Source organism: Mucilaginibacter kameinonensis (assembly GCF_003675385.1).
GTDB classification, from domain to species: domain Bacteria; phylum Bacteroidota; class Bacteroidia; order Sphingobacteriales; family Sphingobacteriaceae; genus Mucilaginibacter; species Mucilaginibacter kameinonensis.
Genome location: NZ_RCWZ01000002.1, coordinates 230,687 through 461,372, shown reverse-complemented (window position 1 = coordinate 461,372; position 230,686 = coordinate 230,687). Strand labels below are relative to the sequence as shown.

The 230,686-nt window shown below is 42.7% G+C and carries 197 protein-coding genes and 1 tRNA gene (2 of these 198 cut by a window edge); 91 read left to right on the top strand and 107 right to left on the bottom strand.

Annotated features, from left to right (window positions below; translation table 11 throughout):
- Together EAH55_RS09015 and EAH55_RS09010 are read left to right on the top strand one after the other, a co-directional pair.
- Positions 1 to 735: the 3' portion of a helix-turn-helix domain-containing protein gene (locus EAH55_RS09015; protein WP_121809335.1), read on the top strand. The gene continues 93 nt to the left of window position 1, outside the view; only the last 735 of its 828 coding nucleotides appear in the window; its start codon lies off the left edge, out of view; its stop codon occupies positions 733 to 735.
- 145 nt (positions 736 to 880) lie between these two features.
- Positions 881 to 1,681 carry an SDR family NAD(P)-dependent oxidoreductase gene (locus EAH55_RS09010; RefSeq protein ID WP_121809334.1) on the top strand — a complete coding sequence of 267 codons (801 nt, stop codon included), beginning with the start codon at positions 881 to 883 and terminating at the stop codon, positions 1,679 to 1,681.
- Between the two features lie 24 nt (positions 1,682 to 1,705).
- On the opposite strand, the gene EAH55_RS09005 is transcribed toward EAH55_RS09010, so the two are convergent.
- Positions 1,706 to 2,287, bottom strand: a complete 582-nt coding sequence (locus tag EAH55_RS09005) for an RNA polymerase sigma factor (protein ID WP_112567766.1) — start codon at positions 2,285 to 2,287, stop codon at positions 1,706 to 1,708.
- Positions 2,288 to 2,571: 284 nt separating this feature from the next.
- A complete protein-coding gene (locus EAH55_RS09000; RefSeq protein ID WP_121809333.1) occupies positions 2,572 to 3,669 on the bottom strand; it encodes an acyltransferase family protein in 1,098 nt (365 codons plus the stop codon).
- A 187-nt stretch (positions 3,670 to 3,856) separates the two neighbouring features.
- Here EAH55_RS09000 and EAH55_RS08995 point away from each other — a divergent pair, with 187 nt between their 5' ends.
- The gene (locus EAH55_RS08995) at positions 3,857 to 4,243 is read left to right on the top strand and encodes a VOC family protein (protein ID WP_244228134.1); all 387 of its coding nucleotides are present in this window, start codon (positions 3,857 to 3,859) and stop codon (positions 4,241 to 4,243) included.
- Between the two features lie 260 nt (positions 4,244 to 4,503).
- Positions 4,504 to 4,893 (top strand): response regulator, encoded by a 390-nt coding sequence (locus tag EAH55_RS08990; protein WP_121809332.1) that lies wholly within the window; start codon positions 4,504 to 4,506, stop codon positions 4,891 to 4,893.
- 29 nt (positions 4,894 to 4,922) lie between these two features.
- Here EAH55_RS08990 and EAH55_RS08985 read toward each other — a convergent pair whose 3' ends face one another.
- The 3 genes from EAH55_RS08985 to EAH55_RS08970 all read right to left on the bottom strand — a co-directional run bounded on the left by EAH55_RS08985 (position 4,923) and on the right by EAH55_RS08970 (position 7,463).
- Entirely contained in the window at positions 4,923 to 5,174 is a 252-nt protein-coding gene (locus tag EAH55_RS08985; RefSeq protein ID WP_121809331.1) for a hypothetical protein, read from the bottom strand.
- A 47-nt stretch (positions 5,175 to 5,221) separates the two neighbouring features.
- Entirely contained in the window at positions 5,222 to 6,178 is a 957-nt protein-coding gene (locus tag EAH55_RS08980; RefSeq protein ID WP_121809330.1) for a TPM domain-containing protein, read from the bottom strand.
- 346 nt (positions 6,179 to 6,524) lie between these two features.
- On the bottom strand, positions 6,525 to 7,463 hold the full coding sequence (locus tag EAH55_RS08970; RefSeq protein WP_121809329.1) for a sugar phosphate isomerase/epimerase family protein: 939 nt from the start codon (positions 7,461 to 7,463) through the stop codon (positions 6,525 to 6,527).
- Between the two features lie 141 nt (positions 7,464 to 7,604).
- Here EAH55_RS08970 and EAH55_RS08965 point away from each other — a divergent pair, with 141 nt between their 5' ends.
- Complete coding sequence (locus EAH55_RS08965) at positions 7,605 to 8,000, top strand: hypothetical protein (protein ID WP_121809328.1); 396 nt, start codon at positions 7,605 to 7,607, stop codon at positions 7,998 to 8,000.
- A gap of 2 nt (positions 8,001 to 8,002) precedes the next feature.
- On the opposite strand, the gene EAH55_RS08960 is transcribed toward EAH55_RS08965, so the two are convergent.
- Both EAH55_RS08960 and EAH55_RS08955 read right to left on the bottom strand, forming a co-directional pair.
- On the bottom strand, positions 8,003 to 8,416 hold the full coding sequence (locus tag EAH55_RS08960; protein WP_208644819.1) for a VOC family protein: 414 nt from the start codon (positions 8,414 to 8,416) through the stop codon (positions 8,003 to 8,005).
- Positions 8,406 to 8,840 (bottom strand): hypothetical protein, encoded by a 435-nt coding sequence (locus EAH55_RS08955; protein WP_162996793.1) that lies wholly within the window; start codon positions 8,838 to 8,840, stop codon positions 8,406 to 8,408. Before EAH55_RS08955 ends, EAH55_RS08960 begins: the two co-directional genes overlap by 11 nt.
- Positions 8,841 to 9,096: 256 nt before the next feature.
- Between EAH55_RS08955 and EAH55_RS08950 the strand changes: the two genes are divergently transcribed.
- From EAH55_RS08950 to EAH55_RS08930, 5 genes are all read left to right on the top strand, one after another.
- Positions 9,097 to 9,432: a hypothetical protein gene (locus EAH55_RS08950; protein ID WP_162996792.1), complete on the top strand. Its 336-nt coding sequence runs from the start codon at positions 9,097 to 9,099 to the stop codon at positions 9,430 to 9,432.
- Between the two features lie 105 nt (positions 9,433 to 9,537).
- Positions 9,538 to 9,960: a secondary thiamine-phosphate synthase enzyme YjbQ gene (locus EAH55_RS08945; protein ID WP_121809325.1), complete on the top strand. Its 423-nt coding sequence runs from the start codon at positions 9,538 to 9,540 to the stop codon at positions 9,958 to 9,960.
- A 167-nt stretch (positions 9,961 to 10,127) separates the two neighbouring features.
- A complete protein-coding gene (locus tag EAH55_RS08940; protein ID WP_112567744.1) occupies positions 10,128 to 10,829 on the top strand; it encodes an NUDIX hydrolase in 702 nt (233 codons plus the stop codon).
- A gap of 213 nt (positions 10,830 to 11,042) precedes the next feature.
- The gene (locus EAH55_RS08935) at positions 11,043 to 12,908 is read left to right on the top strand and encodes a tetratricopeptide repeat-containing sensor histidine kinase (protein ID WP_121809324.1); all 1,866 of its coding nucleotides are present in this window, start codon (positions 11,043 to 11,045) and stop codon (positions 12,906 to 12,908) included.
- Positions 12,909 to 13,014: 106 nt separating this feature from the next.
- Entirely contained in the window at positions 13,015 to 13,887 is an 873-nt protein-coding gene (locus EAH55_RS08930; protein WP_121809323.1) for a creatininase family protein, read from the top strand.
- Between the two features lie 118 nt (positions 13,888 to 14,005).
- On the opposite strand, the gene EAH55_RS08925 is transcribed toward EAH55_RS08930, so the two are convergent.
- The 3 genes from EAH55_RS08925 to EAH55_RS08915 are packed head-to-tail and all read right to left on the bottom strand — an operon-like array spanning position 14,006 to position 15,512.
- Positions 14,006 to 14,701: an ATP-dependent Clp protease proteolytic subunit gene (locus tag EAH55_RS08925; RefSeq protein WP_121809322.1), complete on the bottom strand. Its 696-nt coding sequence runs from the start codon at positions 14,699 to 14,701 to the stop codon at positions 14,006 to 14,008.
- Between the two features lie 12 nt (positions 14,702 to 14,713).
- Complete coding sequence (locus EAH55_RS08920; protein WP_162996791.1) at positions 14,714 to 14,986, bottom strand: hypothetical protein; 273 nt, start codon at positions 14,984 to 14,986, stop codon at positions 14,714 to 14,716.
- The gene (locus tag EAH55_RS08915; RefSeq protein ID WP_121810022.1) at positions 14,967 to 15,512 is read right to left on the bottom strand and encodes an RNA polymerase sigma factor; all 546 of its coding nucleotides are present in this window, start codon (positions 15,510 to 15,512) and stop codon (positions 14,967 to 14,969) included. Before EAH55_RS08915 ends, EAH55_RS08920 begins: the two co-directional genes overlap by 20 nt.
- Before the next feature lie 343 nt (positions 15,513 to 15,855).
- Here EAH55_RS08915 and EAH55_RS08910 point away from each other — a divergent pair, with 343 nt between their 5' ends.
- Together EAH55_RS08910 and lysA are read left to right on the top strand one after the other, a co-directional pair.
- Complete coding sequence (locus EAH55_RS08910; protein WP_112568145.1) at positions 15,856 to 17,166, top strand: aspartate kinase; 1,311 nt, start codon at positions 15,856 to 15,858, stop codon at positions 17,164 to 17,166.
- 123 nt (positions 17,167 to 17,289) lie between these two features.
- Positions 17,290 to 18,459 (top strand): diaminopimelate decarboxylase, encoded by a 1,170-nt coding sequence (lysA, locus tag EAH55_RS08905; protein ID WP_112567734.1) that lies wholly within the window; start codon positions 17,290 to 17,292, stop codon positions 18,457 to 18,459.
- 67 nt (positions 18,460 to 18,526) lie between these two features.
- Here lysA and EAH55_RS08900 read toward each other — a convergent pair whose 3' ends face one another.
- Positions 18,527 to 19,291, bottom strand: coding sequence for a hypothetical protein (locus EAH55_RS08900; protein WP_121809320.1), 765 nt, complete (start codon positions 19,289 to 19,291; stop codon positions 18,527 to 18,529).
- A gap of 80 nt (positions 19,292 to 19,371) precedes the next feature.
- On the bottom strand, positions 19,372 to 20,022 hold the full coding sequence (locus tag EAH55_RS08895; protein ID WP_121809319.1) for an HAD family hydrolase: 651 nt from the start codon (positions 20,020 to 20,022) through the stop codon (positions 19,372 to 19,374).
- Positions 20,023 to 20,490: 468 nt separating this feature from the next.
- On the opposite strand from EAH55_RS08895, the gene EAH55_RS08890 reads away from it, so the two are divergent.
- The 3 genes from EAH55_RS08890 to EAH55_RS08880 all read left to right on the top strand — a co-directional run bounded on the left by EAH55_RS08890 (position 20,491) and on the right by EAH55_RS08880 (position 22,517).
- The gene (locus EAH55_RS08890) at positions 20,491 to 21,627 is read left to right on the top strand and encodes a GAF domain-containing protein (RefSeq protein ID WP_121809318.1); all 1,137 of its coding nucleotides are present in this window, start codon (positions 20,491 to 20,493) and stop codon (positions 21,625 to 21,627) included.
- Between the two features lie 121 nt (positions 21,628 to 21,748).
- Positions 21,749 to 21,943: a cold-shock protein gene (locus EAH55_RS08885; RefSeq protein ID WP_090533335.1), complete on the top strand. Its 195-nt coding sequence runs from the start codon at positions 21,749 to 21,751 to the stop codon at positions 21,941 to 21,943.
- 187 nt (positions 21,944 to 22,130) lie between these two features.
- Positions 22,131 to 22,517, top strand: coding sequence for a YtxH domain-containing protein (locus EAH55_RS08880; RefSeq protein ID WP_112567726.1), 387 nt, complete (start codon positions 22,131 to 22,133; stop codon positions 22,515 to 22,517).
- Between the two features lie 69 nt (positions 22,518 to 22,586).
- Here EAH55_RS08880 and EAH55_RS08875 read toward each other — a convergent pair whose 3' ends face one another.
- Together EAH55_RS08875 and EAH55_RS08870 are read right to left on the bottom strand one after the other, a co-directional pair.
- The gene (locus EAH55_RS08875; protein WP_121809317.1) at positions 22,587 to 24,452 is read right to left on the bottom strand and encodes a M1 family metallopeptidase; all 1,866 of its coding nucleotides are present in this window, start codon (positions 24,450 to 24,452) and stop codon (positions 22,587 to 22,589) included.
- A 277-nt stretch (positions 24,453 to 24,729) separates the two neighbouring features.
- Positions 24,730 to 25,236, bottom strand: coding sequence for a DUF892 family protein (locus EAH55_RS08870; protein ID WP_121809316.1), 507 nt, complete (start codon positions 25,234 to 25,236; stop codon positions 24,730 to 24,732).
- A gap of 151 nt (positions 25,237 to 25,387) precedes the next feature.
- Between EAH55_RS08870 and EAH55_RS08865 the strand changes: the two genes are divergently transcribed.
- Positions 25,388 to 26,338, top strand: a complete 951-nt coding sequence (locus EAH55_RS08865; RefSeq protein WP_121809315.1) for a Smr/MutS family protein — start codon at positions 25,388 to 25,390, stop codon at positions 26,336 to 26,338.
- Positions 26,339 to 26,415: 77 nt separating this feature from the next.
- Here the strand turns inward: EAH55_RS08865 and EAH55_RS08860 are convergent, their stop codons facing one another.
- Both EAH55_RS08860 and EAH55_RS08855 read right to left on the bottom strand, forming a co-directional pair.
- Positions 26,416 to 28,080: an alpha-L-fucosidase gene (locus tag EAH55_RS08860; protein ID WP_121809314.1), complete on the bottom strand. Its 1,665-nt coding sequence runs from the start codon at positions 28,078 to 28,080 to the stop codon at positions 26,416 to 26,418.
- 68 nt (positions 28,081 to 28,148) lie between these two features.
- Positions 28,149 to 30,296: an alpha-L-fucosidase gene (locus tag EAH55_RS08855; protein WP_121809313.1), complete on the bottom strand. Its 2,148-nt coding sequence runs from the start codon at positions 30,294 to 30,296 to the stop codon at positions 28,149 to 28,151.
- Between the two features lie 292 nt (positions 30,297 to 30,588).
- Here EAH55_RS08855 and EAH55_RS08845 point away from each other — a divergent pair, with 292 nt between their 5' ends.
- Positions 30,589 to 30,816, top strand: a complete 228-nt coding sequence (locus EAH55_RS08845; protein ID WP_121809311.1) for a hypothetical protein — start codon at positions 30,589 to 30,591, stop codon at positions 30,814 to 30,816.
- A 329-nt stretch (positions 30,817 to 31,145) separates the two neighbouring features.
- Here EAH55_RS08845 and EAH55_RS08840 read toward each other — a convergent pair whose 3' ends face one another.
- Complete coding sequence (locus EAH55_RS08840) at positions 31,146 to 31,943, bottom strand: carboxypeptidase-like regulatory domain-containing protein (protein ID WP_121809310.1); 798 nt, start codon at positions 31,941 to 31,943, stop codon at positions 31,146 to 31,148.
- Positions 31,944 to 32,106: 163 nt separating this feature from the next.
- Between EAH55_RS08840 and EAH55_RS08835 the strand changes: the two genes are divergently transcribed.
- Positions 32,107 to 32,682: a hypothetical protein gene (locus EAH55_RS08835; RefSeq protein ID WP_121809309.1), complete on the top strand. Its 576-nt coding sequence runs from the start codon at positions 32,107 to 32,109 to the stop codon at positions 32,680 to 32,682.
- 58 nt (positions 32,683 to 32,740) lie between these two features.
- On the opposite strand, the gene EAH55_RS08830 is transcribed toward EAH55_RS08835, so the two are convergent.
- The 13 genes from EAH55_RS08830 to EAH55_RS08770 all read right to left on the bottom strand — a co-directional run bounded on the left by EAH55_RS08830 (position 32,741) and on the right by EAH55_RS08770 (position 51,191).
- Positions 32,741 to 33,190, bottom strand: coding sequence for a hypothetical protein (locus EAH55_RS08830; protein ID WP_162996790.1), 450 nt, complete (start codon positions 33,188 to 33,190; stop codon positions 32,741 to 32,743).
- A gap of 227 nt (positions 33,191 to 33,417) precedes the next feature.
- Positions 33,418 to 34,875, bottom strand: a complete 1,458-nt coding sequence (locus EAH55_RS08825; protein ID WP_121809307.1) for a hybrid sensor histidine kinase/response regulator — start codon at positions 34,873 to 34,875, stop codon at positions 33,418 to 33,420.
- A gap of 57 nt (positions 34,876 to 34,932) precedes the next feature.
- Positions 34,933 to 35,379 carry a response regulator gene (locus EAH55_RS08820; protein ID WP_121809306.1) on the bottom strand — a complete coding sequence of 149 codons (447 nt, stop codon included), beginning with the start codon at positions 35,377 to 35,379 and terminating at the stop codon, positions 34,933 to 34,935.
- A 45-nt stretch (positions 35,380 to 35,424) separates the two neighbouring features.
- Positions 35,425 to 37,041 (bottom strand): ATP-binding protein, encoded by a 1,617-nt coding sequence (locus EAH55_RS08815; RefSeq protein ID WP_121809305.1) that lies wholly within the window; start codon positions 37,039 to 37,041, stop codon positions 35,425 to 35,427.
- A gap of 291 nt (positions 37,042 to 37,332) precedes the next feature.
- Complete coding sequence (locus EAH55_RS08810) at positions 37,333 to 38,130, bottom strand: SDR family NAD(P)-dependent oxidoreductase (RefSeq protein ID WP_121809304.1); 798 nt, start codon at positions 38,128 to 38,130, stop codon at positions 37,333 to 37,335.
- Between the two features lie 18 nt (positions 38,131 to 38,148).
- Entirely contained in the window at positions 38,149 to 38,979 is an 831-nt protein-coding gene (locus EAH55_RS08805) for an AraC family transcriptional regulator (protein ID WP_121810021.1), read from the bottom strand.
- A 164-nt stretch (positions 38,980 to 39,143) separates the two neighbouring features.
- Positions 39,144 to 40,331 carry a sensor histidine kinase gene (locus tag EAH55_RS08800; protein ID WP_121809303.1) on the bottom strand — a complete coding sequence of 396 codons (1,188 nt, stop codon included), beginning with the start codon at positions 40,329 to 40,331 and terminating at the stop codon, positions 39,144 to 39,146.
- Positions 40,332 to 40,443: 112 nt separating this feature from the next.
- Complete coding sequence (locus EAH55_RS08795) at positions 40,444 to 41,826, bottom strand: sigma-54-dependent transcriptional regulator (RefSeq protein WP_121809302.1); 1,383 nt, start codon at positions 41,824 to 41,826, stop codon at positions 40,444 to 40,446.
- A gap of 338 nt (positions 41,827 to 42,164) precedes the next feature.
- Complete coding sequence (locus EAH55_RS08790) at positions 42,165 to 44,384, bottom strand: tetratricopeptide repeat-containing sensor histidine kinase (protein ID WP_162996789.1); 2,220 nt, start codon at positions 44,382 to 44,384, stop codon at positions 42,165 to 42,167.
- Between the two features lie 93 nt (positions 44,385 to 44,477).
- Positions 44,478 to 45,908: a RagB/SusD family nutrient uptake outer membrane protein gene (locus EAH55_RS08785; protein ID WP_121809300.1), complete on the bottom strand. Its 1,431-nt coding sequence runs from the start codon at positions 45,906 to 45,908 to the stop codon at positions 44,478 to 44,480.
- 9 nt (positions 45,909 to 45,917) lie between these two features.
- Entirely contained in the window at positions 45,918 to 49,331 is a 3,414-nt protein-coding gene (locus EAH55_RS08780; protein ID WP_121809299.1) for a TonB-dependent receptor, read from the bottom strand.
- Between the two features lie 37 nt (positions 49,332 to 49,368).
- On the bottom strand, positions 49,369 to 50,511 hold the full coding sequence (locus tag EAH55_RS08775) for a FecR family protein (RefSeq protein ID WP_121809298.1): 1,143 nt from the start codon (positions 50,509 to 50,511) through the stop codon (positions 49,369 to 49,371).
- Positions 50,512 to 50,591: 80 nt separating this feature from the next.
- Entirely contained in the window at positions 50,592 to 51,191 is a 600-nt protein-coding gene (locus EAH55_RS08770) for an RNA polymerase sigma factor (protein ID WP_121809297.1), read from the bottom strand.
- A gap of 302 nt (positions 51,192 to 51,493) precedes the next feature.
- Between EAH55_RS08770 and EAH55_RS08765 the strand changes: the two genes are divergently transcribed.
- Positions 51,494 to 52,189 (top strand): response regulator transcription factor, encoded by a 696-nt coding sequence (locus EAH55_RS08765; RefSeq protein ID WP_244228132.1) that lies wholly within the window; start codon positions 51,494 to 51,496, stop codon positions 52,187 to 52,189.
- Positions 52,190 to 52,406: 217 nt separating this feature from the next.
- Here the strand turns inward: EAH55_RS08765 and EAH55_RS08760 are convergent, their stop codons facing one another.
- The 4 genes from EAH55_RS08760 to EAH55_RS08745 all read right to left on the bottom strand — a co-directional run bounded on the left by EAH55_RS08760 (position 52,407) and on the right by EAH55_RS08745 (position 58,643).
- On the bottom strand, positions 52,407 to 53,741 hold the full coding sequence (locus EAH55_RS08760) for a glycosyltransferase (RefSeq protein ID WP_121809296.1): 1,335 nt from the start codon (positions 53,739 to 53,741) through the stop codon (positions 52,407 to 52,409).
- A 121-nt stretch (positions 53,742 to 53,862) separates the two neighbouring features.
- Entirely contained in the window at positions 53,863 to 54,510 is a 648-nt protein-coding gene (locus EAH55_RS08755; RefSeq protein ID WP_121809295.1) for a response regulator, read from the bottom strand.
- A gap of 51 nt (positions 54,511 to 54,561) precedes the next feature.
- On the bottom strand, positions 54,562 to 57,645 hold the full coding sequence (locus EAH55_RS08750; RefSeq protein ID WP_121809294.1) for a sensor histidine kinase: 3,084 nt from the start codon (positions 57,643 to 57,645) through the stop codon (positions 54,562 to 54,564).
- A gap of 209 nt (positions 57,646 to 57,854) precedes the next feature.
- A complete protein-coding gene (locus EAH55_RS08745) occupies positions 57,855 to 58,643 on the bottom strand; it encodes an alpha/beta hydrolase (RefSeq protein WP_121809293.1) in 789 nt (262 codons plus the stop codon).
- A gap of 440 nt (positions 58,644 to 59,083) precedes the next feature.
- Between EAH55_RS08745 and EAH55_RS08740 the strand changes: the two genes are divergently transcribed.
- A complete protein-coding gene (locus EAH55_RS08740) occupies positions 59,084 to 59,542 on the top strand; it encodes a hypothetical protein (protein WP_121809292.1) in 459 nt (152 codons plus the stop codon).
- 23 nt (positions 59,543 to 59,565) lie between these two features.
- Here the strand turns inward: EAH55_RS08740 and EAH55_RS08735 are convergent, their stop codons facing one another.
- Positions 59,566 to 59,997: a Rid family detoxifying hydrolase gene (locus EAH55_RS08735; RefSeq protein WP_162996788.1), complete on the bottom strand. Its 432-nt coding sequence runs from the start codon at positions 59,995 to 59,997 to the stop codon at positions 59,566 to 59,568.
- A gap of 114 nt (positions 59,998 to 60,111) precedes the next feature.
- Positions 60,112 to 61,359: an MFS transporter gene (locus EAH55_RS08730; RefSeq protein WP_121809290.1), complete on the bottom strand. Its 1,248-nt coding sequence runs from the start codon at positions 61,357 to 61,359 to the stop codon at positions 60,112 to 60,114.
- Between the two features lie 241 nt (positions 61,360 to 61,600).
- Here EAH55_RS08730 and EAH55_RS08725 point away from each other — a divergent pair, with 241 nt between their 5' ends.
- The 5 genes from EAH55_RS08725 to EAH55_RS08700 all read left to right on the top strand — a co-directional run bounded on the left by EAH55_RS08725 (position 61,601) and on the right by EAH55_RS08700 (position 66,811).
- The gene (locus tag EAH55_RS08725; protein ID WP_121809289.1) at positions 61,601 to 61,900 is read left to right on the top strand and encodes a hypothetical protein; all 300 of its coding nucleotides are present in this window, start codon (positions 61,601 to 61,603) and stop codon (positions 61,898 to 61,900) included.
- Positions 61,901 to 61,906: 6 nt separating this feature from the next.
- Positions 61,907 to 62,320, top strand: a complete 414-nt coding sequence (locus EAH55_RS08720) for a hypothetical protein (protein ID WP_121809288.1) — start codon at positions 61,907 to 61,909, stop codon at positions 62,318 to 62,320.
- 201 nt (positions 62,321 to 62,521) lie between these two features.
- Positions 62,522 to 64,102 (top strand): DHA2 family efflux MFS transporter permease subunit, encoded by a 1,581-nt coding sequence (locus tag EAH55_RS08715; protein WP_121809287.1) that lies wholly within the window; start codon positions 62,522 to 62,524, stop codon positions 64,100 to 64,102.
- Positions 64,103 to 64,235: 133 nt separating this feature from the next.
- Positions 64,236 to 65,507: an epoxide hydrolase family protein gene (locus EAH55_RS08710; protein ID WP_121809286.1), complete on the top strand. Its 1,272-nt coding sequence runs from the start codon at positions 64,236 to 64,238 to the stop codon at positions 65,505 to 65,507.
- 695 nt (positions 65,508 to 66,202) lie between these two features.
- Positions 66,203 to 66,811, top strand: a complete 609-nt coding sequence (locus EAH55_RS08700; protein WP_121809284.1) for a LytR/AlgR family response regulator transcription factor — start codon at positions 66,203 to 66,205, stop codon at positions 66,809 to 66,811.
- 119 nt (positions 66,812 to 66,930) lie between these two features.
- Here EAH55_RS08700 and EAH55_RS08695 read toward each other — a convergent pair whose 3' ends face one another.
- The gene (locus tag EAH55_RS08695; RefSeq protein ID WP_121809283.1) at positions 66,931 to 68,346 is read right to left on the bottom strand and encodes an aldehyde dehydrogenase family protein; all 1,416 of its coding nucleotides are present in this window, start codon (positions 68,344 to 68,346) and stop codon (positions 66,931 to 66,933) included.
- Between the two features lie 153 nt (positions 68,347 to 68,499).
- Positions 68,500 to 69,414, bottom strand: a complete 915-nt coding sequence (locus EAH55_RS08690; protein WP_121809282.1) for an alpha/beta fold hydrolase — start codon at positions 69,412 to 69,414, stop codon at positions 68,500 to 68,502.
- Positions 69,415 to 69,636: 222 nt separating this feature from the next.
- On the opposite strand from EAH55_RS08690, the gene EAH55_RS08685 reads away from it, so the two are divergent.
- From EAH55_RS08685 to EAH55_RS08670, 4 genes are all read left to right on the top strand, one after another.
- Entirely contained in the window at positions 69,637 to 70,053 is a 417-nt protein-coding gene (locus EAH55_RS08685; RefSeq protein WP_112567673.1) for an acyl-CoA thioesterase, read from the top strand.
- A gap of 153 nt (positions 70,054 to 70,206) precedes the next feature.
- Positions 70,207 to 71,160 (top strand): alpha/beta fold hydrolase, encoded by a 954-nt coding sequence (locus tag EAH55_RS08680; RefSeq protein ID WP_121809281.1) that lies wholly within the window; start codon positions 70,207 to 70,209, stop codon positions 71,158 to 71,160.
- A 208-nt stretch (positions 71,161 to 71,368) separates the two neighbouring features.
- A complete protein-coding gene (locus tag EAH55_RS08675; protein ID WP_121809280.1) occupies positions 71,369 to 72,154 on the top strand; it encodes an alpha/beta fold hydrolase in 786 nt (261 codons plus the stop codon).
- Between the two features lie 143 nt (positions 72,155 to 72,297).
- Positions 72,298 to 73,881: a GMC family oxidoreductase gene (locus EAH55_RS08670; RefSeq protein WP_121809279.1), complete on the top strand. Its 1,584-nt coding sequence runs from the start codon at positions 72,298 to 72,300 to the stop codon at positions 73,879 to 73,881.
- A gap of 296 nt (positions 73,882 to 74,177) precedes the next feature.
- Here the strand turns inward: EAH55_RS08670 and yiaA are convergent, their stop codons facing one another.
- Positions 74,178 to 74,645, bottom strand: coding sequence for an inner membrane protein YiaA (gene yiaA / locus EAH55_RS08665; RefSeq protein WP_121809278.1), 468 nt, complete (start codon positions 74,643 to 74,645; stop codon positions 74,178 to 74,180).
- A gap of 133 nt (positions 74,646 to 74,778) precedes the next feature.
- Between yiaA and EAH55_RS08660 the strand changes: the two genes are divergently transcribed.
- Positions 74,779 to 76,281, top strand: a complete 1,503-nt coding sequence (locus EAH55_RS08660) for a hypothetical protein (RefSeq protein ID WP_121809277.1) — start codon at positions 74,779 to 74,781, stop codon at positions 76,279 to 76,281.
- A 37-nt stretch (positions 76,282 to 76,318) separates the two neighbouring features.
- Here the strand turns inward: EAH55_RS08660 and EAH55_RS08655 are convergent, their stop codons facing one another.
- The 9 genes from EAH55_RS08655 to EAH55_RS08615 all read right to left on the bottom strand — a co-directional run bounded on the left by EAH55_RS08655 (position 76,319) and on the right by EAH55_RS08615 (position 82,904).
- Entirely contained in the window at positions 76,319 to 76,714 is a 396-nt protein-coding gene (locus tag EAH55_RS08655; protein WP_121809276.1) for a VOC family protein, read from the bottom strand.
- Between the two features lie 14 nt (positions 76,715 to 76,728).
- Positions 76,729 to 77,631, bottom strand: coding sequence for a VOC family protein (locus tag EAH55_RS08650; RefSeq protein ID WP_121809275.1), 903 nt, complete (start codon positions 77,629 to 77,631; stop codon positions 76,729 to 76,731).
- Positions 77,632 to 77,865: 234 nt separating this feature from the next.
- Positions 77,866 to 78,333, bottom strand: a complete 468-nt coding sequence (locus EAH55_RS08645; RefSeq protein WP_121809274.1) for a DUF1772 domain-containing protein — start codon at positions 78,331 to 78,333, stop codon at positions 77,866 to 77,868.
- Between the two features lie 3 nt (positions 78,334 to 78,336).
- Entirely contained in the window at positions 78,337 to 78,750 is a 414-nt protein-coding gene (locus EAH55_RS08640; RefSeq protein ID WP_121809273.1) for a DUF4267 domain-containing protein, read from the bottom strand.
- 72 nt (positions 78,751 to 78,822) lie between these two features.
- On the bottom strand, positions 78,823 to 79,392 hold the full coding sequence (locus tag EAH55_RS08635) for a Crp/Fnr family transcriptional regulator (protein ID WP_121809272.1): 570 nt from the start codon (positions 79,390 to 79,392) through the stop codon (positions 78,823 to 78,825).
- Between the two features lie 88 nt (positions 79,393 to 79,480).
- A tRNA-Arg gene (locus EAH55_RS08630) sits at positions 79,481 to 79,554 on the bottom strand.
- A 141-nt stretch (positions 79,555 to 79,695) separates the two neighbouring features.
- Entirely contained in the window at positions 79,696 to 80,502 is an 807-nt protein-coding gene (locus tag EAH55_RS08625; RefSeq protein WP_121809271.1) for a polysaccharide deacetylase family protein, read from the bottom strand.
- Complete coding sequence (locus EAH55_RS08620; protein ID WP_114936589.1) at positions 80,483 to 81,448, bottom strand: glycosyltransferase family 2 protein; 966 nt, start codon at positions 81,446 to 81,448, stop codon at positions 80,483 to 80,485. The genes EAH55_RS08625 and EAH55_RS08620 overlap by 20 nt, the downstream gene beginning before the upstream one ends.
- A 283-nt stretch (positions 81,449 to 81,731) precedes the next feature.
- Positions 81,732 to 82,904 carry a glycosyltransferase family 87 protein gene (locus EAH55_RS08615; RefSeq protein WP_121809270.1) on the bottom strand — a complete coding sequence of 391 codons (1,173 nt, stop codon included), beginning with the start codon at positions 82,902 to 82,904 and terminating at the stop codon, positions 81,732 to 81,734.
- A gap of 110 nt (positions 82,905 to 83,014) precedes the next feature.
- On the opposite strand from EAH55_RS08615, the gene EAH55_RS08610 reads away from it, so the two are divergent.
- Together EAH55_RS08610 and EAH55_RS08605 are read left to right on the top strand one after the other, a co-directional pair.
- A complete protein-coding gene (locus EAH55_RS08610; protein WP_121809269.1) occupies positions 83,015 to 83,944 on the top strand; it encodes a Nif3-like dinuclear metal center hexameric protein in 930 nt (309 codons plus the stop codon).
- A gap of 329 nt (positions 83,945 to 84,273) precedes the next feature.
- Entirely contained in the window at positions 84,274 to 85,134 is an 861-nt protein-coding gene (locus EAH55_RS08605; RefSeq protein ID WP_112567531.1) for an N-acetylglucosamine kinase, read from the top strand.
- A 646-nt stretch (positions 85,135 to 85,780) separates the two neighbouring features.
- On the opposite strand, the gene EAH55_RS08600 is transcribed toward EAH55_RS08605, so the two are convergent.
- Positions 85,781 to 86,473, bottom strand: a complete 693-nt coding sequence (locus tag EAH55_RS08600; protein ID WP_371328320.1) for an NUDIX hydrolase — start codon at positions 86,471 to 86,473, stop codon at positions 85,781 to 85,783.
- A 129-nt stretch (positions 86,474 to 86,602) separates the two neighbouring features.
- Here EAH55_RS08600 and pfkA point away from each other — a divergent pair, with 129 nt between their 5' ends.
- From pfkA to EAH55_RS08580, 4 genes are all read left to right on the top strand, one after another.
- A complete protein-coding gene (gene pfkA / locus EAH55_RS08595; protein ID WP_091211996.1) occupies positions 86,603 to 87,589 on the top strand; it encodes a 6-phosphofructokinase in 987 nt (328 codons plus the stop codon).
- 7 nt (positions 87,590 to 87,596) lie between these two features.
- Positions 87,597 to 88,445, top strand: a complete 849-nt coding sequence (locus EAH55_RS08590; RefSeq protein WP_112567529.1) for a hypothetical protein — start codon at positions 87,597 to 87,599, stop codon at positions 88,443 to 88,445.
- Between the two features lie 6 nt (positions 88,446 to 88,451).
- Positions 88,452 to 89,447 (top strand): type I glyceraldehyde-3-phosphate dehydrogenase, encoded by a 996-nt coding sequence (gap, locus tag EAH55_RS08585; protein ID WP_112567527.1) that lies wholly within the window; start codon positions 88,452 to 88,454, stop codon positions 89,445 to 89,447.
- 428 nt (positions 89,448 to 89,875) lie between these two features.
- Positions 89,876 to 90,919 carry a hypothetical protein gene (locus tag EAH55_RS08580; RefSeq protein ID WP_121809268.1) on the top strand — a complete coding sequence of 348 codons (1,044 nt, stop codon included), beginning with the start codon at positions 89,876 to 89,878 and terminating at the stop codon, positions 90,917 to 90,919.
- Positions 90,920 to 91,127: 208 nt separating this feature from the next.
- Here the strand turns inward: EAH55_RS08580 and EAH55_RS08575 are convergent, their stop codons facing one another.
- The 6 genes from EAH55_RS08575 to EAH55_RS08550 form a co-directional block, all read right to left on the bottom strand.
- Positions 91,128 to 91,556 carry a MarR family winged helix-turn-helix transcriptional regulator gene (locus tag EAH55_RS08575; RefSeq protein ID WP_121809267.1) on the bottom strand — a complete coding sequence of 143 codons (429 nt, stop codon included), beginning with the start codon at positions 91,554 to 91,556 and terminating at the stop codon, positions 91,128 to 91,130.
- 6 nt (positions 91,557 to 91,562) lie between these two features.
- Positions 91,563 to 92,078, bottom strand: a complete 516-nt coding sequence (locus EAH55_RS08570; RefSeq protein WP_121809266.1) for a GNAT family N-acetyltransferase — start codon at positions 92,076 to 92,078, stop codon at positions 91,563 to 91,565.
- Positions 92,079 to 92,458: 380 nt separating this feature from the next.
- The gene (locus EAH55_RS08565; RefSeq protein WP_121809265.1) at positions 92,459 to 93,184 is read right to left on the bottom strand and encodes an SDR family oxidoreductase; all 726 of its coding nucleotides are present in this window, start codon (positions 93,182 to 93,184) and stop codon (positions 92,459 to 92,461) included.
- Between the two features lie 51 nt (positions 93,185 to 93,235).
- A complete protein-coding gene (locus EAH55_RS08560) occupies positions 93,236 to 94,141 on the bottom strand; it encodes a helix-turn-helix domain-containing protein (protein ID WP_121809264.1) in 906 nt (301 codons plus the stop codon).
- On the bottom strand, positions 94,129 to 94,458 hold the full coding sequence (locus EAH55_RS08555) for a hypothetical protein (RefSeq protein WP_121809263.1): 330 nt from the start codon (positions 94,456 to 94,458) through the stop codon (positions 94,129 to 94,131). Before EAH55_RS08555 ends, EAH55_RS08560 begins: the two co-directional genes overlap by 13 nt.
- Before the next feature lie 423 nt (positions 94,459 to 94,881).
- Positions 94,882 to 97,299 carry an ABC transporter permease gene (locus tag EAH55_RS08550; RefSeq protein WP_121809262.1) on the bottom strand — a complete coding sequence of 806 codons (2,418 nt, stop codon included), beginning with the start codon at positions 97,297 to 97,299 and terminating at the stop codon, positions 94,882 to 94,884.
- A 678-nt stretch (positions 97,300 to 97,977) separates the two neighbouring features.
- Between EAH55_RS08550 and EAH55_RS08545 the strand changes: the two genes are divergently transcribed.
- Both EAH55_RS08545 and EAH55_RS08535 read left to right on the top strand, forming a co-directional pair.
- Positions 97,978 to 98,754, top strand: coding sequence for a DUF6348 family protein (locus EAH55_RS08545; protein ID WP_121809261.1), 777 nt, complete (start codon positions 97,978 to 97,980; stop codon positions 98,752 to 98,754).
- Positions 98,755 to 99,312: 558 nt separating this feature from the next.
- Positions 99,313 to 99,870: an STM3941 family protein gene (locus EAH55_RS08535; protein ID WP_121809259.1), complete on the top strand. Its 558-nt coding sequence runs from the start codon at positions 99,313 to 99,315 to the stop codon at positions 99,868 to 99,870.
- 2 nt (positions 99,871 to 99,872) lie between these two features.
- Here EAH55_RS08535 and EAH55_RS08530 read toward each other — a convergent pair whose 3' ends face one another.
- The 8 genes from EAH55_RS08530 to EAH55_RS08495 form a co-directional block, all read right to left on the bottom strand.
- Positions 99,873 to 100,064 carry a hypothetical protein gene (locus EAH55_RS08530; RefSeq protein ID WP_112567510.1) on the bottom strand — a complete coding sequence of 64 codons (192 nt, stop codon included), beginning with the start codon at positions 100,062 to 100,064 and terminating at the stop codon, positions 99,873 to 99,875.
- A gap of 106 nt (positions 100,065 to 100,170) precedes the next feature.
- Positions 100,171 to 102,483, bottom strand: coding sequence for a 1,4-alpha-glucan branching protein GlgB (gene glgB / locus EAH55_RS08525; protein ID WP_121809258.1), 2,313 nt, complete (start codon positions 102,481 to 102,483; stop codon positions 100,171 to 100,173).
- Positions 102,484 to 103,129: 646 nt separating this feature from the next.
- Complete coding sequence (locus tag EAH55_RS08520; RefSeq protein ID WP_121809257.1) at positions 103,130 to 105,607, bottom strand: glycoside hydrolase family 31 protein; 2,478 nt, start codon at positions 105,605 to 105,607, stop codon at positions 103,130 to 103,132.
- 98 nt (positions 105,608 to 105,705) lie between these two features.
- Positions 105,706 to 107,091, bottom strand: coding sequence for an MFS transporter (locus tag EAH55_RS08515; RefSeq protein WP_121809256.1), 1,386 nt, complete (start codon positions 107,089 to 107,091; stop codon positions 105,706 to 105,708).
- Between the two features lie 224 nt (positions 107,092 to 107,315).
- A complete protein-coding gene (locus EAH55_RS08510; RefSeq protein ID WP_121810019.1) occupies positions 107,316 to 109,034 on the bottom strand; it encodes an alpha-amylase family glycosyl hydrolase in 1,719 nt (572 codons plus the stop codon).
- Between the two features lie 95 nt (positions 109,035 to 109,129).
- Positions 109,130 to 111,439: a glycoside hydrolase family 65 protein gene (locus EAH55_RS08505; RefSeq protein WP_121809255.1), complete on the bottom strand. Its 2,310-nt coding sequence runs from the start codon at positions 111,437 to 111,439 to the stop codon at positions 109,130 to 109,132.
- 129 nt (positions 111,440 to 111,568) lie between these two features.
- Positions 111,569 to 112,219: a beta-phosphoglucomutase gene (gene pgmB, locus EAH55_RS08500; RefSeq protein WP_121809254.1), complete on the bottom strand. Its 651-nt coding sequence runs from the start codon at positions 112,217 to 112,219 to the stop codon at positions 111,569 to 111,571.
- Between the two features lie 71 nt (positions 112,220 to 112,290).
- On the bottom strand, positions 112,291 to 114,153 hold the full coding sequence (locus EAH55_RS08495; protein ID WP_121809253.1) for a glycoside hydrolase family 13 protein: 1,863 nt from the start codon (positions 114,151 to 114,153) through the stop codon (positions 112,291 to 112,293).
- Positions 114,154 to 114,793: 640 nt separating this feature from the next.
- On the opposite strand from EAH55_RS08495, the gene EAH55_RS08490 reads away from it, so the two are divergent.
- On the top strand, positions 114,794 to 115,153 hold the full coding sequence (locus EAH55_RS08490; RefSeq protein ID WP_121809252.1) for a hypothetical protein: 360 nt from the start codon (positions 114,794 to 114,796) through the stop codon (positions 115,151 to 115,153).
- 133 nt (positions 115,154 to 115,286) lie between these two features.
- Complete coding sequence (locus EAH55_RS08485; RefSeq protein ID WP_121809251.1) at positions 115,287 to 115,817, top strand: ferritin; 531 nt, start codon at positions 115,287 to 115,289, stop codon at positions 115,815 to 115,817.
- Positions 115,818 to 116,055: 238 nt separating this feature from the next.
- Here the strand turns inward: EAH55_RS08485 and EAH55_RS08480 are convergent, their stop codons facing one another.
- Positions 116,056 to 116,316: a (2Fe-2S) ferredoxin domain-containing protein gene (locus EAH55_RS08480; protein WP_114936572.1), complete on the bottom strand. Its 261-nt coding sequence runs from the start codon at positions 116,314 to 116,316 to the stop codon at positions 116,056 to 116,058.
- Between the two features lie 77 nt (positions 116,317 to 116,393).
- Positions 116,394 to 117,545, bottom strand: a complete 1,152-nt coding sequence (locus tag EAH55_RS08475) for a DUF3095 domain-containing protein (protein ID WP_121809250.1) — start codon at positions 117,543 to 117,545, stop codon at positions 116,394 to 116,396.
- Between the two features lie 174 nt (positions 117,546 to 117,719).
- Between EAH55_RS08475 and EAH55_RS08470 the strand changes: the two genes are divergently transcribed.
- From EAH55_RS08470 to EAH55_RS08455, 4 genes are all read left to right on the top strand, one after another.
- Positions 117,720 to 118,070: a VOC family protein gene (locus EAH55_RS08470; RefSeq protein ID WP_121809249.1), complete on the top strand. Its 351-nt coding sequence runs from the start codon at positions 117,720 to 117,722 to the stop codon at positions 118,068 to 118,070.
- 225 nt (positions 118,071 to 118,295) lie between these two features.
- Positions 118,296 to 118,874, top strand: a complete 579-nt coding sequence (locus EAH55_RS08465) for a thermonuclease family protein (protein ID WP_121809248.1) — start codon at positions 118,296 to 118,298, stop codon at positions 118,872 to 118,874.
- A 30-nt stretch (positions 118,875 to 118,904) separates the two neighbouring features.
- The gene (locus EAH55_RS08460; RefSeq protein ID WP_121809247.1) at positions 118,905 to 121,340 is read left to right on the top strand and encodes a penicillin acylase family protein; all 2,436 of its coding nucleotides are present in this window, start codon (positions 118,905 to 118,907) and stop codon (positions 121,338 to 121,340) included.
- A gap of 7 nt (positions 121,341 to 121,347) precedes the next feature.
- On the top strand, positions 121,348 to 121,686 hold the full coding sequence (locus EAH55_RS08455) for a hypothetical protein (RefSeq protein ID WP_112567480.1): 339 nt from the start codon (positions 121,348 to 121,350) through the stop codon (positions 121,684 to 121,686).
- A 57-nt stretch (positions 121,687 to 121,743) separates the two neighbouring features.
- On the opposite strand, the gene EAH55_RS08450 is transcribed toward EAH55_RS08455, so the two are convergent.
- Together EAH55_RS08450 and EAH55_RS08445 are read right to left on the bottom strand one after the other, a co-directional pair.
- Positions 121,744 to 122,424 (bottom strand): lipid-binding SYLF domain-containing protein, encoded by a 681-nt coding sequence (locus EAH55_RS08450; RefSeq protein ID WP_190295119.1) that lies wholly within the window; start codon positions 122,422 to 122,424, stop codon positions 121,744 to 121,746.
- A 97-nt stretch (positions 122,425 to 122,521) separates the two neighbouring features.
- Positions 122,522 to 123,001, bottom strand: a complete 480-nt coding sequence (locus EAH55_RS08445) for a DUF1203 domain-containing protein (protein WP_121809246.1) — start codon at positions 122,999 to 123,001, stop codon at positions 122,522 to 122,524.
- A gap of 256 nt (positions 123,002 to 123,257) precedes the next feature.
- On the opposite strand from EAH55_RS08445, the gene EAH55_RS08440 reads away from it, so the two are divergent.
- The gene (locus EAH55_RS08440; protein WP_121809245.1) at positions 123,258 to 124,244 is read left to right on the top strand and encodes a LuxE/PaaK family acyltransferase; all 987 of its coding nucleotides are present in this window, start codon (positions 123,258 to 123,260) and stop codon (positions 124,242 to 124,244) included.
- Positions 124,245 to 124,391: 147 nt separating this feature from the next.
- Positions 124,392 to 125,108 carry a PH domain-containing protein gene (locus tag EAH55_RS08435; RefSeq protein WP_121809244.1) on the top strand — a complete coding sequence of 239 codons (717 nt, stop codon included), beginning with the start codon at positions 124,392 to 124,394 and terminating at the stop codon, positions 125,106 to 125,108.
- A gap of 132 nt (positions 125,109 to 125,240) precedes the next feature.
- On the opposite strand, the gene tyrS is transcribed toward EAH55_RS08435, so the two are convergent.
- Entirely contained in the window at positions 125,241 to 126,524 is a 1,284-nt protein-coding gene (gene tyrS / locus EAH55_RS08430; RefSeq protein ID WP_121809243.1) for a tyrosine--tRNA ligase, read from the bottom strand.
- A 161-nt stretch (positions 126,525 to 126,685) separates the two neighbouring features.
- Between tyrS and EAH55_RS08425 the strand changes: the two genes are divergently transcribed.
- The 7 genes from EAH55_RS08425 (at position 126,686) to EAH55_RS08395 (ending at position 134,079) form a co-directional block, all read left to right on the top strand.
- Positions 126,686 to 127,360, top strand: coding sequence for a hypothetical protein (locus tag EAH55_RS08425; protein ID WP_121809242.1), 675 nt, complete (start codon positions 126,686 to 126,688; stop codon positions 127,358 to 127,360).
- A gap of 242 nt (positions 127,361 to 127,602) precedes the next feature.
- A complete protein-coding gene (gene rpsA, locus EAH55_RS08420; RefSeq protein ID WP_121809241.1) occupies positions 127,603 to 129,567 on the top strand; it encodes a 30S ribosomal protein S1 in 1,965 nt (654 codons plus the stop codon).
- A gap of 253 nt (positions 129,568 to 129,820) precedes the next feature.
- Positions 129,821 to 130,216, top strand: coding sequence for an ACT domain-containing protein (locus EAH55_RS08415; RefSeq protein ID WP_121809240.1), 396 nt, complete (start codon positions 129,821 to 129,823; stop codon positions 130,214 to 130,216).
- A 209-nt stretch (positions 130,217 to 130,425) separates the two neighbouring features.
- Positions 130,426 to 130,974, top strand: a complete 549-nt coding sequence (pyrR, locus tag EAH55_RS08410; RefSeq protein ID WP_121809239.1) for a bifunctional pyr operon transcriptional regulator/uracil phosphoribosyltransferase PyrR — start codon at positions 130,426 to 130,428, stop codon at positions 130,972 to 130,974.
- A gap of 170 nt (positions 130,975 to 131,144) precedes the next feature.
- Positions 131,145 to 132,077, top strand: coding sequence for an aspartate carbamoyltransferase catalytic subunit (locus EAH55_RS08405; protein WP_091163068.1), 933 nt, complete (start codon positions 131,145 to 131,147; stop codon positions 132,075 to 132,077).
- Between the two features lie 16 nt (positions 132,078 to 132,093).
- Positions 132,094 to 132,636 carry a hypothetical protein gene (locus EAH55_RS08400; RefSeq protein ID WP_121809238.1) on the top strand — a complete coding sequence of 181 codons (543 nt, stop codon included), beginning with the start codon at positions 132,094 to 132,096 and terminating at the stop codon, positions 132,634 to 132,636.
- A 9-nt stretch (positions 132,637 to 132,645) separates the two neighbouring features.
- Complete coding sequence (locus EAH55_RS08395) at positions 132,646 to 134,079, top strand: serine hydrolase domain-containing protein (protein WP_121809237.1); 1,434 nt, start codon at positions 132,646 to 132,648, stop codon at positions 134,077 to 134,079.
- Between the two features lie 202 nt (positions 134,080 to 134,281).
- Here the strand turns inward: EAH55_RS08395 and EAH55_RS08390 are convergent, their stop codons facing one another.
- The 3 genes from EAH55_RS08390 to EAH55_RS08380 are packed head-to-tail and all read right to left on the bottom strand — an operon-like array spanning position 134,282 to position 140,084.
- Positions 134,282 to 135,409, bottom strand: coding sequence for an efflux RND transporter periplasmic adaptor subunit (locus EAH55_RS08390; RefSeq protein WP_208644818.1), 1,128 nt, complete (start codon positions 135,407 to 135,409; stop codon positions 134,282 to 134,284).
- Positions 135,402 to 138,662, bottom strand: coding sequence for an efflux RND transporter permease subunit (locus EAH55_RS08385; protein WP_121809235.1), 3,261 nt, complete (start codon positions 138,660 to 138,662; stop codon positions 135,402 to 135,404). Before EAH55_RS08385 ends, EAH55_RS08390 begins: the two co-directional genes overlap by 8 nt.
- Before the next feature lie 18 nt (positions 138,663 to 138,680).
- Positions 138,681 to 140,084 carry a TolC family protein gene (locus EAH55_RS08380; protein WP_121809234.1) on the bottom strand — a complete coding sequence of 468 codons (1,404 nt, stop codon included), beginning with the start codon at positions 140,082 to 140,084 and terminating at the stop codon, positions 138,681 to 138,683.
- A gap of 89 nt (positions 140,085 to 140,173) precedes the next feature.
- On the opposite strand from EAH55_RS08380, the gene EAH55_RS08375 reads away from it, so the two are divergent.
- Positions 140,174 to 141,127 carry a LysR family transcriptional regulator gene (locus EAH55_RS08375; RefSeq protein ID WP_162996787.1) on the top strand — a complete coding sequence of 318 codons (954 nt, stop codon included), beginning with the start codon at positions 140,174 to 140,176 and terminating at the stop codon, positions 141,125 to 141,127.
- A gap of 25 nt (positions 141,128 to 141,152) precedes the next feature.
- Positions 141,153 to 142,331: a glycosyl hydrolase family 8 gene (locus EAH55_RS08370; RefSeq protein ID WP_162996786.1), complete on the top strand. Its 1,179-nt coding sequence runs from the start codon at positions 141,153 to 141,155 to the stop codon at positions 142,329 to 142,331.
- 108 nt (positions 142,332 to 142,439) lie between these two features.
- On the opposite strand, the gene EAH55_RS08365 is transcribed toward EAH55_RS08370, so the two are convergent.
- The 9 genes from EAH55_RS08365 to bglX form a co-directional block, all read right to left on the bottom strand.
- On the bottom strand, positions 142,440 to 143,756 hold the full coding sequence (locus EAH55_RS08365) for a flavin monoamine oxidase family protein (RefSeq protein WP_262707298.1): 1,317 nt from the start codon (positions 143,754 to 143,756) through the stop codon (positions 142,440 to 142,442).
- Between the two features lie 205 nt (positions 143,757 to 143,961).
- Entirely contained in the window at positions 143,962 to 146,751 is a 2,790-nt protein-coding gene (locus tag EAH55_RS08360; RefSeq protein WP_121809230.1) for a glycoside hydrolase family 2 protein, read from the bottom strand.
- Positions 146,752 to 147,078: 327 nt separating this feature from the next.
- On the bottom strand, positions 147,079 to 148,632 hold the full coding sequence (locus EAH55_RS08355; RefSeq protein WP_121809229.1) for an FG-GAP repeat domain-containing protein: 1,554 nt from the start codon (positions 148,630 to 148,632) through the stop codon (positions 147,079 to 147,081).
- 19 nt (positions 148,633 to 148,651) lie between these two features.
- Entirely contained in the window at positions 148,652 to 150,217 is a 1,566-nt protein-coding gene (locus EAH55_RS08350; RefSeq protein WP_121809228.1) for an FG-GAP repeat domain-containing protein, read from the bottom strand.
- Between the two features lie 15 nt (positions 150,218 to 150,232).
- Entirely contained in the window at positions 150,233 to 151,555 is a 1,323-nt protein-coding gene (locus tag EAH55_RS08345) for a vanadium-dependent haloperoxidase (RefSeq protein ID WP_121809227.1), read from the bottom strand.
- Between the two features lie 10 nt (positions 151,556 to 151,565).
- A complete protein-coding gene (locus EAH55_RS08340; RefSeq protein ID WP_121809226.1) occupies positions 151,566 to 155,180 on the bottom strand; it encodes a VCBS repeat-containing protein in 3,615 nt (1,204 codons plus the stop codon).
- A 79-nt stretch (positions 155,181 to 155,259) separates the two neighbouring features.
- Complete coding sequence (locus EAH55_RS08335) at positions 155,260 to 157,029, bottom strand: RagB/SusD family nutrient uptake outer membrane protein (protein ID WP_121809225.1); 1,770 nt, start codon at positions 157,027 to 157,029, stop codon at positions 155,260 to 155,262.
- 28 nt (positions 157,030 to 157,057) lie between these two features.
- Positions 157,058 to 160,306 carry a SusC/RagA family TonB-linked outer membrane protein gene (locus tag EAH55_RS08330; protein WP_121809224.1) on the bottom strand — a complete coding sequence of 1,083 codons (3,249 nt, stop codon included), beginning with the start codon at positions 160,304 to 160,306 and terminating at the stop codon, positions 157,058 to 157,060.
- A 935-nt stretch (positions 160,307 to 161,241) separates the two neighbouring features.
- Entirely contained in the window at positions 161,242 to 163,548 is a 2,307-nt protein-coding gene (gene bglX / locus EAH55_RS08320) for a beta-glucosidase BglX (protein WP_121809222.1), read from the bottom strand.
- Positions 163,549 to 163,737: 189 nt separating this feature from the next.
- Here bglX and EAH55_RS08315 point away from each other — a divergent pair, with 189 nt between their 5' ends.
- Positions 163,738 to 164,499, top strand: coding sequence for an NUDIX hydrolase (locus tag EAH55_RS08315; RefSeq protein ID WP_112567405.1), 762 nt, complete (start codon positions 163,738 to 163,740; stop codon positions 164,497 to 164,499).
- Between the two features lie 219 nt (positions 164,500 to 164,718).
- On the opposite strand, the gene EAH55_RS08310 is transcribed toward EAH55_RS08315, so the two are convergent.
- The gene (locus EAH55_RS08310; protein ID WP_121809221.1) at positions 164,719 to 164,955 is read right to left on the bottom strand and encodes a hypothetical protein; all 237 of its coding nucleotides are present in this window, start codon (positions 164,953 to 164,955) and stop codon (positions 164,719 to 164,721) included.
- 142 nt (positions 164,956 to 165,097) lie between these two features.
- Between EAH55_RS08310 and EAH55_RS08305 the strand changes: the two genes are divergently transcribed.
- Positions 165,098 to 166,975, top strand: coding sequence for a M1 family metallopeptidase (locus EAH55_RS08305; protein WP_121809220.1), 1,878 nt, complete (start codon positions 165,098 to 165,100; stop codon positions 166,973 to 166,975).
- Between the two features lie 86 nt (positions 166,976 to 167,061).
- On the opposite strand, the gene EAH55_RS08300 is transcribed toward EAH55_RS08305, so the two are convergent.
- Complete coding sequence (locus EAH55_RS08300; protein ID WP_121809219.1) at positions 167,062 to 167,490, bottom strand: pentapeptide repeat-containing protein; 429 nt, start codon at positions 167,488 to 167,490, stop codon at positions 167,062 to 167,064.
- 191 nt (positions 167,491 to 167,681) lie between these two features.
- Here EAH55_RS08300 and EAH55_RS08295 point away from each other — a divergent pair, with 191 nt between their 5' ends.
- On the top strand, positions 167,682 to 168,173 hold the full coding sequence (locus EAH55_RS08295) for a DUF6265 family protein (protein WP_121809218.1): 492 nt from the start codon (positions 167,682 to 167,684) through the stop codon (positions 168,171 to 168,173).
- A 19-nt stretch (positions 168,174 to 168,192) separates the two neighbouring features.
- On the opposite strand, the gene EAH55_RS08290 is transcribed toward EAH55_RS08295, so the two are convergent.
- From EAH55_RS08290 to EAH55_RS08280, 3 genes are all read right to left on the bottom strand, one after another.
- Positions 168,193 to 169,014 (bottom strand): helix-turn-helix domain-containing protein, encoded by an 822-nt coding sequence (locus tag EAH55_RS08290; RefSeq protein WP_121809217.1) that lies wholly within the window; start codon positions 169,012 to 169,014, stop codon positions 168,193 to 168,195.
- Between the two features lie 416 nt (positions 169,015 to 169,430).
- Positions 169,431 to 170,819 carry a sulfatase-like hydrolase/transferase gene (locus EAH55_RS08285; RefSeq protein WP_121809216.1) on the bottom strand — a complete coding sequence of 463 codons (1,389 nt, stop codon included), beginning with the start codon at positions 170,817 to 170,819 and terminating at the stop codon, positions 169,431 to 169,433.
- Between the two features lie 79 nt (positions 170,820 to 170,898).
- Positions 170,899 to 171,261: a winged helix-turn-helix transcriptional regulator gene (locus EAH55_RS08280; protein WP_112567384.1), complete on the bottom strand. Its 363-nt coding sequence runs from the start codon at positions 171,259 to 171,261 to the stop codon at positions 170,899 to 170,901.
- Between the two features lie 75 nt (positions 171,262 to 171,336).
- Here EAH55_RS08280 and EAH55_RS08275 point away from each other — a divergent pair, with 75 nt between their 5' ends.
- The 3 genes from EAH55_RS08275 to EAH55_RS08265 all read left to right on the top strand — a co-directional run bounded on the left by EAH55_RS08275 (position 171,337) and on the right by EAH55_RS08265 (position 174,243).
- The gene (locus EAH55_RS08275; RefSeq protein WP_121809215.1) at positions 171,337 to 172,152 is read left to right on the top strand and encodes an SDR family oxidoreductase; all 816 of its coding nucleotides are present in this window, start codon (positions 171,337 to 171,339) and stop codon (positions 172,150 to 172,152) included.
- A 173-nt stretch (positions 172,153 to 172,325) separates the two neighbouring features.
- Positions 172,326 to 173,210 (top strand): oxidoreductase, encoded by an 885-nt coding sequence (locus EAH55_RS08270; RefSeq protein WP_121810018.1) that lies wholly within the window; start codon positions 172,326 to 172,328, stop codon positions 173,208 to 173,210.
- A 226-nt stretch (positions 173,211 to 173,436) separates the two neighbouring features.
- On the top strand, positions 173,437 to 174,243 hold the full coding sequence (locus EAH55_RS08265) for a helix-turn-helix domain-containing protein (protein ID WP_121809214.1): 807 nt from the start codon (positions 173,437 to 173,439) through the stop codon (positions 174,241 to 174,243).
- A 309-nt stretch (positions 174,244 to 174,552) separates the two neighbouring features.
- Here the strand turns inward: EAH55_RS08265 and ychF are convergent, their stop codons facing one another.
- On the bottom strand, positions 174,553 to 175,656 hold the full coding sequence (gene ychF, locus EAH55_RS08260; RefSeq protein WP_114938984.1) for a redox-regulated ATPase YchF: 1,104 nt from the start codon (positions 175,654 to 175,656) through the stop codon (positions 174,553 to 174,555).
- Positions 175,657 to 175,895: 239 nt separating this feature from the next.
- On the opposite strand from ychF, the gene mgtE reads away from it, so the two are divergent.
- Positions 175,896 to 177,266 carry a magnesium transporter gene (gene mgtE, locus EAH55_RS08255; RefSeq protein ID WP_114938985.1) on the top strand — a complete coding sequence of 457 codons (1,371 nt, stop codon included), beginning with the start codon at positions 175,896 to 175,898 and terminating at the stop codon, positions 177,264 to 177,266.
- Between the two features lie 92 nt (positions 177,267 to 177,358).
- Positions 177,359 to 177,856, top strand: coding sequence for a DUF5362 family protein (locus EAH55_RS08250; protein ID WP_121809213.1), 498 nt, complete (start codon positions 177,359 to 177,361; stop codon positions 177,854 to 177,856).
- Positions 177,857 to 177,945: 89 nt separating this feature from the next.
- Here EAH55_RS08250 and EAH55_RS08245 read toward each other — a convergent pair whose 3' ends face one another.
- Both EAH55_RS08245 and EAH55_RS08240 read right to left on the bottom strand, forming a co-directional pair.
- Positions 177,946 to 178,278 carry a DUF3276 family protein gene (locus tag EAH55_RS08245; protein ID WP_090528014.1) on the bottom strand — a complete coding sequence of 111 codons (333 nt, stop codon included), beginning with the start codon at positions 178,276 to 178,278 and terminating at the stop codon, positions 177,946 to 177,948.
- A 370-nt stretch (positions 178,279 to 178,648) separates the two neighbouring features.
- On the bottom strand, positions 178,649 to 180,436 hold the full coding sequence (locus EAH55_RS08240) for an ABC transporter ATP-binding protein (protein WP_121809212.1): 1,788 nt from the start codon (positions 180,434 to 180,436) through the stop codon (positions 178,649 to 178,651).
- Positions 180,437 to 180,863: 427 nt separating this feature from the next.
- On the opposite strand from EAH55_RS08240, the gene EAH55_RS08235 reads away from it, so the two are divergent.
- From EAH55_RS08235 to EAH55_RS08190, 11 genes are all read left to right on the top strand, one after another.
- The gene (locus EAH55_RS08235; RefSeq protein WP_162996785.1) at positions 180,864 to 181,199 is read left to right on the top strand and encodes an NTF2 fold immunity protein; all 336 of its coding nucleotides are present in this window, start codon (positions 180,864 to 180,866) and stop codon (positions 181,197 to 181,199) included.
- A gap of 167 nt (positions 181,200 to 181,366) precedes the next feature.
- Positions 181,367 to 181,918: a TlpA family protein disulfide reductase gene (locus EAH55_RS08230; protein WP_121809210.1), complete on the top strand. Its 552-nt coding sequence runs from the start codon at positions 181,367 to 181,369 to the stop codon at positions 181,916 to 181,918.
- Positions 181,919 to 182,057: 139 nt separating this feature from the next.
- On the top strand, positions 182,058 to 183,143 hold the full coding sequence (locus tag EAH55_RS08225; RefSeq protein WP_114938990.1) for a Glu/Leu/Phe/Val family dehydrogenase: 1,086 nt from the start codon (positions 182,058 to 182,060) through the stop codon (positions 183,141 to 183,143).
- 58 nt (positions 183,144 to 183,201) lie between these two features.
- Positions 183,202 to 184,149: a transcription antitermination factor NusB gene (gene nusB / locus EAH55_RS08220; protein WP_112567352.1), complete on the top strand. Its 948-nt coding sequence runs from the start codon at positions 183,202 to 183,204 to the stop codon at positions 184,147 to 184,149.
- A 9-nt stretch (positions 184,150 to 184,158) separates the two neighbouring features.
- Positions 184,159 to 184,599, top strand: coding sequence for a DUF1573 domain-containing protein (locus tag EAH55_RS08215; protein WP_114938991.1), 441 nt, complete (start codon positions 184,159 to 184,161; stop codon positions 184,597 to 184,599).
- A gap of 16 nt (positions 184,600 to 184,615) precedes the next feature.
- The gene (gene yajC / locus EAH55_RS08210; protein WP_114938992.1) at positions 184,616 to 184,942 is read left to right on the top strand and encodes a preprotein translocase subunit YajC; all 327 of its coding nucleotides are present in this window, start codon (positions 184,616 to 184,618) and stop codon (positions 184,940 to 184,942) included.
- 183 nt (positions 184,943 to 185,125) lie between these two features.
- The gene (locus tag EAH55_RS08205) at positions 185,126 to 186,076 is read left to right on the top strand and encodes a CdaR family protein (RefSeq protein WP_121809209.1); all 951 of its coding nucleotides are present in this window, start codon (positions 185,126 to 185,128) and stop codon (positions 186,074 to 186,076) included.
- Positions 186,076 to 186,672, top strand: coding sequence for a dephospho-CoA kinase (gene coaE / locus EAH55_RS08200; RefSeq protein ID WP_121809208.1), 597 nt, complete (start codon positions 186,076 to 186,078; stop codon positions 186,670 to 186,672). Before EAH55_RS08205 ends, coaE begins: the two co-directional genes overlap by 1 nt.
- Entirely contained in the window at positions 186,672 to 187,610 is a 939-nt protein-coding gene (locus tag EAH55_RS08195) for an MBL fold metallo-hydrolase (RefSeq protein ID WP_121809207.1), read from the top strand. The genes coaE and EAH55_RS08195 overlap by 1 nt, the downstream gene beginning before the upstream one ends.
- Entirely contained in the window at positions 187,610 to 187,786 is a 177-nt protein-coding gene (locus EAH55_RS30820; RefSeq protein ID WP_162996784.1) for a DUF5522 domain-containing protein, read from the top strand. The genes EAH55_RS08195 and EAH55_RS30820 overlap by 1 nt, the downstream gene beginning before the upstream one ends.
- A 57-nt stretch (positions 187,787 to 187,843) precedes the next feature.
- Complete coding sequence (locus tag EAH55_RS08190; protein WP_112567334.1) at positions 187,844 to 188,293, top strand: MarR family winged helix-turn-helix transcriptional regulator; 450 nt, start codon at positions 187,844 to 187,846, stop codon at positions 188,291 to 188,293.
- Positions 188,294 to 188,473: 180 nt separating this feature from the next.
- Here the strand turns inward: EAH55_RS08190 and EAH55_RS08185 are convergent, their stop codons facing one another.
- The 8 genes from EAH55_RS08185 to holA form a co-directional block, all read right to left on the bottom strand.
- Positions 188,474 to 189,562: a family 10 glycosylhydrolase gene (locus tag EAH55_RS08185; RefSeq protein ID WP_121809206.1), complete on the bottom strand. Its 1,089-nt coding sequence runs from the start codon at positions 189,560 to 189,562 to the stop codon at positions 188,474 to 188,476.
- Between the two features lie 5 nt (positions 189,563 to 189,567).
- A complete protein-coding gene (locus tag EAH55_RS08180) occupies positions 189,568 to 190,689 on the bottom strand; it encodes a carbohydrate-binding family 9-like protein (protein ID WP_121809205.1) in 1,122 nt (373 codons plus the stop codon).
- Positions 190,686 to 191,093, bottom strand: a complete 408-nt coding sequence (locus EAH55_RS08175) for an EVE domain-containing protein (protein WP_112567325.1) — start codon at positions 191,091 to 191,093, stop codon at positions 190,686 to 190,688. The genes EAH55_RS08180 and EAH55_RS08175 overlap by 4 nt, the downstream gene beginning before the upstream one ends.
- A gap of 128 nt (positions 191,094 to 191,221) precedes the next feature.
- Positions 191,222 to 191,809 (bottom strand): hypothetical protein, encoded by a 588-nt coding sequence (locus EAH55_RS08170; protein ID WP_146749959.1) that lies wholly within the window; start codon positions 191,807 to 191,809, stop codon positions 191,222 to 191,224.
- A gap of 210 nt (positions 191,810 to 192,019) precedes the next feature.
- Positions 192,020 to 192,850 (bottom strand): sulfotransferase, encoded by an 831-nt coding sequence (locus EAH55_RS08165; protein ID WP_121809204.1) that lies wholly within the window; start codon positions 192,848 to 192,850, stop codon positions 192,020 to 192,022.
- 23 nt (positions 192,851 to 192,873) lie between these two features.
- Positions 192,874 to 193,440: an adenylyl-sulfate kinase gene (cysC, locus tag EAH55_RS08160; RefSeq protein WP_121809203.1), complete on the bottom strand. Its 567-nt coding sequence runs from the start codon at positions 193,438 to 193,440 to the stop codon at positions 192,874 to 192,876.
- 280 nt (positions 193,441 to 193,720) lie between these two features.
- Positions 193,721 to 194,104 (bottom strand): hypothetical protein, encoded by a 384-nt coding sequence (locus EAH55_RS08155; protein ID WP_121809202.1) that lies wholly within the window; start codon positions 194,102 to 194,104, stop codon positions 193,721 to 193,723.
- Positions 194,105 to 194,124: 20 nt separating this feature from the next.
- Positions 194,125 to 195,147 (bottom strand): DNA polymerase III subunit delta, encoded by a 1,023-nt coding sequence (gene holA / locus EAH55_RS08150; protein WP_121809201.1) that lies wholly within the window; start codon positions 195,145 to 195,147, stop codon positions 194,125 to 194,127.
- Between the two features lie 135 nt (positions 195,148 to 195,282).
- On the opposite strand from holA, the gene EAH55_RS08145 reads away from it, so the two are divergent.
- Both EAH55_RS08145 and EAH55_RS08140 read left to right on the top strand, forming a co-directional pair.
- The gene (locus EAH55_RS08145; protein WP_121809200.1) at positions 195,283 to 195,735 is read left to right on the top strand and encodes a type I restriction enzyme HsdR N-terminal domain-containing protein; all 453 of its coding nucleotides are present in this window, start codon (positions 195,283 to 195,285) and stop codon (positions 195,733 to 195,735) included.
- 268 nt (positions 195,736 to 196,003) lie between these two features.
- A complete protein-coding gene (locus tag EAH55_RS08140; RefSeq protein ID WP_244228130.1) occupies positions 196,004 to 197,815 on the top strand; it encodes a glycoside hydrolase family 2 protein in 1,812 nt (603 codons plus the stop codon).
- 396 nt (positions 197,816 to 198,211) lie between these two features.
- Here EAH55_RS08140 and EAH55_RS08135 read toward each other — a convergent pair whose 3' ends face one another.
- Together EAH55_RS08135 and EAH55_RS08130 are read right to left on the bottom strand one after the other, a co-directional pair.
- A complete protein-coding gene (locus tag EAH55_RS08135; RefSeq protein ID WP_121809199.1) occupies positions 198,212 to 200,023 on the bottom strand; it encodes an ATP-binding protein in 1,812 nt (603 codons plus the stop codon).
- Between the two features lie 90 nt (positions 200,024 to 200,113).
- Entirely contained in the window at positions 200,114 to 202,762 is a 2,649-nt protein-coding gene (locus tag EAH55_RS08130; protein ID WP_121809198.1) for a valine--tRNA ligase, read from the bottom strand.
- Positions 202,763 to 203,548: 786 nt separating this feature from the next.
- On the opposite strand from EAH55_RS08130, the gene EAH55_RS08125 reads away from it, so the two are divergent.
- The 4 genes from EAH55_RS08125 to mnmD all read left to right on the top strand — a co-directional run bounded on the left by EAH55_RS08125 (position 203,549) and on the right by mnmD (position 208,475).
- Complete coding sequence (locus tag EAH55_RS08125) at positions 203,549 to 205,624, top strand: M13 family metallopeptidase (protein WP_208644817.1); 2,076 nt, start codon at positions 203,549 to 203,551, stop codon at positions 205,622 to 205,624.
- Between the two features lie 153 nt (positions 205,625 to 205,777).
- The gene (locus EAH55_RS08120) at positions 205,778 to 206,224 is read left to right on the top strand and encodes a DUF1569 domain-containing protein (protein WP_121809197.1); all 447 of its coding nucleotides are present in this window, start codon (positions 205,778 to 205,780) and stop codon (positions 206,222 to 206,224) included.
- A gap of 116 nt (positions 206,225 to 206,340) precedes the next feature.
- Complete coding sequence (locus EAH55_RS08115; RefSeq protein WP_121809196.1) at positions 206,341 to 207,687, top strand: MBL fold metallo-hydrolase; 1,347 nt, start codon at positions 206,341 to 206,343, stop codon at positions 207,685 to 207,687.
- A gap of 110 nt (positions 207,688 to 207,797) precedes the next feature.
- Entirely contained in the window at positions 207,798 to 208,475 is a 678-nt protein-coding gene (mnmD, locus tag EAH55_RS08110) for a tRNA (5-methylaminomethyl-2-thiouridine)(34)-methyltransferase MnmD (protein ID WP_121809195.1), read from the top strand.
- A 7-nt stretch (positions 208,476 to 208,482) separates the two neighbouring features.
- On the opposite strand, the gene EAH55_RS08105 is transcribed toward mnmD, so the two are convergent.
- Positions 208,483 to 209,313 (bottom strand): hypothetical protein, encoded by an 831-nt coding sequence (locus EAH55_RS08105; RefSeq protein WP_121809194.1) that lies wholly within the window; start codon positions 209,311 to 209,313, stop codon positions 208,483 to 208,485.
- 139 nt (positions 209,314 to 209,452) lie between these two features.
- Between EAH55_RS08105 and mazG the strand changes: the two genes are divergently transcribed.
- From mazG to EAH55_RS08080, 5 genes are all read left to right on the top strand, one after another.
- Positions 209,453 to 210,256, top strand: a complete 804-nt coding sequence (mazG, locus tag EAH55_RS08100; protein WP_112568113.1) for a nucleoside triphosphate pyrophosphohydrolase — start codon at positions 209,453 to 209,455, stop codon at positions 210,254 to 210,256.
- A gap of 77 nt (positions 210,257 to 210,333) precedes the next feature.
- Positions 210,334 to 210,762 carry a hypothetical protein gene (locus EAH55_RS08095; protein ID WP_112567280.1) on the top strand — a complete coding sequence of 143 codons (429 nt, stop codon included), beginning with the start codon at positions 210,334 to 210,336 and terminating at the stop codon, positions 210,760 to 210,762.
- A 174-nt stretch (positions 210,763 to 210,936) separates the two neighbouring features.
- Positions 210,937 to 211,491 carry an RNA polymerase sigma factor gene (locus EAH55_RS08090; protein WP_121809193.1) on the top strand — a complete coding sequence of 185 codons (555 nt, stop codon included), beginning with the start codon at positions 210,937 to 210,939 and terminating at the stop codon, positions 211,489 to 211,491.
- Positions 211,484 to 213,013 (top strand): outer membrane beta-barrel protein, encoded by a 1,530-nt coding sequence (locus tag EAH55_RS08085; protein WP_121809192.1) that lies wholly within the window; start codon positions 211,484 to 211,486, stop codon positions 213,011 to 213,013. Before EAH55_RS08090 ends, EAH55_RS08085 begins: the two co-directional genes overlap by 8 nt.
- A complete protein-coding gene (locus tag EAH55_RS08080; RefSeq protein ID WP_121809191.1) occupies positions 213,010 to 213,762 on the top strand; it encodes an outer membrane beta-barrel protein in 753 nt (250 codons plus the stop codon). Before EAH55_RS08085 ends, EAH55_RS08080 begins: the two co-directional genes overlap by 4 nt.
- Position 213,763: 1 nt before the next feature.
- On the opposite strand, the gene EAH55_RS08075 is transcribed toward EAH55_RS08080, so the two are convergent.
- A complete protein-coding gene (locus EAH55_RS08075; protein ID WP_121809190.1) occupies positions 213,764 to 214,984 on the bottom strand; it encodes an ABC transporter permease in 1,221 nt (406 codons plus the stop codon).
- 86 nt (positions 214,985 to 215,070) lie between these two features.
- On the opposite strand from EAH55_RS08075, the gene EAH55_RS08070 reads away from it, so the two are divergent.
- On the top strand, positions 215,071 to 216,312 hold the full coding sequence (locus tag EAH55_RS08070; protein ID WP_121810015.1) for an exo-beta-N-acetylmuramidase NamZ family protein: 1,242 nt from the start codon (positions 215,071 to 215,073) through the stop codon (positions 216,310 to 216,312).
- Between the two features lie 32 nt (positions 216,313 to 216,344).
- On the top strand, positions 216,345 to 217,262 hold the full coding sequence (gene fmt, locus EAH55_RS08065) for a methionyl-tRNA formyltransferase (protein WP_121809189.1): 918 nt from the start codon (positions 216,345 to 216,347) through the stop codon (positions 217,260 to 217,262).
- Positions 217,263 to 217,456: 194 nt separating this feature from the next.
- Here fmt and EAH55_RS08060 read toward each other — a convergent pair whose 3' ends face one another.
- The 5 genes from EAH55_RS08060 to EAH55_RS08040 form a co-directional block, all read right to left on the bottom strand.
- A complete protein-coding gene (locus tag EAH55_RS08060; RefSeq protein WP_121809188.1) occupies positions 217,457 to 219,415 on the bottom strand; it encodes a M1 family metallopeptidase in 1,959 nt (652 codons plus the stop codon).
- Positions 219,416 to 219,481: 66 nt separating this feature from the next.
- Positions 219,482 to 220,756, bottom strand: a complete 1,275-nt coding sequence (locus EAH55_RS08055) for an anthranilate synthase component I family protein (protein ID WP_317127563.1) — start codon at positions 220,754 to 220,756, stop codon at positions 219,482 to 219,484.
- Between the two features lie 90 nt (positions 220,757 to 220,846).
- The gene (locus tag EAH55_RS08050) at positions 220,847 to 222,124 is read right to left on the bottom strand and encodes an adenylosuccinate synthase (RefSeq protein ID WP_112567244.1); all 1,278 of its coding nucleotides are present in this window, start codon (positions 222,122 to 222,124) and stop codon (positions 220,847 to 220,849) included.
- Positions 222,125 to 222,170: 46 nt separating this feature from the next.
- Positions 222,171 to 222,638, bottom strand: a complete 468-nt coding sequence (locus EAH55_RS08045) for a Fur family transcriptional regulator (protein WP_091222155.1) — start codon at positions 222,636 to 222,638, stop codon at positions 222,171 to 222,173.
- A 134-nt stretch (positions 222,639 to 222,772) separates the two neighbouring features.
- On the bottom strand, positions 222,773 to 224,995 hold the full coding sequence (locus EAH55_RS08040; protein WP_112567231.1) for a RelA/SpoT family protein: 2,223 nt from the start codon (positions 224,993 to 224,995) through the stop codon (positions 222,773 to 222,775).
- 109 nt (positions 224,996 to 225,104) lie between these two features.
- Here EAH55_RS08040 and EAH55_RS08035 point away from each other — a divergent pair, with 109 nt between their 5' ends.
- Genes EAH55_RS08035 through bshB1 form a run of 3 tightly spaced genes read left to right on the top strand, consistent with a single transcriptional unit; the run spans position 225,105 to position 226,969 of the window.
- Positions 225,105 to 225,719, top strand: a complete 615-nt coding sequence (locus EAH55_RS08035) for a DUF4294 domain-containing protein (RefSeq protein WP_121809187.1) — start codon at positions 225,105 to 225,107, stop codon at positions 225,717 to 225,719.
- A 4-nt stretch (positions 225,720 to 225,723) separates the two neighbouring features.
- Positions 225,724 to 226,230, top strand: coding sequence for a glutathione peroxidase (locus tag EAH55_RS08030; RefSeq protein ID WP_121809186.1), 507 nt, complete (start codon positions 225,724 to 225,726; stop codon positions 226,228 to 226,230).
- Positions 226,231 to 226,243: 13 nt separating this feature from the next.
- A complete protein-coding gene (gene bshB1 / locus EAH55_RS08025) occupies positions 226,244 to 226,969 on the top strand; it encodes a bacillithiol biosynthesis deacetylase BshB1 (protein WP_121809185.1) in 726 nt (241 codons plus the stop codon).
- 101 nt (positions 226,970 to 227,070) lie between these two features.
- On the opposite strand, the gene EAH55_RS08020 is transcribed toward bshB1, so the two are convergent.
- Together EAH55_RS08020 and lat are read right to left on the bottom strand one after the other, a co-directional pair.
- On the bottom strand, positions 227,071 to 227,508 hold the full coding sequence (locus tag EAH55_RS08020) for a hypothetical protein (protein ID WP_112567219.1): 438 nt from the start codon (positions 227,506 to 227,508) through the stop codon (positions 227,071 to 227,073).
- Positions 227,509 to 227,731: 223 nt separating this feature from the next.
- Entirely contained in the window at positions 227,732 to 229,063 is a 1,332-nt protein-coding gene (gene lat, locus EAH55_RS08015; RefSeq protein WP_121809184.1) for an L-lysine 6-transaminase, read from the bottom strand.
- A gap of 350 nt (positions 229,064 to 229,413) precedes the next feature.
- On the opposite strand from lat, the gene EAH55_RS08010 reads away from it, so the two are divergent.
- Positions 229,414 to 230,686, top strand: partial view of a PAS domain S-box protein gene (locus tag EAH55_RS08010; protein ID WP_121809183.1) — the 5' portion only. The gene runs 740 nt beyond the window's last position; 1,273 of the gene's 2,013 nt are visible here — the first part of the coding sequence; it begins with the start codon at positions 229,414 to 229,416; the stop codon falls past the right edge of the window.

The window sequence follows — 230,686 nt, the reverse complement described above, 5'->3', positions numbered from 1 at the left end:
GCATTGGTGTGCGTACTATCGGGCGAAATGAGGATCGCTTCGGCCGACCGGCTATTTGTTTTTCATTCGGGAGATATCATCCTGTTGCCGCGTAACCAGTTGGGCAGGATGAGTAAAGTGCCCCTAAACGGAGAGCTTTTTAAATCGATATCTATCTGTTTCCCGCAGGAAGCATTACAGCGCTATTACGCCACGCTTACGCAGGTTCATGTTACCCCGGCAGAGCCCGAGGTTAAATATTTCGATCAACATCCGCTACTCGAAAGCCTGTTTGGGTCTTTACTCCCCTATTTTGAAGTGGCCGATGATTTGCCTGAAGAGATAGCGAACATCAAAATAACCGAAGCAATTGCGGTGCTTCGTTCCATTGATAAATCGGTTGATAACTTGCTGGGACATTTTGAAGAGCCCGGTAAAATTGACCTGACCGATTTTATGGAGAAAAATTACATGTTCAACCTCACCGCTGCAAGATTTGGGTACCTTACCGGCAGGAGCTTAACCACCTTTAAACGAGACTTCAAGAAAGCCTTCGGCAATACTCCTGAAAAATGGCTCACCAAAAAGCGGCTGGAAACCGCCCATTACCAAATAGTTGAACAAAACCGCAAACCATCCGAAGTGTACTTTGAATTAGGCTTTGAAAACCTCTCGCATTTTTCATACGCTTTTAAAAAGCAGTTTGGGTATAATCCAACGCTTTCAAAAAGTAAAAGGGAGATAAGTGAAAAGTAAGGTTAATGTATGCTGACACTCCGGTTGGTATTGTCCTAAACCCGCCCTGCATTTGTCATCTTAGCGCCCTCCGGAAAGCAATATTTTAAATTATGTTTGTTATGTAATCTGGCATTTCAGATACCATTTCTTATCAAAAAATATCATGATTCTGAAAAACAAAAACGCGGTGATATACGGGGCCGGTGGCTCGTTGGGTGGTGCAGTGGCAAAGGCACTTGCGGCTGGCGGTGCAAAGGTGTTTTTAACCGGCCTCAATCAGCAATCCATCCAAAAGGTAGCGGACGAAATTATTGCTTCCGACGGCTTAGCCGAAACAGCCATTGTGGACGCCTTTAACGAGGCTGCGATTGAACAGCATTTACAGCAAATGGTAAGTATAGCCGGTACAGTTGATATTTCTTTTAACGCGGTTGGTGTTGATGTAGTACAGAATATCCCCCTTACCGAAATATCTGCCGACGATTTTGTAAACCCCATTACCCTAACCATGCAAACCCGTTTCATGACCGCAATTGCAGTAGCCAGGGTGATGATGAAGCAAAAATCGGGAGTAATTTTATCACTTACTGCTACGCCGGCAGGTATCGGCTATCCGCTTACAGGCGGCTTTGGTCCGGCTTGCAGTGCTGTAGAAAGTTTTTCGCGTACACTTGCTTCCGAGCTGGGCGTTTACGGGATCCGAGTGGTTAATATCCGTTCAGGTGGTTCGCCGGATTCCAGGGTATTTAAAAGCGCTATTGATGCCATGCCGGATGTTATTGATCCCATCATCAAAAAAATGGAAGGCGATACCATGCTTAAAAAGTTACCATTAATGGCCGATATTGCCAATACAGCGGTTTTCCTGGCCTCTGACCTGGCAGGACAAATAACAGGCGTCACTATCGATGTAACCGGCGGTACAACGGCAGCATTAAATTACAGGGTAAACAGACTTGATTGAAAGGTTTAGGTGAAGGGTGTGCCTTTAATTGATCCAGAAGAACAAGGCAAGCATAAAAATAAGGTCGGAGTATTGCAGTTGCGATTTGAGGGTTTTCAATGCCTCAACCATGTGGTTTTTTACTGTGTTTGGCGAAATCTGCAACTGATCGGCTATTTCTTTGTGGGTGAGATGTTCTACCCTGCTTAAACGGAAAATAAGCTGTTGCTGACGTGGAAGCTTATTGATGATCCGCTCGGTAAACTGCTCCAGATCGCTTACCAGCAAATCTTCTTCCGTATCGTTATGAACAGTTGCTATGTGATTTACCAGCTTACCGGAAAGCTCCCGCGACTGGCACATTTGCCTTAGGGAGTTTAATGAGAGGCGCTTGGCAATAACATAAAGGTATAGCCAGATATCGCCCATGGCGTTAAGTTTTTCGCGACTGGTCCAAAGGTTAATAAAACACTCCTGCACTATTTCCTCGCTCTGCTGCGCATCCTTCAGAAAGCGAAAAGCCAGGCGGTAAACCTTACTGCTGTACGTTTCATAAATCAAATCGAAAGCAGCCTCATCACCTGCTATCAATTGTTGGATATGACTGTTGTTAATACTCTTACCCACTGTAGTTTAATATAATTGGTGAGATAAAAGTAAAAAGTAAATTTTAATTTAACATATCAAAAACATGATAATAAATTGAAGTAGTGCTGTTGTAGTGGTACTTTTTTAACAAAGCATTATGCTTTTACAACTGATAATCAGCACCTAATGTGTAAAAACTACACTATAAGACATGTAGAATCTTTTCACGAAAGCTATAATTTGTGGAAAAATAAAACGAAGCCGAATGCATTTTATTGCCCCGAAACTAAAAAATTCCAGTTTGTAAACAACATGTTACTATACTACTGCCCTTTCCGCAGCCCATTCTTCAGATGCTTACGGATAGGGATATCAAGGCAAATCATAATCACGTAAGCCAAACCGGTCAACAGTATCACCCCTACCGGAATCATGGTTATCATCTGCCCCATTGAAGGCTTCTTAGCTTCCAGATAGCTCAAAAACAGCCATAGAAACGGATAGTGGATCACATACAGCGGATAGGAGATATCGCCGGAAAATTTACAAATTTTAGCAAAGCGGGTATGCAGCCCAGCCCCTGCACCAAGCGCCACCAGGAACGGGAAATAAAAGATCACGATAAGCGGGTCGGTTATATGGTTTGTTTCATCTGAAAAAGGTACCAGGAAGACTATTAACAGCATTAACCCGATAACTAAAAAGCCTAAACGTGATTTAATGATAAAGTTTGAACGATACACTAGAATTCCCGCTAAAAAGGAATAGAAAACCCGGATTGCTCCGCCTCCAAAATTATCGCCACCATAACCTACCGCGAGGCATTTTGCCGTTGAGGCCTCATAGCACAGCAAAATAGCTGCAACTACTGTTAACAACCACAATCCTTTATTCCGGATTTTAACCAATACCAAAGCATAAACAATATTGGCAATGTACTCCCAAAATAACGACCATGTTGGCGGATTAAGATGGAATAGGTTAAAATACCGCTCGTGAATAAGCGGGTACGGAATGAGTAAAGAGGAACTCAAAAACATCAGCAAAGTTTGCCCAATACCATAAGTTGCATAAAGATTACTGAACGGATCAAAAACAAAAGCAAGTAACCCAATAACCGAACCAATAACCACCAGTGGGTGCAAACGAATAAGCCTGAGCTTAAAGAACAGCGGGAGGCCTAAACTTTTCAGTTTGCTATCATAGGCGTAAGCTATCACAAAACCAGACAAGCAGAAAAAGAAATCAACCGCGAGATAAGCATGCGCGATAAAGCTTTTATTATAATCAGGAACAACAAATTCCATAAAATGGAATATTACAACCGCGATGGCGGCGATACCGCGAAGGCCATCTAAAATTTCGAAATGCTGTTTGGTTTTTACTACTGGTGGCGCTGCTACAGGTTCTGCTATTTCCATTGGTTATTTAATTCAAACGCCCGTAATTGGCAGGCGTTGCAGGTTAAAACAGCGGCAAACATCAATAAAATAACCTTTCCACTTTTTATCCAAACACCACATTGAGATGAATTGAAGAAAAATTGATACGATTTAAGGCTTATAAGGCAGAAGCTTTTTACTCTGTTAATTCCGAATCGCATTTGCTATGTTTACATACATATACTATCCGCCAAACCATATGGAGTTTTTATCACTTGAGCCCTTCGTACCTTCAGGCAGCGATTTTGAAGGTTCAAAACAGCTTTTCCAGGAACTGGGATTTAAGATTAACTGGGATTCGGGCGACTATATCGGATTTCAAAAAGACAGCTGCCGCTTTATCCTGCAACGTTATGATCAGCCCGATTTTGCTCAAAACTTTATGCTCAGCGTCAAAATAACCGACGTATCGGCCTTCAGACAAATGGTTATAGACAAGCAACTGCCTCAACGCTTTAGTATCCGGATAGGCGAAATCAGTCAGGAAAGCTACGGCAAAGAGTTTAACATTATAGATATTGCCGGGGTTTGCTGGCATTTTGTAGAGCAATAACCTATCGCTATAACAGTTTACCTTTTATAACATATTTTCTCCCTGAACAATTTATAGGTTATAAGAGGTATTATTAACCTAAAATAAAATTGTACAATAATGGGAAAGTGCTTGAAAAAATAAAATCAAAAACCTAATAATCAACCAATTAAACAGCATCACATTTTTCACACTTTGGCTTAATCAGCTGCAGATATCTGCCACTTACAAAATACCATTATAGCTTTTAGCTATATTAGTGGTGATCTAAATCTGACCTAATGGCCAAAACGCTTTTATATATAGATGACAATCAAATAGATATTGCCATTATTAAGGGAATGCAGGAAAAATATCTTGCATTTGACGCTGTAACATACAGTACCAATGCCGAGCATTCTATCCGATATATCAGGGAGCATTTGCAAAATGCAGATGAGCTGCCCGATGTTATTTTTCTTGATCTTTATATGAGCCCGTTCAGCGGCTGGGAATTTCTGGATGAGTTTAAAAAAATACATTCCCTGATAGCTAAAACTATTGAAATTTACATCGTAACCTTCTCAATATTGCCAAAGGACCTGATACGCTCAAAACAGTATCAGCATGTAAAATCATACTATACCAAACCTGTCACCAGGGAAACATTTACAAGTTTCAGGATTAATTAATAACCAACCCTGAAACAAGTGATTTTCTTTTATTTTCCGCTCATAAACCCTATCGACTTAGCTTCCACATGTTTGGTTACTGCACCCTCTATGTAAAGCTGGCCATCTTTAATTTTATAATCGAAGCTACGTTCATCTAACTTATAATCGTCATCTTTAAAAAGATCTTTCAGTTTGGTAAGCAGCTCCTTACGGTCAAACACCGGGCTTATACTTAACTGATCATTAACCGGTTCAAGCGCCACGCCATCTACCTTATATGAAAATATTTTTGACTCCATTTGATAAAGATAGAATTTCTTTCACAAGTCCGCTATCCCGATACAGTTTACCAATCTGAGGTAGAGCCCCCACTACTTGAAAAGCTCCCCTCGGATGAGGATGACGAGCCTCCACTACGTTTATAGCTATCATCAGAATCGTTATTATCATCCGAAGATGAGTCGCCCCAATTTCCCCAGTTAGATGGTTTATTATCTTCTTCATCATCAACCTGTCGGGAACTGCCGGAACTGCTTATAAAAACCGAAGAACTTCTGTTGTTGTAATAATTACCGCCGTGATAATGACGATGCCGCCAGCGCCAAAACCATGAAGGGCGGGAATATGAATAATCATCCGATTCATATACAACCGTTCTATTTCCACGCCCGGTGGTTATTGACTTTATCCCTTTAATAATCAACCACACCAAACCCAAAAACGTGAGCATTGTGACGACACAAACTATCAAAACAATCAAAATAACAGTCCCGTCCGAAACCTTTGCGTTGTCAGGCTTTTCTACTGCTGCCGGTTTATCTGCCTTAACAGGTTCTGGAGGGGGAGGCACAAAGTATTGGCTGAGCCTGCCGACAAAATCATGCAGACCACCATTATAATCGCCTGTCTTGAAGTATGGCTTGATGGCACTGAGTAACCCCTCACGTTCGATTATAGTTAACCGGGCCAGTGCCATGCTATCCAATTCTATCCGTTGTTTGTGCTGATCAATAGCAGCAACATACACGATACCATTATGCGCTTTACCTACATGCCATTTTTTCCCTATAAGTTTTGTGTATTTCTCGATGGTATATTTAGCAGGCACAGTTTTTACCAATACTATAGCGATCTGTACGGTAGACGCTTTTTCGATGCGATAAATTTCTTTATTTAAGCCATAAACCTGATCGGCGGTTAATACATGCGCGAAATCGTTTACATAAGTATTTTTTTGTGGTTTAGGTATTTGCGCAAACACAGACTGAACTAACAGCAATGCGCAAAACAGTATTTTTTTCATGATGATAAGGCCGGTGTCAAATACAGCTCATCTAAGGTAAAATAATTTATTAGCTGTACATACAATCCTGTAAAAACGTATTCTATTTCTTTGGATAGAGCTGTTTGCCCAAATACTTTTTTACCGAATGACCGTATAACAAGCTTTTATCAGATAATGGCTGCCTTTCTGTAACGCTGTTCGATTGGCTGCCAATATCAACCCCAGCCTTATAAGCTTCAGGCACCCATTCTAATTTAAGTTTGCAACCCGCGTTCATACATCCGTTTATTAACAGTTTAAATTTAACAAACATAAATGTAAATACGGCGGGCTGCGCACATTCATCAATTACAAAATGTATTTACTATGCCAAAGCATCTGCTGCAAACTGTCTGCAAATTTTCACCTCTTTTACCGCGTCTGATCCTTCAGGGATCTTATATTCCAACTCAATTGTAGCCGGGAACTTATAGTGGTTATTTTTAAGCAAAGCTAATACCTCTTTTATAGGTGTATCACCTTGACCCCATGGCTGGTTAGGGCCGTCTTTAAACTTGCGGTCTTTAATATGCATGCTGGTTATCCGGTCGTGATATTTTTCGATGAACGGCACCGGGCTGCTGCTGGTACCAGCTACGTAGTGACCGATATCAAGATTAATACCATTATATTTTGACTGACTTAAAGCCGTATCCCAAAGCGTTGGTGTGGCCTGGGTATGGGCATGATAGCCAACCATCATTTTATGTTTTGCGGCTATGTCACCAAGTCGTTTAGTCTGGGCCTCATCAGGCAGTTCAACGGTTACGTGGTTTACTCCAAGGGCTTTTCCCGCGTTAAAGGCATAATCAATTTCAGCATCGGTGTTCTTAGTGCCGAGGGCGTTGGGTTTCCAGGCGTAAATGCTTACACCTGCATTATTGTACATTTTCTTGATCTCCTTAAACTTATCCATTGGGGCGGCGGCACGCCATTCAGCCATCTTCTTGCCAAAAGCAGTCCAATCCTCATTGGCCTCACGCTTGGGCGCTCCGGCGTAAGCTTCAGCAGCGTCACCCATCAATTCAATAGCGCTGATATTGCAGTCGATACAGTATTTCAGCAAATCATCGATAGCGCCCGGCATACTGCGGAATGAGTAGGTGATCACCCCTATCTGCACACCATTAATAAGCGAGTTAGGTTTATCGGCGCTGTTCAAAAAACTACCGGCAAATGATGATTTTGAAAATGCTAAAAATCCGGCTGCTGCAAGCGCGCTATTGCCAATAAACCTGCGCCTTGATAAGTTTTGTTGTTTCATGAGTTATAGGAGAATAGATTGGTTTACACCAAAATACTTAATTAAACCAACGCTGCAAATTATGTATTGAAACTGTTACTATCTAAGGTTACATGTAGCGTTTCTTACCAGCCTTTCGTAAAGCATTATAAACATTAGGATATGAAAAGGCTACTTTTATTTTGCGTGTTTGCCGCTTTACTAAGCTGTAAAAAAGATAAAACACCTAATAATGAACAGCTTATTGGCAAATGGGAGTATCGCGGTTCAAGCTGTTATTGCGCTACTCCTCAAAATTACAATGCTGTAAAACCAGGCAATGGTAACATTATTGTGTTTACGGCAACCACTTATCAGCGATTAAATAAAGATACGCTGAAAAAAAGCGGCACCTACCGCACCCGCAGGTATGATAATGCGCACGAACAGATCATGTTTGATAACGATACCGCGGCCAATAGCATCACATTTTTCAAAATAGATGGTAAGATATTAACATTTTACGGGACAGTCCCTCTGGCCGCCGACGGCCCGGAAGACCATTACGAAAAGCTGTAGGGCTAATTTACAGGCCAGTGAAAACACAGCAAATACCCATCGGGATCAAGCAGGTAAATAGCTTTCCAGCCATAACCTGTAATTTGAGGCTCTTTAAGATGCATGCCATTATCTAATAAATAACTATACAGTTTATCGATATCGGGGTGGCCGAAATACAACGACGTATCCGTATGAGCCGCTATGCGCCGCTCATCTGGTTCTGATGGCTGGTTTGGTTTTTCATACGCGGTGTTAAGCATAAGTTCTATGTTGTTGAGCTTCAGTAACACCCAATCCACATCATCTCTTTCACCCGAGGCTTGTACTACTTCAAAACCCAGCACATCCCGGTAAAAGCCTAAAGCAACAGGCATGTCAAATACCTGCAACAGTGGGGCTAAGCCTTGTATTTGTTTTGTGATGCTATCGTTCATATTCGCCCTCTAATAATTCAATCAAAAATGTCCTGCAACTATTACTCTCTGAATTAAAGCCATATATCACCATCAGGTAAATGAGTGCCAGTATCGCAAATGGCCCCAACGATGCAAAATCAAATTTACCCGATTGTAATGTACTCAAACAACTCATCAACCCTGCAAATACTAAAAACGTTGCCACACCTATTATAATATAAGATATCTCATTATGCATAGCCATAGTTATAGAAACTCTACTCCCTGATTCTGTTGCTTCAAATTTTCCCTTTATTAAAGGAATAAACGAATTGCGACCAACAATTACAGGCTCAATTTTAAACCCATCGGCATTTACATAACCCTTAAAAGTTGCAGGATATATATTCGTTAATTGTTCGAAGAAAGTTACTGAAGAAGCCGGGGTCACTTGTTCTATCATTCTTGATTTTACCTCGTCGAGGTTAAGCGTACTTATAACAAAGAATTTTTCATAGGGCCACCAATTCATGCGTAACGAGTGTGTTTTATTTAAAAATACTAATACAAGTTAGTAAAACCTATTTTATGAAACAGCCCCCCTGCACGAAAACGAACGACACCTGTCTCAGAATGATGCAAGTCTAAAACTCAACACAAAATCAAAATACTGATAATCAACAATATATATACATGGCACTTAATTTGAGTTTATAAAAATGATTACTATAAATGTCATGAAATACGGCAAGCAATTAGAAAGGCGTACGTTTAACCAGGACCGCTTTGAGATACTTATTAAGCGGCAAAAAAACGGTACAGCTACGTTTAACGAGCTTAGTGAACTGGATGAGATTGTAAACCGTGACCCCGAAATCCGCGAAATTGTTTTGGAAGAAATGCAGGACGCGGATAGCCCCAAGCCCCCGGATAATGATCAAATTCAAACTATTGAAAAACCAGTCAGGAAAAGTTTCATTGAAAAAATAAAGGCATTCATTAACCGGCTATTTACTGCCGAAACTGTAAGCATAAATCCCTCAATTGTTGCCTGATCGCCATAAAACAAACAAATAATTTTAATAACGCAAGCCACTCAAAACAAAAACGGAACAATCTTTATAGATATGTTTGCAGCATCGTTATAAAGCACACTGTTTATGAAAATTGTTCAGCAAATGCTTCAGCTCAGGGAACGCAGAAGGGGTTTTCACCTCATCACCTCCGAAGTGGCCAATGCACTACCCCAGCTACATGAGTTTAAAACCGGCATTTGCCAGGTATTTATACAGCATACTTCGGCCTCATTAACCATTAATGAAAATGCCGACCCAACCGTACGGCAGGACTTTGAAATGTACTTTAGCAAAGCTGTGCCAGAAAACGACCCAGACTATTTACATGATGACGAAGGGCCCGATGATATGCCCGCGCATTTGAAGGCGGCTATGTTGGGCAGTTCGGTAACTATCCCTATCCGCAACGGCAGGCTTGCCTTAGGTATGTGGCAGGGTATTTATCTGTGCGAACACCGTAACCATGGTGGCAACCGCATGCTGGTGATAACCGCCTGGGGAGAATAAAATAATTATAAATAGCATTTATGATTGTAAAAAGGACAATTAATTTACACATTTGACTAACTATTGTAAATTAATACTTTTTTAACCGGTATAACCCTGCAAATTTGTCGGCTTATATCAAATGTTATTTTATATTTGTTTTTACCATAAAATTATTACTGTTATAAATGCTCAAGTACTCCAAGCAAACAAGGTTATTATTAGCTGTTGATTGTATCATTTTTGGCTTTGATGGCGAAGTTTTAAAAATTTTACTGATAAAAAGAGGTTTTCAGCCTGAAAAGGGAAACTGGAGTTTAATGGGCGGCTTTGTTCAGCCAGATGAAAGCCTTGACCAAAGTGCCAATCGCATCCTTAAGCAGCTAACCGGCCTGGAGGGCGTGTATCTTGAACAGTTATATACTTTTGGGCAACCCCAGCGCGATCCTATTGAGCGCACAGTATCCGTAGCGTACTTTGCACTGGTTGATATCCATAAATACGAAGCCCAGATCAGCGACGATTACCAGGCCGAATGGTTTCAGCTTAAACGTGCCCCCAAGCTGATATTTGACCAGCAGGAAATGGTTGAGCAAGCCCGCAAACGCATTCGCTATAAGGCGGCTATGCACCCTATCCTGTTTGAGCTTTTGCCTACCAAATTTACCATTCCTCAATTACAAACCCTTTACGAGAGTGTGTTTAATACCACTATTGATAAACGTAACTTTAGCAAAAGGGTACTGGCCACCGGCTTGCTTATCAAACTGGCTGACAAAGACAAAGCAGGCTCAAAACGCGGTGCTTATTATTACCAGCTAAACATGCAAAACTACTATGCCAAGTTCCAGGCGTTTATGAACTTTATTCCTAATCCCGATTCTTTATAGCCTTTGCAGGTAAAACGTTCAACTTAAACTAAATAATATATCAACAATATCTGCAGTTTTATACCTGCCGATAATTGGATAATGCTGTGCAACAGTTTAATTAACCGTAGCCAATGCCTATTTTATTTAATATTTTCCAACCATACTGTTTTTTGATACGTATAACGGTTTAGGCTAAATTTAAACCCAAAGCCTGTTTGCTGATATCCGTTGATGAAAAAAACCGTAAGCTTCTTAGTATTGCTGCTTCTTGCTGTATCCGTGTGTTTCGGCCAGTCGAGGGAGGTTAATAAGCTAAAAAAAGATCTGCCTTTAATTCACGATAGTACTAAGTATGTAAACGCGCTTAACCGGCTGGGCATGCTGATGTACGAACAAAACATCGACAGCGCTTTTTACTATGCTAAAAAAGCCAGGAGCATAGCCGAGCGGCTTAACTACAAAGCAGGCAAAGCCGATGCCCTCAATGCTATAGGTATTGTTTACGATCTGAAGGGTAACCTACAGCTTTCACTGCGTTATTACAATGAAGCTTATAACCTGTATAAAGAGTTAAATGACACCTCAAACACGGTACAGGGACTAATGAACATTGGCCTGGTATTTAACGAAAACCGGGAGGATAAAAAAGCTATTAACTTTTTTAAGCGGGCGATAAACATAGGTAAAACCCTGCAACGCGATTCTATCATGTCGTTGGTATTATGCAACTACCTCCTCTTGTACCCGGAACAGATCCCTAAAGATTCGGTTGAAATTTATTTAGATAAAGCCCGCGAAATAGGCACCCGGTTTAAAGATAACCGGATGCTGGTGGAAGCCGACCAGGTGCAGGGTTTACTTTACCTGCAAAATAACGAGCGTGAAAAAGGTGCGGCTCTGCTACAAAAGGCTGTAAATAATGGCCTGGCTATGGAACTTTATTACCTGAGCCTTGACATAGTAATGAACCTTGGTGACCTGTACCTGGAACCTAATATCACCAAAGCCATCGAATACTATAAACAGGGGCTTTCTATTGCCGAAAAGAGCGGCTATCATTATTACGAAAAGATCTTCGGAAAAAAACTGTATGATATCTACATTGCTCAAAATAACCTGCCTGAAGTACAGCGTTATAGTTCAAAACTGTTGAAGTTATATGACGATGAAGAGAAATATACCAATACATCGGGCTTTGATTATATTGATTATGCCCTGAAAGACCAGCAACTGGAAGCCATCACCATCCGGAGCCAAAACAGACAGGTACTGGCTATAGTACTGGGAATTCTATTTGTAATTACCGCTATTACAGTAATTTTCACCTATCGCCTGTATCGCCTAAAGAAAAAGCACGGACAAACATTAGAAGAGCTTAACCGAACCGTTCAGCTCCGGAACGAGAAGCTGGAAATAGACCACGAATTTAACAACCGCCTGGTGTCTATTCTCGCTCATGATTTCAGGCAGCCTATAGGTGCGCTTAAAACATTGGCAACGGTATTAAAGGATGCTGATTCGTTTACACGAGATGAGTTAATGGAACTGGTGGATACCATGGAACATTCATCCAATATTTCGCTGGAAATTTTTGAGAACATTCTACAATGGATCAAGCAACAACTATCCGGCTTTGATTATAAAGCCGTTCCGCTACCATTAAAGGAACTTATTGATGAGGCCATTCAACCTTTTAACCTGATAAGCGAAGATCATAAGCTTAAGCTGATAAATGCAGTTGATCCCTCAATTATTATTCATGCCGATAAAGAACTGGTACAGTTTATACACCGCAACTTTATACATAACGCCATCAAGTTTTCGCCCGATAATTCAACCGTTACCATAAGCGCGTCGAGTGATAAGGATGTAACCGTTTGTGTACAGGATGAAGGCAAAGGTATCTCTCCCGATAAGCTTCAACTGCTGTTTAATTTTAAAGCCAATATGCAGTACAGCAACGAAAAAGAAAAAGGCGCCGGCGTAGCCCTTATGATCTGTAAGGATTTTACCGAAAAAATGAACGGCCGCATTTGGGTGGAGAACAACAGGATAAAGGGCGCGGCCTTCTGCTACTCCCTGCCTAACGTTCGCTGATATACTATTGTAATTTTTAAATTACCCACTGGTAAGCAGTAATTTAAGTTCGTAAATTTCAGGGGCAAATACTTTTGCTATAAACCTGTTATAAAACCTATAATTTATGAAAAAGCACTTATTACTGTTTGCAGCGTTGCTGCTTTCTGCTTATTCCTTTGCCCAGCAAATACCTGCCCGCTGGGACGAGCTTGTTGCTTCTGATTTTCCGGCAGCACTCGAAAAATCTTCAAAAACCTGTATCCTGCCTATCGGCATCCTGGAAAAACACGGTCCCCACTCCCCGCTCGGCACCGACCTGATCCACGTGCGCGAATGGGCGGCACACGCGGTTAAATCTGAATATGCTGTGGTATTCCCCGATTATTTTTACGGGCAGATCAATGAAGCCCGCCACCAGCCCGGAACATTCGCCCTGCCAAGCAAAGTGATTTGGGATTTGCTGGAAGCCACCTGCGACGAAATTGCCCGCAATGGCTTCGATAAAATAGTGATCCTGAACGGGCACGGTGGCAACCCGGAGTTTATCCAGTTTTTTATGCAGTCGTTACTCAACAAAAGGCATAATTACGCAGTATATTTTTATAACCCGCATGGTGCCGATAAAGAATACACAGATCAATACCGCAAAATGCATAAATCGGCAATTGAGGGCGATCAACATGCCGGTGAAAGTGAAACCGCATCAATGTTATACTATCGCCCTGATTTAATGAAGATGGACAGGGCAGCATCGCAATCTGGCGAAAACCAACACCGTTTAAACCTAACCAATGTTTATACGCCCATCTGGTGGTATGCTGCTTACCCTAACCACTACGCCGGCGAAGGCGCTAAAGCCACTCCCGAGTTTGGCAAATTTATAGCAGAACATGAAATAGCCAGTTTTATTCAGGCCCTTAAAGCAATCAAGGCGGATACCAACACCATTAAACTGCAAAACGAGTTTTTTGATAAGGTGGATGCGTTGAATAAGTAAAAGTTAGATAAAAAAAATGTCATTGCGAGCGATAGCGTGGCAATCGCACGGAAGCATATCCGCCCTGTATAGCATGCGATTGCTTCGTCGTTCCTCCTCGCAATGGCATTTTTTAATGTTACTCCTCCTTCCCTCCCAACACCTCATCTATCATTCCAAACGCCTTGGCTTCTTTGGCAATCATCCAGTAATCCCTGTCAGATACCTCGTGGATCCGTTCATAGCTTTGGCCGCTGTGTTTGGCTGCTATTTCATAAAGTTCCCTTTTCATTTTGGCTATCTGTATAGCAGCTATTTCAATATCCGACTCCTGCCCCTGAGCTCCGCCCGATGGTTGGTGAAGCATCACCCTTGAGTGTGGTAACGCTGCCCGCTTGCCGTGGGCACCGGCACAAAGTAACGTGGAAGCCATGGAGGCGGCCATGCCGGTGCAAATGGTAGCAACATCGGGCGAGATAAATTGCATGGTATCATAGATCCCCAGCCCGGCGTATACCGAACCACCCGGCGAATTGATATAGATCTGGATATCCTTTTTGGCATCGGCCGATTGCAGGAACAGTAATTGCGCCTGGATAATGTTGGCCACCTGTTCATCTATCGCAGTACCCAGGAAAATAATTCTGTCCATCATCAGCCTCGAAAAAACATCCATTTGCGAAATGTTCATCTGGCGCTCTTCCATAATATAGGGCGTCATACCCATGTTTATTTTGCTGTTATTTACCTGTCCGATAAACCTGTCGACATGCAAACTCTGGACACGGCGATGCCCTACCGCGTATTTGCGGAACTCATTTTGATTGATATTCATAAAATTTAGCTTTTAGCGTTTGCGAAATAAACGCATGATCTTTTGCCTGAAACCTTCGTGCTCGGGCTGACTGAATAGTTTTTGATGTACCGCTTCTATCTCCTCCCGGAGGCTATTTCGGCCATATTGCTGTACCAGGTTAAGGGTTTGCTTATGCCACATCACCTGCTGTTTAAGTTCGGGATTGATGATCAGTTTAGCCTCAAACAACAGCGTCTCATCGGGCGCTGCCTGCCCAAGCACATGATCATCAATTGCCTTTATCTCATTCAATGAAGTCCTCATAAGCCAGTGATTGTTCTTTTACCGTTTCCCTTACTTTTTCAATGCACTTGTACTTCTGCACAGTAGCTGAGCGCTCGCTTCCATAGCCAAATAAACCTGCGAGCTCATTCATAGATAACTTGTGGTAGTAGAAAGCACTTAGCAATTCCATGCACTTTTTACCGGCAGTTTCCAGGTAACGCATCAGTTTATTGGTCGATGGTTGTTCGTCGGTTTCATCGCGTATGTCAAACCCGTAACTATCAAGCGGCAGATTGTTACCATCATCCCTGAACTTTTTAAACCAAAGGTGTTTGGCTATACCCAACAGGTAAGCTGTTTCAGTGGTATTTAAGGAAAGTACGCCGGCAGTTGTTTTCTCATAATAGATAACAAGCGCATCCTGAAACACATCTTTTGCATCATCAAAAGAGCCGCCCATTTTACTTACATATTTTGCCACCGCCGGGAAAGCGCCTTTGTAAAGCGCCGTAATGAGCTTTTCCCTTTGCATTACCAGTTCGTCAAAAACTATCTCATTTGCCATGATCATTGCGTTTAATAGTAAGTGCGCAAAACAGATGATATATCACCGTGAATTTAGAAAAAATATTTCAGGAGTGTAAATCCCCTCTTGAGAGGGGGGTGCGAGGGAATGAGCGAGAGCGAGGGGGGGCTGCTACAAGCCTATCAAAGCATAAACACCCCCTCCGCCCCTCTCAAGAGGGGAATCGCACAATCCCGCGCTTTTTCTTGCGCGAGGCTCTTTAAATTAAATTACCGATAAGCGTTTTTAAATACTATTTTTAGCGCCTCAAATATTGGTGCTTGAAAATCAGCAAAATGGTATTATCAAACATCAATTCAAACAAGGTAACAGCAACATAAAAATGAAAGTTTTAAAATTTGGTGGGACATCAGTAGGTAGCCCCGCCCGGATGAAAGCGCTGCTTGACATCATTAACCCGGCCGAGCGCCAGGTAGTGGTACTATCGGCAGTGTCAGGCACAACAAACAGCCTCGTAGAAATTGGACAAGCATACATCGCCGGCGATAAGAAGAAGGCGGCACAGCTTATTACTATCCTGAAGGATAAGTACGAAATTTTTATTAAGGAGTTGTTTGTCAAGCCTGAATTTTTAGCCCAGGGCAAAGAGGTTATCGACTACCATTTTTCGTTGCTGAGCAACCTGGCTAATGATCTGTTTACCAATATCGAAGATAAGATCATTGTTGCGCAGGGCGAACTGCTGTCAACAACCCTTTATCATGTTTATCTGAAAGAGATTGGCGTACCGTCGGTACTGCTGCCTGCTTTGGATTTTATGAAAATAGATGAGGATAACGAGCCGATTGTTGACCACATTACCGAAAATCTGCTTCCGCTGCTTGATAAACACCCGGAAGTAAACCTGTTTATTACCCAGGGCTATATTTGCCGCAACGCTTACGGCGAAATTGATAACCTGCGTCGCGGTGGTAGCGACTATACCGCATCACTGATTGGTGCAGGTATCCGCAGCGAAGAGGTACAGATCTGGACGGATATTGACGGCATGCACAATAACGATCCGCGTATTGTTAAAGGAACTCAGCCCATAGCCCAGTTATCATTTGATGAAGCTGCCGAGTTAGCTTATTTTGGCGCGAAGATCCTGCACCCGCAAAGTGTATTCCCTGCCCAGAAATATAAAATCCCGGTTCGTTTATTGAACACGATGGACCCCAAAGCTCAGGGAACCCTGATCACCAATACCAGCGAAAAGGACAAGATCAAATCTATTGCTGCCAAAGATGCCATCACCGCCATCAAGATCCAATCGAGCAGGATGCTTTTGGCCCACGGCTTTTTACGCAAGGTATTTGAAGTGTTTGAGCGCTATAAAACATCAATAGATATGATCACCACATCAGAAGTAGGTGTATCTGTTACTATTGATGACACTACTTATCTCGGCGATATCACTAAAGAGTTAAACGCTTACGGCTCGGTAGAAATTGACGTAAACCAGACCATCATTTGCGTAGTAGGTGATTTTGGAGCCGAAAAGCATGGCTACGCGGCACGCGTGCTCGAAGCTGTTAAACATATCCCGTTGAGGATGATATCATACGGTGGCAGCGATCATAACCTATCGTTACTGGTAAAAACCGAGGATAAAATAGAAGCATTAAGGAGCTTACATAACAGGCTATTCTAATTTCGGATATCGGGTTTTTGATTTCGGAATTAGGGCATTTGAAATTTTTAATTTAAACGTCATTGCGACAGACCAGGCAATCCACGGGTTATCTGATTCAGCATGATTTGATGATATACTACAATGTTTACAAGTAAAACTATAGATAAATTTAACGGCTTAGATACTCCGTTTTATTATTACGATCTGGAAGTGCTTAAAAACACTCTGAGTGCCTGCCGTGACGCTTCTGCCAAGCATGGCTTCCATGTACATTACGCCATGAAGGCAAACTTTAATCCAAAGGTTATTGATACTATTCAAACCTATGGCTTCGGTGCCGATTGCGTGAGCGGTGGCGAGGTAAAAGCAGCCATTGAGCATGGCTTTGATAAAAGCAAAGTGGTATTTGCGGGCGTAGGTAAATCCGACCGTGAAATTAACCTGGCGCTTGATGCCGATATCTTCTGCTTCAATGTGGAATCTATCCAGGAGCTTTTTATTATTGATGGTCTTGCCAAAGCCAAAAACAAAAAGGCCGGTGTTGCTATCCGCATTAACCCAAACGTTGATGCCCATACGCACCATTTCATCACAACCGGCCTTGATGAAAACAAGTTTGGTATCAATACCTGGCAGTTGCCGGATGTGGCCGCCGCTTTGCGTAAATGCGATAACCTGCAATTTTTAGGCATTCACTTCCATATTGGTTCACAAATCACCGATCTGGAGGTTTACAAAAATCTTTGTACCCGCATCAACGAAATGCAGGACTGGTTTGAAGATCGTGGTTTCCCTATCAAAGTACTTAATACAGGTGGCGGTCTTGGGGTTGACTACTATAACCCGGATAACAACATAGCCGATTTTGAAGCCTACTTCCAGGTATTTAAAAGCTTCCTGAATGTTAAGCCAGGCCAGGAAGTACATTTTGAACTTGGTCGCGCTATGGTTGCACAAAGCGCATCTTTGATCTCACGTGTTTTATACGTTAAGAACGGTCAGAAAAAGAACTTCCTGATATTGGATGCCGGCATGACCGAACTGATTCGCCCGATGCTTTACCAGGCTTATCACCAGATAGAAAACCTGAGTCGGAAGTCGGAAAGTCCGGAAGTCGGAAAGTCGGAAAGTTTAAAATACGATGTAGTTGGACCGATTTGTGAAAGTACCGACTGCTTTCAGAAAGATGTAAGCTTACCCGAGTCATTCCGCGGCGACCTGATAGCTGTGCGTACCGCAGGCGCTTATGGCGAGGTAATGGCTTCAGGCTATAACCTTCGTGATAAGGTTGGTAGTGTTTACTCAGAATAAGCTATTTAAGTAGTTCAAACCACAAACAACGTCATTGCGAGACGAAGCAATGACGTTGTTTTTTCAACTAAAACTGGTATCCCAGCCTGAACTGAAAATAGTACCCACCCTCGGCTATCAGTACATATCTTTTGATCTGCATAAAATAAGCTACGGTAACTATTCCGTGGTTTAAGGATGAGTAGGTATAATTTGAGTTATTGTTCCTGTAAATATTATCGGGGCCAAAAGTACCTCCAGCAAAAACGCGGAAGCCGAACTTCTTCTCGGCATTATAGCCTGCATGGAAAATAACTTCTGTAGTACCACCCAGCGTAAACAAATCAGTACGGGTGTCAGTAAAAAAGTTCGGCTGGTTGGTTACTGTTTTTCTGAAACGGGCGTAGTCACCAAATTCATGACTATAAACGGCCTCAAAACCAATGATGCGGAAATCAACATTCCTCCCTTTTATAAAATAATCTCCCGATAAGCGTAACCCTCCCGCCCCGAAAAATTTATCCCGGAAATAATATGGGTCACTGGGCTGCAGTTCGCCGTTATGATAACTCCCTAAAACGCCGAAAGCACCATAGGCAAGGTTAACATGATCAAAGGTATTTGCATGGCTCAGGTTAAACTGCCCGCTTGTGAGATTGTCTGCCGGATTAATATTGGTATCATATGTAATACCTGCCGTAATATAAGTGGCAGATTTGCTGGTATCAGCAGATACCGGCTTAGGTAAATAAGCTATATCGCTGCGATGCAGGGCCGGCGCATATACATGATCGCTGCAGGAACTGGCCAGTGCGGCTATGCCCAATAGGCAAAAAACTAATTTAAGGTTCATCGTAACAGGTTCAGATCAAGATTTATAACTAAACAATGATACGATGAATCCTTTAATAAAATAACAGCCTGGCAGATTTATTATATCAGTTTGCTAAAAAAACCATCTGTAAAATCTTCGGCAAAGTGGATTACATTTTCTAAAGCCACAAACTCGTCCTGCTGATGTGTAGTGGTTAATACAACAGTTTTCATAGCCGCGTTGGCAGCAGCTTCCGCGCCTTTGGGCACATCTTCAAATACCAGGCAATCGGTTGGTACAGTATTTAATAGTTCTGCGGCTTTTAAAAATGTTTCGGGATGTGGTTTACTTAGTACCACATCATCGGCACTAACAATTGCCTTAAAGTAATGCCTGATGTTCAGGTTATCCAACACAAAATCAATATTAAAAGGAATAGCTGCCGAACCGATTGCCATGGGGATACCGGCTTGATAAGCTTTCTCTAAAAATTCATGCAAACCTGGTAACAGCGCAAGGTGCGGTAAAAACTCTTCCTGGTAGCGCTGCTCTTTCAGGATAGATAGGCGATCCATTTCTTCGGTAGTGAAGCGGTTGGGGCCAAACATACGCACCAGTACCTCCTGGTTTTTACCATACATCTGCGGCTTTACTTCATCCCAGGTAAAATTACCGCCCAGATCATTATTTAAAAGGTATTGCCAAGCTTTAGTGTGGAACGGCATATCATTGATCATGGTGCCGTTAAGGTCGAATATAAAGGCCTTCATTTGTATTGTTCAATTTTATAAGAAGATGCAAACCACAATCGCGATTGCCGGTGCAAACTTAGCTTTTTAAAAACTAAACTTCTAACTGCATCGTATATTCTTTAAAACACATGTGATGTAGGATACGCGATACAGGATGTGGCTAAAAAATAAGACGGATAATGTGGATGTTGCTTTGTTGTGATCTGTTTTTTAGCGAGCCCGTTGGCTTTAAAGCTAAAGGGCTTTTTATTTGCCATTCCCACACTTGCCATATGGTTAAAAAAGTGCCCTATCCGAAATATTTTAATCATAAAGAATGTTTACTTTAAACAATAATTAAATTCTCAATTTTTTTTCATTTTTTTTGTCATTTATACATCTATTGGCCAAATCATTGCGTATTTCATTACAAACAGGCCGATATTTTGTTAGCGCGTATACTTTCTGTTTTGAATTAGTTATTTAAAAATCTACTAATCTTATACAATGAATGACGAACCCCTGCGTCTGCATGCCGTTAAGAGATTTAAGGATCTGGATAACGATATTGTAGTCGATTTAAATGACATAGTAGGATTAGCAGCTCAGATCTGTGGCACCCCCGTTGCCCTGGTTACCTTGCTTGATTCGGATATGCAATGGTTTAAAGCCTCCACCGGTACCCATATTAGCTGTACCCCGCGCGAGGTTGCATTTTGCAACCACACCATAGCCCAAAACAAGGTGCTGGTAGTGCCAGATCTGCTTAACGACGAGCGTTTCAATACCAATCCACTTGTGGTTAACGAACCCCTTGCAAGGTTTTATGCCGGTGCTCCGCTGATCACCAAAGATGGCCACGCGATCGGCAGCTTATGCGTTATCGATTTTAAACCCAATGACCTCAATCATCAGCAGGCCAAGTCATTAAAAACGCTGGCAAAACAGGTGGTAAATCTTATGGAGCTTAATTCAAGCCTGCGTTCGCTTGAGCAACAACACCAGCATTCCCAATCGCAAAAGGCATCCATCAGCGAATCGGAGATGAAGCTGAAAGCGATTTTCGACAGTTCAAAAGATACTCATATCCTGGTTGGCCGTAACCTGGAGGTTATGGCATTCAACAAATCGGCTTCAGTATTCATCAAAAGTGTATACAATAAAAAACTGGCCAATGGCGATAACATCATTGCCTATACAGAACCGACGATGATCCATAGCTTTTCAAAGTATTTTGCTGTGGCATTAACCGGTCGTTCTATAAAACGCGAATGGGAATTGCAGAGCGGGACACCCAATGCATGTTGGAAAGAAACTTCGTTTATTCCTGTAAAAGACAATAACGGCGAAGTGATCGGCGTAGCCATCAACTCAACCGATATTACCACGCGTAAAAGGCACGAAGAACAGATCAGTATTCAAAACGAGGCGCTTAACCGGATAGCAATTATACAGTCGCATGAGTTGAGAAGGCCGGTGGCATCATTACTTGGCATTTTAGACCTGATGCGGATGGAAAACATTGATTTTGGCTATTTTAATATGATTGAGCACACGGTTAATGAGCTGGATGAAAAGATAAGAGGGATAGTAAAAGATTCGGAGGATACGATACAGGGACATCATTTAGCTATAGTAGCCTAAACTTCAACACCTTAACAATGCAACTACTGTCCAATTATTCAGTTTGTATCTAAATTGCATTCGGGGGTTTGCACGATTACGGTAAATTATATCTACCTTGGCGGCATTAATAAATAAAATAATGCAAAATCAAGGAACAGTAAAATTCTTCAACGAAACAAAAGGTTTCGGATTCATCGTGCCAAGCAATGGCGGTCCGGATATCTTTGTTCATTCAACAGGCCTTATCGACGAAGTTCGCGAAAACGACACCGTTGAGTACGAAGTTGAAAATGGCCGTAAAGGTCTTAACGCGGTAAATGTAAAAGTTATATAATTATAATATAATCATTAAGCCTACCAGGCACTCAATTTTTTGGGTGCCTTTTTTGTTGCCTTACTTTTTGTTAATGTGCTATGTGTATAAACTTAATATTTGGATACTATCTTCAAATAAAAACTGGCATTGTTGTTGTTTAACCAATAATATCATAAATCGATTACACATAAAACAAAGAAAGAACATGAAAGATCAAGCAAAAATTATAGCAGCATTATTAGTAGGTGCTGCAGCTGGTGCTGCTTTGGGTTTATTGTTAGCGCCTGAAAAAGGCACCGAGTTAAGGGGCGACATTGCAGACTATATAAATGACCTGGTTGATACAGCCAAGACCAAAGCTCAAAACACAGCCGGCGAAATCAAAGATTACAGCAGTAATGTAATTGATAAAGCTAAAACCAAGTTTAGCGGCACGGTAAGCGATCTTTGGGATGCAAAAGATAATGCCGTTGATGCTGCAAAATCAAAAGCTCATGATCTTGCAGACAAAGCCAGCGATGCTGCTGAAAACGCAAAAGATAAAGTTAAAGCAACTGCCAACGATTGGAACAATTCTGTACAAAACGCATAATATTTAGTACTATCATAAAATAATAAAACCCGGCCAATGACCGGGTTTTATTATTTATAAACATTTTTATTATTTATTCCAGGTATTGTTGCTTTCATCAGCGTCCATAAATATGCCGCCATCTAACGTAACCGATTTTATTGCTTTAGCAGTTTTGATATCTACCGAAATCTGTCTTTGGTTTTTTTCCCAAACAGCCGGTGTTTGATGAATGCTTTCAGTTGAACCATCTGCATAGGTAACCTTTACATCAAACGGAACGGCGAAGCCACCAATGTTTTTGATTGATGCGGTATAACCGCCTGATGATTTGCTTACGCCTTTCAATGAAAGATCAATGTAGTAGTTGGTGAAGAACCAGTTATTGAAAAACCAGTCGAGGTTTTTACCGGTGATATTGCTCATGGAGTTAAAGTAATCCCATGGAATAGGGTGTTTGCCATGCCAGCGATCCATATATCCATGTAAAGCTTTTTTGAACAGCTCGTCGCCCAGCATATCTTTCAGGGCAAAATAGCTTAGCGATGGCTTACCGTAAGAGTTATTACCATAACCTCCTCTTAGTTCGCTTGAAGGTGTAATAACCGGCTGATCTTCGGCAGTTGAGGCATCATGGATCCACCTGTCAACACGGAAATCTTTGTATAATGCTTCAGCTTTTTCCTTACCAACTTCTGAGGCCCCTATCAGCAATTCAAAGGTTGTAGCCCAGCCTTCGTCCATAAAAGCGTAGCGGCTTTCGTTGATACCCATGTAAAAAGGGAAATAGGTGTGTGCTATTTCATGATCCTGTACAAATTGCGAAAAACGGATGTCATTGGTATGGCTGTCATTTACCATCATTGGGTATTCCATATCCGCAAAGCCTTGAAATGAGGTCATTTTAGGGAATGGATAAGGTACACCCGGCCAGTTATGCGACAACCACCCTAACGAATGGCGGCCGGCCTGTACAGCGTGATGAAAATCTTCAGAACTATCTAAAAAGGCAGCCTGCATGCTTGCACGGCGTTTGGTGGCGTCATCCACCACAACACTGGCTGCATCCCATACATAATGATCGCTAATACCTACTGCCATGTCACTGATGTCATTAGCGGTCCATGTCCAGGTATTCATATCTTTTTGAGCAGTTACCTTATGCGCAGCCATTTCTGCCGCCGAAGCAACATGAATGGTTGAATCGCTGGTGAAGGAAGCCTGTAGGCGTTTTGCATACTCTGGTTGTAATACTTCATTAGGGTTTTGCAGCGTACCTGTAGCCCAAACCACATAGTTTTTAGGGGCGGTTACGTGCAGCGTATAATCATTAAAGTCGTTATAAAACTCCTGCGCATCAAGGAAAGGCAACCTGTCCCAGCCATTATAATCATCATACACCGATACGCGCGGATAAAAATAAGCGAGGTAGCAGGTGGTTGAATCAATCATACCCTCGCGGCCACTTTGCTTAGATAACTCAAAATGCCAGCCGATATCCAGCTTAACCGAATCATGCGGCATCAGCGGTTTGCTCAGGCTTACGTACTGATTTGTTGAGGCAGATGGAACTTTTTTTACCTCGCCATTAACTGAAAAATTATCAAACTGGATACCCGGTGTCAGATAATCAGCCCCGGCATCCCCAAAACGGGCCGAACCTGGTTTATGAATATTCAGGATCAGTTTCATGTTAAGCCTTTTTAAGGTATCAGAGCTGTTATTAACATAAGTAATCTGTTCCGTTCCTTTTACGGTTCGGTTTTGAGGTACGGCCGTAATACTGATGTTATAACGGCCATAATTTTGCCAGTAATTTTTGCCCGGACGACCATCGGCCGATCTGGTTTCGTTTTTAAATGCCTTCTGTATATCGCGTGGCATATACAGGGATTGTGCCTTAACCTGAACAAATACCATGCAGGATAAGGCAGATAAAATAATGGGTCTGATCATGAGTCTTAAATTTCAGTGGCCAATTTAAATCAATTGGACTAAATAACGATATGCGGGAAGCATTTATCAATACAATCAATGATAAAAAACTATTGATAAATCGTTATATCATACCACATTTGTAACAAAGCTGTCACAATGAATATTTATGAATAAATATTTTGCGGTATCGGATATATTTTTTTTTACTTTGTTATCAGTTATTTTAATAGGGGTATTAAATAACTAACATTTAAGCCATCTGCGCTATGCGGATGGCTTTCTTTTTTTCAAATCACTAATCGGCAACTATATATTCCTTGATAATGAGCGTAAAAAGCTCATCATTGTCAATTGATTCGTCTTTACATTCGGTAAGTAGCTGCTGAGCCTCAGTATAGTTAAGCTGCTTAGCTACCATAATAAGCATATGACATGAGGTTATATTAATATGCTCAAGCAGTTGCAGATACATCATAATATCCATATCCAGCAATACCGGAATTGATTGTGCCTCATCAAGACAAAACTCATCCTTAACAATGGACTTTATAGGGTTACAGTTCTTATCTGAAGGAATTTCGTCAATTAGTTTATAAACCTGCTTCATGCGATCGATCTGCTTTTTGATATCATCCCAAAACTCCTGTATTCCCTGCTGTAGCGCAGTAAATGAGGCAAGACCTTTCAGATGTTCAAGGTGCTTATCAAGGTAGCACTTACCAAAATAGATCCGGTTTAGATTGTGGACAAATACTTGTTTTAACAAATCATTATCCAGTGTTTTAGGGGTATTGTTGCTCATGGTATGAAAATAAATGTATATGGTTAAAATTGATATTTCTAAAAGCTGTTAATCATTCAATTACTGCTAAACCCAATTAAAAATAAGCAAGTTTTATTATCGGTGGGATGTGCCCGGATAAATTAACTTTGCACAGTAATAACATTAAGCTATGAAATATAAATTAGGCGATTTTGTTCGGTTTGTTGATGAAAAAATGGAAGGTTTTGTTACCCGCATCATCGATGAGCAGATGATAGGCGTTACCGGCGATGATGATTTTGAGATTCCGGTACTGGCCAGCAAGGTAACTTACGTACATGGTTACCAGCCTGCAGGAACAACAAAAAGCACCAATACAACCGATGAAAAGCCCGTAACCACAGGAGAATTTGTACAAAAAGGTGTTTATATAGGTGTAATTACCGATGCCCGGGCAAATTCGGTAGTTCATTTCCACCTCATCAATGAAACATCTTTTCAGCTACTGGTTACTTTAACAACAGATAAACAACAGGTATTTAAAGGCGAATTTGCGGGAATAGTAGCCCCTAAATCAACAGAGAACATGTATTCGGCGCAACTGGCAGATTTGCAGGTGTGGCCCAAATTTATCTTCAGCGTTTTATTCAGCACCAAACAAAACATTGAACCGCCGGCACCTTTGGCTGTTCATGAAAAATTTAAAGCCAAAGATTTTTCGACCACTAAAAAGAATATTCCGTTGCTTAACCAACCGGGATGGCTGATCAGGCTTGATGAACCCGAACTGGTTATTGATGCGCAAAAACTAAAGGAAAGCTTTTTTGAAACGCCTACCGAAAAAATAGTGATTGAAAAACCGGTTAGCGAGGTTGATCTGCACATAGAAAAACTGCGCGATGATTACCAGTTTTTAAGCAGTTCGGAGATCATGGAGATTCAGCTGGCCCATTTCCATAAGGCCCTGGACGCTGCTATTGTTCACCAGTTACCTGATATTACCTTCATACACGGCGCCGGTAATGGTACCTTACGCAATGAACTGCATAAACAACTGGGCCGGCATAAAAAAGTACAAACCTTTATGGATGCCCGTAAAGAGAAATTTGGTTACGGGGCCACTAAGGTGCTGCTGAAGTAGGCAATGATTATGCTTCAAAAGACTTACGAAGTTTTAAAAACTTCGTAAGTCTTTGTTACGACGAACTCTATAAGCCTCTATCCTATCGCTCCCTCAATTCTATAAACTACAGCAATATCATCTGGCTTTACAGCAGGAGTTTTAATTTTGAGGCCTTCACCCGTTTGTTCCCAACTTAATTTACCCGGATATCCTATCATACTTACATTGCTGATCTTTCTGCCGGATAATTGCGGTGATGCACTCGCCAGGCTCTTGATCAGGTTACCTTTTTCGCCCGGCCAGCCTAATGCAATAGCATAAAGCGTATTACCTTTTTTGGTGAACCTAATATCATCGGCAGTAAAAGGCTTGCCCTTACCCTCGTTAAAGCCCTGGGCATCTAAAGGAGCAGCTGATTCAATTGCCGGGCCTTCGCCGAAAATAGTCCACGGGCGGGTGGCGTAAATAGCTTCACTGTTAATGTGCATCCATGCTGCTATCCCTTCTACAATTTTACGTTCTTCGCTGTCAATGGTACCATCGCCTTTTACAGGGATATTCAACAACAGGTTGCCATTTTTACTCACTACATCAGCAAGCGTATGGATAACGGTTTTAGCGCTTTTATAGCCCTTATTTTCAAATATCCGGCGGTCATAATGCCAGCCACCAATGCAGGTATCTGTTTGCCATGGCTCGGGCTCAATCTGGTTGCTTTGCCCACGCTCAATATCCCATATCATACATTTACGTTGCTGCTCGTCTAAAATCTTGCCAAACAGGGCGGCTTTTAATTTCCCGTGCTTTTTAACGCTGGTATTGTACATGTGCGCGGCAATCTTTAAACCAGCATCATTCACCGGCCAAAGCGGAAGCGCGGTATCATCAAAATATATCAAATCGGGACCATACTTATCAATAAGCTCGATGGTGCGCTTCAGGAATTTATCGCAATAAGCTTTGCTCGGCATGCTGGCGCCATTTCCCCAGTTCCACTCCCGGTGTATTGCATGATCATCCAGGCTGTCCTTACTCAGCTCATGATTTTGAGCATACAATTCCTGTGGGTCATAGCCGTTCCACCATTTACCGGCACCATCAGCTTTAGTTAGCTTGCCATCATACGGAATACCTTTCATTGCCCCTGTTTTATCCGAGCGCTGCGCAACTTCCAGCCAGGTCCAGGTGTGGGCGGCATGTACTGTTACACCAAATGGTAAACCCCGTTCCTTTGCAGCTTTGGCCCATCCGCCTATTAAATCCTTTTTAGGCCCCATCTTGGTAGAGTTCCACGACTGATAGGTACTGTTATACAGATCAAACCCATCATGATGATTTGCTAAGGCCATAAAGTACTTAGCTCCGGCGCTCTTGTACAAATCAAGCAACTCACCCGGCTGCCAGTTTTCGGCCTTCCATTCGTTTATCACATCCTTAAAACCAAACTTTGAGGGATGTCCATATTTTTCAATGTGATATTTATACTGATCACTGCCTTCCTGGTACATACCACGGGCATACCAATCGCCACGTTCGGGCTGGCACTGTGGCCCCCAATGTGCCCATAAGCCAAACTTGGCATCCCTGAACCAATCGGGCACTTTATATTGCTTAAGTGATTCCCAATCGGGCTTAAACGGTCCATCGGCAATTCGCGGAACAGAATTAGCGGCCAACATCCCAACCGAACCAAAAGCTTTTGAAAGGTAAAAGGCAGGTACAGCGGCAGCCATACCTTTAATCAGATCTCTTCTCTTCATAGGTCTACAATTAATTGTTATTTAAACACTTAATTGCTTGCAATTTAAGATATAATCTTTTTAATTCCTTATTTTTTTGTAAACCAAATTTCGAGGTTTGGCAGCTTTAGTGTTTGATGCGGCGAAGCCGGATCATGCAGCTTTAAACTTACCGGGTAAAGCCTGTTTGCCTCTAAGGTTTGCGGATCAAGATCTTTTACATAGATATTTTGCGGAATACCGTGGCTGATGGCAAAAGGTACATTCTTCTTAAAGTTATTGAACACCTTTATCAATAACTGGTTATTGCCGGGCATCAAATCAAAGCCAATAATATGATCTACAGATCCGGCCTTGCCTGGGTTATTATTAATGAGCATTTGTTTGCCATTAAACATAACAACAATACCATCACCGCTGGTGATTTTAACCTGTGCATAAATCAAACCTTTCTCTACCGTAATATTCTGTAGTATATAATAGGCATTATCCATACCTGCCGGTAAATCAATAAGCTGTCCGTTTTTGTAGCTATCCATGCGTTGCCATGGTTTATCGGTATCATTAGTATAGGGTTTGCTAATATCAATTTTATCGGCACTGCCATTTAAACCACCTAAACCTGCCGAATATGGGCCGGTGATATACAAAGGCCCCCATTTAATTTTAGCAGTATCAGCCTTGTACTTCATCAACCTGTCATTATCAAGCTTGATTGTGGTAGTTACATTGTTAACGGCAAGATCAATCACATTACCCTTCTCCTCGTCGGTATATTTGATAGAGGGGCGATATTTACCTGTCGCGGTAGGTTTGATTGTCCACGCTTGCTTTACAGTGCTTTGGTAATTGCTGTTATAGTCGATACCCGATGAACTGTAGTAATTATAAGCATTATGCTCATCCAGTTCCATATGGCCGTAGCTGCTTTTGATAATATGAACAGGTTGTACCTTATAGCCCTCAGCAACGTCAACGGCTATTACTTTGATCTGTTTTTCGTTATCAAAATCAGCAGGCAAAGTTATTACAGCATCATTGGCAGTTTGCTTAAAGTTAAGCGATTGCTGTTCGCCTAAAACAGATACACCATTAATTTTACCTTCAAGGCCGGGCAAGGTGATCAAGCCATTAGTTGGCACTGAGCTTACAAAAAGATAAAGCTTATTAGGTTTGCTGGTTATGTTACCCCATTTAAAGGAGGTAAAAAAAGGATCGGCAGTGGTACCGTAAACAGCTTCGGCATTTTTATGAAGCCAGGTTCCTATCTTCAATAAAACATCTTTTTCAAAACCTACTACCGAGCCATCCCCTTTAGGGCCGATATTGAGCAGGTAGTTGCCCCCCCTGCTAATCACGCGGATCAGGCTTTCCAGTTTCTCTTTGTACTTTTCATCTTCGCTGCCGCGTTTTTGCCATGAACGGTAACTCCAGGTTTCATCAAAAAATGAGGCCGGCGATTGCCATGGCACGCCTATAGAATAATCTGGGTATTGGTTATCGCCCATAACAGCAAAATCGCCCTGATCGTTACCAAGGCGGCTACTTACCATACAATCGGGTTGCAGACGATGTACCAGCTGGTAAAGCTCTTTACTTTGCTCAGGGCTTTGAGAGCCCATATCAAACCAAAGCTCGGATATGGTACCATAGTTTGATAACAGCTCGGTTACCTGCTTTTTATTATACTCATGATGCTCCGGCGTTACATAATCTGAATTATGGCTGGATATAGGCGATGCCTGTGGGTAATGCCAATCGATCAATGAAAAATATAACCCAAACCGCAAACCATGTCTTTTGCAGGCTTCGGCCATTTCCTTTACCACATCGCGCTTAAAAGGGGTTGCATCAACTACGTTAAAATCGGTCGTAGCTGTTTTAAACATACAAAAACCGTCATGGTGTTTAGATGTGAGTACTATTGAGCGCATTCCAGCGGCCTTTGCTAACAGAACAATGCTATCTGCGTTCCAGTTTACAGGATTAAAGTTCTTAGCCAGATTAGCGTAAGTATCGCTGTAGATGCCCGCGTGCGCCTGTATCTGTTCGCTTAAACCACGGGTTACAGGTTTGCCATCCCACACACCTCCTAAAACCGAGTAAATGCCACCGAAATGGATAAACATCGAAAACTTTTGATCCTGCCATTGCTTTACCGACGATGAAGGGGGCTGTGCATATGCAAAATGGGCGCAAATTAATAGGGATAGCAAAAAGTATATAGTTTTTTTCATAGCGATTGATTGAATAACCCAAAGTGTAAAAAAGTTGTTAATAAACAAAAAAGGTTACAACTTAAAGTTGTTTACGAATTCACACAATTGCACACTTTTTTACACTAACTCGGTATATTTTACACTTTTGTCAACAAATACACAACCTAATTGTGAAATCACATTCCAAAATTGCTGTTTTTTTAATAAAATTTTATTTCGATCTTTGTAACAACACAACCAAAACCCTAATACATAATGAAAAATACGCTTGCCTTTTGGCAAGTATTTATATAACCTTTTAAAAAACAAAATGTCAGAACCTATACAAATTCAACCAAATATCCATTGTGAACCTTGCAAAGAGTGCGGTGCGCGCCCGGTAGTTGAACAAGGCCGCAAAGGCTTTTCAGTCGCTTGCCCTACAAGTAAAAAACACTATTCAACTACTCCAGGTATGGTAAATATTGATGAATGGAATAGGTTTAACAAAAAATCGCCTGTGCTTGCGAGCAATCCATATAATAGCAAAGCCTCATAAACAATTCCCAAAAAGGAATGCGCCTTTTAGTTTTGGGTATTAAGCAATAAAAAAACTGCTATTAGGATACAATGGACTTAATTGTATTCATGTTATGCATATTGTAGATACTGGAAATAAACCTTCAAAAGAAAGGCATCGACGCTCACTTTGCCCAAACTGTTTAACTAATACTGGTCAAAGAATAAAAAGACCACGGCTGTTAAAGCTATTGACATTTTGGCTACCGATTAAAAGGTATTTTTGCTACAACTGCAACAAAAAGTACCTTGTACTTGAGCGGTAAGGAAGTTAGCGGACAATACTCGTTTTAGCGTGAAAGCCCACCCCTATTTCCCAAAAAGCGGAACTGTTTGTTTACTTCCTGATTTAAGGTAATCGGCATAGCTTTTCCTGATATAGCTGATCATATCATAATCGCTCATCTTTTTCACTTTCTTAATATCAGGATGATACTGGTTCATGAAATTTTGAAGCGAATCGCCTTTGAGACTCGTGATGGAACTTACCTTTTCCGGCGAAAAAAACCGGTCGACATACTCATCTTGCTCGTCCTTGATCAGGATCTTTTGCAGCTTTGATTGAGGGGCTTTGTTTTTACTCAGCATGTCAATAACCGAAAGCAAATTGATACTTATAATGGTGGCAGTACTTTTATCTGCATTGATGTGATTACTGGGTTTTCCAAAATCAAGATCGGCCGGACGTGTTATAAACGCGTCTTTTATGATTGAGCCACGATAGGCAAAAACAGAGGCAAACTCCCTCCTGTTACGCAATGAGTCGGCTTTGGCGTTACGCCTGCCCCTAATTTTCACCTCACTCAAAACAGTTGCATCCGGTTCAATATAACACCTTAAAGTATCAAACTTTAAAAAACTGATAATGAGCCTGAATGGCTTGTATCCTATACTACTGATCCTCAAAGTATCGCCCGGCTTTACGCTGCCCAATACAAACTTCCCTTGCTGATTACTTATACTTTTTGATGCCGTTGAACTGATAAAAGCGTTTGCTACCGGCAAATAGGTAGCCTTGTCAATCACAATCCCCTTAATACGCTGGGCAAACAGGTTTACTGACAGGAGCATCAATATTACTGTTGAGGTAAGTTTCAATGTTTTCATGACGGGTTCAGTTAACAGGTAAAGTAGGTACCTAAATATAACACATAAATTACGAATACGTGTGGCTTTAACAAAAATTAACAGTAAACCGATTGGTTGTTACGCGAGGATGCTAATACGACTAATCATTTTTTAATTTAGAGGCAGAAATATATGATCACCAATGACAGGAATAAGTGAAAAGCTTGAGATTCTTTACGATTTATTAGTTGATAATTTTGAAGGATTTAGAGCAGAGCTGGAAGCACTTATCCTCAGCCCCGAAAAGATCAAGAACACAAACAAATTCGCTTCTTTATTAAGTGAATTAAATACTTCGTATTTGATTACTCCCCTCCTACTAAAAATCTCCATATCAAACACAGGGGACAAATGGCTGACGGATTTTATGTATGCGGCGATAAATCTGCTTGCAGAAGCCTCGGATGAGGATGAATTTGAAATTCCGGAAGGGCTTTTAGAAAAACTGCAAACATGGGTACTTGAATATCAAGGTGAAATTTCCTGGAAAGCAGCAAGCCTTTTAAAATTCAGTGATTCGGATTTGGCAGAGCAAATTCAACTCAAAAAATTAGAACAGCATGGAGATTTCTTTTTAACCTACACTGAATGTGTTTCGGGCCTTCTCTGGCACCACGGCAAAAAACATGCACAATTAATTCATGAGATAGCAAAAGATGAATCACGTGATGAAAAGCTACGGGAGTTCATCAACAAAGTGATCAAAAAATATATTTAACAAAAGAAATCCTCTGGGTTGGCGCTCAACAGTACTTTTATTAAAGGTAATCTTTTTCTTACTCTTCTCTTTTACTCCGTTCTTTAAGCCATTTTTTACCGTTATAGATTACCACATCTCCGCTAAACCGATAATCGTTTTCCTTAATTTCACCTTGTTCTTCAATTTTCCGGATCATGCTGTAAGGTGATTTTGTTCTGATCAAACGCGGTTGTTTAAGATTACTTGTTACAAAAGTTTCCTGTTCCTGCAATACCAGATAGTCATCCCCATTTCGATAGACATTCCTGTCGATCCATCTGAATGTAGGCAACAATAAACCTAATATCCAAACAGCAAGCAACAACACTGCAACACAACCCGATAACAGTTTTACAAACAGAGCAAATCGGTTAATGTCTTTAATATAAATCCATAAGGTAACCAGGAAACCTATTAAGCCCAATACTCCTGTTGAGAAACTTGTTAACCCGTAAGCTATACCGCCTGTAATCTGGATTGGAAACATGGCTTTCCACGGTGTTAAGCCAAGTATCATCGCAATCAAAAATATCACAATAAGAATCGTGGCCCATTTCCTATTTCTTCAAAACCTGGTCATATATGAGAAATGTGTCAGTTAAGTTACTTACTTAACACCCATCCTGCAACGTTAAAACAGTTATTAACAATACCCAGCAAAAAAGCCTTCAATCTTTTCGACTAAAGGCTTTGGCAACGTTCTTGAAACTATCCCTAAGCTGCCTTAAAGGCAAAGAAAAAAGTAGTTCCCATACCCAAATCAGACTCTACCCAGATCCTACCGTTATGACGTTCAATAATCCTTTTTACAATGGTAAGCCCCATTCCTACACCTTCGTATTGACTGGTGCTACTATGGAGCCGACTAAAAATATCAAAGATCTTCTTGTGATTTTCCTTTGCTATACCGATACCATTATCGCTTATGGCAAACACCTGTTCATCGGCCTGTTTAAAACTACGCACAGTAAGTTCCGGCGTTTTATCGCCGCGGTATTTAATGCCGTTGCCCATCAGGTTTTGGAAAAGCTGCACCATGGCCACATAGTTGGCGCTTATTTCGGGCATGGGTTCGATGTTTACAATCGCCCCGCATTCGGTTACCTTTACCTTCAGGTTTTGTAAAGCTTCTTCAGCAGCCTTTTTCATATCTACCTTTACAAAAGCATCTGCCTGCGAATCCAATACGGTGTACTGGTAGATCCCTTCAATAGTGTTTGTCATATTCTGGGATACTTCTGTAAGCATCTCCATGGTTTCCTGCACATCGGGCGATAAGTCTTCGCCAAGAATTTGCAGTGTATTGATCAATAGCAAGCAAGATGCAATAGGCGAGCGCAAGTCATGCGCTATAATGTGTGCAAAACGCTCCAGGTCCTGATTTTTTGTTTGCAACATCTCCAGCAACCCGCTGTTATAGTTTTCCAGTTTTTTGAAATTGAGTACCGACTTCACGATGCTGGGCAACAGCAGCATGTGCTCGCCCATGCTTTTATCTTTTATCAGATAATCGGCCGCGCCGGATTTCATCAATTCCACAGCCGTTTTTTCCGAGCCCTGACCCGTTACAATGACTATAGGAATGTCTGCTGCTTTTGCAGTGGCAATGGAGTCAAAGGCATTTCCGTCGGGCAGGTGAAAATCTGAAACTACCAGATCATATTCTTTCTCTCCAAGTTGTTTCCTTAAGTCGGCAATGCTGGATACGACATCGCATTCATACTGCGGGTTCAGTTTGATGAATTTCCGTTTGATGAACGTGATATCTATCTCCTCATCTTCGAGAAACAAGATCTTGTTTTGACCGGTTGCGGCAATTTGCTCATTGATCAACTGCGAAATAAGGCTCGGCAGCTGTTGTAAATAATCGGAGTCTTTAGTCAACTCTTTTACAACATGATTATTGAACGACTGCGATCCCGGATCCTTAAGAATCAAAAGCGGGATCTTTGTTAATTCAAGAAAAGGAGAAAGCTGGGTATAAAAGCCCCGGTTTACGAGGCTTTCCTCGGCAATTAAAAAATCGCAGTTATAGAGTTTTACAGATTTTTCAAAATCATGCTGGTTATCATAGCAGGTGATTTGAAGCTGCTGAAACGCGGCGTTGAGCGCCTCGCTAATTAATATTTTCTCTTGTTGATCGGCAATAATAATGATTCTCAGATTATTCATCGTGAGTAGTATTGGGGGATAATAAAGTATTCGGCAATATTTAATAGTTGAAAACTACTATTGTGTTGGCTTGGGAGGCTGGTTAAGCATAAGCCAGTACATACCCAACTGCTTTACGCAATCGGCAAAGCTCATAAAGTCGATAGGCTTTACTATATAGCTGTTTACACCCAGTTGATATGCTTTTTGAATATCAACATCCTCTTTTGAGGAGGTCATCATGATAACAGGTATCGACCTCAGGGCTTCCGAAGCTTTAATTTGTTCTAATACTTCCAAACCATTAACACGTGGCAGTTTAAGATCAAGCAGGATCAGTTTAGGAATGGCTTGCAAAACTTTCTCGGGCCCGGTACCAAAAAGGTAATCCAGAGCATATTGTCCGTCCTCCAGCCATTTAATGTCATTTATCAGGTTGTATTTTTTTAATGCGCGTATGGTAAGTGTTGCATCTTCTTCGCGATCTTCTACTAATAAAACCTCAGGATATTCTTTGATAGTCATAATGTTGAAAATTATAATTAGATGATTTTGTATAAAATTGACTGACTAAACAATAGGCAGACTGAAACTAAAAGTGGCCCCTTCTCCTAATACCCCTTCGGCAGTTACCGCCCCACCATGGCGCTCGATCACTTTCTTTACGATACTTAAGCCTATGCCCGTGCCTTCAAACTCTTTATCATTGTGCAGACGCGAGAATATTTTGAACAGCTTGTTCCTGTATTTTTCATCAAAGCCGGCGCCATTATCTTTTACAGCATAAATGGTACTACCGTTGGCTATTGTTGAGGTTACAATGATTTTGGTTTCGGCTGTATTGCGCGAGTATTTCAATGCATTGGAGATAAAGTTGGTCACCACCTGGGTAATCATGGCCTGATCACCTATCGACGGCGTAAGCTCGCCAAGTTCAAAAACTACTTTGTGGCCTGCAGGCTCCTGCCTTATCAATTCATCAAACACATTTCTGAAAATGGACTTCATGTCCAGTGATGTATTTATTTTTTCGGCACGGCTAAGTTTAGAGAAAGAAAGAATATCATCAATCAGCATCCCCATGCGCAGGGCATTGTGAACAATGGTATTTAATGTTTTTTGGCCATCTGCATCCAACTTATCCGAATAATCTTCGAGCATGATGTTGCTGAAACCAGCAATGGCACGCAACGGCGCCCTTAAGTCATGACTTACCGAATAAGAAAATGCTTCCAGTTCTTCATTGGCGTGAATAAGCGCTTCTGTCCGTTCGGCTACTAATTGTTCCAGGTGATTTTTATGCTCCAATATCTCGGCCCTGATGCGCCTGTTCTCGATTGCCAGGTTGGCAAAACGCGCGCCATAGGCTATCCTTGCAAGATCAGTTTCATTAGGCGTTCTTGGTTCGCGGTGGTAAATGGCAAACGTACCCACCATTTCATTTGTACTGGATAATATAGGCTGCGACCAGCAGGATTGCACGCCCGCTTTAAAAGCCAGTTCTTTAAAATCGACCCAGTATGGATGCGTGCCGATATTGTCAACACATATTAGCTTCTTAAAGAAAGCGGCACTACCGCAAGAACCTATCCCATCCCCTACCGATATGCCATCAATGGCCTCATTGTAAAAGTCGGGCATGTTTGGTGCCGCTCCGGTACCTAATGTGTTTGTAGCTTTATCGTACAACAAAATGGTACAGATGGATGTGGCATCCTCTTCTTCAATAGACTGCACAATCGACCGCATGATGGTGAAGATATCTATATCGCCGGCCAGTTGCTCCAGGATATGAGCCCTGTTACGTTCCCTGATGCGTAAAAGATTACGTTCGGTTACGTCTTTTATGGTGCATTCATAAAGAGCGCTCCCATCTTTATCAAAGCTGCGGTAATGGATCTCGACAGGAAATGTTGCACCATCTTTTTTTCGGAAGTCGCGTTGAAGGATAAGCGAGTTTTCCTTCAGAAAACCTGCCCAATCGGTTTGTGTGGTTATGATCTCCAGGCCTACTTCAAGTTCTGCGATGTTCATACGCAGCAACTCTTCTTTTGTATAGCCCAAAACCCTGCAGGCTTCTATGTTTGCATCCGTTAAATTTCCCTGGTCATCGTGGACCAGGATACCATCTGAATTATCTTCAAAATAAGCAATATATTGCTCCTGCCCCCTTCGGCAATTTCTCATTAGCAGAGCGGGGGAATTGGCTCTCACTTGTAATCATAGACTAAAAAGGTGTTGGGTACTAAGATAAGAACACCTTCAAAATGAAGCTAAATTTAAGTTACAACCTATAGTTGTTTAATAAGATAGCTAAATCAATTTTAACCCCGTTAAAAGTGCTTTTACCGGGGTTAAAATTATAAAGTTAGCCGTTTCCCCTTTTGTGAGATTTTTATGTGATAGCGGTTGGATTTATTGCTAACAAGGAGTCATGACGTTAACAGGTAAATAATTATCAGGAATCAAAACATTCCCTTAAAGGCAGCGAATCGTTCCGCCATCTACACGAAGTACCGAACCGCTGATATAGTCGGCAAAAGAGCTGCACAGATAGGCTACGGCACCGGCAACTTCCTGAGGTTCACCAAACCTGCCGGTATCGTTAGGGATCAGTTCCTGCACGGCTTTATATTTTATTTCTTCCGGATCGGTTCCCCAGCCAAATTTTGGCGCCGCGTTTTGTAACCACTCCTCAACCATCGGGTTTATGATTGCACCCGGCGAAACAACATTGGATGTAATACCAGAATCTTTGAGGCTCCTGGCCAGTGAAACCGACATGTTGTGGCGGGCAGCCAGTGTAGCGTTATAATGAGGCTGTTCCTTGATCGGTTGTATGGCAAGTCCCCCGCCGATATGGATCACCCTTCCCCACCCAAGATGTTTCATTTGCGGAACTATCCGTTGTACCATCCGCACGTAAGAAACTACGTTGTTATTGTATATCGATAACCAGTCTTCAGTAGTGGCTTCGCCCCATGATTTGTGGGAAGTTTCACCTGCATTATTAACCAGGATATCTATTTGCCCTGATTTAAGCGCGGCTGTTGCCACCGCGTCGGCACCCTCATCTGTCGAAAGATCACCTATTGCCAATTCAGCCGATCCGCCCGCATTCAATATCGCGGTTACAACTTCATTTGCCCTTCCGCTGTTTCGGCCATGAATAATAACCGTGGCGCCTTCACTTGCAAGAAGTTTTGCAATAGCCTCACCTAATCCGGAACTTGAACCGGTTACCAGGGCACGTTTGCCCTTTAATTTTAAATCCATTTTATTATTTTTATTAGTTTATAGATATTTCTTGTTTGGCGCATAACCAAACGACTTTTTATAAGCAAATGAGAAGTGTGACAGATCCTCAAATCCTAAATCGAGGTAGATATCTGAGGGTTTTTCCTGTTTTTCTTCAATCAGGAACCGGGCTTCCTGCAATCGTTTTTGGACAAGCCATCGACTCGGGCTGGTTTGATATAGCTTCTCGAAATCACGCTTAAATCCGGAAAGGCTCCGCCCTGTCAAAAACGCGAACCGATCAATGCTCACATTGTACCGGTAATGGCTGTTCATAAATGCCTGCAGATCTATTTTGCCGGGCTCACTGAAATCAAACAGGATATTTTTGAATGCAGAATCATTTTGAATAAGCAATAAGATCAGCTCCCGCGTTTTAAGCGCGACGATCCGCTCGTCTGGTTGCCCATATTGCAGATATGGTATAAGGGAATCGGCAAAGCCCTTAAGCAGGCTACCTGGCCTGATCAGCATAGCCCCGCCAGATTGATGACTTTCATCGGTAATTAGACCATATAGACCACTCATTTCGCGTAATGTGGCCTGGTCAATATGCACCGCGACGGATTTGAAACTACCGCCAACGGGGCTTTTTACATACCTGGACAACTGGTTTCTTTTGAAAAACCGGAAGTCGCCGGCACTAAAAATGTATTTCTTATCCCCCAACCATACCTCGTTAGTCCCGCTAATGATGTAACTGAAAATATGATCGGTGACAAAAGCCTCACCCTCTATTTTATTCCCCGAATAAGAATTTAATAGCAATCTGGGGCCGGAGCCACTTTGCTTTTCATGGCCTTCCGGGTTTTTATTCTGACATTCCATGATTTTCATTTAATTTCGGGAACAAAGTTCGGCAATAGCGTGCCACGGCGTTTTGTTAGAAAGCCCAGATTGCTTTGTTGAAAAGTCCAACAGTAGATTTACAGGCGTAATTCGATGGCTATCCTGAAGATTTCAGAAAGGGCTGTAAGTTGTTAAAGGGCAATTTAAACCGGCAAAGCCGGGATAAATGTAATGGAGATTCGGGTGCCGCCTAAATTCTCAAATTTGATAGCCGCATTGATCTCGGCGCTCAGCCCCTTCATTAACTCCATCCCAAGTGAGTTATAATTTTTGCTGAAAGGATCATCTGCGAGGCCGATACCATTATCCCAAATTTGAAGTTTTAGCTGACCGTTGTTATTAACCAATATAACCTGAACTTCACCTGATTTGTAGCCCGGAAACGCATATTTAATGGCATTGGTAACTGCCTCGTTGATGATCAGGGCCAGAGGGATAGCATAGGAAATATCAAGCGCCACCGGGTCGATGTTAAACTTAAAATTAACAAAACCCTCAACGCCAAAACTTTCTTCCAGGTTATTGATAAGCTCGGGTATGTACTCCGCCATATCAATTGTTTTGACATGATCTGTTTTATATAACTTTTGATGGATCAGAGACATCGCGAAGATCCGGTGCTGACAGCTTTCAACAGCTTGTAAGGCATCATTTTCGAGATATTTTGCCTGTGATTCCAGCAAACAAACAACCGTATGCAAATTGTTTTTTACGCGGTCATGCACTTCTTTTAACAACCATTCCTTCTCGCGGATCAAATACTGAAGCATTTCATTTTTACGGTCAATCAGTCTGTTATTTCTTTTTGCGGCCACCAACTGCCGGTAAATAAGTATCACAATAACTATCAACAACACTGAACCGATGGCAGTCCGGATCCGGACAGAACTGGCATGTGCCAGGTTCAATTGCCTAACCCGGGCCGAGTTTTTCAGCTCTTTGATATACTTATTCTTTTGTTCTGTAGCATATGCGATCTGCAACGCATTAATTTGCCTGTTCTTGACCGAATTGAACATCGAGTCTTTTATTGCATCACTCCGCCGTAAATAGGAAATAGCACTTTGGTAATTCCCTGTGGCAGAATCTACCCTGAAAAGCAAGAGGGTAACATCCCGAATATTCTTTGCATTACCACCCGTTTCATATTGCTTCAGCGCCTTCAGCAGGTAGGATTTTGCTGTGCCATATTGTTTTTTCAGGAGATAGAAGTTCCCGGCAGATTGATTTTTCTCCGCTTCACTATCTGCCAGCAGGCAGGAATGGCATTTTTGTGCCATCCCGGTTATGCCGAATAACAGTAAGAAAATAGTTGTAATAAATGTTCTCATGGTGGTTTTCGGAATGCTGACCTGTTTCTGCCTGCGAGCTTTATAGGTTTAGGTATAAATTTCTTTTCGATCAGAAAATTTGCTTTTAATACAATCAGCGTTCTTTTAAGCATTAACCAAACTGTTTGGAAATACCCAGTTTAATCATTCTTGATTTAAGCGTTGAGGAATTGATGTTAAGTAGCTCTGCAGCCCCTCCCGTACCGTATACTTTCCAGTTGCACCTTGCCAGTGTATCCAGGATATGGTCACGTTCATTATCGGCAAAGGTTTTGATGCCTCGTTCTTTAGTATTCCCGGCTACGGGCGACGGCTTCAATACGGGCAGGTTCACCTGGTTTATGAGGTGCCCGTCACAAAGTAGCACAGAACGTTCAATAAGATTAATGAGCTGCCGTACATTGCCTGGCCATGGGTAACCGAGCAGCACCTTCTTAACCGGATCAGAAAATCCAGTGATGCTTTTTTTATTGGCAGTTGCGAACACACTAAGATAATGCTCCGCAATTGGCATAATATCTGCCTTTCGTTCTCGCAATGGCGATAATTCTATCGGGAATACGTACAAACGGTAATAAAGATCAAGTCTGAACCTCCCCGCGGCAATCTCTTCTTCCAGGTTCCTGTTGGTTGCCGCGATTATCCGGACGTTAACATTCTTCCGTTTCCCGCCAACCGGACAGATCTCTTTTTCCTGCAAAACCCGGAGTAGTTTAGATTGGATCTCCAGCGGCATCTCACCTATTTCATCCAAAAAAATGGTACCGTTTTCTGCCTGTTCAAACTTACCTATCCGTTTATCTACCGCCCCGGTAAAGCTTCCCCTTTCATGCCCAAAAAGCTCAGATTCGATAAGCGTAGGTGACACGGCGGCACAATCAACAATAATGACCGGTTTTTTACTGCGAGCCGAATGGTTATGAATAGCCCTTGCTACTAACTCTTTGCCTGTTCCGCTCTCGCCCAGTATCAGCACCGGGCTTTCGGCTGCAGCTGCTATCTGTATCAGCCTTGTAATATCTTTCAAGCCTGAGCTTTTTCCCGCCATTCCGAAATTACCCGTGCCGGCGCCTTTTAAATCAGTAGGGCTTTTATATACCTTAGAAACTTTGGCGAGCGAAAGATGCTCGGCGTGCAGGTTGGTAGCGATATCAAGCATAGCCAGCACATCTTTTTCACGGAATGGTTTAACCAGGAATCCGTATGGCGAGGTTTGCTTGGCAAGCCTAAAAGTCCGTTCGTCCGAATTGGCCGAAAGATAAATGAAAGGTATATTGCGTTCCTTAATTATCGGGGCCAGATCAATGCCTGTCTTTTCACCTTTTAAAAAGATATCCAACAGCACAAGGTCCGGCAAATCGGAATTAAGGGTATTAAGCGCTTCGCCAAAAGAGCGGGCAACAGGGCAAACAGCATAGCCCGCTCCCTCTAATACTTTACGTAAATTATTTGCCTCTATAAACTGGTCTTCTACTATTAATATTTTACTTTTCATGTCGATGTTTTCTGAATTCCGACCCTGTGTGTATTCCCTCTTTTATGGGTATGGCCGGACTGCTTTAAAAAATATAATATCACCTGCAGCTCGCTAATTATTTAGTGCACTGCCTAAAACCGACTCGCGGTAAATACAAATGCTATGCCGGATGGTATCTGCCTAATAGTCAAAAAAGTGCGTCAATACCAAAATCATAAAATCACGAAGTATCATGATTTCAACATGAGATTTAATGATAAGAACACTTATAAGCCCCCTATTTCAGTTCTTTCTCACAGATGTCCATCTGTTATCTGTTTTAACCTCGCCTTATGATACCCTGCCCCTCCGCTTCTTCAGTGTTCGATCAATGTTGCGAACGCTCCGTTACCGGTTACCACGAATGCTTCCTTATCAAAATTATTCCGGGGAAGACAGGCCACTATGATCCGGGTTCCGTCATGCGTTTCAAAACTTATCTCGGCATCTATATCCTGCGACAAGCCTCTCATCAGTTCGATGCCCAATGATTGATTAGTATGCTCATTGAAATTGCGGGGCATTCCTATCCCGTTATCAGCTATTGTCAAAACCACCTCATTGTTATATTGATATAATATAACCGAGATAGTGCCACCTCCCGCTGGAAAAGCATATTTGATGGCATTGGTTACCGCCTCGTTAATGATCAGCCCAAAGGGTATAGCATAGGCCACATTAAGAAACACAGGAGCTATATCGATATTAAAGGAAACCCGGTCTGCAAGATCAAAACTCCGCTCCAGGTTAAAAATGAGTTCGGGAATGTACTCGGCCATATTGATGGTTTTTACATCATCCGACCGGTAAAGCTTTTGGTGGATCAACGACATCGCGAAAATCCGGTTTTGGCTGGTTTCGATAGCCTTCAGTGCATCATCTTTCAGGTTTTTAGCTTGTGACTCCAATAAACAGATAAGCGTGTGAAGGTTATTTTTAACACGATGGTGTACCTCTTTGATCAGCCATTCCTTTTCCTGGAGAAACCGCTGCAAGGATTGATTTTTCTTTTGGATAAGCTGGTTATTTCTTTTTGCTACTAACGAGTTTCTATAAAGTAACACCGCTACAACCACGAGCAGGCAGGAACCTAAAACAACCCAATTTCTTGATGCCTCAACATTCCTTAAACTTAACTTTTGGAGTCTTGCAGCGGCCTGTAACTCGCTGATGTCCCTGTTTTTTTGTTCGGTATCAAAGGATACTTGCAATTCCTGTATTTGCTTGTTCTTTTCGGTATTGAAGATGGAGTCTTTTAATTGGTTGCTTAATTGCAGATAAGACACGGCACTTTGGTAATTACCGGCAGCAGAATCAGCTTGAAAAAGCATCAGATAGTTACGTTTTAAATCGTTCTTTTTTCCGGAGACCTTAAGGTACTTTAAAGCTTCAAGGAGATAAGGCTTTGCGATGTTTTGCTGATGTATGTTCAGATAAAAAGATCCGATATCCTGAAATCCTGAAGCTATTTCCCGGGCAGAAAAATCATCTTTTTGCCTGTGTACCAAAGCAATCATATCCAGATAATTCTTTTCGGCAAGCGGATACTTTTTGAGTTGCTGGTAACAATCGCCAACTAACGAAAGGTACAGTAGCCGTGAAGAGGGATCAAGTGTTTTGTATTCATCAGGCGCTATCAAAACAAATTTCAAAGCATCATCCGGTTTTCCCAAATCTAAAAGCCGCTCTGCTACCTCACTTTTGGCCTTGATAATAATGTCCGGGTTTTCATGACCATTTACAACAAAAACGTAAGCCTTTTTTGCCCATTTCAAGCTTTCGGACAAGTTGCCCAAATCCTTCTGGATCTCAGCAATCCGGATATAAAAGTCATAGGCATAAGACGAGTCGGCCGCAAGCCGCATGGTTTGCTCTGTTTTCAGCGCGAAGTCAAGGGCATGGGGATAATTACCTTTTTTTACATAAACCAGCGACAGGCGGTAATAAGCAAACAACAGGCTCATGTATGAGGCTTTCTGATCCGGATTGATTATTTGCAACAGTTCCTTTTCGGCCAAACTAAAGTTACCCTGCCAGATATGGATATCCGCAATGTTAGTAGCTATGTCAAATACCCTTTCCCGGTCGTTTAGCTTTTTAGCCAATTGTAACGCCTGTTCAAAGCAATACAATTTAAACTGTATTTCTTCCTTTCCGCGAACGATATTCACCGCCAGCTGCGACCATGCGAGACACTCTCCCAAGGTATCTCCTGATTTCCTGCACCTATCAACGATGGGAAGAAAAAGCCGTTTCAGGTCAAGGGCTTGATTTCGGTCATACGCGGTTTGCGCGGCTAAAATGTCAATTCTATCCCGGAACTTATTCACCCTGAATTTTGCATTCAGCATTTGGGCCTCTTTTAAAAACATATCGATAGTATCTGTCCGGCTCTTTTGGTAGGGCATATATTCGTAAGCCTCGGCCAGATCTATCAGTGTAGCTACCCGCGCGGTATCAGCAGGCATCGTTTTAAGTCTAACCAATTCATGTTCGGGCCTCTCCTCTGCTTTCTGGGCATGAACGGTACTTGCCATAAACATGAATAATAAAAAAACAAGAGCCCTAACTTTCATATTGCTTTATGTTTAGATCCGTGTGACTGAACTTTCATCTTTAATCTGGTAATATTAATAGCCTGGATTCTGCGCCCCTATGCCTGGATTAGCCTTAAACTCAGTTAAAGGAATTGGTAGAATATATTGCTGGCTTGACGTAATAGTTGGCCTCAGTTGCGTTACAGTTGCCAAAGGGAACCGAAGCAGGGCCATCCAGTCTGCGCCATCCTCGCCTACAAGATTCCTTACAACTTCATAGTAGTTTTGGAGCAACATGCTTTCGGTAGTGGTTGCATTGTCAACCGCCGAAAAATCTGTCACACCAGCCCTGCTCATTACTGTTTTGAGTAAAGTTCTGGCTTGATCAAGGCTTCCACCCGACCTGATTATCGCTTCCGATTCCAGCAGGTAAACCTCGCTTAAACGGAAAGCATAAGCGGTTTCGGATAATTGAGTTGGCATAGCGCCATAAGCGATGTATTTCTGAAAATGATAGGTATTGGGGATTATTACAGTATAGATAGTTTCTTTATTAACCATCCATTGGCCTCTCGGATCGTTAGCCAGCAGATCTTTCAGTGCTTTTTTTGCAACCCACAGATCGGTTGTGCCCGGATAATACGCCCGGCTAAGGCTCGCAATATACTTCTCCTGTCCGGCAAAGGACTGAATACCTAAAATCACCTCTGAGCTGGCAAGACCTTTAACATAAAAAATATCCTTCAGGCTATTTTCCAGCGAGTAAAAGCCCGATTGCTGGATGGCCTGAGCTAACGCAATAACCTGGGCATAGTCCGCCGAAGTTCCGCGACTCATTAGTACGCGCATTTTTAAAGCCATGGCGGCCCATCTGGTTGCATAATAACGCGGATTCGTTGCCGGCGCGTTGGCAATAGCAAAGTCCAAGTCGGCCAGGATAAAATCGTAGCTTGTACCCACATCGCTCCTTGCCTTAGCAATATTACTTACGGCAGAAGGCTGATCACGTATAATGATGCCAAACTTGCTGGAAACATCCCACCATTGTGCAAAATAGCCCATCACCCGAAAAGCGCCGTATGCTCGTAAAAAACGGGCTTCGCCAAGTATTTCATTTTTTCTGTTCCCGGTAAATGCGCCGGCATTGAGATTGGTTGCCCCACTGATAACTTCATTCGAAGCTTCAATCAGCTTATAGGAAGTGTCCCAGATGGCCTGGCTAAAAGTGTTATTGTAATTATTAGATTCATTGGGATCAACCGTGGTATAGCCGTCACCTATAAAACCGGCAAATACGCTTCCGGGAATTTCATTATACGTCCAGTTTGTAAAATTATTGACATTCCCGTTTGCAAAACGAAAATATGCGCCGTTCAGAACGGCCTGTGCCGAGGCTTGATCGGTAATCGCGTTCACGTTAACCACCTGGTTTGCCGGTACTGGGTTCAATGCCTTTGAGCATGCACCAAGTGTAATTGCCGCGGCGAGCGCCAAGATTGTTATATTGATTCTTCCTTTGATCATGCTTATTATTTATAACTTCAACCTTAAACCAAAACTATATTGACGCGATGTGGGATAGGATGCGTCATCGGTATACCCGCCAATCAAACTGTAGGGATCATTACTAACCTCCGGATCGGGCCCGGGATACTTTGAAACAATGAATAAATTATTCCCCGACAGAAAAAGAGTAGCATCATGTATATGGAATTTGCCGGTGATTTTTTTAGGCAATTGATAATTGACCGTTAGCGACTTAAGCTTGAGATAAGAAGCGCTGAATACCGCGAAATTTGAAATACCCGGCAAATTCGCATTTCCTTTAAGGGTTAGTCCCGGGTTATTTGAGGTGGTGTTCGAAGCGCTGTAATGATCTAAAATAGCTGTGATATGATTTGATTGATCAAGCAGGGTTATATCGTTCAGCCGGGGAAGATAAATGAGGTCACCTCCGTATGAGAAGCTGAACAAGGTTGTTAACGTAAGATTTTTATAGGTAAACGAATGGTTGAGCCCGCCAAAAAATTTAGGTTCGGCATGCCCTATAACCATACGTTCGGCCTGTCCCGCATAAGGGCCGGTTTCAATTTGTTGGTAAATTGGTGTTCCTAATGGCGGATAAGAACTGTTTTTATCTTGCTTTTTCAGGACACCTAAATATTTATATCCATAAATTAACCCTACCGGCTGTCCTACATTTAAAATTGTGTTACCAAGATAAAGGGAATTGAGTTGCGCGTCAGAAGTCAGCGGTCCTGCAAAGGGATCAGATAGCGCCTCTTTCAACTTGAGTACTTTAGACCGGTTACCTGATATGTTCAGGGCGGTGCTCCAAACAAAATTCTTGTTTTTTATAATGTCGCCACGCAGTTCAATTTCCAGCCCCCGGTTATCAATAGTGGCATAGTTTTGCAACGCCGATGAAAACCCCGTACTGGTAGGAACAGGTAATGCTACCAGCAAGTCTGCCGATCTTTTATCATAATAGCCGATACTGCCCCGAACCCTGGAATTGAAGAGCGCGAAATCAATCCCCGCGTCTTTCTGAAATGTAGTTTCCCATTTTGTAAGATCGCTGCCCAGTTTTGAGGCAATCAACGCATTGCTACCCGCATAAGTAGCCGATGAATAAAAGGTATAAAAAAGATTATCGCGAATGTTTTGAGTACCTGTCAATCCACTGCTTATGCGAAGCTTTAACTCATTAAGCCAGGAGACATTTTTCAGGAAACCCTCCTGGTTTAACCGCCAGGCCAAACCGGCTGAAGGAAAATAACCCACTCGGTTATTTGCCGGGAATTTGGATGATGCATCAGCCCTGCCTGTAATTGTTATCAAATATTTATTCTTAAAAGCGTAGTTGGCGCGGAGATAAAAACTTAATAAAGCACTGCGATCATTGAGCTTAACAGGCAAAGAAGATATTGTTGCAGGAGTTCCGTCAGGAAGTGTTCCGCTATTTGGGCGATCCATACCCGACACAGAAAAGGTATTTGTTTTTGATTGCTGCCAGGACGTACCGCCTAATAGAGTGAAACGGTTATCATCGTCAAACTGCTTATTCCAGGTCAGTGTGTTCTCATAAAAAAAAGTAGTTTCCTGGGTTTGCCCTGTCGTGGAGATCCCACCTTTTGAACGAGGATCAATTGTAGCGATATAGAGCGCATCCGGCACGTAATTTTCCTGACGGTAAGTAGTATGATTAACTGAAAAAGTACTCCTAAACCTTAAAGATTTTAAAATGACATATTCTAAGGAAGCAGAACCTAAAAGCAGGGCGGTGATGGCATGGTTCCTGCCCTGCAACAAGCTAAACGGATTTTGAACTCCCTGGGCTACGGTACCGGCCAAAATTCCGGGAATAAATTGTGTAGGCGAGCCGTCCGCGGTAAAAGGCGCTAAGTTAGGAGGAGCAAGCGATGCTGAGGTGTACACCCCGTTACTGATGTTGTTTTTGATAAAACCATAATTGAGGCTGCCGCTCAAACGTATCCGGTTAGTAAGGTCGTTGTCAATGTTTATTTTTCCCGTAATACGGCTAAAATCTGTCCCCAGCACCGTGCCTGTTTGGTCATCGTATGATAATGAAGTATAATACCTGGTATCCCGTCCACCTCCCCGAACACTCGCATTTGCGTTCCTGCTGACACCGGTACGGGTAACCAAATCGATCCAGTTGGTACTGTTACGAAAATAAGAGGGGACGTTCAGGATCGAATCGGCATATATATCCGAATAAGGCGCCAGCTGCTTATTTAAATTAGCTGCCCCTTCTTTAAGTATCGATTCATATTGACTTCCGTTAAGCACCTTTATAGTCCTGGGCGTACTATAGGTTTGAAAATAACTTGCATCTACAGATGGCTGCTGGTTGTTTATGCCTTTTTTTGTAGTGATAATAACCACACCGTTAGCCGCCTTCGAACCATAAATGGCGGTTGCCGATGCATCTTTAAGAATATCAATAGATTCGATATCGTTTATATTTAAACCGGCAAGCGTATTCAGCCCGCGGGAAAATGAAGATCCGACGGTGGTTAACGTCGAAGGATCAGAAGTTAAACTTTCAACTGGGTTAATCAAATCAGCCGCTGCCTGGATATACCTGTTCTCTATATTAAGCTGAACCCCGTCGATGACATAAAGCGGATCGTTACCTCCAATAATTGATGCCCCTCCCCTTATCCTGATTTTAGCCAGACCTCCCGGTGAGCCATCGCCTTGTACAACCTGAACACCGGCGGCTTGTCCGGAAAGCGCCTGATCTATAGTAGTAAAGGTGGTGTTTTTGATATTGTCCATATTCACCGAGGATATGGCACCGGTAAGATCTTTCCTTTTTGATGTGCCATAACCAACCATCACAACCTCTTCAAGCTCGTTTATACTTGGGTCCAGCTGAATGGCAATGTCATTACCTTCTAAATTCCTGGCCTGAACACGCTGGCTTTTATAACCGATATAATCAAACGAAATAACAGCATCCTTATCCACATCCTTCAAAAAAAACCGGCCATTTTCATCTGTCATGGTCCGGTTCGCGGAGCCCTCAACAGAAACCGTAACTCCGGGCAGGGGCTTTCCTCTTTCATCTTTTACTACCCCGGTAAGCGATCTGAAAAAGGATTTGACCTTTTCCATAAATTCGGCAGGCTTTGCTTTAACAATAACTGTTTTGCTCCTGATGGTATAAGTAAGTGGTTGCCCGGCGAAAACCTGAACCAGTACTTCTTCAAACTTCCCTGAAGTCACTTTTAAGGTGACTAACTTTGCTTGTTTTAAGTCGCTTTCGGCATAAACAAAATTATAACCGCTTTGGGCCTTAAGCTCCTTAAAAACCTCTTTAAGCGGTGCTTTGTTAACCGCGAGATTTATTTGCTGAGCATCAGCATAAGCGCTAAACATGATCAATATATTTAAGATTAGGAAGATGCGTATTTTCATTGTTGAGAAAACCTTTGTCCGGCTCAAGTGCTAAGGGTTATTTAGATACAACTATTTGTCTTCCTTCGATATGAAAGCGGACTTTCCCGGTAAGCTCCAGGATATTTAAACTCTCTGTCACATCCGAATTCCGGTTAATTGTCCCTCCAAACTTATCATCGGGGATTGGCCCCTCATATGTTACCTTCATATCATACCATCTGGCAATTACCCGCATAATATGCTGGATATTGTCATCCTGAAATTCAAACTGATCGTTTTTCCAGGCTATGGCCTCAGCGGTTTCAACTTTACTTACAGTGAAGGTATTTTTACCCAGCACAGCCTGTTGCCCCGGCGACAGGAAACGAGTGGCATGATTTGCCGTACCGGTTACTTTTACCTTGCCCTCAAGCAGCGTTGTTTTAACGGCAGGATCATCATCATAAGCGCTTATATTAAAATGGGTTCCTAAAACCTCTACCGTTTGGTTGTTGCTGGCTACCCTAAATGGCTTTGCGGCATTATGTGCCACCTCAAAATAAGCTTCCCCTTTTAACTCCACCCGACGTTCATCGCCATTGAATGCCGTAGGATACTGCAGCGTTGAAGCAGCGTTGATCCAAACTTTGGTTCCGTCGGGTAGTACTACAACTTGAAAATGAGCGCCGCTTGGCACCAGTAGGGAGTTATAACCTATGAGCTTGTTGTCAATCTGATTCTCCGCGCCTTGTTGATAATTCAATACACCGTTGACCAACCGGGTAACTAAGCTGGAGTTTTGACTAATCAGCTGTTCGTTTTTAGATTTATGCAGAGTTACTTCCTTACCGTCTGTAAGGATCAATGTAGGGAACCTCTCAGTTATCGCACCAATACGATTTTGGTCATTATCACCCGGCTGTCCAGTTCCGTTATGTTTCAGTAAAACGACGAGACCAACCGATAAGATAAATACAATTGAAGCCGCGACTGCAATCCTTGGCCATAAGCTCCTGACCTTAGGTTGAGTTTGCAATCCTGCACGCTGCCGCGTTCCGGCCCAAAGCTCGGCCGCCAAATGATCAAACTTATCATCATCAGAAAGCTTTCTTTTATCCGACTCAAAGATGTACCAGTTTTCAACTAACGCGCGTTCTTCGGGAGTAGCTGTATTATCCAGATACTTTGCTATTAATTGATCAGCGTCTTGGTGATTCATCGTTTTTAATACTTTAAAAAATGATATTTAAAGCAAAAACACATGAAAATGCCCTGGGGGGTATCGTAGCTGAAAAAAAATTACACTTTTTTAAAAAATGAAAGAAGCATCAGGAGACTGACCGCCGTATCCGGGTCTTTGAGGTTAGCCCGGAGCCTTTTAAGCGATTTATGAATTTGCTTTTTTACCGTTTCTTCGGATGTGCCTAAACTTTCGGCAATTTCCTTATGTGTTAAATTCTGCTTGCGGCTCATCTCAAATACCTGGCGCATTTTTGGTGGCAGTGCCTCAATTTCACGGTCAATGGCCGCCAAAAGATCACGCTCTTCCAGGTAATGAAGCGTGTCTTTATTTGCTTCGTTCGCAAATTGCGCTAATGAGCTCAGGTAATCGTTCCGGAATTTACGCTGACGAATATGGTTTAACACCATATTACGTGCCGACACATATAAATAACCTGCTAAATTGCCTTGTGCAGGAATTTTATCCGCTTTTGTCCATAACGTGCCGAAAAGTTCCTGTAAGATATCTTTGGAATCCTCTTCGTCCCGAAGCATCTTATAAATATGAGCATACATCAAGCGCCAGTAACGCCGGTAAATTTCGGTATAAGCCAGCTCATCACCCGATCTGAGCAAATCGGTAAGTTCGGCATCGTTATATACGGTGTAAGCTAACATTCTGATCGCCAAATATAAAAATTATCCTGTTGGCCATTGGTTTCACGCATTACATCATGAGATTTCCATGATCTTAGATGATAAAACTTACAACTGGGATAGTCAGCATACCGCGAACTACATTGTCCTGTTCAAAGGCTAATTTGCCAAATTCAACAACCTTTCCATTTCAACAGCGCCTTTAATGGGCTTAATTTGAACATGCAAACAAAATTAACCCGGAGAACAGATTAAGAAGACAGCGATTAATTTCCCGTTGTTACGCATTTTGTTTGAAAGAAAAAACTTAACAAGTATTTACTATGATGAATAATGTTAATGAACGGATGAGCTTTGTAAACAATGATCATTCGTTAAGGATAGCCATTTTTGACGATAACAAAAATATAAGGAACACCATGGTAATGATCCTCAATTCGGAGATCATGTTTAACGTTGTGGGTGTGTATGACAGTTCTAAAAACAGTATCAAAAATCTGATGAGCACCAAAACAGACCTGGTGATCATAGATATCGCCGCGTCTGGCTTTAGCGGAATTGAAACTATAGAGCGGCTAAAACGAGAGCTCCCCTACATCCAAATTCTCGTACAAACAAACTTTGAAGATGATGCGCTGATATATCAATCCATCCTGGCCGGTGCTTCCGGGTATATTTTAAAGAACGGACTGAAGCTAACTTTAGTTAAGGCTGTTAAAGAATTAAGAAACGGAGGTTCGCCCATGAGCCCTTCCGTCGCCCGCAAGGTAATCAATATGGTCAAGCATAATATATGTCATTTCAGTCCTGTTGAACAAGCGGCAAACTATAAGCTAACCGGAAGAGAAAAGGAAGTTTTGGCTTGCATTGTTAAAGGCAAAAACTATAAAATGATCGGCTATGAGTTGAATATCTCTTATGAAACGGTTCGCAGCCATATGAAACATATCTATGAAAAGCTAAAGGTTGCATCGCTTACAGAATTGGTTGCCAAATCTATCAACTTTAATATTGTATAAATAACCAGGCGAAATCCTTTGGCCATCGCCCATAAGGTAATAACTCACAAATGGCATTATTTACGCCACGTAAGCCGCTGTTAAAGAAAAATCTTTTTTGTTGAGTTTTGTTTGTTTGGTTTAGAGTGCGGTGTCAAAGCCGCATTCTTTTTTTAAAACAAAAAGGGCGCACAAATTTGCTTATTTGTGCCGCCCTTAGCATTCATCACATTTTAGGTTATGCTACATTGATGGTATTATACTGGTTCAACAACTCAACCAGGTATTTTGCGCAAAGTTCTCTGGCGTCGTATTGCTCCATCTCATCTGCCAAAGCAGTAATGTTATTCTTGTAAACAGGATCGGCCAGTACATTTACAACGGCGTTCCTGATCTCATCCGGGGTTGGCCTCTCTGTTTTCAGGTCGATACCGTATTTAAAGTGCCCCACCCGTGCGCAAATTTCGGCTTTGCCCTCAAATAGACCCGCCGCAACCATAGGCAACCTGTTTTTAATGCCTAAAAGTGTTCCGCCGTAGCCTCCGTTAGTGATGTAAACATGTGCAAAGGGCATCACCTCGTCAAAAGGAATATAATCTTCAATGATCAGGTTATTATAGTGGTATTTAGTTCTTAACTCCTGTGTCTGGTTTCCGCCTGTTGTTGCTATCACAAGGGTATCAGTCCCTTTAAAAGCTTCTAAGGTAGGCTCGAGCAGTTTCGTGATATCATTTTCGATAGTCCCCTGTGTAACAAGTACTACTTTTTGATATTCATCAAGCCTTTGGTCATCCCAGCGGTTTTCGCTCGTCCGTGCCGAATAAGGAAGTAAGGAGCCTATGAAACGGACGTTTTGCCCCATGTTGCTGCGGGTATATTCAAAAGACGGAGAACCGATCTGAAGATATAGATCAGATGTTTTTATCAGCATATCAAATACATTTGTCCTTTGATGCTGGATATCATAGCGACTTAAAAGCAAAGAAAGACAATCAATATGTTCTTTGTAAACTTCCTCATTAAACGCCTTATTCAGGCGGGCTATGTTCTCCTGTTCGTCGGCGTTTGAAGGTGGATAGAAACCGGGGCCGTAAGGCCCTAAATCGTCCGAGCTTTCGGCCAATGGAATGATACCGATTGAAATCACCGGAACATCCAGCATGGCAGAAAGGTATGGAATGGCCGGGAACATACTTTCGGTTACGATGGCATCAAACGGAAACTCCTGCTGAAGATCCCTGATGTCCTCAAAATGATCGGGCCCTGGCTTAATAAAGATATTGATCATATCAAAGTTTGCCTTCTGCCCTGCATCGGTTAAAAATTTTCTCTGCGGAAACAAATTGTGGATGTTGTTGGCATTAATGTCAATGGCCTTCAAAAAAGGGAAATGTGGAATCCCAAGTTGCTTTAATTTGGCTTCATGCACTACCGAGGTATACCAACGCACATCGGCGCCGCTATCTGCTAAAAATTTCGCCAGGCCGGTGAGCGGGTTGAAATGTCCATCTGCCGCTACCGTCGCTATCAGGATCTTCTTTCCTGTCAATCCATTTAATGTTGTCTGATTCATATAAAGCTTTGTATTTGTCAACACCTTTTACTTGCAGCAAATATGGCCCGACGCGTGCAAAACAGCTATCCCCTAATGTGGTGAGTATAATAACCCAAAGTATCAACGGGCAGGTATCAGTTTATACAATATTTTGATTGATGGCTTTTGCAACCACCTCTGTCAACGAGGCTACGTGCAATTTTTCATAGATTTTTTTGATGTGGCTGCGAACCGTTTCGTAAGATATATTCAGCTCGTAAGCGATCATCTTATAGCTAAGGCCGTTTACAATGGCGCTTAGCACCTCTTTTTCCCGCGGGGTAAGATTATACTCTTCGCTGGGCCTGCGGCGACTCCTTTCGCCGCTGCTCTGAAGTAGTTGAAGTACTTTCCTGGCGATGGACGGGCTCATGGGGGAGCCACCGGTTTTCAGTTCCTTAATAGCTTCTGTAAGGGAGCTATTGAGCTGATTTTTCAGGAGATAACCCGCAGCTCCAGCGCAAATGGAGTCAAAAACACGTTCGTCATCTTCAAAAACGGTTTGAATAAGAATTGGAACATGCGGAAACTCCCGGGTTAAGACCCTCACGGCTTCGATGCCATTAATGCCGGGCATTTCTATATCCATCAAAACAACATCCGGTCTTGAGGTAAGTACATTATCCACACAATGTTTTGCATCGCTAAATGTACCTACCACTTCAAAATCCGGGTCGGTGTTTAATAACATGATCACACTGCTCCGAATATTCTTATTATCATCAAATATGGCTACCCTGATACTCATCGTCTTATATATTTATTATTTAATCGGTTCAAAATTTGCAGCATGCTGTAGTCACAAGTTACCGAAGGTGAAATTGATGGTTGTACCCCGCCCGGGCGAGCTTTTCACAACCAGTGCTCCATTAAGTTCAGTGACACGGCATTTTATATTGCGTAATCCATTCCCTCCTTCAGCAGCAGAAGCTGCTTGTGCCAGTTTATCTTCGTAATTAAAACCTACGCCATCATCACATATCTTTAAATTAATTTTACTCCCCTTTAGCTGGATATCCACTACTATTTTTTTGCAATGTGAGTGCTTGATGGCATTATTTAAAGTTTCTTTGAGGATCAGGAAAAAGTTCTTTCGTGTTTCCATTTCCAGCGTCAGTTTTAGCAACCGTTGATCGCAGGCCAGGGAGAATGCGATATTTTTGGCTACACATAATGGTTGCGCATAAGACCGGATCTTTTGTATCATATTGCTCATATGATCATTTTTGGGGTTGATTGACCAAACGATATCTGACATCTCCGAAATGGTATCATCGGCGGTTTCTCCTATTGTTTGCAGAACCTCGCTAAGCTTTTCTTTCTTTTGTTGCTGCTGATAGATGCGCGCGACTTTACTATAAATGGAAATGCTGCTTAAGGTTGAACCGATCTGGTCGTGCAGGTCCTGCGCTATCCCATTCCGGATGGATTGACGCTTCAAGAACTCATTAATACGATAACGATAAAATAAATAGCAAAGCGGCCCGATAATTAAAACGATCAATGAATAAAACCACCAGGTACGCCAAAACGGAGGGTTTATAACAATAACTATTGATGCAAATTTATTAACAACGCTCCCTTTCCAGTTAGAGGCCCTTACTTTGAAAAGGTAACGCCCGCCGGCCAGGTTTGAATAACTGGCGTAATTTCGCTTATCAGCATCTACCCAATCTTTATCCACACCTTCGAGTATATAATCGTAATGCATGTGATTGCTGCTGTATTCCGGGGCCGAAAACTCAAGAGAAAAATAGTTTTGGTTATGATTTAACCTGATGGTTTTGTTTTCAAGCAAATGGCTGTATGAGGTATTGAATATCTTAAAGTCGGTAAAATATACGTCCGGTTCATTTTCAATCTTCCCTATACCTGCGGGGTTAAATTCTATATAAAAGTTTCTGCCGGCTGCATAAAGGTTTCCTCGGCAGTCACGGTACATATACCCTTTAACACCTCCGTTCGATTTTAAATCCGGCAGATCATAGCAACTGTACACACGGGTTTCCGGATTATACTCATGCATATGGCCGTTACAGATCATCCATAAATTCCCGCGGGCATCTGAGCATATACCTTCCGTCAGGTTGCTTGATCCGGGAATATGAGAAAAACGCAGCTCATTTTTATCAAAATAGTTAAGCCCGCCGCCATAGGTGCTTATCCACAGGTTTCCTTTTCTATCCCCCTCAATGTCATAAACATCATTACTGCTTATGGATTCATGATCGTATATATCGTTCGTAAAATAGCTGAAGATAGTAGCCCCCTGCTGCAAAGCGCCCAAACCATATTTATCGGTAGCCAGCCACAGGGTACCGTTTTTATCCTTGTAAAATTTCTTTACTACGTTGTCCTTAACATTTAATCTTTTTATTCCCTCCTGCGCTATCCCCGAAATCCATTTCTTGTCCACGAAATCATAATATGTCAGATAATGGCCATAGGGCGATACAACCAATGCCGGATGATTGCCGATGGTATCGCGTACAATAGATACTATCCTCGATCCCATCAGCCTTTTCATCAGCGTGTCATCATTGGTATTTGGCAATAGCGTCGCCCGGTTCAAAAGAGGGTCATACCTGAATAAGGAATAATCAGTACCTAAATAGAAAGTACCATCATTATCTACATAAAATTTGGTTACCGACAAGGCATTTCCCTTGTAAGCTATATTTCGATGCTCATAATTCGCGCTTTTATTGCGCTTAATATAAATGCCTTCACTTGTTGCTATCCAAAGCGCATCATCTTTAGGGTTACGGTAAAAATCGAAGATGGTGATATCTTTCTTTGCTGGTTTTGGCAGATTATACTGGTTGAAAGGTGAATAAACCGGATCGTAAATACTGATCCCGTTATCTGTACCTATCCATATAATACCATTGCTGTCGGTAAACACCACGTTGATATGGTCATCAACAAGCGAACCCTCCTGATCGCTGTGCCGGTAGGTGATAAATTGCATTTCGGCAGGGTCAAATGTGGTTATGCCGCTACCTTGGGTGCCCATCCAGATCTTCCCCTGTTTGTCTATGGCGAAGGAGGCGATGACATCGCGGGGGATTTTCTTTTCGGCCCCACCCAGAAGAAATACCTGCTCAACTCCAGTGTGCAACTGGTAAGTATATAGTTTTTTATCCCGGTCGCCGTACCACATCCTGTTGCTGCGGTCTTTAAAGATCGATGCTATTGAACTGCGGGGCAATTTACCATCAGTACCATTGTAGTGCTTATCAATACGGAAACCCAGGGTATGCGTATTGATTTTCAGCAAACCGCTATCTTCCCGGCCCGCCCACAAAGTATCTGCGCCGGCCATAGCCAATGAGAGGATATTTCTGCCGCCTGATTTAACGGGTACATCAAACCTGTCGCTTTTTTTGTTCAGTCGAACCAGAAAGCTGTTACTTGTGGCCAGCCATAAATTACCGTCATTATCCTCCGCAATTTTATTGATGTGATTTTCGGGGATTCCGCCAGGCCTGTGCGCGTTAAACTTGTATTGCTTAAATTGTTTTGATGCCTCCAAATGGTAATCATACCGTGTTATTCCTCCATCAGCAGTAGCAATCCACAGATTGCCTGCTTTGTCTTCAAGAAGATCGGTAATGATGTTGCCTGACACGCAAGTAGTATCATTGGGCTGGTTTTTATATATGGTAAAAAAGTGGCCGTCGTAACGGTTCAACCCGTCTTCCGTTCCGAACCACAAAAAGCCGCGTTTGTCCTGCAAAATGCAATTAACCTTAGGGTGTGACAAACCGTACTCTGTTCCGATATTCCTGAAAAAGGGAGTTGAAGCCGGGCATGAGATAGAAAAGCCGGTCAGTAACAACCAGATAAAAATCTCAGCGATAAAAAGAACAAACGGCTTCACGGCGAATATGATTTGTTAGTGGGTTCTACAGGAATTGAAAAAGCAAAATTGCACTTGATGTAAATAAAGTTTCATAACCAATAGTGGGGACTTTACAGCCGGTAAAATGATAAAGCCTATCAAAGGACTGTCGGGAAGTAATTATTAAAAACACCGGGACGGCCTGAAAAACAGCCGCCCCGGTTTTCTATTACAAAGCAAAAATGAGATTATTTTTTACCCTGATCTTTGGCGGCTGCCTCAATTACACGTGCTACAGCTGCTGGCTGCGACATAAATATAACGTGACTTCCCTTAACTTCGGTTACTACGGCACCAGCACGTTTGTACATAGCACGCTCCAATTCAGGATTAATGGCTTTATCTTCAGTAGCTACAACTGCATAAGTTGGTTTACTCTTCCAGGCGGCCTGTGTTAAAGGCGCGACAAAGCTTGAACCCACAATTGGCTGCTGAGAATCAAACATAAATGCTGCTTTTGCCTCGCTTAGATCGGCAGAAAAACACTCATGAAAAAGCGCCTTGTCAAAATAGGCATAACCATTTTTATCGGCAGGCAGGATACCATTTTTAGGAAGCGCCGGGCCAGATTGGTAAGCATCTAAAGTTGATTGACCAACCTCAGGAGCAAAAGCCGCAACATATACCAAGCTTGCCACTTTTGCAGATACACCGGCTTCAGTAATTACCGCCCCCCCCCATGAATGGCCTACTAATACAGCCGGGCCATCTTGTTTTTCCAGGGCGCGGTTAGTAGCAGCAACATCATCATTTAAGGAGGTAAGCGGATTTTGAACAAGTGTTACGTTATAACCATCTTTTTTCAGGATCTTGTAAACACCTTCCCAGCCAGATGCATCTGCAAAGGCTCCGTGTACTATAACAATATTTTTTACAGGGGCTGTGGTTTGTGCTACACTGTTTTTAGGGCTAAATGCAAATAAAAGCGCTGCCGCAGCGGCTAAAGTTAATTTGGCGAAATTAGTTTGAGTCTTCATTTTGTTGTGTTTTTGTTAATTTTTACTCAAAAGTATGATCCGCCATAGCCTATAAACACCCTATCTCCGTCAACCCGACAAACTCGTCATTGAATTAGACATTTTAAATATTGGATGATTCCGGAGGCTGGTCTTATCACGGAAGCGCCTACTCGTTTATTCTATATAAGCGTACGCACTCATTTCGGCCTACCACTATTGCCTGGAGTAACAGGTCAAATCCGATGCATATATTCAACCTACAACACTCCATTTTCTCTTATTGCAATACCAATCATATTCCCTGTCTGTTCGGCGCCCGCATTGGCCATTCCAAGGTTTGGTTTGTCTGTTTAACCATGTTAAGGATTGAGTATAACAAGCCACAACGATACTTTTGACTCAGTTATTTAAACAAAACGGGCGTTAAACGCCAGAATATACCTTAAACAAAAACAGTCATGAAAAAATTAATCTTAGCCGCAGTAGTTTCATTATTTGCAATAAATACAAATGCTCAAATGGCCCAGCCCCAAACATTAAACACCACAGAACAGGCGGTTACATTTAGTGTCAACGTAACTTCAATGCTGAAGATTACCATGCCACGTGTTGGGCAGGCCGAAACCGCGAAATTGGCAACAGCCTATACTACACTTCCGTATTATAAATTCACTAATCAGCAACAATCTTCGTCGTTTAGTAACCCTTATAGCAATGAAGATATCCGTATCAGCCTTCATGCTATGCCAAATCACACATTCATTAAAACCCAGGATGATATTGAACTAAGCGAAAGGCTCAAAGTTATTTTCCCTTTAAATAGCCTTGCCGGTCAGTCAGCTAAAGTGAGTTTTGCCAGCAATCACTTCCCCGAAAACCACAACTATCGTTTAGAGAATATGGTGGCCGGCATTTAATTTCAAATACCAGCGGTCGACGCTCAATTACTATGCTTTTTTTGCTCTGCGGTTACTGCAATTTCAACGCTTGCACCCAATGGCAGATCAGCCACGGCAATGCAGGTTCGGGCCGGGTACGGGGCGTTGAAATATTTGGTGTAAACCTTATTAAATTCGGCATAGCGGTTAATATCTTTTAGATAGACAACCACATTAATTACCGAAGAAAAATCAGATCCAGACTCTTTCAATAGCCTTGAGATGTTTTGCATAACCTCATTTACCTCGGCTTCAAAGCTTGTGGTAACCAGCTTACCGGTTGTTGCGGATATCCCAACCTGACCGGATGCATAGACTACCCCGTTGCTTACCTTGTAAGTGCTGTAAGGCCTAACTGTGTTAACAGATTGAGCACTCGCGTTGACGGAAAAAGTCGCCAAAAAGAATAATAGTATTAAACCTGGTCGCATCATGTTATCGTAATTTAAATTCCAACTGAATTGTAACCGGCAAAATTCATTTTTCAAACAAAAAGAAAACATCCCCACTTTTAGGGATGCTTGCCTTATCAAATCATTGAAAACAGGTTATATATCTTCGGTGTAATCCAGGTTGGTTCCGAAGCTTTCTTTTATCCCGAACAGGGCCCAAAAGGCAAGGATCAGTGTAAGCGCGCCTATAACTATTCCGGCAGATACCAGTGAGCCATTAAAAAGCCCCCTGCAATATTGAAAGAAAAGTAGTAGCGGAACAACCGCTCCCCTCACAAAATTAGGCACGGTTGTAGCTACTGTCGCCCGGATATTGGTACCAAATTGCTCCGCGGCGATGGTTAAAAAAAGTACCCAATAACCGGCAGCGAATCCAAAGAACGCGCACACAACATAAAATTGAAACAAACTGAGATTCTGGAGAAACAAGTAAACCGAAATGGCAGCCATTGTAAGTGTTAAAAATATAGCAACTACTTTTACACGACTTTTCAGGTACTGACTGAGCAAACCACTGCAGATATCGCCAATTACGGTACCACCATAGGTTACTGCTACGGCTGTTCCGGCGCTTACTACGCCTTTTACGTTTAGTTCTTTACCAAACTCGGGCGATAAGGTAATCAGGATCCCTACACCAAACCACAGTGGCAAGCCAATCAAAATACATTTAAGATATTTTACAAACCGCTCACGACTGGTAAACAAAGCAAAAAAATCGCCGCGCCTGATGCCCGGCTTTTTCGACTCGCTGAACATACCGGATTCCGACACACCTATCCTAAGCAGCAAAAGCAATATGCCCAGCACACCGCCTATGATAAACGCGGTACGCCAATCAAAATAAACCGCAACAAAATGGGCCGCAATAGCACCGCTGATCCCTACCCCGGCAATAATGGTGGTGGCATAACCACGTTTTTGTGCCGGCATCAGTTCAACAACAAGCGTAATACCTGCGCCAAGCTCGCCAGCAAGCCCGAATCCGGCAATGAAACGGAATACAGCGTATAAATTAACTGTATCCACAAATGCATTGGCGATGTTGGCAAGTGAATATATCAGGATCGATCCGAAGAGTACGGTTAACCGCCCGCGCTTATCTCCCAATATCCCCCAGCATATCCCCCCTATCATTAAACCTGCCATTTGTACGTTTAGTAAGAAAATGCCCGGTGCAACCGCCCCGGCGCCGGTAAAACCTAATGATTTTAAACTTGGTATCCTTACAATGCTGAACAACAGCAGGTCATAAATATCTACAAAGTAACCTAATGATGCCACTATAATAGCGGCAAGTGGAAGCGCACTCTTTAAGGAGATGTTCCCTTGACTATTTTTCATATATCTGTATTAATTTTTTAAGCGTAAATCCAGCCGTTTTAAAAACGTCCAAAATTTTCAGCGGCACAAAAGTCGCGGAATAACATGCTGACGGGTATTACCAAAAATGGGGAGATAAGACGCTTAACCACCTGTCGCAAGCACATAGGCAATCTGACCGCTTTTAGGCTCCCCTACCCGGATTAGGGGATGTACGGGCTTTTTGTTGACTAATACTTTTGCATTCTAAAATTAAGATGACATGCAAATCAACCAAAGCGATGGCAATGGTTTCAATATCAGCATAAGGACCATACCCGCTGATAATAACGATACTGAAACCATTAAACTCTTTTCGGCCGAAGATCTCGGCGAACAGGTAAAGGCATTTATCACTTCCGCATTGCTTCCGGGTCGGGACATCCATATTGCCGTAAGCTTTGAGAAGTGGGATAACACCTGTGTGCTGGAGGAAACTGTTTACCGGATTACGCCCAAAAAGGAAACAGAACAAAATGCAGACTACAACAGAAACTATTGGATAGAAACTAAGATCAAATAAATAACAATGTACCGGATACTATTTTCCACTTTAATACTGATTAGTATTTTCAAATCAGTAAATGCCCAAAGCAATAATGCTCTTAACAATTCAGGTGCTTCATCACCATTAAAAAACGCGTCGGCTATTATCGGTAAGCTAAATCCGCTGTTCATTGAAACAACTTTTCAGGGATCGGCCCCATATTATAAGTTTGGCCTTGATTTATCCAGCACAAAGTCTTTGATGCCGGATGTTATACGCACCGGAAGCAACTGGTATGCACAAGGCAAAAGCACACAAAAAGCACTCAATTTTGAAACGATAGACTATGCGCAACTTGTGCCGGTATTGATTGCGGCCATGCAGGAACAGCAAGCCCAAATTGCCGAGCTAAAGCAACAAGTTGCTGATTTGAAAAAAGAAACAGCAAGTCGGTAGTACCACGGCAACAAGCCTTAAATGCAGGACAATTTATCCTGCCCTGCTATTTCTGATAGTAACAGAAATAGCGGGCCAATCTGCCCATGTTCAAACCCGCTATAGCCAAATTGTTGTAATAATTGTGTGAAGCCAGGCCTGCGCTACCCCAACAATTTAATTATCAACATTTGAATTGCATTCAAATTTAATCTCTTAAAAATGCAACAAGAAGAATCATTAATTGAGCGTGGACCACGCCTGGTTATCATTACCATAACAGCAGTTTTTTGCGCTTTACTTGAAATAATAGATACCACCATAGTAAATGTGGCATTAAACAATATGCGCGGAAGTTTGGGTGCCACACTAAATGAAATCAGCTGGGTTATCACTGCATATTCGCTGGCCAACGTTATTGTTATCCCTTTAACCAACTGGCTATCGCAGCAATTCGGGCGCCGAAACTATTTTGCCGCTTCCATTATTATTTTCACTGTATGTTCTTTTTTATGCGGTAATGCCCATTCGGTTACCGAAATCATTATTTTCAGGTTTATACAGGGTATGGGTGGCGGCGCGCTGCTGGTAACATCTCAAACTATTATTACCGAAAGCTGGCCACCGGAAAAACGCGCCATGGCACAGGCCATATATGTGTTAGGTATCATAGTGGGCCCTACACTTGGCCCACCATTAGGGGGATATATTGTAGATAATTTTTCGTGGCCCTTAATATTTTATATCAATATCCCGGTTGGAATAGTGGCTACTTTGCTAACGCTGATCTATGTAAAAAGCCCGCGTTACGAGCAGAAAAGATTAGCCAGCGAAATAGATTGGCTTGGTATAGCCTTACTTACCGTTGGGATATCTTCATTACAATATATTTTAGAAAAAGGCCAGGAAGATGATTGGTTTAACAGCTCGTTAATTATCACCTTGTCAATTACCGCTTTCTTAGGTCTGTACCTGTTTATCTGGCGGCAACTGGAAACAAGGTTTCCGGTTGTTAACCTCAGGGTGTTTAAGAACGGAAATCTGAGTATAGGCGTAGCATTATCATTTGTATTGGGCTTCGGAGCCTATGGCTCTACATTTGTTATCCCTTTATTCACACAATCGGTATTAGGCTGGACTGCTCAAAAAGCCGGTTTACTTCAGCTGCCGAGCACGCTGTTTACCGCATTGATGATGCCAGTTATCGCTACATTGATCCAAAAGGGTATACAGCAAAAATTCCTGATTGCTATCGGCATGTTCCTTTTTTACATCTTCTGCATGTTATGCTATCAGATAATTACGCCAACAACCGGTGGTGGCGATTTTTTCTGGCCCCTTATCATACGGGGTATCGGGTTGGGCTTTTTGTCGGTTCCTATCAGTACCATGGCTCTGTCGACATTAAAAGGTCAGGAAATTGGTCAGGGGGCGGCATTTACCGGGATGATGCGCCAGTTGGGCGGTTCATTTGGGATCTCTCTAATTTCAACTTTTCTGTCCAGGCAGAGCAGCAAACACAGAGTGGGCTTGATCGGCAAGCTGGACGCAAATGATATAAAGGTACAAAATCGCATAAAGCAGCTTTCAGCAGGTTTTCACGGACACGGGCTGGATAGTTTGGCATCGCATAAAGCCGCCGTTCAAATAATAGATAATGGAGTTAATACACAAGCCACCCTGCTCTCCTATATGGATATTTTTATTATGGTTGGAATCGTGTTTGTCGTTTTTGTACCACTCGTTCTCATCCTTGTAAAAAAATCGAGGTCGAAGGTAAGCATGGCTGATGCAGCACATTGATTTTTCTGCAGATCTAATCAGCATTAAAACTGAGATGTCTAAGTCAGCATTCAATTTGTCTGGTTAAGCTATGTATCAATGGTGGCCGGTATCCCTAAGGGATACTTTCGCATAGTTAATTAAATAAATTACTATGAGAAACCTAAAAACCACCTTGCTGTCCGCGTTTTTTTGCGCTGCTATGGGGCTGTTTACTTTGCAAAGTAAAGCCCAAACCCAATCTGCCGTAAATAAGAATGATAAAAGCATTCGCCCTTTTCATGTTCATGTTACTGATGAACAACTCGCCGACCTTAAAAAAAGATTGCTTGCCACGCGCTGGCCTGGTCGCGAAACTGTAAATAACGAATCGCAAGGCCTGCGTAAACAACAACTTCAAAACCTGGTGAACTACTGGGTATCTGACTATGACTGGCGCAAAGGCGAAGCCAAATTAAATGCGCTGCCTATGTTTGTGACCAATATCGACGGTCTTGACATCCAGTTCATTCACGTGCGTTCCAAACACTCTAAAGCCCTGCCGCTGATCATGACGCATGGCTGGCCTGGTTCGATATTTGAACTACTGAAAGTGATTGATCCGCTTACTAATCCAACAGCACACGGAGGTAAAGCCGAAGATGCTTTTGACGTTGTGATCCCTTCTTTACCAGGCTTTGGCTTTTCGGGGCAACCTGCCAATACCGGCTGGGATTCTGATCATATTGCCAGGGCATGGGGCGAATTGATGAACCGTTTGGGTTATAAACAATTTGTATCACAAGGAGGTGATTGCGGTTCCGTGATCTCCCAACGCATGGCTTTACAACATGTACCGGGCCTTTTAGCCATTCACATCAATATGCCTGCTACGGTACCTCCAGATATCGCTGCGCACCTGACTAATGGAGACGCAACCCCTGCCGGGCTATCTGACAAAGAAAAAGCTGCTTATGAATCGTTGAACAACTTCTATAAAAATAATTGCGGCTACTCTGCCATGATGGTAACCCGCCCGCAAACTGTGGGATATGCGCTTGCAGATTCGCCGGTTGGCCAGGCTGCCTGGATGTATGACAAAATAGTTCAGTGGACATACAGCGGAGGCGAACCTGAAAAAGTACTTACCCGCGACGAGATACTTGACGATATATCACTATACTGGCTAACCAACAGCGCTACTTCCGCTGCTCAGATCTATTGGGAAGATCACTCCAATAATTTCAACGCACGTGAAATTTCAACGCCGGTAGCTATTACCGTTTTCCCTGGCGAAATATATCAGGCACCTAAAACCTGGGCTGAACGCTGCTACCACAACCTGATCTACTTTAATGAAGTGAACAATGGCGGCCATTTTGCAGCCTGGGAGCAACCACAAATATTAGCAGAAGAGATCAGAGCGGCATTTAAATCAGTACGCTAACAGGTTATAAATCCATTAGTGAAACCATACAGTTAAAAAGCTATGGAATAGCTAATACAATGCTTTCAAAGCACACCTAAGATCTGATACTTCATAAAAAGGCAATCCTGCTACCCGGGATTGCCTTTTTCCATCATACCCTACATCATGAAATGCCATGATTTCATGAAATAGCCTCAATTCTCCGCCAAGATAAAAACAACACAAATAACTAATAACCAATAACTTAATACTATTGGTATATCATTTGTATTTATGAGTTATCGTTTACACCACGAAACCCATATCTGCAATGAAAACAAAACAATGGAATATTACCCCAGGTATCGCTACACAAAAGCCCGATACAATGCCTTGTTGCGAAATACCAATTATCCGATCCGGAAAAACCAACCGCTTTAATAGTGCCTTTTATGGTTTTATCCGGCTTTACCTTGACTCGATAAAACTTTGTATCAGAATTTTAAAATCTAAAATAAATGGAAGCAATCTTTATTTCCACCCATTTGATCACAGGCTGCTGTTCAATTATCGTTATACACTCACTGCTCGATCAAAATAAAGATTACAAACAAACAGGAATTAAATCGGCTGATAAGTGGTCCCTGTTATCTATTAAAATGTTTATGGCGAAGTACCTGATGAGGGCTCGCCGGGAAAGCTATCGGTTTAATAAACTAAAATGAATTTGTGCAATGGAAAACTACAACGCTAAAACAAACACGGTTACCGACTTCCAGAAAAAAGGATTTGATTCGGACTTTATTTTAATTAAAGACTGTCTCCTTTACATTGGAGGCAATGACACAATTTATCATAATGAATTAAATCATAACAAGGTTCTGCTCAAACAAAACAACAATCTGCACGAAAACCATATCGTGTACGCTATAAAACCTCATGAACATCATTCAGATCGGGTGGACCTGGATGATGTTGTTTATCAACAGAAAACAAAGCGTTGGAAACAAAGTTTTTTAGTATTCAAAAACCCCAAATACACCACTGTTGCAACAGATAATATCGCTTTCTTTTACATCAGGAATAACGCTGTATCGATGGTGTGTTTTGATAAGCAGGAATATGTGCTCAGCCAGTCACTGGATCAGATCACTGGTTCGGTTTCCCCCGATCAGTTTTTCCGCGTCAACCGTCAATATCTTATTAATTTCAAGGCAATCAAAGAAGCCGAACTTTATTTCATGCGTAAACTGCATATCAGGTTGGTTATTGAAACACCTGAAAAACTACTTATTAACAAAGAAAAATCGCCGTTCTTTCTGTCCTGGATGGAAAACCGTTAACCCCCTGCATCTACTTACCTAAAAGGTCATTCCTCTGTATTGAAGAATGACCTTTCATTTATTCCAGCTGTTTACTTTAGCCTCGGGTGCTCCTTAAATATCTAATACTTGCCAGAAATTTATCTGATCAGTGTTTTAGCCTCCAGAAATTCCTCCAAACCGATAACACCATTTTCCCGGCCAATTCCTGAGTTTTTATAACCGCCGAATGGAGCCATAGGATCATGTTTTAATGTATTGATAAGTACCCTGCCTGCCTTAAGCTGAGAAGCAACATTTGCCGCCCGGTTTTCATCGGCAGAACTAACATAGGCCATCAAACCATATTCAGAATTATTGGCAATTTCTATCGCTTCTTCTTCATTACTATAAGTAATTACAGACAATACAGGGCCAAAGATTTCTTCCCCGGCGATAGTCATCTCATTATTGACATTGATGAAGATTGTTGGCTTTACGTAATAGCCTTTATCTAAACCTTCCGGATGACCTAAGCCACCTGTAAGAAGCTCTGCTCCTTCACTTATTCCGGTTTGAATATATTGCTGAATACGATCATATTGTTTTTGACTTGCAAGCGGTCCTATTTTGACATCTGCCGAAGAAGGATCACCAACAATAAATTTCGCCGATTCACGGATTAGCAAGTCCTTAACTTCATTAAGTTTTGATTCCGGCACCAATAATCTTGTTCCGGCAATGCAGGCCTGACCATTATTCATAAATCCGGCTTGTAGTGCCATAGGAATAGCTTTGCTAAAATCCGCATCTTCCAATAAAATATTGGCCGATTTTCCACCAAGCTCCAATGTTACCCTTTTCATGGTATCTACCGCCTGCTTTGCCAGGATTTTGCCAACTAAAGTAGAACCGGTAAATGAAATTTTAGTAACCTCACTGCTTTCCATTATTGGCTTGGTAATAACTGCACCGTTCCCGTTAACCATATTAACAACACCATTCGGCAAACCTGCAGCAGCAATACATTCCATAATAATCTCGGCCTGCCATGATCCAAATTCACTCGGTTTAAGGATTATGGTACAACCGGCCGCCAACGCCGCCGCAACTTTAATAGCAATTGAACCGGCTACAGCATTCCAGGGGGTAAACAATGCTGCCACCCCAACCGGTTCCATGATAACTATTGATTCATTCACCTGCTTTGAAAATGAATACTGCTGAAGCATTGCAGCCTGGTTTGAAAAAGTTGTAGCAGCAATCAGATTAGCCCACTTTGCTCTTTCACCGGGAGCTCCATATTCCAAAGTTGTCGCATTGATAAGATCATCTATCCGCTTTTCAATTTCGGCGCTGATCTTTGTCAGATATTCAACGCGCTCATTTATTGTGCTTTTACTATATGCTGGCAACGCGGCCTTTGCCGCCTCAATTGCAGCAATAGTATCCTGTTCATCAGCATAAACAATTTGGGCTATTTCTTTTTTGTTAAGCGGAGAAATGACACTTACAATTTCGGTACCGTGGGGTTCAATGAACGCTCCGTTCACATAAACACTTTTTATCGTTTTCATAATTAAATATTTAAGATAGAATTATGAAACGAAGGTGGTATCTCTGCGCCGGAAAGTATAATACTTTTACTTCAAAACAGGCAAAATACCTGCTGAACCAGACATTAAGCATTATGGCCTGACCCTGGATGCCGCTGATTTGCAAATGCTATTTCATGATTTCTTCAATTGCTGTTCGCTAAACCAGGTTTCGCACTGTTCATAAAATTCAGCAGGCTGTTCAATCCATGGCATGTGGCCGCAATTGCTGATAACAGCCAGCTTTGAATTGGCAATATTTGCACGGATCCTGGCGGCCTGCGATACAGGATCGCAAATGAAATCATCATCGCCAACAATTATCAATACAGGCACAGTGATGCGGTGCAAATCACCAAGCAAATTCTTTCCCTGGAAGCCGTTTGAATTAGTGTATGCGAAAACAGTATCATTCAGGTCAAGGTTTTGAAAGGTCTTCGCGGCGAGGCTGGGGTCATGAAAATAAAATCCGCCCATGGTGCCGATGATCTCTTCCAATGTACGCGGCGTTTTATCTGTTCCCATTCCCATCATAAACGCGGTAGCCTTTTCATAATACTCCGGGTTTTCAAGGTAAAAGGGCTCGGTCTTTTTCTTCATGATCCGTTTCATCATTTCTTCGGCGCGCAATTCATCTGTAGCTGCAATCGCGTCGATGGCAATAATCCCTGACAGATTTTCGTTGTGCTGAATCCCATACTCAAGTACCTGGTGGCCGCCCCCCGAATGGCCTGCGATATAAACCTTGGATTGCCCGAGATAAATTCTGAGCGCGTCTATATCGGCTATAAAATTATCGAGTGCATATTGTGTACTGTCTTCCGGCCCGGTCGATTTTCCGCTGTGCCTCGTATCGAAATACACCATGGTAAAATATTGCTCAAAAAGCGGTAAAGGCATAATATAATTTACCGATGGCCCCCAACCTGGCGATGGAAGCAGTAATACGGGGCCACTACCGGCCACATAATAATGTATGATAATGTTGTTTACTTCCGCAAAGTGTTCGCCCTCTGCAAGGCGGTTTGGAATGGTGATTTTAGTTGTCATATTATTTTCAAGGTATCTGAAAAGTTCTGTTTGTCCGTCAAATCCAGACTATTCCAGAACTTTAGTTATGGTGAACGCAAAATTCAGCGCTTCAGAACAAATCGGCTATCACCTAATTCGGGGACGTTGTCGGAATTGGCGGTGAGTTGATATCCCTCATTTTGGTGATTTCCCCAAACAGGAGCGACGGATACTTTTGCTCCCGTCAGAAATTAAAAAATCATGGAATATTCAAAAACTTACGTTGCCAAAGACGAACATATAGATGTTCAGGAAATCATGGATGGCCTTTACTATCCCTTTTACATGGAATACTGCAGGCATGATTATATCAGGGAAATACTGGGTTTCGATTTTGAAACGGAGGCTAAAAACGGCATCTATATGGTACTTTCAGGTTATACCATCAGTTTTATCAGGTCCCTGAAGCGGGGCGACGAGTTCAAGGTTACCTGTACCCTATATAAAGATAAAGAGGGCTTGCCAAAGCTACATTTTAAACAAACTATCGTTTGCAATAACAAATTAATGACGCAGGCCGTTTTCACGGGCACCTGCGTCCCGGCAACCGGCGGAAGGCCTTATCTGCCCGCATCGGTGCTTGAAAAAATAACGGATGCCCCGGTACTTGAGCAGTAAATTTTTATGATCCCGCCCCTGTCACGGTCGCATTCGGCTGCCAAAGTTGGCTGTTTCAGCATCCAATTTGTATAGTTCGGCAAGTCGTGATTAGGCAAGGCTGCCTCAAAAAATACTTTTGCAGCGTCAATTAAGGCATAAAATCCTCTATCTATGAAAAACAGAACGCTATTCAGGTCCACAAAACAATTGATCATTTTATCCATCCTGGCTCTCGGCCTTGCATCCTGCAAGAAAGACAACGGACCGGGTAAAGGAACATCAACCGCGATTGTTGATTATCATCAAACCGCTCCTACTAAATTTATTGATGTAGCCGGCAACAGCTATGCTTACCGGATTTTGGGAGATAAGGACGGCATCCCCCTGGTTATGTTATCGGCATTGGGTGGTTCAATGGATGACTGGGACCCTGCAATCACAAACGGTTTGGCTCAAAAGTACAAAGTAATCATATTTGACAATCAAGGCGTTGGCTCATCCAAAGGAACTACACCGGATAATATTACGGCAATGGCAAGCGATGCCGCCAATTTCATTAAGGCGTTGGGCTATACCAAGGTTAATATTATGGGCTTCTCGATGGGAAGTTTTATCAGCCAGCAATTGGTGCTTACGCATCCCGAACTTGTCAATAAGATTATCCTTACCGGAACAGGTCCTAAAGGAAGTGAAGGCCTTTCAAACCTGCCTAATTTGTTAGCTGCCGCTGCAGGGTTAACTCCGGAAGAAAGTCTTTTACGTTTTGCTTTCACAAGCTCGGAAAAAAGCATAGCCGCAGGAAAAGAATCCTATGCCAGAACACAAAAACGTACTACCGACCGGGACCTGCCTGTAAACGAACAAAGTGGCGGGACCCAGCTAACAGCCGTGTTGGGATGGGCGCAACCTTATCCAAACGCGTTTAACGAACTAAAAACAATAAAGCAACCGGTATTAATAGCCCAGGGGCAGCAAGATATTCCTGTTCCGGTAATTAATGCGGTAAACCTCTACAAAAACATCCCAAACGCCGACTTAATTACTTATCCTGATGCCGGACACGCGGCAGTATTTCAGTATCATGATGAGTTTGTGCAGGAAGCTATAAACTTCCTCGCCAAATAAGTTGAATTGAATTAAAATACCGGTATAGCGGTACCTGTGGTTCCTGTCAAAAAGGTCATGTTCAAGAAAGGTTCACAAACCGCGGCCAGGTTACAAAAAGATAAATCTTATTGTGCCTGGCGCCGGTATTTATATCCCAAATTGGGCCCCTCTCTAAAAAAGCTGTTACAACCACAATTTATTTGGCAATAGCAAACACAATTACCATATGCTTAATTACAGAAAAACCGGCCATAGCCAAAGTGCTATCATTTTCGTCCATGGCAATTCACAATCATTACATACCTGGGACAGCGTAGTTATCCAAAATGCACTTCAAAAGTATATGCTCATCGCTGTCGATCTGCCCGGGCATGGTTTATCATTCAGAAGTAATAACCCGGATGCAGATTATACAACAAAAGGGCTCGCGGCGCACCTTAATGCATTTTTAGCCCAGATACATGAAAAAGAATTTATCCTGGTAGGAACGTCACTTGGCACAAGCATTATCGGTGAGATGAAAGCATTTCCGCCTAACTGTAAGGGAATCTTTTTATGCGGAGCGATGCTTACATCCGGGAGCATAACAGTGAAAGATATGATCCAGCCCGGCGTTTCGGTTGCCGCTGCCTTCAAAGCAACTCCTGCTGATGATGAAATAGACTTTTTGATTGGCCACTTTATTTTCAAAGACAATCAGCCTATAAAGGATCATTACAAAATGGTATTCAAAAAAACAGATCCCCAGTTTAGAGCAGCGCTCGGCAACTCGCTTAGAATGCCCAATACAACAGATAAAATAGCCAATCTTATTGCAGCCAATCTACCAATCACTGTCGCGTATGGCTCTGAGGAGCGGCTTATTCAAACTGATTATCTTGAACAATCAGGTCTCCCAAAATGGAGGAATAAGATTTTTAAGATTCCGGAAGCCGGTCATTGCATCGAACTGGACCAACCTGCCGCACTTGCTATGCTTATCGGGGCTTTCGCTTCGGATTGTTTTCGATAAGAAACCAATGGTTTACGCTGGTTAATTACAACCGAGTTACACGTTGATAACCTCCCCAAAACAGAGGATACATTCCCCCGCTTTGCGGTATAGATAGAGCTACCTGCCAGATCTAATTTTGAGCATTATTAAAATTCATTCCTATGACAAACGAAAAATCAAGTTACAGTGAGGGCAACAAAGGGGCTTTGCCCCCAATAAAAAACAAATACGATTTCATTATTGTGGGTGCCGGCTCTGCAGGCTGCGTTATCGCTCGCCGTTTAGCGGGTACCGCAGGCGTTTCTGTACTATTACTGGAAGCAGGAGGCTCAGATGCCGGAATTGAAAGCATTGCCGAGCCAATGCAATGGGTGCACAATATTGGCGCCCCGCATGATTATTTTTATGCTTATGAGCCAACAACGTTTATCAATAACAGGATTATACCTGTTCCGCGAGGCAAGGTGCTTGGTGGATCCGGAAGTATTAATGCCATTACCTGGACGCGGGGAAACCAAGCCGATTATGATGGATGGGCAGCAGCAGGAAATACCGGTTGGGATTACAATTCGGTGTTACCTTTCTTCAAAAAAATTGAAGACTGGGAAGGCGGAGCAACCGACTTCCACGGAGCAAACGGCCCAATTGCTATTGAAAATGCGAAAAACCTTCATTTTGTGCCAGCTGCTTTAATTGAGGCCGGCCGAACTTATGGCATGCGGGTACTTGAGGATACCAACGGACCAGCCCCCGAAGGTGTAGGAAAAATGGTTCTAAATGTTCGCGATGGCAAGCGGTCGAGCCCAACCGAATACCTTAAACCGGTGATGGATCATAATAACCTCACTATCCTGACGCACGCCAAAGTTTTAAAGCTTAATTTTCATGATACCCATTGCCAGGGCCTCGACTTTGAGTTAAATGGCGAGATGTATACTGTATTGGCTGATAAGGAAGTTATACTATCTGCAGGTGCTATAGACACGCCCAGGATCCTGATGCTTTCGGGGATAGGTGATAGCGAAGAACTTAAAAAGCTTGGTATAAAAAGTATAATTAATTTGGAGGGAGTAGGTAAAAACCTGCAGGATCATCCCCTGGTTGCAGGTTTGTGTTTTGAAACAAATATTCCGCTCGGTATCCGTAATAATAACCTGGCGGGAAGTACCGCGCTATGGAAAAGCAAACCGGCATTACAAGTACCTGATTTAATGTATTTACCATTACAGGTGCCTTACTTAACTCACGAGATTGCACAACAGTACGATGTGCCTGAAAATGTTTTTTGCCTGGTGCCAGGCTTGGTACAACCGAAAAGTAAAGGGTATCTTAAAATGAAAACAGCCCGTCATGATGGCCCTCTTGAAATTCAGCCGAACTTTATTTCCGAGCCTGAAGATTTGCAGGCCCTTGTTGCAGGCGTAGAAATTGGCATGGATCTTATTTCGCAGCCAGCTTTCAAAAACATCACCAAAAGATGGATCGCGCCTAAAAACATTATCGGTAAAAAAGCCATCGAAGATTTTATCCGGGATGCTCTTACCTCCTATTTCCACCCGGTAGGCACTTGTAAAATGGGCGTAGGATCAGATGCAGTTGTTGACAGCCAGCTAAAAGTACATGGTATTACCGGGCTGAGAATTGCTGATGCTTCGGTTATGCCGACTATAACATCCGCTAATACCAATGCGGCTACCATGATGATTGGAGAAGTTGTATCGGAAGCTATTATTAACGGGTTATAAGCTTGAATTATTTAAAGGCCCGCTAAAATAAATCGTGGCGGGCCTTAGCTCTTATCATAAAAGACTGTCAAAAACATACGCATGAGTCTTTATATATTGAATAAAAAGTACTTTTAGGCAGCTCATCATATATTCCCATTTGGATTCGAACCAATATTATAGCACCTTAAAAAACATGTACCATTTAAAATGCCAATAAAGAATCCTGATTGGGTTCACGATATTGGGGCGGGGCGGTAAATTAAAAGCCCCGCAGGCTTGCCAGGCAAGACGCTGCGGGGCGGGCGACCGCTACGTTACAACTCTTTATCCTCAAACATCTTTGCGTCGCGGGTATTTTTTTGTACGGCAATCGCCGAAAACAAGCTTAAACAGAATGCCATAGCATAAAAGCCTTTCTCACTCCGGGCCAGATCTGCATTCCATAGGCCAATCGTCAACAGGATTATTGCAGCGATAGTAGCAAACCAACTCAGTCCGTAGTAAAGATCCGTTACGGCAAGCCCTTCAGACCTGTCCCTAACGCTTTTTTGTACCGAGATTACTGCAAATAGGCCAAACAACAAAATGGTGAAGTAGTAACCTTTTTCGTTCAATGCCATAGTTGCATTCCAAAGGCCTATGCAATAACCCACCATTCCAGCCAATAAGGCAAACCAGGAGGCACCAATAAACGCGGCAGTTGGCTTAAATGGATTTCTAACCTTATCGCCATATTTTACATTGGTTGAAGTTTCTTCAGTTTTGTTTTGTAGCGGTTCCATGTTTGTTTTGTTTTATTGATTAATATGGAACCAAATGTCGGGCGGAAAGCGGGTCTTAAAAAATCAGAATATCTAATTTACTGACGATATAATTTAGCATTATTGCATCTTTAATTAGACCAAAATTATTAATATGGACTCGCTTTCGGAGCTAACAAGGCTGCTCAATAACAATGATAAAAAGCTATTCAAGCAGTTTTTGCAGCGAAAAAACAAACGATTAGATGTAAAAAACTTGCAGCTACTTGATTTAATAGAAACTGACGATATAGATGGTTTAAATAGTCTCTACGAATCGGAGAAAAATAACGACGCGTATTATGCTTTACGTAAAAGGCTGCAGGATAATTTACTGCTATTCTTGTCACAAAAAACCTTTGAAAGCAGTCATTCCGACACCTACGACGCGTTACGCCTGGTGGTAGTGGGACGTTTTTTATTAGAAAATGATGTGATCAAAATAGCGTTCAAATGTTTGGATAAGGCCGAACGACTGGCTGAACATTTGGAGCAATTTAACTTATTGAATGAGCTTTTGCTGTTAAAGCTGCAATATGCCCATCTGCCGGGAGCAGAAAACCTTGAAGCGTTGACCGCACGCCTTTTACGAAACCAGTCGAATATGCAACGCGAGGCTAAGCTCAATATGGCTTATGCCTTTTTGAGGCAGGAATTACAGGAGATACACCTGAAAGGGAAAATCGTTAATTTGACGGCCCTGATGATAACCACCATCCGGAAATACAAAATTTCTGCTCAGGACCTGATGACCTATAAGTCCATTTACCAGATTCTTTTCATAGCCAATGAATATGCCGCGATACAGCAGAATTATGGATTGATAGAGCGCTACGTAAACCGGACGAATCAATTTATACAGAGCCATGTGTATAAACAATCTTATCTTTTTTACCATATATCCATCTTATATTTTTTGGCCAACTTTCATTTAAGGCGCAAGGATTTTGTAAGGAGTGCATCCTATCTTAAAGAAATGATGGATCTCATGTTGACGGATAGCCGGTACTACACCTTGTTTTATTTACGCCATCAGCTACTCTCTGCACTTAACCTGTTCTTTACAGATTTTGCCGACGAGGCGATTGAGTTATTGAAGAAATCGATATCCAATACCAAACATACATCTAAACCCGAAGACATAGAGGATTTACGAGTATGCCTGACCATGTTTTTAGCCCTCTGTAATAATAACCGTGAAAGCTTAAAACATTTGACTTTACTGACACGTACCGATGCCTGGTATGAAAAAAAGATGGGGATGCTATGGACCATTCGAAAAAACCTGATGGAAATTTTGATACAGGCACAGTTCTCCAACATCGAGCTGGCCATGTCCCGGATAGGCAGCTTCCGGCGACGATATAAGAAGTATCTGCTGAAAACTTCAGAAGAACGTGTGTTATTATTTCTGAGCCTGGTAGAGAAATGCCTATTAAAACCCGACGCAGCTTTTGATCCTGCATATCAAAAAACTGTTTTAAACATGCTAAACAAGGCCGAAAATAACGACATCTTCACTTTAAGTTTTATAGCCTGGCTGATAGCGCGCTGGGAGAAAAAAACAGCTTATAAAGTGGTAATTCCCCTCATGCAAAATAGCAACCATACGCAATAATGGATGCGGACATGCCTTCATTTCGAATAAATGCACCTCACATATTATCCATTAATAATACATTAAATTTATGGCCATCGGGATCGGCAAAGGCAAATCCATAATAGTTGGCTTCATCCCGTTCAACATCCTTTAACATAGTGCCGCCGGCATTTTTTACCCGATCTGCACATTCATTTACTTCAGCCTCAGTATCGGCAGCGAGGGTGAAAATAATTTCGCTGCCTGTTGTTGAGGCGGGCGCCAAATATTCATCTATTTGTGAACCCTGTTCAAAAAAATGGATCACGAAATTATCATCACCAAAAAGGAAACTGGCTAACTTCGGATATTTATTGGTTCCGTTAGGGGTAAAACCCAGTTGTGTATAAAATTGAGTAGTGCGCTCCGCGTCTTTTACGCTGAAATTAGCCCAGATTTTTTTTGTTTTCATATTGTTGATGTTTATTAGCCCTGATAAGCTTTTTGCAAAGCAGCCATGTCAAATTTCTTCATAGGGAGAAATGCCTGTGTTACCCGGTCAATTTGCTGAGGCGTACCGCTTTTAAGCACTTCAGACATAAAGGTTGATGATATTTGCCAGGATACGCCATATTTATCCTTCAGCCAGCCACACTGCCCGGCTTTAGGATCGGCCGAGAGTGCCGACCAGTAGTAGTCTATCTCTTCCTGGGTTTCGCATTCTATCAGCAGCGAAACAGCTTCATTAAATCCGAAACCATGATTATGAGCGCTATCCATAGCAGCCAGCCAGGTTTGGTTTATATAAAAATCGGCAAAGAGCAATGTACCTGCTTTATCCGGTCCCATATCTTCGGGTCGTGAGGCGGTAGTGCCTCTTTTACTGTCCTTAAATACCGAACAATAAAAATCGATAGCCTCTTCGGCTTTGCCCGCTACCGCGCCGGTGAACATCATGGATGGTATAATAACCGGCCTTGGTTCCCCTGCAGGGTTTGTCAGGATCAGTTGCCATGACACACCGTATTTATCGGCCACCCAGCCATAGCGCTCGCTGAATGGGTAACGGTCAAGTGGCATCATTACGGTTCCGCCATCAGCCAGTTTGCTCCACACCTCGTCGATAAGCCGGGCCGCATCCGGGTTGTGCGAAGGATCAAAATTGATCATAAACGAAATTGAAGGGTTAAACTTAAAGAGCGACCCGGCACTAATAGCCATAAAAGGTTGCCCCGCTATGGTAAATTCTGCAATATCGCAATCGCCGGATGGCGTGTTATGCAGCTGGTTAACAAAACTGATAGCCGAATCCGGCATTAAGGTAGTGTAAAATTCCGCGGCTTCTTTGGCCTGTTTGTCAAACCAAAGGTGAGGTTTAATGGATAACATAGGTGATTGTTTTTGATGATAAACAAAGTTAAGCACGGTAGGTTTCAGGCTTCGGGGGCATTAACGCCAAATTTGAGGGTGATTTGCGACTCTTTTCCTAAAAACACGCCCCTTAGAAAATCTAAGAGGCGTTTGTGCAACTAACAGCGCAAATTGTCAATAGAACTTTAATAAAAAGAAATGTTTAACCACTCCATGAAGTATAGTTCCGAAGTTAAAGTTATAAAACATGCTTCAGTAATAATTGACCACAACAAGACTGACGATGGCTATAAAGAGTAATGCTGCCCGCAAGGCTATCACCCTGTCCCAGCGTTGCTGTAATTCTCTGATATTATCCACTATCCGGCCGAATTTTATAGCATCAACCATAATATTATTAACCGGCCTGGCAATGGTAAAGTATATAGCAAGATGCGTTAGCAGGGCAGCTAAGGATACCGCGGCCAATTGCCCCTGGAAAGTATGTAAACCGGCAATTATTACCTGCAATAAGGTGCTCAGAATTGCTGCAACGCCAACTAAGGGCATCCTGGCATCTGCCACTTCATGAAAATGGCCCATTACATCGGCTACGGATGCATCTTCACTTTTAGCAGTGGCCTTTTTGCCAACCAGGGCAAAAAATGCATCGGTTCCGAAGACTACAGCGGTAGTGACTATCGCTAAACCGTTTAAAATATGTAATACGGAAGTGTTCATGGCTTAGTTAGATTTTGCTTTGAATAAAAAGAGGGGTGTAACCGCCATATACATTGCAGTAATACCGTGGATCAGTAAATGAGTTAGGTCTTTGGAGCCATTTACTGCCAGAACAGTGAGACAATCGGATACGGGGATAATGATCGCCGCGCAGAATGCAAAAGCAGTAGCTCTGGGGTTACGTGTAAGAAGAAAAATGAGCACCACGATTCCAGAAAAGACGTCCCTGATGCCCTTGATCCATCCATAAGCCAAAGCTTCCTTGGTATGTACTAATGGGATGCCAAATCCTTCGGCACCCACTTCAGGCGCAAGTATAAACCGCAAGCCGAGGAAAATAATAGCTGCAACTACTGCAGCAGTAAACCAGTAAGAGGCCACACGCGGGCCCCATGAGTTGATAGTTTGAGTTTTCATTTGCTTTATTGATTCGTTTAAGCAAATTTCGCCCCATCCAATTTTTTATGCATTCACCCAGGTTAATAAATGCTATAGGGCCGCTCTTTTCCGTACCCGGGATAAAGATTGGGGTTTGATGCCCACGTAAGAGGCGATGTAATACTGTGGTACACGCTGGTTAATGTCGGCAAATGTTTTGAGGAAACGCTGATAACGTATTTCAGGTGAGTCTTTATAAAAAGATGATAGCTGCTGCAGTACGCTAACGAAAACCTGTTCGATACCGAGCCTGCCCAGGCGCTCGCCTTCCCCCACTTCACGATAAATTTGCTGCAGGCCGTCATAACTAACAACGTAAAATAAAGTATCCTCCAATGCCTGGATATTCTTATTAGATGGAACCTGCGGAAGAAAGCTCTCGTAATCGCAAACAAAATCTCCCTCCCTGCCAAAATAGTAAGTGCCCTCGTTGCCGTCCTCGTTCATATAATATCTGACCAGGCCTTTCTCCATAAGGGCTACCGAACGGCATACGTGTCCCTCCCGTAAAAAAAAATCCCCCTTTTTGATGCTCCTTTCACTGAAGATCTGTTTGATCAGATACGCCTCATCATCCGAAAGGTGAATGATCTGCCTGAGCCTATCGATGAGCTTTTCCATAAGAAGATTGTTAGAAATAACTATTTGCCTATGAGGTTTTTACGAGCATAAAAAAAAGGAAATTTGCCATTATACAAATTTCCTTAGGTGATCCCATTTGGATTCGAACCAAAGACCTACAGATTAGAAATCTGTTGCTCTATCCAGCTGAGCTATAGGACCATCGCAATTTAATTACAAATATACACATGGTTTCGAACCCATGATATACTATATATTTTTTTGCGGTGCAAATATGCAAATTTATGCTGAAAATAACAATCAATTTGCTAATTGATTTGCTACAAGCTGTTTAACAGCCTATTAACGCAAAACAGGCTCCGGTTTGTTTTTGTTTTTGATCTTGCTGCAAAAGCTGTCCGTCCGTCTAAAGGTGTAACCCTTGTCCGTTGCCCAATCAATAAAATCAGCTATTCGCCGGGCAAAGGCTTCGCCTGAGTTTTTTGAAACATAGCCGGGGAAACCAAACTTTTCTTTATCGTGCAGATCGGTAAATTCCCATGGGTGAAAATACAGGTTCAAATAACCATCCTTTTTATGCGCTGCCGAAGCCATCCTCTTTAATAAAGATAGCGGCAAATTATGAAAGCTTAGCCAAAACAGTGGGAAACGTACCACAGGCGATACCGAAGCCGGGATCTGTAGTACATCATGATCATAAAACCAGCTACGTGGTTTATCAAAATTATTATACCGCCCCGGTAGCCAGGTTGGGTTTATTGACGAATTGTATTCATAACCGGCCTTGGCAATCTCGGCTTCGTCAACAGGCATCATCCGGGCCATCCGGAAGCCGGTTACTTCCGTTCCTGAAATGTCCTCTAATGTCAGTTTCGACTGCCTTAAATGTTCGGCCTTAAAATCTGAATGATAATACCCATGCGATGCTATCTCATGCCCTTCGGCTACCATTCTTTTGATAACTTCGGGTTTGTTGATGGCATAGTTAGCTGTGCAAAAAAAGGTAACTTTAATACCTCTTTCTTTCAATAAGTTGAGGATGATATTGGTGCCCCTTGTAGAAATCTCAAGCTGTTCATCAAATGATATTGATTTACCGTACTCAAACGGCATATCAAACTCCTCAACATCAAAGCCTAATAAGATCATTATTTACAATAACAACGTTTGACGAACGGATAATATAATGAGGCCTGTGTTTAGACTGCATAAATATCTTACCTACATACACACCAATAACACTCATTACAAGCAACTGAAGCCCGCCAAAAAAGGCAATGGTGGCAATAATGGATGCCCAGCCCGAAACCGCGTAGCCTAAAAAGTAACTCACCAATACATATGGTATATACAAAATAGCCAGCGACGAAAAGAACAACCCAATTAACGATACAATATAAAGCGGCCTTGCGCTAAACGCTACAATGCTGCCAACTGCAAGCTTAACCAGTTTTGGGAATGAATAACTTGCCTCGCCGGTATGGCGTTTTGATGGTACATAAGGGATGCCTATTTGTTTATAACCCGCCCATTTGATGATACCACGGAAAAAGATCTCGTATTCATCAATCAGTTTAAGCTGCTTTACTACCTTCTCATCAATCAACCTGAAATCGGCAGTGCCGTTTTCCATTTTGATATCCGAGAGCATGTTAAGGCCTTTGTAAAACAATTTTGAAGTAACCTTCTGATAACCCTTACCATGCGGATTTTCGCCTTCACGATAGGTATAAACAATGTCATAACCATTTTCCCAAAGCTTTAACATCTTCAGGATCAGTTGCGGCGGATGCTGCAGATCGGCATCCATAGTTATCACGGCATCGCCCTGGGCCATGGCTATACCTGCTTTAAGGGCATAATCTTTCCCAAAGTTGCGCGAAAGCTCTACATAAAAAACATTGGAATGCAATTCGGCATTTATCTTTAACTCGTTTAGCGTATTGTCCCGGCTTCCGTCATCAACAAATATCAGCTCGTAGGCATATCCCGTAGGCGACAGTGTTTCACGAATTTGCTCAATCAAATAACTAATGTTTTTTTCCTCATTATGCGAAGGAATAACAATAGATATTTTCTTATCAAGGTATGTCATAGTTATACTATGGATTTTTTAAATTGTAACAGGAGGTATTTTGTAATTAAAGTTTATATTTGATCGTTATTTCAATACACTTTATTATATAAAATAGCTTTACGATAGATTATTACAAAACGTAACTATAGTAACCAGTTTTAATAAAAAGCACACAATCTCTCAAATGTAACTTTTCTGTTACGAAAATAATTAATAATTATTTATTAACACACAAATCACCATCATTTTATATCGAAAAATGACAATATGAAGATTTTTGTACCTTTTAGCCCTTAAGCAGTCACCGGATTAGGACGCTTTCCTCTTCCCTGGCAAAATTACGGGTGAGTGTTTCGTAAACTATTTTAAGCCAGATCAAAAAGCAGGGTATCGATTTTAGCTTATAAGGCACTATATACTGCTTCCGGATAAAGGACGGGAACAGATCAGATGGTGAAAGGCTTGTTACCAACAGCGCCAACACCAACAGAAAAATCTCGAAGCCGGTAACCGGGCGGTTCAGGTTCATAAACCAAACAGCTACACCAACAAAAGCGATGATATAAGTTGATGACTCGGCCGAGCTGCTGAATATCACGGCGAAGATCAATACCGACGAGAGGATCAGGCGCTGGTATTGTACAAACTTATATGCCCCTATGCGCAGGTACGATAAGCCAAACAGCACCAATGCCGGCCCTATTACGTACATGTTTTTAAGATCCTGGTAATTGAAGGTTTTACGAATAAAGCCGGTAACACAAATTTCCTGCATAGATGAATGCTGATTATCCGAGTTTTTAATCACCAGGTCGGTATACCAATCGCGGTAAGTTTGTACTATAAACGAGGGCGACGAAATAGCCATCGGCAAAACAAACAACACTGCCGACCAGAATATGAAGCTCAACACAAATTTGGGTTTGTTAGCCGAAAAGAAAAAGAAGGCCAGCCCTACTATGCCATAAAGCTTAATGAAAGCGCCAAGGGCTATCATAAGCGCTGCCCAAAAATCCTGCTCCCGCTTTATAAAGTTAAAACCTAATATAATGAGCGCCGCTATCATGGGGTTGCTTTGCACATTGGCCGATGCCGTCATTAACTCATGAGCACACAGCAAAAGAACAATCACGTACTGATCTTTTTTTAAAGGCAATAACTCAATAGCCTTAAACAGGACAAACGCGTTAAACAACACCCATAAAATAACACCAATACCATCGGGTAGTATGGCAAACGGGGCCATGATTATTGAAAACACCGGCCCGTAGTGGTTAAGGTCGTAATAATGCTCGGGCTGATAAGCGTACAGGTTGTGCTGATGAATGGTGTTTAAAAAGTTATATTTAAAGATGGTGTAATTGTTGAACCCCTGATGGGTTAAAACGCCTTTGATAACTAAAAACAGACTGAGGCCAAACCATAAAGAATAAACAAAAGGTTTGTTGCTGATAAGTTTAGCAAGTTTTTGCACGGATTTAGGGGTCTTTAAAATTTATGCGAAGATATAAATATGTCACACAATTATTACAAAACCAGAAATTAACTTACCTGCACTATATTTGACCAAACCCAATCATTACCATGAATTCAAACCTCTCTCCTTTTAACCATAATCCCAATCGCCGTAAATTTATCGGTCAGTTAGGTGCCATAGCAGGTGCTGCCGCCTTATTGTCGGCGCCATTTGCTGCCGATGCCCTTACCCTTACCAAACCCGATGCAAATATGACCGTAGGGCAAATCATCGATCTGTTTATGAAGCAGGTGCCCGGCGCTCCGTTCCCGAACACGGTTGATACCTTAAAATCGGGCAATCGCGATATTGTAGTTACCGGTATAGTTACCACTATGTTTGCCACCATTGGCGTTATTGAAAAAGCGATAAGCCTGGGCGCTAATTTCATCATAGCGCATGAGCCCACTTTTTATAACCATGCCGACGAAACCACCTGGCTGGCCAATGACGATGTATATCAGTATAAAAAACAACTGCTTGATAAGCACAACATAGCCGTATGGCGCAACCACGATACCATCCACAGCCTTAAGCCTGATGGTGTTGGCCTGGGCTTGTTAAAACAGTTGGATTGGGTAAACTATTACAAACCCGAAACCGGCAACCTACTCAGCATCCCTGCTACATCGTTAAGCTCCCTTATTGATACACTTAAAAAGAAACTGAAGATTGAGAAGGTGCGCTACATAGGCAATCCAACACAAAGCTGCCAGAAGGTATTGCTGCTTCCCGGAGCGGCGGGTGGTAAAAGGCAGATCACCGAGATGAGCACCAAGAAACCCGACGTGATGATATGCGGTGAAATATCTGAATGGGAAACTGCCGAATACGTACGGGATGCCCAGGCCAAAGGCGATAAACTTTCGCTCATTGTATTGGGCCACATCGCCAGCGAAGAACCAGGCTCCGAGTTTATGATAGGCTGGCTTCAGCAAAATGTACCCGGTATTAAAGCTACACACATTCATCCCGGCAATTCACTATCATTTATGTAACACATTTGTAATACTAAATACACGTTTTAGCATTAATTAAAGCCAATATTTTGCTAAATATGGTAACATTACGTACAATTGTAAATTACTCTGTTTTTAAGTTGTGGGGCGCAGCGCTTATCTGTAAACTTTACATTTAAAAAAAGGTATAGTTGACCTGATTAATTATTGATAACATTGGCACGAAAGCGCCATTTAAAGTTTAAATTATATAAAAAAGTAGCTTTAAATTGAATAAAAATCGCAATTTTTATTTTTTGAATTACTAAGTGTTTTTTTTACAATAAGTAAATCCTACTTTTAACCGATTTTTAAAAAAACAAAAATTTATGATCATAATTGCTGACGGTGGCTCAACCAAAACAAATTGGTGCCTGGTTACCGAAGAGGGAAAAAAAGTTTACTTTAATACCGAGGGTTACAACCCATACTTTTCAAGTACAGAGTATATTATACAGTCACTGAACGAGAGTCTGCCAACCGATCTTGAAAAAAACCAGATCACAGAGGTAAATTATTACGGTGCAGGTTGTTCAACCCCCGAAATGCGCAAAATTGTTGAAGAAGCTATGAAAGTAGTTTTCGTTGGCGCTAAAGTTAATATTGGCCATGACCTGCTTGCTGCTGCCCGTGCCCTGCTTGGCAACACCGAAGGTTTTGCTGCTATATTAGGTACCGGAACCAATACGTGCATTTATGATGGTAAAGAAGTAGTTCACAATATTGATTCGGGCGCATATATCCTTGGCGACGAAGGCAGCGGTTGCTACATCGGCAAAAAACTGTTAACAGATTACCTGCGTGGTTATATGCCAGAGCCTGTACGTGCCCTTTTCTGGGAAACTTACAAACTTACTCCCGATGATATCAACGAGCAGGTTTATACCCAGCCACGTGCAAACCGTTTTTGCGCAAGCTTCAGCAAATTTGTTTACGACAACAACGTACACATCGAATATTCACGCAACCTGGTACGTACCTCATTTGAGGATTTCTTCCGTAACCTGGTAACCCACTACCCTGATTATCAAAAATATACTTTCAACTGCATTGGCTCGGTAGGTTATAACTTCCGCAACGTATTGGAAGAAGTAGTTACAGAAAACGGTATGGTTGTTGGTAACATCATCCGCTCGCCTATAGATAACCTGGTGAAATACCATTTGGAATTAGCACCTTCTTCTTTATAATTAGAAGTTTGCAGTTGCCATTGGGCAGTTTGCAGTTTACATACAAACAAAAAGGACTGGAAGATTTTTCCGGTCCTTTTTTGTTTATATGTATTCCCCAATCGCCTCATCATTGCAGGACAAATGATGGTACTGTCGTCCGTCCGTATACCTGTGTCACTACATCTTTGGACATATGGTGGACAGCGCACTTCTTTTTGTCTGAACCGGGATTTAGGTGGATTTTTTGGATGAACAGGATTTTTGTCTGAACTCGAATTAAACGAATTATTGGAATTTATTGAATTTGCTAAGCATTCTGTTAATTCATTAATTCCATAAATTCGAGTTCAGACAATTTTGCGTTAGGGATAGTAGCGGATACCGGCCTGTGGATAAGGCCTGTGCAGTATGAGCGAATAGCCCGCCCGTCTGCTGACGGGAACGCCCATATTCTCACCACGTCATTGCGAGGCACGAAGCAATCCCCTACTTACAGAGCGGCTAAGCAAATCCCCTTGTACAGTTCGCGATTGCTTCGTACCTCGCAATGACGCGCGGGGAGGCCACCAAATAAAAAAGGGCTGGAAAATCTTCCAACCCTTCTCTTTTATAATTCTATTTCTTTCCTGACTCTTGATTCTTGACTTCTTGCTTCTCTCCAAAGCTAAACCAAATTCATCTCTCCCTGAAAAATCTTGCCGTACTTGCGTTTATCAAATTTATAAAGCTTGGCAGCACGATATGATACGCCTTTCTGTTTTTCGTCAAGCTCTTTCAAAAAGCCGTAGCTCAGCATTTTTTTGCGGAAGTTACGCTTATCCAACTTCTTATCTAATACAGCCTCGTAAAGCGACTGTAGTTGTGTTAAAGTAAATTTTTCGGGCAGTAATTCAAACGCTATCGGCTGATAGTGCAGGCGGCGTTTTATTTTATTAAACCCTGTTTTAAAGATCTCGCTGTGGTCAAACGCCAGTTTGGGCAGCTCGCTTACCGGGTGCCAGAACGCTTTTTTGGCGTACTGCGTTACCGGGCGTAACTCTTTCTGACCGTTAATGCGGATCAAGGCGTAGTAAGCAACCGTAATTACACGGCCCTGCGGGTGACGGTTTACCTCGCCAAAGGTGTGGAACTGTTGCATGTGCAAATCGCGCAAGCCCGTAAGCTCGTATAATATACGCTCGGCGGCATCATCAATGCTTTCGTCCTGCTCTACAATATAGCCGGGCAACGCCAGCCAATCCTTGTACGGCTCCTCATTCCTCTCAATAAGCAAAATTTTAAGCTCGCCGGCTTCAAAGCCGAATATCACGCAGTCAATAGAGAATACGGAATCAAACTTGGGTAACATTAGTTCCAAACTATTAGTGAGATTTAGTTAATAAGTTTAAATATATAGCCTTAATCTCTAATCCAAAAAAAAATAAATAAAATTTAATGGTGTAATTTACACACAGTATCTTCGTACCGTAAACTTAAGGAGTGAAAGATGCGTAAAATATCAAAAATAGGGGTTTTAACTTCAGGTGGTGATGCCCCCGGAATGAACCCTTGTATACGTGCCGTGGTTAGGACTGCACTATACAACGGACTGGAAGTTGTAGGTATAAGGCAAGGTTATAAAGGCCTTATTGACAACGATATGTACGAAATGGATAGACGCTCGGTAAGTAACATCCTTAACCTGGGCGGTACCATTTTAAAAACCGCGCGCTGCCTGCCTTTTAAAACCGACGAGGGTATGGAGCAGGCTTACCAACACGCCAAAGCCCGTGGCATTGATGCCCTTGTAGTTATTGGCGGCGACGGTACTTTTACCGGCGCGTTGCGCTTCTCACGCAAATATCCCGACATTGCCGTAATGGGCGTTCCGGGTACAATTGACAACGACCTTTGCGGTTCAACCTATACCCTGGGCTTTGATACCGCTACCAATACCGTTATTCAGGCTATTGATAAAATTCGTGATACTGCCGATGCGCACGACCGCCTTTTCTTTATTGAGGTAATGGGTCGCGATTCGGGCGCTATCGCCCTGCGTGCCGGTATATCATGCGGTGCCGAGGCTATTTTACTGCCAGAACGTGCTACCGCCATTGATGACCTTATTGCCAATCTTAAAGAAGGGCACATGAACAAGAAATCGTCGAGCATTGTAATTGTAGCCGAAGGCGATAAAAATGGTGGTGTTTATGGCGTGGCAAAAGCTGTACAAGAGGAAGTTAAGAATTACGACATAAAAGTTACTATCTTAGGCCACTTGCAACGGGGCGGTGCACCATCAAGCTTTGACCGCATTTTGGGCAGCAGGCTTGGTTTTGCAGCAGTTAACGCTTTGATAGCCGGCGAATCACAAAAAATGGTAGGTTTGCAGGCAAATCATATCCTGATGACAGACCTTGAAGCAGCACTTAACCACCATGAGTTTAAGCTTGAAGAAGATCTTTTACAAATGATGGATATATTATCGATATAGATTATTAATGATTGCAGTTGTTTATAGCGGATCGTACTTTGCACATTGGAGGCTCACTGATAAGGGAAGAACTGTGGCTTCCTTTAAAACCAATGGCATAAACCCCTATTTTAACGACGAGAAGCATATCCTCCAGCTCCTCAATAAAAACATTAACCTCATACACCACGCCGAAGAAATAAAACGCATTTACTTCTTCGGCGCCGGTGCATCATCCGATGAACGGAAGAAGATAGTACAAAACGCTTTTGAGGCATTCTTCAAATTCGGTAAAATATCTGTTGAGCATGATATTGCCGGGGCTGCCATTGCCTGTTGTAAAAACGAACCGGGCATTATCAGCATTTGTGGTAGCGGCACTAACGCCGCCTGGTATGATGGTAAACGTGTTTGGCCCAACAACTACGGTTTGGGTTATATCCTGGCCGATGAAGGATCGGGCAACTGGCTGGGGCGGCAACTCATCAAGGAGTTCATGAACGATACCCTGCCCCCATCGCTTCGTAAAAAGTTTATCCACAAGTATGATGCCGACCGTAAAAACCTGCTCGAAAAGGTTTATCGCCAAAAACAGCCCGCTTTATTTTTAAGCTCTTTTACCGATTTTTACCTCGATAACAAGAACGATCATCATCTGCAAAACGTCATAAAAAAAGGATTTAGCAAGCTAATTTCGACATATTTGTTACCTTTATATCAGCAACACCAGGGTACGTCTGTTCACTTTGCAGGCTCTGTTGCTTTTAATTTCCAGGAACACTTGTATGAAGCTGCCGCCGAAGCTGATCTGCAAATCACTAACATAATTAAAGAACCCATAAATAATTTATTAACCTACTATTCAAGTAAAAATTAAAAAATCATGAAAATAGGAATTAACGGTTTCGGCCGTATTGGCCGCCTGGCATTCAGGGCTGCAATTGAAAGACCAGACATTGAAGTTGTTGGTATTAATGACCTTGTTGAGCCAGATTACATGGCTTACATGTTAAAATACGATTCAACCCACGGTCAGTTCAAAGGTACTATTGCTGTTGAAGGCGGTCATTTGGTTGTTAACGGTAAAACCATCCGCGTTACTGCCGAAAAAGATCCTGCTAACCTTAAATGGAATGAAGTAGGTGCTGAGGTAGTAATCGAATCAACCGGTTTGTTCTTAACTCAGGAAACTGCTCAAAAACACATCGACGCCGGTGCTAAAAAAGTAGTAATGAGCGCGCCAGCAAAAGATGATACCCCTACATTTGTAATGGGTGTTAACCACAAAGCGTTAAAAGCCGATCAAAACATCGTTTCAAACGCTTCATGTACTACCAACTGTTTAGCTCCTATCGCTAAAGTATTGGACGATAAATTTGGTATCGAAGAAGGTTTGATGACTACTGTACACGCTGTTACTGCAACCCAAAAAACAGTTGACGGCCCATCTGCAAAAGATTGGAGAGGCGGTCGTGGTGCTTACCAAAACATCATCCCTTCATCAACAGGTGCAGCTAAAGCAGTAGGTTTAGTTTTACCTCAGTTAAAAGGTAAATTAACAGGTATGTCATTCCGTGTTCCGGTTGCCGACGTTTCTGTAGTTGACTTAACTGTACGCCTGAAAAACGGTGCTTCATACGAAACCATCAAAGCTGCAATGAAAGAAGCTTCTGAAGGCGAATTAAAAGGCATCCTTGGTTACACTGAAGACGAAGTTGTATCTGAAGACTTTAAAGGTGATGTACGCACTTCAATTTTCGACGCTAAAGCCGGTATCGGTTTAAACGATAACTTTGTTAAAGTTGTATCATGGTACGATAACGAGTGGGGTTACTCAAACAAACTGATTGACCTTGTTCAGGAAATTGGCAAATTATAATTGCTGATTTTATAAGCTATAAAAACGCCCTTCGGATAACCGGAGGGCGTTTTTTTGTTTGTTCTCCCTCACGTCATTGCGAGATTGCCCCACGTCATTGCGAGGTACGAAGCAATCGCGAACTGTACAGGGCGGATGTGCATAGCCGCTCGGCTTCCGTGCGATTGCTTCGTGCCTCGCAATGACGGGGTGATGGATGGATTGCTTGATCCGGGTGTGTTGTCCTGACAGTTTAGAAAGACTTGGGCACAGGGAGACAGACGGGCACAGGCTGGATTTGCCTTGTTTCTGATACTCATGCCGGTAATCAACCCATGAGAGTTAAACCCCACCGTGATAAAAAGCGTTGATATGCGATTTTTATTGATATGAAATATGTATTTTAAGCCGGTACTGTACAAATAATACCTGCAAATTAATTTCATCAAATGAAACCTAACACCTTATTTCTTTTCATGCTTCTTTTTATTGTAGCCTCCTGCAAAAAAGAAGATGATAAACCCAGCAAACCTAAGGTAACGGATATTTACTTAGCCGGATCTTTCAATAGTGAAGCCGCATATTGGAAAAACGGCGAAATGGTAAAGATCAGCTCGGCGGGGCAATACTCTGCGTTGGTATCTATAATTGTGCAGGGTAATGATGTTTATACCTTAGGCCGGATATCCCACCCCAAAGGCCCCGCTTTTATGTGCTGGAAAAACGGCGTAACCATATATGAAGAAGACGCAAGTGAAATATCCTACCCAAAGGATTTGGTTGTTAGTGGTAATGACATATACATACTTGCCGACGTTGCCTTTTTCAATGGCACTTATGGTGTATACAAGCCAACTGTCTGGAAAAATGGGCTAAAAAAAGAATTGACCGACGGCAGTCAAAATGCCGGCTCGGGTAGCATGGCCTTACACGGTAATGACCTGTATGTAGCGGGTTATATACAACGCAGCAATGTAATTCGTGATGCCATTTTATGGAAAAACGGCAATCCAATTCAGCTGTCAAATGGCAAGCGTGCCGAAGCAGATGTTATTGCTATTCAGGGCAATGATGTTTATGTGGCTGGCTCTGGCCTGGGTTCTAAATATAATACGGCCCTTGTGTGGAAAAACCAGGGTGTTGCCGATTCACTGATTAATCCTAATGCTCCGTATTTTAATACCGCGTACGTTACGGGTATAGCTGTTAATGGTAAAGATGTGTATGTAGGGGCTACTGATGTAAATACCGATTCATATTTTAATGTTAATATGTTTCACTATTTATACTGGAAAAATGGTGTTACTCTGGCATCAAATTCGGTACACGCCGATACTTATACCGGTTCGGGCACAGCATGTTACTATAATAACAGCCTATATGTAGCGGGGTCCCTTGGCGGAACCGCCGGCTATTGGAAAGATCAGGAAGCGGTATATATAGCAGGGCAAGGCACATCCGGAGCATCAGATATACTCATTGTAGAGCATTAACATCCAACCGGTATCCGCTCCTATCCCTAACGAAAAATTGTCTGAATCAGAATTTTCAGAATTTAAGAATTTACGGAATGCTTATCAACTTCAATAAATTCCAATAATCCGTTTAATTCGAGTTCAGACAACCTGCATGTCCTTACTCTGTCTGCAAGTACAGTGATTTACTGTTACGGACGGACGACAGCGCCCTCTCCCATCCGCCTTATTTCCCCAGCAAACCGGTTATGGCTTTCATGTGCCCAATCAGCGCATCCAGTTGTTTAACCGACATGGTGGAGATCAATGCCATGATTTGTTTTTCAGAAGCCTCGTTTAGCCCGTTAAAAACTTCCAAACCGGCATCGGTAAGCGAAAGCAGCGATACACGGGCGTCATCTGCCGAGGGTTTGCGGGCTATTAGGGCTTCCTTCTCAAACTTTTTTAATATACGGCTCAGGTAGCCTTTATCAATACTTAAACGGTAAATGATGTCTGACGCGCTTAGCTCTTTTGCCGTAAATATTTCATAAAGTATGCGGGCTTCGGCAAGGGAGTAATCGCTATTGAGCAAATGTTTATCAAGCAAACCAATCAAATCGGTATAGAAACGGTTAAACGTTCGTATCTCCTGAATATGTTTTTGAGTGCTCATATCTGCTTACCTATCTAACACTAAATCGTACCGTTGCTCCACCAGTTCTTTTCCAAAAGCGTTTGATGGCTTTTCGTCGCTAAGCTTAAAGCCGTACCTGGTGTACAAAGCAATTGCCGAATGTTGTTCTTCGGTTGTCCAGAGATAGGCGCTGGTGTAGCCTCCCTGCTTCATGAAATCCAGAAATTCCTGCATCAGCTTTTTTCCCAAACCTATGCCGCGGTATTGGGGCAAAAAAATGAAATACCTAAACTGCAAAACATCACCTCCGCGGTGTTGCGCAACCAGGAAACCGATGATCCTGTTTTCATGCTCACAGATCCAAACTTTGTCTTTAGCAGTATCGTACTCAAGGGCAAAATCTTTTAAACCCTGAAGTACGTAAGCTTCAAAGTCGAGCCCGTAGCCGCATTCTTTGGCGTACAGATCGCCATGAACGTGTGCAATGTAGCCCAGATCGCCGGGGAGCAGTTTGTTTCTGATTTTTATAGAAGCCAGATCTGGTTTTAATATCGTATCCATAATGTGTGTACTTATGAAAAAATGTTTCTGATAACAAAGTTGAATAATTTGGTTGACTTTGTCAACTAATATTAAACAGAAAAGTTTACCTGCACGTCGTTGTGGTCTTTGCAATAATGTCTGAACCGGAATTTATTGAATTAGGAGAATTTATCGAATTCGATAAGCAAATTCAATAAATTCCAATAATTCGTTTAATTCGAGTTCAGACAAAAAAACGTGCATGTCTGCCTCTGTTTAAAAGCACAGTGACACCCTGCTACGGACGGACGCCCCAATAAAACCCGTGCGATTGCTTCGTGCCTCGCAATGACGGCGGGGTGAAGCTTCTTACTTCCTGACTCTTAAATCTTGATTCCTGACTTCTTGACTCTCAAATCTTACCAGGGGCTTTCGCCATAATCACTGAAGAATTTGCCTGTAGGGCCATCGGTGCCTATCATGGCGTATTTAACTATTGGTGCAGCGCCGTCTTCTACCGATTTGGGGCCACGGTTGCCGTTAAATTCGGTGTTGGTGTAGCCGGGGTTTACCATGTTTACCTTAACCTGGTCTTTTAGGTCATAGGCCAGGGCAACGGTATAAGCGTTAAGCGCTGTTTTTGACGGACCGTAAGCTGCCGATTTAATTTCGTAGTGCTCCCATTCAGGATCGTTATGGTAGGTTAACGAACCCAGATCAGATGTTACATTAACAATACGGGGGTTTGGCGATTTTTTAACCAGATCGATAAAGATGCGCACCGTGCGGATAACGCCGAAAAAGTTTACTTCAAAAACCTCTTTCATGGTATCATCGCTTACGGTATCTGCCTTTTGCGGGAATGAACCGGGGATACCGGCGTTATTGATCAGCACATCCAGATGATTGATCTTAGCTGCCAGCTCATCATGAGCTTTTTGTACCGATGCCTCGCTGGTAACATCTATCAGCAATAGTTCAACATCGTTTATCCCTTCGGCTTTAAGCTGCTCAACAGCCTTTTGCCCCCTATCCTGATCACGACTGCCCAGGTAAATGTAGTAACCGGCCTTAGCCAGCTGACGGGCACTTTCCAAACCGATACCCTTGTTAGCACCGGTTATTAATACTGTTTGTTTTTCCATAACACAAAGCTATGGAGGGCAGCTATTTATACCGCTGCACATAGCAGGGCATTAACTGTACATTTCCCGGATTTGCATTCTGTAAGCTATGGGTGTGGTACTGGTAAGGCGTTTAAAAAAGCGGTTAAAGTACGCCGAATCCTCAAAGCCAAGCTCATCGGCAATTTGTTTTACCGATAACCCGGTATGCAGCAGGCGGCGTTTGGCCTCAACAATAAGCCTGTCGTGAATGTGGGTGATGGCCGTTTTGCCGCTTTGCTGTTTAATAACATCGGTTAGGTGACCGGGTGTAAGGTTCAGCTGTTCTGCATAGCCGGCAACATCGTGCTGGGTGGCATAATGCTCGCCAATAAGCGCCTGAAAGCTTTTAAGCAGGCAATAGTTTAAAGTAACACAGGTTTCGTTATACTGCTCGCTATACAGCCTGCTCAGGTATATCACCAGCACCCGCAACCACGAGGTAAGCATCTGGTTGCGCCAGGTACCATCGGCATTAAACTCAACCAGCATTTTGCGCATGGTATCTTCAATAAAAACCAGGTCGGCAGGATTAAGCCGTATTTCGTGGGCTGCAGCTGGGTTTTGAATAATGGGAAGTTGCTTGAGTATGCGGTTATCTTCCAACTGCAAAAATTCGTCGGTAAAGCTCATCATCAGGCCCTCGGTAGGGCCCGCGTGCTCTTTAAGGTGCACCTGCTGCGGTACGGTAAAATAAAAGGTATCGGGCTTTACAGTATAGGGTACAAAATCTATCCAGTGGCGGTTAGCTCCGCTTTTAATCAGTACAAACAGGTAATAATCCTTACGGTGAGGTTGCAGAAAGGCAGGGTCGAGCTTAAACTCGCCACATTGCCCGCCGGCCTCGCGCACATCAATCATGGTGCTGCCCTGCCCATCTTTTTGTTGCAGGGCAAAGGTTGGAATTACAGTTTTTTCGGGTGCAGTTAAAACAGGCATAAAGCAAATAACGCAATTAGTTGATACTGTGTAAACAGCCAACCAACAGCCAATTGTAAATGTTTGGTTTTAATATCAACCAACCGCCACCACGTCATTGCGAGGCACGAAGCAATCGCGAACTGTACAGGGAGATGGTGCATAACCGCTCTGCCTCCGTGCGATTGCTTCGTACCTCGCAATGACGGCGTGGTGAAGGGAATATGGGCGTTCCCGTCAGCTGACGGCCGGGCTATCCGCTCATACTGCACAGGCCTTAACCACAGGCCGGTATCCGCTCCTATCCCTAACGCAAAATTGTCTGAACCGGAATTCATGGAATTAATGAATTTACAGAATGCTTAGCAAATTCAATAAATTCCAATAATTCGTTTAATTCGAGTTCAGACAAAAAGACGTGCATGTCCTTAGGTTCTTTTTGGGTATTGGACACCAGGGAACGGACGGACAGGAATACATGATGCCTTTAACACTTGCCTACCCATATACGGCGGCCAGAGGCCGTGAAATAGTTGCCACTCGGCCGGAGCCGAGCGGCGGCGTGTAGGTAATCGCATGCTGTATCCTCTAAAAACGTCATTGCGAGGCACGAAGCAATCGCGAACTGTACAGGGCGGATTTGCTTAACCGCTCTGCCTCCGTGCGATTGCTTCGTACCTCGCAATGACGTGGTGGTGAAGAGATTGCTTCTTGTCTCTTGATTCCTGCCTCTTAAATCCTGACCTCTTGACTTCCCTCCCCTATTCCGTTTTCAAACTCTTTACCGGGTTCATTAAGGCTGCTTTTACGCTCAGGAATGATACCGTTGCAAAGGCTACCAGCAATACCAGGAAAAATGGAATAACAAACAGGAAAGGGTTAATATCCATCCTGAAGGCATAGGTTTGCAACCATTGGTGAATGGCGTACCAGCCAATAGGTGCCGATATCACGAAGGAAACTACCACCAGTAGGGCAAAATCTTTATACAGCAAGCCCAAGATACTATTTACCGATGCGCCCAACACCTTGCGGATACCTATCTCTTTGGTGCGCTGCACAATGGTGTATGATACCAGGCCGAACAAGCCTAAACAGGCCACAAAAATGGCTATGCCGGTAAATACGCCAAACACCTGCCCAAAGCGCTGGTCGGTTTGGTATTGTTTATTGAAAAACTGATCTAAAAAGAAATAATCAAACTGATCGCCGGGGAAAAAGGCAGCCCAGGTTTTCTTTAAGTCGGCAATGGTTTGTGGCATATTGGTGGTGCTCACCTTTACCGACACCGGGCCCCGCACATCCGGGATACAACGGAAAATCATGGCATCGTAAGCATCATGTAACGATTGCTGGTGAAAGTTATCGGCTACGCCTATTATCTCATAAACCTGTCCCCAAAAGTCAATGCGTTTGCCCAGGGCGTCGGCAGGCCTGCTAAAGCCTAATTGCTCCACCCCTTTTTTGGTAAATACCACCTTGTGCGGCTCATCGCCAAACGCTTTTGAAAACTTACGACCGGCTATCAACTTAATATTGTAAGCGTTGAGGTAATCATAATCGGCACCAATAATGCGGTATTGCTTACTGGTACTTTGATCAGAACCTACAAGTTTGATCCCGCCGGCATTCCAGCCAACCGGCTGACCGGGGATTGAGGTTGATACCGTTACGCTTTTAACGGCACTTTGCGCCAGGCATTCGTGCTTGAACGAACTCATGCTGCGGTAAAACGAATCTACCTTAGTCAGCGGCGCTTTGATAACAATAGTCTGATCTATCCTTACCCCTAACTTTTGGCTCTGCATATATTTAAGCTGCTTGAATACGGTAAGTGAGCCTATCAGCAAAAATATAGATGCCGCAAACTGGAATACCACCATACCCTTACGCAACACCACTCCGCCCGGAGATGCCAGGATTTTGCCCTTCATTATTTCAACCGGTCTGAAGGCCGATAGCACCAGTGCCGGATAAAACCCGCTGAAGAATGAGCCCAACACAAATATGCCCAATACCGCCAGCCAGAAAGCCGGTTTGGCAAACAGCGTAAAGCCCATCTGCATACCCGAAATACTGGCAAATGCCGGCAGGCAGGCCATAATGATGAGCAAAGCAAGCCCAATGGCCATGGCATTAAGCATCATGGCTTCCAACATAAACTGGGCAATGAGCTGCGCTTTTGCCGAGCCCAGGGTTTTGCGTACACCAACCTCTTTAGCCCTGCCAATACCACGGGCAGTAGCCAGGTTAATATAATTGATCCAGGCTATGACGATCACGAAAATGGCGATACCCAACAGCAGGTACACCGATTTGCCATCGCCATTGGGCTGAAACTCCAGCATGCGGTTAGAGTACAGGTGGATATCCTTAACCGGCTGCAGGGTATAAATGCCACCCTCGCCCGAACCGGGATACTTATCATAAGCCTTTTTTACAATCGGGATAAACTTAGCTTCCAGCTTACGCGGATCAACACCAGGCTTTAGCAGCAGGTACGTTGTACAGCCGTCGTTTAGCCAGGCATTATCAATGTTATAATCTTTATTAGGCGGATTTTCTTTCAGCAGCGTAGCATATGATTGCATGATATCAAAATTCATGTGCGTATTGGCAGGCATGTTATTCATCACGCCCGTAATTTTAAGCGGCTTATCTGTATTGATGTACAGGGTTTGGCCAACCGGGTTTACGCCATGAAAAAGCTTATCGGCAATTTGTTGGGTAATTACCGCTGTGTTTGGCTCTTTTAGTGCTGTGTTTGGGTCGCCGTTTAATAGCGGGAAGCTGAACGTTTTGAAAAAGGCATCGCTTACGTAGTACACATTCTGGATCACCATTTTCTGCTCCTTGTGGGTAGCAATGGTTTGGCCTGCTCCCACAATTTTTACGTACTCCTCAATTTCGGGAAGTTCGGTTTTAAAGGCGTTGCCCGGGGCAAAAGCACCACCTGCCCATTGGGTACTTAACTTACCGTTGTTGTACCTATCCTGGTTAATGCGGAATACACGATCTTTTTTAACATGGAAATTGTCATAGCTCAGCTCAAAGCTAACGTATTGCAATATGAGCAGGCATGCAGCCATACCAATGGCCAATCCTACTATATTGATAGCCGAGAAGGCTTTATTTTTGGATAGGTTTCTGAAAGCAACCAGCAGGTAATTTTTAAGCATAATTGTAACGGTTTATACCTGAAAGTCAGCCAATTGCATGCCTTAGTTTTAATTCACTGACTATCAATTATTTACATCAAAATACAATCTACGAAACTGTTCGTTTTCGAACAGTGATTGTGCGGTATTGGGGTAGTGATCAGAGGTTGGAGATCAAAGCGTCATTGCGAGGCACGAAGCAATCGCGAACCGTACAGGGGGATTTGCTCGGCGACTCTGCTTCACCACCACGTCATTGCGAGGCACGAAGCAATCGCGAACTGTACAGGGGGATTTGCTCGGCGACTCTGTAAGTCGGGGATCGCTTCGTTCCTCGCAATGACGGCGTGGCGAGGAATATGGGCGTTCCCGTCAGCTGACGGCCGGGCTATCCGCTCATACTGCACAGGCCTTAATCACAAGGCCGGTATCCGCTCCTATCCCTAACGCAAAATTGTCTGAACCGGAATTCATGGAATTAATGAATTTACAGAATGCTTAGCAAATTCAATAAATTCCAATAATTCGTTTAATTCGGGTTCAGACAAAAAGATAGGTATGGCCGCCATGGTCTAAAAGTACAGTGACACAGTGTTACGGACGGACGGGCATCATCACTTCATAGGTTGTATCAATTATATTATCTTTATGAAACTTTTTCACAGCTTATAACTAAACCGGAAATTACAAAAAGCTACCATGGGGCTATTCGACCTTTTTAAGAAAAAACCGACAGAACCAATCCAACTAACTGCGCAAACCCAGCAAGAAAAGCCTGCTATGCAGCAAAGTGAATACAATGGTTATCTTACAGAAGCACTTGAAAGCCGGTTACTCAATATGGGTTATCAGATCGAGCGGCACCCGCAATATCTTGCATTAATAGTTGATTCGGAAATAGAAATTGCCGCTGCGATTGTTGATATTCCCGGTGCTCACCCCTTTATTATGCAGGTTAACGTCTTAAAAATACATCCTGTATACTTTCCAAAAGGGATATATGAATGCCTTGTTGGTTTTGGCGAAACGATTGATAAAAGGATAAATTCGGCGTTAGATAACTATCTTGATAGTACATTTTCGCCAATAATGGCAGGCTTTTCAGATACACATGATCCGGATGTTGATTTGCTAATAACAACAAACAACCGGGAGGTACTTTGGCATCCTAAATTAGGCGACTTAATGGTACAGGGACAATGGGAAGAAATGCCGGATGGAAAATGTCTTTTTGAAATTTTAAGGGAGAAAATTAAACCTCTTTTAACCAATAATAAATTCAACTGGCTAAAAATTTATATCTCCAAAAACGCCGATGGCGCTATAATTGGCGAGTGCGTTTTTAACAACCAGCTATGGAATGATGCGCTTGATGACATTACCCAACTTGCCGAAGCCTGGATAATGAAGGGCGAGTTTAAGGCTTTAAAGCAGTTTATAATGTTTAGGAGATGCGATGCTTATGATAACATCTAAAGACGACTTGGACACAGGTAGACGGACGGACAGGGAAAAGAATAAAAAAATCGTCATTGCGAGGAACGAAGCAATCGCGAACTGTACAGGGAGATTTGCCTGGCCGCTCTGCTTCACCACCACGTCATTGCGAGGCACGAAGCAATCGCGAACTGTACAGGGGGAATTGCATAACCGCTCGGCTTCCGTGCGATTGCTTCGTGCCTCGCAATGACGCGATGGAGAAGGATTTCCTCTACAATCGTCATTGCGAGGAACGAAGCAATCGCGAACTGTACAGGGAGATCTGCCTGGCCGCTCTGCTTATAGGGGATTGCTTCGTACCTCGCAATGACGTGATGGAGAATATTTATGGTGAGGATATGCACTTTCTGGCGCAGGTCTTGAGCGATTGCCTGTGGATGGATAACTTGTGACTATGGAGGATTTGCTATCCCATTAAGCCAAAACCGCAATAAAAGAGCTAATGTAATTGTTTATAAACCATTGATAATAAACTGCAACTGTATTATCTTGGTCTCAATTAGCCAATCTCAACACAAACAACCTAACTCAATCATGACAACAAACGCCCCTATCGAAATTCCCTTAAGTAAAAGCAAAATAATAAAAGGCCTTTTGGGGTCGACGGCTTTTGTTGCCATTGGGCTTTGGTTATTGATTCGTCAGCCGCATATTGGCAATCCTGTTTTTGACAACGCTTTGGTTAAATATGGCGCCTCTATCGCTTCTATTATCTTTTTTGGGTTTGCTGCCTTTTTCTTCCTGAAAAAACTGGGCGATAAAAAACCGGGGATGATTATTAATAACGATGGCCTATATGATAACTCAAGTGCTGCGACAATTGGTTTAATTCCATGGGACGATATTATCGGCGTCAGTGTTTCCAGCGTAATGAACCAGCAATTTTTGATTATCTGCCTAAAAAATCCCGAGCAATATATAGCGGCGCAAACAAACCTAATTAAGAAGAAAAGCTTTGGCTTTAACTATAAAAACTACGGATCGCCTATCGCAATTTCGGCCAATACCCTTCAATGCAACCTGTATGAGCTAAAAGCCCAGATCGAAAATAAAATAGCAAAGCAAAAATCGGGGGAAGTTTCAGCGGAGTAAAATCACATCAACTCATTATCCTTTTTAACATGATATGCCTTGTACGACAGGTAAAACAAGGCCAAAGCGGGCAATGCGCCAAGGATTATCCCTACCGTGTTGGGCGTAGGATACGTAGTAACAATTTGAACAATAAGCAGTATGGTAGCTACTATGCCGCCTATCAGATAAAGATATTTGAATTTGGGGTTCATTATTATTTATACACTTAACAACATCGCGCTAAACTTGTTCACCTGAAAATAACAGACTTACGAAGTTTTAGAAACTTCGTAAGTCTTGTGAATAGCAATGATATCGCTATTTCTTCAATTCATATTTGGCAGGTACATCTGGCGCCAGTTTAAATATGGCTGCTGCCAATGGTGGTATCGTGATCTTAATTGACTGTGCCTTGCCATGCCATTTAACAGGTTCGGTACTTACCGGATCATAGTTAATGATGCCGCTGCCCCAGTATTTTTCCTGGTCGGAGTTAAATATTTCCTTCCATTTACCTGCCGCAGGTACACCTATGCGGTAATCCCTGCGGATAACCGGCGTCATGTTCAGCACAATCATCAGGTCGTTTTTACTGTCATGCCCCTTACGGCGGTATACCAGTATCGAGTCGTTGGCATTGCCGCCGTCAACCCATTCAAAACCATCAAAAGCAAATGCCTTTTCGTACAATGCAGGTTCATCGCGGTACAGGTGGTTAAGCGCCTTAACCGTTTCGCTAATACCCCGGTGGTTTGGATACTGCAGTACATGCCATTGTAACGAGCGGCTGAAATCCCATTCATCTCCCTGACCAAACTCGGCCCCCATAAACAACAGCTTGGTACCCGGATGGGTAAACATGTAACTATACATTAAACGCAGGTTGGCAAACTGCCTCCACTCATCGCCCGGCATTTTGCGCAGCATACTGCCCTTGCCATACACCACCTCATCGTGCGAGAATGGCAGCATAAAGTTTTCGGTAAAGGCGTATATCGTGCTAAAAGTAATTTCGTTATGGTGATACTTGCGGTGTATCGGATCCTCTTTAAAGTAGCCAATGGTATCATGCATCCAGCCCATCATCCACTTCATACCAAAGCCCAAGCCACCCAAATAAACCGGGCGACTAACACCTGTAAACGAAGTTGATTCTTCGGCAATGGTTTGTGCCGATGGGAAATGGCTGTACACCGCCTCATTAAATTCCTTCAGGAATGATATGGCTTCAAGGTTTTCGTTACCGCCGTACATGTTGGCTTCCCACTCGCCATGCTTGCGGGAGTAGTCGAGGTACAGCATTGAAGCTACCGCATCTACACGCAAGCCATCGGCGTGGTACCTATCGAGCCAAAACAGGGCGTTACTGATCAGGAATGCCTTAACCTCGTTACGACCGTAGTTAAATATGTATGATTTCCAATCGGGGTGGAAACCTTTTCTTGAATCAGCATGCTCATAAAGGTGCGTACCGTCAAACCTGTATAACGCGTGAATATCTCCCGGAAAATGCGACGGCACCCAATCCAGTATCACGCCAATACCAGCTTTGTGAAACTCTTCAATCAGGTACATCAATTCCTGTGGCGTACCATAGCGCGATGCTGCCGCAAAGTAACCACTCACCTGGTAACCCCAGCTTGGGTAGTATGGGTGCTCCATTATCGGCATAAACTCCACATGTGTAAAGCCCATTTCCTTAACGTAAGGCACCATTTTTTTGGCAAGCTGTGTATAGGTCAAAAACTCATCGGGGCTTTCCCAGTTGCGTGCCCATGAGCCTAAATGCACCTCATAAACCGAATAAGGTTTATCCAGCCCGTTATGCTCCTGGCGGTTTTTCATCCAGTCCTGGTCTTTCCACTCGTAATAGGTATCAGCAACTATTGATGCTGTACGCGGCGGCAGTTCCCAGCGCAAAGCAAAGGGATCGCTTTTTTCCAGGTCTTCGCCGCTTGATGAATTAATAAAATATTTATAGGTTTCGCCCACACCAATATTAGGTATAAAACCTTCCCAAATCCCCGACGAATCCCAACGGGCATTCAAACTGTGCGAACCTCGGTTCCAGCCGTTGAAATTACCTATTACCGATACATATTGCGCGTTTGGAGCCCAAACGGCAAAATAAGTACCAACAACACCTTGGTATTCTACCACATGCGAACCCAGTTTTTCGTACAGCTTATAATGCCTTCCCGACTTAAATAAACTGATGTCAAAATCGGTAAAACGACTATATGGTTCAACAGCTTTAAGCTTCACAGGCTGCTGTACGGGAGTGGTTTCTGCAGGTTTCTCAGCTTTAACTGCTTTGGCTTTTGCCGGTGCAGGAGCTTTTTTGACAGCAGCAGGCTTTTCGGCAGCTGTTGCTTCAGTTTTGGCCGGCGCAGCTTTTTTAACAGCAGCCGGCTTTTCGGCAGCAACGGTTTTTGCTTTAGCTGTTGCAGCTTTCTTTTCAGCAGCTGGCTTTCCGGCGGCTACGGCTTTAGTTTTAGCTGCTTTTTTAGGCTCCGGACTTCCTGTTTCAGGCGTTACTTTATCGGCTTTGACCTTAGTGACGGCTTTTGTCTCCTTTACGGGTTTTGCTTCCGGTAAGGGATTTTCGGTTTGAGTTGTTTTTTTGGCCATGATATAGATAACCTGTTAGGGTGTTAATAGATAACCCAAATCACAGGAATGAGTTTGGTTTATATGCAATCAAATATAACAGGATTAATATATTATGCAGGGTTTTGGAGATTTATTTTAATTGTCTGAATATTTTGTCTGAACCGGAATTTATGGGATTAAGAGAATTTATTGAATTTGCAAAGCGTTCTGCCTATTCCTATAATTCAAAAAATTCGAGTTCAGACAAAAAGAAAAGAACTGCAAACCGATATGGGCGTTCCCGTCAGCTGACGGGCGGGCTATCCGCTCATACTGCACAGGCATTAGCCACAGGCCGGTATCCGCTCCTATCCCTAACGCAAAATTGTCTGAACTCGAATTCATCGAATTAAGAGAATTTACTGAATTTACTAAGCATTCTGATCATTCCTATAATTCAAAAAATTCGAGTTCAGACAAAAAGACGTTACCTGTCCATCTCCGTCCCAAAAGCATAGTGACACAGGGTTACGGACGGACGACACCACCGCATAGCAAATAAAAAACGCCATTGCTTCGTACTGCTACGGGCAATGGCGTTATCAAATGAATGCTTTTACTTATCGATTTGCAAGGCTGCAGCTACCTTTAGCCTTTCGCCTTTCAGCTTTAACCTCAATTAAGGTTACTTGCTTATTTCAATATGTTTAAAGTTTTTAGTGTATTTAAACTCAACAGTTTTATCCTCATTTACCTGAAACTCTTTTACATCCTTGCCATCAACAGTTATCTTAGTTGGCGCGAATGGTAAGCCTATCAGGTTAAAATGATAACCATCGTAACGTGGAGTGTATAAACCTTCCATACTTTGATCGATAGTTACGGCTCTTGAACTTCCATTTACCACAAATTTCTTTTCGAGGTAAATGTCCTGCTCGTAGGCAAAAGTTTCGCCGTAATCTTCAAACAGGAATGAATTTACTTCATAATCTGTGTAGTAGATATTCAGCTTCACTTCTTCAATTTCCTTCTGACCAACGTATTGCATTACCGGGTATTCGGGAATTACTGAGCCTGCTTTTACAAACAAAGGCATGGTTTCAAGCGGGGTATCAACCGATACTTCCTTACCGCCGTCAACAACCTCGTAAGTCCAGAAATTGTACCATTTTCCTTTTGGCAGGTAAACATTACGCTTGAGCTGACCAGGTTCCATTACCGGGCAAACCAAAATCTTATCGCCATAAGTAAACTCATCCTGGCGGAAGTGGTTCAATTGCGTATCCTGCTCATGCATTACTATCGGCCTCAAAATAGGGAAACCGTAACGGTGATGCTCCCAGAATATAGAGTACAGGTAAGGGATCAGGCGGTAACGTAACTCAATAAATTTACGGTTGATAGCGGTAAACGGTTCGCCAAAGCTCCATGGCTCACGCTCTTTGGTATCACCTGCCGAGTGCGCACGCATAAACGGCGAGAAGGTACCCATCTGGATCCAGCGGGTAAACAGTTCGCCATCAGGCTCGCCGCTAAAGCCGCCAATATCGGTACCACAAAACGGTATACCTGAAATTGATAAACGCTGGCACTGGATATTACCCAGTTTCAGGTGTTCCCATGAGGCTACGTTATCGCCGGTCCACACCGATGAAAAGCGCTGTACGCCAGAATAGCCTGCCCTTGTAATAGTGAAAGGGCGTTTATTTTTCATGATTTTGCGTAAACCTTCATAGGTTGAACGCACCATCTGCATGCCGTAAATATTATGTGCCTTACGGTGCGATCCGCGGTAACCATCATACTGGTGGCGCACATCATCGGGGAAGGTTCCTGCACCAAATACGGCAGGCTCGTTCATATCGTTCCAAACACCGGCAACGCCCATCTGCACCAGTTCGTCAAACAAACCGCCCCACCATTCACGAACTTCGGGGTTGGTAAAATCGGGGAACTGGCAACGGCCCGGCCATACGTGGCCTTCCATAAAGTAATCATCGCTACGGCGGCAGAAATATTTCTTTTCCTTACCTTCTTTAAACACCGAATAGTTATCATCTACACGGATACCCGGATCAATAATTACCACGGTTTTAAAGCCATCGGCAGCAAGCTCGCTGATCATTTTTTTAGGATCGGGGAAGTACTTGCGGTTCCAGGTAAAGCAGCGGTAACCATCCATATAATCGATATCAAGGTAGATACCATCGCAAGGAATCTGGTTTTCGCGGAAACCTCTGGCTATCTTCCTCACCTTAGCCTCCGGATAATAGCTCCAGCGGCATTGGTGGTAACCCAGGGCCCAAAGCGGTGGCATAGGGTGCGTACCGGTTAAGGTATGGTAGCTTTTTACCACGTCCATCATGTGAGGGCCGTGGATATAGTAGTATTGCAGTTCGCCGCCATCTGCCCAGAAACTTGTTTTAGTCCTGTCTTCGGCTCCAAAGTCAAACTGCGCTTTAAATGTATTATCAAAGAAGATACCGTGTGCTATGCCCTCGTTTACGCTGATGTAAAAAGGGATACTACGGTAAAGGGGATCCTGGTTCCACTGGAACGAGTAAGCATCGGTATTCCAGTTTTTAAGCCTTTTGCCACGCAGGTTAAACTCGGTAGGTTTATCACCCAAACCAAAAAAGCTTTCGTCGGTTGCACAGGTTTTGGTGCAAAACACATAGTAGCCACCATCCTGTACGTTCTCTTCCCAGTGCATAGGCACAGCATCCATGCTGGTAACATGGTTGCTGCTATCCGAAAAAGAAATAAAGAAGTCTTTTTTACGGATATGGCAATTTACTTTATAGGTTGATACCCTGAACTCGTTGTCGTCTTCATGCAAATTATAATCAACATGCTTTGTAGGCAACTTAGGTACACCGTACGAAAAATCATCAAGAAACACGCCATGAGGTGCTAACCGTACCCGGATAATTTCATCGGCTACAACTATTACCTCAACTTTGGCGTCGCCATCAGTAAAGTAGAATTTATTCCCCGATTGTGAAGCCCGGGTAGGTATACCGAGATATTTTTTAACTACTGGCTTAATACCATCGGCAGGGTTGTTAAGATGGTGAAACTCCTCTTCTTCCTCTATCAGGTTCTCAACTTCAACCAACTTACTGGTTATCAGTTCCGGATTTGGTGGGGTATTACTTTCCATTTAAATGTATTAGTGGTTCCGCAAATATGTATATAGTGTACTTAGTACGCAAGATACAAACAATTGGTTAACCAAAAATCATTAACCGTGCCAATTACTTAACTTTTATTCACAGCAGGTTCAATAATCTGAATTTTACGGCCATCCTTAACAAACAGCACAGCTATAGCCGCCAAAAACATAAATACCCCCGCCATTACCAAGGCGTAAACAGCATGCCCGCTATAAGCATATTTCACTATCGGCCCGCCGATAATACCGTTCACAATTTGTGGAAAAGTGATGAAGAAGTTAAATATCCCCATATACACACCTATTTTGGAAGCCGGTATCGAGCTTGATAAAATGGCATAAGGCATAGCCAAAATACTTCCCCAGGCCAGGCCTATCCCCACCATTGAAAGCACAAGCAGTTTAGGATCGGTTATAAAAAATACAGAGATAAGCCCTACCCCTCCCATAACTAAAGAAAAAGCATGCGCACGCTTGCGGCTTAGTTTTTTTACGATACGGGGCAACAGCAGCGCGTAAACTGCCGATACCGCGTTATACACACCAAATAGTACGTTTACCCAGTTGGCAGCATCATTATAGGCTACCGATGTGGTATCGCCCGCCGGAATATGGTATACATGATCGGCAACGGCAGGGGTGGTAAATACCCACATAGAGAAAAGCGCGAACCAGGAGAAAAACTGCACCAGTCCTAATTGTTTCATGGTTTTAGGCATATTGGCCAGATCGCTGAAAATTTCGGATAAACCACCTTTATGTCCCGAATCGGATTCGTCCTTTTCATGAAAGGTTGCATAAACCTCGGGCGGGTATTCTTTAGTGCGAATGACCGTCCATAAAATAGCGCCTATCAGCACCGCTGCACCTATATAAAAAGAATACAACACGTTATTGGGTACGATGCCCTGTTCGGCAGTTTTCCCGATGCCAAACCATTCGGCAAAAACGTAAGGCAACCATGAACCAATGACCGCGCCCACACCTATCAAACAGGTTTGCATGGAGAAACCTGTGGTATGCTGACTATCGGGCAGGTTATCGGCCACCAAAGCCCTGAAGGGTTCCATAGCTACGTTGAACGATGCATCCATGATCATGAGCATGCCCGCCCCTACCACTATAGGTGGAATGAGCGCAGCCAGCATAGATGAGTTTGGCATAAAGAACAAAGCTAAACCCGATAAAATAGCCCCGGTTAAAAAGTAAGGCCTGCGCCTGCCAAGGCGGTTCCAGGTCCTGTCGCTGTAATGACCAATAATGGGCTGCACTATCATACCTGTTATAGGAGCAGCCAACCAAAACCACGACAGATGCTCAACATCGGCCCCGAAAGTTTGCAGGATCCTGCTGGCATTACCTGTTTGCAGGGCAAAGCCAAACTGGATGCCCAAAAAGCCGAAGCTCATGTTAAAGATCTGCCAAAAGCTTAATCGTGGCTTTTGAGCAATGGTTGGTTTGTTTTGGTTCATTGGTTCAATAGTTCACTGGTTCATTGGTTTACTGGTATGTCCACACTTGTCTAAAAGTACAGTAACACAGTGTTACGGACGGACGACAACCCTTAACGCCCTCTTTTCCCGCGTCATTGCGAGGAACGAAGCAATCCCAAACTGTACAGGGCGGCTATGCAAGCTCCTCTGTACAGTTCGCGATTGCTTCGTCGTTCCTCCTCGCAATGACGTAAAGGGAGTGGCTAAAACTCCAGCAATAATCCGCTCATGGCAGGCAGGCTTACTTCAACACCGTTGCGTATATCATCGGTATTGAATTTAGCACCACTTAGCAAGTCGGTGAATTGTTTATGGCCGCTTTGGTTTAATTTTGTTAACAGGTCATCCGGAAGCTTTACGGTTAGTTTACGATCGCTCCGGTTAAAATTGGTTATCACTAATATACGCTGGTTATTGGTATAACGCGCGTAGATATACAAACGGGTATCAAACCCCGGCTGCCGCTCATTAGCCATCATCAGCTCATAAAACGCTCCTGATTTAATAGCCTCGCTGTTATGCACTGCCGTAAGCAGGTTATGATAAAAGCCACGAAGCTTTTGCTGATCGGCAGATAACTGCGCGCCATCATACTCATGGTTATTTACCCATTTTTGATGCTGAGGCACACCCCAGTAATCAAATATTGACGTACGACCGTCATTACCGCTAAAACCCTCATTACCGACGGCAGGCTCCCCTACTTCCTGACCAAAATACACCATTACCGGGCCGGTGTTCAGCGTGGCGGTAACAATCATACCAGGAATAGCCAACCATGGGTTACCTGCAAAATCATTACAGGCAATGCGCTGCTCATCGTGGTTTTCCATAAAGCGGAGCATATGCTCGTCAATACCTTTGCTATCGTGGTTCCAAACCGCGTTAATTTCCCAGGTTGATGAGTTGTGCTCATCGCGGGTAAGGCGTTTAATGGCATCGTACAGGCCTACTTTATCGTACAGGTAATCAAATTTGCCTTTAAAAATATAATCGTTGTATTTGCCTTTGTCGTAAGCTTCGCCGATAAATACTAAACCGGGATGCTCTGCCTTAAGCTTAGGGATCACCCATCCCCAAAATTCAATGGGCACCATCTCCACCATATCGCAACGGAAACCATCAACACCCTTTTCGCTCCAGTAATGCAGGATGTCATAAACCTTGTTCCAAAGCGGTGGAATGGGATCGAAATGACCACGACGGTGATCCATATAATCAACCCCGTAGTTTAGCTTCATGGTCTCGAACCAATCATTAATTGACGGCGCCGCGCTGAAAACATCGTTACCGGTTGCCTTAGCAGGGTTCTCGTCAAACTTTCCATCCTTCAATGGGCTTTTGAATTCATCCCCTCCGGGATTATAGCCCGATGGTACTACAAAGGGCTGACCGGGCATATAATAAAAGTCGTTCTTGGGGCTAAAACCCTTGCCTTTATCATCATCCTCACCAAAATCACGTACACCGGCAGGTTTAACATCCGAAGCATAGGTACGGGCCACATGGTTGGGCACCAAATCCATCAGTACTTTTAAACCATTGTTGTGGGTACGTTTAATGAGCGCTTCATACTCACCTATCCTGTTATGTACATCTACCGCCAAATCGGGGTCGATATCATAATAATCCTTAATAGCATACGGTGAACCTGCCCTACCCTTCACAATATCCGGATCGTCGGCTTTAATGCCAAACTGCGAATAATCGGTCATGGTAGCATGCTCAATAACACCGGTATACCAAACGTAGGTAAAGCCCATCTTTTTAATTTCCTGCAGGGCTTTATCGTTGATGTCGTTCAGTTTACCAACGCCATTTTCTTCAACCGAGCCATTGGTTTTATTAAGCGTTTTGGTATTGCCGAATAACCGTGGTAGTAACTGGTATATAATGAGCTTGTGATTGGTAGTTTGTTCCATGTGTTTTTTAGTATGATGTGTTTTTACCTGTGCCAACGTAATAACGGGCAACATTGTTGCAGCAATAAAACAAGTAAATAGTTTATTGCTTTTCATTACGCCTCAACCAGTAATTCATCATTGGCTTTCACCAACTGTTCTTTACCATAAACTAACACGGTGATTTCTACGTCGGATGCATTTTTAATCTGCACACCGTCCTTGCTCACCTTAATGTTAAGCAACGCGCCACGGAAACCGATATGGAACGAGAATGACGACCATTTTTCTGGTATGAACGGCTGGAACGAAAGTTTGCCATCACTAACACGCATACCGCCAAAGCCTTCAACAACAGCCATCCAGGTACCTGCCATTGAAGTGATGTGACAACCATCCTCAGTATCGTTGTTATAATCGTCAAGGTCTAAGCGGGCTGTACGCAGATAAAACTCGTAAGCACGTGCTTCGTCGCCAAGCTTGGCAGCCAAAATAGCGTGCACACATGGCGATAATGATGACTCATGCACGGTACGGGGTTCGTAGAAATCAAAATTACGGCGAATAGTATCTATATCATACTGATCTTCAAAAAAGTAGATCCCCTGCAATACATCAGCCTGTTTAATATAGCATGAACGCAGAATCCTGTCCCAGCTCCATTTTTGGTTGATAGGGCGCTCTGATGCAGGCAGGTCTTTTACCAGGATCTGCTCTTTATCAAGGTAGCCATCCTGCTGTAAAAACACCTGGCGTTTCTCGTCGTACGGGTAATACATCTTTTTAACGATATCGCTGAAACGACCAAACTCTGTTGCTTCATTCAGGTTCAGCTTGTTCACCAGGGCGGCATATTTCTCCGGCTCAGTAGCTTTTATCTTATCAGCAACATCAATGGTATATTGCATACACCAGGTAGCTATGGTGCTGGTATACCAGTTATTGTTTACGTTGTTTTCATACTCGTTTGGCCCGGTCACGCCCAGCATTACATACTGCTGCTTATCATCCGACCAGGTAACCCTTTGTGACCAAAACCTGGCTATGCCCAGCAATACATCAAAACCGTAATCGCCCAGGTAAGCTTCATCGCCGGTATAACGTACGTAGTTATAAATGGCAAAAGCGATAGCCCCATTACGGTGAATTTCCTCAAAGGTGATCTCCCACTCGTTATGGCATTCAGTACCATCCATGGTAACCATTGGATATAAAGCCGCTCCATCTTTAAAGCCCAGCAATTGAGCGTTTTCAATAGCCTTACCCAATTGTTTATAGCGATAAAGCAACAAATTACGGGTAACCTTTTGTGGTGCTGTTGAAAGATAGAAAGGAACGCAATAAGCCTCGGTATCCCAATAGGTAGAGCCTCCGTATTTTTCGCCTGTAAAACCTTTAGGGCCTATGTTCAAGCGATCATCCTCGCCGGTATAGGTTTGGTTAAGCTGATAGATATTGAAACGAATAGCCTGCTGAGCCGAGGTATCACCTTCGATAATGATATCATTATGTTTCCACTTTTCGGCCCAGGCAGCGGCTTGCTCGGCCAGCATGGTATCAAAACCTTTAGCGCTGATACGGGTTAAGGTAGCGTTTAACTCGCCTACCAGTTCTTCGGGTTTATAGTTTTGTGATGATAGGTTAGCGGCATATTTAATTACCGTAATGCTTTCGTCTTGTTTTGCCTCTAAGTTAAGCTTAACAGCTACATATTTTTCCTTTTCGATAGCCTCGGCAGCAGGTTCAATAGCGGCACCATTTTGGAGGATGCTAAACTTCATGCCTGTAGCCACCTCAAAACCTGTTTTTTTGGTGCGCATTACAATGTAACCGCCATCAGCTTGTGTGGCTTTGCTTACCTCATCCCAAAATTTTTCATCGTAGTTAGAGTCTTTGTTCACTACATCGCCATCAATTGATGGGGTTAGGGTGATAGCGCCGCTGAAGTTTAAAGGGGTAAGGGTGTATTTGATGGCACCCGTTTCATCATCGGCCATGCTGCAAAAGCGGATGGCTTCTACCTTAACTTCTTTACCCGAAGCTGTTTTAGCACGAAAGTCACGTTTAAGGTACCCCTCTTTCATGTTCAGCTCCCTGCGAAAACTGAACACTTCACATTTGGCAAGGTCAAGTTGCTCGCCATCAATCACAACATCAATACCTATCCAGTTGGCGGCATTCAATACTTTGGCAAAATATTCGGGATAGCCATTCTTCCACCAGCCTACACGGGTTTTATCCGGGTAATAAACCCCGGCCACATAGTTACCCTGCAGGGTATCGCCGCTGTAAGCTTCTTCAAAATTGGCACGCTGCCCCATACGGCCATTACCCAAACTGAATATGCTTTCAGAAATTTTATTGTAATGAGCATCGAAGCCTTCTTCAATTATCTTCCACTCATCAGCTTTTATGTAGTTTTTCATTTAGTCACTTTATTTATAATGCCCAACATGTCATTGCGAGCGAAGCGTGGCAATCGCATACTATACAGAGCGGCCCTGTATAGCATGCGATTGCTTCGTCGTTCCTCCTCGCAATGACATTCCTTTTTATTACAGTTTATACAATTTATCAAGCGTCATTTCATCCAAACCTTTAATAACCAGGTTTGCGCCTTTAAGCACATCCGGTGAGCCGATGCCTACTACTTTCATATCACCGGCAATGGCGGCTTCAACACCTGCTATGGCATCTTCAAAAACAACACACTCTTCGGGTAATACGCCCAGGGCTTGCGCGCCGGCTAAAAATACTTCCGGGTCGGGCTTGGCTTTACTTACCTTGTTACCATCAATTACAGCGTCAAACATATCGGTGATGCCAATTTTTTCCAATATGGTCATGGAATTTTTACTGGCAGAACCAAGTGCTGTTTTAAGCCCTACCGCACGGCAGCTTTTCAAAAACTCTTTAGCACCAGGCAAAATCTCCTCAGGTTTCATCTGGTTTACCATTTCCATGTACCAGGTGTTTTTTTGAGTAGCCAGTTGCTCCTGCTCGGCTTCGGTTTTGGTAACGCCACCCCAACCTAATATCAGTTGCAGCGAACGTACACGGCTTACGCCTTTCAGCTGCTCGTTCTGATGTTCGGTAAAATCAAAACCAAGCGAGTTAGCCAATCTTTTCCAGGCTTTATAGTGGTAAACGGCAGTATCAACAATTACACCGTCAAGGTCGAAAATACAGGCTTTTATAGTATTCATTTTTTTGGGTAAAACACAGGGAATTAGTCCCCTAAAGATATTATTTTAATGAGTAACGCCGGGTATTAATTTTAATGAGTAACGCCGGGTATTAATTCTAATACTAAAGTTGTCTTGGCCGGTATTGTTACCTTATCCAGACCAACCATCTCATCCGTTAGCACATTTTTTGCTTTTTTGGCATCGCCAATACGCTCAAAATATCTTGAGGTAGTGGTTTCTTGATCCTTTTCGCTGCTGTTGAAAATAACCATCACGGTTTTTTGAGCATCGTACCTGAAATAAACATAAATGCCGTTTTCGGGGACAAACTGCATCATTTTACCGGTTTGCAGGGCTGTAGTAACCTTACGGTAATTGGCAAGCTTGCTCACATAGTTAAAAGCATCATTTTCCTTTTTGTCGCGACCTTCCGCAGTAAACTTATTCTGCTTATCGCCGGCCCAACCGCCTGGAAAGTCCTCACGCACCAAACCATCGGGGTTGGAATAGTTTTTCATCAGGATCTCATCGCCATAATACATTTGCGGTACGCCACGCATAGTAAGCAGCATAGCCATAGCCGATTTGTATTTAGGAATATCTTCGCCTACCATAGATAGTAAACGGCTCATATCATGGTTATCCATAAATATGGTGTTTCGGGTAGCATCCTGGTATAAAAAATCCTGCGCTACAACCGAATACAGGCGACCAACACCATCAGTCCAACCATCTTTACCGTTGATGGCTTCATAAATAGCATCTTTTAAAACTCCGTCGGTAACGCCTGGAAGTTGGGTATCAAACCCGCGGTTAACGGTATTACCTTGAGTAAAAAATGCCTGGTTAGCAGCCGACCATACCAACGTTTCGCCAAATATGGAAAGTTTAGGAAATTCGGCCTTTACATCTTTAGCCCATTTTGCCATATAAACAGGTTCATTATATGGATAGGTATCCAGCCTGAAGCCATCGATACCGGCATACTCAACCCACCAGATGTGGTTTTGGGTGAGATAGTTTTGTACGTAAACATTGTTCTGGTTCATATCGGCCATGCGGTGATCAAACCAGCCATCCTGCATCAGCCTGCGGTCCATAGGCGAAGCATGCGGATCCATCACCGCAGCGTCGCGGAAGTTTGATTTGGTGTATTGTGGCCATTGATGTACCCAGCTTTTCATTGGCATATCCTGTATCAGGTAACCTTCGGTACCGGCATGGTTGTGCACCAGGTCCTTAATAACCTTTAAACCCATGCTATGGCATTTTTCAACAAACTTTTTATAAAGATCATTGGTGCCGTAACGGGGGTCTATCTTATAATAATCGGTAACGGCGTAGCCATGATATGAGGCGTGGGGTTCATCATTTTCAATTTCGGGAGTAAGCCAGATAGCGGTAACACCTAAATTTTTTAAATAATCAAGGTGGTTCATGATGCCCTGTAAGTCGCCACCATGACGGCTGAACATAGAATCGCGGTGGATGCCTTGCTCACGAAGGTTATTGAAGGAGTCGTTAGCGGCATCGCCATTGCTAAACCTGTCAGGCATAATCAGATAGATCAGATCTTTATTAGTAACACCCTGTGCCCTACCCGCCGACTTGTCGCGTTTATTAAGCGTATAACTGTATGTAAGATCTTTTTCGCCTGCTTTTTTAAATTTTATCGGGAACGTTCCCGGAATAGCCGATGAAAAAATTTGCAGATCGACAAATAAATAATTTGAATTTTCGACTTTATGCACTGCTTTAAGCTTAACACCAGGGTAGCTTAAAGATACGCTGCGCTGCGCGATGTTGCTGCCATGAACCACCAATTGCAGGTTTGGATTGCTCATGCCAACCCACCATGACATAGGCTCAATGCGCTCAAGTGCAGGCGTTTGTGCCTTTACACCCAAAGCAGCCAGCAAGCAGCATAAGGTGGATAGTAAGGTTTTTCTCATATAAAAAAATGATAAAAGGATAATTGGTTGGGTTGCGAAAAAGTCCGTAACCGCGTTTCAAATTTATAATAAAATTAATTGCTTGTATGAAAAATTTACAGATAAGTTAATTGGGTAATGATGGGCGGATTTAAAACACTCGAAAGACGCTGTTAACAAACTTTGTGCTTTTATAACTTACATCGACGCCCTCTTGGCCGGGCAGGGCCAGTTACTTTACCTTAGATGTAAAGTAACCAAACATCAAGACAAAAAAATGCTTCCCCTCACAGGCCATACTCCCTGGCCCGCTTTTTTGTCGGGCCCGCGCGCTTTTGTTTTTACTAAAAATATGTCATTGCGAGGAGCATGCAATGGAAATGAGTTCGGCGCGACGTGGCAATCGCATGCACTACAAGGCAGGCATGCTTCCGTGCGGTTGCTTCGTTCCTCGCAATGACGTGATTTGTATGCCGACTGTCTTGCTTCCTGAATCTAACGGTCTTGTTTCTTTCCCGCGCTCCCGCGGCAATTGAGCGGGCCAATGACAATTAACTACAGCTAAAGTTCTTACAACCCCAAGCTCCCTAAATCTGTTAATAATTTTTTTCTATCTTTATTTGGATTGATTACAAATAATACCAATATTTGTATCCGTTATATGATTGCGACCACCGAACTAACTTTATGGACCGACGTTTTCAGCACCAAAGCAGGTGCAGTTTACCAGTGCGATGCGGAGCGTTGCTGGTATGTTGATTTCGCCGGTAAAGTTGCAAGGTTTGATCATCGTAATTTCCTGAAATTGCGCAAAGCAGTTTACGCCATCGACATTGAGGAAAAACTGCTTAACACTACTACCGATCCTGATGTGGAGATCATTTTTATCTGCGCCTGCGATCATTGTTATGTGCTTTCACTCGCTCAGATCATCAACCTGAAAGAGCTTTTAGAAGGTACTTTTGTGATGCTGGAACTCAACCATATTATTCACGACCGTCTTTTCAGTAACTCACTGTAATTTAGACTAATTATCGCTGATAATTTAGATCAATTTCATATTATCTTTTTATTAAACTATTATGCATTAACTGCATTATTATTGCATTATAATTTCACGCAATAGTTATATAACGTTTAAATTCAGATAGCCCATGAAAGACCTACTCCGCATAAAAAGCCTGATATCATCAGATATCGAAGCGCTTTTAAACCAGCAAGTTAAGAAAGAAGCATTTTCTTCATCAGTATATTTAGCCATGGCTTCATGGTGCAACCGTAATGGTTATGATTTTTCGTCTGAATATTTTTTTAAACAAGCAGAAGAAGAGCGCCATCACCAGTTAAAGTTTTACAAATATATCCTTGATATGGGTGGCAACGCCGTATCTCCTGAAGTAACCGGCATCAAACAGGAATACAACTCGTTCCGCGAAGTGTTTGAAGAAGCTCTTGACCAGGAGATCAGCGTAACCAACTCCATCAAAAATATCTATGCCCGTTGTATGAAAGAGCAGGACTTTGTTACTATGGAGTTCCTGAACTGGTTCCTGAAAGAACAACGCGAAGAAGAATACAAAGCCCGTCGCGCCCTCGAACTATTCGAAGTTATTGGCGAAGAAGGTACCGGTAGGTGGCAGATCGACAAACATGTTGGTCAGATAAAATATGACAGCGAGGCGTAAGCTTCACCCTGCCCTCTCTAAAGAAGAGAGTTCAATAAAAAAGGTCCTTTTGCAAATGCAAAATGACCTTTTTTATTATCAGCTATTGTCATTTCGATACGAGGAACGAGTGAGAAATCTTATACGTCCTGCATATTGATTTGCAGGGCGTATAAGATTTCTCCTCATCCTGCGCTCACGCCTCCTCGCTGTTCGTCGAGATGACAATGGTTTTAAATGGGAATTAACTAAGTTTCCATTAATCTATCAGATCCATCAGTTTCAGAACCTCTTTGGGATGATATTCCTTTAACCAGGTATTGCCGGGCTGAATACTGCATATCGGAGCGTACTTGCATCTGTCGGTACATTCGGTTTCAATAACCTCCAATTCTTCGCGACCGTGATGGTGCTTGATATACGATTTGGCCAGTTTATACATATCCTTGCCGCCGCGTTTTCCGCATTTACTGCCTACACATACGTACAGCACTTTATCAGGTATGGTAAATTTGCTCATGGGATTAAATTTTACTTACCACAAAGTTAAGGATATGTTATGTGATTTTTAAGCAATTACAAACCACATTAGTTTAATTATCCTGCCAGCTTGCTTTTAATAAAGCCGGCAGCCTTGGTATATCCACCTTCGGCTCCATCAACAAAATGGATATGCCCATCTTCCAGATCGCGCACGTAGCATGACATTACTGATTCACGGCTTACATGGAAACCAAAATACAGCTCACCTTCATTTTCAAGTTGTACTAAAATATCCTGTAATTTTTTTCTTTGGGCTGATGTTCCGGATATTACGGTATTGATCTTTCCGTCGATAACCAGCGTGTCCGACATCTCAACCAGGCGGTTTAAATAGTGCTTCCCTTTTTTGGTATTGAACCAAATATAACCGTAAAGCATTATAACCCAATCTTTGAGTAACTCCATTACTTTTATGTTGCCCAGCTTCACCTTCATTTCTCGTCCCAACCAGTCAAAAGTCGACTTAAGTTTCAGCTTGGGAATCGATATAGGCTGTCGCATTTCCGGATCGCCATAAATTTCATCGATATAGCCAATCACTTTTTTGAAAACTGCTGCCTGCTTGCTTTCATCCCGGGCAACTACCAACAAAGACACAACCTCATCCGTATTTTCGGGCGGCGGGATCTTGTCCCACCTGCATTGCATACCAGTAAGGTCAAGTTCTCCCTCCTGTGCCATATAATCAAATGATTCGCCTTCTTTTCCTTTAATTATTTTTTCGGCAAAACTTAAACCATTGCCGAGGATAATTGGGATTGTAAAATTGCCGGAAGTGCAGTATTTACTGATACATAATTTGTATCCCTCATCATAAACCCTTTTAACGGACACAATCCCAGTCCGCAGTTCAAAATCAAAATTTTTCCGGGCATTATCCTTATACAAAGCAAGAGCCTTCATTACATTATTAACTATAGGCCCCGGAACAATAAAAGTAGCCCCATCACCACCAAAAAAGAACGGCACAGTGATATTATGCTTAAAAGCGATATTAAGCACGGATACGATACTGCCTGTGGCCACAAAGTTCACGTTTTCGTGCTGCCCGTTGCTTACTGCGAGTGTACTCCCTTTAATATCGGTGATGATGATATGCCAGTCGTCAGGCACGTTATAAAATAACTCGTCTTTAATAAAAAGCTCACTAAGTGGTATAGTGTTCACTTTCAAATCGGAATAAAAGCTTTGATTGGCAACTGACATTTCTCCTGAAATAAAAAACCGGCGAATTATGTTTTAAAGATCGTGTTCAATTACGAAAAACAGTTCCATTTTGATAGAAAAAATATTTCAATTGACATAATATTTCAAAGATAAATTCGACATTCAACAAAGGTTAATCCTACTTCTTATAACCATCAAACAACAGCTAAACAAATGAAAGCTATCGAAATTATTTCTATCCCTGTAACCAACCAGCAGGCAGCAAAAGACTTTTATCTTAAATTGGGTTTTGAAACTATAGTGGAAGCCAACTTTGATAAACAAACCTGGATCCAGATGTCATTCCCGGGTTCGCCGGTTTCCATTACACTTGTTAACTGGTTTCCTGAAATGCCCGCAGGGAGCGTACGTGGCTTTGTAATTAAAACTGATGAGCTGGATAAAGAAATTGAAGAGCTTCGTGCAAAAGGCCTCGAGGTGGCCGATGCCGAGAAAACACCCTGGGGCAGGTTTGCCACTGTTAAAGATCCGGATGGTAACGCGTTAAGCTTGCATGGGAAGTAGAACCGGGATTTAGGGGATTTTTCGGATTCATTGGATTCATTGGATTTTTTTCATCTAATCTGATAAATCCGTTCATTCGGTTTATCTACTTCTTTGTCCCATCAGATCGCTTAATTCATCAGTCCTAAAAACCTCTTCATTCCAGTTCGCTTTTTTCAGGTAAATCCAATAAATCACTTAATCCGTCTAATCCTGGTTCAGAAAAAAAATCCGCACTTTTACCTCATGCTAAAAAAATACTCCTTCTTACTATTCGCTCTTTTAATCATCGTTATTGCCGGCTGTAACCCAAACAACACCAAACAAAGCGATGCAGATGTTTATAAAGTTGTGAAGATAAAGGATGGGGATACATTGGGCTTGCTCAGCAGCGACAACCAGCAGGTTACCGTAAGGCTTGCCGAGATTGACTGCCCCGAAAAATCGCAGGCGTTTGGGCAGGCAGCTAAAAAATTCACTTCTGATCTGTGCTTTGGTAAAGATGTAAAGCTTATCGGCAATGAGCATGACCGCTATGGCCGTACCGTTGCCCAGGTGGTACTTACAGACGGGACGAACGTAAATTACGCATTGGTAAAAAACGGTTACGCCTGGCATTATAAAGCCTATTCCAAAAGCACAGAACTTGCTGCTTTAGAACAGCAGGCCCGCGAAAACAAACTGGGCCTATGGCAGGATGCCAGCCCTACCCCACCCTGGGATTTCCGCCGGGAAAAGAGACAACCCAAAGCAGATTCGCTTCAAACTCCCAAGCCTAAAAAACATTACCACAAGCGTAAGCCAAAGCTTGAATATGCAGCCTAAATAGTTAACTTTAGGGGCATATCAACAACAATGAAATTCACTAAGGCATTCATATCCATTTTCATAACGCTCGCCCTGATCTGGGCATTGCAATCAAAAACTGGCACTGTTCCTCCTTTGGGTAAATTCCTGAGCCCGGCAGATGGCTTTTGGCAAAATGCCGAAAGCAAACACATTTTGCCTAAGCTCGATTTAAAACTTAAAGGCTTGCAAGGCAAGGTTACCATCAAGTTTGATGAAAACCATATCCCACACATTTTTGCCGAAAACGAACACGATCTGTACTTTGCCCAAGGCTACATGACCGCTACCGATCGCCTTTGGCAAATGGACATTCAAACCCGGCAGGCAGCCGGCAGGCTGGCCGAAGTTATTGGCCCCAAAGTACTGGATATTGACCGGTACCACCGCCGCATGGGCATGGTTTACGGTGCCGAAAAAACCATAAAAGCCATGATGGCCGATCCTACAGTCCGGAATATGATCCTGGCTTATACCGATGGTATCAACAGTTATATCCACCAGTTAAGCCCACGTGATTATCCAATAGAGTTTAAGTTACTCAACTATGCCCCTGAAGAATGGAAACCCATAAATTGTGCTTTTTTACTAAAGCTAATGTCTGAAACATTAGCCGGAGGTTCAAACGAATTTGCCATGACCAATATCCTGCGCAAATTTGGCCCAACCACTACCAATGATCTCTTCCCAGACTATCCAATGCACGAAGATCCCATCATCCCGGTAGGCACAAAATGGGATTATTTTAAACCGCTCACCATCCCTAAGCCATCGGCCAATTTCCTGGCCAACATGACGGATAGCAGCAATACCAAACCCCGAGTTGAAGGCATAGGCAGTAATAACTGGGCCGTTGCCGGCAGTAAAACCGCAAGCGGCTATCCTATCCTGGCTAATGATCCGCATCTTAACCTCACGCTTCCTTCTATCTGGTACCAAATCCAGCTTTCGGCGCCGGGCATGAATGTTTATGGCGTATCGCTACCGGGAGCACCTTGTGTTATCCTGGGTTTTAATAATAATATCAGCTGGGGCATTACCAACGTTGACGCCGATGTACTGGACTGGTACCAGGAAAAATTCAGGGATACCAAAATGGATGAGTACTGGTATAACAACAAATGGAATAAAACCACCCGTCGTATCGAAAAAATTGAGGTATTAGGTAAAAAGCCGATTTATGATACCGTGGTTTATACCCACCATGGCCCCGTAGTGTATCAAAACGATGCTCAAAAAGCAGATGGCCCTGATTTTGTTCCGACAGGGCATTCACTGCGATGGATAGCTCACGAACCATCAAACGAATTGATGGCCATGTACCTGCTTAATACGGGTAAAAACTATGATGATTATCGTAAAGCGCTCACCTTTTTCAGCGCCCCGGCATCAAATTTTGTTTTTGCCAGTAAAGATGATATAGCCATTACGCCTAACGGTAAGTACCCGCTTAAATATAAAGACCAGGGCAAATTTATTTTAGATGGAACCGACCCTGCCGACGATTGGCATGGCTGGATCCCATTTGAGCAGGACCCAACTGTTAAAAACCCGCCGAGAGGATTTGTGAGCTCGGCCAATCAGTCATCAACAGACCCAAGCTACCCTTATTACATCGATTGGTCGTTTGCCTCGTATGAACGCGGTAAACGTATTAACGACAGGCTTACCGCTATGACTAAAGCCACTGTTGATAGCATGCGGATCCTGCAAACTGATGTATACAGCATCCGCGCTCAGGACATTTTACCAACGCTGTTGAAATATATCAACCCTAAAACACTTGATGCCACTCAAATTATTGCTTATCATGAGATTACCAAATGGGACAAAAATGTTTCGGCCAATTCAATCGGGGCTACCGTATTTGGCAATTGGTGGTCACAATTATATACAGCCATCTGGGCCGATGATTTTGCCGATAAAAACATGCAAAATAACTTCCCGTCGATGGACCGTACCGAACGCTTATTGTTAAAAGAGCCCGATTCCAAATGGTTTGACGATATCCGCACACCGGCAAAGGAAAATGCGGCAGACATAGTTAATAAAGCGTTTGCAGCAGCTGTAAAAGAAATTGTGGACAAATGTGGTAAACCAGGGCCAGACTGGCAATGGGGGAAATTTAAAAAAATGGAAGTAGCCAGTCTGCTACGTCAGCCTGCTTTTGGTTCGGGTAATTTTGAATCTGGCGGCACGGGCACAACAGTCAATGCTCTAAATGATGGCCACGGCCCGTCATGGCGCATGGTGGTACAAATGGGGCCAAAAGTAAAAGGCTACGGCATTTTCCCGGGCGGAGAATCGGGCAATCCGGGTAGTTTCTTTTATAACGATATGTTTAAAACCTGGAATGAAGGACAGTTAAAAGAACTTCTTTTCATGCAATCGGCCAGTGAACAATCGCCCCGTATTAAATCAATATATACATTAACCGGTAAATAATAGCAACATGTTATTCCTCATTATACTTATACTTTCGTTTGCCAGCGGATATTTTTTACCCTGGTGGATAATTGCCATCATATCATTTTTAACAGCCCTTTTTATTGGCACTACCGCAAAAAGCTCCTTTTGGCAGGCATTTGTAGCGGTTTTAATTGTATGGATAGTACTGGCACTGTTTAAAAGCATTCCTAATGATCATATCATGGCTACAAGGATAGCTCATTTGTTTCACTTGCCGGGTTGGGGCTTTATACTTGCAATAACCGGAATTTTAGGCGGATTGGTCGGCGGAATGTCTGCATTATCAGGACTGCTGCTCAAACGAGCCTTTCAAAAGCATTGAATAAAAAATGCCCGGCGGAAAACGCCGGGCATTTTTTATTCAATATTATTTTATTTATTAAAATGAAGCTAAAGTTTCCTTTAAGGTTTTAACTGCTTCGGTAGTGCTGGTTGCCTGGGCAAAAATATCCTGCGATGTTGCTTTTGCTCCATAGTATGCTGCGTTCGAATCCTTATCGATACCAAGGTTTGAACCATTGATGCTTATACCTGCAAATAAGCCTTTGCTGCGCGAATAAGAATATACCTCAGCCTGTAGTTTATAATCGGTACTTGCGGTTGAACTGCGACCAACCGGACCAGCAGCTGCCGAAATATCACCACCGATGGTGAAATCGCCGTTTTTAACCTTAGTTAACACGCCCTTATCACGGAACACCAATACCAGGTCTACCGATTGTACACCGATCTGCAAACCAAAGCTACCGCCTGTAAGGGTGATAAACACTGGATCGCTCCATTTACCGTTGCCCAGTTTCACCATAGCTACACCTTTTCCGCGTTTGCCGCCTATACCAAAACCTGCGTTAATCATCTTTGGAATGATCACAATACCTTCGTATTGTTCCAGCAACTGGTGCGGAATACTTTCTTTCATTTTGGCAAACTCTTTAAGCACATTTGATGCGTTATGAATACGCTCCGTTTGCTTGCTGTCGTCATCGGCCGGCTTTGCCGATATCATTACAAAAAAGAGGCCTAACAAAACCGGGAGCCTCAAAAATTTTAATGTTTTCATGGGGATGGATGATTAATATAATTAATTGTTGTCTGCTTCTATACTTAACTAACCCCCAAAACACGTACTTGTTTTTTAATTTTATGTAATCTCAAAGTCAAACACGCTCAATTTTGCATATAAAACAGCATGCCTGGGCATTTCTGGCATGCAAATATTCCACATTATCATTTTCGGCAAATATTTCGGAAATCAATTCATCTACATCGGCATCGCCAACAAGTCGGCTTAAAACCATTTGCTGCGCCTTGCTGTAACCAATAAGTGATAGCGGAAAACTCTTTTTATTAGCTTTGATCTCGGGCGGAAAGCGATAAATATCACTGTATTCTTCAACATCACCGGCATTGATAAAAACCGGCCCCGGTTGGTTATAAGCGTTTTCTATTTCAAACGGCGAATGTTTTAGTAATAGCCGTTTATCAACATTGCGTTCAAAAGGCTTAAGCGAAACCCGGCAAGGCCCAAGCCCGGTGGCCAATTGCTCAATTACTTCGCCTCCGAAATCGTCGGTCATGGTGGTTCTTATTCTTTGGGCGAATGATTTGGATAGTGGTACAATTTTAAATGTGTTCATGATTATTGTTTTTGAAAATCAAATGTCGGGCGGCAAACGAGGCCATTCAACCCGAAACTTGCGGTGTTTTGAACCATGATTTATAGGATTGGAGGATTACCCTGATATCTTGTAATTTCTGTATCAAATAAATTATAGTCCATCCAACATCGTGTAAATCCCACAATCAAGCGATTCACAGCACCCTGCTATCATGTAAATCCTATAATCAAGCGAATCATGGTTCAACTCTCGGTTTTCCTTATCTTTGCCCCCAATGAACAAACCCGGTAAACAGCAGGTATTTTCTATCAGTACCGAAGAGCAATTTAACGATACAGCGTTGCAGGTTTTCAATTACCAGGCAAGGCATAATCCGGTTTACAGGCAGTTTATTGAAGGGCTAAAAATTGATCCGGCATCCATTACCTCATACGGGCAAATCCCTTTTTTACCTATCGAGTTTTTTAAATCGCATACCATATTAAGTACCGATGCCCCTATTGAGGTTACTTTTACCAGTTCGGGTACTACCGGCATGATTACGAGTAGCCACAGGGTAACAGATACATCCTGGTACGAGGATAGTTTCCGTAAGGCATTTGCCATTTTTTATGGCGATATCAAGGATTACACTGTTTTAGCCCTGCTCCCATCTTACCTGGAACGCGAAGGTTCATCGCTCATTTACATGGTCGACGATCTGATTAAACAATCAAACAATCCCGATAGCGGCTTCTTTCTATACAATCACGATGAACTGTTTCATCAGCTTAAAAAACAACAAGCGGCCGGGAAACCTACGCTTTTAATAGGCGTAACTTTCGGTCTGCTCGACTTTATTGAAAACTACCGGGTGAACTTTCCCGAATTGGTAGTGATGGAAACAGGAGGAATGAAAGGCAGGCGCAAAGAAATGATCCGCGAGGAGTTGCATGATATTTTAGGTAAAGGATTTGGCGTAAAACAGATTCATTCCGAATACGGGATGACCGAACTATTGTCGCAAGCCTACTCAAAAGGCGATGGCATTTTCAATTGCCCACCCTGGATGAAGATCATCATTCGGGATACTAACGATCCACTCAGTACGTTACAAACAGGTAAAACAGGCGGTATCAGCGTTATAGATCTGGCCAATATCAATTCCTGCGCATTTATTGCCACGCAGGATTTAGGGAGGATTTATGCTGATGGCTCTTTTGAGGTATTAGGCAGGTTTGATCAGTCGGATATTCGTGGCTGCAATTTGCTGATCGCTTAGTATTATTTGAGAATCAGGAAGTCATGAATCAAGAGGCAAGAAGCCATTAGATAGGACTTCATCTTTTTTCTTGATTCTTAACACTTGATTCTTGACTCTTTCACAGGTATAATTGTTATTTTTGCGCGCATCATAATTGCTAAAAACATGATTGAGAAATTTTTAACAGAGGAACAGGATCCTAAAGCAGTTGAAAAGGTTTATTCACGTCTTGTTGATCTGCTGTCAACAGGCGAGGAAATTATTTACATAGCCGTTCAGAAAAAGCCGCTGGTTAACCTTTTTCCCGATTGTATAGCTATAACCAACAAACGTGTATTGTTTTTCACCCCGGCAAACCTGGGTTTATCCATCAAGTTTGTTGATTTTGTTTGGAAAGATATTGTTGACGTACACACCAAAGAGGAGATCATTGGTGCGGTATTCAGCGTAAAGACCACCGGTGGTGGCGAAATGGCGGTTGATTACCTTCCTAAAATTCAGGGACGTAAACTTTATCAATATGCCCAGGAACGTAAAGAGATTGAACGCGAAGCCCGCCGTCAGCGAGAGCTCGAACAAAAGCGTGCCGAATCAGGCGCTGTACAGTTTGAAAACTCACCAGCGCGTGCCTTTGTCCCGCCGGCTTCACCACAGCCGTTTTCTCAAAACAATGGCTACACAGCACCTGCAGCTCCTGCTCCTGTTGCTCCACCGGTATCAACACCAGCGCCGATTGTACAGGAAACACCAGCGCCAGCGCCGGCAGCAAAACCAGATGAGCTTACCGAAAAGTTAAAAAAGCTAAAAACATTGTTCGATAACGGCCTTATCTCTCAAGAAGAATATAACGCCAAGAAACTGGACTTGCTTAGCGACTTGTAACTGTTCATTTAGTCATTAAAAAGGGGCGCAGGATTAACATCCATCGCCCCTTTTGTCATTGGGTCATCTTTATATCTCGAAACAAATCAAAAACTTACAAAGGTTCAAAAACTTCGTAAGTTCAATCAAGTATTACTCTGCAACTATCAAGAAATAATTCTTCTTACCTTTTTGAGCTACGATGAATTTTCCACCAATCAAAACTTCGGTATTATAAACATCATCAGCAGTACCTATCTTCACTTTGTTGATAGCAACGCCGCCTCCCTGTATCATCTTTTTAGCCTCGCCTTTTGAAGGGAATACTGCTGTTTTAGCAGCTAACAGATCAGATGCGTTAATGCCCTGTTCCAGTTCGCTTAATGCTATGGTATAATTAGGTACACCTGCAAACAAACCTAACACTTCAGTTTCTTTCAGTTCATTCAAAAACTCAATACCAACATTACCAAATAAAAATTCAGATGATTTAATGGCTTTTTCATATTCAGCTTCGCCATGCACCCGTATGGTGATATCTTTCGCCAATGCTTTTTGCAGTATACGGGTATGCGGCGCGGCATCGTGCTCAACTTCCATCGCTTCAATAACCTCACGATCAAGCAGGGTAAAAATTCGGATGTATGACTTAGCGTCAACGTCGGTAGTATTTAGCCAAAATTGGTAAAACTGGTAAGGCGAAGTACGATCAGCATCAAGCCAAACAGCACCGCTTTCGGTTTTGCCAAACTTGGTACCATCCGCTTTTTTGATCAGGTTGGTAGTTAAGGCAAAAGCCTCACCGCTATCCTTACGGCGGATAAGCTCAGTACCTGTAACGATGTTACCCCACTGGTCGCTGCCACCCATTTGCAACGAACAATTATGATGCCTCCACAAGTAGTAAAAATCGTAACCCTGAACCAGCTGGTAAGTAAACTCGGTGAATGACATACCGGTGTCGCCCTCCAAACGTTTTTTTACCGAATCTTTGGCCATCATATAGTTAACGGTAATATGTTTGCCTACATCGCGGATAAAATCGAGAAAAGTAAAGTTTTTGAACCAATCGTAATTATTAACCATTTCGGCACTATTGGCGCCGGTGTTAAAATCAAGAAAACGGGTAAGCTGTTTTTTTACCGCCTCCAGGTTATGCTGAAGCACATCCTCTGATAATAAATTACGCTCGGCTGATTTACCTGACGGATCTCCCACCATACCGGTAGCACCGCCAACCAGGGCATAGGGTTTATGGCCCGCACGCTGAAAATGGATCAGGGTCATGATCTGGGTAAGGTGACCAACATGCAGCGAATCGGCAGTTGGATCAAACCCGATATATCCCGAAGCCATACCTTTATTTAACATATCTTCGGTTCCGGGCATTTCGGTATGCAGCATGCCGCGCCAGCGTAATTCTTCAACAAAGTTCATATCAAGTTCTGTTTCAAAAAGGTGCAAATATAAAAGAATAATTGGGTGGATAGCCAGTGTTTATTAACTAACCAAAGGTTAACTACAGGTAAAATCTGTTTCAAATAATTACTTATATTTTGTATCTTGAGCAAAACCGGGTATTTTGCAAGGCAAGGCTTATGAATTTTTTATCGCATTTTTATTTCGACAGGGATACTACCAACTGTTACCACGTGCTGGGAACAGTACTGCCCGACCTGTTAAAAAACGCCGATAAAAACATCATCCTTCATCCCGAAAAGTTACACCATACTGATAACGAGGTTAATTCGATCATAGCAGGATGGAACAAACATCTTGATGTAGACCGGTATTTTCACTCATCCGACTTTTTTACAACGCGCTCACACGAACTTAAAAAACTGCTGGCTCCGGCCTTAATTGGATCGCCGGTTAAACCTTTCTTTTTAGGACACATTGCCCTGGAGTTAATTATCGATAACTTATTGCTAACAACAGGTAAAATAAGCGTCGCACAGTTTTACGATCATTTAGCTGGTTGTAAGGATGATAAAATAAGAAGCTTTTTAACCTTTGCCGGGCTCGAGGACACTGCCGTTTTCTTCAAGTTTTACGAAGGCTTTAAAAAAAGCCAGTATCTGCATACATACGCCGAAACCCACCAAATAGCTTATGCGCTTAAAAGGATCTGCATGCGCGTATGGAAAAATCCCTTCACACCTGAGCAAGAAGTGATCATGGATGAGATATTAAGCAACTACCGGGAGGAAATGCTGAATGATTTTATGCAGATTTTTGAGGAGATAGATGCAAAATTAACTGCCGGGAATTAAACTTTCATCTACCATAACTCACTAATTGATAGGGTATATAGCGATACAAACACGTTATCAAATGGTTTACTAAACGTAAAATCTCCTCCTATTTTCGCCCCTACCTGCTTAATCCAGCAAAAAACTTATAAAAGCACCTAAAATATAAGCAATTAACATTAAAAAATTTCTTTTTTCAATAAAATATATCCGTACCTTTGCAGTCCCAATTAACAAATTGGGAAAAGGAGAAAAATTATTTAATGGCAAAAAAACAAGAAGCAGAAAAAGAATTAAAAGCGAAAGAAGCTGAACTGGGTACAGTTAAAGCGGCTGGCGAAAAAGAAACAATTGAATCAGAAGCTGATTCAATATCTATCGAAGAGATCAAATCAAAAATTGCAGCTACACCAAGCGAAGATTTCGACTGGGATGCTGACGACAAAAAATTTGGTAACTACAGCGATGACGACCGTGAGAAATTTGAAAAATTGTATGATGGAACTTTCAGCTCTATCACCAAAGGCGAAATCATCACCGGTACTGTTGTTAACGTTAACAACAAAGATGTTGTACTTAACGTAGGTTTCAAATCAGACGGTTTAGTATCAGTATCAGAATTCCGTGACACACCTGATCTGAAGATCGGTGACAAAGTTGACGTTTTTGTTGAGTCGCAGGAAGATGCTAATGGTCAGTTAGTACTTTCACGCAAACGTGCAAAAACTCAAAAATCATGGGAGCGCATTAATTCAGCCCTTGATAATGATGAAATCATCACCGGTTTTGTTAAGAGCCGTACTAAAGGTGGTTTGATTGTTGACATTATGGGCGTTGAAGCCTTCTTACCTGGCTCACAGATCGATATCAAACCTATCAGGGATTACGATGTGTATGTAGGTAAAACTATGGAATTCAAAGTTGTTAAAATCAACCACGAATTCAAGAACGTTGTGGTATCGCACAAAGTGCTTATCGAAGACGATCTGGAAAATCAAAAAACTGAAATTGTTGCCCGCCTTGAAAAAGGTCAGGTATTGGAAGGTACCGTTAAAAACATTACCGACTTTGGTGTATTCATTGACCTTGGTGGTGTTGACGGCTTACTGCACATTACAGATATTTCATGGGGCCGTATTGAGCACCCACGCGAAATTTTATCATTGGATCAAAAAATCAACGTTGTTGTGCTTGACTTTGATGATGAGAAAAAACGTATCGCTCTTGGCTTGAAACAATTAACCCCTCACCCTTGGCAAAGCCTTTCTGAAGAAATTCAGGTTGGTTCAAAAGTTAAAGGTAAAATCGTTACCGTTGCTGATTACGGCGCATTCCTTGAAATCATCCCTGGTGTTGAAGGTTTGATCCACGTATCAGAAATGTCATGGTCACAAAACCTGCGTAACCCTCAGGAATTCCTGAAAGTTGGTGACGAGATCGAAGCTCAAGTATTGACTTTAGACCGCGAAGAGCGTAAAATGTCATTAGGTGTTAAACAATTAACTCCTGATCCATGGCAAAACGCTGCTGAAAGGTACGCAGTTGGTACTCAGCACGTAGCTACAGTTAAAAACATGACCAATTTTGGTGTGTTTGTTGAACTGGAAGACGGCATCGATGGCTTGATCCACATCTCTGACCTTTCTTGGTCTAAAAAAGTTAACCACCCTAACGAATTCACTAAAGTTGGTGAAAAATTAAACGTGGTTGTACTTGAACTTGATGTTGAAAACCGCAAACTGAGCTTAGGCCACAAACAGCTTGAAGAAAACCCTTGGGATACTTTTGAAACTATCTTCACTATCGACTCGATCCATGAAGGTACCGTTATCAAAGTAACCGACAAAGGTGCTATCGTAGCTTTACCTTACGGTGTTGAAGGCTTTGCGCCAACCAAACACCTGGTTAAAGAAGACGGTAAGAGCTTAAAAGCTGAAGAAGCTGCTGAATTCAAAATCATCGAATTTAACAAAGAAAACAAACGTATCGTTATTTCACACTCACGTATCTGGGAAGAAGCTCGCGCTGATGCTCGTGTACAAGAATTTGAAGCCCGTAAAAAAGAAGCAAAAGCTGCTACTAACGCGGTGAAAAAAGTGAAAGATTCGGTTGAAAAATCAACTTTAGGTGATCTTAGCGTATTAGCTCAATTAAAAGAGCAAATGGAAGGTGCTGAAAACAAAGCACGCAAAGCTCCAGCCGCTAATAGCTCTGAAGAAGAAGCATAATTTTAGCTTAACCGCTTTATATAAGCCCCTCTGGTTATCCAGAGGGGCTTTTTTATTGGGTTTTAGGTTATAGTTTTAACGCTTGCGCCCGTCTGCAACGAGCGCTTAATACAGTATCGCGATTGTATCGCCCTTTGCGTTATAAACGCAAACCCAATTACACACTCGTTATAAACGAGCGCGAGTTGACACGCTTCGCTCAATGACATCCTTTTAAAAATATTCAAGTCGCCTTTTCATTTATCTTTGCCCAATGACCACCGGAGAAACCAACCTAAACACCCTGCTCAAAAACATGACGCCTGTACTTCATGAGGGTGATTATGTTTATTGCACAACGCCCTCACTAAGCAACATTAACGCCGATGATATTATAGCCTTTTTTAAAGAAGAGGAAGAAACAACCCTCATCCTTAAGAAAGAAACCGCCGATAAGTTAAACTTGGCCTATACATATGTTGCCGCCTGGATCACCTTAACCATCCATTCATCGTTGGAGGCAACCGGACTTACAGCGGCATTTGCAACCGCACTGGCCCAGGAAAATATAAGCTGCAACGTGGTAGCAGCTTATTATCATGATCATATTTTTGTAGCGAAAAAGGATGCTGAAAAAGTGATGGTAGCGTTGAAGAAGTTATCGGAATAGGAACACTCAATCATTCTCATCATTGCGAGGTACGAAGCAATCCCAAACTGTACAGAGGGACTTGTAAGGGTTCCCTGCAAATCGGGGATTGCTTCGTACCTCAATGACGGTTTGAGCTAACAACAAAAAGGTAAACTCAGTCCCCTATTCAAAACTCATCCTCCAAAACTCAAAACAAATTATTACTTTTGCCCAAATCCACCCATACGATGCAAAATCTAACACTGCTCGACGGACAAAAGTTTCAAATCACCATACAACGTTTATGTCGCCAGTTAATTGAAAATCATAACGACTTTTCAAATACTGTATTAATTGGCATTCAGCCACGTGGCATTTATCTGGCTAAACGCGTTGCTGAAGAACTAAGAAAAATACTTCCGGATAAAACTATACTGCAAGGCGATCTTGATATTACCTTTTATCGTGACGATTTCCGCCGCCGCGAATCACAATTGGTGCCTAATCAAACCAAAATAGATTTTATTATTGAAGGTAAAAAAGTGATCATGATGGATGATGTACTATGGACAGGCCGTACCATCCGTGCTGCTATGGACGCCATGCAGGCATTCGGTCGCCCGGAGAAAATAGAGCTTTTGGCTTTGGTTGATCGCCGCTATTCACGTCACATCCCGGTATCTGCCGATTATGTAGGTATCGAGGTTGATTCTATCGCGTCGCAAAAAGTGGTGGTAAGCTGGAAAGATACTGATGGTGAGGACAAGATAGTTCTTGTTTCAGAAGTACAGGAATAAATAATATAGCATAAACAATACGTCATTGCGAGATACAAAGCAATCCCAAACCATCCAGGGAGGCTTTGTATAGCATCTCGGCAAGTCGGGGATTGCTTCGTACCTCGCAATGACGGACTTAAAAATAAATATTCAGAAATCGAACATCCGAAATCCGAAATCAAAATAACATGGCAGGACTGAGCACACGACACTTATTGGGTATAAAAGATTTGAACCGGGCAGATATTGAGCTGATATTTGAAACTGCCGATACTTTTAAATCTGTTTTAAACCGACCGATTAAGAAAGTGCCGTCGTTACGGGATGTTACCATTGCCAATATCTTCTTTGAAAACTCTACCCGTACCCGTTTATCATTTGAGCTGGCCGAAAAAAGACTTTCGGCAGATGTAATCAACTTCGCTGCCTCATCATCATCTGTAAGCAAAGGCGAAACACTGATTGATACGGTGAACAACATTCTGGCCATGAAAGTTGATATGGTAGTGATGCGCCACCCTTATGCCGGTGCGGGGATCTTCCTTTCTAAACACGTAAAAGCACAGATTGTAAACGCCGGTGATGGTGCACACGAGCATCCTACCCAGGCCCTGCTTGACGCCTTTTCTATCCGTGAGAAATACGGCGATGTGGCTGGCAAAAAAGTGGTGATAGTGGGTGATATCCTGCACTCTCGCGTGGCGCTTTCAAACATTTTGTGCCTTAAACAACTTGGCGCGGAGGTAATGGTTTGCGGTCCTACTACCTTGATCCCTAAATATATCGGCTCATTAGGTGTAAAAGTTGAGCACAACCTCATTAAAGCCCTTAACTGGTGTGATGTTGCCAATATGCTCCGCATTCAGCTGGAACGTCAAGACATTAAATATTTCCCTTCACTAAGGGAATACACCATGCTTTTCGGCCTCAATAAAACCATACTCGATTCTTTAGATAAAGAGATCACGGTAATGCACCCCGGCCCTATCAACCGTGGCGTGGAGATTACCAGCGATGTAGCCGACAGCAAACAATCCATTATTCTGGACCAGGTAGAAAACGGTGTTGCCGTACGTATGGCAGTGCTTTACCTGCTGGCCGGTCAAACACCAACTATATAAGCAGCATGTTTCAGGTATGAAATTCAATTTTAAAACATATCTGAAACATACTTATAAAACCGAACTGGTTTATCTTGCCGTTATTGCGGCGTTGTATTTTTACGACAATAACAATCTTATTTTCCTTTTATTTTTCCCGTTTTCGTTTGTACAGGGTTATTACCGATGTCAATACAAACTAACCCAGGCAGAAAAACTCAAAGCCCGCGGACTTACCGAAGAAGATATCGAAAACATCAGCTTTGTAAAAAAGTGGGAACATTCACGCAAACGTGGCATGTGGAATTACTGCGTTATCGATGGTGGCTTTATCTTCGGTTTGGCTTTATCATTAATCACAAGTATCATCTGGTTTAAATTAAGTGGCAAAACGGATCTTCATACGCTGCTGTCCGAACCCGGCGATATGTTTGCTTTTATTGGTTATAATTATATAATTGGCGCCAGTATTGCCGTTATCATATTCCGCATGAAATGGAAATACAATGAAAAACGTTTCGTGCGTTTAACCGATCCTTTGGCCGATAATTACTTCGCCAAAGATTATCAGGATATTTAATCACACTTCATGAAACTTCTCAGGTTCTGTTTTATCTTACTTTTATTTATCCCGGGCATAATCTTCGCCCAAAGCCATCAGCAGTTTAAAACCGATTCGGTGTTTGTACTGGTGAAAAAGTTTTTCAATGCCAAGCAGGCCGATTCCATTTATACTTTAACCGGGGCAAATTTCAGGCATGCAGTAAGCGCGGGCCAGTTCCGCAGCCTTAGTGAACAGCAATTGTTTCCTTTGAATGCAATCAAGGGTTCAAGCGTGATCAGCTTTGTTAATAACAAAGTAAGCACGTACAAACTGGTATTTCAATCGGTGACGCTACAGCTGCTCATGAGCCTCGATGCAAGTAATAAGATAGAGCTTTTCCTCTTCCAACCCTACAAAGACATCACTGCCGATAAGACCGTACAAATGCCAACATCAAATAAATTGCTTACCGCTACAGATAAACAGGTTGATGAAATTGCGCGCCCTTACATTCAAAAAGCTAATACGGTTGGCCTAAGTATAGGTATATTTAAAGATGGCCAGATCAGCGTTTACAATTATGGCGAAACGGCACGCGGCAACAACCAGCTCCCAACTGCTAATACGCTCTTTGAGATCGGCTCCATCACCAAAACATTTACAGCCACTCTCCTGGCATACTATGTTAACGAAGGTAAAGTGAAACTGACCGACCCTATTACCAAATATTTGCCCGATTCGGTAAAAACCAATACCGCGTTAAATGCCGTAACACTGCAAACTTTAAGTAACCATACATCCGGTTTGGCCCGCATCCCTGAAAACCTTCAGTTTGACTCGACTAGTGCGGCAAATCCTTATAAAAGTTATAATAAGCGACTATTATACAGCTATCTGAAATCCTGTAAACTCAACAGCAAACCGGGAGATCAATACGCATATTCCAACTTAGGCGTAGGTTTATTAGGAACGATATTATCTCAGGTGAGTGGCAAAACCTTTGATCAGATGGTTCAGGAAGTAATTTGCGCGCCTTTAGGTATGAAAAATACCGTACAGCATCTAAATGCTTTACAACTCTCCCACTTTACCAAAGTGTACAGCCAATACGGCGATGCTACAGTTGCCTGGGATTTTGACGCTCTTGCCGCCTGCGGTGCTCTCCATTCAACAATAAACGATTTGCTGATATACGCAAAAGCTAACATGGCAAATGGCACAGATAAGCCATCAAAGGCTTTTGAGCTTACACATCAACTCACCTACAGCAAGGACGCGAAAATAGCCCTCGGCTGGCATATAATTTTGGTTGATGGCGTAGATTACATTTTTCACAATGGCGGCACTTATGGCAGCAGCAGTTTCCTGGCTTTTAATGCTGATAAGAAACTGGCGGTAATTGTACTATCCAATGCCGCTGAAAGTACGGATGCTGTGGGCACCGGGATCATTAAGAAGTTGCAGGCGGAAAGTAAATAGTATAAAACCATGTCATTGCGAGCGAAGCGTGGCAACCGCACGGAAGCAGGGCCGCTCTGTATAGCATGCGATTGCTTCGTCGTTCCTCCTCGCAATGACATAGTTTTTATAAAAACAGAAGCCCGAAAGCTTTTCAGCTTTCGGGCTTCTGTTTATCCCTTCGCACTATCCATGTGGTCGAATCTAATCGACTTTCAAATTATTAATATTTCAGGGTCGATCCATTTCTGATCTCGTCTGATGCTGATTTTACCAGTTTATCATCAGCTTTCAGGTCGCCACCGAAGATCTCGACGCTATCGCCGTTGGTGAGGCCTTTTTTAACATCAACCCAAACAGCTTTGTGGTCAACAACCTTAATAACAAAAACCTTTTCGGTTGAAGTTGCTACTGCTGATTTAGGCACAACATAAGTACTGTCGCCAGCAGGCAGAGGTACACTCACTTCGGCAAACATATGCGGAATCAGTTTTTTATTTTTGTTGTAAACGTCCATCTCCAGGCGTTCTGCGCGTAACTTTTCATCAAGCGCGCCTGCTATACGTTTTACCTGGGCGGTAAACTTTTCGCTTGGTAATGCCCTTACGGTAAAATTAACTTCACTTTTGTTGCTTAGCGCGCCGGTGTAAATTTCCGGTACTGAAACCACTAAACGCATCCTGTTTTGATCCTGTACGGTAAACAACGGATCTGTTGTTTTACCACCTGGACCAACATAGGCACCCAGATTAACGTTACGGCTGGTGATAACGCCATCAAATGGTGCGCGGATCTCCAGGTAAGCCAGATTAGCCGATACCTCTTTCAAGCCAGATTTAGCGGCATCAACGTTAGCCTGATCGGCATTCTTTTTAGCTTCGGCCTGCTCCAGATCGTTTTGAGAAACCGTACCTGGAGTTTTGCTGGTGCTTACCAACCTGTCATAAGTAGCTTTACTGGCAAAGTAAACAGCCTCATATTGCTTAATACGTGATTGGGCCGATGCCAATTGCGAGTTAATTTCAGGCGCTTCAAGCACAGCCAATAGCTGGCCTTGTTTAACTTCCGAACCGATATCAACCAAAAGCTTTTTAACGTAGCTATTGGTTTTGGCATACAGGTCAACCTGTTGGTAAGGGATCAGCTCACCCGGAATAGTGATCACGCTGCTTAACCTGCCTTTAGTTACCGGTACTAATTGTACGGTTGGGGTTTCAACAGCAGCCTGCTGTTGTTCCTCTTCCTGCTGCTCCTTTTTTTCGTTATCATCTGAGTGGCAGGCGCTCAGGGAGCTTACTGCCATAGCTAAAACAGCAAGCAGTAATATTGATTTATTTTTTAGCTTATTCATGATGGTGCAAAGGGACATAAAATTTACTTTCTTTATCTTCTGGGTCTAATGAAACAGATTGGGTGCTGGCATTACCTTGTACCCAGGCAAAAACCAATGGCAATATCAACAGCGCTGCAAAGGTTGAAGCGATAAGGCCGCCAATAACGGCGCGGCCTAATGGCGATGTTTGATCACCACCTTCACCTAAGCCCGATGCCATAGGGATCATACCTACAACCATTGCCAAACTGGTCATCAAAATTGGGCGTAAACGTAACGCTACTGCTTCACGTGCTGCTTTCAGAGCGTCGCCATTGTGTTTGCGAAGCTCCTCGGCGTTGGTGATCAATAATACCGCGTTTGATATAGATACACCCACCGACATGATCATACCCATGTATGATTGCAGGTTGAGCGTAGCACCTGTTATTTTAACCAGCAACAATGAACCAAACAATACCGCAGGTACAGTTGAGAGTACCACAAATGATATTTTGAACGACTGGAAGTTGGCTGCCAGCATGAGGAATATCACCAATACAGCCACAACTAAACCGCCCTGTAAGCTATCAAGCGTAGCTATTAAGGTTTGGCTCAAACCGTGCAATTCAACTGTCAGACCACGTGGCGGGGCACCCAATTCATCAAGGGCTTTCTGTACATCGCGGGTGGCGGTACCAAGGTCCTTTTTGTTGATGTTGGCAGTTACCGAAAGCGTTGGTACAGCACCTACGTTATCATCTTCACCAAAGGTTGTACCTGTTTTAACATCAGCAACGTCGCCAAGTACCGGGCGTGCCTGGTTGGCCAGTACCGGGATCTCTTTCACATCGTTCAGGCTGGCCATCTGATATTCCGGAACCTGTACCTGTACAAGGTAGCTTAGGTTCGATTTCTCATCTATCCAGTTGTTTTTTTCGGTAAACCTTGATGATGATGTTGACGCGATCAATGAACGTGATATGTCATTCAAGCCTACGCCCAATTGTGCGGCACGCTGTCTGTCGATATTGATATCGATAGTAGGATAGTTAAACGACTGTCCTATCTGCACATCGCGCAGGTATTTGATGCTTTTTAACTTTTCAATGATCTTAAAAGCGTACTCAACGTTTTGCTTTTTGTTTTTACCGGTAAGCGCAACCTCAATAGGCGTTGGCGAACCCTGGCTCAGGATCTTATCGGTCAGCTCAATAGGCTCAAACGATAATTTAATATCCGGTAATTGTTTAGCCATCTGATACCTGAATTTTTCTTTCAGATCATCAAGATTGACCTTATAATCTTCTTTCAAACTTACCTGCATAACCGACTCTTGCGGACCGGCCATAAACAGATATATCGGGTTGGTTGAGAATGATGACGGGTGCGAACCAACAAAAGTCGATGTAATCTCTATATTATTCTTGCCTACAATATCACCTAAAATACGCTGTGCTTTAACTGCTACAAGCTCGGTACGCTCTAAACGGGTACCGTCTGGTGCACGTAACCTCACCTGGAAAGTGCCGGAGTTTACTTTTGGTAATACGTCGCGGCCAATCGTATTAAGCAGTAATACTGCCAGCGCTATTGCAGCTACAGCATATACCGATACAATCAAAGCGCGTTTAGGCAACATGCGGTCCATCAGGCGCATAAAGCTATCCCTGAATTTATCAAACTTGGTTGCTTTATGACCTTTGTGCTCAAGCACAGCCTTCATGGCTTTTTCTTTCTGCTCCCATGGCTCACCTTCATCTTCTAAAGCGAAACCATCTTTGTGGCTATGATCTTCGTGTTTGTTAACCATAATCCAGTTGGCCATGATAGGTACAAAGGTTTGTGCCAGGAAGTAAGAAACAATCATGGAGAAACCGATAGCAAGCGCCAGCGGCAGGAACAACGCTCCCGGGATACCGTTCATGGTAAAGGCTGGTGCAAACACCGCCAGGATACAGAACAGGATAAGCAATTTAGGGAAAGCGATCTCCTTACAGGCATCCCATATAGCTAATGCTTTAGGTTTACCCATATCAAAGTGCTGGTGAATATTCTCGATGGTTACCGTCGATTCATCCACCAAAATACCGATAGCCAGCGACAGACCGCTCAGCGTCATGATATTAATGGTTTGATGCGCCAGCGACAGGAAGAATATTGCCGAGATAACGCAGGTAGGGATGGTGAGGATCACGATAAGCGCGCCGCGTTTATCACCCAAAAACAACAATACCATCAAACCTGTAAGTACAGCACCAATGGCACCTTCTTCGGCCAAACTTTTTACCGCGTTGATTACGTAAACCGACTGGTCAAACACAAACGATAGTTTCACATCCTCGGGTAACAAAGCCTGGAAGCGGGGAAGCGCTTTTTTAAGATTTTGTACCACTTCCCATGTTGAGGCGGTAGCCGATTTGGTGATTGGCAGATAAACTGACCTTTTGCCGTTAATAAGCGCGTAACCGTTGGTGATATCGGCACCATCTTCAATAGTGGCCACATCTTTCATAAACACGGTTTGAATGCCGTTTTTATAAAGCGGGATATCGCCAAAATCCTGAACTTTTTTTATCGTAGTATTAGCTGGCGACAGGTAGTTATAATCGCCTATACGCACGTTACCGGCCGGTGTGTTCTGGTTATTCTCGCGCAGCGCAGCCACGATCTGATCGGGTGTTAAATTGTGCGAACGTAGCAGGTTAGGGTCTGCTTTGATCAGGATAGTACGTTGGTTACCACCAAAAGGCGCCGGAGCAACAAGGCCCGGAATTGACGTAAATGACGAACGTACATAAACCAAAGCATAATCGAGCAACTCGTTATTGCTTCGGGTGGCGCTGCTCAACACCAGCTGACCAACCGGCAGCGTTGAAGCATCAAAGCGCAAAATAAAGGGTGGCTGCGACCCCTGCGGGAAGCTGGCCTGGGCCCTGTTGGTGTACGCCGTGACCTCCGCCGCGGCTTGGGCCATATTAGTGCCCTCGTAAAAAGTAACTTTAATTAACGTTAAACCAATTAACGTTAAACCCTGAATATTTTTCGTTTCGATACTTTTTACGCCCGATACGAAAAGCAACAGGTTAACATATTGCTTACCAAAGTAAGCCTCCATTTGGTTTGGGGTAAAACCGCCGTATGGGTGCGATACATATATAACCGGCAGGTTAAGATCGGGAAATATATCGATCTTGATAGTCCGCACCGCATTTATACCGAAGAAGAACAGCCCGGCTACTAAAACCAATATGGTAATTGGTTTCTGCAGCGCCCCTTTTATCATTCCCATTGTATATGTGTGTAACTGTTAAAAATTATTGATGAATAACCCAAAATCGCCGGTGGCTGCCGATTTGAACAGCAACGCCTGCCATACATTGTTAAGGGCTATGTATTTGTCAACCTCGGCCCGGTTAAGGGTATAAAGCGCCTGCGTAAAATCAACTATGTTTGAAAGTCCATTTTTATACAGGGTATATTTCTGAATGTAAGCGTTGTTGGCGGCCGAAACTTCAACCGGTACTTCGTTTACATTTTTAAGGGCGTTGCCTATGCGTGTTTCGGCCAGGGAGCGTTGCGCTTCCAGTTGTTTATCAACCAGCTCGTAATCGTTTTTCAATTGCTCTGATGTAAACTTTTGCGATTGTACCTGGTAATGGGTCCTGAACACACTGGTAAAGTTCCAAACCATGCCTATACCAAACAGGTAGTTGTAACGGGTTGGATCAACACCTGCGCCATAGCTGCTGGTGTAACTATCCTGGTTGGTTCCATAATCAGATTTAAAGCCCGATCCCCTACCCTGGTAAACACCAAACAAACTAAAAGTTGGCAAGGCGAAAGTGCGAAGGTATTTAGCCTGCTGATCACTTACGTTTACCCTGTTTTGATAAAATTTCAAGGTTGGGTGATCTGTAGTGGCAACAGCACTTACAGCCTCAAGATTATTTGGCTGCTTGGTAATGAAAGCGCTATCTAACTGAAACTCCTGTGCAGTGATTCCGAGGTAAACAGAAAGTTGGTTACTTTGATCCTGTACCGTTTGCTGCGCGTTGGTTAAAGCAATTTTAGCGTTAGACACTTCGGCATTGGCTAATGACGAATCTACGCCTGGGTTTAAGCCGTTCTTTACGCGAGCAACCACTACTTTTTGTAAGTCCATGGCGCGGTTAAGGTTATCCTGCTGCGCCTTGGCAAGCTGCTGTGCCGCCAGTAAGTTTAAATACGTGGCTGCAACGCGTACCTGGTGCTGAAATTGCTCCTGTGCAAGATCTGTTTCATCACGGGATACGATGGTTTTTTGTACGCCAATCCTTTGCTTTGATCTGCCAAAGGCGAAAAAGTCCCAGCTAACGTTGGTTAAATACAGAGCGCCAAATGCAGCGTTCCAGTTCTGTTTGGCCAAAGCTGGCCCCGATGAGGATACCGACAGGCCACGATAACCATAAGATGGTCCGTTTTGGCCGTTCACTGTGCCGTAGTCCTGCTGCGCGGAGAAATTAACATCCGGCAGGTACTCCGTTTTTGTTTCTTTGAGGTATGCCTTAGAGGCGTTAAGCTGGTTTGCCTTCGACTTGATGGAAGCATAGTTAGCAAGGGCCATTTGTTCAGCATCCTTAATGGAAAGGACTTTTTGCTGCGCTTGTACGTGTAAGACATATAAAACACTCAAAAAAAACAGGAGTAATTTTTTTGAATTTGTGTTTAACATGAGGTGTATTTTATACACGGCAAATGTATGCCTATATGATTCATGAAAAAAATGAATTAATTTTGTGCAAATCATTAGCAAAACTAATAATGAATATCGCATTACATCATTTCAGGTTAGTTGACACCATTTCAAAAGAGGGTTCGCTGACTAAAGCAGCGAGTGCTTTACACCTAACTCAATCGGCCCTGAGCCACCAGTTAAAAGAGCTGGAGAGGGAACTGGATATAGAGGTGTTCCATCGCCAGGGAAAGAGGCTTCAATTAACCGAAGTAGGCTACCGTTTTTTACGAAGTTCGGAAAAAATTTTGGCTGAAATACGTACTCTTGAAGAAGATATTAATAACTATAAAAATGGTAAAACCGGCAAGCTAAATATCAGCATGCAATGCTATACCGCATACCACTGGCTACCCGGTGTAATCAAGGATTTTAAGAGCCAATGGCCTGATATTAAAATAAATATAGTTTCGGACGCAAGCCGCAGACCGCTTGAATATCTGATGCGCGGCGACCTCGATCTGGGCATTGTGCGCACCCAAATGGTGAACACACAAATTGTGTACGAACCCATTTTTGAAGACCGCCTGATAGCCATCTTACCGGCCGATCATCCACTGGCAAAAAAGGCCGTTATTGACATCTGCGACTTCCAGGATCAGGAGCTGATACTGGCCCTTTATGACCCCTCTTACCAGGAGACTCCAATCATCGAAACACTCATCCAGGAGCAGCATGTAAAGCCCAAAACATTGAGCCGGATCCACTATACTGATGCTACCATTGAGATGGTAAATGCAGGCCTCGGAATTAGCGTTATGGCCGACTGGATTGTGAAGCCATACCTACCCGGTAAACACATTGTTACAAAGCCGCTGCACCATAGCATTGCAAAACGCACCTGGTACGCCGCCACCTGTAAGGATACACCGGCAATTCAGAACTTTTTGAGTTGCCTCAAAAACCATTTCTGCAAAACCGAAATGCTGTGTAATGAATTTGACGACGTTGCCGACTCTTATCCCGAACTACGTGCGATATAGTCTGATGCTATTCATAATATTTATCATGAACGGCCTTAATGCACAGGTTGCACTAAGGCCGTTTCCGCAACATAGCAGGTATACTGCCGGTACTATTAAACCTAATCACGTCAGCCAACAACAACTGGATAAACAAGTAACCGTCTTCTACGATCAGTGGAAACGCCGTTACATAAAACCCGGCTGCGACAAGAATCAATTTTACGTTTGGTTTGAAAAACCCGGTAAGGAATGCGTATCCGAAGGGCAAGGCTATGGCATGATCATCACCGCTCTGATGGCCGGGTATGATAAGCAGGCAAAAACCGTTTATGACGGCTTGTATAATTATTACAAAGCCCATCCGGCCAAAGCATCCCCTTATTTGATGGCCTGGGCCCAGCTAAAAAACTGCAAAAACCACGATAGAGATGCTGCCACGGATGGCGATATGGATATAGCATACTCTCTTTTGTTAGCGGATAAGCAATGGGGAAGCAAAGGCAGTATCAATTACCTGCAGGAAGCTAAAAATGCGATGGCGGCAATTATGCGCTATGAAATCAACTCTAAAACATATTCTGTTTTACTGAGCGATGGCAGCGATGGAGATAGCGACGATTATTATGACATGCGCGCGTCCGATTTTATGCCTGCCAATTTCAAAGCATTTGAAAGCGCGTCAAAAACCGGCAAATGGCAAAAAGCCATTGATAACAACTACCGGTTATTTAGTTATATGCAGAAAACTTACAGTCCGGATGCGGGTTTGGTGCCCGACTTTATAAGAGGCATAAACTCAAAAGCCCGCCCTGCCCAGGCTAACTATATGGAGTCAAAATATGACAGCTATTATAACTACAATGCGTGCCGTGTTCCGTGGCGGATAGCTACTGATTATCTATTATATGGCGATAAACGCGCAAAAGCTTTTGTAACCCCCATAAACCGTTGGATCAGGCAGACTACCAATGGTAATCCTGATAATATTTCGGCCGGGTACACGCTTGAAGGTAATGATATCAAAGGCCGGTACTTTGAAGCGCTAAGCTTTATTGCGCCCTTCGCCGTATCAGCAACGATTGATCAAAGCAATCAGCAATGGCTTAACAAAGTTTGGGATTACCTGGTAGCTTTTAAGCTGAAGGACTATGATTATTACGATAATACTATCAAGATGCTGAATATGATCATCGTGAGCGGGAATTACTGGCGGGTGGAATAAGCGAGCTATCTTCTTCATGTCATTGCGAGGCACGAAGCAATCGCACGGAAGCATATCCGCCCTGTACAGCATGCGATTGCTTCGTTCCTCGCAATGACATATTTTTAATTATTCATAATCCAACAACATCTCAGCCGCCCTTAAGCCACTGGTAAGCGCAGCTTCAACCGTACCCATGGCGGTACCTTCATATAGGTATTCGCCTGCAAAAAATAGGGTATCACCTATCGGGTGACTTATGATCTTCCTTGCTTCGGCAGTTTCCGTGGTGTCGTAGCTGTATGATCCGCGGCAGAAAGGATCAACTGTCCAGTTTATTACATTCCAGGTGAGGAGTTTCTCTTTTAGCTTAGCGATATCTATCTTAAAAATATTGGAGATGGAACCCAGTGCCTCTATCAGCATATCTTCGTCGCTGGTATTCAAACGGGCAGCTGCTGGAGGTCCGCCGAGCCAACCGGTCAGTAACGGACGATGTACTGGCATTTGTGTCCACCAAACGGGGATAGTTTCTTTCGAGAACAGGAAACCCATGTCCTCGAGGTTGACTCCGGCCATTTGTCGCGTTTCATCACTACACCAAAAGGCATCGTCAAACTCCAGTAATACTTTGATTACAGCACCAAAACCAAGCGATTTAAGGGCATTCACATAATAATCAACCGGAGGATCAAAACTCAGGGTGCCTTTCAACCCCGCTTCGGCCTGCAAAATCCCAAGCGGCACTGCAACCAGCAATTGCCTGGCCTGGTAGATTATGCCGATATCTGTACTTACCGTAACATGATGCTGCCCCCAATCAATATCTTTTGCTACGGCATTAAGGTAGATATGCCCGCCTGCCTGTTTAAATTCATTTGCCAGATAGCTGATCAACTCACAATAACCGCCTTCTACACGGTATTGCGCGTCCTCATGTTCATTTTGCCACTCTTTACGGATAGAAAAAGCGCTTGCCTTTTTAGGATCTGCATTGTCATAGCCCGAAACATATGCCCTTACCGATTCCCGAAGACCTTCATACCGCTCTTCCGAAAACTCCTGCTGCATGAACGCCTCCATACTCATATCATTTTCGAGTTGCATAATACGCTCCAGAAACTCATCCCAATGCTCAATAACGTGCCCCTCTGCTATAAACTTTCCATCGTCATACCTCCACATTGAAGCAGAAGCCGGAATGTATTTAATGCCTGCCTCGTTAAGCAAACTTTGGGTCACGGGCAAATCACCGTGAATAAACTCGGCACCCAATTCTGCGGGTTGCGACGATGTGCCATGCTCCAATGTATGAATGCGACCGCCGAGCCTGTTACGTCCTTCGAGCAACACAACATTCTTCCCCGCTTTGGCAAGCGTACGGGCCGCCATCAAACCTGCTGCTCCCCCTCCTATGATAATTACATCTGTATTTTCCATGTGCAAAATGTGTTGAGCAAGATAAGCAGATTTTTAAAGTCGTGCCTGTATGGCAAGTCATTCTTAAACAAAATTTAACTTTAAAAACAACCTGGCATAAGTTATCCTACCCACAATTCCACAGGCCATACTTACACCTAAAAAATCGATATTTAACAAAACGACAAAGCCGGATGGGGTATCCGGCTTTGTCGTTTTTAAACCAATAAATTTACTGCAGTATTATCACCTGCTTATCCAAATTCCAGCCTTCAAGCAATACGGTTGGCTTTGCAGCGCCCAGTTTGGCTACCGGGGCACTTACAGCTACGGTAGTACTTTCATGCGGTGCAAGAGTAAAATAATTACCTGTCCAATAGCTCGGCATCACCTCCTCGCCGTTTTTCATTAATTGCGGGCGAACGAAGAATGCCAATTGGTTGGAGCTATTGGTAAACTGGATAGTCCATTTGTTTTCACTCGCACTTTTTTCGGCCTTTAGCACCTTGGCCTGAACCTGTGCATGCTTCATATCATTCAATGATGTAAAATCATCGGTAGTCGATAGCCAGTACGCATTGTGCGATATCGTTTTGCCAGTTGCATCGGTCAGGTTAAGCACCACAAAACTCACACCTTTGGCAGCGTCAAGCGCATCTTTAAGTTGAATCACTTCTTTAACACCGGTTTGCGCCAACCCAACATTGCCAATTTTTGCTGATTTAATGAGCTTGCTGGTAACATCATAAATCTCGGCAGTGGCGGTTAAACTACCGGTTGCATGATGTGTGCGGTTTATGATAGCTATTGATGAGTTATCATAATTATATTGAATATGGATAGGTTCGCAGGCATTTTGCATGGCATAATAGCCGGCATTGGGTTCCAGGTACCAGTCATAAATTTGCCAGATAACACTTGGCAGGGCGGCATTCAGCTTCCAGAGCATAACGCCTCCCGTTTCGTTAAGCTTATGGCCATCGGCTTCAAAAATGCCCCGGTAGCCCGTAGCATTCATCAGCTGCATTTTGTCGGAGAAATTGACGATGCTATTCGGCTTGCCATACCTTTTGGCCATCTCTTCATAGTATTTATCATACTTACCCGCGCCGGTAGCGGCATCATGGTACCCCCACGAATTGTTTAACGGAAAAGGCAAATTAGTGTCCCAAACCAAATTAGGGATAATTTTAGGCAAGGTGGTATACGGCGGTTGCGATGGCAAGCCTGTTTCGTCTTTAAACACCCAGTCTTTGGCATCATTAGCCAGTTTGTAATAATCTTTAGGATCTTTCCATTCATACGGGCCACCGCTGTAAACGCCGGATGGCATATCATCTGGCCATGAGCCTTTCCAACCGGCAGGCAGCTTGGCAAAGCCCGACGAGCTTGGGATAAATGGCCGTGTACCATCTAAAGTGATGATATCATTGCGCATCACGTCATATAATTCCTTACGGGCATGCCCTTCGTTACCACCGGTCCACACCAGTAAACTTGGATGATTACGGATGCGATAAATGGTACTTTCTACGTTTTTAATAAATACATTACCTTCCAGCGGCCAATCCGGCGAACCTTTAAACTCGCCCTGGGTATCACCTGTGATCCAAAAATCCGACCATACCATCTGGCCATATTTATCCGCAGCGTTCCAGAAGGCATCGGGTTCTGTAACGCCACCGCCCCAAATGCGCACCAGATTTACGTTGGCATTGCGGCACAGGTGCATTTCATAGTCATAACGGGCCGAATCGCGGTTTACCATCATATCCGGCACCCAGGCACCACCCACCAGATGGACTTCTTTGCCGTTTACGTAAAACTTACGGCGTACAAAGCCATTGGCTGTAGTTTCGGCTTTTGACGCAACCTTGCGGATGCCAAATACAAAAGTAGTATCGTCGCTTGCCGTAGTACCTTCGGCATATTGCAGGCGAATGCGGTACAGGTTTGCTTTTCCATAACCATTAGGCCACCATAATTTGGGCTGACGAATGATCAGTTGGCTGATCTTATCGGCGTTTAACTCAACACCCTTCTCTGAACCACCAGGCACAACCACAGGCTGACTAAACTGAACCCCGGCGCCAACAAAGTTTTCGGGCTTTATGCTGATGGTTAACTTACCACCATGAGTAGCAGCAGTATTGTTGGTTAAAGTTAAATTCAGCGAAAGCCTGGCAAGGCCTGTATCGGGAAGATTTGGCAAATCGGTAACCAGTTTTGGCCTGCCGATACTTACCGCGCCGCTGGTACGCAGAAAAACCGGTTGCCAGATCCCCATATTACGGTCGCGCACCGGTGGGATCCAATCCCAGCCAGAAGAGCATAGCATGGTTACGTTTTTACCTATATCGCCTGTTGGGCCACCATTTTCATAAAACGGACCGAGCGCTTTTAGTTGTTCCTTCGCGGGGTAGCCTGGATAATCGAGGGGGTAGATTTTTACTGCAAGTGCATTTTCTGTGCCGGCTTTAACCGCATTGCTTACATCAAGATTATGTTCGGCAAACATTCCGGCCATTTGGGTGCTGTCGGCAATTTGTTTACCGTTAAGCCATACAGCTGCCCTATAGTTGATACCCTTAAATATCAACTGGAAACGGCGCCCTTTATCTGCAGCCGGAACTTTAAAGGTAGTGCGGTACCAGTAAGGCTTTTTCCATGGATTGGGATCGTTTGGTAAATGACTGTATTGCTCCAGGTTATATTCTTTATTGAACTGATCGGAAGCGTCCGGAATCAGCATGTTATTCAGTCCCTGGTATGGATCGGGATAAATATGATTAGCCACCAGCCCGGTTAATACGGTTGAAGGTACTTTTACCGGGAACCAGTATACCGGCGAATGGTATTGCGTACTGGAAAGTTCGGTGCCCGGCGCACTTACCAATGCCGAGGATTGCAGATCAAAATTGCTTAATTTAACTTGTTTTACAACCCCTGATTGTGCCGAAACAATGGCGGGCAAAAGGCAGACAGCCATAAAACTTAAAGCAGAGCGGATACTTTTGTTCATGTAGAATATCGATAAATAGGTATCGTAAAACTACTTAACATACAACCAGATACAGATGTACTTATTTATCAATTTGTGGTACAAATGATACGGTTTCAGGTTTTAGTAAAACATTTTACTGGTTTCTTGTCTCATACCTCGCATGCCTATAAGAAAACCAATGTTATTAAATAAAGTTTATGTCATTGCGTGCGCAGCGCGGCAATCGCACGGAAGCATAGCCGCTCTGTATAGCATGCGATTGCCACGTCGCACCCAGGCTCACTCCCGTTTTGCTCCTCGCAATGACATGTTTTATTAAACTTTCAGGCTCATAATAATGAAACACTACTTCCGAACGGTTTTATTCTGTAGCACAATAATGGGCTCAAACATATCCCAATTGGGCTTATAATCCTTTTGGTTCATGAGTCCTTGCGCGCCTACCGAAAAATTGCCCAGCACAAGATCGGTATCACCATCGCCATCGATATCACCCGCCTCCATGGAGATCCAGCGGCCCAATAAATTTACGGGTACTTCATGAACTTTAAATTTACCAGGACTAAGCTGTTCATGATAAGTAAAACCTTCGGTAGGATGATATTTATAATCGGGAAAGAATGCGATTACAGCCAGGTCAAGATCGCCATCATGATCAAAATCAGCGGCTATGGCTTTTGAACAGCCGTTGATATGGTAAAAATAGGTTTGTTTAAATTTCCAGTCGCCCTGGTTGATAAAAATATAAACCCCATGATAGGGTTTAAATACAGGCGAGTAATCATTATTATCACCACAGGTATATACAATATCTAATTTACCATCGTGGTTAAAATCAACCAACTGAAAACTGCTTGAGCCATATACCGGAGGGAAACGCATGATATTGCGGGTAATGAAACCACCTTTTTTATCATTTAAAAACAGCCAGATACCTTCATCGGCCTGGGCGAATAAACAGGCTATATCCGGCCAGCCGTCACCGTTAAAATCGCCCGTATAAACTATTTCAGCGCCAGGAATTGCTCGAATGATCTTCCTTTTAAAAGAATGGTTGGTCTGTTGCTGCAACAGGAACAAGCCCCCTCTGTCACGACCAAAACCGCAACTCACGTAATCCATCAGACCATCTTTATTAAAATCAGCTGCTGCACTTTTAACGGGACGAGGCAGACTATCTTCCATTAAGGTGGTATCTTTTGATTTCCTGCTGAGATCAATGTGTGTTAACGTCCCCTTAAGCTGATCGTTTGGCGGAAGTATGCCTATGCAGGTAATTACAGCGCTATTTGGCTCTGTTGCCGATTGATAAAAAACAGCATCGGTAACGGGCGAATGGAACTTTTTAACAAGCGTAGCCGTGAGATCAGTATTCCAGCGGTAAAGTTTATTACCGGCATCACCTGTATAAAAATGTTTATCAACCGGATTAAATTTAACCATGGTGGTCATGGCCTCTCCCGATGTCGTATCAATCAACGCAGGTCGTTTCACCGAAAATATAGCCGAATCGATTACAGCATCAGGCTTTGGAATTTTCAGCTTTTTAGGAGAAGCATAACGGTAGTAAACAGCAATCTTTGTCCAGTCGGCAAGGGAAAGCACCGCATTTGGCCCGGCTATGTATTGATCCATAAAGGGGCGCATTCCAAGTTTTGTGCCCATAGCGGGCAAAATATATTTATCCCAGGTTGCACTATCCAATAATGAGGCATCAGGAGCTTCATGACAACTGCCACAGTATTTAACAGCCGTTTTTCTGGCATCAGCCAAAAGTTCCTCGTCGGTCTTTTCATGATCACCGCAGCTGTTCAAGGCAGCTATCACAGCTGCAAACATTACAGTTATGAGCAATAATAAACTTAGTCTCTTTACTTTCCCACCTCCGGCTTCCCTCATTTTCAATTTGGATATAGCGTTACTTTTTGGTGTGATTTTCAAGTACTACCAGCGGCAGGTGCTTGTCCCAATTAGGCTTAAAGCCATCTTGAAACATAAAGCCATCAGCATAGTTACCTAAAAGAAGGTCGGGTTGGCCATCATTATTCAGATCTGTCATTTCCATGCACATCCAGTGGCCGTATTGACTAATTGGCAGGGCGTGCGGTTTAAAATCAAACGGCTTGCTTTGTTCAAAATAAATAAATTCCTCGGCAGGTGTGTTCTTCATGTCTGCAAAGAAGGCTATAGTAGCAATATCGATATCACCATCGCCATCAAAATCGGCAGCTATTGCTTTGGTACAACCGTTTATCGGGTAAAACCAGCGCTGTTTAAAATTCCAATTGCCGGTATTGGTGAAAATATATAAGCCATGGTAAGGTTTCAAAATCCGCGAATCGCGATAATTATAGCCACATGTTAATACCAGGTCGAGTTTACCGTCATGATCCATATCAACCAGCTGAAAACTGCTTGAACCGTATACAGGTGGAAAATGCAGCAGGTTGCGGGTAGTAAAACCTCCGTTTTTGTCATTTAATAAAAGCCAAAGGCCTTCATCGCCACTCCCTGTCAGGAGCATAACATCCGTCCAGCCATCATTATTAAAATCGCCGGCTAAAGCCTGTGCGGCACCCGGCTTGTCATAAATGGTCTGCTGATCATAAGTATGATCCTTATTTTGCTTAAGCAGGTAAACCCCGCCTTTAAACTTACCCTGACCGCAAACTACAATATCCTGCAATCCATCCTTATTAAAATCGCCAACTGCAGTGCCAACCGGACGTGGCAGATCTGACGCGATATAAGTTTGATCGTTATTAACCACTTTGGCATCCAGATTAACCTTCACTACCTTGCCATTTGGAAAATCAATTGGCGCCATGCGGCCTATGCATGAGAAAAAGCCCACATTATGTCCCAAACTATCCTTGCCAAAAGTTACATCAACGGCTGCCGATGGAAGTTTGGCGATAGAATCCATTTTCAAATTGCTATCCCAGATATTCAGTTTTTCATCAACCGCATCGGCACTGTACAATTTATGCGTAGCCGGATTGGTAGCTACCATGGTGGTGAAGCTTGTATAACTTACCGGTGCAGGCTTTTTAAGTGTGAAACCCGCCCAATCATTCATTAGGGGAATAGGCTTTCTAGCAGGAAGCACTGTGTTAGGAGCTGCTTTTTTATAATAATCTAAAATAGCAGTCCACTCGGCAATGGTTGCACCTGCAGTATCAAGCGGGTCATTTTTAAAATAAGACGAGCCACCATAAGTTGAAATATGCAACGACGGCGCCATGTTAACCAGCGTATGATTAAGCCAAACATCTTTTGGCAATGCATCAACAGGTACCAACGAATGACAACGGGTGCATTTTAACTGTACCAGGTTTTTACCATCAACTATAACATCGCCGGTAAGTTTATATGGTTGGTAAGCCGGCTTATGCTTACAGCTATTAAAAAGCGCCAAACCGGCAATTATTGCAGAAAATGATAACAGAGATGATATGGTTAACGTGCTTTTTTTAATAGTCATAAGATGGTTAAGCCGTTATTTTTTTAGTTTCAGTTTTTTCCAGATGTACTCTCCTACCTGACGGCCTTGCACAGCGCCCTGGTCAACACTGTTGCGGAAGTGGATACCGCCATAAAACCTGCTAACAGAAGTTTCATCGGCAGCTTTCAAAAAGGAATCAAAGTGGCGCTGCATCCCAATATAGCGCAGATCGCTGGTATCCTGGTAGGCAAAGTTATCGCCAAATAAATGCGTAAGCACTACCGCCGAAGCGCCGCTAATGTCACTATGCCCGCTTGGATATTCAGGGAACGGAGGGGTTTGCAACATAGGCAGCCAATCGTGATCAATTTTATCGTTGATGATGGTTACCGGCCTTATGTAGTTAGTTTCGTATTTAACCTGCCAGCCGCAAATAAAAGCATCATACAAGGCTATTGATGTAAGCGCGTAAGCCTGCGCGGTCTTTACCACATCGGCATGGGTTTGCTTGCAGGCAATGGCGGTTATACCAATCCAGTGACCGCCTGGGGTGATCTTTTTATTAGCGAACATCATGTGCCCATTGTGCTCAATAACAAAAGGGTTATCGTCCCAAAACTTAGCAATCGTTTTTTGCTCCGGGGTGATGTTTTTGCTTTGGTTATACACTTCCATGGTTTGTTTGAAATACTGACTGTCCTTGCTTTCACTAAAAGCAGGCGGCGGCGGCAATGGAAACATAGTTGAAGTATCAACCGCGAAGGTGTGCATAGTACCCCAGCAAAACTCAACTCCGTCCAGGTAATCGGGTGGTGTTGGGTGCCAGTTACCGGGATTATCGTTACCTAAAAACCTGGGTTTGCCACGGGTTTGAGGATAATTATCAACCGATGCCCTTTTTAATATGTACTTACCAATCTTTTCGCCAAACGCCATGGAACGGGCATAGGTTGAATCATCAAGGTTATCTTTATACATAGCGTAAACCTTGGCCTCATATTTTTTCAACGAATCTATCGAAAAGGTAACCTTATGCGCCACCGTGAAAAAGGCATTTGTAGCGGCAAGTGTATAATTATACTTTACTCCTTGCTGAGGCTGTGGCGGCTGGCCAAAAGCCTTAAGCTGTGCAGTGATAGAATTATATTCAGGCTTTTCGTAACGAAGCGCCTCATAAGCAGCCAGTGTCGCATATCCATAAATACGACTGGCTACCGGAGGGGTAAAAACATCATATATAATAACCTGCGTAAGCTGATCAACGTTGTTATGAATAACGTCTTCATCCTTAATCAGTGGTATCTTTTTAGCCTTACCTCCGCAACCTAATATAAGGGCACAACTTGCAGCGGCTATGAATATCCTCAAGAATCTCATTTATAATAGTTTAATTAATTGGCACGTTACGTTGATGGCCATAGCTGTCGGTTATTGTTACTGAAGCCATGTTATCATCAATATTAATAAATCTGCCCGATTGCGACAAGAAAGAATTGCCATTATAAAACTCCTGTCTGGCGGTTTTACCATTCTTGTATTTTACGGTTGCAAATGCATCAAGTGGCTGCAGGTTGTATGTTTTAACCGGCCTTTTCAGCTCAAATAGTTTCATGGCGTCACGATTTTGGGTGGCGGCCAGCAGGTAGTTGCCCCTGGCCCCCTTAAGCTTAACCAATGCCTTGCCATTGCCCGGAATATAAATACCGCTTTGCATAATGCTGAGTGGTTTAAAGCCTCCTTTGCCATCGCCTTTAAGTAGTAACCCATTAAATGCATCGTAACGGCCGGTTGCCACTTCTGTACCATAGTCATTACCATTTAGTGCAACGTCCAGATTACCGTCCCCGTCAAAATCATCAACAGTAATTCCGCATAGTTCAGACATCTGTGCTTCAACAGGTAGCGGAATAGCGGTAAATTTTCCGCCTCCATCATTGCGTAAATAAACCGACTGCAAATAATTCACTTTTAAACGAATTGCTCCTTCGCGCATTTTGGGTGTTATTACCGAATCCATTGTAGCGGTTGCAAATGAGCGATAGTTTTGGAACTTAATACGCATGCTGATCATCTGCTTAACAATATCATCACGACCAAAAGCGGGGAATTCCTGCAGCTTACCTTCCTGATCTTTCAGAAAAACGGATGGGAAAGCATCGTAGCTGCCGTTATTATCAAAATCTTTGGCTGTAATATAAATCGGGTACTGATCGCTTGCTTTGTAAAAAGTATTCAAACCGGTGTTACCTACAATATAATCGGTATCACCATCATGATCAAAATCGCCGGCAGCAATGGTATTCCACCAGCCAAGCTTATTTTCAACACCAGTACTTTGCGTTACATTTTTGTAAACACCATGATCATTTTTAAGGAAAGTGATCGGCATCCACTCGCCTGTAAGGATCAGATCGGGCCAGCCGTCGTTATTAAAATCGGTAAAGGTGGCGTCACAAACCAGGCCTATATTATTTAATTCTTTAGCTACCGACGCAGATACGTCCGTGAATTTAACAACACCGTTTTTGCTATCGTTACGCAAAATAAAGCTTGATACCGGCTTAGGATAATTCCATGGATTAACACGGCCGGATACAAACAAGTCCATTTTACCGTCGCGGTTTATATCAGCGGCTTTTACACACAACTTACTGGTCAGGTTTTTAGGTAATGCATCCGGCTGTAGTTTAAAATTACCTTTTCCATCGTTAACATAAAGCCTGTCCTGGTAGTTTGATGAGCCCGGTTCGCTTTCATAACCGCCGCTGGCTACATACAAATCAAGGTCGCCATCACCATCGGCATCAAAAAGCAACATGCCTTCGTCTTTAACACGCACCGGCGATATCATATGCGCCATATCATTAGGATTACCAACGGGTGCAATAATTTTAGTCTGAGGTACCAGATCGCGCTGAATAAACTTACCGCTGGCTTGCTGCAACAATAACTGAGCAGGATATTTGGTTGTACCTCCTACAACCATATCATCAAAACCATTGCCATCCACATCGCCAACCGCTACGGCCGGCGTATATTCCGATAGTTTATGCGGAAGCAGCTTCTGAACGTTAAAGTCGATATAGTCCTGATCGTTATGTTTATAAGTTATCCCTGCCGATTTGGTGACGTCTTTAAATAACGCAACATTATCTATAGCCAGTTGCTTGTTACTATAATCAAGCTTTGCATCGGCAATTTTAACCTGGATTGTTTGATTGGTTTTAACATTGGTAAGCACCTGCTTTTTACCGTTATCCCAGCGAATCACCACCGAATCGAGCTTAGAAACGTTACCTAAGCCAAAATGGGCAATATTCTGGATGGTTGATAAATAGCCGCGATATGGTGTATTTTCATAATACTGATGTTTGCCATGATTATAATAGATATCGGCAAAGGCACCAAGCCCGTTCAGGTTTTTAGGACCGCCATGAAATTGTATATGTAAGTAATTACTATTGTTTAGCGCGCTTTTACGGGATGTATTTTTGTAGATGAATGCCTCGTCGTTAATATTATTAATCACCATATCCATGGTGCCATCATTATCCAGATCGGCATAAGCACAACCGTTTGAAAACGACGGAACGCTCAGCCCCCAACTTTTGGTTACATCCTCAAATTGTACACCATTGGTATTGCGGAACGCGTAATTAGGTATTTTCACAACCGGAATCTGGTCAAGCACTTGCTGGGTTGACGCTACAGAATAGGCCATCTGCCTAAAGGTTATAAAATCATGATCGGTTACATCGCGCGGGTAACCATTGGTTATCACAATATCGCGATAGCCGTCATTATCAAAATCAGTTATCATAGGGCCCCAGCTCCAGTCTGTCTGGCCTACACCACTTAAAAAAGCTACATCACTAAATGAGGGATCGCCAATGGAATCATTGCCTCCAATTCGCGGACCATTATTTAATTGCAGCGTATTACGGGTATATTGATACTGGTATTTATACCTATCAAAATTTTGAAATATCTGGTAGTTATTTGGCGGCATGAACATCTTTTTCCGGTAGTTATCCTCGGGGTTCATGTCAACCTCAAAAACATCGGCAAGGCCATCATTATTCACATCCTCAATATCCTGCCCCATCGAGCTGAATGCGGTGTGCTTAAAATACTCCTGTACCTTATCGGTAAAGGTACCGTTACCGTTATTGATGTATAAAATGTTATCTGTTAAAAAATCGTTGGTTACGTAAATATCTTTCCATCCATCTCGGTTAATATCAACAATAGTAGCTGCATGGCCGTATCCTTCGGTGCCTATACCCGCCTGTTTTGATACATTGGTATAAACAGGGTGCTTCAGTACTGGATCCCAGTCGCAACGGAAAAGTTGCCCCGTACTGCGGTGGGTTCCATTAGTAATTATTGGCCTGAATGTGCTTTGATTATCACCGGCTACGGCCTCATTAACGGTAAGGTACATATCAAGGTCGCCATCGTTATCATAATCAAAAAACGATGCCATAGTGGAGTGTAGCTTTACATTAAGCCCGTATTCCTTAGCCATTTCTTTAAAATGCGGTACACCATCCTTACCTATACCCTGGTTTACATAAAGCAGGTTAGTGCGCTTAACCGAATCATCAAGCAAGGTATAACACACATAAATATCCATAAGCCCGTCGTTGTTAATATCAACAACGGCTACTCCTCTGCCCCATCCGCCGCTGCCGCCAACACCTGCCGCCGTTGTTACGTCATCAAATTTCATATCCCCTTTATTAAGATATAGCTTATTTGATGTTGTATTGGCCACAAAGTAAATATCCTGCAAGCCATCATTATTAAAATCACCTATCCCTACTCCGCCCCCATTGTATAAATTAAGTTTGGTTAAGGGGTTTATTGCATCGTTTTCAACAATTTTATTATTGAAGGTAATACCAGAGTGCGAGGAAGGGATCTGTTCAAAAAGTGTAGCTTTTTTACATGCACTAAATAAAACGGCAACCAGGCAAACAAGGGGAAAGGTGTACTTCATTATTTGGTTAGTAAACTATAAAAAAAGGTGGAGATAAATATCTCCACCTAAAGTTAAATATTTTAAAATCAATGGTTAATTAATAACCAGGATTTTGTTTCAGTTTTGATGCACCAGTTGAACCAGAAAGGTCAATTTCACTTTGAGGTATTGCGTAATATTCGTTTTTACCTTTAGTAAAGTGAGCACCGTTAAGCTGCGAGTTAGTGTTAATATCATATGCAAAGAAAGCATTGATCTCATCAGCCATGCTGCCTGTACCCTGATCCCAACGTTGTAAGTCGAAGAAACGCTGTCCTTCCATGGCCAATTCAAGTTTACGCTCAAAATGGATAGCTGTACGGGCATAGGTTTTATCAGCAAACGCGCCTGCAGGGTATGGTTTAACCAAATAATTGTCGGCAGGATCTGTTTTTACAGTATACTCAGATTTTGACGGATCATAAGGAGAGTTTTTGTAAACCCACCAAACCGGATTTGCAGCACGGGCACGTACCATGTTAACATATTGCAGTGCTTTATCGGTACTTCCAACTTCAACCTCAGCTTCAGCAGCCATCAAAAGTACATCGCTCCAACGCATTAAGTTTACGTTGTTTGAGGTGACTTCGTTAGCAGCCCAATAGTTTTCAGTACTTGAGTTAGTGCCTTTTTCTGCAGATGAGTAAACATTTTTACGTGGATTGAAAACACCATCCGTAGGGTCACGGATCCAGCTTGCCGGAGGATTGCCCCAGTCAAGGTATGGTATATTAGGACGGCCCATAGTAACATCGATACGTGGATCTACTGTACCTGTATACGGATCAGTTTTACCACTTACTTTTTTACCACTATTATATGTAGTAAACAATGGTAAACCATTAGCGTCGGTTTTAAAAGAGTTACCTAAAGACTGTGAAGGGTTAAACCAACCGCAGCATGCACCAGGACCGCTGTTATAAGGGAAGTTCAACTCATCACCGGTATTACCATTATTACCGCCTGAGTTATCATTAACAGAAGCCTGAGCAGCAAAAACAGATTCAACACTGTTTTTCTGACCTGCCTGAGGGCTAAAGTTTTTCTGCATGTTATCGTTCAATGCAAAATGATCGCCGCTTGGTTTTGTACCGTTAGGAATCAGGTTGTCATATAACGCTTTGGCATCCGCAAATTTGTGCTGGAACATTTTGGCTTTTGCCATGTAAGCTATAGCAATCCATTTATTAGCACGGCCTTTTTGTGATTGAGTAGCAGGGATATTATCAATACCTGCCTGTAAATCAGCTTCGATATTAGGCCAGATGTCCTTATCGTTAGGCTGGTTGGCATCGGCTTGTGTTTCATCGATATAAGGAATCATGTTGTACATTTTCTTAAGCTCCATGTAGTAATAGCCTCTTAAGAAACGAGCCTCGCCTGTAATCCTTTTAACGTCATCAGCACCGATATCTTTTGCTAAAGGAAGTGTACGTAAAACGTCATTAGCACGGCTTACACCGTTAAAGCAAAGCTGATATTTTGATTTGATGTAAACGTTAGAAGTAGAATAGGTAAAGTTACCAACAGGTAAAGCGTCGTTACCACCGTCTGATGGTTCTGAACCTTTGTAAGCATCGCCTGCGGCAACGCTACCAAACAGCCAGTTTGAACCGGCGGCATCAATACCGCCACCGTTACCACCCACACCGTCAAGCAAAGAATATGTACCAATCAATAAACTTTCAACACCTGTTTTATTGGCCACAATATTCGGGCTTAAACTCTGAAGTATCGGCCTGTTAAGCATATCCTTGCGGCACGCATACACCAGGCACACCAACAGTAACACTATTGGTATGATCAGTTTCATTTGAATTTTTTTCATAACTTTTATATTAAAAATTTGTCACACATTAAAAAGAGGCGTTAACACCAATGTTGTATATCTTCTGACCGGCAGGATAGTTACCAAAGTCGATACCGAAGCTGGTATTATCTGTCAAGGTTGAAGGCTGAAGCTCAGGATCTAAACCGCTGTATTTAGTAATGGTGAATAAGTTGTTAGCTAACAAATAAAATCTTAGTCTCTTAATACCCAAAGCTTTGATTTGTGAATTAGGTACAGTATAACCCAATGTTAATGATTTTAACCTAACATAGGTACCGCTTTCAACATACCATGAGTTTGGATCACCGGTGTTATCTGCGTTAGCAGTACGGGTTAATACCGGGATAGTTGCCTGGCTGTTATCAGCACCTGGTTTCCAAACTTTAGGACCTAATATATCGGCACTTACGTTACCGGTAAATACTTGTGGGAAGTAAGTCCAGTATTTAATGTAATTGAAAATCTTGCCACCGAATGAACCGTAAACAAACGCATTCAGATCAAAGTTTTTGTAGCTAAGGTTAAATGTAAAACCACCTGTAAATTTAGGGTTAGGGTTACCGATGAATGTTTTGTCATCAGAAGTGATCTTTCCATCGCCATTTACGTCGGCATATTTAAACAAACCTGGTCTTGCGTTAACATCGGTTGGTGAAGCAGCGATGTCTGAAGCATCACGGTACAAACCGATAACTTTATATCCATAAAACTCACCTACTGGCTGGCCTGGCTGTAACCTTACAAAGTTTTGTAAACGGGTTGAACCACCGCTATTACGATCCTGGTATTTAAGGCCATTCAAATTAGTAACCATGTTTGAGTAGTGGCTCACGTTTAAGCTTAGATCATATTTCCAATCGCTGCCCACATTGCCGTGATAGCTGGTAACAATCTCAAAACCTTTATTTTTAATATTACCACCGTTAACATATGGTAAGTTTGAAACAGCAGCCGGAGCAAGTGCAATTGCAGGGTCGCCTGATTGGAATAATAAACCGGTAACTGATTTTTGGAAATACTCGAAAGTGAAATCCAACTTATTGTTAAGCAAAGTTGCATCAAAACCGATGTTCTTGATTTTATCAGTTTCCCATGTAGTAGCTAAGTTACCTTGTTGTATACGATATAAACCAGTAACGGTTGAGTTACCTGTACCGGTAATATCATAGTTGGCATTGCCGTTTGATTGAGCGTATAAGCTATAAGCGTTGCTTAAGCGGGTTTCAACACCTGCAAGTGAACCTAAGCTACCATAACTTGCACGAATCTTCATGTCATTAAGCCAGCTTACATCTTTCAGGAACGCTTCTTTCGAGATCCTCCAACCAGCGGTTACCGCAGGGAAGGTACCCCATTGGTGACCAGGAGAGAAGTATGATGAACCATCACGACGTACTGTTGCACCTATGATGTATTTTTCGTCAAACTGGTAATCCAATTTTGCGAAATATGAAAGCAAACCTGAATCAAAAAGCTGATCAACACCGTTACTTGGTGGGTTAGCACCGTTAGCTACGGTTACATAGTTAGGGTCAAACGAGATATTATAATTACCACCACCTGCGCGGATACCACGTCTGTAAGTAGTTATAGCCTCAGAACCAGCTAATAAGCTAATATTGTGTTTACCAAACTGTTGTTTGTAGTTTAAAGTGTTAGTCCAGGTATATTGGCTATTGTAGCCTGCAACCTCGGTAAAACCATTGGTTGAAGTGTTACCTTCAGAGTTTTCGTATGCAGGTACGGTAAAGTAATAGTAATAATAGTTATCAACTGCACCACCAAACTGGGTACGGATGGTAAAGTGTTTCAGGAAATCAGCTTCAGCATAAACGTTACCGGTTATATCCCAGTTATTGTTCCTGTTGTTTTTTGTACGTTCCTGAACGGCAACCGGGTTGCTTGAGTTACCTAAGCTACCTGAACGGGTACCGGCAAAGTTGCCCATGATATCATAAACCGGGATAATAGGCGGTTCACGATAAATGTATGATATAGCGTTACCTTCGTTTTGGTTATTGCTAAGGTTAGGGCTTCTTTTGTAGAAGATATAAGCATTTTCACCTACGCGAATGTGCGGGCCAACAGCAAAATTGGTGTTTATCCTGGCTGCATACCTTTTAAAGTAAGTGTCAATTAAAGTACCTTGTTGATTAAGGTAGCTAATAGACATCAAGTAAGTAGACTTATCGCTACCACCGCTTGCAGTAATGTTATGGCTTTGTATTGGAGCTGGTTTAAACACTTCATGAAACCAGTCGGTACCTTGTTTATTGGCACGTGTGATCTGATTGTCAGTAGTGAATGGATTCAACAAATAAGTTGATGGGTTGGTTTTTGGATCACCTTCTTTACCACCAGCTGGCGTAATATAATCTGGAATTGTCCAGGTACCGGTTTTTCCTGGATCATATTGTGGATTACCACCGGCTAAAGGGCTGCTGCCGTCAGCGTTAGGGCTGTTTTTATATGATTCGTAAATAGCCTCAACATAAGTTTTGGTATCCGCAAGTTTGAAACCATCTTTTAATGGCCTTTGAGTACCATAGTAAGCGTCGTAAGAGATAGTTGCAGCGCCACTTTTACCTTTTTTAGTTGTAACAACAACAACACCGTTTGAACCACGCACACCGTAAATTGATGCCTGACCGTCTTTCAACACCTGGATCGATTCGATATCGTTAGGGTTCACGTCATTTAATGATCCCTGAACACCGTCGATCACCACAAGTGGTGCAGTGCTGAAAATAGAGCCCACACCACGAACGTTTACAGTAGTATTAGCACCCGGGTTACCAGAGTTTACTACCGTAACACCCGCTGCTGTACCTTGAAGTAAGCTGGCAGTGTTTGACGCAGGTACTGATTTCATTGTTGCAACGTTAACCACCGATACCGAACCGGTGATATCTTTTTTACGCTGAGCGGTGTAACCAGTTACCACAACTTCGTTAAGTGTACTGCTGCCCGATTGTAGTGTAACACGCAGGTTTAAATCGGTACCTACTTTAACTTCGGTGCTTTGGTAACCGATGTAACTAACTACCAGGGTATTGCCCGGGCTCAGTGTTAAGGTGAAATCACCATTAACGTCAGTTACAGTACCAGTGCTCGTACCTTTGACGCGTACAGATGCGCCAACGATAGGTAACTTATCGTCGGAGCCGATAACTTTACCTTTGTACTTTGTTTGTGCTGTAACTACCAATGAAGATACCAGGCAGCATAGCAGCAAACCCAAGTACCTTCCTTTTAGGAGTAAACTTTTAAACATGAGATTGAGATTTAGTTGATTAATATATTTGATTTAAGCTTTTTGGTCGATAATTGGAGTGGCTATGTTTTAAAATGAAAAATTGCACACTTGCGGGTAACCGGTTTGAACGGGGCTGTTGTGAGATGGGCCTTGTTAAACAGATTGATTGAAGATGAAATGCCGGAAAGTAAAAAATGTAAAGGTTTTATCATATGATCTTCTCTCGTATAAATTTTAAACTTTTTATCCGTGTTACCTTCTTTTCTGTGCTCCCGCTGCTGAAGCAACATCAAAGTTAAAATGTTATAATAATATTAGATTTTGAACGCTTTCTGCTAAAACAGAAATTTATATTGGCTATGGAACTAATGTAATTAGTGTGTACTGTATACACAAGTAAAAAAAGCAGATTTACAAATTAATTATTTATAGATCAATTTAACCGCTAAAATCACAAACTGCAAACATTTCATTAACACTTCATTAACAAAATAATATTTTTTTTAAAAATATCGCATTGTAAAAATGTTGCTATTATTCCTTAACAGTTCTCCAAAAGTTATCGAAGCAATAGATATTGGTAAAACCGGCCCCTGCTTTTCAAAATTTTAATCTGATTTTAATGTAAGAGGCATAGTTGGCATAATTTATCAAAGTGTTAAAATATCATCATAACGTATAAATACTGTCATACCAACATTTATTATCAAAGCATCAATAATAAATGTTAAATATACATTTACACAACCTATACTTTTCTACCAATAAATGTTCAAACAACATTTATTGCAATCGATTTCACATCATTAGGACAGCATTTTACACATTTTCTCAAAAGTAAAACAGCCCCGGTAAAATTTATTTACCGGGGCTGTCTGGATATTTTTCTTTATCAAAAAATACCTTTGCTATTTTTAACAAAGTGCTAAAAATGTATTACACTAAAAATGGCATTATTTAGTCCACCAAACTGATGCGCTTTTCGTATCGGCCGAACTTGTTCCTATTTGTACAATAAATTCGCCTGATTCCCAATCGTATTTAAGCTGGCTGTTATAGAACTTCAATTGCTCTGGTGTAATTGAAAAGCTCACCTGTTTTGACTCGCCTGGCTGAAGGTTTATTTTTTGATAACCTTTAAGTTCTTTTACCGAACGGCTGATGCTTGCCACAGGGTCGCTTATATATAATTGTACTACTTCCTCACCAGCATATTTACCGGTATTGGTTACAGTCACAGTCGCGGTTAAAGTTTCATTGCCTTTTAACTTGTTTTTGCTTACGTTAACTGCGCTATAGCCAAAAGTGGTGTAACTTAAACCGTAACCAAACGGATAAAGCGGATCATTTGAAATATCAAGATAATTTGACTTGAATTTTGACGGACCGCCACTGTATGGCCTACCTGTGTTTTTGTGGTTATAATAAATAGGTATCTGCCCTACGCTCCGTGGGAAGGTAGCAGTCAGTTTACCTGCAGGGTTGTAATCGCCGAACAATGCATCGGCAATCGCATTACCGGCTTCGGTACCCGGCGCCCAAACATCAAGAATGGCGTTAGCGTGTTTATCTTCCCAGGTTAAGGTAAGCGGACGACCGTTAAATAATACAATTACCATCGGCTTGCCCAGTTTTGAAAGCTCTTTCAGCATATTTTTCTGGCTTTCCGGAATATCAATATCCGAACGGCTTGATGACTCGCCAGACATACTTTGTGATTCGCCAACTACGGCAACTATCACATCTGATTTTTTGGCCGCGTCAACTGCTTCTTTTAACAATTCATCGGCAGGTTTGGCATCCAAAGACACCATACCCGGACCAAAGTTCAACCTTTTAATGAACAGGCTATCCTCAGTAATGTTAGCGCCTTTAGCATAGTTAATGGCAACATTGTTACCCACAACATTTTTGATGCCTTCCATTACACTTACCGATTTTTGCCACTCACCGGCAATAACCCAGGTGCCCAGCATATCACGGTGGTTATCGGCCAAGGGGCCTACCAACGCGATACTTCCACCTTTTTTAAGCGGCAGGGTTTGATTATCGTTCTTTAATAAAACAAATGAGTGTTTGGTAATTTCCCTTGCTGCAGCACGATTGGCCGAAGATAATTCTTCTTTAGCTTCCTTGTCAGCATCCATTGATTTGTATGGGTTAGCAAACAAACCTAATTTATACTTTGCCTCTAATACACGCTGGCAAGCCAGATCAATGTCTTGCTGGGTTATTTTCTTTTGGGTAAGCGAGTTTTTTAAGGTTTTTACAAAGCCCTCTCCCACCATATCCATATCAAGGCCTGCTTTAAGTGCAAGGGCCGATACGGTTTGCAAATCGCCAAGACCATGGGCGGTCATCTCGTTAACTGCAGTATAGTCAGATACTACAAAACCTTTAAAGCCCCATTGTTTTCTTAACAAATCGGTTAGCAACCACTGGTTTCCTGTTGCAGGCACACCATCAACAGTATTGAACGAGCTCATAAAGCTCCCTGCTCCGGCATCAACCGCTGCTTTATACGGAGGCAGATAATCCTGGTACATTTTAATGCGGCTCATATCAACAGTGTTGTACTCACGACCGGCTTCCGCACCGCCATACAATGCAAAGTGTTTAACACAGGCCATAACTGCATCCGCATCTTTCATGTTTGAGCCCTGGTAACCCTGCACCATTGCCTTAGCAACCTGCGAGCCATACCATGGGTCCTCGCCCGAACCTTCAGAGATACGGCCCCAGCGTGGGTCGCGGGCAATATCAACCATTGGCGAAAACACCCAGTTCAAACCTTCGCCGGTAGCTTCCTTAGCTGCAATTTGTGCCGATTGTTTGATCAAAGCCATATCCCAGGTTGCTGACATACCCAAAGGGATAGGGAAAATAGTACGGTGACCATGAATTACATCTAAACCAAAAATAAGCGGAATATGTAATCTTGAGTTTTTAACGGCTATATCCTGGATCTGGCGGGTTTGCGCTGTGCCCCACACACCAAATACGCCACCTATCGATCCTTTTTTAATACTTTCTTCAACACCTTTATTTACTACCGATCCTGTTGTTGCTGCCCCAATGGTTACCAGGTTAAGCTGCCCTATTTTTTCATCAAGGGTCATTTTACTCATCAGGCCTTTAACGTAGGCGTTCATTTTCGCGTCTTCGGATTGGGATTGTGCCCATGCCTTGTTAAGGGGCATAAATGCCACGCAAAACGGCATCGCAGCTATAACAAGCCTGCTTGAAAAATACTTTTTCATTTTTTAAATTATGTGGGTAGTAAATAATTGGTTAACAAATATGATTAATAATCAGGGCATTTCATTGCGCCTGCAAATATTTTTGACGTTTTTTAAAATGGCATGTTATGGCATTTTTCATAGTGTATTAAGTACACAATTGTAAATATTATAATTAAAAAATCAAACTTTATTTGTACAATAGCACAAATGTTAAGTAAACAGCAACTTATTGAGTATAGCGAGGACGCCCGTAAAAACTACGTGAACCACATTTCTATTGATTGTGTTGTGTTTGGATTTCACGAAGGGCAAATGAAAGTGCTGCTATTGAAAACCAACGACGAAGAAAAATGGTACCTGCCCGGCGGCTTTGTACTTAAGGAAGAACATATAGATAACGCCGCCGTAAGGATCTTGCAGGAACGTACGGGCCTGGATAAAATATTTTTGCAGCAGTTTCGTGTATTTGGCGATCCTGATCGCTCAAAGTTCCACAATGATATGTACGTGGGTATGCTGCCCAAAGAAGAAAATTGGTTTTCGGGTCGTTTTATTTCGATAGGCTATTACGCGCTGGTTGATTTTTTTGACGTTACGCCTCACCCCGATCAATTTTCGGAGCTTTGCGCCTGGCGCGATCTGGACGATATGCCCGAAATGCAGCTCGATCACGAAAAGATCTATAAAAGTGCTTTAGATGCCCTGCGCCTTCAGCTCAACTATCAGCCTATAGGCTATAACCTGATGCCGCGGGAATTTACCATGCCCGAGTTGCAAAAGCTGTATGAAACTATTTTAGGTAAAAAACTGGACAGGCGTAATTTTCAGCGAAGGATACTGGGTTTTGGTATCCTGAACCGTTCTGAAGAACCACGCAAAGGCGGCGCACACAAGGCCCCCTACTTATATTCGTTTGATATGGAAAATTATCAGAATGCACTGACCGAGGGGTTTAAGGGGGGATGGTAAATAGTTCTTGCTAAAAAGTTCTGATTCCCCGCAGGGAATACTCATTTGTAGCAAAACAAGTAATAAATATTTGCGCCGTAGGCGTTACCCATTTACATATAGTATACCGAGTAGCACCTACGGCGCATTTTTTTTCTGTATATATCCTACAAACAGGTAGCACCTAACGGTGCATACAAATAAAACAGGCGTAACATTGCAGCGTCGAATATCTGCGGTTTACTCAACTACATACTCCAGTTTCACCTGCACATTCAAATCCTCGTGCATGCTTGCAAATTGGCGCGGGTTACGGGTAAAGTCGGGATCAGTATCCATATAAATGTTCGTGATCTTAACTACTTCCGGGTGCTTATCGGTGCCTATATTATAGCTAAGCCCTTCGCTGCTCTCTAAATTTTGTTTTAGCTGAAGGTATTGCTTACCGGTTACAATGATCATTTTTTCGGCAGTCATGGATATTATTTATAAATGGTAAATTCCTCAAAACCTTACTAAATCGTTCTGTAACACACCGGTGATACAAAATTATCGCTTACCAGGTTCAGTAACGGTTTATTATATTTACCTCAAATATAACTTATATACATCTGCATAAATGATCAGTATAAAAAAATTATTGCCATTTATTTTACTATTTGGCGCAAGCATTGTATCGGCTCAACAAACTTTACCCATAGCCGTAAACCTGCAAAAAACCTATACCAAAGGCACACGGACTGCAACCGGCGCTCCCGGTAAAAACTACTGGCAAAACACTGCCGATTACAAGATCAAGGTAAATTTCGATCCTAAAACCAGGCTGGTGACCGGTACCGTTGGCATCGATTATATCAATAATAGTCCTGATACTTTAAAACGTATACAATTTAAACTGTATCCTAACCTGTATAAAAAAGGAGTAATACGCCAAATGCCGGTTTCGGCCGAAGACCTAATCGATGGTGTGCAGATCAAAAGCCTTGCTATTGATAATAAAACGCCCGATAGCTCCAAAACCCGTCGGATCAATGGCACAAACATGACGCAGAAGGTTACACCTATCGCTCCCAAACAAAAAGTGCATTTTGATATCAGTTATGCATATACTTTAAACAAAGGTTCACATATCCGTACCGGCCAGGTTGATACCGGCGCGTTCTTTATCGCTTATTTTTTTCCGAGAATAGCAGTATACGATGATATCGACGGATGGAACGACTATCCATATACAGGCCCCCAAGAGTTTTACAACGATTTTTGCCATTTCAGCGCCGAGATCACCGTTCCGGGCGATTACAAAGTTTGGGCAACCGGAGATTTGAAAAATGCCGACGATGTTTACGACAGCCGCATTGTTAAACGTATTGCTGATGCCGGTGCAAGTGATAAGGTAACCGATATCATTACTGAAGAAGACGTAAAGACCGGCAACATCACCAAAAACAATGCAACTAACACCTGGAAGTTTGAGGCAGATGATGTTACCGATTTTGTTTTTGCTACCAGCAATCATTATTTATGGAAGGCATCAAGCCTGGTAGTTGACCCTAAAACTGGCAGGCGTACCCGCGTAGATGCCGTGTTTAATGAAAAACACAAAGATTATTACGCGGTAGTTGACTACGCCCGTAAAACGGTTGAAGTTATGAGCTACAAATTCCCGAAATGGCCTTATCCATATCAGCACGAAACTGTTTTTGATGGCCTTGACCAGATGGAATACCCAATGATGGTAAATGATAACCCGCTTGAAGACAAAGCCGATGCCATTGAACTTACCGACCATGAAATATTCCATACCATGTTCCCTTTTTATATGGGTATTAACGAAACCAAATATGGCTGGATGGATGAAGGCTGGGCAACCATTGGCGAATGGCTGGTAAGTCCGGAGATCGATCCTTCAATAGTTGACCCATATGGCGTAGCTGCTGTTGAGCAAAGCGCCGGCCATGAAGTTGATGTTCCTGTAATGACCCTCACCCCTATGCTTACCGGAACAGCCAGCTTTACCGATAGCTATCCTAAACCTGGCTTAGGTTATTTATATGTAAAGGACATGCTTGGCGACGAATTGTTTACCAAAGCCCTGCATTACTATATAGCACAATGGCACGGTAAGCACCCTATGCCTTACGATTTTTTTAACTGCATGAACACCGGCTCGGGCATGAACCTTAACTGGTTTTGGAAAGCCTGGTTCTTTGATAATGGCGTAACCGACCTGGCCCTAAGCAAAGTGACTAACACCGGTTTAAAATATACCGCTGCTATTACCCAAATTGGCAGCAAACCCATCCCGGTTAATTTAACCCTTACCTATGCCGACGGCACTACCGAACTGGTACATAAAAGCATAGCTGTTTGGGCAAGCGGCAATAAATCAACAACTGTCAACTTCACCGCAAAAAAAGCGGTTAAGAAAATAGTATTGGGTACCACTTATGATCCTGATAGTAATAAGAAGGATAACGTGTGGACAAGCACTAATTAAGAGCTTAAAGCTGAAAGCATAAAGCCCAAAGCTTTTATCCCTGCTAAGTTTAAAAACTTAGCAGGGCTTTTTATTTATAGTAATATCTATTTCTGTTGATATGCTTTCAGCAGGTCAGCAACTTCGATACCATTAATTTTCATGCCGCTTAGGTTACAATCAGAGATGCTGACATTACTCAGGTTACAATCAGTTATAGTACTGCCCTGCAAATCGCAATTTTCAAATTTAAGCGGGCGTTGCTTCGCGTCAGGGTCATAAGCCGGATGACCTTCGGGCGGCATACCTATATCGTGAATGTAAGCTCCGCCGAGTTGCGCGTATTTTATTTCCAGATCGCTCAGGTTGGCATCTTCAATCTTAAGCCCGGTAATGCATACATCCTTAAAACTTGCATTGTTCATCATCACCTGTTCAAGGGTTGAACCATTGAGCATAGCGCATTTAACATCAAGGATCTTTTGGCTTTCTTTTATCGTGATGCGTTCGGTATTGTTGTTTGCTGCGTTTTCCATGATATAGCTATTGGTTTATATGAAATATCCTGAGAATAAACAGTAATGCAGGGCTATGTAAGCGACAAACATCAGGGGCATTTGCGACAATCAAATCTTAGTTTTGAGGACAAAAGCCAAACCCAACACACGGGCTCATCTTTGATATCTTCATTTTAAATTGTACCTTCCATCACTTAGTCACAAACCCAATGAACCTGCTTCGTCATTCCAAATTACAGCTATTTGTTATAGCCTGCATGGCGTTTTCACATAGTGCTTTCGGGCAGAAAAAAACTGCGCCTATCACGCAAGCTAAATGGCTTATCGGCAGTTGGAAAAACCAATCGGAAAAAACACTGGATATCGAAACCTGGAAAAAACTAAATGATTCCACTTTTCTTGGCCGGAGTTATTCGTTAGCAGGCACAGACACTGTATCATCCGAGCATATCAGGTTAGAACAGCATTCCGGTAAACTATATTATATCCCAACAGTAAAAAATCAAAACGATGGCAAAGCGGTAACGTTTACACTCACTTCGTCAAATAACAAACACCTCGTTTTTGAAAATCCGGAGCATGACTTTCCGCAAAAAATAACTTATACGCAAATCAGTAAAGACTCATTGGTAGCCGAAATATCAGGAACATGGAAAGGTAAACAGAAAGCCATACCATTCCCCATGAGAAGGATTAAATAACAACTGTACAGCTTTTAAATTATTGCAGTAGTTCGGCTACATCCCGGCCGTAAAACTCTTTAAACAGCTTTCTGAAATAGGCAGGGGTTTCAAAACCGGCAACATAAGATATTTCGGCAACAGTACGGTATTTGCCACTGTTTATAGCTTCCATAGACATATGTAAACGGATTCTGCGGATGTAATTATTGGGTGTAATACCTGTGGTATTTTTGATGCGACGGTGCAGCTGCCTTTCGCTTAAACCCATTTCGTTGCTCAGCAGTACAATGCTCAAATCAACTTTCCCAATATATTTCCTTACCAATGTTTCAAGCTCATAAAGCCATAACTGATCGGCAATGGAAAGCTCGCTGATGGGCTTTAAATTGCCAGAACGCGGAAACTCATTAACGCCATTAATTGCATCACTATGTTGCGTCAAGGGCAACTTCCCTTCTATGCCATTAAAAATTACCGATGTCTTGCTAAATTCTTCAAGTTTCTTCTTATCAGTAATATTCCTGGCAATGGCAAAAACCAATTGCTGGCTTTGTACCGGCATCGATGTCCAGGAGAGCCAGACAATTTCCCCGCTTTTGGTTACATACCTGTTTTCAAAATCATAAAGCGGATTATTCTTAATGATGCTCTCACGTTTGGCTGCAGTAATGCTCCTATCATCAACAAAAACAAACGAGTCAATAGGCTTTGCAAACAGTTCACTTTCGGTGTAGCCTAAGGTTTTAGAAACGGCAGGGTTAATCTTTTTAAAATACCCGTCGAACCCGGCCACGCACAACCAATCGGGCGACAGGTGAAAGAAACATTCCAAATCAAAAATCTCGTTTATACTTTCCATATAAATTTCTGTTTCTGCTTGCAGGGGTATGTCAACGCTTAATGGTTAACAACAATAGCTACAGGTTGTGAAAAGGCAAATTCAAAAGAAGCCATTTTTTACGATACAATTAAGTTTTAAATGCCGGGTGGCAGAATTTTTCACTAAAATGTCAGTCCTGTCAACTTTTAAAAATGGAGTTGTGCCATGTTGAGGTAAAACACAGCGGCAATATGGAATTATTGATGAATTACCGGAGGCCCTGTATGAGATACAGGCATTGTAAATTCTTCACCTATGGATAAGGAAGGTGGCAGGCAATCTATTGGCCGGCATTAATAAGGATCGAAGGTTTATACTACCAAAATCAAGGTATACTTAATAGCAAGTATCATTATATAATAACATGCTATTAAGTATACGACTCTTTATCTTTCTTAATTTTCTTTCATCCCCGGATACTGATCAAAAAGAGCTTTTAGTTTCCTGGCAATTTCAGGGTAATCTTTGATTACGTTGGTACGTTCACTGGGATCGTAGGCCAGGTTAAACAATTCGGTTTTTGCGGGTAGCGGTGAACCTGCCACACCACCAACATTATTGTTGGCCTTTACTTCACGATACTTCCAATCCTCCAAGCGAACAGCTTCACAAACGCTGTTATTATAGTAGTAAATAGGCCTGTGCTCTGGATGTTTAGGTGCCTTGCCTGTTAATACATCAGCTATCGACTGTCCATCCAGTGTGCGGCCTTTAGGAAGCTGAGCACCAGTCCAATTGGCAAGCGTAGGCAACACGTCCAAATTACTCATCATACTGGTTATACTTGCGCCAACCGGGGTATGGTTTTTCCAGTAAACAATGAATGGCTCACGTACCCCACCCTCGTATGTTAATCCCTTGCTACCACGAAAAACGCCGGCAGTACCTGCATCCCAGTGCCTGGTAGCGCTATCGCCCAGCATGCGATCCGGAAAATCTATCCACGGGCCGTTATCACTCGAAAACATAAATATGGTATTATCGGCCAGACCCTGTTTTTCAAGTTCGGCCCAAACCTGGCCAAGACTTTCATCCAGTTGCTCAACCACATCACCCAAATGGCCGCCATCGCTTCGGTTCTTATTTTTTGCCGATGACGCAAAGGCTACCGGTAAATGCGGCATGTTATGAGCAAGGTATAAGAAAAATGGCTTATCTCCTTTTTTCTGTGATTTTATATAGCGAATAGTTTCACGCTGGTACAACTCAATCAATGATGAATCTGCCGGTTTTAAGATCTCGGGCTTATGATTGCGAAACACCTTGATAGTTGTATCAGTTTTTACATAAGGCGAGCGGTAATCATGGCTGTACAGCAAGCCATAATATGAATCAAAACCCTGGGCCATCGGATGGTTATAGGCTGCATGGTCACCGAGGTGCCACTTGCCAATCATGGCTGTTTTATAACCTACCTGCTTCAGCATTTCAGCAATGGTAACTTCCTGATCAGGAATACCCAATGAGGAGCCTGGCCCGATAGGGTAAGGCAAATTCATCCTTGAGGCATAACGCCCGGTAAGTAATGAAGCACGTGATGGCGTACAGGTTGGACTGCTTACCACGTAATTTGTCGCCCTCACCCCTTTTTGCGCCATCTTATCTAAAAATGGCGTACGGATTACCGGATTGCCATAACAGCTTAAATCGGAGTATCCCATATCATCGGCCAGTACAAAAATGATATTAGGCAATTGCTTTTTTTGTGCCGATACGGGTGTAATTAAAAATATAAAAGCCAAAAAGAAAAGGCCTTTGCAGGTTAATTGGATGAGATGTTTCATTACCCGGTGAAAATAGGTTTTTATTACAGATGACTGTTAAAGATAACTTAACTGTTACAATTTGTAATAAAATCGCCAATTACTGCTTATCGGTATTGCGTAACATCTCCCGGTGCTCTTTGCCCCATTTTATCATCTCCAAAATGATATTACCAAAACTGCGGCAGTACTCTGTAGATTCATACTCGATTAAAACCGGCGACGTTGGGGTTACGGTACGTTTAACGAGCTTGTTCATTTCCATGGTCTTTAGCTCGCGCGATAGCATGCGCGTGGTGATACCAGGGATACTCCGCTCAATTTCCCTGAAACGCTTGTTTCCGTTGCAAATAGAATTGATGATTGGCAGTGTCCATTTACCGCCAATAACATACATGGTGTCTTGTAATGCCTGCCGCTCATCGGCATGATTACGTTGGTGTGACGTTATTCCTGCTTCCATACTGGTATACTCCGTGTAACTGGTTACAAAATTATACCAATTCCACTTTACTTTTGCATAAAAAAGTAAAATACCATGTCAAAAACAGTTTTTATAACCGGAACCAGCAGCGGGCTGGGCAAATTAACCGCTAAACATTTTGCAAACCAGGGCTGGAACGTAGCCGCTACCATGCGCACTCCTGAAAAGGAAACCGAGCTAACTCAATACCCTAACATCAAAATATTTAAACTGGATGTAACCAATTTGGAGCAGGTAAAAACCGCTACCGAACAAGCCGTTACCGCTTTCGGTAAAATTGATATTGTGGTGAACAATGCCGGCATGGGCACTTATGGTGCACTGGAGCTTGCTAAGGAAGAAGATATCAACTGGCAATTCGCGGTAAATACCCGTGGACCAATCAACGTTATCCGTGCTTTTCTGCCTCATTTCAGGCAAAACGGTGGCGGCATGTTTATCAACATCAGCTCATTTATGGGGATCACTACCGCCGTGCCGCTTGGTTCATTGTACAATATGTCGAAATTTGCACTTGAAGGCCTTACCGAAGGACTTTATTACGAACTGAAACCGCTTAACATCCATCTAAGGCTGATAGAACAGGGTGGTTCAAAAGGTAATAACTTTGTTGAAAGCGTTGTCTGGAACCAAAATCCGGACATAACCGCTTACGATGAACTCACCAACAAACTGCAAAACCTCATGGGCTCAAGAGACGAATCACAGCTGGACGACCCAATGGAGATTGTTAACGCCATAGATGATCTTGCCACCGGCAAAAGCAACAAGTTCCGCACGGTAATAGGCAATATGGGTAACATGCTCATGAACATGCGCGGCACCATGCCTATTGAGGAATATATGGATAAGATGAGCAGCTTCTTTTAATAACCCTGATTTACCTGGTTGGAGGATTTCCTGATGTTAATTTTAAGTGTCAGGAAATCCTCCAATCAAGCGAATCAAGGTTGACCTTTTTAACAAAGCAACTTGAGCTTTTTAACAAAACGCCGCGCTGCCTATCAGCCTACCTTTGTGTTATCAAAATAAAGATAAAGACTATGAAAAAAGTATGGTTTATAACAGGCAGCGCCCGTGGATTAGGTCGCAACCTTACAGAAGCAGTTTTAGCAGCAGGTGATAATGTTGCCGCTACAGCACGTAACCCCGAACAATTAAAAGATCTGGCAGATAAATATCCCGGTCAGATTTATCCTATAAAATTAGATGTTACCGATTACCCGGCAGTTCATAAAGCAGTTGCCGATACAGTAGCACACTTTGGCAAAATTGATGTATTGGTAAACAATGCCGGTTTCGGTATCATTGGTGCAACTGAAGCGTTTACTGATGAGCAGGTGCGTAGCCAGCTCGAAACAAACCTTTACGCTCCTATCGAGATAACCCGTGCGGTATTGCCTTATATGCGCAAACAGCGTTCGGGCCGTATTTTGCAGATCAGCTCGGTTGGAGGTCGTATAGGCAATGCAGGTTTAAGCATGTACCAGGCCGCAAAATTTGGCTTAAGTGGCTTCAGCGAAGTTTTATATAAAGAGGTAAAACCGCTTGGCATAATGGTTACCAGCGTTGAGCCGGGCGGCTTCCGTACCGATTGGGCCGGCGACTCGATGAGCTATGCGCCAAAGGTTGAAGGTTATGAGCAAACTGTGGATGCACGCGCGGATTACATGTCGAGCGGTAAATTTGTTCCGGTTGGCGATCCTGAAAAGGCAGCCAAAGTGATGATCGATCTGGTTGAACATCCTGAACCACCAATGCACCTGGTATTGGGTAGTGAAGCTGCCGCCTTGCTAACTCTTGCCGACGAAGCACGCAAAGCTGAGTTTGAAAAATGGTTACCGGTTACCAAATCAACAGATCATGACGAAGCAGGTGATTTTATGAATACCGATTATGGCAAGGCAATAGCTGCTCAAAAAAGCTAATATATCCGCCAATTGTCGTGTTCTCACGGCCATCAGCAAATCAACATTTCCCAGCGGTCGTGTCCCCACGGCCGCTATTTTCATTACCAAGCGACATCCGCTCATATCGCAAGAATGAGTATGGACGAGTGGGCACGCCATAACGGGTATATATGGGTTATTCAGTATCAGACTTACGAAGTTTTTGAAACTTCGTAAGTCTTTGTTTATTATTAAATTTGAGCACATGCCTTTGTCAAATCCAAAAACATCGCCACGCATACTTTACTCCTGTTACTCACAGGTGAGCAGGGCCGGCGAGCAATTCATAGCCGACCATGTATTCGGCTATATCCTCTCGGGCGATTCTGAGATTTACGTTAATGGTAAAAACTACTATTTTAAACAGGGCGACTACCGCTTTCTGAAACGAAATGAGCTGGCAAAGTTTGTAAAACACCCTCCTCAGGGTGGCGAGTTTAAAACTATTACCATTGGTATGGATCAGGCTACCCTGCAAACCATGAGCGCCGAGCTTGATTTATATGCAGATGGCCCTTATACTGGTGAAAGCGCGTTATATCTGAAACCTAATGACCTGTTCAGCAATTACATCAGATCATTGAGCCCTTATATGGATAAAACCAGCGATGAGATTAGTCAGGCGCTTACACTGCACAAGGTTAAGGAAGCCGTAATGATATTGCTGGAAACCAATCCGGAGTTAAAAAATATCCTGTTCGACTTTAGCGAGCCCGGTAAAATAGATTTGGAGGCTTTCATGACCCAAAACTATCGTTTCAATGTTGATCTTAACCGCTTCGCCTACTTAACCGGTCGTAGCCTGGCAACATTTAAGCGTGATTTCGAACGGATCTTTAATACATCACCTAACCGCTGGATCCAAAACCAGCGACTAAAAGATGCCTACTTCCTGATCAAGGAAAAGAAACACAAGGTATCAGATGTGTATATGGATGTGGGCTTTAAAGATCTCTCCCACTTTTCTTTCGCCTTTAAAAAAACCTATGGGGTAGCGCCGTCGGCGGTTTAACCGCCGAGATTCAAGACAGCAAGATTCAGGAGACAAGAATGGAGGACTGTTTTAAATATGACTGCAAATCATATAACTCAAAAAGAGGTCATTGCGAGGCACGAAGCAATCCCCGACTTACACAGCAGTTCTGTATAGTTTGGGATTGCTTCGTGCCTCGCAATGACGATTCGCTTATTTATTTTTAGCCGGCTTATGAAAGTCGCAACATAAAAAAGCCAGAAAAGAGACAGGAATCAAATCCTAACCTCTTTCCTGGCCTTTTCTTATTATCTTGATTCTCGACTCTTGCTGTCTTGAATCTATTCCCTATACGTTAAATCTGAAGTGCATTATGTCACCATCCTGCACAATGTAGGTTTTACCTTCAACACCAAGTTTACCGTTTTCCTTTATAGTAGCCTCAACGCCGTTGAATTTAACAAAATCATCGTATTTAATTACTTCCGCACGGATAAAGCCTTTTTCAAAATCGGTGTGGATAACACCTGCTGCCTGTGGCGCGGTAAAGCCTTGGGTGATAGTCCATGCACGTACTTCCTGCACACCTGCGGTAAAGTAAGTAGCCAGGTTTAATAACCTGTAAGCCGCTTTGATCAGTTTGTTAACACCTGACTCCGTTAAACCAAGATCATCCAAAAACATCTGGCGCTCTTCGTAAGTTTCCAATTGTGAAATTTCAGATTCTATCTGTGCAGAGATGATCAGTACTTCAGCATTTTCATCCTTAACGGCTGCTTTCACTTTCTCAACATAAGCATTACCGTTGCTAACAGAACCTTCGTCAACATTACAAACATACAACACAGGTTTAGCGGTAAGCAACCACAAATCAGCTACGTATTCTTTATCTTCTTCCTCAACGGCAGCGGTACGGGCTGATTTACCTTCAAGCAAGTGATTTTTGTAAACGGTTAAAACATCAAAGGTTTTCTTAGCTTCTTTGTCGCCACCGGTTTTAGCCATCTTTTCAACCTTCTGGATCTTTTTCTCGATAGATTCAAGATCTTTCAGTTGCAATTCGGTATCAATGATCTCTTTATCGCGAATCGGGTCGACAGAACCATCAACGTGGATCACGTTATCATTATCAAAGCAACGTAATACGTGGATAATAGCATTGGTAGCGCGGATGTTGGCTAAAAACTGGTTACCCAAACCTTCGCCTTTACTGGCACCTTTAACCAAACCGGCAATATCAACTATCTCGATAGTGTTTGGCACTATACTTTTCGGGTTAACTATTTCGGTAAGCTTTGTTAAGCGCTCATCCGGCACTGTAATTACACCCACATTTGGCTCAATAGTACAAAACGGAAAGTTAGCCGCCTGCGCCTTAGCATTTGATAAGCAATTAAAAAGTGTCGATTTACCCACATTCGGCAAACCTACTATACCACATTGTAAACCCATTTTTGTGTTTTTATCTAATTTATATTGTAGTTCATGGTTAATGGTTCATAGATCATAGCTTAAAAATTCTCTTAAATCATACCTAAAAGGCTATGAACCATGAACAATAGGCCATGGACTAAAAAGCGCAAAGATAACAGAAAATTTTGCCTTATAATTTGAAAAAATAAACGACTTTTGCGCTCGGAAAAAACAGGATAAAATATTTTATAACCGATGTAAAAAAGGAGGGCCTATATATGGAAGAAATGGTTGAGCAAGTAGAATTGTTACTGGAAAAACAAGACGACACCCAATTACAGGAATATTTGAACAACCTCAACATATCGGATGTTGAAGAACTGATTGGCGAACTTCCTGAACATGGCCCCAAATTCATCGAAATCCTTTCGCTTAACCGGGCGATCAACGTATTCCGGATCCTCGAGTTCCCGGTACAGGAACGTATCATCAAAAAACTTTCGGGCCAAAAGGTTGAAGATCTGATCAACGAGCTTCCACCGGATGACCGTACCGCACTTTTCAGCGAGCTTCATGGCGACGCGGTTCAAAAACTCATTCAGAAACTTTCGCCCGAAAACAGGAAAGAAGCGCTGATCCTCTTAGGTTACGAAGAAGAAAGCGTTGGCCGCCTGATGACGCCTGATTACATTGCCGTTAAACGTACCTGGGATGTAAGCCGCGTACTTTCGCACATCCGCCGTTACGGTAAAAATTCCGAAACCATTGATGTTATTTATGTAATTGATGAGCACGGTGTATTACTTGATGATATCCGGATCCGTGAGATATTACTGGTAAAACCAGAAACCAAGGTAAGCGAACTGATGGACGGTCGCCTGATTTCTCTTAGCGCCAGCGACCCGCAGGAAGAAGCCATCAACGTTTTCAGGATGAATAACCGCACAGCTCTACCCGTTGTTGATAACAATGATGTACTGCTTGGCATCGTGACTGTTGATGATATCCTCTGGATAGCCAACGAAGAATATACAGAAGACATCCAGAAAATAGGTGGTACCGAAGCCCTGGATGAGCCCTATCTTGATATCAACTTATTTAAACTCGTAAAAAAACGTGTTGGCTGGCTTATCATTTTGTTTTTAGGCGAAATGCTTACCGCCACTGCCATGGGTTATTTTGGCGATGAGATATCTAAAGTGGTAGTATTGGCCTATTTTATCCCGCTCATTATTTCGAGCGGTGGCAACAGCGGTTCGCAGGCCTCAACATTAATTATACAAGCCATGGCCCTTGGCGAAGTAACCGTTGCCGATTGGTGGCGGGTTATGCGCCGGGAAATCTTATCTGGCCTGATGCTCGGTGTTTGCCTGGGTTTAATAGGCTTTTTACGCATAGCCGCCTGGAGCATGTTCAGTAACATTTACGGCCCGCACTGGATGCTGGTAGGTTTTACAGTTGGAGCATCGCTTATTGGTATTGTTTTATGGGGATCATTATCCGGATCGATGCTGCCGCTATTACTTAAAAAACTCGGCGCCGACCCGGCCACATCATCAGCTCCGTTTGTAGCTACGCTGGTAGATGTTACCGGTTTGATCATTTACTTTACCATTGCGGTATTATTTATGCGCGGCATTCTTTTATAAAACAGGGTTTTAGAATTAAATAACAGCAGATTTGAGTATTTGGTTATAATATTTATCTTAGTGTTAAAATAATTAAAACCTTAACACTAAAAATGGAAACTCCGGTAGAAACCTACGAAGCCCCACTTACACCAAAAAACGAGCTTATTTTAACGCCAGAGGCGCAAAGTTACTTACTAACAGCAGGCAAATGGGCTACCTTCCTGGGCATCCTTGGCTTTATATTTTGTGGCTTATTTTTGCTACTTGCCCTTTCAATGGGTACAATTATGAGCAAAGTTGCCTCAATGCAGCCATATAACCCCGCCACAGCAATGATGGCAGGCATGGGTGGAGGCTTAACAGCAGTTTATGTTTTGCTAGATCTGCTTTACTTTTTCTTTGCATTATACCTTTATCAGTTTGCAACTAAGATAAAAGCGGCCATCAACTTCAGCGATTCCATTCACCTTACAGCTGGTTTGAAAAAACTGAAGTCATTTTTTAAACTTTGGGGTATTGTAGCCATTGTTATTATAGCGCTGTATGTACTGGGTATTATATGTGTTATTGCTTTTGCGGCCAGCATGGGAGCAGCTATGCACCAATAACATTTTCTAAATATTGAGCTTATAAAAAAGCCCTGCTTCCTAATCAGGAGCAGGGCTTTAATTTTATTTTAGTTTAGTATTGTTCTGTATTAGATCTCGAAAGAAAAATCCTCATCGGCAGAAGCCCTTGCAATTTCAGGGTTTTCGCTGTACTCATAGCGTTTTTCAACTACTTCCTGGTTTGATTTAATGTAGTCGATGGTATCTTTCAAACCTTCGGCAAACTTTTCGAAGTCTTCTTTATATAAAAAGATCTTGTGTTTCACAAACACCCCATCTTCCAAACGTTTTTTGCTTTCAGTAATAGTAACATAATAATCGTTTGAACGGGTTGCTTTTACATCAAAAAAATAGGTCCGCTTCCCAGCTCTCACCTTCTTTGAATAAACCTCTTCACGCTCTCTATTGTCAAAATCTCCCATATATATTTTACCTGTAATTAGTTTTGGTTGGCATAAATATAAATAAAATTTCAAAGTGCAAGTATTTTATTCGTTATTATTGAATTTTTTGAAACAAAAGTGTCATTTTTTTGTGTACGTGGCCATTTAGAGACAGCGTTGGAAAAAAGAGAAAGGTTATTGGGGGATCTTTCGCAGAACACCTTTAAAAAAACCATGTCATTTCGATAGAGCAAGGGAAGGAACGTGTGTTGGGGCGAAAGAGAAATCTTATGCATCATGCCTGCAAAGTATGCAGGGCGTATAAGATTTCTCCTCACTCCTCCCGCACAGCCCCAGGCAGTTCGTCGAAATGACATCGCGTTTTATTCAATCCGATTTCTATAAGCTACTACGCATCCTGCTCTTCTTCCAGCAGTTGCTTTTCATAAAGCTCAAAATAAGTGCCCTTAAGCTGCATCAGGTATTCGTGGTTACCTTGTTCAACTATTTCGCCATTATCCATCACCAGGATCTTATCGGCATTTTTTATGGTTGAAATACGGTGGGCTATAATAATACTGGTTTTACCCTGCATTACCCTACCAAGATTATTTAGGATTTCCTCTTCGGTACGGGTATCAACTGCCGAAAGGCAATCGTCAAAGATCAAAATCTGGGGATGCTTAAATATTGCCCGGGCAATGGACACACGCTGTTTTTGTCCGCCTGATAAGGTAACCCCACGCTCTCCAATCAAGGTTGTGAAACCTTCTTCCAGTTCAATAATGTTATTGAATACTGCGGCATCTCTGGCAGCCTGTTCAACAACCGGCATATCCAGCACATCGGCGCTAAAGGCAATATTGTTGGCTATGGTATCCGAAAACAGGAAAACCTCCTGCGGTACAAAGCCGATCTGCGAGCGGTAATTTTCGAGGCCAAGTGATTTTATCGACTTATCATCAACTGTGATCTCCCCACCGGTAGTATCATACATACGCATTACCAAATTGGCAATAGTTGATTTGCCCGAACCCGTACGGCCTATAATTGCAAGCATATGACCTGGCTCTACCGTAAAAGAAACATTTTTTAAGGCCTGAATACCGGTATCAGGATATACGAACGATACATCATCAAACTTAATCAATCCCTCTACATGATGATTATCTGCAACCGGCGAAATAATCTCCGGTTTTTCATGCAAAAACTCATTGATCCGTTTTTGTGACGCCGCCGCGCGCTGCACCAATGAAGTTACCCAACCCAATGAAATAACCGGGAACGAAAGCATGTTGAGGTACACGATAAACTCGGCAATGTTGCCTGAGGTGATATTTCCTTTTATGACTTCTACACCGCCAACATACATGGTTATCACGTTGGCCAGGCCTACCAATAATAGCATGATCGGGAAAAACAGGGCCTGCACTTTAGCAAGCTCCATGGAATGCAGTTTATAGTCTTCGCTCTCTTTGGCAAAACTTTCGCGCACAAAACTTTCACGTACGTATGATTTGATTACCCTGATGCCCGAAAAGTTTTCCTGTACAAAACTGGACAAGGCCGACAGGCGTTCCTGGATCATCTCGCTGCGATGATTGATCACGTTATTAACGTAGTATATTACTCCAGCCAAAATAGGAAGCGGCAATACCGAAAAAATAGCCAGCTGTACATTAACCGTAAGCATGGCATATATTACCATAACAAATAATACCACCGTATTGATGGTATACATGATACCGGGCCCAAGATACATGCGTACCCGGCTCACATCCTCCGTTACACGGTTCATAAGGTCGCCGGTGTTATGGCGGCGGTAAAAGGCAAGTGATAATTCCTGGTAGTGATTGTAGATCTCGTTCTTTAAATCGTATTCGATATGGCGCGACATCAGGATGATGGTTTGCCGCATAAAAAACAGGAACAAGCCCCGTAACAATGCCAGTACCAATACCAGCGTACCAAACAAAAACAGGCTGGTACCAAAAATATCATAGATAAAACTTTGCCTGTCGAAGCCTGAAAAAAGCTGATAAGCTCCGATATTTTCGGTAACCAGATCAAAGGCCACGCGAACGACCTGCGCAGGCAATACACCAAAAATATTAGATATAATCACAAACATCACACCGGGGATGAGTCGCCAGCGGTATTTGTAAAAGAATTTATTAAGGTATGCGAGGTCTTTCATTTATTGTAAGTCGAAAGTCTGAAGCAGGAAGTCTTAAGTCTTTAAACGCTCAGCAAGTCCGATAATTCAAAAGTATTAAAATTTGAGGAGAGTGCTTGGATGGAAAAGTCGGGAGGATGTAAGAATGTTACATTGATTTATCTGTTACGTTCTTGTCAGTGTTCAACTTTAAAAGTATGAACACCGACAGAATTCCGACAAAAAAAAAACATTGATAATCAATACTCTACAAACAACCCAAAGTTACTTAAAACCCTACTCGAACACATACACACTAATAATCAAACAGTTACAAAACCACAAGATCAAAAGTTGAACATCCATTTTTTAAAAGTTGAACACTGACAGGATCATGTCAGAACTATCAATTTTTCAGAAAGTATTTGATAATAGAATCCATAAATTAGGCATAATAATCTGTTTAACCATGGCTAAAAGTTTAAAAGTATCAGGACTGATACTTATTACGATATGTTTGTTAAATCTCCATCTAAGCTGTAAAAACAAAAACAAGACCATTATCAAAGTAGACGGTCTCGTACCAGACCAAAAAACAGCTATTAAAATAGCAGAAGCCGTTTGGTTACCGATTTACGGCAAAAAAATTTACGACGAAGAACCATTTATCGCAAGTTTGACCGAAAACGGAAACTGGATGATTTTAGGTTCAATTCATGGCCAACATGGCGGAGGCGAACTGATGATCATTTTGCAACCCAAAGATGGTAAAATCATTTTTGCAGGACGAGACCCCGGAAAATAAATGGCCGAGCATAACTTATAACTTGCGAGGGAGTCACAAGTTGCAACCTTACGGCAGCACAGGACTTCTATTTAGCAGAAATATGTTTCAGCCTGCCGATATCGCTATTGGTTATGCTGCTATAAATTATCATCTATAATAAGCCATCATTTAATACTTTAGTTGATATGAAAAACCTAACCTTATTAAGCAGTTTGTTGCTATTGTTAACATATGCTACACAGGCTAAAAGTCAAACAAACAATAATTCAAAAATTATTTATATAAACGACACTACATTAAACTTTAACAAGCTGATTAATAAGTTTAGCGGAAAGATCATTTATGTTGATATATGGGCATCCTGGTGTGGACCGTGCAAGCAAGAACTAAGGATGGCTAAAGATATAAAAGGCTTCAGGCAGTTCGCAGCAAAAAACAATATCGTGATATTATATATCTGTATGGATGACAACAACAAATTATGGAAAAACTTCATATCCTTTAATAAATTGGAGGGATATCACATATTAAAGAATCCTCAAATTTATAAAGACTTTCACACCACATTTTCAAGTGTACAAATGAGGCAGGGCAAATTAAAGCGGAGTTTCTATATCCCAAGACATATGATCATTGATAAAAATGGCATAGTTGCAGATAGCACAGCAACGTATCAGGGAAGCACCAAAGTTTATAGCAAACTCACTGAAATGTTAAACCCAGCCAATTCCAAATAATATTAAATTAATATAATCATCCCGGGGTCATACTTTCTCAAATAAAAATATCTATTTATACATCACAATCTGTTTACCTTTGTCAGTATTAAAAAAAACCTCTACTTTTGTGCGCTTATAGACATTTACTTGCGTACTAATGCCTGAACAACATCCAACGGAATCCATATTTAGCCAGCTTGACGCTTTTGGGCATAAAAAAGTTGTTTTTTGTACCGATCCTGACACCAATCTGAAAGCTATTATCGCTATCCACAACACAACGTTGGGCCCGGCTTTTGGCGGTGTGCGCATGTGGGCTTACAAAACCGAAGGCGATGCACTTAATGATGTATTGCGTTTAGCCAAAAGCATGACCTATAAAGCATCTATCGCTGGGCTTAACCTCGGTGGCGGCTATTCGGTTATCATCGGCGACTCTCGTCAGGATAAAACCGAAGCTTTATTGCGCAAATTCGGCAGGTTTATAAAAAACCTTAACGGCGAATTCATTGCTGCTGAAGATATGGGTACCAACCCGCGCGACATGGAGTACATTAAAATGGAAACCAGCCATGTTACCGGCGCGCCGGAAAACATTGGTGGCAGCGGCGACCCATCTCCTATTACTGCTTTGGGTGTGCTGATGGGGATTAAGGCTTGTGTGCGTGAAATGTATGGCAGCGATAGCTTAACCGGTAAATCGGTAATAGTTCAGGGTATTGGCCATGTGGGCGAAAATCTGGTACGCTTGTTAAGGGACGAAAATGTAAAGGTTTATGCCAGCGATATCAACGAGGAGCGGGTTATCCAGATCTCCAAGAAATATGGCGCGCAGGCGGTATCCAATAACAACATTTTTGATATTGATGCCGATATTTACGCTCCGTGTGCTATGGGTGGTACCGTAAATACACAAACAATAGCTAAATTAAAGTGTGGCATCATAGCCGGTTCGGCAAATAACCAGTTACTTGATGAAGCTGTTCACGGTAAAATGTTACTTGATAAAGGTGTACTTTTTGCACCCGATTACGTGATCAACGCGGGTGGTATCATCACCGGTTATTCGGAGCTGATGAACTTTAATAAAAAGCGCACATTACAGCTTACCGAAAACATTTACGAGGCCACGCGTAATGTGCTAAAGCTTTCAAAGGCCGAAAATATTCCAACCATTAACGCGGCTAATAAAATAGCCGAAAAACGCATTGAGGATATCAGGAAAGTAAAATCATCCTATTAAAACAATTAAATTTTATATAAACCGTTTGCACTAAGCAAACCAAATCGTTCTTACAAAAATGTTAAACAGAAGGCACCTCCGGGTAAAGGTATTACAGGCACTGTACGCGTATCATCAGTCGGATACTAAAGACGTTAAGCTATTTGAAAAAAATATGCTGAGCAGCATAGACCAGGTTTACGAAATGTATATCTGGATGCTATCATTAATTAATGAAGTGGTAAGTTTTGCCGCTAATGACGCAGAGGAACGCGCTAACAAACACCTCCCAACCGCCGAAGACTTAAATGCAAACCTTAAAATCCTCACCAACAGGTTTATCCTGAGCCTGAATGATAATAAGGAATACATCACAGCCTGGAAAAAGTACAAAGTTGACTGGACCTTTGAGCCAGAACTTGCTAAATCACTTTTTATTATCCTTAAAAACTCGCCTGAGTATGCCGAGTATCTTGCCAAAACGGGCGATACCCTGCAAACAGACAAGGATATCATCAAATTCATTTTCAAAAAAGTTATCCTTAAATCATCACTGGCCGAGCAGGTTTTTGAAGACAGGTTTATTTTTTGGCCTGTTGATAAAGATGTGCTTCAGGCGCTTATCGCCAAAACGTTCAAAAACTTTTCGCACGATGATTACAAGCTTAACCAGCTTGCCGAAATTACCGGCAACTGGGTTGAAGACCGTGAGTTTGTTGTAAACCTGTTTCAGCAGAGCATCAGGTACGATGCCGCTTACCATGAGCTTATAGCTGCCAAAACCCAAAACTGGGAGCCGGAGCGTATTGCCATGATGGATACCTTGCTGATGAAAATGGCTATTACCGAGTTTATTAACTTTAATTCGATTCCGGTTAAGGTTACCATAAACGAGTATCTTGAAATATCAAAAGAGTTTAGTACGCCTAAGAGTAATTCATTTATAAACGGTATCTTGGACAAGATTTTAATAGAGCTTAAAGCCGAAAACAAGATCAAAAAGATAGGCCGCGGCTTAATAGAATAATATTAAAAAATGAAAAAACTATTTTTAAGCTTAGTAGCAGCAGGCATGTTATTATCAGCCTGCAACAGTAGCAATGGCAGCACAGCTGATAACGCGTCGGCAACTAACGCGGATAGCGCTGCAACAGCAGCCAACGCGCCCGTAGCTAAATTTGAAAAAGAAAGCCATGATTTTGGCAAGATCAAAGAGGGCGATAAGGTATCATATGATTTTAAGTTTACCAATACCGGTAAATCACCATTGATTATTACCAACGCCCGTGCTACTTGCGGTTGCACTACTCCTACCTGGCCAAAAGCCCCGGTTAAACCCGGCGAAAGCGCCGTTATTGGGGTTACCTTTAACAGTGCCGGCAAAAGTGGCTTACAGGATAAACAAATAACCATTACTGCCAACACTCAGCCTGCCGAAACTATGGTACATTTAATTGGCGAGGTTTTAAAAAAATAACAATTAATTTAAACAAATGATAGCTACTATTTTATTACAAGCCTCAGGCGGTTTGGGCAGCTACACGCAATTGGTACCAATGGTACTGATCATTGTAGTGTTTTATTTTTTCATGATCCGCCCACAGGTTAAAAAGCAAAAAGATCAGAAGAAATACGTTGAAGAGTTGAAAAAAGGCGACAGGGTTATAACCACAGCCGGTATCCACGGCCGCATCGTCGACTTAAACGATACCACTTTTTTAGTTGAGGTTGAAAACGGTAAAATCCGTTTTGACAAATCGGCTATATCACTCGAAGCTTCAAAAGCTTTGAATACACCAGCGGTTGAAAAGAAAGCTTAATTTTTTTGGCGAAAGGTAAAAGGTAAAAGGCGAAAGGTAGAAGCTGCTTTTTGCAAAATCAGATAACCTCCAAGAATATAAAAAAGGATGAAAGGTTAAAGGTAAAGGAATACACAAATGGTGTTTGACCTTTCGCCTTTAACCTTTCGCCTTTAACCTTAAAACAGTCTCTAACCTAAAAACATGGCAATAGTAAAATTATCGGCAACAGAACGCAGGCGGCTCTCGGTATTTTTTACCTGTTTGTCGCTGGCTATTATTGCCTGGATTTTTACTACCCTGTCTGATCCCCTGCCTTACAAGGTAAAAAAGGTTCTGACCTTTAAAAATGCCCCGCAGAAGCGGGCATTCCACTCGCTGCAGCCGGATACGGTTGATGCTACCATACAAGGTAACGGATGGCAAATGTTGTTTTCAAAAATCAACAGCGATAATAAACCATTGGTTGTTGATCTGCGTTCGCTCGAAACCCGTAACTACGTTGTTATCGACAGTATGCAACTTAAGCAGATTAACAAGGGAAAAGATCCGGCAAACCGTGTTTCATCCATTGATCCGGATACCCTTTACTTTGATTTCAGCAACCGCCTCGTAAAAAAGGTGCCTGTGCAGCTTACCATGGGCATCAATTATCAAAAACAATTCGCGGTGTCGGGTAATATTACCGTGCGACCGGCTTATGTAACAGTAAGCGGTCCCATTGAACGCTTAAAGGACATAACCTCATGGAAAACAGACTCGCTTAAATTCAATAACGTTAACGAAACCATCAATACCAGGGTTAATTTAAAACCCAGTAACGAAGGCAACCTGAATGTTTATCCACGGTCGGTACAGGCTATTATCCCTGTTGATGAGTTTACAGAGAAAACATTGGAGATCCCGGTAAAGCTCATCAATAACAATAGCTATTATAACGTAAAGGTATTTCCGCAAAAGATAAAGGTGACTTTCACCACCTCATTAAGCCGCTACGCCGATATGGATGAGGATTTGTTTGAGGCAGTTGCCGATCTTGACCTGTGGCGCGATAAGGGCTACAGCAACCTGCCGGTAAAACTCATTCATACGCCGCCATTTTGCAGGGTGGTGAAGATATCCCCATCAAACATTGATTTCTACATAAAAAAATAATGCTCAAAATAGGTTTAACAGGTAACATCGGCAGTGGCAAAACCACCGTGGCCAAAGTATTTGAATTACTTGGCATCCCTGTTTTTTATGCCGATGACGAGGCCAAAAAAGTAATGGTTACCGACCAGGTACTTATTGAAGGTATCAGACAAACTTTTGGAGCCGAAGCCTATTTTGAAGATGGCAACCTTAACCGCAAATACATCTCGGCCATAGTTTTCAACAATAAAGCCGAACTGGAAAAACTAAACGCGCTGGTACATCCTGCCGTATTCAGGGCATTTGACAGCTTTGATAACAGGCATAAAGATGCTCCTTACGTAATCCGCGAAGCGGCTATCTTATTTGAAAGCGGCTCCTATAAAATGTGTGATAGGGCCATCATGATCACCGCACCGCTTGAAACGCGCATTGCCCGTGTTATGGAACGCGACGGCATTAGCCGTGCCGATGTTGAAAGCCGGGAGGCGCGTCAGCTATCGCAGGATGAAAAAATTAAGCTGGCCAATGATATAATTATTAACGACGGTAAACAGCTGGTTATACCCCAGGTAATAGCCCTGCATGAACTGTATTTATCGCTCGCCCACCAATAATGATACTCGACGATTTTCTTTCTTTTGACGAAAAAGGGCTGTACTGTAAATACGGCGACTTTTATATCGACCCGCAGTTGCCTGCAACAACGGCCGTAATATCTCATGCCCATGCAGATCATGCCATAAGCGGCAATAACAATGTTTATTGCACCCGTGCCACCGCAAGCATCATGCAGCTGAGGTATGACCGCACAGCGGCCAAGGTTTTTAATATCGCGGCTTTTAATGAGCCATTTAAAATAGGTAAGGTTACGGTAACCCTGATCCCAGCGGGGCACATGCTTGGCTCGGCGCAGATATTAATGGAATATGAGGGTACCAGGTATTTATACACCGGCGACTATAAACTGCAGCCCGACGATACCTGTGAGCCTATTGAATGGGTTACAACTGATGTGCTGATCACCGAAAGTACCTTTGCTAACCCGGAAATTATCCACCCCGATCCTGTTGCCGAGATCCGCAAGATCAATGATATTAAAAGCAATATATTGTTGGGGGCTTATGCGCTCGGCAAAAGTCAGCGGCTTATCAATTTGATCACCGAACATGCACCGCAAAAAAAGATCCTGGTACATCATAAAATAATGCCCATTAATGCCATTTATGAAAAAATGGGGTTCGCGCCCGGCAAGTACCAGATCTACGGGCGTAAATTGATGAAAGTACAGGACGAGTTTGTGTACATAGTGCCTCCTTTTACCTTTGATAGCTATATTCGTGCTACCGGAGTGAAACGCCTTTTCGCCTCAGGCTGGAAAAATCTGCAGGTGAACAACCAGGACACCCTCTTTATTTCCGACCATGTGGATTGGAATGATATTCTGCAAACCATTGCCAACACCAAGCCTAAACAGGTTTGGACACTTCACGGTAAAGGCGATCATCTGAAAGCTTATTTTAAAGATGATATCTTTGTAAAAATTCTCAACTGATGTTGCAGGAAGGCATTGATTATTATATTAATGAAGATGGCAATTTTGTTTTTACCGAAGCCTATCATTTAAAACGTGGTTACTGTTGTAAAAACAAATGCAAGCATTGTCCCTGGGGTTACGGCAAGGTCAAATTAGCCGGAAACAACACAGAATCAGGCGACAACGATAAATAAATCGATGTTAAATTAAAAATATTTAAACATATTTGTATCCCATTCATTACTACTACTATGCGGATAGAAGACGAAATACAAAGTACAAATTTTGAAGATGCCTATCATAAAGTGGCCATTAACGTGGCTTACACGCAGGGTTGGTTGGCTAATTACTTCCGTTGTCACTTTGAGAAACATAATATTACCCAACAACAGTTTAATATACTGAGGATATTACGCGGCCAATACCCCAAGCCTGCTACTATCAATTTGCTAAAGGAGCGGATGATTGATAAGATGTCTGACGCGTCGCGCATTGTTGACCGCCTTGTTCAAAAAGGCCTGGTTTCGCGCTGCACCAACAATAAAGACAGGCGTGCCGTTGATATCCGTATCAGCGACGAAGGCCTCGCAACACTCTCAAAAATGGATGCTGAGTTTAAAACAAAAGAAATCCTGAGTAATAATCTTACCGAAGCCGAAGCGACTACGTTAAGTGACCTATTGGACAAAATGCGGGGATAATCTCTTAAGGCGAAAGGGAAAAGGTTAAAGGCGAAAGGTTTACTGCCCAAGTCAAGAAGAATAAAATATGTCATTACGAGCAAAGCGTAGCAATCGCATGCTATACAGAGCGGATCTGCTTACGTGCGATTGCCACGCTTCGCTCGCAATGACATATCTTTTTTTGTTTATATTTTGATATTACGACGCCTTAAACGCCGCCACTTCATCCTTCAGTATCGCCAGTACCTCAGGCCTTACGTTACCGAAGAAAGACACCCCCATAGCACCATTCTTCAATGCCACCTGGATACCGGTGCGGATCTCGTCATCACTCTTAAAATCGGATAAGTATAAACCTGCATATAGCGGGAACTGGCCAGCCAGGAAATGAACACCCTCGGCTACGGCATTGCCTATCCAACTAACACCTTCTTTGTAAAAACCATGGTATATCATGGGGCAAATACCATCCATGTTCCAATTTGTCCAATCCTGCCTTACGTTACGACGGGCAACTTCGGGAGTTGGGAATACAGCCGCGGTTATTTGTTTTTTATGCTGATGCGCAACAGTCGAGATACTGTTAACTACGCGGGTAATATTGTTATACCTGAATAAACGCCATGAAAGGCTGGCCTCTGGGTATTGGATCTGATCAAGGTCCTGGTTATACTCTTCTTTGAATTTGGCTTTGCAGACATCGCAGTAGCAAAAATCATATTCGGGCAGCTCTTTGGTTTGGTCAATTTTGTAATGATCCCAAAGGTTTACCGGCAGTATTACATCGCAATAACGCACATAATCCAGGTGGATACCATCGATATAATCTTTAGCCAAAATATCATCAACGGTTTTGGTTAAATACTCCTGCACTTCTGGGCGCGACGGGCAAAGCCAGCGATAATACTGTACATAAGGCGGATGATCGGCACATGATTCGCCTTTGCGGTTTTTACTGTACCATTCTGGTTTCTCGTTAACCAGTTCGGCACGGTTAAAGGTCCACATCCAACGGTGGGCTTCTAATCCCTTAGCTTTGGCAGCGCGAAAATGACGCTCGCTGTCGTTTTCAAAAAATATGCCTGTTATGCCCGATGCCTTGTATGATGCATAGCGGGTAGCCAGTTCATCATCGGTATCTTTCTGGTTAGGATTGATCCATACCCAGTTTTTCATAGCCTTTTTCTTGCTGCTTTTGGCGGCTTCGGCAGCGGCATTGCTTACTAAAGGTAACTGGGCGGCCACACCCGCCAGTAAACCGGCTTTTAAAAATTCGCGCTTATTCATGGAGTTTAGGGATTTATCAGCTGCTGTACCAGGCCATCCTGGTCAATTGAATAGGTAGCATTGGTTTTAGTATCGGTAATATAAGCTATAAACTGGTGAGGGGTAGCTTCCAGTTTAAGCTCGTTGGCATTGCCCGTTACCGTTACTTTATTTTCGATACCCAAATCTTTTAATGAAGAAAGGTATTCGTGATGATCTTTAAACCACTGTTTCTGTTTGTAGTAAACCAGCCAGAGGTGCTTCTTTTGCTCTTCACTATAAGGCATCTCAAACTTCGCATCATCACGCTCGGTAAACAGCAGGTAGCCCCAACGCTCGGGGTAATGCATGTTAATCAGCCCCTGGTTGCTCCACACCCAATTATGCTCGGGTAAATCCTTGCCATTGTTATCCTGCAGCTTTACATATTTACCGTTCTGCACCTTGGTATCATACTCCACCCGCGAAAAATTGATCCGCCACATGGTACCGTCCTTTATTTTCGCCCTGTTAAACCCACCGGCTATAGCCTTAAAAGGGATAGCCATTTCAACCGTCCAGCCCTTATCCGTGTCCGAAGGGTTGTTCAGTGTTCCCTGAACTTTTACCGCCGAACGCAGGCCGTGTGTATCCCATCCGGTTACAGCAGCGCCTCCATTACGGTAAGGCTTGGTCAAAAACAGATCGAATATGGTATTGAGGGCATTTACCTCAATTTCAAAATATTTATGTGTGCTGTTATTGGGATCAATAAAAAGCTCAAAATCGTTATCCAGGTAAATAATATCATCATGATGGGTAAGCGTAGCCCAAACATGCGGGTCTTTAATTCGCGCGGCAACATACAGGTAATTATCATCCCAAAGCATTTTAACATTGGTTTGCAATGGTGGTGCCGGTTTAAGCCTGCCTTCAATGTCCTGGAAATCCTGCGTCCATTGAGCTTGCTGCCATACGGCATCTTCCACATCGCCATCAATTACCGGCGGCTGTTTTACATGCTTTGCAACATAACTGTACGGAACAGTAAATAAATCCGGAAACTCTTTAAAAGCATCCTGCGCGCTTACAAGTCCGGGTAATATCAATAACGCGGCGGTTAGGCCGGGTTTAACAAAACGATTAAGACAATTCCCTGGTGATTTCATTTACTGCCCAGCGCTAAGATATGATCAAACTCTTCGCGCTTTACGCCCATTACAGATAGGCGTCCCTGCCTTACCAAACCAATATCCTGTAATTGAGGATCGGCTTTGATCTGCTCAAGGGTTACCGGGGTTTTGAGGGCCTCAACCGGAGAAAGGTCAACAACCACCCAATTGGTATCATCAGTTGTAGGGTCCTGGTAAGCTTCTTTTACTACTTTGGCTATGCCTACTATCTCTTTTCCCTCGTTACTGTGATAAAATAAAACAAGGTCGCCCTCTTTCATTTCCCTGAGATTGTTGCGCGCCTGGTAATTGCGCACACCATCCCAAAAAGTACGACCATCCTTATTAAATTTTTCCCAGCTGTATTTAAAGGGCTCACTCTTAACTAACCAATGTTGCATTTGTACGGTATAAATTTATTGTTACGTAAAAATGTAAAAAAGGAGGCAGAAACTAAAATGCCTGGCAGGCGATATAGGCTTTGTTACAATTATATTACGGGTTGGAGTGGTAATGTAGGGGAGCCTTTTTACTGATTACTCGTCAACAACTGGGATAACCTTTTAGCATTTCTGGCATTTAAAGTATTGGTTAGCGGGACCGAGGTATAAACCGCTATCCCCTGTTCATCATCGGGATGAAAGCTTAGCAGTAGTTTTACCGTGCGCGACTCCCACATATAAACGTCCTGGTAATCATTGGGCTTTGCCGTGAAGGTACCATACCAATGCAAAAACTTGCTGAGCATTTTGTATCCCTGGTCGCGGTTAAAAAAAACATAGATATTCACCACCTTATGGTCATAGGTGCGTACGCAAATATGGCTTGCAGTTAAGCCACCTTCCAGCTCTATTGGTTTTTCGGAATGATACTCATAGGTGATACAGCTATCTGCATCCGGCTTACTACCCTCACCGTCAAGATAGGCCAGGCTCTGCTCCTGCTCGCCGGTTAATACGCCGCCCAAAGTAAATCCGCCAATACCGTTGCGGGCCTTCAAATAAGCCAACGACCCAACTTTCCCGGCCTGAGAAAAGCCCGGCGAGTGTAAACACATGATGATCAAAAGCCCTGTGACTACCCTGTAGGGCAAGTAGCAAAGAAACTTAGCTTTCATATCCCCCTCCCAGTTTTACGTTGGTTAAACTAAGCGCCGCAACCAGCGCTTAAAAATGTTGCGTAAAACGAATTTGAAGAAATAATCAGCTGATTATCAAATCACAAGAACGATTGTACAAGAAATTGGATTGCTTTCACAATTTATTACACAGGTATCATTTCAATTTTTCACCAATGTGTATAATTAAATGCAAAGGATTTTTATCTGTCAATCGGCAAGCATATATCCTTTAAGTTTATCCTGTAATACTATCGCCTGGGATATAAGGGTTTTATCGGTAATAAATTGATTTAAATCGATGTCTGGCCCAATAAGGTTTTCTTTAAAAATATCCCTGAACCTTGAGTATTTTAAGGCCAGGTTCCACTTGCTTTTCAGGTATTCAAAAACCTGCTCGTCCTCATCTTTCAGCATGGAGTAGTTAACCACAACAAAAGCATCGCGGGGTAAAGTCTCAATACATTTCAGGATATCCTGGTTGTAGGCTATCCAGACTTTTAGATATTCGGTAGCATGATCATTACAAAACTGTACCATACGGCGGGCCCGCCTGAACTTAGTCCACACCAGTCTTGAAAAATATTTGCGGGCCATGTATTTGTTATCTACCCATTTAAATTCGCGCCTTAAAAGCGAACTTACTACCGATTGATAATCGCGCAGGATCACCAGATAACAGGCATCCGGCAGTAACTCTTTGTATACATCCAAAAACAAACAAGTACGCGGATCTTTCCATCCCCACTGATCGTACAGCTGCTGTTTTACCTTAATAATGCTTTTAAGCTTTTCCTTTTCGTAAATAGTAAACTCGGCCACGTGCTCAACCGTAAGCCCCGATGATGGCAGGTTATGATCGGCCAGGATCTCTTCGTGCATTTTCAAAAACTCGATATCTTCAAAATGCCCCTCTACATTGCCGTAACTTCCGGGCACAAGTTTTTCGCCGGTTTGCAGGCCGCATTTACTTAACCACTGGGTAATAAGCGAGGTGCCGGAACGGTGCATTCCGGTAATGATCAGTACTCTTTTTTGCATAAATCAGTTATAAGCGTCCTTTTTTATGAGGTATAGCTTGGTATCTTGTTGGTCTGCTTTTTAACAGGATGCAGATTGTTTATAATATAATATAGCAGTGAAGAGGTACTTTGTTGTATGGTATAATTGCAGGTATCAATATACAGGTCGGGGTTAACAGGTATTTCAAACGTATCATTAATCCCTGTCAGGTTATTCAATTTATCGGGGTGTCCATCGGGAAGGAGCGCTCGTTTATACAAGCCTTTGGTATCGCGGTCTATAAGCTTATTAACCGGACAGTCTACATGAACAATGTTTACATGATCATATTTTTCGGCAAGTTCCTGCCTGATCTCATCATAAGGGTTTATGGCGCTAACAATAGTAACTATGCCCTGCGCGCTAAAGCGACTGGCTACAAAGCCCAGGCGGCGAATGTTTTCATTACGGTCTTCTTTGCTAAAGCCCAGATCGCGGCAAAGTGCCGCGCGGTATTCATCACCGTCAATGATCTCAATTTTAATATTCAGACTCTTTAATTCGGCGGCTACACTTTTTGCTAAAGTTGTTTTGCCCGCACCCGATAATCCGCAAAATAAAAGTATCATGACCGTAATTTCTAAGTTAGTTAAGCTTGTTAATTAGCCCCAAAAAGCGCTTAGGACAAGTGAACTTAGAGATTAATAGGCTGAATATTTTTGTTACATTGTAAATAATCAATTACATGAAAGTCAGGATAATAGAAAGTCAGGCCAAAAAACGGTGTGTACCGGCCCAAAATGAAGTTTTCATGAATAAATACGTGTATACGGTCAAACACTAAGTAGCGCTACACTTAACAAAAATGTTACGGGATTTAATTAATTAGAAATGATTTTGGAGAACTTTTTATAACGCCCCGGTATCTTCGGCCGCCGGCCTCTCTTTATCCTTTTTAAAAAGCAAAACAAGCGCGCTTATTTGTAATACATCAATGACGATTGCTATACAACCCGCAATAATGTTTGTCTTAAACGTAGCGGGAAGATTGACAACATCGGGCGTTATGGTTAAAAGCAATAAACCCAGTAATACCCATTTGGCCCATTTGTGTCCCTGCCTGATAAAAAGCGCAAGCAGCAGTAATATCCCCAGTGCAATACAGGTAGCTAAGGCAACATTAAAAGAAGCAGATCCTCCCCAATTCAGATAATAATAAACCAAATATAAAACCGCCGAAATACGGATAAGGGTGGATGCTGTATTGGCTCTTGATAGTGATGATAGGGTCATAACGGTTAAATGAGTAGGTATTAATGCAAAATCTTAAACATCAGTTCCTTCATCAACTCGCCATGCGGGGCGTTTGATTCAACACCTTTGCTTTTCAGATCATATTCGCGCAGGTAGCTGATTACCTGGAAAACTTTACCAAGCGGATAGTTGCGGGCAGCCTGTTCATAATCTTTTATAAAGTATGGATTTACCCCCATCTCTTTAGCCAGGTTTTGCGGGGTTTTATCTTTTACATAATGATAAACCAGTACTTTACTAAAAAAGTTGTTCAAGTTACCTAACACCAGCACAATGGGGTTTGATTTGGGATTGGCTTCAAAGTAGTTGATGATCTGGTTTACCTTGTAGGCATCCTTTTTGGTAAGCGCGGTTTGCAGCTCAAACACATTATACTCCTTGCTGATGCCAATGTTATCCTGAATGTGTTTCAGCGTGATTTCCTGCCCGGCGCTAACGTTCAGCATCAGCTTTTCAAGCTCATTGGCAATTTTGGCGAGGTCGTTTCCCAGGTATTCGGCAATCATAGCCGATCCCTGCTGGTTCATTTTATAGCCTTTTTCACTCACAAAACCTTCAACCCAGGCCGGAACCTTATTATCATACAAAGTGGCCGATTCAAAAATGAGCCCCTTTTTTTCGATGGCTTTGTAGGTTTTCTTACGCTTGTCAAACTTGCCGTACTTATAGCAGAAAACAAGAATGGTACTCGGCAGCGGATTTTCGAGATAACTTAATACCGGGTCGATGCTTTTTTTGTTATCATCTTCTTTACCCCATTTCATATCCTGGGCTTCCTTTACCAGTACAACCTGGTAATCGGCCATCATGGGGTAACGCTTGGCGGCGTTAAGCACGGTCATGATATCAGTATCCTTGCCATAAACCACGGTTTGGTTAAAACCGCGCTCGTGCTCCGGAAGCAGATGATGTTCAACATAATTACTCACCAGATCGATAAAATAAGGCTCCTCACCATGCAACAGGTACAGTGGTTTAAACTTACGGTTCTTAAGGTCCTTTAATATCTCGGCAGCAGTCATATTTTGAACTTCAAAAGTACTAAGTACCGAGCCAAAAGTGGAATGTATTTTTATTTAGAAGAATGCCCAACGATATATTTGTTAATTTTGAACCCCGGCTTAAGACTAATAACTTAATACTTCAGACTTTTCAAAATGCTCCAACCGCTTAATCTGCCCCCTCACCCCTTCAAAATAAGCGACGATAACGGCACATTAACCCTTTTTGACGAGATCCGTAAGAAAACCATCGTCATTACACCCGAAGAATGGGTACGCCAGCATTTTGTACAATATCTCATTAAGCAAAAAAACTATCCCCGCTCGCTCATCAAACTGGAAGGCGGCCTTAAGCTTAATACCCTGCAAAAGCGCACCGATATTGTAGTATTCAATCCCGATGGGCAACGCATCTTAATGGTGGAATGCAAAGCGCCTTCAGTAACTATCGATCAAAAAACCTTCGACCAGATAGCCCGGTATAATATGGTGCATAAGGTATCCCTGCTTGCAGTAAGCAATGGTCTGCAGCATTATTACTGCACCATTGACCATGAAAATTGTACTTACCAATTTATTGAAGAGTTGCCGGTGTATGTTAAGGGGTAGATATATAAGATCGTCATTGCTGTAAGGCACGAAGCAATCGCGATCTATACAGGGTGGATTTGCTTAGCAGCTCTGCTCATCGGGGATTGCTTCGTGCCTCGCAATGACGTGGTGGACAAAGGATTGCTTCGTACCTCGCTATGACGCTTTTTTAAAAGACTTCCTAATTAAGAAAACACACATAGACACCCCTAATAAAATGTTATGATAACAGTTATTTATTCCCTATTTTGGGCGGCATAACCTCATCAATTATAACATTTTACTCATGAAAATTTACAGCAAAGCAATTATGCTGGTTTCCATGCTGATAGCAGGCAGCTGCATCACATCTGCCCAGGAAGCAAAACTGCCTACCCAGTGGACAAACGCCGCCATGCAGGCCCAGATCCCTTTAGCAGATTATCCAAGGCCTCAGCTGCAACGTAACGACTGGCTTTGCCTCAATGGTAAATGGGATTATCGTGGTGGTAAAGATGCTCCCAATGCTTTAAATCCCGAAACGCCGGCATCATTTGAGGGTAAAGCGGATAAAATATTGGTACCCTACTGTCCCGAGTCTGTAATTTCCGGAGTGCAACGTAAACAGGAGATCAACATGTGGTACCGCCGCAGCTTTGAGATTCCTTCAAAATGGCAAAACAAACAGGTTATTGTCCATTTTGGCGCGGTTGATCACGATGCCACTGTTTTTGTAAATGGTAAAAAAGCAGGCTCACACTCGGGCGGTTATGATTCATTCAGCTTTGATATCACTCCATATTTAAAGAAAGGCAGTAATACCCTTATTGTTGCCGCTAATGACCCTAACGACGGCAAAACGCCTTCAGGTAAAAACGGACCACGTGGTGACTATACTTTTTCGTCGGGCATATGGCAAACCGTTTGGCTGGAGCCGGTGAGCAAATCGTACATAAAAGATATCCGCCTTTTGCCCGATTTAGAGGGCAAGCGCTTGAAAGTATTTGTCAATGCAGTTGGTTCGGGCAAGATCAGAGCAGTTGCTTTAAACAACGGCAAAGAGGTTTCGCAGGTTAGCGCAACCGGGGGAACCTATTTTTATCTTCCCATCGAAAACCCTGTTTTATGGTCGCCTGATTCTCCGTTTTTATATGATCTGAAGCTTACGTTTTATAACGCCGATGGCAGCCAGGCCGACGAGGTTAAAAGCTATTTTGGCATGCGCGATATTAAATTGGGCAAGCTTAACGGTGTAATCCGCCCGCTTATTAATGGCAAATTCATTATGCAGCTTGGTTTGCTCGACCAGGGTTACTGGCCCGATGGTGTTTTAACCGCGCCAACGGAAGAGGCGCTGAAGTTTGACATGGAGTATACTAAAAAGGCTGGCTACAACCTGATCCGTAAACACATGAAAACCGAGCCTCAGCGTTTTTACTATTGGGCCGACAAAATGGGCTTGCTGGTTTGGCAGGATATGCCCGCTATATGGTACCAAAATGAAGATACCACGCAAAACAGAAAAGTTTATCGTAAAGAGTTAAAAGCTATTATCGACGATCATTATAACTCGCCATCCATTATTACCTGGATACCTTTTAACGAAAATTGGGGCGCATTTGATGTAAAGAATATCACCAATTGGGTTAAGCAGTACGATCCGTCGCGCCTGGTTAACGGCAACTCTGGCTTTAATAATAATCCCGATTATCAAAAGCCTTATGGCGACCCTGGCAACGGCGATTATGTGGATACACACATTTACGTGGGGCCGTATGGCGCGTCTGTCCCTGATGATCACAGGGCTGCCTCGCTGGGCGAATTTGGAGGCGTTGGCCTTTTTGTACGTGGGCACATGTGGCCGGTACACAACAATGCCTATGATTATGAACCAACCAAAGCCAGACTTACCGATCGTTACGTATTTTTGCTGGATGAAGTAGAGCAACTTATGAAATATAAAGGATTAAGCGTTGCCATATACACGCAAACCACCGACGTTGAACACGAGGTAAACGGCGTTTTAACCTATGACAGGGCCGTTGAAAAAATGGAAATAGAAAGGGTAAGGGAAGTAAACCAGGCGGTAATTAAGGAAGGTGAGAAATTGAATAAGTAGAAGGATATTTTACGTAAGCCGTTGTTATTGACAACACTACAACTGTTCGAAAGATGCAGATCAGTTAAACGCTGGCTTGAAAAATCATGTCATTGCGAGGAGGAACGACGAAGCAATCTCGTAACTATACACATCGGTCATGCATCGGCTACGAGATTGCCACGCTGCGCTCGCAAATGACATGGTTTTTATTATTTAAGAGATATAGTTACGCCGTTGTTGGTGTTATCACCAACAACTTTTTGGTCACTGACTTATGATATGTATACGTGAGAGGAATTGTTGGTGACAACACCAACAACGGCAGGAGGAAATGACAACGTGTTTTTATTTAAAAAGATGTGTACATACAGTGGCTCCCTCGCACATGCCCCACTTTATCAGGCCATTAAAATCTTACCCCACTCTTTTTCTCACAGCGTAATTGTTAAGTTTTTCCAGCAGATCATCCGGTTTAAATGGCTTTGCTACGTAGTCGTTCATACCGGCCTCGTACACTTGCTCTTTGATATCAAAGAGCGCCGAAGCGGTAAGCGCGATGATAGGCACACCTGATTTTTTTGGGTCGGCCATTTTGCGGATCTCTTTTGATGCATCAAAACCGTTCATTACCGGCATCTGCAGATCCATTAATACGATATCAAAATTGCCGTATTGCATAAACTCAACCGCTCGTTCACCGTTTTCGGCAATGGTTGGATTAATGCTCCATTTACTCAACAGTTTTTTCATCAACATTACGTTCACCATGTTATCTTCAGCAATAAGCACACGCAGAGAGGCCAGGGTATCTTCTGCCGATTGCTTTGCCTGCGGCGCGACAACTGCTTCAGGCACTACTTCTGTTGATACCGGGAATTCCATATTAAACGAGAACTCGGATCCGTGCCCCGTCATGCTGTTAACCGTCATTTGCAGGCCTTGCAGCTCAAGCAATCGTTTAACAATAGCCAGTCCCAAACCGGTGCCACCATATTCACGTGTAGTAGCTAATGATTCCTGTGTAAAGGGTTCAAATATATTTTCAAGGTTTTCCTTTTTAATACCAATACCCGTATCCCTTATCGAAAAATTAACGGTAACAATGTTGTGCCTGTCTTCCACGCATGTAACCCTCACCCATATGTTTCCCTGCGCCGTAAATTTTATAGCGTTACTCACCAGGTTAAAAATGATTTGTGTAATACGGGTAGGATCGCCAAAAAGCACTTTATTTTTCAGCGAGCTATCAACATCAAGCTTAAACAGCAAGCCTTTTTCTTCGGCTTTTAATATTTGGCCGCCGCAAATATTGTTCATCAGCTCAATAAGATTAAACCTTATGTTTTCAAACACTATTTTGCCAGATTCTATTTTGCTGAAATCGAGCACATCATTAACAATAGCCAGTAAGTTATTGGCCGAAAACTTAAGTACTTCAAGGTTCTCGCGCTGATCGGGCCGTGGGCCGCTCATCATGAGCAAGTTGCTCATCCCTATAACAGCATTTAAAGGCGTACGGATTTCATGCGACATGGTTGACAGGAACTCGGATTTTGCCTGGGCCGATTTTTCTGCCTTCTCAATAGCGGTTTCCATTTTATTGTAAAGCCGGGCTTGTTCCGCACTGCTATCTTTAAGATGCTTGATATTTTTTAAGAAAGCCGTATAAAAATGACTGTGGATAAATATGAGCAGTATAAAATTGGCAAACAGGCTAATGATAATGGTCGACTGGTCAATTTTATTAGGCTTAATACCAATAACGTACCCGCTGTTATATTCAATGATCATGAATACCAGCACCGGCACCGTATTTAGCAGCGAGTAAATGAGCCCCCATTGCTGCCCCAGCATGTAATAACTAAATACAATAACAATGATAATTACCTGTACTGTAATGATATTTACAGTTTGTATAGAAACATAAACCAAACTGGCATTAACAAGAGTACCTACCACAAGCAGGGCATGTGCCGCGCCACGCCAGTCGGGCCGCCAGGTTAAATATTTAAATAACAATACTACCGATCCCATTAAAACCAGGGCGGTTTGGGCAAGCATCCGTTGGCCCTGGAAATAAACGTTGAGGTATAGCGCCCCGAGGGCTACAAAAATAAGGAAGAACCCATAATACAATAAACGGATACGGGCCTGGTCAAGGAACGGCTGCTCCTTCGACAAGATTTTATAAATTGATAAGTTGAAGAAACTTACTTTTTTACTCATATTCAGAACTTAACATTGGCCATGTAATTTGAACAAGTTAGCATACGTATTGTACGCTAACTTGTTATACAAAGCCGGTAAGTTCTGCAATTAGCAAGCCAAAGCTGCCAGGTTTTCTTCTATGATAGTTAATTTGGCTTCGGCATCTGCCTTTTTCTTTTGCTCAATCTCAACCACTTCGGGTTTGGCGTTGGCCATAAACCGTTCATTGCCCAGTTTCGCGTTAACCGATTTCAGGAAGCCCAGCAGATATTCCTGCTCTTTTTTCAACCTCGCGCACTCAGCAACCGGATCAATTTCTTCGCTGAACGGAACATAAAATTCATCGGTTGAAGCTAAGAAATTTATAGCCCCGTCAACTTTATCGGTAACGGTTTCAAACTTGCTGATATTGCCAAGCCTGGTAATGATGGCCTGATATTGGCTATATTCGATACCGGAATTTGATTTAACAAATAATTCAAGCGGTTCTTTATCCGATATTTGTTTTGTTTTACGAGTATTCCTGATAGAAGTAACGATATCTTTTACTATCTCAACCTCAGCCAATAAGCGTGAATTTATTTCCCCAATAGCGGGCAATTGCGCTACAATACAGCAGTCGTTTTCAGCACGTTCGCCAAATAGTTCATCATGCCATAACTCTTCGGTAAGGAAAGGCATGAAAGGATGTAACACTTTTAATATATTTTCAAAAAATTGGATAGTAGCCGTGTAAGTCGCTTTATCAATTGGATGCTGATAAGCAGGCTTGATCATCTCCAGGTACCATGCGCAAAAATCGTCCCATACCAGTTTATAGGTATCCATGAGGGCCTCTGATAAACGGTATTGAGCAAAGTTAGCTTCAATTTCGGTAAGTGCCTGGTTAAACCTGTTACCAAACCACTCAATGGCCACAGCATTGGGGTTAGCAAGGCTTTCATCAACTTCCCAGCCTTTTACCAGTTTAAAGGCATTCCATACTTTGTTGGCAAAGCCCGAGCCTTGCTTGCAATAGCTTTCGTCAAACATTAAATCGTTACCAGCCGGCGAGCATAACAGCATACCTACACGTACACCATCGGCACCATAGCTTTCGATCAGATCGAGCGGATCAGGTGAGTTACCTAATGACTTCGACATCTTACGGCCCAGCTTATCCCTTACAATACCGGTAAGGTATACGTTCCTGAACGGTACTTCGCCCCTGAACTCATGACCGGCCATGATCATTCTTGCTACCCAGAAAAACAAGATTTCGGGAGCGGTAACCAGATCATTGGTTGGGTAATAATAATTGATATCGGCGTTATCAGGATCTTTAAAACCGTCAAATACCGAAATTGGCCACAACCATGATGAAAACCAGGTATCAACTACGTCTTCATCCTGCCTCAAGTCGGCAGCGGTAAGTTCCGGATTTTTCGCCTGTGCTTCCTTCAACGCTTCTTCCGCATTTTTGGCAATCACAAACTCACCGCTTGGCAGGTACCAGGCCGGGATCTGTTGTCCCCACCATAACTGGCGACTGATATTCCAATCCCTTACGTTCTCCATCCAATGGCGGTAGGTATTTACAAACTTTTCAGGAATCAGTTTAATCTCGCCATTCAATACATAATCTAAAGCTGGTTTAGCCATCTCGCCCATCTTGCAAAACCATTGCATTGATAGCTTAGGCTCAATAACCGCGTTGGTACGTTCCGAAAAACCAACCTGCGATTTATACTCTTCAACTTTATCCAGTACGCCGGCTTCCTCTAATAAAACAGCTATCTTTTTACGGGCGGCAAAACGATCTTCGCCAACCAGTATCTGTGCTTTTTCGTTCAGCGTACCGTCGTCATTTAAAATATCAATAACGGGCAGGTTATGGCGCTGACCCAGTTCATAGTCATTTAAATCATGAGCAGGGGTAACCTTCAAACAGCCGGTACCAAAATCCATAGTTACGTAGTTATCCAGTATAACCGGTATCTCGCGGTTGATAAGCGGGATGTATACTCTTTTACCATGCAGGTGCAGATAACGCTCATCATTAGGGTTGATACAGATAGCCGCATCAGCCATAATGGTTTCCGGACGTGTTGTAGCGATAGTCAGGTAGTCTGAAGCCTGAAGTTCTGAGTCCAAAGTCTGACTTACAACTTTATACTTAATATAATAAAGCTTCTGATTTACCTCTTTACGGTTAACTTCTTCATCACTTACCGCGGTTTTACCTTGTGGGTCCCAGTTGATCATTCGGATACCGCGATAGATCAATCCTTTTTTATACAGGTGGATGAAAGTATCAATAACCGCTTCCGAAAGGCTCTCGTCCATAGTAAACCTGGTACGGTCCCAATCGCACGAAGCGCCTAATTTTTTAAGCTGCTCCAGGATAATGCCGCCGTATTTTTCCTTCCACTCCCAGGCGTAGGTTAAAAACTCTTCGCGGGTAAGGTCTTTTTTGCTGATGCCGCGCTCTTTAAGCATGGCAACAACTTTAGCTTCGGTGGCAATACTGGCGTGATCTGTACCGGGAACCCAGCAGGCATTTTTACCTTTCATACGGGCACGGCGAACCAGCACATCCTGTATAGTATTGTTAAGCATGTGGCCCATGTGCAAAACCCCGGTAACGTTTGGCGGCGGAATGACTATTGTATAAGGCTCGCGCTCATCAGGCACCGACTTAAAAAAGCCGTGCTGCAACCAGTAACTGTACCATTTTTCTTCGGTTTCTTTCGGGATATATGTTTTAGCAATACTCATAACGCGCAAAAATACGATAGTTAGCGGTTCATAGCCAAAGGTTGAAGGTTTTTTTTGTGGGTTGATAGTTCATAGTTGATAGATCATGGTTCATGGTAGAAGATAGGCTTGATCTGATTGTTTATAGAAGGATAAATGCGGAGGCTGCGTTAGGGATGGTAGTGGAAAGCCCGCCGTGTGCGGAGGAAATGCGCGGGGGAGACGAGGACTTGCAACGTACAGCCCGGCCCGTCAGCTGACGGGAACGCCCGCATAAAGAAATAAATGGTGATGGTTGAAGGTTAGCGGGTTTGTCTGAACTCGAATTTTTTAAATTAAAGAATTAACAGAATGCCAGGTAAATTCAGTAAATTCTCAAAATTCGTTTAATTCGAGTTCAGACGTGGGCGTTCCCGTCAGCTGACGGGCCGGGCTGTACGCTCATACACCTGCAGGCATTACGCTCATGGCTGGTATCCGCTACCATCCCTAACGCAAAAACGTTTTCTTTTTAAACATTATCTATACAACCATACACCTATCCCCATAACCATGATCTATGAACTATCAACTATGAACTATCAACCATGAACTATCACTCCCACAATATTTTTACAATTAACCAGTTATAATAAATGTAACATTCAAATTGTCATGAAAACAATGCCTTTTCACCGCTTTTGGCTTGATGTTTTGAAAAAAACCAAACTCGAAGCCATCATTAATTGGTTCAATCATTAAAGGCCAGCCCCCGCCTTTTTTTGCGTAATACCTGCTATTTATTAACTTTAATTTTTAAGTATTGACATGAAATTAAAGTTTAACTATTTATTGCTGGCCGCCAGCCTTGGTATGTCGGTAAATGTTTTTGCTGCAGACGGGCCTAAGCCCATAAAAACCAGGCATAAAACTGCTACCCCTCCTCAAAAATTTATTGATCCCGCCAATATGGACCTGAGCGTAAAGCCGGGCGACGATTTTTTTGAATATGCCAACGGCGGCTGGTTAAAACAAAACGGCATCCCGGCCAAAGAAACCCGTTGGGGAAGTTTCAACATTCTTCGCCAGGAAAATACGGATAAACTGATCGGTTTGCTTAAGGAGGTTAGCCAAACTTCTGCATCACAACCTAAAGGCAGTTTGAAACAACGCGTTGGCGACCTGTATGCCAGCGGTATGGATACTGTAACCATCGAAAAACGCGGTTATGACCCGGCCAAACCCGACCTGGAGCGTATTGATAAAATAAAAACGCTTGACGATTTTATTAACGAATTGATTTATGAGCGTGTTAACGGAGAAGGTTCGCCAATTTTCAGGTCGGGAGTTGATCAGGATGACAAAAACGTTAATAAATATGTAATAAGCCTTAGCCAGGGCGGCACTACCCTCCCCGACCGGGATTATTATCTCAAAAACGATCCGCGTTCAAAAAAAGCACAGGATGCCTTAAAAAAACTGATCACAACTTTGTTTACCCTTAGCGGAAGTAGCGCTGATGAAGCTGCGAAAAATACAGCCATAGTTTATGATCTGGAATACACCTGGGCCAAAGCACAATGGAGCCGGGTAGCTATGCGCGACCCGCATGCTACCTATAACAAGTTCCTGGTAGCCGATTTTGAAAAACAAACCCCGCACTTAAAATGGTCAAAAATACTCCCGGCCCTTAACATGGGTGGGCAGGATAGCATCATAGTCGGTCAGCCATCATTTTTTAGGGCCATGGATTCTACATTTGCTGCCACTCCCGCTGCCAAATGGAGAATTTACATGCGCTGGAATATGCTAAGGGGCTGCGCCAGTCAGTTAAGCTCTGATTTTGTTAATGCAAACTTTGTGTACAACAGCGCATTAAGCGGGCAAAAAGTACAAACCCCGCGTGCCGAGCGTATGAGCGCCCTTGTTGATGGCAACCTGGGTGAATTACTGGGTCAGCTTTTTGTTGAGAAATACTTTACGCCAGCCGCTAAACAATATATGGTTGAACTGGTGAATAACCTAAAAGGAACCCTTGGCGACCGCATTAAACGCCTTGACTGGATGAGCCCCGCAACCAAAGAGCGCGCACTCAAAAAACTAAATGCCTTTACCGTAAAAATCGGTTACCCGGATAACTGGGAAAAATATAATGGCATTGTAATTAACCGTGATGATTATTTCGGTAACCTGCGTGCTGTAAGCAAATGGCGTTACAATTTTAACGTGAGCCGCTTAGGCAAACCGGTTGATAAAACCCGCTGGGGAATGACGCCGCCAACAGTTAACGCCTATTACAACCCAACCAATAACGAGATTGTGTTCCCTGCAGGCATCCTGCAGTTTCCTTTCTTTGATTTTAAGGCTGATGATGCTGTTAACTATGGTGGCATTGGTGCCGTAATTGGCCACGAAATGACCCACGGCTTTGATGACCAGGGCCGTCAGTACGATGCCGATGGCACTCTGCGCGACTGGTGGACCAAAGAGGATGCCGATAAATTCAAATCGCGTGCCGACCAGGTGGTTAATCAATACAATGCCTTCACGGTAGTTGATACCCTGCACGTAAACGGTAAACTTACCCTTGGCGAAAATCTTGCCGATCTTGGCGGTTTAAATATCGCTTATGAGGCATTCAGCAAAACCAAACAAGGTCAGTCGGCTAATACCATTGATGGTTTTACGCCCGATCAGCGTTTCTTCCTGTCATGGGCACAGGTATGGCGTTCTTCGCAAACTCCTGAGTCGGCAGCGCAAAGGATCCTGACAGATCCTCACTCGCCTGAGCGTTTCCGCACCAATGCGCCTATAACCAATATCAATGCATGGTACAAAGCCTTTGATATAAAGCCGGGCGATAAAATGTATAAAAAACCTGAAGACAGGACTAAAATCTGGTAATCAAACCCTTTTTATAATGACAGGCCCGGTGATGAACCGGGCCTGTTTTGTTTTATAGTTTATTGGCATAAATCCGCCCTGTATATGGCTCAAAAACGCCTATGCCATATTGTAATTTCGTGATAACTTTATGGTATAAACCTTTTAAAACAAATGAAAACAATATTTGATAAAGAAACCCGCGACGGCCTGATAACCCGGATCAATTTAGTTAACGAAAACAGCCAGCCGCAATGGGGTAAAATGAATGTTTATCAAATGCTGAAACATTGCACCCTCTCTGATGAGATGTACCTGGGCTTTACCCATTATAAACGCGCGTTTATCGGCAGGCTATTTGGCAAAGTAGCACTGAAGGGGATGCTCAAGGATGATAGTCCGCTGGCAAAAAACAATCCCACCGTTCCGCAATGTAAAGTAACCGAGCCAGGTGGTGATATAGCAGCACAGAAAAAACAATGGATTAACTTGGTTGAAGAATACGGCAGGACTCCCAAAACTGATTTTGAACATACCTTTTTTGGAAAAATGACCAGGGAGCAAATGGGGCAATTAGCTTATAAACATATCGACCACCATTTGAGGCAGTTTAGTAATTAGAGATAAACTATCATAAACCAGTTTCACAAGTTTACACAAAGCCGATCAATATTTACACCAGTTAAACATTGTGCAAATAAAACATATTGCCTAAGCATTATCTTTGCAGGCAAAATATGATCATTCAACAATTTTACGATAAAGGCCTGGCGCATGGTTCATATGCCGTGATCCGCACAGGCAAAATGATAGTTATTGACCCGGCGCGTGATCCGCAGCCTTATTATGATTTCGCGGCCCAGCATGATGCCGACATTGTAGGTGTTATTGAAACCCACCCGCATGCCGATTTTGTGAGTTCGCACCTCGAAATTCATGAAACTACGGGCGCTGTTATTTACTGCAGTAAATTAACAGGCGCGACATATCCGCATGAAACATTTGATGACGGTGACGTTATTCAACTTAATGATATTAAGCTAAAATCCATCAATACCCCCGGCCATTCGCCCGATTCTATCTGTATTTTGCTAATAGACGAAGAGGGCCGCGAAACAGCCATCTTTACCGGTGATACCCTGTTTGTTGGTGATGTAGGCCGCCCAGACTTAAGGGAAAACGTGGGCAATATCACTGCTAAAAAAGAAGAGCTTGCCCGCCAGATGTTTCAGAGCACCCGGCAAAAGATCATGACCTTGCCTAAAAACGTAATAGTTTACCCGGCGCACGGCCCCGGCTCATTATGTGGCAAAAGCATGAGCCCCGATCTGGAAAGTACCATTGGTCGTGAGTTGCGTGAAAACTATGCGTTACAATTGATGGATGAGCTGGAGTTTGTTAAAACCCTCACTACCGATCAGCCTTTTATGCCCAAATACTTCGGCCGAGATGTGGAGTTGAATAAAAATGGTGTATCCGGCTTTGAGGGCAGCATTGTTGCTGTACCACGTATTGATGCAGACAGTGTTTTGGAAAACGGTATTTTGATAGTTGATAGTCGCCCCAAAGCACAATTCAGGAGTGGTCACCTGCATGGTGCCATTAACCTGCAGGACGGCGAAAAATTTGAAACCTGGCTGGGTTCTATTATCGGTCCGGATGAGCAATTTTACCTCATTGCCGAAAACGATGACAAGCTTGATACCCTTATTAAAAAAACAGCTAAAATTGGCTACGAGCAAAATATCAAAGCCGCATTATTAGCCCCTGCTAATACCGATGAAGTATCGGTTGATCTGGACTTAGACGCGTTCAAATCAAACGAAAACGACTACACCATTGTTGATGTTCGTAATCATGGTGAAGTTGCCGCAGGCAAGGTGTTCAAAAATGCCATCAGCATTCCCCTGCCCGAACTACGTGAACGTATTGAAGAGATCCCCACTGATAAACCGATCGTTGTACACTGTGCGGCAGGTTACCGTTCGGCGGCAGGCGTAAGCATTGTTTCGGCAGCTATTACAAGCGTACCGGTTTATGACCTCGGCGAGGTTGTAACGGAGATGATGAAGGAAGTGCATTAATAGTTCATGGATGATAGTACATGGTTTATGGCCAATAAAGTCCAGGAAACTATGAACTATCATTCGTAAACCATGAACTAAGTATACCAAAAAACCATGAACCATCATCTATGAACCATGAACTAACCATAGTCACCACAGCCGACGGCTCCAATACCATTTACAATGCCGAAGTAGGCGAGCATTACCACTCGCGTCATGGGGCCTTGCAGGAGAGTTTGCACGTATTTGTTAAATCGGGTTTGCAATATTTTCTGGAACGGAATGATACCGCCGAAGTAAGCATCCTTGAAGTAGGTTTTGGTACCGGCCTCAATTTTTTACTAACTGCCGATGCATGCAACAATAAGCAGATACAGTTAAACTATACCGGCATTGAAGCTTACCCGGTAAATGCCGGTATGATGTTGCAAACCGGCTATCAGCAATACATTCCGGAATTGCTGTGGCAGCAGTTCAATGAGAGTTACGCTAATGCCCTAACCGGTAAAGTTGAGCTTAACGCAAGCACCAAACTGCATATCGCCCACACCAGGCTTTTAGATTTTAAAACAGACGAACAGTTTGACATCATCTATTTTGATGCCTTCGCCGCCATTCATCAGCCCGAAATGTGGAACGAGGAAGCTATTGGCCGTACCGTTAGCTTTTTGAAAACTGGTGGCGTGTTTGTTACCTACGCTATTACCGGCAACCTGAAGCGTATGCTCAAAAGCATGGGCTTTAAAGTAGAAAAAGCGCCCGGAGCACCCGGTAAACGCGAAATGCTCAGGGCGATAAAACTTTAATTTCAGATTATAAGAACCTGAAGCCTACATTGAACTTCAGTGTGAAACCATTGGTAGTAGGCAATTCGCGGTATGCAAACTGGCCCTGGGTTGCCGCACTGCGGGTAGCATAAATGATAGGGCCGCCGCAAAGCGAAAACGCCAGGCGCGAATTAACCGGAGCATAATTAAGCGATGGGCCAATCAATAAACGGGCGCCTCCTTCGGCCTCGTCCGCTTCCCAAAAACCTTCCAGGTCCTGCCCTACGGCTTCAAAGCCGCCAAATAGTTGCCCGGAGATATGACGATGTACACCCACGCTGGTGATCAGGTCTAAGCCATCGCGATTAGTCGCAAATGCTTTTTCAAAGCGAAGGTTAGCACCAAGTTTCCAATTTGATACTTCATAAGCTGCAGTAATACGGCTAAATGCTACCGCGTCGCTGTTAAACTCTCTTCTGAAACCGAGACTGGCACCTGCCCTGAAACCCATTGGCTGGTTACCGCCAATAAAGTCACGCAATACTTCGGCTTGTTGCAGCGTGCGTACGCCACCATTATTACTAAAACCTGTACCCAGCATGGCCATTAGTGTAAACTTATTGCCAAGGTATCCTTTAGCCGAAAAATTTTGATCGACACCATCAAATCCCAATGGGGTAACAGTGCGCTCGCCATAGCCGCCCGAATAGTTTAAACTCCAGTTACGGCCTTGCGGGTTAAGTGTGCTCACGGTAAACAGGAAAGGCTGTGGCTGACTAAAAGTACTGTTAGCCATATCGCCAACAAGCTGTTGCTGCGCATAGCTTGTTTTAAATATCGAAACAAAAAGAAGAATAAACAGGTAAGTTTTTCTCATGGTAAAATGTATTTATCAGATAGCATTAACAATTGGCTAATAAAATTAATTAATGTTAGCTTAAAATTAATGATACAGTAAGTTTTCATTAAAGATGTTATCATACCTTTGCGATATAAGCATTCATTATAAATATTTTATGCCTTTAAAAGCCCCTGAAACCGCGCCTACCGCTGCAATAGCGTTTGACAGATTACTCATTATTATGAACGACCTGCGGGCCAATTGCCCCTGGGACAAAAAGCAAACGCTTGAAAGCCTGCGCCACCTCACCATTGAAGAAACTTATGAGCTAAGCGATGCCATTTTAGGCGGCGATATGCCCGAAATAAAAAAGGAGCTTGGCGATATTATGCTGCACCTGGTATTCTACGCCAAAATTGCTTCCGAAACCAATGATTTTACAATCACCGATGTTTTGAACGGTGTTTGTGATAAGCTGATCAATCGCCACCCGCATATTTATGGCGATGTTGAGGTGCAGAATGAAGAGGATGTTAAACGCAACTGGGAGCAGATCAAGCTTAAAGAAGGTAACAAATCTGTTTTAGGTGGTGTGCCTGCATCCTTGCCAGCGTTGGTAAAAGCATCACGCATTCAGGAAAAGGCCCGTGGCGTTGGGTTTGACTGGGAAGAAAAAAGCCAGGTTTGGGCCAAGGTTGAGGAAGAGATGCAGGAGTTTAAAAACGAGTTTAACGCCGAAGATGAAAGCACCATTGATCATGAAAGGGCCGAAGCCGAATTTGGCGACCTGCTGTTTTCATTGATCAATTATGCCCGCTTTATTAACATTAATCCTGAAAACGCCCTGGAAAAAACCAATAAAAAATTCATCAAACGCTTTCAGTACCTGGAACTTAAAGCTCAGGAAAATGGTAAACAACTGCACGATATGAGCCTGGCCGAGATGGATGTTTTTTGGGATGAGGCAAAAAAACTATAAAAATACCGCGGCGAGGTGTAGCGTTTAATTAAAAACGTGCGTAATGGTTAAAAAAAATTGATAACGAGATAAGATATATGAAACGTAATTTATTTTACCTGCTGCCATTACTGTTAACATTAGGTGTTGCCTGTTCACCAAAAAACGAGGTTGTACCGGTTGCTCAACCACAAGGTAGTTTTACCGGAACATTTGGCGCGCTGGTTAAAAAAACCACCGGCACCGGCTATGATACTATTCGGGATACTATAGCGCTAAATCTTTCTGCTACCTCTTTATTTAAAGTAGGTGCCGAAACCAGGAAGCATGTGGCCAGCTATGGAGCATTTGCTTATAACGGATATTATATCCAGTTTAATGACTCAACTGCAGTGGTGCCTGGTGTTAATAAATTCCACCTTAAAGGTGTTTACCAGTACTATTATGATGGTAGCGTATTTCAATTGCAACGTAACAGCAATGGTGATACACTTACCGTTCAGTACAATTTAAAGAAAACTAATTAACTAAAAGTCCTATTGTTTTAATTACCGTGCCGGTACCCCTACTCGGGGTACCGGCTTTTTTGATTACAAGAGGCAGACTATATCGGCAGATTTTTTTTATTTATTTTGTATCATTTAAATCTTCTGCTGCGTAAAGGCTTTTAAAACAACATTTAGCGGAACTAAGTACATTTAATGCATCCACCCCCTCGCATTACCGAAGAAGAGATCGTAAGGCAATGCAAAAAAGGCAGCTTAAAACACCAGGAATTGCTATATAAGCAGTTCTATGGCTACGCTATGGGTATAAGTTTGCGTTACAGCTTAAACCGCGATGATGCTCTTGAGGCTGTAAATGATGCTTTTATAAAAGTATTTAACGCCATTGGCGGCTACAATACCGATAAGCCGTTTAAAGCCTGGCTCCGCACCATTTTGGTTAACACGGCTATTGACCGCCGGCGTAAGGACCTTAAATTCCAGCTTAATGTTGAATTGGATAATGCCGCACCCATCAGGAGCAATATGGGGCCGGTTGATAATTTAAATGCACAGGATATTTTAAAGCTGATGGTGGAGCTCCCGGCTATTCAGCGAACCATTTTTAACATGTACGAAATAGACGGCTACGATCATGATGAAATAGCCACTACGCTCGGCATCCCGGTAAGCTCGTCGCGGGTTTACCTGAGCAGGGCGAAAGAAAGATTAAGGAATATTTTAAGAAAAGAAGCACACAACCATGGATGATCAGTTGGATAACGACTTAAGAGACCGCATCAGGGAAGTGTTTGATAATTACGAAGACACTACTGCTGATGAAGGCTGGCTGCTGCTCAGGGAGAGATTCCCTGCTCAGGAAAAACAGCGCCGCCCGGTTTACCTATGGTGGGCGAGCGCTGCCGCTGCCCTGTTGCTGTTCTTGAGTATAGGCATTTGGTTTGCTACAAACAAAACCAAAGTAAATAATAACGCTCAAACATTTTCGGTAAAACCGTCAAAACCTGCACAACCTCAAAACAACGCGGCTATGGACAGTACTGCTCAAAATATTGCACCTATACAGCCACCTGTAACAGCTAAACAATCGCCTGCAACAAACCTTGCAAGCAATAATAGCAACACGCAATCTTCTGCTGCAAAAACCAACCCGCTTAGTGGTATATCATCAAACAACACTAACACGCTTGCAAAGAATAATGGCTCAAATAAACCGGCTGCTAACCCTGTTGTAAATCAACCGGGAATAAAAGTGCCTGCCTTTACACCAGTACAGGCAAATCCTTTGGCTACAAACCCGCTTAACACCATTGCTAAAGCCAATGTGCCGCCTGTTACCCAACCGGCTAACAACGGAGTAATCAACGTGCCTGCAGGTAAAAAGGCTGACAGTGTTGAGACTGTATTACCGCAAACAAATACACAGCAACTTGCCAACAACCCGGTTGTGCAACCTCCGGTTAATAATAACCCGGTAAAAACAGCTCCGGCAAACGCTGTCCCATCGGTTGTAAAAGTTAAACCGAAGACTAATTCAATGGAGGCATTGCTGGCCAGCGATCACGATCAGCCTAAAAAGCCTGATGCCGATATGGGCGAGCGCAGGGTGAAATTCAGTGTTTATGCTGCTACCTTCTTCAACTATGCAAAGGGCAGCCAGAACCAGGTAAATGCAGGCGCGGGTTTTACATCTGATATCAGACTGAGCAAAAACCTTAAACTATCAACGGGCTTGGCACTGGCCCAAAACACACTTAACTATGATAAAAATAAGCCAACTAATACACGTGAGGCAGTTTCTTTTTCACCAGCTTTAGTTGCCGGGTACAATAGCGTGTCCGACTTTAGCAAAGTATCCGCTTCACCAACATTTACAAATTACAATGCCAAACTGGTTGGCTTAGATATCCCGGTTAACCTTAAATATGAGTTTAACCCACAAAAAAATGACACTTATATTTCGGCAGGTGTAAGCTCCGGAACTTTTGTTAATGAAGCCTATACGGCAAGTTACAGTTACCCAGGCCTTGCAATGGCTGCAGGCGTGCAAGCGCAAACATCCGACGAAACAACACACAAAAGCTTTAACAGCTTTTACTTTGCCAAAACCCTGAATGTGGCATTCGGCGTTGGATACCCTTTGGGAAAATCAAACAAGCTGATTATTGAACCATTTTTGAAATACCCGCTTGATGGGCTTGGGTCACAGCAGATAAAATTTGGAGCAGGCGGTTTAAACCTAAAACTGAACTTTACAACTCATAAAAAATGAAAAAGTACCTCCTTATCATTGCCCCGTTAATGTTTAGCGGGCTAAAGCTTTGTGCCCAAAAATTAGAAGTTTCTGTACAGGCCAATACCGGTTTGTTCCATTTCGCAGGTAAATCATCAACAGCTACCACCCAGGTGTTACAGGGCTCAATTACGGGCGATCCGATGAACCGTGCTAATAATCCTTATGGCAATAAAAACGCTTTCGGGTACGGTGGCAGTATCCAGGTTCAAACTATTTCAAAAGGCGGGTTTATTGTTGGCTTGCAGGGAGGTTATGAATTATTGCGCAGTAAAGTTGAAGTAGATAAATATTCACCTATTACAACCGTTTTATATGGGGATTATCTACCCATCGCAGCAAACGATCCCAGTTTCACGGTAACCGGACACGTAGCTTTCCAAAGCCAAAGCATAAACCTTAATCCATACATCGGTTATCGTTTTCAGCTTAGCAAAGTTAACCTCGATATTTTACCGGGGATGGATATCGGCCTGATATTGAACAGTAAGGACAAGGGAGAGGTTAAGGACAAAGATGGTAAAATTTATAAAGTTGACTACAAGAGAAGCAAAGCACCAACCGATATCCGCTTACGCCTTGGCGCTGCTGCCAGTTACGGTCGCTATGGTTTAAACGCCAGCTTTGCCCATGGAATAAGCAATTACATGAAAGACATGGTTGGCGATGCTTCGTTTAACACGCACAGCGAATATTTCAGGTTGGGATTAAGTTACCGCTTGCTTTAAATTACTTAAACTGGATAGCTTTCACCGGCGAGATTCGGCTTACTAACGTTGATGGTATAATGAGCACCAGCAAACAGATGATCAGCGTACCAATATTGAGCAGAAGGATATCAACGCTATCAAACTCAACCGGTACAAAGGTCATGTAATAAGATGCCTGGTCGAGTTTAAAAAAGTGGGTATACGTTTGGAAGTAGCCTAAACCAATGCCTAATAGATTACCTAACAATAAGCCCAGGCCTATCAGGTAAGTAGCATTGATGAGGAATACCTTTCGGATAGCCCAGTTGGATGCCCCCATGGCTTTAAACATGCCGATCATGGCAGTCCGTTCAAGGATCATGATCAGCAGTGCCGATATCATATTGATAACAGCCACGGCTACCATCAATACCAGCATCACTACCGAATTAACATCCAGCAGGTTGAGCCATTCAAATATGGTTGGATAATCTTCTTCAATGGTATACTCTTTCAGTTTTACCGGCAAAACAGTGTCAAGCGCGTTGGCGGCATCGTTAATGTGTTCAAAATCTGATACGCGCAGTTCGTATTGGCCAATTTCATCCGGTTTCCAGTCGTTAAGACGGTTAATAAGTGATAGCGCGCCTATAACAAAGGTTTTATCTACTTCCTCAACACCGATGTTAAAGATCCCTTTTATTTTAAACTGACGTTTACGCAATGGTTCCTGCACAAAATACATCAGCAGCTTATCACCAACCTTAAGCTTAAGCCTGTCGGCCGTTGTTTGCGAGATCATGATCTCCTTTTGCGCCTCAACCGAATCGGCAAAGCTGATGACATCGCCGGCAACCATCATTTTCTTAAAGTAGCCCCAGTCGTAACTTTTATCAACGCCCTTAAGTACTACCCCTTCAATTTCGTTATTGGCCTTAACAATGCCCGGCTTGGTTGCTACCGGCATTACATGGGTAATAAACGGACTTTTGAGTGCCCGCTTAACAAACTCCTTATCGGCAGGGAACGAAGAACTCTGGTATGAATTGTTCAGATCGAACTTAACCACGCGGATATCCCCCGCAAAGCCTCGAACTTTATTGCGGATTTCGTGTTTAAATCCTTTAACGATAGCAAGTGACAGTATCATTACGCCCAGACCCAGCATAATACCTATAATTGCAATGCGCACTATCAGTTTAGAGAAAGTGCGTTTTGATTTAAATGTTATACGGGCTGATATAAAAGAGGCGAAACTCAATGGCAAACTGTTTTTTTGTACCTTCGCAAATATGCGGTTTTGCTGTTAAACCTGCCACTTTTAAAATTGTTTCAACTCAATATTTTATGAATAAGATTTGTGTTTTTTTACGATTTGCCCTTATAACAGTTTTACTTGCGAACACCGCGTGCAGCCAGGCAACCGATTGTAAAAGCTGCCAAACAGCATCTGTCAAAAAAAACAAAAAAATTGGCCCTATTATTCCCGGAGCCGATCAAATTCCGCTGTATATTAACTATCTTAAGGGAAAAAATATCGGGATGGTGATTAATCAAACTTCTGTTATTGGTAAAAATTTAACTGCCAGTGTAGATAGTTTAGTTCATTCCGGAGTTAGTGTAAAAAAGATCTTCGGCCCCGAGCATGGTTTCAGGGGCAATGCCAGCAACGGCGCTACTGTTGGCGACGCCAAAGACCCTAAAACGGACTTACCTGTAATATCGCTTTACGGCAACAAACACTACAAACCAACAACGGCCGATTTGAAGGGTATCGACCTGATGATATTTGACATACAAGACGTTGGTACCCGTTTTTATACTTATATATCAACCCTGCACTATGTTATGGAGGCCTGCGCCGAGAACAACGTAGAGCTAATGATTTTTGACCGCCCCAATCCCAACGGTTATTTAATTGACGGGCCAATCCTTGATACGGTTAACCGCTCATTTGTAGGCATGCACCCCATTCCCATAGCCCATGGCATGACCATTGGCGAGTACGCACAAATGATAAACGGCGAAGGCTGGCTAAAAAATGGCGTAAAATGCAAGCTAAAGATCATTAAAGTTGCTAATTACAAACATAATTTGCCTTATACCTTACCGGTAAACCCGTCGCCAAACTTAAATACGCCGCTATCAATTTTATTATACCCAAGCACCTGTCTGTTTGAAGGTACAACCTTTAGCTTAGGCAGGGGGACGCTTGTTCCTTTTGCTGTGCTGGGGCATCCGGCATTGAAAGGGAAATACAGCTTTTCGTTTACACCAAAAAGTATCCCGGGTATGAGCGAAAACCCGCCGCAGAAAGACCAGGAATGTTTTGGCATCGATCTGCAAAATATTTCGCCAAATGATATTACCAGCATGGGCGCTATCAACCTGAAATGGCTCTTAGAGTTATACCAGGCTTTCCCGGATAAAGACCATTTCTTTAACGGTTATTTTATAAAACTGGCCGGTACGGCCGAATTAAGAAAACAAATTGAAGCAGGCAAAACCGAAGATGAGATCCGTGCCAGCTGGCAGCCAGGTTTAGCTGCTTTTAAAGAAACAAGAAAAAAATATTTACTATACGAATAACAGAATAAAGACATCTAATACCTAAACATACTATGAGAATTATATTTATGGGTACGCCCCAGTTTGCCGTTGCCTCGTTAGACGCTTTAATTAAAGCCGGCAGTGATATTGTGGCCGTTGTTACAGCGCCCGATAAACCGGCCGGAAGGGGTCAAAAAGTTAGTGAATCGGCGGTGAAACAGTATGCCGAAGCCAACGGATTAAAGGTACTGCAGCCCGAAAAACTGAAGAACGAGGATTTTATTGCTGAACTAAAAGCATTGAAAGCCGATTTGCAGGTTGTAGTAGCCTTCAGGATGCTGCCCGAAATAGTTTGGAACATGCCGCCTAAGGGCACCATAAATTTACATGCATCGTTACTTCCACAATACCGTGGCGCGGCCCCAATTAACTGGGCGCTCATTAACGGCGAAAAAGAAAGCGGTGTAACTACCTTCTTTTTAAAGCACGATATCGATACCGGTAACATTCTGTTCACCGAAAAAATAACCCTTACCGGTCATGAAGATGCCGGCGAACTGCACGACCGCCTTATGAACAAAGGCGCAGGCTTACTGGTGAAAACCGTTAAAGCGGTTGAAAGCGGCCGTTACAATGAGCACCCGCAATCGCAACTGGCCGAGGGAACCCAATTAAAACACGCCCCCAAAATATTTAAAGATGATTGCCGGATTGACTGGACCCAAACAGCCGAATCTATTTATAACAAAATCCGCGGACTTAGCCCGGTGCCAACAGCCTATACCGAACTTAATGGCAAAAGCCTAAAGGTTTTTACTTCTGAATATCAGGTATCTGAACCGGCTATTCAACCAGGCGGCTTTTTAAGTGATAACAAAACTTATTTAAAGTTTGCTGCTAAAGATGGGTTTGTGTTATTAAAAGACATTCAGTTAGAAGGCAAAAAGCGTATGGGTATTGAGGAATTTTTAAGGGGCGTGAAGTTGTAAAGCTTCTTACAGAACATCAAGGTCCTCTTCGAGAGACCCTGATAGGGCGGAGGTAATATAGAAATCGTCATTGCGAGGCACGAAGCAATCCCAAACTATACAGAGCGGATTTGCCAATAGGGGATTGCTTCGTTCCTCGCAATGACATGATGAAGAATGAGCCAGCATACTCTTCGTTTCCTACATAAAACAGTCTACTTCTTCACCTCGTAACTATTATTGCCCCTATCCACATCAGGGTAGATCTTATCAGGATCAATAATAACTTTGGCGACAGCCACTTTTTTATCGCCGGTAAGAGTGTAAACACTGCTGTACTCCCAAATTTCAACCGGGAACTCACGATGCTCCTTCGAGCCATCGGCATAGGTTATTTCAACCACTAACGGCATTGCTGCCTTGTCCATATTTTCGATTGTGATAACAGGCAGGCCATCTGCCGGACTGTCTACTTTAGTTATTTTCTGATCGAGGCGATAATTTTCGAGAAACATCGATTTCCAGAACCAGGTCAAGTCCTCCCCTGCCGAACTATCTATGCTCCTGAAAAAGTCCCACGGTGTAGGATGTTTGTAAGCCCAGTCGCGAATATATTTTCTGAAAGCACGATCAAAGCGCTCGGAGCCCAATATCTGGTTACGCAAAAGAGCCAATGAATAAGCCACCTTTTGATATTGCAGCGGATAAACCTGGTTGCCGGGCAAGGCATCGGGACGGGTAACAATAGGCAATAGCTTCTCAGCAAACAACGAATCAAGGGGGCTATCAATCTCAACATATCCTATAAACTCGCCTTTGTTAAAAGCTTTGGTAGCAATTTTGTCAATGAACATATTGAACCCTTCGTCCATCCAGGCATATTTACGCTCGTTACTGCCCACAACCATCGGGAACCAGGTATGCCCCAGCTCATGATTTACCACAGCAAAATACATGTTGCCGGTATCTTTCGCCGAGCAAAATACCATGCCGGGATACTCCATACCATCAAGATTTGAAGCCACGTTAACCGCTTTGTTATAAGGATATGAAAACCATTTTTCAGAAAAATGCTGCAAGGTAAATTTGATGTACTCTGATGAACGCTTCCAGCTGCCCTGCTTCTCCGACTCTACCGGATAAAGAGAACTACCCATCACCCTTTTGCCATCAAAAAGCTTAAAGCTCTCCACTTCCCAAACAAAGGAGCGGGAGGCAGTCCATGCGAAATCCCGGGCGTTATCCAGTTTAAACTTCCAGGTACAGGTAGCTTTTGCAGGCCTTGATGAGGGATCAGTCACTTCTTTCGCCGTTCTGATCTGCACTGGCGCATCACCTTGCTTAGCAGCCTGCCAGCGCTTAAGGGCTGTTGGGGTTAGCACTTCCTCAGGATTTAGTAGGTCGCCGGAGCTTTCAACAATAAGGCCCGATGGTACCGTAATATTAACCTTAAAATTGCCGTATTCCAGGTAAAACTCGCCATTACCTAAATATGGCAAAGTATTCCATCCTTCTACATCGTCTAAAACACACATCCTGGGATACCATTGTGCTACAGCATAGATGTTCCCATTTTTTGTTGGGAGGATATCAGTACGGTTAACCAGGAAGTCGGCATTTTTATAATTTACCGGGAAGTTATACTTATAATGGATGCTGAAACTTATAGACTGACCGCTTAGCAGCGGCTGCGCCAGTTCCAACTGCATACGGGTATCATAAATATGGTATTTAATATTTCCGCCTTTGCCATCTGCAAGTTGCACACCTTCTATCTGATACCCGCCATCCGGAGTAGTTTTTTCAGGATCCTGGTAAAGGAACAATTTAGATTGAATCCCACGCGAATCTTTTTTAAATACATTTTGCTCCAATTGCAACCATAATAACGAAAGCGGTTTTGGGCTGTTATTGGTATAGTTAATGGTAGCTGTACCGGTTATGATATTGGTTTTATCATCGAGTGTTACATCAATCACATAGTCGGCCTTATTTTGCCAATAAGCGGGACCTGGTTCGCCGGTGGCGGTACGATAGGAATTGCCCGGTGGTAATAATGGTTGTGCCGGGAACAAATCCGAAGGATGATACTTAGTTTGGGCTGAGGCAACATCGGTTGCTAATAAACACAGGGAAACGATAATTAGCTTTATGTTTTGTAGGGGTCTTAACATATTGACAATTAAAAGCGAATAGTGATGGTACTTTTACAGCCAATATAGTAAAAAATTGATGATTTGCTACAACACGCGAGTCCCTCCCAAAACCTCCATCACCGCGGTGGCTTTCAGCAAACATTCTTCATATTCATTTTCGGCAATTGCATGGTAAGTAATGGCCCCTCCGGCATGGAACGAAAGGTATTTATTGGAAGAATTATAAAGTAACGAACGGATCACCACATTAAAATCAAAATCATCATCCGGGTTAAAATAGCCTATAGCTCCGGAATATACGCCACGCTTACTACGCTCATATTGTTCCATCAATTGCATGCAACTTACCTTTGGGGCGCCCGTCATGCTACCCATAGGAAAGGTATTCTTGATGGCCTGTACATTTGAAAGATTATCTTCTATTTCGCAAACCACGGTTGAAATCATTTGATGCACCTGCTTAAAGCTATAAATGCCAAAAAGCTCTTCGGTTTTAACAGTACCGGGTTTGGCCGAACGGGTAAGATCATTACGCACCAAATCAACCACCATTACATTTTCCTGTAGCTCTTTAGGGTGATTACGCAGGATTTGTTTTGCCTGCTCGTCGGCCTTAGTATCATCAAGTCTTTTGGCGGTACCTTTTATGGGCTGCGATATCAGCTTACTTCCTCTTTTAGCCAAAAAGCGTTCGGGCGAGGCGCCAAGGATATAGTTCCCATTCCATTTAAAAAAGGTAGAAAATGGATTAGGCGAAACCTCATTAAGCTTTGTGAAGATCTCCAGCGGTTCAATAACTACATCCTCGGCAAAAAACTCCTGGCAAAAGTTAGTTACGTAGATATCGCCGCGGGTGATGTGTTCTTTTATGCTATTTACCGTATCAATGTATTCCTGCCTGCTAAAGCGAGGTTTTAGGTTGATAACAGATTGTTGGGCAGACCGGACTAAGGCTTGCTCATTTATTGCTTTTACAACCTGATTGGGATGATCTGAAATAATCTCTGCCTTATCCCCTTTTATCAAAATAAGATGTTCGGGAACAAAGAAATACAGATCCGAAAATTTTAAACCATCCGGATTGGCAGAAGTGAGGGCTTCGATTTCGTTTTTAAGATCATAACCCAGGAAGCCGGTCATCCAGCCAGGGTTATTTTTCCTAAACTCATCAAGCCGATCAAAAGCGTCGCCTGCATTTGCGGTAAGTTCGGCACGGGAACCGGCCGCTATCAGTGTATCGAATTTGGAATAGGGATCATTAAATCCGTTTGAATCAAGGTAGCACAGCGTATCAAAACTTGCAGCCCATTGCAACGCCTTTTTCCTAAACTCCGGCAAGTTATTTACCTGTACAATCACCCTGCAAAAATAACCAAGTAAATGAAAAAGGCCGGAATACCCGGCCTTTTTATTCTTATTACAATCCCCAATAGATATAAGGATAATCTATTAATGTAACGTTAAAGTCTGTTTCCTGTCCGGGCCTACAGATAAATATTTTACCGGTACGCCAAGTTCGGCCTCAAGGTAATCAATATATGATTGTAGTTTAGCCGGGATCTCAGAAAGTTCGGTGATACCGGTCAGGTCTTCGTTCCAGCCATCAATTTCCTTATATACCGGCTCTGGCCTTACCGAGCAGATATCGTAAGGCATATAATCAATCTGCTCACCTAAATAGTTGTAGTGCGTGCAGGCATAGATCTTGTCAAAACCGCTCAATACATCAGCCTTGGTCATTACCAATTGGGTAACACCGTTAAGCATAATCGCGTATTTTAAAGCAGGAAGATCAATCCAGCCGGTGCGGCGTGGCCTGCCTGTAGTCGCGCCAAATTCATGGCCTACTTTACGCAACTCTTCGCCGGTTTCGTTTTCCAGTTCGGTTGGGAAAGGACCACCACCTACACGGGTACAGTAAGCTTTAAAAATACCTATTACATCGCCAATTTGTTGCGGAGCAATACCTAAACCAGTACAAGCACCTGCGGCGGTAGTATTTGAAGAAGTAACAAACGGATATGAACCAAAGTCGATATCAAGCATTGCTCCCTGAGCACCTTCGGCCAAAACTTTTTTGCCGTCTTTAATGTAGCTGTTAACCAAATGTTCAGAGTCAACAAGCGGGAACTGACGCAGTACATCAAGCGCTTCAAAAAATAAAGTTTCGCGCTCCGAAAAATCTGCCACTTCGCCGTAAAGCTGTTGCAGCATTGATACGTGCTTATCAACCAGTTTCTGGTAACGCTCTTTAAAATCGGGCAGGGTGATATCGCCAATACGTAAACCGTTACGACCGGTTTTATCCATATAAGTTGGGCCAATACCTTTTAAGGTTGAACCAATTTTGCCTTCGCCCATCTTTTTTTCATTAGCAGCGTCAAGCAACTGGTGAGTTGGTAATATCAGGTGCGCTTTTTTAGCAATTAAAAGATTCTTTTTAGCCAACAAGTCATGTCCGGCATCTTTTAATTTATCCAGTTCTTTTTTCAGGGTGATAGGATCAATCACCACACCGTTACCGATAAGGTTGATGGTGTTTTCAAAAAATATACCTGAAGGAATGGTGTTTAAAACAAACTTTTTACCGTCAAACTCCAACGTGTGACCGGCATTTGGCCCGCCCTGGAAACGTGCAATCAGGTCATAACCTGCACTAAGCACATCAACAATTTTTCCTTTTCCTTCATCGCCCCACTGGAGGCCTAATAATACGTCAACAGCCATTAATTTATCGTAAGTTCAAGAATATGTGTTATGAAAGGGGGCAAAGTTAAATTTTTCTGTCACAAAAACCGTCTCTTAATTTGGTACAATTACCATAAAGATTTAAAGAGTGGTGTTTGATGTCAAATTTTAAGATATCGCCCATCATACTCTGGATCTGCTGGATACGCGGATCGCAAAATTCAACCACCTTGCCGCAGTCGATGCAAATGATGTGGTCATGCTGTTTATAGCCGTATGATTTTTCAAACTGGGCCATGTTTTTGCCAAATTGGTGTTTAGTAACCAGATCGCACGAAACCAATAGCTCAAGTGTGTTGTAAACCGTAGCACGGCTTACGCGGTATTTTTTATTTTTCATGTGGATGTACAACGACTCCACATCAAAATGATCTGTACGGGAATATATCTCTTCGAGTATAGCGAAACGCTCGGGGGTTTTCCTGAGGTTTTTATTTTCGAGGTAAGCCTCAAAAATTTTCTTAACCATTGGTATGGTATCCTGCTGTGACATAATGATGTATTAACGGGGCAAAGTTATTAATAATTTGTTAAGTGGTGAGTAGTTGATTATGTGAATGGTTGATTATGTTGACTTTCATTGCACAAAGCAACTACTCACCAAATCAACTCAATCAACAATTCACCTCAAGATGCTTTCTCGATTGCCGAATCAAAACGGTTAACCGCGGTTACGCCTTTTACTTGTTTTAGGTTTTTAATCAGGGTGTCAAGGTGGCTGGTGTCATTAACATATAACATCAGCGACCCTTCAAATATACCATTATCACTGTCAACTGTAATAGACCTGATATTTATTTTAAAATCGTTTGATATTACCGTGGTAAGCTTGTTAATCAACCCTACCTCATCAATACCGGTGATACGTAAACCTGTAAGGAAGGCAAGTTCCTGCTGGTTTGTCCAGCGGGCTTTTACTATCCTGTAGCCATAATTTGCCATTAGTTTGGCAGCATTAGGGCAATTGGTACGATGGATCTTGATGCCGTCGCTCACGGTAACAAAACCAAAAACATCATCGCCAGGGATAGGATTACAACAGTTGGCCAGTTTATAGTCTATCTTTTGCATATCCTCGCCAATGAGCAATATGTCGCTATCTTTGGCTTTGATATTTTTGATAAGATTTTGAACCTGTTCCTGATCTATTTTATCCTGTGGTTTGCTTTCAATTATTTTTTCTGAGGCCTGATATTCTTTCAGGTCCTTCATATCAAGAATGCCCTTGGCAACATTGTAAAAAAGGTCCTGGGTGGCCTGCAGCTTAAAAAAGTAAGCTATCTTTTGCAGATTTTCAGAGTTATAAGTTATCTTGAGCGATTTCATTTTACGCTCCAGGATCTCTTTACCGTCCTCGGCAATTTTGCGTTTTTCTTCTTTTAAAGCTGATTTGATCTTGGCTTTAGCCTTTGCAGTAACCACAAAATTAAGCCAGTCTTCTTTAGGAGTTTGCTTGCTTGATGTGATGATCTCCACCTGGTCGCCGTTTTGCAGTTTATAACTTAGTGGCACCAGTTTATGGTTTACTTTAGCACCAATACAGCTTGCGCCCACATCGGTGTGGATCTCAAAAGCGAAGTCAAGCGCTGTAGCATTTAAAGGTAACTGGATCAGCGCGCCTTTAGGCGTAAAAATGAAGATCTCATCGCTGAAGAGGTTCATTTTAAAGTCGTCGATAAAGTCGAGCGCGTTGGTATCCGGATTTTTAAGCATTTCACGCACTTTGGTTACCCATTGATCAAGCCCGCTGTCGGTGCTGGCTTCCTTGTATTTCCAGTGCGCGGCAAAACCCTTTTCAGCAATCTCGTTCATGCGCTTGGTACGGATCTGTACTTCTACCCATTGGCCGCGCGGTCCCATCACTGTAGTATGCAACGATTCATAACCGTTAGCCTTAGGCGATGAGATCCAGTCACGCAACCTGTCGGGATTTGGACGGTACTGATCGGTTACTATAGAGTAAGCTTTCCAGCAATCAGCCTTTTCATGTTCAGGCGCACTATCCAAAATGATGCGAATGGCGAAAAGATCATACACCTCTTCAAAAGGTATCGATTTCTTCTTCATTTTATTCCAGATAGAATGGATAGATTTCGGCCTGCCAAATACATCGGCCTCAAGTCCCTGGCTTTGTAATGATTTATTGATAGGTTCAATAAAATCACGGATAAAACGCTCACGTTCGGCCTTTTTCTCGTTCAGCTTATTTTTGATGAACTGATAGGTTTCGCGTTCCATATATTTCATGGATAGATCTTCCAGTTCAGATTTTATAGCGTATAAGCCCAGACGGTGTGCCAGGGGTGCATACAGATATACTGTTTCTGACGATAATTTAAGCTGCTTGTCCCTCGGCATAAACTCCATGGTACGCATGTTATGCAGCCTGTCGGCAAGCTTGATCAGGATTACCCTTACGTCATCGGCAAGGGTAAGCAGCATTTTACGGAAGTTTTCGGCCTGCAATGAGCTGTTGGTATCAAATACGCCTGATATTTTGGTAAGGCCATCAATAATTTTAGCAACCTTTTTACCAAACTCCATCTCAATTTCATCAAGCGTCATGTTGGTATCCTCAACCACATCATGCAGCAGGGCGCACACTATCGATGTTGTACCCAGGCCAATTTCTTCGGCGGCTATTTGGGCTACTGCAATAGGGTGATATATATAGGGTTCACCGCTTTTACGGCGCATATCCTTGTGGCTTTCAAGGGCCATATCAAATGCCTTGCGTATCATGCGTTTATCGCCCTTTTGCAGGGTTGATTTACAGGCACGCAGCAGGGCACGGTATCTTTTTAGTATCTCGTTCTTCTCGGCTTCCAGGTCAATCACTAAGTCTTTCATGTACGGGGTATTAGCGGTATCTAATCATAAACATGCAGCAAATAAATATTATTGCAGGTATTAGTAAAATACCAAAAAAAATTACATTATTTTTGTATTAAGTAAAAATATGAAATTTATTGGTTCTCTGTTACTGTTATGTTGCTTGATGGGTGCTGCAAAGGCCCAAACAGTTACTCCTGCTCCAGTACAGCTTGGCAAAAATGATACCATCAGAACAGCCATGACCAACCTTGACGGTGAACTTGTGCCGTGGATAGTTGAACCCGAAGTTAAGATAGTTGATACCCGTATTTTTGCCAGCGAGGCCGACAGGCAAAACTATCGCCGTTTGCGCTATAATGTAATGAAAGTGTTGCCTTATGCACGTTTTGCAGGGCAAAGGTACCGTCAGTTACAACGCGACCTGGCTGTTACCGCCGACAGGAAAAAACAAAAAGAATTAGTGAGCACCTGCGAGGGTGAAATCAAAAACCTTTTTAACAAGGAAATAAAAAACCTGACAATTAGTCAGGGAGAGGTTTTAATTAAACTTATTGACCGCGAAACCGGGCAAACCAGCTTTGCCATGATTAAGGAATTAAAGGGCGGCTTTAAGGCTTTCATGTTCCAGTCGGTCGCCAGCATATTTGGCCATAATCTTAAAGAAACTTACGACCCTGAGGAACAGAAGGATATCGAGGCCATTTTAAACCAGGCCGGATATAATTCATACAGCAATTAGTTTAATGGATAATAAAAGTATTTACCAGTTTAACATTCACAAGTTAAACGGTGAAGAGATCAGTCTTTCCGAATATAAAAACAAAGTCCTTTTTATTGTAAACACAGCTTCACAATGCGGCTTCACTCCGCAATTAAAAGAACTTGCTACTTTAAAAGCCGAACTTGCCGGTAAGGATTTTGAAATTCTTGCATTTCCCTCAAATGATTTTGGTGGCCAGGAGCCTTTAGATGGCGAGGCTATCGCGGTTTTCTGCGAAAACTTTGGAGCAAATTATCCCATCTTTCAAAAAATAAGGGTGCGTGGCTCTTATGCCGATCCACTGTATAAATTCCTGGCAGATAAAAAGGAAAATGGAAATGTAGGCTCAGCGCCACGCTGGAATTTTCACAAATATTTAATAGATAGGAACGGCCATGTAGTTGATTTCTACTACCCTTTCACCAAACCAAACTCATCAAAAGTGAGGCGAAAGATTGACCGCCTGTTGACAACGGCGTCTAACCAATAGATTATTTTTGCGCATGCTAAAATTAGATATATTAGTTTTATCGGTACATCCCGACGATGCTGAGTTAGGTTGCTCCGGTACAATTGCAAAACATATTGCCCTTGGTTATAAAGTTGGTATTGTTGACCTTACCCGCGGCGAACTGGGCACCCGTGGCTCGGCCGAGATCCGTAAACAGGAAGCTGCTGCCGCTGCCGAAATATTGGGTTTAGCCGTACGCGAAAACCTGGGTTTGCCCGATGCCTTTTTTGAAAACACACGCGAGCACCAGGTAAAAGTTATTGAAGCTATCCGCAAATTTCGCCCTTCAATTGTAATAACCAACGCTTACCATGACCGTCATCCAGACCATGGCCGTGCCAATGAACTTGTTGAAACTTCGGCATTTTTAGCAGGCCTCCGTAAAATAGAAACATTTGATGCCGAAGGTATAGCACAAGAAGCATGGCGACCAGGTATGGTACTTCATTTTATACAGGACAATTATATTACTCCTGATATATTAATTGACGTAACCGGATATTGGGATAAAAAAATAGAGAGTATTTATGCTTACGGATCGCAGTTTCATAACCCAAGCTGGGAAGGTGAGCCACAAACCTATATTTCAACACCCGATTTTATTGAAATAGTTACAGGCAGAGCACGTGAGTTTGGCAAAAGCATCGGGGCAAAATACGCCGAAGGTTTCACCAGCAGAAAAATTTTAGGGGTGGATAATTTATTTAACCTTAAATAATATAATATTAACTATAGATTATACATAATTAAATCTATACTAATAAAAAAGGAGCCTGATTTTTCAGACTCCTTTTTTATTAACTTTAATATGAGCAATACTTAAGCCCTGATGTATTCAAAGCGGTTATTCTCATTGCTTCGCTCTCTTCTCAGCTTGTTTTCATTAGCTAATTTTAAAAGGATACCTGAAAGTTCAGATGTTTTAAAATCAGAGTCATACTGATCCTTACAGTAATTGGCAATAGATGATATAGAACGCTGACTATCAAAGAAATCGGTATTTAATAATTGATTAAGTATTTTGGTAGCACCCGGTTTCTTACGTCCCGCTATAGCACCACCTTCATCCTCAATACGTAATTTCCTTGCTTTTTTACCAAACATTTCAACACCTTCGGCATCTACCTTCTCCGACTCGATCATTACTTCCAGTAAACGGTCAATTATTCGAACCTGTACAGCTTCAGATTTGAATGAATTTACAACCTCGGCTACTTCAACCAGTTGCTTCTTTAATTTCTCTATGTGTTTGCTCATGGTGATTGAATAGAACTGAGTTACTTTAATAGGGTTGCAACAAATCTAATCGGAATAATAACAAAAAATATGGCCTATTTTGGAAAAAAAGTAGCGTATATTAATATGTTTTTCCTTTTACAAATAATAGATGTTGTTTTTACCTTATTAAATATTAGTTAATTCCACACGTTTCATGAGCAGGATTTAGCTGTAGCCGGTATTGATCTTCTTTACCTATTTGTTAAAAAGTGGCCGAAAGCTGTTCAAGCATTTCAAGACCGGTATCAATATGGCTTTTTTCAATGATCAGCGCAGGGCGGAAACGTACGCTCCTTTCGCCACAGCCAAGGTACATAATATTATTCTCAAAACCTCTTTTAATAAAATTATCTCTTATGGTTTTGTCCGGAAAATCAAAGGCTGTAAGCAGCCCTTTTCCACGCACATTACTTACAACAGGGTGCCGCCCGGCAATTTCGCTTAAGCCGTTTTGCAGGTATTCGCCCATCAATGCAGCGTTATCACAAAGGTTATCTTCCTCAATAATCTCCATTATTTTTGATGAGCGTACCATATCAACCAAACTACCTCCCCAGGTTGAGTTTATACGTGACGATACCTTAAATACGTTATCCTCAACCTCATCAATACGACGGCTGGCCAATATACCGCAAACCTGCATCTTTTTGCCAAAAGCAATAATATCGGGGCGTGCTTTTTCACCAAAGTGTTCATGGCACCAAAATTTGCCAGTTAGCCCCACACCTGTTTGCACCTCATCATATACCAGCAATGCCTCATATTCATCGGCGAGTTCGCGCAGCTTTTCTAAAAACTCTTTACGCACGTGATTATCTCCCCCTTCTGATTGTACGGGTTCAATTATTATAGCACATATATCATCCTTATTATCCTCAAATGCCTGCCTGATCTGAGCTACTGATAATTGTTCGCGCCTTAACAGATCTTCGTGATTGGCATCGCTGTAGGGGAAATTGATATAAGGTACAGATACCCGCGGCCAGTCAAACTTGGCAAACCATTTGGTTTTATTAGGCACTGTATTGGTGAGGCTTAACGTGTAGCCCGAACGCCCATGAAAAGCATGTTCAAAATGCAATACTTTAAATCCTTTTTCCTTAGTGTATCCCCTGGCAAAATTCTTCTGCACTTTCCAGTCCATAGCCACTTTTAATGCGTTTTCAATGGCCAATGAGCCGCCTGCTATAAAAAAAGCATGTGGCAAATATTCGGGAATACCAATCCTATCGAAGGTTTCAACAAACTGAGCGTATTGGGTTGTATATATATCTGAGTTTGAAGGATTAGTTAAAGCTGCAAGCATCAGGTTTTTCTTAAACTCCTCGTCATTCAGCATTTTGGGATGATTATAGCCCAAAGGCACCGAAGCGAAACAGGTAAAAAAGTCAAGCAGTGTACGGTTATATTTTGCGTCATAAATATAAACACCCTTACTTTTTTCCATATCAAAAGTGAGGTCGAAGCCATCGGCCAGTACATGCTTCTGAAGTGAAGCCTGGACATTCTGCGGAGAAACAAGTAGGTTGTACATATCAATTGGGTTTATTACAAATTTAGCAAAAACCGCCTAAAATCAAAATTTAAGCGGTTTTTGAACCGATTGACCAAAAAGTAACTTTAAATTGTTTAAAGTTACTTTTTGTACCAAACTTAAATCCGGTACACTTGTTCCCGATTCTAAAACGTACAAAAAACGATGAGCCAAAATCACTTTTACCGCGCAATTATGATCAAAAACCGCCCATTGCTGCCGTAACGCGATAATTAAAAATTCGCCGCATTTTCATAACAAATATTTCTTTTTGATTAAAGCCCTGAGGTTGGCTATTTAAATATTAAATTCGTACAACATACAACCAAAGGGAGGTATTATATAATAACATGGGAGAAGAACCATTACATGCTCCAAAAGCAGCATTTAATAATATTGCAGCCTGGGATTTGCTTGAAGACCTGCCCGTAGCCGTTTATACCTGCGATAAGCATGGCTGTGTAACTTCGTTTAATAAAGCTGCTGTAAAGCTTTGGGGTAAAACGCCGGAAGCTAATAAAGACAAATGGTATATAAACTGGCAGATATTTAATATTGATGGCACACCGCTGAATCTTGAAGAAACTCCTACAGCCAGAGTGTTAAAATACGGCAAAGCCGTAAAACGGCAGGAAATACTTATCAAACGCCCCAACGGCAGTATTAGTTATATATTATCAAACCCTAAACCCCTTTTTGATGAAAGCGGCCAGCTTACAGGCGTGGTCAATACGTTAATAGATATTACTGAACAAAAAAATGCCGAGGCTAAACAAGGCATGCTGGCTTCCATCATTGAATCATCCGAAGATGCCATTGTAAGCAAAAACCTTGATGGCATAATTACCAGCTGGAACAATGCCGCGCAACGCTTATTTGGCTATACTGATGAAGAGATCATTGGTAAGCACATCACAACGCTGATTCCGGAAGACCGTTATGATGAGGAAGAACTGATCATCAGTAAAATACGGGCCAACGAGCGGATAGAACATTTTGAAACCATTCGCAAAACAAAAAGCGGCGAAGAAATTCAAATTTCGCTTACCATATCCCCAATAATGAACAAGGCCAACAAGGTAATAGGGGCTTCAAAAATAATACGAGATATAGGCAAACAAAAAAAAGCCGAAGACAGGCTGCAGCAGTACGCCGAACGCCTGGAGATATTAAATTCGATAGGACAGGTTATTTCGGCAGAGCTGGATATTCAAAGTATCCTTCAAAAAGTTACCGATTCTACTACCCAGTTGTGCGGAGCGCAGTTTGGTGCCTTTTTTCACAACCTGGTTAATGAACAGGGCGAGTCATACATGTTATTTACGCTTTCTGGCGCACCACGTGAGGCATTTGAAAAATTTGGAATGCCTCGTAACACCGCAGTGTTTCATCCCACCTTTAGCGGAGAGGGAACAGTACGGGTGGATGACATTACCAAAGATCCCCGTTATGGAAAAAATGCACCTCATTTCGGTAAGCCGGCAGGGCATTTGCCCGTAGTAAGTTACCTTGCTGTCCCAGTAAGGGGTAAATCGGGCGAGGTTATTGGCGGATTATTTTTCGGCCATGAGCAACCAGCCAGGTTTACCAAGGAGCATGAGCAGCTTGTATTGGCCGTAGCTG

Excerpts from the sequence above, each read along its gene's own strand:
- EAH55_RS09010 (WP_121809334.1), top strand. The coding sequence starts at position 881 with ATGATTCTGAAAAACAAAAACGCGGTGATATACGGGGCCGGTGGCTCG.
- EAH55_RS09000 (WP_121809333.1), bottom strand. The coding sequence starts at position 3,669 with ATGGAAATAGCAGAACCTGTAGCAGCGCCACCAGTAGTAAAAACCAAA.
- EAH55_RS08995 (WP_244228134.1), top strand. The coding sequence starts at position 3,857 with ATGTTTACATACATATACTATCCGCCAAACCATATGGAGTTTTTATCA.
- EAH55_RS08990 (WP_121809332.1), top strand. The coding sequence starts at position 4,504 with ATGGCCAAAACGCTTTTATATATAGATGACAATCAAATAGATATTGCC.
- EAH55_RS08985 (WP_121809331.1), bottom strand. The coding sequence starts at position 5,174 with ATGGAGTCAAAAATATTTTCATATAAGGTAGATGGCGTGGCGCTTGAA.
- EAH55_RS08980 (WP_121809330.1), bottom strand. The coding sequence starts at position 6,178 with ATGAAAAAAATACTGTTTTGCGCATTGCTGTTAGTTCAGTCTGTGTTT.
- EAH55_RS08970 (WP_121809329.1), bottom strand. The coding sequence starts at position 7,463 with ATGAAACAACAAAACTTATCAAGGCGCAGGTTTATTGGCAATAGCGCG.
- EAH55_RS08965 (WP_121809328.1), top strand. The coding sequence starts at position 7,605 with ATGAAAAGGCTACTTTTATTTTGCGTGTTTGCCGCTTTACTAAGCTGT.
- EAH55_RS08960 (WP_208644819.1), bottom strand. The coding sequence starts at position 8,416 with ATGAACGATAGCATCACAAAACAAATACAAGGCTTAGCCCCACTGTTG.
- EAH55_RS08955 (WP_162996793.1), bottom strand. The coding sequence starts at position 8,840 with ATGATAGAACAAGTGACCCCGGCTTCTTCAGTAACTTTCTTCGAACAA.
- EAH55_RS08950 (WP_162996792.1), top strand. The coding sequence starts at position 9,097 with ATGATTACTATAAATGTCATGAAATACGGCAAGCAATTAGAAAGGCGT.
- EAH55_RS08945 (WP_121809325.1), top strand. The coding sequence starts at position 9,538 with ATGAAAATTGTTCAGCAAATGCTTCAGCTCAGGGAACGCAGAAGGGGT.
- EAH55_RS08940 (WP_112567744.1), top strand. The coding sequence starts at position 10,128 with ATGCTCAAGTACTCCAAGCAAACAAGGTTATTATTAGCTGTTGATTGT.
- EAH55_RS08935 (WP_121809324.1), top strand. The coding sequence starts at position 11,043 with ATGAAAAAAACCGTAAGCTTCTTAGTATTGCTGCTTCTTGCTGTATCC.
- EAH55_RS08930 (WP_121809323.1), top strand. The coding sequence starts at position 13,015 with ATGAAAAAGCACTTATTACTGTTTGCAGCGTTGCTGCTTTCTGCTTAT.
- EAH55_RS08925 (WP_121809322.1), bottom strand. The coding sequence starts at position 14,701 with ATGAATATCAATCAAAATGAGTTCCGCAAATACGCGGTAGGGCATCGC.
- EAH55_RS08920 (WP_162996791.1), bottom strand. The coding sequence starts at position 14,986 with ATGAGGACTTCATTGAATGAGATAAAGGCAATTGATGATCATGTGCTT.
- EAH55_RS08915 (WP_121810022.1), bottom strand. The coding sequence starts at position 15,512 with ATGGCAAATGAGATAGTTTTTGACGAACTGGTAATGCAAAGGGAAAAG.
- EAH55_RS08910 (WP_112568145.1), top strand. The coding sequence starts at position 15,856 with ATGAAAGTTTTAAAATTTGGTGGGACATCAGTAGGTAGCCCCGCCCGG.
- lysA (WP_112567734.1), top strand. The coding sequence starts at position 17,290 with ATGTTTACAAGTAAAACTATAGATAAATTTAACGGCTTAGATACTCCG.
- EAH55_RS08900 (WP_121809320.1), bottom strand. The coding sequence starts at position 19,291 with ATGAACCTTAAATTAGTTTTTTGCCTATTGGGCATAGCCGCACTGGCC.
- EAH55_RS08895 (WP_121809319.1), bottom strand. The coding sequence starts at position 20,022 with ATGAAGGCCTTTATATTCGACCTTAACGGCACCATGATCAATGATATG.
- EAH55_RS08890 (WP_121809318.1), top strand. The coding sequence starts at position 20,491 with ATGAATGACGAACCCCTGCGTCTGCATGCCGTTAAGAGATTTAAGGAT.
- EAH55_RS08885 (WP_090533335.1), top strand. The coding sequence starts at position 21,749 with ATGCAAAATCAAGGAACAGTAAAATTCTTCAACGAAACAAAAGGTTTC.
- EAH55_RS08880 (WP_112567726.1), top strand. The coding sequence starts at position 22,131 with ATGAAAGATCAAGCAAAAATTATAGCAGCATTATTAGTAGGTGCTGCA.
- EAH55_RS08875 (WP_121809317.1), bottom strand. The coding sequence starts at position 24,452 with ATGATCAGACCCATTATTTTATCTGCCTTATCCTGCATGGTATTTGTT.
- EAH55_RS08870 (WP_121809316.1), bottom strand. The coding sequence starts at position 25,236 with ATGAGCAACAATACCCCTAAAACACTGGATAATGATTTGTTAAAACAA.
- EAH55_RS08865 (WP_121809315.1), top strand. The coding sequence starts at position 25,388 with ATGAAATATAAATTAGGCGATTTTGTTCGGTTTGTTGATGAAAAAATG.
- EAH55_RS08860 (WP_121809314.1), bottom strand. The coding sequence starts at position 28,080 with ATGAAGAGAAGAGATCTGATTAAAGGTATGGCTGCCGCTGTACCTGCC.
- EAH55_RS08855 (WP_121809313.1), bottom strand. The coding sequence starts at position 30,296 with ATGAAAAAAACTATATACTTTTTGCTATCCCTATTAATTTGCGCCCAT.
- EAH55_RS08845 (WP_121809311.1), top strand. The coding sequence starts at position 30,589 with ATGTCAGAACCTATACAAATTCAACCAAATATCCATTGTGAACCTTGC.
- EAH55_RS08840 (WP_121809310.1), bottom strand. The coding sequence starts at position 31,943 with ATGAAAACATTGAAACTTACCTCAACAGTAATATTGATGCTCCTGTCA.
- EAH55_RS08835 (WP_121809309.1), top strand. The coding sequence starts at position 32,107 with ATGACAGGAATAAGTGAAAAGCTTGAGATTCTTTACGATTTATTAGTT.
- EAH55_RS08830 (WP_162996790.1), bottom strand. The coding sequence starts at position 33,190 with ATGTTTCCAATCCAGATTACAGGCGGTATAGCTTACGGGTTAACAAGT.
- EAH55_RS08825 (WP_121809307.1), bottom strand. The coding sequence starts at position 34,875 with ATGAATAATCTGAGAATCATTATTATTGCCGATCAACAAGAGAAAATA.
- EAH55_RS08820 (WP_121809306.1), bottom strand. The coding sequence starts at position 35,379 with ATGACTATCAAAGAATATCCTGAGGTTTTATTAGTAGAAGATCGCGAA.
- EAH55_RS08815 (WP_121809305.1), bottom strand. The coding sequence starts at position 37,041 with ATGAGAAATTGCCGAAGGGGGCAGGAGCAATATATTGCTTATTTTGAA.
- EAH55_RS08810 (WP_121809304.1), bottom strand. The coding sequence starts at position 38,130 with ATGGATTTAAAATTAAAGGGCAAACGTGCCCTGGTAACCGGTTCAAGT.
- EAH55_RS08805 (WP_121810021.1), bottom strand. The coding sequence starts at position 38,979 with ATGGAATGTCAGAATAAAAACCCGGAAGGCCATGAAAAGCAAAGTGGC.
- EAH55_RS08800 (WP_121809303.1), bottom strand. The coding sequence starts at position 40,331 with ATGAGAACATTTATTACAACTATTTTCTTACTGTTATTCGGCATAACC.
- EAH55_RS08795 (WP_121809302.1), bottom strand. The coding sequence starts at position 41,826 with ATGAAAAGTAAAATATTAATAGTAGAAGACCAGTTTATAGAGGCAAAT.
- EAH55_RS08790 (WP_162996789.1), bottom strand. The coding sequence starts at position 44,384 with ATGGCAAGTACCGTTCATGCCCAGAAAGCAGAGGAGAGGCCCGAACAT.
- EAH55_RS08785 (WP_121809300.1), bottom strand. The coding sequence starts at position 45,908 with ATGATCAAAGGAAGAATCAATATAACAATCTTGGCGCTCGCCGCGGCA.
- EAH55_RS08780 (WP_121809299.1), bottom strand. The coding sequence starts at position 49,331 with ATGAAAATACGCATCTTCCTAATCTTAAATATATTGATCATGTTTAGC.
- EAH55_RS08775 (WP_121809298.1), bottom strand. The coding sequence starts at position 50,511 with ATGAATCACCAAGACGCTGATCAATTAATAGCAAAGTATCTGGATAAT.
- EAH55_RS08770 (WP_121809297.1), bottom strand. The coding sequence starts at position 51,191 with ATGTTAGCTTACACCGTATATAACGATGCCGAACTTACCGATTTGCTC.
- EAH55_RS08765 (WP_244228132.1), top strand. The coding sequence starts at position 51,494 with ATGATGAATAATGTTAATGAACGGATGAGCTTTGTAAACAATGATCAT.
- EAH55_RS08760 (WP_121809296.1), bottom strand. The coding sequence starts at position 53,741 with ATGAATCAGACAACATTAAATGGATTGACAGGAAAGAAGATCCTGATA.
- EAH55_RS08755 (WP_121809295.1), bottom strand. The coding sequence starts at position 54,510 with ATGAGTATCAGGGTAGCCATATTTGATGATAATAAGAATATTCGGAGC.
- EAH55_RS08745 (WP_121809293.1), bottom strand. The coding sequence starts at position 58,643 with ATGAAGACTCAAACTAATTTCGCCAAATTAACTTTAGCCGCTGCGGCA.
- EAH55_RS08740 (WP_121809292.1), top strand. The coding sequence starts at position 59,084 with ATGAAAAAATTAATCTTAGCCGCAGTAGTTTCATTATTTGCAATAAAT.
- EAH55_RS08735 (WP_162996788.1), bottom strand. The coding sequence starts at position 59,997 with ATGATGCGACCAGGTTTAATACTATTATTCTTTTTGGCGACTTTTTCC.
- EAH55_RS08730 (WP_121809290.1), bottom strand. The coding sequence starts at position 61,359 with ATGAAAAATAGTCAAGGGAACATCTCCTTAAAGAGTGCGCTTCCACTT.
- EAH55_RS08725 (WP_121809289.1), top strand. The coding sequence starts at position 61,601 with ATGCAAATCAACCAAAGCGATGGCAATGGTTTCAATATCAGCATAAGG.
- EAH55_RS08720 (WP_121809288.1), top strand. The coding sequence starts at position 61,907 with ATGTACCGGATACTATTTTCCACTTTAATACTGATTAGTATTTTCAAA.
- EAH55_RS08715 (WP_121809287.1), top strand. The coding sequence starts at position 62,522 with ATGCAACAAGAAGAATCATTAATTGAGCGTGGACCACGCCTGGTTATC.
- EAH55_RS08710 (WP_121809286.1), top strand. The coding sequence starts at position 64,236 with ATGAGAAACCTAAAAACCACCTTGCTGTCCGCGTTTTTTTGCGCTGCT.
- EAH55_RS08700 (WP_121809284.1), top strand. The coding sequence starts at position 66,203 with ATGGAAAACTACAACGCTAAAACAAACACGGTTACCGACTTCCAGAAA.
- EAH55_RS08695 (WP_121809283.1), bottom strand. The coding sequence starts at position 68,346 with ATGAAAACGATAAAAAGTGTTTATGTGAACGGAGCGTTCATTGAACCC.
- EAH55_RS08690 (WP_121809282.1), bottom strand. The coding sequence starts at position 69,414 with ATGACAACTAAAATCACCATTCCAAACCGCCTTGCAGAGGGCGAACAC.
- EAH55_RS08685 (WP_112567673.1), top strand. The coding sequence starts at position 69,637 with ATGGAATATTCAAAAACTTACGTTGCCAAAGACGAACATATAGATGTT.
- EAH55_RS08680 (WP_121809281.1), top strand. The coding sequence starts at position 70,207 with ATGAAAAACAGAACGCTATTCAGGTCCACAAAACAATTGATCATTTTA.
- EAH55_RS08675 (WP_121809280.1), top strand. The coding sequence starts at position 71,369 with ATGCTTAATTACAGAAAAACCGGCCATAGCCAAAGTGCTATCATTTTC.
- EAH55_RS08670 (WP_121809279.1), top strand. The coding sequence starts at position 72,298 with ATGACAAACGAAAAATCAAGTTACAGTGAGGGCAACAAAGGGGCTTTG.
- yiaA (WP_121809278.1), bottom strand. The coding sequence starts at position 74,645 with ATGGAACCGCTACAAAACAAAACTGAAGAAACTTCAACCAATGTAAAA.
- EAH55_RS08660 (WP_121809277.1), top strand. The coding sequence starts at position 74,779 with ATGGACTCGCTTTCGGAGCTAACAAGGCTGCTCAATAACAATGATAAA.
- EAH55_RS08655 (WP_121809276.1), bottom strand. The coding sequence starts at position 76,714 with ATGAAAACAAAAAAAATCTGGGCTAATTTCAGCGTAAAAGACGCGGAG.
- EAH55_RS08650 (WP_121809275.1), bottom strand. The coding sequence starts at position 77,631 with ATGTTATCCATTAAACCTCACCTTTGGTTTGACAAACAGGCCAAAGAA.
- EAH55_RS08645 (WP_121809274.1), bottom strand. The coding sequence starts at position 78,333 with ATGAACACTTCCGTATTACATATTTTAAACGGTTTAGCGATAGTCACT.
- EAH55_RS08640 (WP_121809273.1), bottom strand. The coding sequence starts at position 78,750 with ATGAAAACTCAAACTATCAACTCATGGGGCCCGCGTGTGGCCTCTTAC.
- EAH55_RS08635 (WP_121809272.1), bottom strand. The coding sequence starts at position 79,392 with ATGGAAAAGCTCATCGATAGGCTCAGGCAGATCATTCACCTTTCGGAT.
- EAH55_RS08625 (WP_121809271.1), bottom strand. The coding sequence starts at position 80,502 with ATGATCTTATTAGGCTTTGATGTTGAGGAGTTTGATATGCCGTTTGAG.
- EAH55_RS08620 (WP_114936589.1), bottom strand. The coding sequence starts at position 81,448 with ATGACATACCTTGATAAGAAAATATCTATTGTTATTCCTTCGCATAAT.
- EAH55_RS08610 (WP_121809269.1), top strand. The coding sequence starts at position 83,015 with ATGAATTCAAACCTCTCTCCTTTTAACCATAATCCCAATCGCCGTAAA.
- EAH55_RS08605 (WP_112567531.1), top strand. The coding sequence starts at position 84,274 with ATGATCATAATTGCTGACGGTGGCTCAACCAAAACAAATTGGTGCCTG.
- pfkA (WP_091211996.1), top strand. The coding sequence starts at position 86,603 with ATGCGTAAAATATCAAAAATAGGGGTTTTAACTTCAGGTGGTGATGCC.
- EAH55_RS08590 (WP_112567529.1), top strand. The coding sequence starts at position 87,597 with ATGATTGCAGTTGTTTATAGCGGATCGTACTTTGCACATTGGAGGCTC.
- gap (WP_112567527.1), top strand. The coding sequence starts at position 88,452 with ATGAAAATAGGAATTAACGGTTTCGGCCGTATTGGCCGCCTGGCATTC.
- EAH55_RS08580 (WP_121809268.1), top strand. The coding sequence starts at position 89,876 with ATGAAACCTAACACCTTATTTCTTTTCATGCTTCTTTTTATTGTAGCC.
- EAH55_RS08575 (WP_121809267.1), bottom strand. The coding sequence starts at position 91,556 with ATGAGCACTCAAAAACATATTCAGGAGATACGAACGTTTAACCGTTTC.
- EAH55_RS08570 (WP_121809266.1), bottom strand. The coding sequence starts at position 92,078 with ATGGATACGATATTAAAACCAGATCTGGCTTCTATAAAAATCAGAAAC.
- EAH55_RS08565 (WP_121809265.1), bottom strand. The coding sequence starts at position 93,184 with ATGGAAAAACAAACAGTATTAATAACCGGTGCTAACAAGGGTATCGGT.
- EAH55_RS08560 (WP_121809264.1), bottom strand. The coding sequence starts at position 94,141 with ATGCCTGTTTTAACTGCACCCGAAAAAACTGTAATTCCAACCTTTGCC.
- EAH55_RS08555 (WP_121809263.1), bottom strand. The coding sequence starts at position 94,458 with ATGAATTCCGGTTCAGACAATTTTGCGTTAGGGATAGGAGCGGATACC.
- EAH55_RS08550 (WP_121809262.1), bottom strand. The coding sequence starts at position 97,299 with ATGCTTAAAAATTACCTGCTGGTTGCTTTCAGAAACCTATCCAAAAAT.
- EAH55_RS08545 (WP_121809261.1), top strand. The coding sequence starts at position 97,978 with ATGGGGCTATTCGACCTTTTTAAGAAAAAACCGACAGAACCAATCCAA.
- EAH55_RS08535 (WP_121809259.1), top strand. The coding sequence starts at position 99,313 with ATGACAACAAACGCCCCTATCGAAATTCCCTTAAGTAAAAGCAAAATA.
- EAH55_RS08530 (WP_112567510.1), bottom strand. The coding sequence starts at position 100,064 with ATGAACCCCAAATTCAAATATCTTTATCTGATAGGCGGCATAGTAGCT.
- glgB (WP_121809258.1), bottom strand. The coding sequence starts at position 102,483 with ATGGCCAAAAAAACAACTCAAACCGAAAATCCCTTACCGGAAGCAAAA.
- EAH55_RS08520 (WP_121809257.1), bottom strand. The coding sequence starts at position 105,607 with ATGGAAAGTAATACCCCACCAAATCCGGAACTGATAACCAGTAAGTTG.
- EAH55_RS08515 (WP_121809256.1), bottom strand. The coding sequence starts at position 107,091 with ATGAACCAAAACAAACCAACCATTGCTCAAAAGCCACGATTAAGCTTT.
- EAH55_RS08510 (WP_121810019.1), bottom strand. The coding sequence starts at position 109,034 with ATGGAACAAACTACCAATCACAAGCTCATTATATACCAGTTACTACCA.
- EAH55_RS08505 (WP_121809255.1), bottom strand. The coding sequence starts at position 111,439 with ATGAAAAACTACATAAAAGCTGATGAGTGGAAGATAATTGAAGAAGGC.
- pgmB (WP_121809254.1), bottom strand. The coding sequence starts at position 112,219 with ATGAATACTATAAAAGCCTGTATTTTCGACCTTGACGGTGTAATTGTT.
- EAH55_RS08495 (WP_121809253.1), bottom strand. The coding sequence starts at position 114,153 with ATGAGAAAAACCTTACTATCCACCTTATGCTGCTTGCTGGCTGCTTTG.
- EAH55_RS08490 (WP_121809252.1), top strand. The coding sequence starts at position 114,794 with ATGATTGCGACCACCGAACTAACTTTATGGACCGACGTTTTCAGCACC.
- EAH55_RS08485 (WP_121809251.1), top strand. The coding sequence starts at position 115,287 with ATGAAAGACCTACTCCGCATAAAAAGCCTGATATCATCAGATATCGAA.
- EAH55_RS08480 (WP_114936572.1), bottom strand. The coding sequence starts at position 116,316 with ATGAGCAAATTTACCATACCTGATAAAGTGCTGTACGTATGTGTAGGC.
- EAH55_RS08475 (WP_121809250.1), bottom strand. The coding sequence starts at position 117,545 with ATGTCAGTTGCCAATCAAAGCTTTTATTCCGATTTGAAAGTGAACACT.
- EAH55_RS08470 (WP_121809249.1), top strand. The coding sequence starts at position 117,720 with ATGAAAGCTATCGAAATTATTTCTATCCCTGTAACCAACCAGCAGGCA.
- EAH55_RS08465 (WP_121809248.1), top strand. The coding sequence starts at position 118,296 with ATGCTAAAAAAATACTCCTTCTTACTATTCGCTCTTTTAATCATCGTT.
- EAH55_RS08460 (WP_121809247.1), top strand. The coding sequence starts at position 118,905 with ATGAAATTCACTAAGGCATTCATATCCATTTTCATAACGCTCGCCCTG.
- EAH55_RS08455 (WP_112567480.1), top strand. The coding sequence starts at position 121,348 with ATGTTATTCCTCATTATACTTATACTTTCGTTTGCCAGCGGATATTTT.
- EAH55_RS08450 (WP_190295119.1), bottom strand. The coding sequence starts at position 122,424 with ATGAAAACATTAAAATTTTTGAGGCTCCCGGTTTTGTTAGGCCTCTTT.
- EAH55_RS08445 (WP_121809246.1), bottom strand. The coding sequence starts at position 123,001 with ATGAACACATTTAAAATTGTACCACTATCCAAATCATTCGCCCAAAGA.
- EAH55_RS08440 (WP_121809245.1), top strand. The coding sequence starts at position 123,258 with ATGAACAAACCCGGTAAACAGCAGGTATTTTCTATCAGTACCGAAGAG.
- EAH55_RS08435 (WP_121809244.1), top strand. The coding sequence starts at position 124,392 with ATGATTGAGAAATTTTTAACAGAGGAACAGGATCCTAAAGCAGTTGAA.
- tyrS (WP_121809243.1), bottom strand. The coding sequence starts at position 126,524 with ATGAACTTTGTTGAAGAATTACGCTGGCGCGGCATGCTGCATACCGAA.
- EAH55_RS08425 (WP_121809242.1), top strand. The coding sequence starts at position 126,686 with ATGAATTTTTTATCGCATTTTTATTTCGACAGGGATACTACCAACTGT.
- rpsA (WP_121809241.1), top strand. The coding sequence starts at position 127,603 with ATGGCAAAAAAACAAGAAGCAGAAAAAGAATTAAAAGCGAAAGAAGCT.
- EAH55_RS08415 (WP_121809240.1), top strand. The coding sequence starts at position 129,821 with ATGACCACCGGAGAAACCAACCTAAACACCCTGCTCAAAAACATGACG.
- pyrR (WP_121809239.1), top strand. The coding sequence starts at position 130,426 with ATGCAAAATCTAACACTGCTCGACGGACAAAAGTTTCAAATCACCATA.
- EAH55_RS08405 (WP_091163068.1), top strand. The coding sequence starts at position 131,145 with ATGGCAGGACTGAGCACACGACACTTATTGGGTATAAAAGATTTGAAC.
- EAH55_RS08400 (WP_121809238.1), top strand. The coding sequence starts at position 132,094 with ATGAAATTCAATTTTAAAACATATCTGAAACATACTTATAAAACCGAA.
- EAH55_RS08395 (WP_121809237.1), top strand. The coding sequence starts at position 132,646 with ATGAAACTTCTCAGGTTCTGTTTTATCTTACTTTTATTTATCCCGGGC.
- EAH55_RS08390 (WP_208644818.1), bottom strand. The coding sequence starts at position 135,409 with ATGAATAAGCTAAAAAATAAATCAATATTACTGCTTGCTGTTTTAGCT.
- EAH55_RS08385 (WP_121809235.1), bottom strand. The coding sequence starts at position 138,662 with ATGGGAATGATAAAAGGGGCGCTGCAGAAACCAATTACCATATTGGTT.
- EAH55_RS08380 (WP_121809234.1), bottom strand. The coding sequence starts at position 140,084 with ATGTTAAACACAAATTCAAAAAAATTACTCCTGTTTTTTTTGAGTGTT.
- EAH55_RS08375 (WP_162996787.1), top strand. The coding sequence starts at position 140,174 with ATGAATATCGCATTACATCATTTCAGGTTAGTTGACACCATTTCAAAA.
- EAH55_RS08370 (WP_162996786.1), top strand. The coding sequence starts at position 141,153 with ATGAACGGCCTTAATGCACAGGTTGCACTAAGGCCGTTTCCGCAACAT.
- EAH55_RS08360 (WP_121809230.1), bottom strand. The coding sequence starts at position 146,751 with ATGAACAAAAGTATCCGCTCTGCTTTAAGTTTTATGGCTGTCTGCCTT.
- EAH55_RS08355 (WP_121809229.1), bottom strand. The coding sequence starts at position 148,632 with ATGAGGGAAGCCGGAGGTGGGAAAGTAAAGAGACTAAGTTTATTATTG.
- EAH55_RS08350 (WP_121809228.1), bottom strand. The coding sequence starts at position 150,217 with ATGACTATTAAAAAAAGCACGTTAACCATATCATCTCTGTTATCATTT.
- EAH55_RS08345 (WP_121809227.1), bottom strand. The coding sequence starts at position 151,555 with ATGAGATTCTTGAGGATATTCATAGCCGCTGCAAGTTGTGCCCTTATA.
- EAH55_RS08340 (WP_121809226.1), bottom strand. The coding sequence starts at position 155,180 with ATGAAGTACACCTTTCCCCTTGTTTGCCTGGTTGCCGTTTTATTTAGT.
- EAH55_RS08335 (WP_121809225.1), bottom strand. The coding sequence starts at position 157,029 with ATGAAAAAAATTCAAATGAAACTGATCATACCAATAGTGTTACTGTTG.
- EAH55_RS08330 (WP_121809224.1), bottom strand. The coding sequence starts at position 160,306 with ATGTTTAAAAGTTTACTCCTAAAAGGAAGGTACTTGGGTTTGCTGCTA.
- bglX (WP_121809222.1), bottom strand. The coding sequence starts at position 163,548 with ATGAAAAAGTATTTTTCAAGCAGGCTTGTTATAGCTGCGATGCCGTTT.
- EAH55_RS08315 (WP_112567405.1), top strand. The coding sequence starts at position 163,738 with ATGTTAAGTAAACAGCAACTTATTGAGTATAGCGAGGACGCCCGTAAA.
- EAH55_RS08310 (WP_121809221.1), bottom strand. The coding sequence starts at position 164,955 with ATGACTGCCGAAAAAATGATCATTGTAACCGGTAAGCAATACCTTCAG.
- EAH55_RS08305 (WP_121809220.1), top strand. The coding sequence starts at position 165,098 with ATGATCAGTATAAAAAAATTATTGCCATTTATTTTACTATTTGGCGCA.
- EAH55_RS08300 (WP_121809219.1), bottom strand. The coding sequence starts at position 167,490 with ATGGAAAACGCAGCAAACAACAATACCGAACGCATCACGATAAAAGAA.
- EAH55_RS08295 (WP_121809218.1), top strand. The coding sequence starts at position 167,682 with ATGAACCTGCTTCGTCATTCCAAATTACAGCTATTTGTTATAGCCTGC.
- EAH55_RS08290 (WP_121809217.1), bottom strand. The coding sequence starts at position 169,014 with ATGGAAAGTATAAACGAGATTTTTGATTTGGAATGTTTCTTTCACCTG.
- EAH55_RS08285 (WP_121809216.1), bottom strand. The coding sequence starts at position 170,819 with ATGAAACATCTCATCCAATTAACCTGCAAAGGCCTTTTCTTTTTGGCT.
- EAH55_RS08280 (WP_112567384.1), bottom strand. The coding sequence starts at position 171,261 with ATGGAAGCAGGAATAACGTCACACCAACGTAATCATGCCGATGAGCGG.
- EAH55_RS08275 (WP_121809215.1), top strand. The coding sequence starts at position 171,337 with ATGTCAAAAACAGTTTTTATAACCGGAACCAGCAGCGGGCTGGGCAAA.
- EAH55_RS08270 (WP_121810018.1), top strand. The coding sequence starts at position 172,326 with ATGAAAAAAGTATGGTTTATAACAGGCAGCGCCCGTGGATTAGGTCGC.
- EAH55_RS08265 (WP_121809214.1), top strand. The coding sequence starts at position 173,437 with ATGCCTTTGTCAAATCCAAAAACATCGCCACGCATACTTTACTCCTGT.
- ychF (WP_114938984.1), bottom strand. The coding sequence starts at position 175,656 with ATGGGTTTACAATGTGGTATAGTAGGTTTGCCGAATGTGGGTAAATCG.
- mgtE (WP_114938985.1), top strand. The coding sequence starts at position 175,896 with ATGGAAGAAATGGTTGAGCAAGTAGAATTGTTACTGGAAAAACAAGAC.
- EAH55_RS08250 (WP_121809213.1), top strand. The coding sequence starts at position 177,359 with ATGGAAACTCCGGTAGAAACCTACGAAGCCCCACTTACACCAAAAAAC.
- EAH55_RS08245 (WP_090528014.1), bottom strand. The coding sequence starts at position 178,278 with ATGGGAGATTTTGACAATAGAGAGCGTGAAGAGGTTTATTCAAAGAAG.
- EAH55_RS08240 (WP_121809212.1), bottom strand. The coding sequence starts at position 180,436 with ATGAAAGACCTCGCATACCTTAATAAATTCTTTTACAAATACCGCTGG.
- EAH55_RS08235 (WP_162996785.1), top strand. The coding sequence starts at position 180,864 with ATGGCTAAAAGTTTAAAAGTATCAGGACTGATACTTATTACGATATGT.
- EAH55_RS08230 (WP_121809210.1), top strand. The coding sequence starts at position 181,367 with ATGAAAAACCTAACCTTATTAAGCAGTTTGTTGCTATTGTTAACATAT.
- EAH55_RS08225 (WP_114938990.1), top strand. The coding sequence starts at position 182,058 with ATGCCTGAACAACATCCAACGGAATCCATATTTAGCCAGCTTGACGCT.
- nusB (WP_112567352.1), top strand. The coding sequence starts at position 183,202 with ATGTTAAACAGAAGGCACCTCCGGGTAAAGGTATTACAGGCACTGTAC.
- EAH55_RS08215 (WP_114938991.1), top strand. The coding sequence starts at position 184,159 with ATGAAAAAACTATTTTTAAGCTTAGTAGCAGCAGGCATGTTATTATCA.
- yajC (WP_114938992.1), top strand. The coding sequence starts at position 184,616 with ATGATAGCTACTATTTTATTACAAGCCTCAGGCGGTTTGGGCAGCTAC.
- EAH55_RS08205 (WP_121809209.1), top strand. The coding sequence starts at position 185,126 with ATGGCAATAGTAAAATTATCGGCAACAGAACGCAGGCGGCTCTCGGTA.
- coaE (WP_121809208.1), top strand. The coding sequence starts at position 186,076 with ATGCTCAAAATAGGTTTAACAGGTAACATCGGCAGTGGCAAAACCACC.
- EAH55_RS08195 (WP_121809207.1), top strand. The coding sequence starts at position 186,672 with ATGATACTCGACGATTTTCTTTCTTTTGACGAAAAAGGGCTGTACTGT.
- EAH55_RS30820 (WP_162996784.1), top strand. The coding sequence starts at position 187,610 with ATGTTGCAGGAAGGCATTGATTATTATATTAATGAAGATGGCAATTTT.
- EAH55_RS08190 (WP_112567334.1), top strand. The coding sequence starts at position 187,844 with ATGCGGATAGAAGACGAAATACAAAGTACAAATTTTGAAGATGCCTAT.
- EAH55_RS08185 (WP_121809206.1), bottom strand. The coding sequence starts at position 189,562 with ATGAATAAGCGCGAATTTTTAAAAGCCGGTTTACTGGCGGGTGTGGCC.
- EAH55_RS08180 (WP_121809205.1), bottom strand. The coding sequence starts at position 190,689 with ATGAAATCACCAGGGAATTGTCTTAATCGTTTTGTTAAACCCGGCCTA.
- EAH55_RS08175 (WP_112567325.1), bottom strand. The coding sequence starts at position 191,093 with ATGCAACATTGGTTAGTTAAGAGTGAGCCCTTTAAATACAGCTGGGAA.
- EAH55_RS08170 (WP_146749959.1), bottom strand. The coding sequence starts at position 191,809 with ATGAAAGCTAAGTTTCTTTGCTACTTGCCCTACAGGGTAGTCACAGGG.
- EAH55_RS08165 (WP_121809204.1), bottom strand. The coding sequence starts at position 192,850 with ATGCAAAAAAGAGTACTGATCATTACCGGAATGCACCGTTCCGGCACC.
- cysC (WP_121809203.1), bottom strand. The coding sequence starts at position 193,440 with ATGATACTTTTATTTTGCGGATTATCGGGTGCGGGCAAAACAACTTTA.
- EAH55_RS08155 (WP_121809202.1), bottom strand. The coding sequence starts at position 194,104 with ATGACCCTATCATCACTATCAAGAGCCAATACAGCATCCACCCTTATC.
- holA (WP_121809201.1), bottom strand. The coding sequence starts at position 195,147 with ATGACTGCTGCCGAGATATTAAAGGACCTTAAGAACCGTAAGTTTAAA.
- EAH55_RS08145 (WP_121809200.1), top strand. The coding sequence starts at position 195,283 with ATGCTCCAACCGCTTAATCTGCCCCCTCACCCCTTCAAAATAAGCGAC.
- EAH55_RS08140 (WP_244228130.1), top strand. The coding sequence starts at position 196,004 with ATGAAAATTTACAGCAAAGCAATTATGCTGGTTTCCATGCTGATAGCA.
- EAH55_RS08135 (WP_121809199.1), bottom strand. The coding sequence starts at position 200,023 with ATGAGTAAAAAAGTAAGTTTCTTCAACTTATCAATTTATAAAATCTTG.
- EAH55_RS08130 (WP_121809198.1), bottom strand. The coding sequence starts at position 202,762 with ATGAGTATTGCTAAAACATATATCCCGAAAGAAACCGAAGAAAAATGG.
- EAH55_RS08125 (WP_208644817.1), top strand. The coding sequence starts at position 203,549 with ATGAAATTAAAGTTTAACTATTTATTGCTGGCCGCCAGCCTTGGTATG.
- EAH55_RS08120 (WP_121809197.1), top strand. The coding sequence starts at position 205,778 with ATGAAAACAATATTTGATAAAGAAACCCGCGACGGCCTGATAACCCGG.
- EAH55_RS08115 (WP_121809196.1), top strand. The coding sequence starts at position 206,341 with ATGATCATTCAACAATTTTACGATAAAGGCCTGGCGCATGGTTCATAT.
- mnmD (WP_121809195.1), top strand. The coding sequence starts at position 207,798 with ATGAACCATGAACTAACCATAGTCACCACAGCCGACGGCTCCAATACC.
- EAH55_RS08105 (WP_121809194.1), bottom strand. The coding sequence starts at position 209,313 with ATGAGAAAAACTTACCTGTTTATTCTTCTTTTTGTTTCGATATTTAAA.
- mazG (WP_112568113.1), top strand. The coding sequence starts at position 209,453 with ATGCCTTTAAAAGCCCCTGAAACCGCGCCTACCGCTGCAATAGCGTTT.
- EAH55_RS08095 (WP_112567280.1), top strand. The coding sequence starts at position 210,334 with ATGAAACGTAATTTATTTTACCTGCTGCCATTACTGTTAACATTAGGT.
- EAH55_RS08090 (WP_121809193.1), top strand. The coding sequence starts at position 210,937 with ATGCATCCACCCCCTCGCATTACCGAAGAAGAGATCGTAAGGCAATGC.
- EAH55_RS08085 (WP_121809192.1), top strand. The coding sequence starts at position 211,484 with ATGGATGATCAGTTGGATAACGACTTAAGAGACCGCATCAGGGAAGTG.
- EAH55_RS08080 (WP_121809191.1), top strand. The coding sequence starts at position 213,010 with ATGAAAAAGTACCTCCTTATCATTGCCCCGTTAATGTTTAGCGGGCTA.
- EAH55_RS08070 (WP_121810015.1), top strand. The coding sequence starts at position 215,071 with ATGAATAAGATTTGTGTTTTTTTACGATTTGCCCTTATAACAGTTTTA.
- fmt (WP_121809189.1), top strand. The coding sequence starts at position 216,345 with ATGAGAATTATATTTATGGGTACGCCCCAGTTTGCCGTTGCCTCGTTA.
- EAH55_RS08060 (WP_121809188.1), bottom strand. The coding sequence starts at position 219,415 with ATGTTAAGACCCCTACAAAACATAAAGCTAATTATCGTTTCCCTGTGT.
- EAH55_RS08050 (WP_112567244.1), bottom strand. The coding sequence starts at position 222,124 with ATGGCTGTTGACGTATTATTAGGCCTCCAGTGGGGCGATGAAGGAAAA.
- EAH55_RS08045 (WP_091222155.1), bottom strand. The coding sequence starts at position 222,638 with ATGTCACAGCAGGATACCATACCAATGGTTAAGAAAATTTTTGAGGCT.
- EAH55_RS08040 (WP_112567231.1), bottom strand. The coding sequence starts at position 224,995 with ATGAAAGACTTAGTGATTGACCTGGAAGCCGAGAAGAACGAGATACTA.
- EAH55_RS08035 (WP_121809187.1), top strand. The coding sequence starts at position 225,105 with ATGAAATTTATTGGTTCTCTGTTACTGTTATGTTGCTTGATGGGTGCT.
- EAH55_RS08030 (WP_121809186.1), top strand. The coding sequence starts at position 225,724 with ATGGATAATAAAAGTATTTACCAGTTTAACATTCACAAGTTAAACGGT.
- bshB1 (WP_121809185.1), top strand. The coding sequence starts at position 226,244 with ATGCTAAAATTAGATATATTAGTTTTATCGGTACATCCCGACGATGCT.
- EAH55_RS08020 (WP_112567219.1), bottom strand. The coding sequence starts at position 227,508 with ATGAGCAAACACATAGAGAAATTAAAGAAGCAACTGGTTGAAGTAGCC.
- lat (WP_121809184.1), bottom strand. The coding sequence starts at position 229,063 with ATGTACAACCTACTTGTTTCTCCGCAGAATGTCCAGGCTTCACTTCAG.